This window comes from Gallalistipes aquisgranensis (assembly GCF_014982715.1).
Classification (GTDB): domain Bacteria; phylum Bacteroidota; class Bacteroidia; order Bacteroidales; family Rikenellaceae; genus Gallalistipes; species Gallalistipes aquisgranensis.
On sequence record NZ_JADCJY010000002.1, the window covers coordinates 461,371 to 667,200 of the forward strand.

The window sequence follows — 205,830 nt, forward strand, 5'->3', positions numbered from 1 at the left end:
GAGAGGGCCGGTATCCGGCGGGGAGACCGTTTCAACGGGATCGACGCATCGACCATGCCGATGAGCCGGTCGGTCTATTCGTCGCTGATGGCTGCGCAGCGGGTGACGCTTCGTTTCAACTATCCGCAGAAGAGGGACGTGACGCTGGAAAAAGGGGAGTATTACGATACGCCGGTGCTGTACCGGGCCGTTTTCGAAACCTCGCCGCGGACGGGGTACCTCGTCTTCAATCATTTCACGCCCGGGGAGGGAGACCGTTTCCTGAACGAACTGGATGATGCTTTCCGCTATTTCCGGGAACAGGGGATCGCCCATTTGGTGCTCGACCTGCGGTACAACGGCGGCGGGGAGCTGACGGTAGCCCGCCGGCTGGCCAGTCTGATCGCGCGGCGGGAGATGCTGGGACAGGTGCTGGTCTATAAGGAATATAACCGCTGTTTCGGGAATCCGGCCGCCTTCGAGGCGGAGCGGTTCCTCTCGGAGGGGGAAATCGGGCCGTACAACGCCGATGTGCGGCGCCTGTGCGTAATCACTTCGGAGAATACGGCGTCCGCCAGCGAACTGATCATTCACGGGCTGAAACCCTATTACGGGGAGGACCTGATCGTGATCGGCGAGACAACCGTGGGAAAGAACGTCGGCGGGGTGGAGATCACCAACAGCCGCTACGAATGGGAGGTGCATCCGATCACCGTCCGGATCTACGACCGGGACAAGGTCTCCGGATACGAGACGGGCATCGTGCCGGAACTGCCCGAGTTGGCTGAAGCCACCTACGACCGTCCCGATATCGGGGCGTTGGGCGACGCGGAGAACGATCCCCTGCTTCGCCGTGCGCTCGCCCGGCTGACGGGCGGCGAAGCAGCGTCGGCCGGCCTTCTCTCCCTGCAGGGATCGGTTCCGGTCCGGAGCGGGGGAGGGGCGACGGAAACTTCCCTGCCCGAACGGGGCCTGATCGAAGCCCGGAGGGCGGTTTACTGAGGTCCGGTGACGGCCGGGACTCTCGGTACCGAAGGCGTGCATGAAACAGAAAAGGCATCCGTACGGATGCCTTTTCTGTTTTCGGACCCGACGGGTCCTATTTGTTTTTCAGCGCTTTGTTGACCTGCAACAGGAGTGCCTGATAGTGCAGTCTGTCGTCGCCGGAAGCGGTGGCCGCTTTCGAGGAGGCCAGTTTCTGGATTTTGTAGGCCATGTCGAGCAGGTAGAGCTTCGAATTGTCGATGCTGTTCGTGTTGACGTTCTGCATGAATCCGTAGCTGTATCCGAAGGTGTTCAGGCGCATCTGGGCCGCTACGTATCCTTCGCCCTTTTCCTGTTCCACGCGGCGCAGCAGGTCGGCGTATTTTCTGACCAAACCGGTCTGATCGAGGTCGTACGCGATGATTTCATCTACCGAGGGAGTGTAGGCCAGGTCGTTCAGAAGCAGCAGGCTACCGCCTTTCTTATCCTCGAACGGTTCGACGGCCATGGTGGCCAGGAAGTTTTGCAGCGCCATGTCTCCGGCGGTGAGCCGGCGTCCCTTCAGCGAATTTTCGAACGCATTCAGGTAAAGGTCGTTCATGAACTCCTTGAGCGAGTAGGGGTTGTCGGAGATGTGGGCCGAAAGCAGGACATTCTTGACCAGTTTCTTCAGATCGGAGGCCACTTTGTCGCGCAGGAGCGTAGTCGGGTCGACGGACAGGGAGAGGTTTTTCCGCAGCTCCTGGTTGTTCAGCCAGTCGGCGTTGCGGTATTCGTTCATCACCCAGGCGAGAGACTGTTTCTGCACCTCTTTGGGGACGGAGAGGTGACGGTCTCCCTTCGTGCCGTCCTTCACTTCGGTCAGATAGATACCGCCCACGTTGTACATCACATTGCGGATGTAGCGGTAATACTGGTTGACGATGTGCGAATAGATTTCGTCGCGGTAGGTGAAGTCGTCGTCGTTCTTCACCCAGCCGTTGTAGTTGGCCAGGATGTATTTGAGGTTGGCGATGCCGTAGGCTCCCGCTTTCATCGGGTCGTCGCCCAGATCCTCTTCGAGGGCGCTCGGGTCGTAGCGGGCGAAGATCTGCTGGCGGCCGTACCGGTAGAGCGGATCGCCGGCCTTTTCATCCACCCAGCTTTCCACGGTGGCCTTCTCGTCCCAGGCCGAAGTGGCTCCTTCGACGGGCTGATAGCTCCACTTGACGAGGAAATAGTCGCCGATACCCAGAGCGGGCGGATTCAGGTTGACACCCTTGTCCTGCGGCTGGGCCACATAGTTGAACCGTGCGTAGTCCATGATCGTGGGGGTCGTTCCGTACTTTTGGGTGAAGGTCACCGAGCGGAGCGAATCCACGGGGAAGGCGGACGATGCCCCCATGTTGTGCATGAAGCCGAGGCAGTGTCCCACTTCGTGTGCGATGACGTATTGCAGCGACTCCCGCAGTTTCTCGTCGGTCAGCTTGCCTGTCCGGATCGACGGGTCGAGCTGCGCGGTCTGCACGTAGCGCCACTGGTTGGTCAGTTTGATGACGTCGTTATAGACCAGTACGGTGGCATTGATGATTTCGCCGGTGGTCGGGTCTACCCATGAGGGACCCATGGCGTTTTCGGTGGTCGAGGGAAGGAAGCGGATGCAGGAGTATTTCAGGTTGTCCGGGTCGAATTCCGGATCATCCTTCGGGAAATCCCTCACCTGGATCGCGTTTTTGAATCCGATCGCTTCGAAGGCCTTGTTCCAGCTCAGAGTTCCCTCCTTGACGGGCTCTTTCCAGCTTTCCGGGAAGGCGCTGTCGATGTAGAACACGATCGGTTTGGCCGGTTCCACCAGCTCCCCGCGCTTGTAGGCCTCCGGATCGGAGGGCTCTATCCTCCAGCGGTTGGCGAACGAGTAGTTGAGCGAACCGTCCCGTTTCGTGGTGAAATGGAGCTTGTCCGTGGGGAAAACGCCCACCCGGGAGTCGGCGATGCGGGGCGTCATCTTCTTTTCGGGCAGCAGCAGGATCGACCGCGTGACCTTTGCGGTGACCGGTTCATTCTCGACGAATGTGAAAAAAAGGAACTTGATCGACACGTCGTAGGAGAGGGTCGATTTGATCGACACGTTGTCGTCGAAAGCCTTGATCTCGCCAAGCATGGAGTTGTTGCCTTTATAATTTCCCGTTACGTTCAGAATGCCGTAGTTGCCCAGGAAACTGAAAGGCTTGTAGTCGGAGAGGAACATGCCGGTCATGTCGATCACTACGGCCGTACTGTCTTTGTTCCATGCTTCGATCTTGTTCTTGGAAATGATGGAGCTGCCGTAATTCTTGCTTATGGCCTCTTTCAGGGCGGAGTTGTCCGCATCGACGGTGACCCCTACGTTCAGCTGTTTGAGCAGGACCAGAGAATCTTCCAGAATGAACTGCACGTGAAGCGGGTCTTTCTCCTTGTAACCCACGGTACCGAACGCCTGTTCCGAGATTTCGGTCAGGGTGGAGGCCATCAGCATTTCGCGGCCCAGGGTCGTCATCGGAATTTCGAAATAGAGTTTCTCTTTCACCTTGTGCAGGGTGATGAAGTTGCTTTTGGACGTGGTGGCGTCTTTCAGCAGCTTTTCGTAGGCGCTGGGTTTCGGCGTCTCTTTTTTCTCCGTTTCGGTTTTGGCCTCGGCTTTTTTCTTTCCGAACAGCTGGGCCGAGGCTTCCGGCTGGAAGGCGACGGCCAGCAGGGCTGTCAGCAGAATCAGTGATTTTTTCATATAAAAAGGTTAAAGTTTGAATGCGGTCGGAAGGTCGGATTGCCAAAAATAGAAAATTTTTCCGGCAATCCGACACTTGTGTTTCCTTTATTCCTGCGGGCCATGCTCGATGGCTTCCAAGTCGATTCCGTAGGCGTTTTTCAGATGATCGGCCACCATGTTCCGGCAGGTGTGGATCAGCGGATAGTTGGCCGCGGGATATTTCGCCTCCAGTTCCTCCCGGTCGTACCGCATGCACAGGAACAGGTAGAGCCTGTATGTATAGGCCGGGGTGAACGTGGAGATCGTCCCGTAAAAATAGTCGCTGAATTCATAGGCATCGTCCTTGAGCTCTCCGGGGAATCCCCTTTTCCAGTAGTGGTTGGGATCGTCCAGCTGATAACTGCCGGTGACGATCGCCGTTTTGAAGTCGAACTGATCGAAGAATCCGTCGGGCTCCGTGATCTTGCCTTTGTTGTAGGCCTCCGGGAGAATCTGCATCAGCGTCCTGACCCGGTACTCCTTCAGTTTTTCCGGATCGGTGGGGAACGTCGGGTTGTTGTCGTTTAAAATCGAACTCACCCAGAAGTCGATTCCGCTGGTGTAATTCAACAGGAACGCGTTGCCGTAGTTGGCCGCGGAATAGCCGTAGAAGTTGTAGACCAGGTAATAGAACGGCTTGAAGACCCCTTTTATGGCCGAAGGATTGAGATACCGGAAAATGTGGTCTCTCATGAAATTCATGTGGGCCTCCGCCTGCTGGTCGGTCAGTCCTTCGCCCGAATTGTTGCCGTTCAGTGAGTACCAGCTCCGGTTCAGGTCCATGGAGTCGATGTCCTTGTAGATCAGGTATACGCCGTATTGGTCGTGTATTTCTTCGGCGAACCGGTCCCATTCGGCGTCTCCCTGCGGGAATTCGAACCGGTTGGCGATCATGGGCGCGTCGGACGGCGTGATCGGGTCCTCCTTGTAACAGGAGGTGAGCAGGGCGGCTCCTGCCAGTATCAGATATATGAAACGATTTTTCATGGTTTTTCGTGTGTTGATGGGGTTGTTACTCTACGGGTTGTTTTCCGGAAGTCAGCCGGTTCTGAACCAGACCCCGGTTTTTGGCCAATACCTCTTCGGGGATCGGCAGCGTATAGGCCGGGTCGTTTTTCATCAATACCTGAACGACGGCCGGACCGGTAAAATTGCCCAGAGCATCCGTTTTACGGTACCGGTGGGTGATCTCCGGCATTCCGTAGCGGCGCAGGTCGAACCAGCGGTGGTTCTCGAAACACAATTCGGCCCGGCGTTCCCGGCGGATTCTCTCTATCAGGGCGTCACCCGAGAGATCGGACAGCGACAGCGGGGTGAATTCGCCCTGTTTGATCCGTTTTTCCAGCAGGTCGTTCAGAGCGTCCAGCGCCGTCTGGTCGTCCAGTTCGGGGTCCATGGCCGCTGCTTCCGCCAGGTTCAGGTAGGCTTCCGACAACCGGAAGGCCCGGGCGAAAGAGCTCGATTCGGGCAGGGTGCTGGTGGGCAGGAACGGAATCGCTTTGCCGTAAGCCAGGAAAATGGTGTCTTTCTGATAGGCGCCTTCCCTGAAAATATAGAAATCCTTTCTCAGGTCGTTCTCCCCGAAACATGCGATCAACTCTTTGGTGGCGTTGAAATACATGCCGCTCGGTCCTCCGTTGCTGTAATCGAACTGCGAGGAGTTGAACGTTTTGCCTACATAGTTGTAGTAGTCCGTGGTTTTCCCGTACAGCCAGATCGTTTCGGGCGAATCGGGAGAGATGATTCCGTAATAGGTCCTTTTGTTCGAGGCGTCGGGCGTGACGGGAGCCGGCAGCGAATTGAGGTCCAGCAGTGAGAAGCTCCAGTCGTGGATCACTTTTCCGGCATATTCGGCCGCTCCTTTCCAGTTTTCCATGTAGAGGTAGACCCGGGACAGGAGCAGCTGCGCCATGGGCAGGCTGACGCGGTAGTCGGGGCGGTATTGCTCGGACTCCGGGATCGACCGGAAATATCTCTCCGAATCCAGCAGGTCGGATACGATCTGTTCGTACACCTCCCGGACGCTGTTTCTGGGGACATCCAGTCCTTCGATGTTGCTGTCGGTTTTCAGCGGTACGCCGGGTGCCTCCGGATTGTAGTTGTACGGCTCCCCGAAAATATTTACTAAACTAAAATAATAAAATGCACGTAAAGCGTAGGCCTGGGCTTTCACCCGGTTCTTGTCGTTGTCGCTTCCGGTCACTTTGTCCACATAGTCGAGCGCGGCATTGGCGCCGAGGATCAGTTCGTAATGGTACTGCCACAGATTGTGGTAATATCCGCCGTAGGACCCTGCGAACTCCCGGTACTGGGTAAACATGTCGGGCTGCCAGGAATAGATGGCCAGGGATGCCCGCATGGAGGTGAGGTCGAAAGAGTAGACGCTTCCCGGCTGCATGGTGAAGGTGATGTCGTCGTCCAGCAGGTTCAGCATGGCGGTGATGTCGGTGTAGAGTTCGGTGGGCCGGGGATAGGCGGTTCCCAGCAGCATGTCGTCGATGCTCTGCACGTCTTGCGGGACGAAATACTGCTGCGACTGGGGCTCCAGGAAATCGCCGCAGGAGGTGCAGAGTCCCAGCGTGAACAAAAAGGTCGTTATTTTGAGATTGATTTTCATGTCTTTGTGTTTTTTAGAATCCGATATTCAGACCGAAGGTGAAGATGCGGGCCCGGACTTGCTGGCCGGGGAGCTCCGGGTCGAATCCGTCGAAGCGCTTGCTGGCGATCACGAAGGGATTGGCCACGCTGAAGCTGGCCTGGAATCGCTGGAGGCCCAGCTTCTTGCACCAGTCGTCCTTCATCTGCCAGGTCAGCATCAACTGCTGGCAGCGCAGGAACGAGCCGTTCACGACCCGCAGGTCGGAGTAGTTCCACATCTGCATCCAGGGCATAATATTGGTGTTCGGCAGCGTGTACCGGTATTCGCTGCCGGTGATGAAGCCCGGAATGTCGGTATGCGCCTCGTCGCCCGGCTTTTTCCACCGGTTGAGCAGGTCGCGGCTCAGGTTGACTTCCGGAGAGGGCATCTGTCCCTGATCCGAGAAGCCGTCGTAGGGGGAGGGCAGACGCTTTTTGGCTCCCAGCAGGAGGGAGAAGTTGCTGCTGAAAAGGACCGATTTGTAACGGAAGTCGATCTGGAGTCCTCCGGTGAAGTTGGGAGTGCTCTGGCCGGAATAGACGAGGAATTCCGTGGGGTCCATATTTACGTCCGTCTCTTTGTCGATCAGGTTGAACAGAGGATGTCCGTCCTCATGGCTCAGACCTGCGTAGGAGAACGACCAGAATCCGGAGACGGGATAGCCCGCCTTAAGAATCTTGCTGCTGCTGCCGTTGAGGAATTCGTAGAGCGTGGGGGTCGAAACCGGATCGCCCGCCTTGTTGAAGTTGCGCGAGGCGTTCAGCCGGACCATCAGCCACAGGTCCTTCTTGTTGATGGGAAAGAACTCCACCGTGGCTTCGACGCCCCGGTTCTTGATGATGCCGCCGTTCACGTCCATCGTGGACAGGCCGTACAGATAGGGAATGTCGCGCGTTACGATGGCGTTCGACTCCCTCGAATAGTACTCGAGGATCACGTTGACCGCGCGGAAAAGCCCCATGTCCAGACCGAGGTTCCAGGTCGTGGTCTTCTCCCAGGAGAGGTTGTAGTTGGGCAGCTGGTAGATCGTGTTGGTGAATTGCTGGTAGAGGTTGTCGACCGTGCCGTATTCGAGGATCAGTTCGTTGCTGCGGTTGGTCAGGGCGTTGCCTTGGATGCCGTAGGTGGCGCGCAGGCGGAGCATGTCCACCCATTTGGCGTTGTTCCTGATCCAGGGCTCCTGGGCTGCGTCCCACGACAGTCCGAACGAATAGTTGGGGTCGAAACGCTTGTTCACGTTCTGTCCGAACCGGTTGGACATGTCGTTGCGGATGTTGGCGTTCAGCACGTAGCGGTTCTTGAACGAATAGGCTACGGTGGCGAAGTAGGAGACGAAATTGGTGACGTTCGGTTTGTAACCCCAGGACGGATTCAGGTTCGAATAGAGGTCGTTGAAAACTCCCCAGTCCGAGGGTATCTGTCCGTTTCCGATGGGTACCAGTTCATCCAACGGGGTGGGCATGGCCAGTTTGTTGCCCCGGTCGGGCGTGTAGCCCCATACCGTGTTGGAAATGGCCTTTTCCGTGGTCGAACGGAGCTCGAAGCCGAGCATGGCGTTCAGCCGGTGGTCCGCCTTGAACGTTTTGGAGAATTTCAGCATGTTGGTGGCGTTGTAGCTGCGCTGCGACACGCTGTTGGTATAGAGCTGGCCTCCGTAGGGCAGTATGGCCGCCCTGAACTCGTCCGTTCCCGGTCCGAATTCGTTGTAGTCGTATCCCCGGAACTCTTTGGCGATGTAATTGGTCTTTTCCAGGTAGTAGCTTTCGGCATTCAGATCGCTGATCGACATGCCGCCCTGCAGCTGGTAGGTGAGCCAGGGGGCGATTTTCCACTCCAGGTCGAGGGAGAAGGAGTAGTCCTTGCGTTCCGTGTTCGCGCCGCTGTTGTCCCGTTCGTTGATGACGTTGTAGCCGAAGTGGTCCCGTTGGTCGTTGAGCCGGTATGAGCCGCGGGCGTTGTAGAAGGCCAGGGACCCGTCGCTTTCGTAGGCGGGAATGGCGCGGCTGGTGGAGATGGCGTAATTGAACGGGTTCACACCGGTGAACGTCGAGGTGTTGCTGACGCTCCCGTTCATGTAGGCGCTGAGCCGTACGTTTTTGTGCAGCGTATTGGTCAGCGCCACGTTGGCGGAGTAGCGTTCGTTGTCGTTGCCGATCTCCTGGCCGTTCTCCTTCGTGTAGCTGAGCGAAACCCGGTAATTGTTTTTGGTGGTTCCGCCCGATACGCTGACGTTATGGTTGTGCGATACGGCCCGGCGGGTCAGGAGCTTGAGCCAGTCGGTGTTGCCCGTTTCGAGCTCCCTTCTGCGGGCGATGTATTCCGCTTCCGAGATCTCCCCCTCGTTCATCATCTTGATGATGCCTTCGTAGGTGTTCCACTGCTTGATGGGCTCGAACTGGTACCTGGTGCCGCTGTTGATCGCCTCGTCGGTGATCTGCATGCGCTCCTGCGAGTTCATCATGTTGAACATACCGTAGTTGGGGCGGTTGGTGATCGAGACGCTTCCGTTGTAGTTGACGCTCACCCGGTCGGTGGTGGCCTTTTTGGTGGTGATGACGATCACGCCGTTCGAAGCTCTCGATCCGTAGATGGCCGTGGCCGAAGCGTCCTTGAGGACGGTGATGCTTTCGATGTCGGCGGGGTTGAGCCACGACACCTGGTTGCCGATGATGGTGCGCAGCTCGCTCATCAGCGAGGCGTTTCCCTCCAGGTTGAGCGGCTCGGGCTGGATGATGCCGTCCACGACCCACAGGGGCGAGGAGTTGCCGAGAAAGGTGGAAGTGCCCCGGATCTCGATCGACGTGGAGCTTCCCACCCGGTTGCTCGTGTTGAGTACGGTCATTCCGGCGATCTGGCCCTGGAGCATCTTGTCGATGGTGGAGTAGGCCCCGATCTTGATGTCGTCCGCCTTGACCTTGGAGTAGGAACCCACCATGTCGGCGCGGTTGATCGTCTGGTAGCCGGTCACCACCACGTCGTCGATCTCCCCGATGTTCTCCTTCAGTACGATGCGGTACTCCTCCTTGCCCGGTTCGATCTTGACGTACTGGGTCAGCATGCCCACGAACGATGCCTGGAACATGGTGGCGTCCTTGGGCAGGAAGAGGACGAAATTGCCGGCGTTGTCGGCCGTGGTGCCGCGGTACGTCTCCTGGGAAAAGAGGGTCGCGCCCGGAATGGGCTGCCCTTTCGTATCGACCACCTTGCCCTTGACCGCCATGAGCGGGGTCTGCGACGGAGTCCGGTAGGGGCGTTTGGTAATGACGACGATGCCGTTTTTGATGTTGTAGGTGAAACTTTTCTGGGTGAGTACCCGTTCGAGCACCGTTTCCCAGTTTTCGTCCGTGGCCCTTACGCTCACCGGCTGCACTCCCTGGAAGAGGGCGGCGGTGTAGAGGAAGTTCTGGCCCGTCTGTTTTTTGATCTCTTCGATGACCTTTTCGAGCGGCACGTCCTGCATGTTCAGGGTCACCTGTTTGGCCGACTGGGCGTGTGCCGCGGAGAGATTGACGCACATGAACAGCAGAACCGCCGTTCCCATCCTCACGAGGCCGGAAAAAGTCCTTCGGCATTTCCGTTCCATAAGTAAACGTTTCATCATTACATGTAAGTGTTGGTTAAGATAATTATGTGGAAGGTGACGGCCGGCCGGAAGTGGAATGCCTGCCGGCTGTCGGTTATATGGTCGTCAGTTCGATGGTCGATCCCTCGATCCGGTAGCCCACTTCGCGGGTGGCGCTCAGAGCCTCCAGGAACACGTTGATGTTGTCGTACCGGCGGACGTTCCCCGTGAAACGCCTCTCTCCGATCGCCTCGTCGGCATATACGACCGAAACGTTGTACCAGCGTTCGAACGTGTTCATGATCTCTTTCAGCGGTTTTTCCCGGAAGACGTAGAGACCGTCTTTCCAGCCCACGAACTCCTCGACGTTCACCTGCTGTTTCAGGGTCCGGCCGTCGTTCAGTGTGACGATCTGTTCGCCGGGCGAGAGGTGGATCGAATCGCCGTTGCGGGTGGTGAACCGTATCTTTCCCGTCAACAGGGTGGTGGTGAGGCGGTCTTCGTCGGCATATCCCGTCACTCCGAACTCCGTTCCGAGTACTTCGATCGTTCCGGCTTCCGTGTCGACCAGAAAACGACGCCCGTCTTTCTTGACATCGAAATAGGCTTCGCCGCAGAGATAGAGCCTGCGCTCCTTTCCGGTCATGCCGGCCGGATATCGGAGGATCGTCCCGGCGTTCAGCCACACCTGCGTGCCGTCGCCCAGCACGAAGTGGAACTCTCCGCCGGCGGGAATTTTCAGTTCATGGTATACGGTGCTCTGTGTCGGCTCCTCGACCGAATAGGAGAGGGTGCCTCCCTCCGAGAGAATGTTCACCCCGTCTTTCTGCAGGGCGGTCGGCTGTTCGGGCGTGATGTCCACGCGGCTGCCGTCGGCCAGCGTCAGCGTGGCTTTGGGAGATCCTGGCGGTATGATTTCGGCGCGGGAGAGTTCCTGCCGGGGTTCGCCCGTGAGCAGCAACAGCGCGGAGGAGACGAGGCCGACCAGCAGGACGGCGGCGGCCGAAGTCCATCGGACTGTCCGGCGGAGCCGCTCCTTCAGGAGCCGGTTTTCGAAAGCGAGATACCCTTCCCGGGGGGAGAAGGCGGCATAGCGGTCCCACTCCCTGTCGAGGAATTTTTTCTCGTGCAGTTCTCCGTACACCTTTTTCAGGGCCGGGTCGCCGAGCATTTCGTTCAGGCGTGCCTCTTCCTTCGGGGAGAGTTTCCCCGTCAGGGATTTCCGCAGCAGTTCCGCGTCGTCGAAAAATCGTTCATTCATTGTAAGCGGGGTTATGGCAATTTATATAATACATAACTCCGTTTTTTAAATGACATCGGAGGTGAAAAAAATGCGTTTCGGACGAAATTTTACGGAAATGTTAAGAATGAAACACCGTCCGGCTTCTGCCGGCGCGTTACCAGAGCAGCAACAGATACATTTTGTTGCGCATTTTCGACCGGAGGTATTTGAAAGCCCGGCTGCGGTGGGTTTTGACGGTGTTGACGCTGACCTCCAGTTTTTGGGCGATCTCCTCCCACGAGTAGCCTTCGATGCTGAGCAGGATGACTTTCCGCTGTTCCGGGGAGAGGTTGTTGATGTGGACGTACAGTTGGCGGAGTACCTCCTCGCGGAGGGTGACCGCATAGAGCTCTTCGGTCGATGCGGACTGTTCGGCTCCGATTTTTTCGAGGATGCCGTTGCGGATATTGTTGTTGCGCAGGAAGATCAGCGTGTTGTTGTAACACGCCCGGTACAGGTATCGGGTCAGTTCGCGTTCGTTCACGAACCGTCGGTCGGACTTCCAGATGTTCACGAAAATCTCCTGGACGATGTCCTTGGCGCTCTCCCCGTCGCCGAGCATGTGCTGGACATAGTTGCACAAGGCCGGATAGTAATGGTCGAAAAGAACCTTCCAGGCTCCTTTGTCCTTGTCGTTCAGGCCGGATATGGGGAATATGTCCATCGGCGATTCCATCGGTATCGGTTACAAATATACGAATTACCCGGATATTTCCTGTCCCGTACGGGCGATATGCAAAAAACGGGCAACAAACGTATTCCCTCCTCCGTCGGAGGATCGGAAGCGGAAAATCCGGAGCGGGTCGTCCGCTATCTTGTCCTGTCCGGCATGAAGAAATTCGGTTGGGAAAGCGGCTGGGCCGGCATTGCCCGCCGGAGGGCAGAGTGACGGATCTTCCGTCCGATGAATCGGGATATTTCAGATGGATATGGCCGACCGTTCCAAAAGGATATATATAGGGGAGAATTCGGAAGAGAGGGCTTTGTGTGAAATACGCATGGAATTGTAGATCGATTTGAAAGGATGTTTATTGCCGGTTCTTTTTGTTGTGTAATTCGTTGTGAAAATCGATAAATTCCTTGCCGATTCTCCCTTTTGTGTGTAGACTGTCGGGGAGCCTAATCGCCCGATTGTCACATAATACATGGCAATTTGGACATACGATCAGAATGTTTGCTTCAGTGTCGGGACCATCGTAAGGCTTTCCGAGAGGTTTTATGTGATGTCCTTCCGAATAATAAACACGATGTGCGATTTCCAAACGTGTGCCGCACAGTTGGCATTTGTTGTCGTGGAGGTGTTTTTAAGTCTTTTATGATCTTTATACGTCTTATGATTTGGGCATAGGTGCCGATGCGTCTTTGGGCATGGTCTGTTTCTTCGCTCTCTTCCTGGATGAAAGACCTGTCCGTTAGGTATTTTCGAAATCCCCATCGGCCGTTTCCGATTCCCCGGGCGGAATAGAATAGGTCTGCTTGTCCGGTAAAAGCATCAGAATCGGAAGAGTGCTGTTCAATGGTTCTGCGAACGGAAGCTTTCCAGTTTTTTTTGAGTGAAACGTCCCGTATGCTTGCAACCGATCTGTATATATCAGGGAGAGATCCTTCGCCTCCGAGCAGGAGTAAGGCCGTTATGACATCGTCGATCCAGGGTTTCTCGTCTTCCATGGCGATTCGGATTCAGAAATTTCGAAACTTAGGTTTGGATATTATGCAATAGAAAAAGAGTCCGATTGTTCGGACTCTTAGTAGCGGGGGGAGGACTCGAACCTCCGACCTTTGGGTTATGAGCCCAACGAGCTGCCAACTGCTCCACCCCGCGGTATGATGTATTACTGACTGTAATTCAGTTCTTCCCTCAAAGGGATTACAAAAGTAACGCTTTTTTTCGTATTTCCAAAATATTTTTTCGGAATGTGTCCGGTCTGTGTCGTTTCCGGATTCGTGGTTCTCTTGTATTCAGTGCGTTCCGCGAAGATATTTTTTTGTGCCGGCTATGCCGTGGGGCGGGAGAGCGAGGCGGAAACGATCTCCGACAGGTCGTACACCGGGCGCGAGGCATTGCGTGCGATCGCTTTTTTGCAGAGAGGACAGGCGGTCACCACCGCATCAGCCCCGGTCGATTCCAGCGTAGCGGTCAGGGCCCGGCCGATTTTTTCCTGTCCGGCGTCGTCGATGGCCGTGTTCGCCACGCTGCTGCCGCAGCAGAGAGCCCCTTCCCGGGTCTCCTCCGGTTCCGTCAGCCGTCCTACCGCGGCGATCACGGCGCGGGGTTCGTCGTAGATGCCGCAGCCGCGCCCCAGTTCGCAAGGATCGTGGTAGGTGAACAGCTGCGATCCGGCCTCTACGTGCAGCCGTCCGCTTTCGATCAGCCGTTCGATGTACTGGGAGTGGTGAAGGACCTCGATGCCCGGCAGGTCGTAGTCTTCCCGGAACACCTTGAGGCAGATCGGGCAGGAGGTGACCAGCATGGTAATACCGTGTTTGTAGAAAAGTTCGCGGTTGTATTCCATTATCTTTGCTGCCGCATCCACCTCTCCGGAGAGTTTCAGGGGGCGGCCGCAGCAGACTCCCCCGTCGCGGTCGGCCCGCCAGACCTCTTCTCCGGCGGCCTCGAAAATGCGGTCCATCGCCTGCAGGATGCGGGGTGTGAGGAGGGTCATGCAGCCCGCGAAGTACCCCGTTTTCCCCGTGCCCGACGAGCGGTCCGTTCCGGCCAGGTAGGCATAGCGGTTGTCGGCCGGAGTGTTGCGGAATTTTTCACGGCTGTTGAGGCGCAGCGTGTTGAGTTCGATTCCCACCGGACATTTCGTCTCGCAGCGCCCGCACATCAGGCAGTTGTCTGCCACCGCCTGCGTCAGGTGCCCGTATCGGCGGTCACGCAGGAAGTAGACCGACTGCACGTTGTCGATCCCCGCATCCCGTTGCAGCTGGCAGGGGTCGATGCAGATGCCGCACCGGGAACAGGCTTCGAGCTGGAAACGGTCGAAACTTTTCTCCTTCGCTTCGCTTTTCACCCCGTAGCGGCGCAGGAAGATCAGTGGAATCTCCGTAAAGATGTGCATGTAGCGCGAGAAGGGCATCGCCACGAAGAAGACCCCGAGCACGATGGAGTAGAACCACCACGCCACGGGTTCTGCGGCCGCGAGCTGTTCCGGGGTGAGGACCGACGCCAGGGCCCGGCCGATACTGCCCGTGAGGAAACTTCCGCTGTGGTGCAGGCCGCCGGTGACGCTTTCGGCCGCGAGCCGTGCGGGGAAGATAAGCCACAGGGCCGAGAGGGCGATCCGGTCGCCGGGGGTGTGTTTCGTGGTGCGGCGCATGCCCATCATCTTCGAGCGCATCCGCTTGCCCCAGGCCAGCGCCACGCCCGAGAGGACGAACAGCAGCAACAGATCCATCAGGAAGGGGAACACACCGTCCGATCCGGCGTCGCTGAAGAAGTATTTGAAGAAAATGTGGGTGTGCAGCGGTGCGAACTCCCCGCCCAGATGGGCCGACGTTTCGAGCCATCCGACCGTGATGAGCAGGAACCAGCCGAACGCCAGGCTCATGTGCATGTAGCCCAGCACGGGATTGATCCAGAAGATGCGGCGGTGGAGCAGCGACTCCGAAAAGACTTCGCCCACGGCCCCGAAGGTCCTGGCGGTGAGGATGCCCCGCCGAAGGAGCTTCCGGTCCCCGGCCGGGAGGCGTATCAGCCAGCGGACGTATTTGTAGATCACGACCGCGAAAAGTACGGCGACCCCGATGGTGAAAGGCAGAACGAAATGGTCGTAATATCTCATCTCAGTAGTCTCCCAATTCGCGTTTGATGAGCAGCACCACGCCCCGGGTGTTGATGCCCCTCGGGCAGACCAGCCGGCATTTGCCGCAGAGCATGCATTTGTTCATCTCTTCGTAGGCCCCCTTGTATTCGCCCCTCCGTACGAGGGTGTGTACCCTGCGGAAGTTGAACGAGGTCAGGTTGCCCGCCGTGCAGGTGGCCGTGCAGCTGCCGCAGGCGATGCAGGCCTCCAGCTCCGGCATCTGTTCCCGGATGCGGTCGGCCGCCAGCAGATCGTTCTTGTCGAGGTTGATCGCTCTCGGCTGGTTGATGTTGAATCCCCACTGTATCATGGCCGTCCGGAGAGGTATCGGGCCACCCGGTCGGCGGCGGTGATCGCTTCGTTGAGGCTTTCGCCCACGTTCTTCGGCGCGGTGACCGTGCCTGCGTAGAAGATGTTCGGCGCCCCGGAGCAGACGTTGCGCAGGAACGAGTCCTGCGGACGGACGAAGCCGCTCGGCGCCAGCTCCACGGCGGGGCTCTCCGCGAAACGGACGTTGCCCGCCCCCGGTTTCATGCCTATAAGCAGGATCAGCATGTCGACGGTCATCTTCAGCGGACGTCCCACCAGCGTGTCTTCGGCTTTGATCTGCACCCGGTGGTCGATGGTCTCGCCCGCCTCCGAGATACGGCCGCGCACGAAACGGATGCCGTACTCCTGCTGGGCCTGGCGGTACATCTCCTCGTAGCCGGGACCGAACATGCGGATGTCCATGTAGAAGTTGTAGACCTCGGCCGCGGGGTAGAGCCTTTTCAGTTCGATGGCCTGTTTGACCCCCGTGATGCAGCACACGCGCGAACAGTGGCGCTGTCCGACCTTCTCGTCCCGCGAACCCACGCAGTGGAGGAGGGCGATCCGCTGGGGCTTCCGGCCTTCGGCGGTGAGCACCCGTCCCTCGTTGAACATCGCTTCGAGGTCGGCCGAAGTGTAGACGTTCGGGTAGATGCCGTAGCCGTACTCCTCCTTGAGCCGGGCATTGAACAGGTCGAAACCCGAACAGACCACCACGGCGTCGGCCTCCAGCCGGGTGCCGTCGGCCAGTTCCACGCCCCGTTCCCCGATCCGACTCACTTCGGTGTTCGTGCGCACTTCGGCGCCCGAACGTTCCAGCCGGGCCGAGAGCTCCCCGAGTACCTCGGACGCGGGGGTGAAGGTGGGAAAGAGCCGGTGCCAGCCCGTCAGCTTTCCGCCCGTGCGTTCCGACTTTTCGAGCAGCAGCGGGCTGAATCCCCGCTCCGCCAGCGATACGGCGGTCTGCATGCCGGCGATGCCTCCGCCGATGACGATCACTTTATGACTCATAACTGTATGTGCGAACTGTTGTTGACGAGCGCATCGGCGGGCTGGCCGATGAACTTTCCGTTTTTGCCGAGGTATTTGGCCGCCGGGTCGTAGCGGATACCCATTTTGTCGAGCAGGGGCTCCACGTTCACTTGGTGCATCTGCATGCCCAGTTCCCACGGATCGTAGCCCAGCACGAGCCCGGCCATCTCCTCGTAGGTGAGCACGGGGATACCCTGCCCGTCCTGTCCGTAGACCGTGCCCTCCATCTCGGCGATGGTGTACTGCCACTTGTCGAGGAACATGGCGCACCCCGGGCAGTTGGCCACGATGAAGTCGGGTTTGTAGGGGGCCATCGACTCGAATTTCTTCTGGGAGTTGGCCACCGAATATCCGCGGTTGGCCTGCACCAGGTAGTTGCGGAATCCGAAGCCGCAGCAGTGCCGCCGTTCGGGGTAGTCGATCACCTCACCGCCCCACGATTCGATCATGCCGGCCAGCACGTAGGGGAATTCCGAACCGCCGAAGCCTGTTTTCGGGAATATCTTGGCGTAGTGGCAGCCGATGTGCTCGACTACGCGCAGGGGGCGGCCCGTTTCGGCGTTCACCAGTTTGTGGCGGGCCTTGCGGGCGATCTCCTCCCGGTGGTGGAAGACGATGTCCGAGGTGTGCGCGATGCTTTTCGGTTTTTTGAACTCCCGCCCCGTGGCTTTGTAGAGGTGCTCGCGGGCGCGCTCCTCGGTTTCGGGAAACTCGTGCCACATCTCCATCGCTTCGTTGTAGATGCCGAACGAGGTGATGCACGAAGAGATGAAGTTCTCGTATCCCGCCTCGGTCATCAGCGAAAACTGGCGGGCGATCACCGTCATGATGGTCTCCAGCGGCACGATGTCCGAGTGGTAGCCGATGCCCGTGCAGGAGGTGTGGATCGCCTCCTCCTTCACGTTCCGGTTCAGGTCGTTGCGCATGATGTTGAGGAATGCGGCTTCCGATCCGGGGAAAAAGTTCTGCCGGATGCAGCTGCGCACGTAGAAATAGTCGTCGTCCGCGATCTCCTTCTGGTATTCCGTCCAGCTGTTTCTCATGGCTCAGTGGTGTTCCCCGCTGTTGGCGGTGTAAACATGGTTGAAATAGTCGTCGTCCGCCGAAGGATAGCCCATCTCCCGGGCCTTCCGCTCGGAACACTCCTCGATGTGGTCGAAGAAGGCCCTGCCTCCCGTCACTTCGAAGATGCTCCGCAGCTCTTCCATGGACTTGTCGTCGATCCGGCGCAGGGCTCCTTCGCCCTCCCGCCGGTAAACGGGGGTGAACTGTTCGTACACCTCCTGATCGTGTTCGTAGATCCACTCCCACACCGGTCCCTGTTCCGGGTGCATGGCCGGATTGACCAGCCTGGGGTGTACGCAGAAACCCGTGGTGAGGATGCTTTCGCCGATCGTGCGTTTGAGGGCGAGCTGCTGGCGTCCCTTTTCCGACTCGACGAAGAAACCCAGCTTCTGCGACAGGGTGCGCAGCGACTGGATGACGTAGCCGGGCGTATTGCCCCGCGGGCAGCGCGGACGGCAGGACATGCATTCGCCGCAGTACCAGATCGTGTCGCCCTTGAGCAGCGCCTCGATCGCGTCGTCGTCCCGGGTCTGGACGGTGCTGACGATCTGGCGCGGGTCGTAGTCGTAGAATTCGGCGGCCGGGCAGACTCCCGTGCAGACCCCGCAGTTCATGCAGGCCGTGAGGCCCTCTTTCATCCGCACGTCCTGCATCAGCATGTCGAAATATTTACCCATGGACAACGCTCCTCTTTATCGGTTCTGAATTTGCGTAACAAATTTATTACCAATAATTAGGGTGCGGAGTGGCGGTTATGCCTATTTTCGGTGGGTATAAATGCGTATTTTCCGGCCTATTTTCCGGCTTTAGGGCAGAGTACGCGCAGGGCGCCCTTCTCGCAGGTGATCTCCAGCGGGAAGGCGGGACCGGGCTGGCCGTCGATGTCGGTGGTCTCCGGCGTGACCGATTCGGCACTCAGGCGGCTGCACCGGATGTGCACGATGCCGGAAGGGTAGGTGCTCGCCGGCCGCGAACGGGACATGGCCATATATTGGAAGACCGTCCGCACGGTTTCCAGCGGATTGTCGCCCTTGACGATCAGCACGTCGAGCAGTCCGTCGTCCGGTTCCGACAGGTAGGCGAGGCGGAGCTGTCCGGCCGTCTTGCCGTTGAAGACGAAGAAGATGAGCGAACTGCCCGAGAAGTCGCCGCCGTCGGTCGTGATGCGGATGTGCATTTTGCGGAGTTTGGAGAGCTCTCCGATCCCCCCCACGTAGTAGGCCAGCTTGCCGAAGGTGTTTTTCAGGATCGTGGGCGTACGCTGCGATACGTCGGTGAAGAGGCCGCAGCTGAACACGTTCACGAAGTAGAGCCCGTTGGCCCTTCCCAGGTCGATGCGGCGGATCTCCCCGCTCAGCAGGCGGCGGCAGGCCTGGCCGACATCCTGGGGAATGTCGAGCATCGAGGCGAAGTCGTTGGCCGTTCCGGTGGGCAGCATGGCGATCGGAAGGTCGATCTTCCTGCTTTTGAGCAGGTTGACTACGTAGTTCACCGTGCCGTCTCCGCCGGCGATCAGGATATGGTGGTAGCTGAAGTCGAGGTCGCCCGCGATCTCCTGGTCGGGATTCCCTTCGAACGTGAGCCGGTAGGGTACGATCGAATAGCCCTTGCGCTGGTATACGGCGATGATGTCGTCCAGCCGTTCGGTCACCATGTTCTCCCCCGAGGCGGGGTTGTATACGAATTTCACCCGTCTCATCGCTCAATCCCGGATGATGTGTCGTTCGAGGGCGGGCGAAACGTAGGTCTCGAAACGGCCTGCGTCGTCCGTGTAAACCAGGTATCCCATCAGTTCGGGGTGGCGGTTCAGCAGCTCGATCGAGCGGTCGAGGCCGATCACCATCATCAGGGTGCCGTAGGCGTCGGCCAGCGTGGCGTTTTCGGCGATCACCGTGGCCGAGAGCAGGTTGCTGATCTCGCTGTATCCGGTTTTGGGATTGATCGTATGGACGATCTTGCGTCCTTTCGAGTCGGTGTGGTATTTCCGGTAGTTGCCCGAGGTGGCCAGTCCCAGTCCCGTCAGGCTGAGTTTTACCTGCATGTCGGCCCCGGGGGTGAAGTTCCCTTCCTCGGGTTTGTCGATGCCGACCCTCCAGTCGGTGCCCGAAGGATTGGTTCCCCGGCAGAATATCTCGCCGCCGATCTCCACCAGATACTCTTCGATTCCGTGCTCTTCCAGCAGGCGGGCCAGCATGTCGGCCGAATAGCCCTGCGCGATGGAGCTCAGGTCGATCTGCACGCCGGGCATGGTCCGCACCAGCCGTCCGTTTTCGATCCGGATCTTTTCGTGGCCCACATACCGCAACAGGGAGTCGATATCCGGGTCGCCGTCGCACTCCCGGCCCGTGAATCCCCACGCTTCGAAGATCGGTTTGATCGTGATGTCGTACATGCCGTCCGATTCCCGGCTGATCTTTTCCGCCGTCTCCACGCAGTAGGCGATATGCGCGTCCACGGAGTCGGTCTCCCCCCGGTTGATGCGGTTGAGCAGGGAACTGTCGTTGAACAGGGACACCGAGCGGTCGATCACCCCAAGCAGGGAGTCGATCGCCTGCTGTATCTCGGGGCGCTGGCGGTCGCTCTTGACGACGATATGGTAGGTCGAGCCCTGGGCGAAGCCGTCGATCGTGGTGACGGTGTCGCCCGTACGGACGCAGCCGCTCCCGAATACGGCGCCTGCGAACAGGGCTGAAAGCGTGTATGCGAGTTTCTTGCTCCCTTTGTGCATGGTCGTGGGGTTTGAATCGGGAACAAAGATAACAAAACTTTACAATGTGCGGCAATAAAGTATGCCGCCCTCGTCGCGCACCACCTCCACTTCGGTGTCCTTCGGGATGAACAGTCCGTTTTCGGCCGCGGCTTCGTAGAGCCGGTCGCCGATCCGGATCCGGCCTGTCGGTTTCAGCACGGCGGTCACCACGCCCCTGCTGCCCACCAGACGGCGGTCCGTCACCCGCGACACGTACGCTTCCCCGAGACTGGAGGTGAGCACGACCCGCTCCCGCAGGCGCGAATGGCCGGTGAGGAAACGGCGTCCCAGCCAGATGGAGAGCACGAGCGAGAGGGTGGCGCTGACGATCGTCACGGCCACGGGCCGCACCACATAGCCTGCGGAGAGCTGTCCCGAGGGAATGTAGCGGAGCAGGTCGGTGTCGATCGCCGCGAAGGCGAGTCCCAGTACCAGGGCGATGATCCCCACGATGCCCAGCACACCGAAACCGGGCGTGACGAAGATTTCCAGTGCGAGCAGCACGATGCCCGCCAGAAAGAGCAGCAGCTCCCAGTTGGCGGCCAGCCCTTCCGCATAGAGGGGGGCGAAATAGAGCAGGGCGCCACAGACGGCCGCCGCGAGCGGAAAGCCAATGCCCGGGGTCTGGAGTTCGAAATAAATGCCTCCGACGATGAGCATGATCATCACGCCCTGGAAAGCGGGGTTGGTCAGAAAATCCAGAAGGGAGTCCATGCCTGTGGGATGGTACTCCCTGATTTCGGGATCGTCCGTCCCGGCCCGGAGGAGCACCTCCCTCACCGACGAGGCCTTCCCTTCGCAGAATCCCCATCGGATAGCCTCTTCCGTGGTGAGCGTCACCACTTTGGACGAGTCGTCCAGTCCCGGTACCACGATCCCCGGATCGACCATCGCCTCGGCGATGTGCGGGTCCCGCCGCCACCGCCATACGGTGTCTCCGCCGTGGATTTCGGCCACTTTGCCGTGGGCCTCGGCCGTGGAGCGCATCATGCTCCGCATGAAGCTCTGGTATTTGTCGGGAACCGCGTTTCCCTGTCCGTCCACCACCGTGGCCGCCCCGATGCTCGCCCCTTCGCGCATGTAGACCGAATCGGCGGCCAGTGCGATCAGCGCTCCGGCGCTCGCGGCCTGATTGTTGATGAATACGTAGACGGGAAGGGGATAGTTCAGGATACGCGTGCGGATGGTGTCGGCCGCATCCATCACGCCTCCGTAGGTGTTCAGGTCGATCACCACCCGGCAGGCACCCCACGCCTCGGCCTCCTTCAGGCACTTCTCCGTCAGGCGCACGGCCGACGGCATGATCTGGCCGTGGATCGGGAAAACGTACACTTTTTCCGGTGCGGCGCCCTCCCGGAGGGTCGTATCGGCCGGCACGGTCCGGACAGTCGTGTCGGAAGCCGCCCTGCAAAGGATGCCGCCCGCCAGGCAGAGCAGCGAGAGGAGTATCGGTCGGATCGTCGGATGCATGGGGATGTTTTTGAGGGGGAACTCCGGCAAAGATAAAAAATTTGATAATAAATTGGTTGGTTGTCAAAAATAATATACCTTTGCACAACGCTTTGGTGGCATTCGGTAAGGCGGATCCATCGTAAAGTGTGTTAAAACAATCTTATTTATTATGAGCTATTTAACAGCAGAGAAAAAGCAGGAGCTTTTCGGTCAGTACGGAACGTCTAAAACCGATACGGGTTCTCCCGAGAGCCAGATCGCGTTGTTTTCCTACCGTATCAGCCACCTTACGGAACATCTGAAATCGAACAAGCACGACTTCGGTACGCAGCGTGCATTGCTGCGTCTGGTCGGCAAGCGCCGCCAGTTGCTCGAATACCTGAAGAAAGTGGACATCGAGCGGTATCGTGCCATCATCAAGGCGCTGAACCTGAGAAAATAGGCTTCCCTGCGAAGAGAAGAGGAATGAAGGCAATTTTGTTGATTAAATTGCCTTCATTCTCTTAAAGAATGAGACATTTAGAGGAAAAATAGCTAATTATGATGTACAATGCAACACAAAAGGTGATCAGTCTGAGCGGAGGCCGCGAGATTGTCATCGAAACGGGCAAGCTTGCCAAACAGGCCGACGGCTCGGTCGTGGTGAAACAGGGCGATACGATGCTGCTGGCCACGGTGGTGGCCGCCAAGGAGGCCAAACCCGACTGCGACTTCATGCCGCTGCAGGTGGATTACAAGGAGAAATACGCCGCCTGCGGTCGTTACCCCGGCGGGTTCCTCAAACGCGAGGCCCGTCCCAACGACAGCGAGATTCTGGTAGCCCGTCTCATCGACCGTGCCCTGCGTCTCCTCTTCCCGGCCGATTACCACGCCGAAGTGTACGTGACCGTCAACCTGATTTCGGCCGACAAGGACATCCAGCCCGACGCGCTGGCCGGACTGGCCGCATCGGCTGCGCTGGCCGTGTCGGACATTCCTTTCGGAGGTCCCATTTCGGAGGTTCGTGTGGCGCGTATCGACGGACAGTTCGTCATCAATCCCACCTTTTCGCAGATGGAGCATGTCGATCTCGACCTGATCGTGGCCGGTACGCTGGACAACATCATGATGGTGGAGGGCGAGATGAAGGAGGTTTCGGAGGAGGTGATGCTCGAGGCCATCAAGTTCGCCCACGAAGAGATCAAGAAACAGTGCGCCGCGCAGGTCGAGCTGAGCAAGGAGCTGGGCAAGGACGTGAAGCGGACCTACTGCCACGAGACCAACGACGAGGAGCTCCGCCAGCTGGTCATCCGGGAGACCTACGACAAGGCGTACGCCATCGCCCGGGGCGCCAGCTCGAAGCACGAGCGGATGGACGCCTTCGATGCGCTGGAGGCCGAGTTCGCTTCGCGCTACACCGAGGAGGAGCTGGTCGAGAAACTGCCCCTCATCAAGAAATATTTCCATGACGACGTGCTCAAGAAGGCCATGCGCAACATGATCCTCGACGAGGGCATCCGTCTGGACGGCCGCAAGACCGACGAGATCCGTCCCATCTGGTGCGAAGTGGGCTACCTGCCCGCCGCCCACGGTTCGGCCATCTTCACCCGCGGCGAGACGCAGTCGCTGACCACTGTCACGCTGGGTACGAAACTCGACGAGAAACAGATCGACGAGGTGCTGGTGCAGGGCAGCGAACAGTTCGTGCTGCACTACAACTTCCCGCCTTTCTCCACGGGCGAGGCCAAGGCCGCACGCGGTCTTTCGCGCCGCGAGATCGGCCACGGCAACCTGGCATGGCGTGCCCTGAAGCCGATGGTGCCGGTGGGTGAGGAGAATCCCTACGCTGTCCGGGTGGTGTCGGACATCCTGGAGTCGAACGGCTCTTCCTCGATGGCCACGGTCTGCGCCGGCACGCTGGCCCTGATGGACTCCGGCCTGAAGATGAAAAAGCCTGTGTCGGGTATCGCCATGGGGCTGATCTCGGACTCCGCGACCGGAAAATATGCCATTTTGTCCGATATTCTGGGTGACGAGGACCACCTGGGTGACATGGACTTCAAGGTGGCCGGTACGCGCGACGGCATCACCGCCACCCAGATGGACATCAAGGTGGACGGTCTCTCGTACGAGGTGCTCGCCAAGGCGCTCGAACAGGCCAAACGGGGCCGCATGCACATCATGGACAAGATCACGGAGACGATCGCCGAGCCGCGCGCCGACTTCCGTCCCTTCGTTCCGCGCATCGTCCAGATGGTGATTCCCAGCGAGTTCATCGGTGCCGTGATCGGCCCGGGCGGCAAGGTGATCCAGGAGATTCAGAAGGCCACGGGTACCACCATCACCATCACCGAGGCCGACAATAAGGGATACGTCGACATTTTCAGTCAGGACAAGGACGGTCTCGATGCCGCCTACGCCCGTATCAAGGGAATCGTGGCGATTCCCGAGGTGGGTGAAATATATAAAGGTAAGATCAAGTCGATCGTGTCGTTCGGCGCTTTCGTGGAGATTCTGCCCGGCAAGGACGCCCTGCTGCACATCTCGGAGATCGACCACAGGCGTTTCGAGACCATGGAACAGACCGGCCTGAAAGAGGGTCAGGAGATCGAGGTGAAGCTGATCGGGGTCGATCCCAAGACCAACAAGCTGAAATTGTCGAGGAAAGCCCTGATCCCTAAGCCGCAGAAGGCGTAGTGGCATAGAATTTGACACGTCGGTATCCGTAGGAAACGTCTGCCGGCGTGTCGGATTTTTTTCACAAAAGTTGCACGTTATCTGAAATATATTGTTATTTTTGTGACTACCATGTCCTTAACAGCGAGAGACAGTAAACAAATAAAAATAGTTAACTTATTTTAACGCATTGATTATGAAAAGATTGGTAAAAGTAAGCCTGATTCTTTCTTGTATGGCGTTGGTGCTTTCGAGCTGCAACTGCTACAAGAAGATGTTGAAGAAAGTTGATACCGTGCAAACTTCCTGCACTCCCGCGGTGCTGAGTCTGAAAGGTTCGACCGTGACGGCCGATATCAAGGTGACCTTCCCTCCGAAATATTTCGACGAAGTGGCCGTACTGAAGGTGACGCCCGTTCTGGTGTTCGAAGGCGGCGAGATCGCCGGTACCCCCAAGTTCGTACAGGGCGAGAACGTGAAGGACAACTACACCGTCATTCCGTGGAAGACGGGCGGTTCCTACACGCAGACCGTGACTTTCCCCTACGATCCGAAGGCCCGTCTGTCGACGCTCGAACTGCGCATGGAGAGCAAGTGCTCCAACAAGTGCAGCAAGAAGTATCGTGAGTTCATTCCGTTCGCTGCCATGCCGGTGGCACAGGGTATCAGCACCGTGCAGAACGATGCCAACCAGACCAGCTATCTGGTGTACATGCCCGATAACTTCAAGAAGGTGACCACGATCTCCCAGGATGCCGAAATTCTCTATCAGATCAACAAGGCCAACGTCCGTAAGGACCAGCTGACCTCCGATCAGATCAAGATGCTGAACGACTTCGTGAAGGAGAACGCCGACAAGGAGAAAGTGACGCTGGGCAATATCGCCGCCAAGGGTTACGCTTCGCCCGACGGTCCCGTGAAGTTCAACGACGAGCTCTCCAAGAAACGTAGCGAAACCGGTAAGGAGGCTTACAGCAAGCAGCTGGGTATGGATGCCAAATACGACATCGCTGCCTACGGCGAGGACTGGGACGGCTTCAAGGAGCTGGTGGAGAAATCCGACATCAAGGACAAGGAGCTGATTCTCCAGGTTCTCCAGATGTACAGCTCGCCCGTGAAACGCGACGAGGAGATCAAGAACATGTCGTCCGTATTCAAGGTGCTGGCCGAGGAGATCCTCCCGCAGTTGCGCCGTACGAAACTGGTCGCTACGGCCGACGTTCAGTCCAAGACCGACGCCGAACTGAAAGCCGCCGTGGATCAGAACGTGAATTCTCTGGATCTGGAGGAGATGATGTATGCAGCCACCCTGTATAAGAAGAACTCCGAAAAGGCCATGATCTACGAGGCAGCCGCCAAGAAGTACAACGACGCACGCGCTTACAACAACCTGGGTGTCGCTCTGGCAAAGCAGGGCAAGCTCGACCAGGCCAAGAAGGCTCTGGATCAGGCAGCCAAGTTGCAGTCCGCTCCCGAGATCAGCAACAACCTGGGTGTCGTCGCTCTGGCACAGGGCAACGTGGCCGAGGCCAAGAAATACCTCTCTTCGCTCAACACGAAGGATGCGAAACGCAACATGGCTCTGGTAGAGCTGGCCGAGGGTAACTACTCCGAGGCTGCCAAAGGGCTGAGCGGTTACAACCTGGCTGTCGCAGAGGTGGCCAACGGCAATCTGGCTAAAGCCAAAACGGCTCTGGCCAAGGAGAAGAGCGCCGATGCCGATTACCTCCGCGCCGTGATCGCCATGCGCGAGGGCGATTCGAAGGCCGCTATCGCCAACCTCAAGAGCGCCTTCTCGAAGAAGAAGAGCCTGAAGGAGAAAGCGAAGACCGACGTGGAATTTGCGAAGCTGTTCGGAACCACCGAGTTCCTGGCTCTGTAATCCTTGCGGAAAGATAAGAGAGACGGACGGCCGGAACGGGCCGTCCGTTTTTTTGTTTCCGAAGGTGCGTAACTTTCCGAATTATTCGTACCTTGTAGCTGCATTCCGGTTTTCTCCCTCCGGTTGTTCCGCGGCAGGGAAGGATTGGCCGGGAAGTTGCGGATAAACTGTAAAATTTCTTGGCTTATGGAATATGGCAATCAACTCAACCAGTACGATCTGACCGCCACGCCCGAGGCGGTGGAGAAGGTGCTCGTGCGGGCCCGGGAGCTGGCTCCCCGCAACGAGACGGCGGATGTCTATAAATTGTGTTACGGTTGCATCGACCTCACTTCGCTCGGCTGTACCGATTCCGATGCCCGCATCGGTGCATGGGTGCGCAAGGCGATGGAATTCGGGCGGCATTTCAGCGGGATTCCCAACGTGGCTTCGATCTGCGTTTATCCCAATTTCGTGGAGGTGGTCGGGTTGGCCGTCGGCGACGGCAATATGGCCATTACCAGCGTGTCGGGCGGTTTCCCTTCGTCCCAGACCTTCCTGGAGGTGAAGATGCTCGAGACGGCGATGGCCGTCGAGAACGGGGCCGACGAGATCGACATCGTCATCAGTGTCGGCGAGTTCCTCAGCGGCGAGTACGATCGTATGGCCAACGAGATCGAGATGCTCAAGAACGAAGTGGGTCCGGATACGGTGCTGAAAGTGATTCTGGAGACCGGCGAGCTGAAGAGTCCCGAACTGATCCGCAAGGCGTCGTTGCTGGCGATGATCGCCGGGGCGGACTTCATCAAGACTTCGACCGGGAAGGTAGCCGTATCGGCCACTCCCGAGGCTGCTGTGGTCATGTGCGAGGCGATCCGGGACTACCATGCGAAGACGGGCCGCAAGGTGGGTTTCAAGGCGGCCGGAGGGGTGCGGACGGCATCCGAGGCCGTGCTTTATTACACGATCGTCGAGACGGTTCTCGGAAAGGAGTGGCTCACGCCCTTCCTGTTCCGCATCGGAGCCAGTTCGCTGGCCAACGACCTGCTGGGTGCGATCGAGGGACACCCCGTGAAATATTTTTAGGCGATTGTAATCGGGAATACCTTAATTTTATATAAGGAGGTTTCCCGTCGGTTCACCGAAGGGAAACCTGCATGAAAAAAACTCCGCTTTCGGCGGAGTTTTTTTGTCCGGTCGCGGAAGTGTCCGTTTCGCGCGGGCGGTCTTTCCTCGGGAAGGGCTTACAGCCACTTCTTCCATTTGAAATAGACGTAGGTGAGGCACGATACGAGCACCATCAGCCCCAGTGCGAAGACATAGCCGTATTCCCACTCCGTTTCGGGCATGTGTTTGAAGTTCATGCCGTAGAGGCTGGCGATCATGGTCGGGGGCATGAAGAACAGGGCGGCCACGGTGAAGATTTTGGTCACGTTGCTCTGTTCGATGTTGATCAGACCCAGCGCCGTGTCCTGCATGTAGTCCAGACGGTCGGAACTGAAATCGGCATGGTTGATGAGCGAGTTGACGTCCTTGATCATCAGCGACAGTTTGGGGTAGATGTCGTTCGGGAAGCGTTCGCTGCGCAGGATGCCCGAGAGCACCCGCTGGCGGTCGAAGATGTTCTCCCGGATCAGCATCGTGTTCTCCTGCAGGTGGTTGATCCGCTTGATGACCTCCTTGTCCACGCTTTCGTTCATGCTGATGTCCTTGCTGAGCAGGGCGATCTGGCGGGCCAGCGACTCCACGAGGTCGGCGTCGAAGTCGATCCGCACTTCGAGGATCGAGATCAGCAGATGGTATCCCGTGGGATAGCTGCGGTAGTTCATCTGCAACCGTTTGGCCGCCTCGCTGAAAGTGCGGAATTCGGAATTGCGCACCGAGATGAGCACCCCCTCGGAGATGATGAACGAAACGGGTTCGATCACGAAGCTCTCGCCCGTGGGCAGAAAGAAGTTGGAGTTGGAGATGATGGCGTTTTCCGTCTCGGAATATTTCGACGTGCTCTCGATCTCCTCGACCTGCTGGCGGGTCTGGAGGTTGATCTCCATGAAGTTCTCCACGGCCTTCTGTTCCTTGATCGTGGGCGAAAGCATGTCGATCCAGAGAATGTCGTCGTAACCCAGATCGTCGAACAGCTTGATGTCGGCGTTGCGGACGATCTTGTTGTATTGTTTCAGGTAGATGGTAATCATGTTCTCTCTTTTTACGCGTTCATAACCCGGTTTTCCGAACGGAGGGATTGTTCCCCCGCACACCTTCAGCCGGGATTGACGCGCGGACACCACTTCATGCCCCTGTTCCAGCGTCGCCGGAGGGCACGTCGTTTCTGCCTGGAAAAAAGAGAGTCGGACGGACGGGGGGACGGCAATATCATCCCTGCGGCGCACGGATTATCCGCGCGCAGGACGGGGCCTGTCGACAGGACGGCACCCGCATAAGCAGCCGTCGTTATTCTGCGCCCCACCATCGTCCATACAGAGTCGAAATTTCGTTTAACAATCGGGGATGTGTTTTGCCCGGATTCCGGCCGTCCCGATGACGGCCGCGGAATCCGCCCCTTCAGGCGCTACGAAGGTACGAAAAAATGTCGAATATGGTACCCTTCCGGTACAATTTCCGTGCAATCGGCGGGTGTTTTCGGCTGGCGGGACTACTTTTTGGGCTTTCTTCCGGGGTGTTCCGCTTCACGCCGGGCGGCCAGGTCGAGCGCGTTTTTCTTGTCGAGATTGTCGATCAGCGCTTCGGTCAGGTCGATGCCCGACTGTGCGGCCAGATGCAGAAGCACCCACAGCACGTCGCCCAGTTCGCCCGCCATGTCCGCCCGCAGTGCCTCCTGGTTCTGCGACGGATCGCCGTGCCGCAGGGCGATCACGCGGGCCAGTTCGCCCACCTCTTCCGTCAGGGCCGCCATATTGGTCAGCTCGCTCCGGTAACGCGAGGGATGTTTGCCCACCCACGCTTCCACCAACTCCTGCGCCTCTTTGATCGTCATCGTTTCGTGCCCTGTTTTTGCGGTTAATATTCCCTGTTTTTCGAATCCATCCAGATCGTCACCGGCCCGTCGTTCACCAGCTCCACCTGCATGTCCGCGCCGAATACGCCCGCCGCCGGCCGTCGGCCTGTTTCCCGCTCTAGAGCCGCGAGGAACGCCTCGTAAAGCGGACGGGCCACGGTCTCCCCGGCCGCACGGATGTAGGAGGGGCGGTTCCCCTTGCGCGTGGAGGCGTGCAGGGTGAACTGGCTCACGGCCAGCACTTCGCCTCCGGCTTGTTTCAGGTCGAGGTTCATCACGCCCGCCTCGTCGTCGAAGATGCGCAGCCGGGCCGCCTTGCCTGCCAGGTAGTCGATGTCCTCCTGCGTGTCGGCCTCTTCGATGCCCGCCAGGATGAGCAGCCCCCGGCCGATCGAGGAGCGGAGGTCGCCTCCGATCGTCACCGATGCCCGCGTGACCCGTTGTATCAATAACCTCATGGTGCGATGTGTCTGTTCCGGTGACGAAATTAACACAAAAAAACGGGAACCGGAAATTTCTCCCGCTTCCCGCGCATAAAAAACCGGGGCCACGCCGTGGTCCCGGTTTTTCCGTCGTCCGTACCGGACTATTTGCGGATGGCCGCCACGCCGGGCAGCTCCTTGCCTTCCATGTATTCGAGCAGGGCGCCGCCGCCGGTCGATACGTAGCTGACCTTGTCGGCCAGTCCGAACTTGTTGATGCAGGCCACCGAGTCGCCGCCTCCGATCAGGGAGTAGGCGCCTTTGGCGGTCGCGTCGGCGATGGCTACGGCCACGGCCTTCGAGCCTTCGGCGAACTTGTCCATCTCGAATACGCCCACCGGACCGTTCCACAGGATCGTCTTGCAGCCCAGAATGTGTTCTCGGAAGCTCTCCTTCGCCTTGGGGCCGATGTCCAGACCCTCCCATCCGTCGGGAATGTCGTTCGAGGGGCATACCTGCGTGTTGGCGTCTTCGCTGAAAGCGTCGGCGCAGAGTGCGTCTTCGGCCATTACGATCTTGATTCCCTTCTCTTTGGCCTTGGCCAGGATCGAAAGGGCCACGGGGAACTGGTCGGGCTCGCAGATCGAACCGCCGATCTTGCCGCCCTGGGCGGCCATGAAGGTGTAGGTCATGCCGCCGCCGATGATGAGGCTGTCGACCTTCTCCATCAGTTTTTCGATGATCGTGATCTTCGACGACACTTTCGATCCGCCGATGATGGCCACGAACGGCCGGGCGGGCGACTCCATCACCTGGTCGATGGCCTTCAGCTCGCCGTTCATCACGTAGCCGAACATCTTGTCGTTGGGGAAGTAGTCGGCGATCAGGGCCGTCGAGGCGTGGGCGCGGTGGGCCGTTCCGAAGGCGTCGTTGATATAGACGTCTGCGTAGGAGGCCAGCTTCTTCACGAACTCCTTCTGGCTGGCTTTCACCTCTTTCTTGGCGGCGGCCTTCTCCTCGTCGGTGGCGTCGTCGGCCAGTCCCCGGGGCTTGCCCTCCTCCTCGGCGTAGAAACGGAGGTTTTCGAGCAGCATCACCTCGCCGGGTTTCAGGTTCTTGGCCATTTCGGCGGCCTTCTCACCCATGCAGTCGCCGGCGAACATCACCTTCACGCCCAGCCGTTTCTCCACGGCCGTCACGATGTGCGACAGGGAGAACTTGTCGTCGTTGTTCTTCTTGGGACGGCCCAGGTGCGACATGAGAATCACCGATCCGCCCTTTTCGAGCACTTTCTTGATGGTGGGGATGGCGGCCCGGATGCGGGTGTCGTCCGTCACTTCGAATTTTTCGTTCAGGGGTACGTTGAAATCCACGCGGATAATGGCGCGTTTGCCCTTGAAATCATAACTGTCAATTGCTTGCATAGCTTGCTGTATTATGTTTGTCCAACGTTTTTAAGTTTCTTTAAAAAATCGCCGTTTGCGCCCAAAGTTACGCAATTCGTCAATAATTTTCGCTATATCGTAGGGATTTTTCCCGGAAAAAAGTAACTTTGCTAACACATTGTAACATGAACGTAGTTTCCAGTTAAAGATTCGGAGTTATGTACGGCGAAATCAAAACATTTTTGGAGCAGGAGCTCGCTTCGATCCGCGAGGCGGGACTGTATAAGGAGGAACGGATCATCGAATCGCCCCAGCGGGCCGAGATCGAAGTGGGCGGAAAGAAGGTGCTCAATTTCTGCGCCAACAATTACCTGGGCCTGTCGGACCATCCGCGGCTCGCGGAGGCGGCCAAACGGATGATGGACCGCCGCGGGTACGGTATGTCCTCGGTGCGCTTCATCTGCGGTACGCAGGATATTCATAAGCAGCTCGAAAAGGCGATCGCCGACTATTTCGGCACCGAAGACACGATTCTCTACGCCGCCTGCTTCGACGCCAACGGGGGCGTGTTCGAACCCCTGCTGGGCGAGAACGACGCCATCATCTCCGATTCGCTCAACCACGCTTCGATCATCGACGGCGTGCGGCTGTGCAAGGCCGTGCGTTACCGTTACGCCAATGCCGACATGGAGGAGCTGGAGAACTGTCTGAAGCTGGCGCAGGCCCAGCGTTTCCGGATCATCGTCACGGACGGCGTCTTCTCGATGGACGGCAACGTGGCCCCGATGGACAGGATATGCGAACTGGCCGAGAAATACGATGCGCTGGTCATGGTGGACGAATGCCATTCGGCCGGCGTGGTGGGTGCCACGGGACGGGGCGTGACCGAACAGTTCGACGTCCGCGGCCGGGTGGACATCATCACCGGGACGCTCGGCAAGGCTTTCGGCGGTGCGATCGGCGGTTTCACCACGGGCCGCAGGGAGATCATCGCCATGCTGCGGCAGCGGTCGCGGCCCTACCTCTTCTCCAATTCGCTGCCGCCCGCCGTGGTGGGTGCCGGGCTGGAGGTCTTCAGGATGCTGGCCGAAAGCGATGAACTGCACGACCGTCTGGTGGCCAACGTGGAGCATTTCCGCACGGGCATGCTCGCCGCCGGATTCGACATCAAGCCTACCCAGTCAGCCATCTGCGCCGTGATGCTCTACGACGCCCCGCTGTCGCAGAGGATGGCCGCGAAGCTGCTGGAGGAGGGTATCTACGTCACCGGTTTCTACTATCCCGTCGTGCCGAAGGGCCAGGCCCGTATCCGGGTGCAGGTTTCGGCCGGCCACACCACCGAACAGCTCGACCGCTGCATCGCCGCCTTCACCAAGGTGGGACGCGAACTGGGCGTGCTGAAATAGTATATTTATAGTAAACCCTATCGTTATGCCGAAAGTAAACATCGACGCCATCGACCGAAAGATACTCCAATACCTCATCAAGAATGCCCGGATGCCCTTTCTGGAGATCGCCCGCGAATGCGGGATTTCCGGGGCCGCCATCCACCAGCGGGTCAAGAAGCTGGACGACCAGGGGGTGATCCTCGGTTCGCGGCTGGAGGTCGATCCCAAGACGCTGGGATTCGACGTCTGCGCCATCATCGGGATACGGGTCTCCGATCCCACCATGAACCTGGACACGGTGGAGGCCCTGCGCCGGATTCCCGAGATCGTGGAGTGCCACTTCATCACCGGCCAGTACAATATCCTGATCAAGCTCTACTGCGTGGACAACGAGCACCTGATGCACACCATTTTCGACCACGTGCTCAAGATTTCGGGCATCTCCAACACGGAGACCTTCATTTCGCTGAACGAAGCGTTCACCCGGCAGGTGAACGTCGATAACGTGATGTCGGAGTAGGTATGAGCGTGATCCGTCTGACCAAGGAGTTTTCGTTCGAGATGGCCCATGCGCTGGAGGGGTACGACGGCGCGTGCAGCCAGATACACGGCCATTCCTACAAACTGTTCGTTACCGTGGCGGGGGAGCCCCTCGCCGATCCGTCCCATCCGAAATACGGCATAGTGATGGATTTCGGTGTGCTCAAGGAGCTGGTGAACCGGCTGATCGTCTCTCGTTACGACCATGCGCTGGTGATCCGCGACACGGAGGGGAACCGTCCTCTCGTGGAGACGCTCCGCTCGCGGTTCGACCGCATCGAGGCGGTGGACTATCAGCCCACGTGCGAGAATATGGTGGCCCGTTTCGCGGCGGCGATCGCCGCTGAACTGCCCGAGGGAGTCTCCCTGCGTGCCGTGCGGATGCACGAAACGGCCACCTCCTACGCCGAGTGGCTGAGCTGCGACAACGGGTGACCGGAGAAGGGATTGCGTTCTGCGGGCAATCGCGTGTGCGGAAATTTTCCGGCAAACCTTTTTTCGGGGCGGCCTGTCCCGGCCTGTGCCGCCGGTTTTGGCCCCCGGTCCGGAAGAAGTGACCCGGCATCCGGCGGCGGATGCCGATTCCGCGGAATCTTTTGTTATCTTTGCAGGGACCGCTTCTCCAGAAGCGGTCCCTGCCATGTTTTTGTATCCATCCGATAATCCTGTTTGCCGCCATGTCCAACGACGAATCCAAAAGACTTTTTCTGGTCGATGCCTATGCGCTGATCTTCCGCAGCTACTATGCCTTCATGGGCCGCCCGATGCGTAACGGGGAAGGGCTCAACACCTCGGCCGTGTTCGGGTTCACCAAGTTCCTCCGGGATATCATCAAGCGCGAACGGCCCCGTTATCTCGGCGTGGCGTTCGATCCCAAAGGAGGCAATTTCCGGCATGAACTCTATCCCGACTACAAGGCCAACCGCTCGGCCACGCCGGAGGACATCGTCGCGTCGGTGCCCTATATTAAGGAGATTCTCCAGGCGCTCCGCATCCCGATTCTCGAAGTGCCCGGATACGAGGCCGACGACGTGATCGGCACCCTTTCGGGAAAGGCCGCCGCCGAGGGATACACGGTCTATATGGTGACGCCCGACAAGGATTACGGCCAGCTGGTGCGCCCCACGGTCTATATCTACAAACAGGGCAAGGGGGGCGAAGGCGTCGAGATCGTCGGCTGCGACCAGATCCGGGAGCACTACGGCGTGGACGATCCCCGGCTGATTGTCGACATTCTGGCCCTGTGGGGCGACGCCTCGGACAATATTCCCGGCGTGCCCGGCATCGGGGAGAAGGGAGCCGTGAAACTGGTCTCCCGTTTCGGTCCGGTGGAGGAGATTCTGGCCCACGTCGACGAGATCGGGGGCAGGCAGCGGGAGAACATTCTGGCGACGGCCGGACAGCTGGCCCTTTCCAAGCGGCTGGCCACGATCGAAATGAACGTGCCGATCGACTTCTGTCCCGAGGCGCTGGCGATGGAGGACCCCGACTGCGACAGGCTGCGGGAGGTGTTCCGCCGGCTCGGATTCAATATGTTCATCCGCGAGGTGGATGCCGGTGTATTTATTCCCGCCTGTCCTCCTTCGGGCGCGGAGGCGCCGGTGGAGGGGGATACGTCAGCCGGGGCCGTGCGGCAGGCTCCGGACCCGGCCGCGGCACCGGCTTCCCGTCGGTCTTCCAAAGCGGCGCAGGCATCCCTGTTCGGTCAGGGCGACCTGTTCGCCGGGACGGGGACGACAGCGGCCGCGCCCGCGCCCTCCCCGGCGGCGGAAGGGGAGGCGCAGGGAGACTTGTTCGCCGCGTCGCAGTATGCGACGGTGGCCGATACGCCTCACGACTACCGGATCGTCCGCACGCCGGAAGAGCTGTCCGCCGTGGTGGAACGGCTGAGGGCCCGGGGAGAGTTCTGTTTCGACACGGAGACCACGGGATTCGATATTTTCGGGGACCGCATCGTGGGCATGTCGTTCAGCATCCGGGCCCATGAGGCGTGGTATCTGCCCTGCGATCCCGTCAATACGGCCGCTTACGCCGCCCTGCTCAAACCGCTTTTCGAGGACGCTTCGGTGGCGAAGATCGGCCAGAACCTCAAGTTCGACATCATGGTGCTCAGCCGCCTCGGTATCCGGGTGCGGGGATTCAAGTACGACACCATGCTGCTGCACTACCTGCTCGATCCCGAATCGCGCCACAACATGAATTTCCTCTCCCGCACCTATCTGGGGTATGCGCCCGTGGAGATCGAGACCCTGATCGGCCGCGGGGCGAAACAGCTGACGATGGACCGGGTGGCGGTGGAGACCGTGGCGGAGTATGCCGCCGAGGATGCCGACGTGACCCTCCGGCTGAAGGAGGTGCTGTGGCCGAAGGTGGTGGAGCAGGGGCTGGAGAAGCTCTACCGCGACATCGAGGAGCCCCTGATCGACGTGCTGGCCGACATCGAGCTGGCCGGCGTGCGGATCGACTGCGGTATCCTGGCCGACTACGGCCGCCGGCTGAACGAGGAGCTGGGCGGCATCGAGGAGCGTATCCGCGAGCTGGCCGGCGAACCGGCGCTCAACGTCAATTCGGCCCGCCAGCTGGGCGACATCCTCTTCACGAAACTGAACGTCGACCCGAAGCCCAAGCTGACCAAGACGAAACAGTACCGGACCGACGAGGAGTATCTCCAGATGCTCTCCGACCGTCATCCCATCATCGGGTTGATCCTCGAATACCGGGGCGTCAAGAAGCTCCTTTCCACCTATGTCGAGGCGCTGCCCCAGCTGGTCAACCCGAAGACGGGCCGCGTCCACGCCTCGTTCAACCAGGCGGTGACGGCGACCGGACGGCTCAGTTCGACCAATCCCAACCTCCAGAACATTCCCGTGAGGGACGAGAGGGGCCGCGAGATCCGCAAGGCCTTCGTCCCGGCCGACGACGACCACCTGCTGCTATCGGCCGATTACAGTCAGGTGGAACTGCGGCTGATGGCCCATCTGAGCGGCGATCCGGCCCTGATCGAGGCGTTCCGCCACGGGGAGGACATCCATGCGGCCACGGCTTCCCGCCTGTTCGGGGTGCCGCTGCCGGAGGTGACATCCGAGCAGCGTCGGCGGGCCAAGACGGCCAACTTCGGTATTATCTACGGTATTTCCGCCTTCGGGTTGGCCCAGCGGCTCAACATTCCGCGCACGGAGGCCAAAGAGATCATCGGCGGCTATTTCGCCTCCTACCGCGGGGTGAAGGAGTACATGGACCGGGTGATCGCTCAGGCCCGCGAGGACGGTTACGTGAGCACGATTTTCGGCCGGAAACGCTTCCTGGCCGACATCCGTTCCCATAACGCCGTGGCACGGGGACTGGCCGAGCGGAACGCCATCAACGCCCCGATCCAGGGCAGCGCGGCGGATATCATGAAGCTGGCCATGATCGCCGTACACCGGGAATTCGGGCGGCTCGGCCTGCGTTCGAAGGTGATCCTGCAGGTGCACGACGAACTGGTGGTGGACCTCTACAAGCCCGAACGGGAGGAGGTGATCCGGGTCGTGGTCGGGGCCATGGAGCATGCCGCCGCCCTGAAGGTGGCCCTTACGGCCGATTTCGGGGTGGGGGAGAACTGGCTGGAGGCGCACTGATTCCCGGAGCGGCTTCTCGTTGCGGGGGCGCGGGGCCCGGGATTCCTTTGCGGTTCCGGAAATGGCTGCGTGGCTTCGGCTTTCCGTCCGTGGTTCCGGAAGCCTTTCTGCGGTTTCCGTCCGATGCGGAGCGAGGGCGGGTCCGGAAGAATTTTTGTATGGAAAGGGATTCGGCCGTGAAAAACCGGATCGGCCAGAACTTTATTTTAACAAAATGTTTATCTTTGCACAAAACATATTTAACCGAAGGATACTATGTTCGATTTGGATTTGATCGGAAAGGTCTATGGCTCGCTGGCCGGGCGCATCGACCGGGCGAGGGAGGTGCTGGGACGTCCCATGACACTGGCGGAAAAGATTTTGTATGCGCATTTATACGATCCGGAACAGATCGCGCGGTACCGACGGGGAGAGGATTACGTCAATTTCGCGCCCGACCGGGTGGCCATGCAGGACGCTACGGCCCAGATGGCGCTTCTCCAGTTCATGAATGCCGGGCGGGAACGGACGGCCGTGCCCGCGTCGGTGCACTGCGACCACCTGATCCAGGCCGAGAACGGGGCGGGAAGCGACCTGCCGCGGGCCCTCGACACGAACCGGGAAGTGTACGACTTCCTGCGCACGGTGGCCGACAAATACGGAATCGGTTTCTGGAGACCCGGGGCGGGAATCATTCATCAGGTGGTGCTGGAGAACTATGCCTTTCCCGGCGGCATGATGGTGGGTACCGATTCCCACACTCCCAATGCGGGAGGTCTGGGCATGCTGGCGATCGGCGTGGGCGGTGCCGATGCCGTGGACGTGATGGCCGGCATGCCGTGGGAGCTGAAGATGCCCCGCCTGATCGGCGTGCACCTGAAAGGAAAGCTCGGCGGCTGGGCCGCTCCGAAGGACGTGATTCTGAAACTGGCGGGCATCCTCACTGTGAAGGGGGGGACGAACGCCGTCATCGAATATTTCGGCGAGGGGGCCGCGTCGCTCTCCGCCACGGGCAAGGCCACGATCTGCAACATGGGGGCCGAGGTGGGGGCTACCGCTTCGCTCTTCCCCTACGACGGGCGGATGGCGGAGTACCTGCGGGCCACCGGCCGCGGGGAGGCGGCCGCGCTGGCCGACGGGATGGCGGAGTACCTGCGGGCCGATCCGGAGGCGGAGGCCGCTCCCGAACGCTGCTACGACCGGGTGATCGAGATCGACCTTTCGAAACTGGAACCCTATATCAACGGGCCCTTTACGCCCGATGCGGCCCATCCGATCTCGGAATTCGCCGCCGTCGTGCGGGAGAAGGGGTATCCCCGCCGGATGGAGGTGGGACTGATCGGGTCGTGTACCAACTCCTCCTATGAAGACCTGGGCCGGGCCGCTTCGGTAGCGCGCCAGGCCGCGGAAAAGGGGTTGGAAGTGAAGGCGCAGTTCATCGTCAATCCCGGTTCCGAGCAGGTGCTCTGTACGGCGCGGCGCGACGGGATCATCGCCGGTTTCGAGGCGATCGGAGCCGTGGTGATGACCAATGCCTGCGGTCCCTGCATCGGACAGTGGAATCGCCGTACGGACGATCCGCAGCGGGCCAATTCGATCGTCACCTCGTTCAACCGGAATTTCGCCAAACGGGCGGACGGCAATCCCAACACCCATGCCTTCGTGGCCTCGCCCGAGCTGGTGACGGCCCTTACGCTGGCCGGCGACCTCTGTTTCAATCCCCTGACCGACACGCTGACCGACCGGGAAGGCAAAGCCGTGCGGCTCGATCCGCCGCAGGCCGATGCGCTGCCGCACCGGGGCATGACGGTGGACGACAACGGTTACGTGGCTCCTTCGGCGGACGGCAGGTCCGTGGAGGTGACCATCCGGCCCGATTCGCAGCGCCTGCAGGTGCTGAAGCCTTTCGATCCGTGGGACGGAAACGATCTGCACAAGCTGCCGCTGCTTATCAAGGCGGCGGGCAAGTGTACCACCGACCACATTTCGATGGCGGGCAGCTGGCTCCGTTTCCGGGGACACCTGGAGAATATCTCCGACAACCTGCTGATGGGGGCCGTGAACGCCTTCACGGGCGGGACCAACGACGTGCTCAACCAGCTGGACGGAAGCCGCGGGGCCGTGTCGGCCGTAGCCAAGGATTACAAGAGGCACGGAATCGGTTCGGTGGTGGTGGCCGAGGAGAATTACGGCGAGGGCTCCTCGCGCGAGCATGCCGCCATGGAACCCCGTTTCCTCGGGGTCAGGGCCATTCTGGTGAAGTCGTTCGCGCGGATTCACGAGACGAATCTGAAAAAGCAGGGCGTGCTGGCCCTCACGTTCGCCGACAAGGCCGACTACGACCGCATCCGGGAGGACGACCGCATTTCGGTGCAGGGCCTTGCGGATTTCGCGCCCGGGAAGCCCCTGCGCGTGGTGCTCGAACACGGCGACGGCACGGAGGAGGCATTCGAGGCGAACCATACCTACAATCCGCTCCAGATCGAGTGGTTCAAGGCGGGTTCGGCCCTCAATTACAAAGGTTAAACGCATAACGGACACGATTTATGGAGAAGATCAAGGTAACCAATCCCGTGGTGGAACTGGACGGGGACGAGATGACGCGGGTGATCTGGAAATTCATCAAGGAGAAGTTGATTCTGCCCTATCTGGACATCGACATCAAGTATTACGACCTCGGGATCGAAAACCGTGATGCCACGGACGACCGGGTGACGGTCGAGGCGGCCGAGGCGATCCGGAAGTACAACGTGGGGATCAAATGCGCCACGATCACGCCCGACGAGGCCCGCGTGAAGGAGTTCGGCCTCAGGAAGATGTGGAAGTCGCCCAACGGGACGATCCGGAACATTCTGGACGGCACGGTCTTCCGCGAGCCGATCATCTGCCGCAACGTGCCGAGGCTGGTGCCGGGCTGGACACAGCCGATCTGCATCGGGCGTCACGCTTTCGGCGACCAGTACCGTGCGACGGACGTGGTGACCGGAGGGCGGGGCACGCTGACGATGACCTTCACTGCCGAGGACGGGACGACCCGCAGCTGGAAGGTGTACGATTTCGCCGGCGACGGGGTGGCCATGTGCATGTACAACACCGATGCCTCGATCCGGGGATTCGCCCATGCCTGTTTCAACATGGCCCTGAGCAAGGGCTGGCCCCTCTATCTGAGCACGAAGAACACGATTCTCAAACAGTACGACGGCCGGTTCAAGGATATTTTCGAGGAGGTTTACCGGTCGGACTACAAGGAGCGGATGGATGCGCTCGGGCTGACCTACGAACACCGGCTGATCGACGACATGGTGGCTTCGGCCCTCAAGTGGAGCGGCGGTTTCGTATGGGCCTGCAAGAACTACGACGGCGACGTGCAGTCGGACACCGTGGCGCAGGGCTTCGGTTCACTGGGGTTGATGACCTCGGTGCTGGTCACTCCGGACGGAAAGACGATGGAGGCCGAGGCCGCCCACGGCACCGTGACGCGCCATTACCGGCTTCACCAGCGGGGAGAGGAGACCTCGACCAATCCGATCGCCTCGATTTTCGCCTGGACGCGGGGGCTGGCGCACCGGGCGGCGCTCGACGGGAACGAGGCACTCCGCCGTTTCGCCGGAGCGCTCGAAGCCGTCTGCGTGGAGACCGTGGAATCGGGCCGGATGACCAAGGACCTGGCGATGCTGGTCAGGGGGGGGACCGTCGCCCGCGAGGATTATCTCAATACGCAGGAGTTCCTGTCGGCCCTCGACGAAGGGCTCCGCAGGAAGCTGGCCGGGGCGTAGGATGCTTTCGGACCGGTCGAAAGCCCGCGGTGCGGAACGGTGTCCGTTCCGTTTCCGGAAGGCCGTTGTGCGGGGTGTCGGTCTGAAAAATCCATAACAACTTGTTTAATTTCCCGATATTTTGTGTATATTGCGAGGGAATAAATGGAGGATGCCAAGCGAAAAAGATGGAAATGAAACAGGAATATATCATTTACAAACTCTCGGAGTCGATCAAGACGACGAGCCGGATCGATCCCGATCTGTTCGTAAAGTACAATGTAAAGAGGGGGTTGCGTAACGAGGACCACTCGGGCGTGCTGGTCGGTCTGACCAAGATCGGCGACGTGGTGGGATACGAGCGCCTGCCCCAGGGAGGGTTGAAGGCCATCCCCGGCAAACTGGTCTACCGGGGAATCGACGTGGAGGATCTGGTGAAGGGATTCTATGCCGAGAACCGGTTCGGGTTCGAGGAGACGGCCTTCCTGCTGCTTTCGGGTTATCTGCCCGACAAGGAGGAGGACGAGGTGTTCCGCAGTCTGATCGCCACCTACATGCCGCTGGAGCAGAAGACGAAGATGAACATTCTCGATCTGGAGGGGCAGGACATCATGAACATCCTGGCGCGCTGCGTGCTGGAAATGTATATTTTCGACCCGGCGCCGGACGACACCTCGCGGGAGAACCTGATCCGCCAGTCGATCGAGCTGATCGCCCGTTTCCCGACCATCATCGCCTATGCCTATAACGTGGTGCGCCACAGCCGGCAGGGCCGTTCGCTCCATATCCGCCACCCGAAGGAGAACCTTTCGGTTGCGGAGAATTTCCTTTACATGCTCAAGGGCGAGTTCACCGACCTGGAGGCGCGGGTGCTCGATCTGGCGCTGGTGCTCCATGCCGAGCACGGAGGCGGTAACAACTCCACTTTCACGGTGCGCGTGACCAGCTCTTCGGGGACGGACACCTACTCCTCGATCGCCGCGGCGATCGGTTCGCTCAAGGGTCCCCTGCACGGCGGTGCCAACAAGGCCGTGACCGACCAGTTCCTCCATCTGAAGGAGACGATCCGGGACTGGACAGACGTGCAGGAGATCGACGATTACCTGATGAAGATGCTCCGCAAGGAGGTGTATGACAAAAAGGGGCTGATCTACGGTATCGGTCACGCCGTCTACACCGTTTCCGATCCGCGGGCCCTGCTGCTCAAGGAGAAGGCCCGCGAACTGGCCGTCGAAAAGGGCCGTGAGCGGGAATTCGCCTTCCTGGAGCTGCTCGAGGAGCGGGCCGTGGGGTGTTTCATGAACTACAAGGGCAACCAGGTCAACAAGCGGGTCTGCGCCAATGTGGACTTCTATTCGGGTTTCGTGTACGACATGATCGGGCTGCCGCAGGAGGTCTATACGCCCTTGTTCGCCATGAGCCGCATCACGGGCTGGACGGCCCACCGGATCGAGGAACTCAACTTCGACAGCCGGCGCATCATCCGTCCCGCCTACAAGAACGTGGCCGAACTGAAGAAATTCCTGCCGCTGAAGAAGCGTTGACGGCGGCGTCTCCCGTATCGTATCCTCCGGCCCTCTCCGCAGGGCCGGATTTTTTGTCGGAATCGGGCGGGGAGAACGGTTCCGGGGTGTAGAAATACCGAACAAATTCGTACCTTTGCTGCTCCCGCAGGGGTCGATACCATGGCAGACGAAAGAGATTATACGTTCCGCACGTTCGGGATCACGGCGACGGTGGTCGTCCTGATGCTGGGTCTGAGTTTCGTGCCCGGGTTCCGGGTAGGCGGCGTCTGCCTCAAGCGGGCCAATATCGTCTCCGATCTGATCCGGGCCGAAGATTCCTCGGAGCTGCTGATGGCCGATGCCTACTTCGATACCACTTTTCTCGGCGAGAGCGTCGATGCGGCCAGCGCCGAGAGGATCGACTCGGCCCGTTCCCTGCCTGCGGCGGCCACGCTGGACTGGTCGATCGGCGGACCGGTGCCTCCGTCGGCGGGCGGAGTGCGGGATTCCGCGGCCGTGCGCCGCCCGTCGTCGCTGGCCGATACGGCCGAAGTGGTGGAGATCGAGGATTTCAGCGGGGACGACAGGCAGATGGACCGTTTCTACCGGGCGCTGGGCGAAGCGGACCGCCGCCCGGTGCGGATCGCCGTGCTGGGCGATTCGTTCATCGAAGGGGATATTTTTACGGCCGATCTGCGGGAGCAGTTCCAGACCCTTTACGGGGGGCGTGGCGTAGGTTTCGTGCCCTTCTCCTCGCCGGTGGCCCAGTTCCGCGGCTCGGTGAAGCACTCTTTTTCGGGCTGGACGACTTACAGCGTGGTGCAGAAAAAATCGGCGCCCGAGGAGATCCGGGACAAATTTTCCGTTTCCGGTTCGGTCAGCGTTCCGGACGAGGGGGCCGAGGCCCTGTTCGAGGGAACCTCTTTCCGTCGGCATCTGCAGTTGTGCAGTTCGGCCCGCCTGCTCTTCATCAACGAGGGTCGCACCGTCGTACACGTGACGGTCAACGACTCCCTGCAACGGCTGTTCCGTCCCGACAGCACGCCTTTCGTGCAGCAGATATGCGTCACGGGCGAGATCCGTAAGCTGCGGGTGCGTGTCACCGAGCCCGCGGGTTTCTACGGTTACGGCGTGGTGTTCGGCGACGATACGGGCGTGGGGCTGGACAACTATTCGATCCGGGGCAACAGCGGGCTGGCCCTGTTCGGTACGAACAGCGTGATCGACGCCCAGATCGGCCGTCTGCTCGGGTTCGACCTGGTCGTGCTCCAGTACGGGCTCAATGCCATGTCGCCCGAGGCGGGCAGTTACGACGGGTACGGTACCCAGCTCAGCCGGATCGTGGATTTCGTGGAGCGCTGTTTCCCGGGCAGTTCGCTGCTCGTGATGGGAATCGGCGACCGCAGCACCCGCCAGGAGGGGGAGATGGTCACCATGCCCGGCGTGCCGCTGATGATCGAGGCTCAGCGTGCCGCCGCACGCCGCAGCGGGGTGGCCTTCTGGAATACGTTCCGGGCGATGGGCGGCGAGGGAAGCATGGCGGCTTTCGTGGAGCGGGGCTGGGCGGCCAAGGACTATACCCACATCGGTTTCGCCGGAGGCCGTTACGTCGCCCGCCGGCTGGCCGCCTCGCTGATGCGGGGCGAGGAGGACTATCTCGTGCGGATGGAGGAGCAGCGGCGGCGCAGGCGGGAAGAGGAACGGCGCCGGCAGGATTCGGTCGTGCGTGCCCTTTCCGCGGCCGATACCCTGGGTGTTTCGAATGTAACCGGCAATGGATATGAATAGGATAGTGCGTCATACGGTGGTGGCCGTCCTGTCGTGGAGCCTCGTTCCGGTTCCGGGGGCGGCTGTCCGGGCGGAGGCCGCGGAACCGCTCGCCCGGGTGGAGATGCCTGCCGTCGCGGAGAGGCTCGTCGATTCGGCGGCGAACCGGATCGCGGACAGTCTCGGCGTGCTGGAGCCCTTCGTGCGTCGGCTCGTGGCGCTCAGGCAGGGCGGAGAGGGGGTCGTTTCCGTTTTCCACATAGGGGATTCCCACGTACAGGCGGGTTTTCTGACCGATACGCTCCGCATGTTTTTCCAGCGCGATTTCGGCAGTGCCGGCAGGGGGCTGGTGGCTCCCCTGCGGCTGATCGGGACGAACGAACCGTTCGGTTACCGGATCACGTCGCCCAACCGGTGGACGGGCTACCGCTGTACGGGAGCGTCCGCCGACTGTCCGGTGGGCGTGACGGCCATGGCCCTGGCGACGGACGAACCGGATGCCCGTTTTACGATTTCGGCCCGTGACAGTTTTTCGTTGGTGAGGGCGTTCCACCATCCGCATGCGCCGCTGTTGCTGGCACCCGATTCGCTGGCGGCGGGGATCGCCTGCCCCTGCGGCGATACGGAGGAGATGACGGCCGTGGTGCTCGACCGTCCCGTGACGGAGACGGCCCTTTGGGCCCCGGTGAGGGACAGTCTCTACGATACCCCCGTCTTCTACGGATTTTCGCTCGAAAACGGCCGTCCGGGCGTGCTGTACCATGCCTCGGGTATCAACGGCACGACGTTCGAACATCTGAACCGCAACGGGGAGGAGCTGGTGCGGCAGTCGGCCCTGCTGGCTCCCGATCTGATCGTGGTGTCGCTGGGTACCAACGATTCGTTCGGTCGCAATTACAATACGGAATACGTTTACCGGCAGATCGTCTCTTTCGTGAGGAGTCTGCAACGGGTCAATCCGGGTGTTCCGCTGCTGCTTACGGCGCCGATGGAGTTTTGCAAAAGGCAATATTCGAAAGGACGCTACGTGCGGGTGGTCAATCCCAACGGGGCCCGTACGGCCGCTCTGATCGGGCGGGCCGCCGCCGAGTGCGGGGCGGCTTTCTGGGATTTTTACCGGGCGGCCGGAGGGGCGGGAGCCAACGGCCGGTGGCAGCAGGCCGGCCTCGTGAGGCGCGACCGCATCCATCTCTCCGAAGAGGGGTACACCCTTCAGGCCCGGATGCTCTATAACGCTTTTGTGGATTACTATAACCGAATAGTCCGATGACACTCGACTGGCCCGACATAGGAGAATCGCTCGTGCGGATTCTGACATACGATCCGAAAGCGCCGCTGATCTTCAGCAGCGGTCTGTTCCTCTTCCTTTTCGCCGGGTTTTCGTTCTTCTATGGATTCATGCGCCGGGCGGTGATGCTCCGCATGGTTTACGTCACCCTCTTTTCGCTCTATTTCTACTACAAGACCAGCGGCATCTACTTCCTGCTGCTCATTTTTACCGCCACGTCCGACTACCTGATCGGGCTGGCGATGGGCCGGACACAGGGACGTACGGCCCGGCGGTGGCTCGTGGCGCTCAGCGTATGCGTCAATCTGGGTATGCTGGCCTATTTCAAGTACACGAACTTCTTCATCGGGATCGCCAACGACCTGGCGGGCCGGAACTGGCTCGATTTCCGGAATATCTTCCTGCCGGTGGGCATCTCCTTCTTCGTGTTCCAGTCGATGAGCTATACGATCGACATCTACCGCCGGCGGATAGACCCTCTGCGGTGCTGGATGGACTATCTCTTTTACCTGTCGTTCTTCCCGCAGCTGGTGGCGGGGCCCATCGTGAGGGCCCGCGACTTCATTCCTCAGATACGGCAGAATCCGCTGGTCGTGACCCGGCAGATGTTCGGGACGGGAGTGTTCCTGATCGTTTCGGGCCTTTTCAAAAAGGCGGTGATCTCCGATTTCATCAGCCTCAATTTCGTGGATCGGGTCTTCGACGATCCGTTGCTGTACAGCGGATTCGAGAACCTGCTCGGGGTCTACGGCTATGCACTGCAGATCTACTGCGACTTTTCGGGCTATTCCGACATGGCCATCGGTATCGCCCTGCTCCTCGGTTTCCGGTTCAACCGGAACTTCGATTCGCCCTACAAGTCGGCCACCATCACCGAATTCTGGAGACGGTGGCACATTTCGCTGTCGAGCTGGCTGAAGGATTACCTCTACATTTCGCTCGGAGGAAACCGCAGGGGGCGTTGGCGCACTTACCTCAATCTGATGCTCACCATGTTGCTGGGCGGTCTGTGGCACGGGGCGGCCATGCGTTTCGTGCTGTGGGGGGCGCTCCACGGCGGGGCGCTCGCCGTGCATAAATTCGCCATCGAACGTTTCGGGTTCAAGGCCGTGGGAAGCCAGATGCGGCCCTGGCGGCGGGTGCTGGGCATGTTGTTCACGTTCCATGTCGTCTGCCTGGGCTGGATTCTCTTCCGGGCGAAAGACATGGCCACCGGCATACAGATGTTGCGGCAGATATTCACCGATTTCAGTCCGGAACTTATTCCGCAGGTGATCGGAGGCTATGCCGGGGTCTTCTCTCTGATGGCGGTCGGCTACCTGCTCCATCTGTTGCCCGGCAGCTGGGAGGAGTCGGCGCGGCGCGGAGTTGTCCGGCTTCCGGTGTTCGTGCAGGCCGTGGCGATCGCCGTGCTCATCTGGGGCGTGATGCAGATCAAATCTTCGGATATACAACCTTTCATATACTTTCAGTTCTAAGAAACCGTTATCCTTTATATGCTGAACGAATTGCTGCATCTGGATCAGGAGTTGTTCCTGGCGCTGAACTTCGACGGGGGCGCTTTCGCCGACCGTCTTTTCTGGCTGGCGTCGGGCAAACTGACCTGGGTGCCTCTCTATCTGCTGATCGTGTGGCTGCTCTGGCGCCGCTACGGGTGGAAACAGACGCTGGTGGCCGTGGCGTTCATGGCGCTGTGCGTGGTGTGTGTCGATCAGATCGCCAACTTTTTCAAAACCTTTACGCCCAAGTTCCGGCCCACCCATACCGAGGCGATCGCCGATCTGGTGCACACGGTGAACGGCTACCGGGGCGGACTTTACGGTACGGTGTCGGCCCATGCGGCGACGCTCTTCTCCATCGCCGTCTTTTCGCTGGCGCTGGTCCGTTCACGCGTCTATACGGTCTGCATCCTGTTGTGGGCCCTGTTCGTCTCTTACAGCCGCATCTACCTGGGAGTCCATTTCCCGATGGATATTCTGCTGGGGGTGACTGCGGGGATCGTGACGGCCGCCGTGGCGCTGAAATTGTATCGTAAGACTATAAACTATCTGGAACGATGATGACCTATGAACGGGCCATGCGCAGCGGACGCTGGCTGAGTCGGCGGAAGAGGTGGCTTCCGTGGTTATTCGCCCTGTCGGCGGCGGGAGCCCTGCTGGTGACGACTCCCTTTTCGATCGTGTACGGCAGCCTGCTGCTTTCCCTTCTTTCGCTTCTGCTGGCCTTCTCAGGATTCGCGGTCAGGATCGCCGCCAGGAGGGTCTCTTCGTCTTCTCTCGAGGATCGGATCGCCGCCCGGGGAATCTATTCGGTGGTCCGGTTTCCGGACTATCTGGCGAATATCCTGATCGTGCTGGGGCTGACCCTGTACACGGGGGTGGTGTGGTATATGGTGCTGGTGGCGCTTTTGTGTTGGGTTTTTGCCGAACGGATCATTCTGGCCGAAGAGAATTCGCTGGCAAACCGGTGCGGGGATACTTTTCTGCCATGGGCACGGCAGACCAATGCCGTTTTTCCCCGGTTGATGAATTGGCAGGCTTCGACCTGCCGGAACGCCCTGTTGCCCCGGGTGCTTTCCCAGGCCTGGGTCTTGCTGACGGTCGCCTCGGGGTTCTGTCTGATCGACCTGCTCAAGAATCTTCGGGTGGAGTTCGCTTTCCGTGTCGGACTGGGATGGGTCGCCTTGCTCGGTTTTGCTCTGCTTCTGGAATTGCTGAACCGTGTGATGAAGAGATAGGGGCTTTTTCAGCCCCGTATTTTGCTTTTTTATCCGGGTGTTGAATTCTTTCTTGCCGGAGGTGGATCATGCTCTGGATGGCGGGAAATACTCCTTTTCCGGGGCGGTTGTTGGGTCGTGTCCCTTTCTCCCTCTTTTTTCCCTGTTCTTTTCGTTTTGTATGGGCGATAAGAAAGCCGGGGGATTCCCTGTTTTGCGACACTCTTTCCGGGACCGGATTCCGTTGGCGGAGCCGATAGCGGCATCGTCCGATTGGAAAACAGAAAAACCGGAGCGCTAACTCCGGTTTTTCTATCGAATATTGATCCGACTTAATTGTATCCCAGGGTTTTCTGGGCGGCATAGCTCACTTTGAGCGCATTCGCACGCCGCAACTCCTGTTTTACGTCGGTGATGATACCCATGCGGGTCATGTGGTCAGCTTTGATCGCTATGGTCATCTGGAGCCGGTCGTTCTCACTCAGCTTATCCCGTTCCGAAGCCACGAACTCCAGAATGTCCTGGGTCGTTTTGTAGCTGTCGTTGAGCTGGATGCGGGGAGCCGTTCCGAATTTGGACTGCAAAGACGGAATCGGTTGTCCGATGTAGATATAGCTTGCCAGCGCCTTTTTCTCCAGTTTCTGAACCTCGGTAGCCTCCGGAAGGGTGAATTTCACGAGGATATCTTGTTCACGCATCGTGGTCGATACCATGAAGAAGAACAGGATCATGAAAATAACGTCCGGCAGAGATGCCGTCGATATGGCGGGAGTACCCTTGTCTCCCTTTTTCTTCATTACTGCCATCGCTATTTCCCTCCTTCGATATTACGCGGTTCAGCTTCCGAAATCTTCAGCGGCACGGCCTTCTGTACGGCCGTACGCTGAGCCTCCTCCAGGTCTAAAAATTTCTTTCCTCCGAAATACTGGGCGGCAACCATGTCGCGGATTTCGTTGAAGGCCCGGGTGAGTTCGTTCTGAACCATGATGTAACGGTTGTAACTGGTACCACGGTCGTTCTGGAGAGAAACCACTCCCTTGCTGACGGGGAAGTTCCCGATCAGGTCGATTTTGGTTACCTCTTTCTCAGGCAAGTTGGGATCGTCGGCCGGATTGAGGACGAACTCCTTCACTTTGTCTTTGAGCTGGGTGATATCCATCCGTTCACCGCCGACCATGATGTCGTCGAACTTACTTACGAACACCAGCAGGATGTTTCTCTTTTTGACATCCATGGCCTGCTGGGGCTGTGTCTCGTCGGGCATCGGGGGAAGAACCCGCTGGATACCCGAATCGACGTTCATGGTCGTGGCTACCAGGAAGAAGATCAACAGCAGAAAGGCAATATCCGCCATCGAACCTGCATTGATTTCCTGAACTTTTCTACTAGCCATTCCTTGTGGTTTTTACCTTAAAGTCTATTTAAAAGCATTCCGTATTTCGCCTCCGATCGCCGCCAGAATGGCTACGGCCAGTGCGATATAGGTCAGATAGAGTCCCGTGTCGCTGATTTTCAGCACAGCAGAATCCTCGAAGAATCCGCCCGCAGAATTGACAACCGGAGCGTCACTACTCAGAGCATAGCAGATTGCGGCCAATACGACCACGATGCCCAGCCCTACCAGCGAACGAACGGCTCCTTTGGGGTTCTTCACCAGATTGAACAGCGGCAGGATGATCACCGCAGCTACTGCGATTCCCAGCAGGATATATCCCCAGATCAGCATCGGGTCCACGTCACCGAGGCCCAGGAAATACATGGCCACCGTGATGACGGAGATTGCGATGAGGATATACTGTATGATTGATAGATTCTTCATGGCAGGTTATTACTTTTTGCTGTATTTGGTCAGGATGTCAACCAGCGTGATCGAGGTATCTTCCATGGTAACCACCAGCGAGTCGATCTTCGATACGATGTAGTTGTAGAACAGCTGCAGAACCACAGCGGCAATCAGACCGGCCAGCGTCGTCAGAAGGGCCACCTTGATACCGCCAGCCACCAGTGCCGGGGAGATGTCGCCGGCTGCCTGAATGGCGTCGAATGCGTCCACCATACCGACAACGGTACCCATAAATCCCAACATAGGAGACAGGGCGATGAACAGCGAGATCCACGACAGGCCGCTCTCCATCTGGCCCATCTGAACCGAACCATACGATACGACCGATTTCTCGACTACGTCCAGACCTTCGTCGTAACGGCTCAGACCCTGATAGAAAATGCTGGCGACGGGACCGCGGGTGTTGCGGCAAACCTCTTTGGCAGCTTCGATACCGCCGTTGGCCAGAGCCTCTTCAACATTGGCGATCAGTTTTTTGGTATTGGTGGTGGCCAGGTTCAGGTAGATCACGCGCTCGATCACAACGGCCAGACCCAGCACGAGGCAGAGGAGGATAGGGGCCATCCAGCCTGCACCGCCCTCGAGGAACTTCTGTTTGATAACCTGATGCAGCGGGGTGCCCTCGACGGCGGTCTCGGGATTGACTGCGGTAGCTTCCTCAGCAACGGCTACCTCTTCGGTGACCTGTTCCGTAGCGGCGGTGTCTGCCGTAGCAGCGTCTTGTGCGAAAGCATTCACTGTACCCAGGCTGAGCGCCCCGGCCACTGACAAAATCAAAAACAGTTTTTTCATAGTTAGAGTTGAATTAATTAGTACTTATTCTTTTTTTGTTTGTCGTTTGAGATTAAGCGGTAAAAAATTTTCGTTAATTTTTTTGCGGAGAAAGCGGGATTCGAACCCACGATACCCTTTTGGGGTATACGCACTTTCCAGGCGCGCACCTTCAGCCACTCGGTCATTTCTCCATATTACACATCAGAACGTGGATTCATACGTTTGGTAATCAACGCATTGAGAGGATGAATTCATCCTTTTCCGGAGCGCTTTTCCCGAAAAAGCCGCACAAATCTTTGCGAAATATAGGAAAAAAAATCTTTCCAAAAAAGAATTAGTCGCTAATTTCTCCCCGCAGGGAACTTTTTAGGCGTACCGAGAGCTCTTCCGGGGAAGGCCGGCCGCCCAGCACGACCATCAGTTTGGTGACGGCAGCTTCGGTGGTGATGTCGCGGCCGCTCACCACGCCGATCTCCTGCAGGCGGAGCCCTGTTTCGTACAAATCCATCGAGACGCTTCCGCCCGGACACTGGGTGACGTTCATCACCACTACGCCCCGTCCGATCGCTTCGGCCACGGCGCGGATGAACCACTCGTCCGTGGGCGCGTTTCCGGCCCCGTAGGTTTCCAGTACGATTCCCCGGATGCCTCCGATCGAGAGCATGGCCCGGAAGGCCGATTCGGTCAGTCCCGGGAAAATCTTGAGAATCAGTACGCCCGTATCGAGTGTGGTGGCGATCTCCAGCGTCTGTGCGGGGCGTTCCGGACGGCGGATGAACGGGGTGTTGTAATGAATGCTCACGCCCACCTCCGCCAGCGGCGGATAGTTGTCCGACCGGAAGGCGTTGAGCTGTTCGGCGCTGTGTTTGGTGGTCCGGTTGGCCCGGAACAGCCGGTTCTGGAAGTAGAGGCACACCTCGGGTACGGCGGCGGCGCCGTCTCTCTTCGCGGCGGCGATCTCGATGGCGGTGATCAGGTTCTCCCGGCCGTCGGTGCGCAGCACGCCGATCGGGATCTGGCTGCCGGTGAAGACGACCGGTTTGCCGAGGTTGCCGAGCATGAAACTCAGGGCCGAGGCCGTGTAGGACATGGTGTCGGTGCCGTGCAGGATGACGAAGCCGTCGAACGCGCGGTAGTTGTCGCGGAGCATCCGGGCCAGCTTCACCCAGAGTTCCGGGGTGACGTTCGAGGAGTCGATCGGTTTGAGGGTGATTACTTCGATATCGACGTTCAGTTTCCGCAGATAGGGGAATTCGTCGTAGATGTCGTTGAAGTCGAAGGGAACGAGTGCTCCCGTCCTGGGATCGGTCTTCATGCCGATGGTCCCTCCGGTGTAGATCAGCAGAATCGAAGCGTTTTTCATGGATCGTCTCTCTTTTTCCGGTTTTTCCGCGCGGCAGGGTGTTCCGGCTGCCGGGAAGTCCGTGGAACAAATGTAGTAAAATCGGTGTAAAAACAAGAGACCCATGCCGTTTTTGTCCGGCACGGGTCTCTGTTTCGGGATATGTGGGGCCCGCCGCCTTTCCTGCGCGGCGGCCGGGAGGGACTGCGGTTACAGCACCGTCACCCAGCCGTAGGGATCGGGTGTCTCGCCCAGCTGCAGCTGGCGCAGGGCATGGTAGAGCTTTTCGCTCCACGGCCCCGCCTTCGTCCCGTCGCCGTAGACCACGGTCTTGCCGCTGACGGGATCGAATACCGAACCGATCGGGGAGATCACGGCGGCCGTTCCGCAGGCGCCGGCCTCCTCGAACGTGGGCAGTTCGGCCACGTCCACCGGACGGCGTTCCACCTTCAGTCCCATGTCTTCGGCCAGCTGCCGCAGGCTCTTGTTGGTGATCGAGGGGAGCACCGAGTGGGAATCGGGGGTGATGTAGCTGCCGTTGCGGATGGCGAAGAAGTTCGCCGCCCCGCATTCGTCGATGTATTTCTTGTGGCAGGCGTCGAGGTAGAGCACGCCGGGATAACCTTTCGCGTGGCCCATCTCGCCCGAAATCAGGCTGGCGCCGTAGTTGCCGCCCGCCTTGATGTGGCCCGTTCCGAGCGGCGCGGCACGGTCGTGGTCGCGGTCGATGATCACCTTGATCGGGTGGAATCCCTCCTTATAATAGGGGCCCACGGGCATGACGAAGACGATGAACAGGTATTCGTCGGCCGGATGCACGCCGATCTGCGGACCCGTGCCGATCAGCAGCGGCCGGATGTAGAGCGAGGCGCCCGTGCCGTAGGGGGGGACGAAACGTTCGTTGGCCAGCACCACTTTTTTGACGGCCTCGGTGAACATCTCCACCGACGGGGCGGCCATGCAGAGGTATTCGGCCGAGGAGATCATGCGCTTGGCGTTCTCGTCCACGCGGAAAAGCCGGATGCGTCCGTCCTTGCCGCGGAAGGCCTTGAGCCCTTCGAAGCACTCCTGTCCGTAGTGCAGGCAGGATGCGGCCATGCTCATCGAGATGTTCTCGTCGGTCGAGAGGGTGAGCTCCTCCCATTTGCCGCCGCGGAAATAACTCCTGACATTGTAATCCGTTTTCCGGTAGCCGAAACCCAGATTACCCCAATCCAAATTTTCCATAACGTTATCGGTTTGTGTTAGCTATCCTACTGTGGCGCCGCTGTTGACGGCTGCGGAGGGAGAGAGGAGCACCAGTTTGCCCAGCGCGTCCTCGCCCATGAGGATCATGCCCCGGGAGAGGATGCCTTTCAGCTCGCGCGGTTCCAGATTGACCAGCACCAGCACCTGACGGCCGACCAGCTCCTCAGGCGTGTAGTATTCGGCGATGCCCGAGACGATCTCCCGCCTGTCGATGCCCGTGTCGACGGTCAGTTTGAGCAGTTTCTTGGTCTTGGCCACCTTTTCGGCAGCCAGGATGGTCGACACGCGGATGTCCATCCGCTGGAAATCGTCGAACGACACGCTCTCCTTCTGCTCGGTCACCTTCTTGCTGGCCTCGCGTTCCTGGTTGGCCCGTTTCGTGTCGGCCAGCTTCTGCAGCTGGCGTTCGATCACGCTGTCCTCGATCTTCTCGAAGAGCAGCTCCGCCTTGCCGATGCGGTGGCCGGCGGGGAGGATGTCCGCCGTGCCGAGCTTCTCCCAGCCCAGTTTCTCCACGGCCAGCATGTCCAGTATCTTGGCCGCCGTGAAGGGCATGAACGGCTCGACGGCGATGGCCAGGTTGGCCGTGATCTGAAGGGCGACGTTGAGGATCGTGGCCACGCGCTCCGGATCGCTCTTGACCACCTTCCACGGCTCGGTGTCGGCCAGGTACTTGTTGCCCAGCCGGGCGATGCCCATGGCGTCCTTGAGCGCTTCGCGGAAACGGTAGTTCTCGATGTTTTCCTCCAGCGACTTTTTCAGCGCAGGCAGTTCGCCCAGCGTGTCGCGGTCGTAGTCGGTGAGGGCTCCGGCAGCCGGGACCGCCCCCCCGAAATATTTGTCGGTCAGCACCAGCGCCCGGTTGACGAAGTTGCCCAGCACGGCCACCAGTTCGTTGTTGTTGCGGGCCTGGAAGTCCTTCCACGTGAAATCGTTGTCCTTGGTCTCGGGAGCGTTGGCGCAGAGCACGTAGCGCAGCACGTCCTGTTTGCCGGGGAACTCCTCCAGATATTCGTGCAGCCAGACGGCCCAGTTGCGCGAGGTGGATATCTTGTCGCCCTCCAGGTTGAGGAACTCGTTGGCCGGCACGTTTTCGGGCAGGATGTAACCCCCGTGGGCCTTGAGCATCGACGGGAAGACGATGCAGTGGAAAACGATGTTGTCCTTGCCGATGAAGTGGACCATCTTGGTGTCCTCGCTCTTCCAGTATTTCTCCCAGTCGGGGGTCAGCTCCTTGGTGGCCGAGATGTAGCCGATCGGGGCGTCGAACCATACGTAGAGCACCTTGCCCTCGGCGCCTTCCACCGGAACGGGAATGCCCCAGTCCAGGTCGCGGCTCACGGCGCGGGGCTGAAGACCCAGGTCGAGCCAGCTCTTGCACTGCCCGTAGACGTTCACCTTCCACTCCTTGTGCCCTTCCAGAATCCACTTGCGCAGGAATTCCTCGTAGCGGTCCAGCGGAAGGTACCAGTGGCGGGTCTCCCGCATCACGGGCACCGAGCCGGTGATCGTGCTCCGGGGGTTGATCAGGTCGGTGGCCGCCAGCGAACTGCCGCACTTCTCGCACTGGTCGCCGTAGGCACGGTCGTTCTGGCAGTGGGGGCAGGTCCCCATGATGTAGCGGTCGGCCAGGAACTGTCCGGCCTCCTCGTCGTAATACTGCATGGTGGTCTGCTCCGTGAAGACGCCCTTGTCGTAGAGCGTGCGGAAGAAATCGGAGGCCGTCCTGTGGTGCACGGGCGAGGAGGTGCGCGAATAGATGTCGAACGACATGCCCAGCCCTTCGAACGCCTTCTTGATGATATTGTGGTATTTGTCGACGATGTCCTGCGGCGTTACGCCCTCCTGCCGGGCCTTGATGGTGATCGGCACGCCGTGCTCGTCCGATCCGCACACCGAGATTACGTCCTCGCCCCGCAGGCGCAGGTAACGGGTGTAGATGTCGGAAGGGATGTAAACTCCCGCCAGGTGGCCGATGTGGACCGGGCCGTTGGCGTAGGGAAGGGCCGAAGTGACCAGATAACGCTTGAATTTTTTCATGTTCGGTATGTGACGAAAAGTATATTGTTACAAAGTTACGGATTTTTCCGGGGAATCCGCCGTGGGGGGCCTATTTTTTCAGGGCTTCGAAGCCCAGGCCGTAGACGCCCATGACGCTGCCCACGGTGATGAAGGCCTGCGGGTCGATCTCCTTGATGATGCGGAACAGGGAGCTGGTCTCGTTCTTGCGGCAGACGACCATCACCACCTTGGTCGGCTCGCGGGTGTACCATCCCTGTCCGTCGAGCAGGGTCACCCCGCGCCGCAGTTCCGTGGAGATGTGTTCGGCGATCGCCTCGTAGCGCTGAGAGACGATGAGTATCTGCGACGACTGGCGGTTGCCGGCCAGCACCGTGTCGAGCATGTAGCCCGAAACGGCGACGATGACGTAGCTGTATATCACGGTCGAGATGCCGTTGCCGATGAAATAGGAACAGCCGATGATGATGAAGTCGCAGAACATGATCACCTTGCCGTAGCTGATGTTGCGGTACTTGTTGATGATCATGGCGATGATGTCGGTGCCGCCCGTGCTGCCCCCCTGCATGAAGCAGATGCTGATGCCGATGCCGGAGCAGGCGCCCCCGAGGATGGCGGACAGCAGGCGGTCGTCCTGCAGGCCGATCAGATCGGGCGGCACGATGCCCTGCATGACGCTCATGGCCAGCGCGAGCATGAAGGTGGCGAAGATGGTCTTGGCTCCGAACTGCACGCCGATGATGAAGGCGGAGAAGAGGATCAGCACGGCATTGATGACGAAGAGCGAGTAGCCGATCGGGATGCCCCCTCCCTCGGCGCCTCCCGTGGCGAAGTAGATCAGCATGGCCATACCGCTCACGCCGCCGCCCACGATCTTGGCGGGCAGAATGATGCCCGTCCAGGCGAAAGCGTAGAGGAACAGGCCGAAGGTGATGAAGACATACTCCTTGACAGTGCGCAGGACGAGCGAAGGAGTGAGTTCCCGGGGTGAAAATTTTGCCATGGGCTGCGGGGATCTTGAGGTCGTAGTTACAGGCACAAATGTAGAAGTTTTTTTCGGATTCGGAACGATAAAACGGCCGTAAATTTTACCTTTGTGGAAATTTCTTCCCGCATGGAAAATCCTCCGCTGTACGCCGATGTCGTGTTGCCGCTGGCGCTTCCCCCGCTCACGTTCGGGGTGGGTCCGGAACTGGCCGGATCGCTCCGTCCCGGTGCGGGGGCGGTGGTGCGGCTGGGACCCCGCAAGATATATCAGGGTGTGGTGTGGAGGCTCCACTCCGAGCGTCCCTCCTTCGCGGTCCGTCCCGTGGAGCGGGCCGCGGGTACGGTGCTCCGTCCGGTGCAGATGGAGCTGTGGGAGTGGATCGCCTCCTATTACATGTGTACCCTCGGCGAGGTGATGCGGGCGGCCCTGCCCGCCGCCCTGAAGCCGGAAGGCTTCAGCGAGGAGGAGTTCTCGGCCGATGTGTTCCGCCCGCGGATGCGGCAGTGGATCGGGATTCATCCTTCGGTCGGTTCGTGGGAGGAGCTGAACGAGCGTTTCGAACGGCTGCGGCGGGCGCCGAAACAATACGCCCTGCTCGCCCGGATCGCCGACCTGCTCTCCGGGCCCGGAGAGGGGGAGCGGCCTTTCCCTGTCGGGAAGGCGGTTCCCCGCGAGGAGACGGGAGCGGACGGGACGTTGCTCGGGGCGCTGGTGAAGAAAAAACTGCTGGTCGTCGGGCAGCGGGAGGAGCGGCCGGGCGATCCGTCGGCCTTCACGGCCCGGATGCCCGAGCTGACGCCGGCGCAGGCGGCGGCCGAAGCCTCACTGGATCGTCTGTTCGGGGAGAAGAACGTCGTGCTGCTGCACGGGGTGACGGGAAGCGGCAAGACCGAACTTTATGTCCGGCAGATCGCCGAGGTGGTCGCCCGGGGGGAGGACGTGCTCTACCTGCTGCCCGAGATCGCGCTGACGGCCCAGCTCATCGAACGGATGCGCCGCTTTTTCGGCGACCGTGTGGTGCCCTACCACTCCCGGTTCACCGACCGCCGGCGGGCCGAGCTCTACCGCCGGGTGGAGGGGGGCGGAGGCTGGATCGTGATGGGCGCCCGGTCGGCGCTCTTCATGCCGCTGCCGAAGATCGGGCTGGTCGTCGTGGACGAAGAGCACGACGCGGGTTACAAACAGGCCGATTCCGCGCCGCGTTACCATGCCCGCGACTGTGCGCTGGTGCTGGCCCGCCTGCACGGGGCCCGCACCCTGCTGGGCAGCGCCACGCCCTCGGTGGAGAGCTGGCTCAACGCCACTACGGGAAAATACGGGCTGGTGACCCTGCGGGAGCGGTACGGCGATGCCCTGCTGCCGCAGGTGATCGTCTCCGACACGCTTTGCGCCTCGCGGAGGGGCGAACGGCACGTCCATTTCAACCGGATACTGCTCGACCGGATCGAAGCGGCGCTCGCCGCCCGCTCGCAGGTGATGCTTTTCCAGAACCGGAGGGGTTTCTCGCCTTATGTGGAGTGCGGGGAGTGCGGCTGGGTGGCCGGCTGCCCGCACTGCAACGTGACGCTTACCTACCACAAGGGGGAGCGGATGCTGCGCTGCCATTACTGCGGCTATGCCGTGCCGGCCCCGCGTCTCTGTCCCGCCTGCGGAAAGGGGGAGCCCGAGGCCCGCGGATTCGGCACGGAGAAGGTGGAGGAGGAGTTGCAGCGGATTTTCCCCGCGGCCCGGATCGCCCGCCTCGACCGGGATACGGCGGCGAGCGAACGGCGTTACCGGCAGATCGTTGCCGATTTCGAACGGGGAGAGACCGACATTCTGGTCGGCACCCAGATGATCGCCAAGGGATTCGACTTCCCGCGCGTGGTGCTGGTGGGGGTGCTCAATGCCGACAACCTGCTGAACTATCCCGATTTCCGCGCCTCGGAACGGGCTTTCCAGCTGATGACGCAGGTGGCGGGCCGGGCCGGGCGGGGACGGACTCCGGGCGAGGTGGTGATCCAGACCTCGCAGCCGCAGCATCCCGTGATCCGGCAGGTGATGGACGGCGACTACGAAGGCATGGTCCGCAGCCAGCTGGCCGAACGCCAGTCGTTCTTCTATCCTCCCTATTGCCGGCTGGTGGCCATTACCCTGCGCCACCGCGACAAGGCCGTGCTGTGGCGGGCCGCTTCCCGTTTCGGGGAGGTGTGCCGTCCCGTGTTCGGGCGGCGCCTGCTCGGGCCCGAAGCCCCGCCGGTCGACCGGGTGCGGGAGGAGTTCATCGTCTGTTTCACGCTCAAGATCGAGCGGGAACAGTCGTTCGCCCGGGCACGCGGGCTGCTGGCCGGCATGGTGGCGCGGCTGACGGCCGAGCCCGATTACAGGAACCTTACGGTCGTCTGCAATGTCGATCCCCAATAGAGAGGCCATGACAGGTTTTTCGTTCCGCAGCGTGTTCGGCGACGTGTTCCGCCTCTTCTTCCCTCCGGTCTGTCCGGCCTGCGGGCGGCCGATGGGCGAGGGGGCCCGCACGATCTGCACCCGCTGCCGGGGCGAGATTCCCCTGACGGGTTTCTGCCGCCGGGCGGACAATCCCGTGGCGGAGCGGCTCCGGGAGTTGAAAGTTCCGGTCGTGCATGCCTGTTCGTTCTACTTTTATGTGGCGGGCAGCGGTTTCCGGCGCCTGATCCATGCCTTCAAGTACCGCGGGGGATGGAAGCTGGCGGTCGAGATGGGCGAATGGTTCGGGGCGGAGATGCGCGAAGGCGGCCTGTACGGCGACGTGGAGGTGGTGGTGCCCGTGCCGCTGCACTGGCGCAAACGTCTGCGCAGGGGATACAACCAGTCGGAGTATCTGGCCGAGGGGATGGCCCGTTCGCTGGGATGCGGGGTCGATGCGCGCAGCGTCGTGCGGCGGGTGCACAACCGGAGCCAGGCCCTCAGCGGACGGGAGCACCGTTGGGAAAACGTGCAGGGCATTTTCGGCGTGCGGAATCCGGCTGCGCTGGCGGGGAAACATGTCCTGCTGGTGGACGATGTTCTCACGTCGGGATTCACGGTCGCCTCCTGTGCGGAGGAGATTCTGCGGCGGGTGCCGGACTGCCGGCTGAGCGTGGCTACGCTGGCCGTCTCGCGCAGCGAACTGCTGACGGCCCATCCCCTGAAACCCGGCCGGCCGCCGAAGGAAAAAGAGTACGAATATTTTCTGGAACCATGATCTATATTGAAACGCCGCGCCTGTTGCTGCGCGACTGGTCGGACGCCGACCTGCCCCTGTTCGCCGCCATGAATGCCGATCCGGCGGTGATGGAGTTTTTCCCGGGAACGCTGACCCCGGCGGAGTCGGAGGCCTTTTATCGCCGTATCCGGGACGAGTTCGCCGATTCCGGATACGGGCTTTATGCCGTGGAGAGGAAGATCGACGGATGTTTTATCGGCTATACCGGGCTGCACCGTGCCCTTTTCGAAGCCGATTTCACCCCCTGCATCGAGATCGGATGGCGCCTGTGTCATGCGGCGTGGGGGAACGGATTCGCGCCGGAAGCCGCGGCGGCCGTGCTGGACTATGCCTTCGGCCTGCTGGGGATGACGGAGGTCTGTTCGTTCACCGCGGCGGTCAACCTGCGTTCGCAGCGGGTGATGGAGAAGATCGGCATGGAACCGGCGGGGCGCTTCGTCCATCCGTCCCTGCCCCGGGAGAGTTCCCTCTCGGAGCATGTGCTCTACCGGGCCCGGATCGGAAACGCCGGCGTGGAATAATTCCGGCCGGCGTTCGGGGATGCGGTACGTGCGGGATTCCGCACGAAAATCTATTTTTTCAGAAAATCGTTGCCGTTCCTGAGCCAGTAGGTGGGGCTCAGCATCCCCTTGCTCGAAAGGGTGGTCATCGACTCCTTTCCCGAGCGGGGCAGGGTCTCCAGCAGGGCCGGGTCGCCCAGTTCCCGGAAAATGGGATCGTAGGGGTCGAACCGGTTGAAGGTGTAGATGCCGTTGACCCCGGCCTGCCATGCCTTGTAGGCCTCCGTGCGCCAGAGCTCCTCCACGGATGTGTTTTCGGGATCTCCACCTCCGAGCAGTCTCCGCTGTTCGATGCAGGCGTAGACGGGTATGTCGTACTGTCGTCCGATGGCGGCCAGGTGGGCCCAGGGCTCGAATTTGAGGTAGTCGGCGGCGGTGACCAGGTCGATCAGCTCCTCCCTGAGCCACTGTTCCCAGTCGAGCCCGATGGCCTTAGCAAAACCGAACGAGTCGGGGACCCGGACGGCGATCAGCACGGGTCTGCCCCTCCGTCTGCCCTCGCGGTCGCAGAGGTCCCGGATCTCCCGGATCATGGCGGTCATCTTGTCGCAGTCGGCCTGGGTGACCGGTTCGCCGAGGAACTGCGCCTTGAAAAAGTGGGGATGCCGGAAGAAGTCGAGTTCGACGCCGTCGATGTCGTATCGGGTCACCACGTCGTCGAGCATGGCGACGATCAGGCGGCGCACGGGCTCCTGTCCGTAGTCGAAGGCCGACCAGCGGCCGGAAAGCACAGGGGTTTTCACCCCTTTTTTGCCGACGATCAGTTCGGGATGTTCGCGTTTGAAGGCGCTGATGAACTCGTATTCCTGGCCCGAGTCGTGGGTGTCGTTCATGCGCAGCGACCAGAAGACCTCCTTGCCGTGCTGATGGCAGAAGTTCGTGATGACGCTGAGCGTGTCGGTGCCCAGCCGGGCCAGTTCGTCGGCCACGTATCCTTTGCCGGAATTGGTCTGGCGTTCGCTGACCGAACTTTTGTGGTGGTGTACGTTGGTGACCCCGGAGCAGTAGAACACGGAATCCACCTGCGAATCGACCAGTCCCTGCGTACGCCTGCTCAGAAAGAGTTCGGGGGTGACCGGCTTGCTTTCGTTCCACCGGGCGTCGTTTCCGTCGTTGTTCATGATGATGCGTCGGGTGCGGCGGCGGGCCCGTTTGCGGGCTTCGAGCATTTCGTCGGATTTTCCGGCGCCGTTTTTCCGGCCCGGATCGTTTTTCGGAGCGACGGCGGCCGTGGCCTTTTCGTATCCCGTGGCCAGGGGCGCCAGTCCGAGCGCCACCAGGTATTTCAGCATCTCTCTGCGGTTCATCTTCATTCGGTTTTCAGGGTTATTTGTAATATTTGTGTGATAAATATAGGTGTTTATTTTCAATATTCAAATTTTTCGGAAAATTTTATCGGCGGACAGGTTCCGCAGGGGAGGGACCGGGTGCCTTTGGGGGTGTCGGGTGCGGACGGCGGGGAGAAGAGACAGGGTGTTTTCCATACAGAGGGTGCGATGCTCCGGATCGTAGTCCGTCGGCGGAACGGGAACCGGCCGGACCGGTGCATCTGCCCCGGAAACGACAACGCCCCTGTCGCAAAGGCCTGCGGCAGGGGCGCTGTCCCGGGTTCCGGGAACTCCCGGGACCGAACCGGGCTAAACGGTCATGATCTCCTTCTCCTTGGCATCGAGGAGCTCTTCGAGTTTTTTGGAGAATTTGTCGGTCAGTTTCTGGGTTTCGGTCTCGCCGTCTTTGGCCATATCTTCGGGCATGCCCTCCTTCTGGGCCTTCTTGAATCCCTCCACGGCGTCGCGGCGGGCGTTGCGCAGGCTGACGCGGGCGGTCTCGGCGTCGGAACGCACCTGTTTGACCAGCTGTTTGCGGCGTTCCTCGGTGAGGGCCGGGATGGTCAGCCGGATCTGTTCGCCGTTGTTCGAGGGTGTCAGGCCCAGGTTGGCCACCAGGATGGCTTTCTCGATGGCGGGGATCAGCTTCTTCTCCCACGGCTGGATCAGGATCGTCTTGGCGTCCGGCACGGTCACGCTGGCTACCTGCGGGATGGCGGTCGGAGTGCCGTAGTACTCCACCATCACGCCGTTCAGCACGTTGGGGCTCGCCTTGCCGGCACGCACGCTCAGCAGCGATTCGGTCAGATGTTCGATCGCCTTCTGCATCTTCTCCGATGCGATGTCGAGGATCAGTTTGTATTCGTCAGTCATCTCTATTTGGTTTTTAACAGTTTTTCGATGCGGTCGCAGAACTGGTCGAACAGGGTGGCCGAATAGCCGATCTCGCTCCCGACGATCGTGCCGTCGCGGCCGACGAGGAAATTGCGCGGAATGCCCGTCGCGGCGAACAGCGGATAGATCTTCTTGTCGGGGTCGAGCCCCATCGGGAAAGTGTAGCCCGTCTTTTTGCGGAATGCCTCGACCGTGGCGGCCGTCTCCCCGCGCGAAATGGGCAGGAAGAGGAACTCTTCGCCCGCGAAGCGGTCTATGATATCCTTTTGCACGCGCGCCAGTTCGGCCCGGCAGGGCGGACACCACGTGGCCCAGAAGTTGACCACCACCACCTTGCCCTTCAGGTCGGCCATGCGGATTTTGCTGCCGTCGGTCATCGTGACGGTGAAATCGGGCACCGGCTGGCCCGTCTTTACCCGCACATCCTTGTCTTCCCGGGGTTCCCCGATCACCTGGGCGGCGGAACCCAGCGTCAGTGCGGCCAGCGCCGCAGTCAGCAGAACGGATAGTCTTTTCATGTCGTTTTTCGTTTTAAAGCGGAAACGCGTGCGTTCATTCGTGCACGAGCGTTCCGATCTTCTCCCCTGCAACGACCTTGCCCAGATTGCCTTCGGTGTCCATGTCGAAGACGATGACCGGCAGCCGGTTCTCCTTGCAGAGGGTGAAGGCGGTGAGGTCCATCACTTTCAGTCCGCGGGCGTAGACCTCGTCGAACGAGATTTCGTCGAACCGGACGGCCGCGGGGTCCTTCTCCGGGTCTGCCGTGTAGACGCCGTCCACCCGGGTGCCCTTGAGCATCACGTCGGCCTCTACCTCCACGCCGCGCAGGGCCGAGGCCGTGTCGGTCGAGAAGAAGGGGTTGGACGTGCCGCCGCCGACGATGACCACCTCGCCCGCCCGCATGCATTCCAGCGCCCGGGCCTTCGAGTAGTATTCGCCGATCGGCTCCATACGGATCGAGGTGAGCACGCGGGCCTTCACCCCTTCGCTTTCGAGCGCCGACTGGAGGGCCAGCGAGTTGATGATCGTGGCGAGCATGCCCATCTGGTCGCCTTTCACCCGGTCGAAGCCGCGGTTCACGCCGCTCAGACCCCGGAAGATGTTGCCTCCTCCGATCACGATGGCCAGCTGCACGCCGCTTTCGGCCACCGCCCTGATCTGGCGGGCGTAGGAGGCGAGCACGTCGGTCGAGAGGCCGTACGGCTGGCCGCCCATCAGCGACTCGCCGCTCAGTTTGAGAAGAATCCTTTTGTATTTCATGTCGTTACTCTTTATCCATCAGTTGCATCAGTTCGTCGAGTTTGGGAGTGAGGATGATCTCCGTACGACGGTTTTTGGCCCGGGCTTCGCGGGTCTTGGCCGGGTCGATGGGCAGCGACTCCCCGCGGCCGGCGGCGATGATCCGCTCGGGTGCGATCTCCCCGTTCTCCAGAAGCAGGCGCATCACCGTCGTGGCCCGTTTCGCGCTCAGGTCGAGGTTGTCCTTCAACTGGCCGTTCGGGCGGTAGGGAACGTCGTCCGTGTGGCCCTCCACCATGACGTTGATGTCCGGGTTCTGGGCCAGCACTCCGGCCAGATCGCGCACGGCACGCGCTCCGTTGGGGTCGATCTCGAAACTGCCCGAGCGGAAGAGCAGCTTGTCCTCCATCGAAACGTAGACCTTGCCTTCGCGGGTGGAGATCGAGAGCCCCTTGCCCTCGAAGCCCAGCAGGGCGTCGGCCACCTTGCGGCGGATCGCGGCGATCGACTCTTCGCGGGCGCGGAGCATCTGTTCCAGTTCGTCCACCCGTTGCGAACGTTCGCTGAGTTCGTTCTGGCTCTCCTCTATCTGGCGGAGCATGCGGGCCGCCTCGGCCGAACCGTCGGCCAGCAGTTTCTTGTATTTCTGGTTCAGGTAAAGATAGTCGGCGGACAGGCGTGCGGTATCCTTTTTGAGCTCTTCCACCGCGTCGGTCAGCTTCCGGTTGCGGGCGCCCAGCTCCTCGATGCGAGTATTGGCCGAGGCCAGTTCGCCTTCGGCCCGCAGGGCCTGCGCCTTCATGGAGTTGAAGGTTTTGTTGGAAACGCACGAGGCGCCGAAAGCCGCCACTGCGCAGATTATCAGGATTTTTTTCATGGGAATTTTCTCTGTTAACCGGTTACGAGCACGAAGATACGAATTTTTTCAAAATATGTATATATTGAATATCTTTGCACGATAATCCTTGGGGTGTGATGTCCGAAACGAACGATACGTATCTGGGCCGGGTGGATTCGCCCGCCGACCTGAAGAAGCTCTCCGTGCAGGAACTGGAGGGCTATTGCGACGAGTTGCGCCGCTTCATCATCGAACAGCTGGCCGCCAATCCCGGCCATCTGGGTTCGAGCCTCGGGGTGGTGGAGCTCACGGCCGCCCTGCACTACGTGTTCGACACGCCGCACGACCGGCTGATCTGGGACGTGGGACACCAGGCCTATGCCCATAAGATCATCACCGGACGAAGGGACGCTTTCCCCACCAACCGAAAGCTGGGCGGGCTGAGCGGTTTCCCGAAGATGAGCGAAAGTCCCTACGATGCCTTCGGCGGCGGCCATGCGTCGGTCTCCATCTCCGCGGCGCTGGGCATGGCCAAGGCGGCCGAACTGAAAGGGGAGAAGCGCGAGGTGGTGGCCGTCATCGGCGACGGGGCCCTCACCGGGGGACTGGCGTTCGAGGGGCTCAACAACGCGGGAGCCTCGAACACCGACCTGCTGGTGATCCTCAACGACAACCACATGTCGATCGACCCCAACGTGGGGGCGCTCAAGGAGTACCTGCTCCATATCTCCACCTCGCGGCATTACAACCGGTTCAAGACCCGTATCTGGGATATGCTTTCCGGGGTGCCCCGCCTGCGCCGCCTGCTCCAGAAGACGGGAAACGCCCTCAAACAGGGGGTGCTCCAGCAGAGCAATCTGTTCGAGAGCCTCAATTTCCGCTATTTCGGTCCGGTGGACGGGCACGACGTGGGGATGCTGGTCAAGGTGTTGCGCGACCTGCGGGAGATTCCCGGTCCGAAACTGCTGCACGTGCTGACGGTCAAGGGGAAGGGTTACAAGCCGGCCGAGGACAACCAGCCTTTGTGGCATGCCCCGGGGCGGTTCAATCCCGAGACGGGTGAGCTGTTGACGCCGGCCGACCTGTCGGCTCCGCCCCGTTTCCAGGACGTGTTCGGGGAGACGCTGCTCGAACTGGCCCGGGGGAACGACCGTATCGTGGGAATCACGCCCGCCATGCCGACGGGCTGTTCGCTGAGCATCATGATGGAGCGGATGCCGGAGCGCTGTTTCGACGTGGGGATCGCCGAAGGTCATGCGGTGACCTTCTCGGCCGGCCTCGCCACACAGGGGATGGTTCCCTTCTGCAACATCTATTCTTCGTTCATGCAGCGGGCCTACGACAACGTCGTTCACGACGTGGCGCTCCAGAACCTGAATGTGGTCTTCTGTCTCGACCGTGCCGGACTGGTGGGGGAGGACGGTCCCACGCATCACGGGGCTTTCGACATTGCGTTTTTCCGTCCCGTGCCCAATCTGACGATCGCAGCCCCGATGGACGAAATGGAGTTGCGCTGCCTGATGTACACGGCTTCGCTGGGCCGCGGCCCCTTCGTGATCCGTTACCCGCGGGGACGGGGTACGAACGAGGATTGGCGCTGTCCGCTGGAAGAACTTCCCGTGGGGAAGGGGCGCCTGCTGCGGGAGGGCCGGGACGTGGCGGTGCTCACGTTGGGTCCGGTGGGACGTTTTGCCGCCGAGGCGATCGAACGCGCCGCAGCCGAAGGTGTTTCGGCCGCCCATTTCGACCTGCGTTACGCCAAGCCGTTGGACGAGGAGATGCTGCACGGCGTCGGACGCAGGTTCTCCCGGGTGATTACGGTCGAGGACGGGGTCGTGCAGGGAGGCGTGGGAAGCGCCGTGCTCGAATTCATGGAGCGCAACGGATACGGCTGCCGCGTGGAGATGCTGGGTATTCCCGACGAGTTCATTCCCCACGGCACCCCCGCCCAGTTGCACCGTCTCTGCGGATTCGACGTGGAAGGAATTTACGGGAAACTCATGGAGGGCCGTTAAAATCCCGTCCGTTTTTTGCAGGTTTTCAATTAATCGCTATATTTGCACTCTCCGAAAGTGCGGGGATTCCGCTTTCTGCTTTCGGTCGGCCATGCCCGGATGGCGGAATTGGTAGACGCGCTGGTCTCAAACACCAGTGGAGCGATCCGTGCCGGTTCGATCCCGGCTCCGGGTACTTTAAGGCCTTAATGATTTGATTTTCAAATCATTAAGGCCTTAAATCTTTTTGTATCGGACGAAGTTTGGACTCCTCATTAGGGCCGGTTATTTTCCCGAAATATGTTTGATTTCTCCGATCCAGGCATCGTCTTTTCCGCCGGAGGAAGAAAGTTGCGGCTGGGTTTGAACCGCTTTGGTTATATATCCGTTTCCGTCCACTTCGTATTCCATGTCGAAATTATCCTTGTAAGCCCACTCGCTCTCTCCTCGTTCTTCATGGAGCAGGTTGCGGCACGGCATGCCCGTCAAGCCTGCGATTGCCAATTCCTCGTCCCACGAGATACGATCGAAGAACAAGTCGAAGTTTTCCCTGTTTTCGAGATTTTCGTAATAGGTATAATTGGTAACGTTGGTTTCCCCCTGGTCGTTGCCGTATTTGATCCGTGTGATATTGCCGTTTTCCCAGATATATTCCTGCCACTCGTGGGCCTGCGTCATACGGATTAGACGATTTTCCGAATTGTACTCGTAGCTTGTCGCATCGAGGTCGGGGCCTTCGGTGCGGGTAACGAAACCGGCTTTGTTCAGATAAGCCGTATAGGTATTAGGCTCATCCGGATCGTCGGAAGATGCGGTGGAGGTAATATGTACAATACCGTCGCCGTACTCGAACGTGATTGTCCGGGTATCGCGGTACTCCTCGTCGCTGTTTTCCTCCTCCCATTTCGTTATCCGGTTTTGATCGTCGTAAGTCAGTTTTATGTTGCTGTACGATTTGTCTGGGTTTATTCTTGAATAGAAATTCATTTCCGAGATTAACGACCGGCCTGTGGGTACGACGGGTTCGCCGCCCACGGTTACCGTGCAGGAGGCCGATACATCCTTGTTGGACGAAGAGGTCGCCGTGACGACCGCCGTTCCCTCTGCTATCGCGGTTATTTCTCCGGTTACGGGATGTACGGCTGCGACTTCGGGATTGCTGCTCGACCAGGATACCGATTTAATCGTAGCGTCGGCGGGTTCTACGGTGGCGGCCAGTGTTGTCTTGACACCTGTTTCGAGAGAGAGTTCGGTTTTATCGAGGGTAATGTCCGTTACCTGGACCGGGGGATCGTTCCGGCTGCCGTCCTGTTTGGTGCCCTCCTGGACGACCGTCACAGTAAAAGTGTTGTTGCCCGAAAGGATAGTAATCGTGGCTTCGCGCCGTTCGCCCGTATAGTTCTGGTCGATTTCGATGCGGAGCGTAATCGTTCCGGGCCCGCCGCTGTATGCCTCGCTGTTACCGTTGTAGAGTTTTAGCCAGACCACGTTATTGCCGTCGGTAGTACGTGCGGCGGATCTGGATAAGGCAGATGCCTGTACCGAAACCTGTACTTCGTTTACGGTCGCCGTCCAGGGGGCATCGGTCGTGAACGAGAAGCCGCCGCCCGTATTTTCGTTATCGGCGTAGGCGCTTTGTGTGAGTTGTCCTTGTACGGGCGGAGTGAATAGCTCGCCTTCTCCGCCTTCGTTTTTGCTGCAACCAGCAAGAATCGCTGCTGAAAGCATCAATAGAAACAGATGTTTTTTCATGGGATAAGATTATTTCCGCCCGTCCCCCGGCAGAAGTTCGGTTACACATATATAAAAAAGACGTGGGACAGTACCTTTTATCTGCTTTTGAGGTCTTGGCCAACCTACACCCAAATAAACGAGTAAAGCCCACGTTTCCGCAGGCATTAACTTTACTCTTCGGGTGCTTAACAAAACGGCCAAGTTTCAAAAGCAAGAATAGAAGCTAACGCTTTTTATATCTTATGTCCTGTAATGAATCCGTATTATATCATGGGCGCGCTGTTATTTGATTGGTTTACGTGGTAAATATACGAAAATTTGGTTATGTTGAAAGCATGGCCGGAATTTATTCCCGCTCCTGCTCGCGGTCTGCGGTACTGATGTCGGTATGTTCCGGAAACTCTTTCGCCTCCTCCCTGGGCCGATGGATGGCATGCAGTTGATGGCGATTTGGATACTTCTGCCGGCGGGTCCGTCTTCTCCCATGGTACGGGAGTCCGTCGCCCCTCCGCCATACCGGCTGAGAACGTTTCTCAGCAACCGTAGCCGTTTTCGGGGGGCGGTTTGGCTACCTCCTGCGTGGCAGTTTCGGAAAAAGTTTCCGGAAACGCACGAGGTAGGTGGCGATCCTGCTTCCGGCGATAATCAGGGTGACGGCCAGAAGGATCAGCGCGATCCCTCCGGCCAGACGGGGCGTGAGCCGTTCGCCGAACACGGCGATCCCGAAAAAGAGGGCCGTGAGGGGTTCGAGTGCTCCCAGGATGGCGGTCGGGGTCGAGCCGATGTACTGGATGGCCCGCGTCGTCGATACGAACGACACGGCCGTGGGCAGTACGGCCAGCGCGATCAGGTTCCCCCAGTGGTACCAGTGATCCGGCGCCAGCAGCGAAGCTCCGAAATCCACCCGCACCAGAAAGATCGAAAGTCCGAACACGAGTGCGTAGAAAGTCAGTTTCACGGTGGGCATCTCCCGCATGCGGGGACGGTTGACGCCGACCATGTAGAGGGCGTAGGAGAGGGCCGAAGCCATCACCAGTCCCACGCCTGCCGGGCTGAGCGTGGTCTCTCCGTCGCCCTGGTAGAGCAGGGCGATTCCCGTCAGTGCGAGGGCGATGCAGGCGGCCGTCAGCAGCGAAAGCCTCTCGTGGAACCATATCGCCATGATGAGCGCCACCATGATGGGGTAGACGAAGAGCAGCGTCGCCGCGATCCCTGCCGCCATATAGTTGAAACTGAGGAACAGGGCCAGCGACGAGAAGGCCATCAGCAGACCCAGCGCCACCAGCGGCGGAATCTCCTGCCGCTTCAGTCTGAAATCGCGCCCCAGAGGATCGGAACGGCCAGCAGATAGCGGAAGAACAGCACGGAATCGGCGTTCATGCCGTCCGCATAGAGCGGAAGCGCGAACAACGGGTTCATGCCGTATGTGGCGGCCGCGACCGCCCCGTAAAGATAGCCTTTGGTTTTGTCCTGCATACTGTCTTTCGATTTCGGTGCAAAATTACTGTTTCTTTCTTCCTGTTGTTTCGTCCGGAGGAAATTTCCGGGGAAGTTTCCGGAGCCTTTCCCCCGATGTCGGTCATATCCGGGGAAAGAGAAATTTTTATCCGGATTAGGCAAAAAAATACCCTATTGTGCATATACTCCCGGCTATCTTTGTTATCAAAATAATTATATTTATAAAATAGAATAAAAACCTTTGATGATTCCGAAACTTCGTGTTTTCTGACCCTTTCTAAAACTACTGATTCTATGAGTGTCTCGTATTCCGGATCGAAACGGGCGAAGAACCTGCCGGTGGTCGTACCGCTGTCCTTCGCATGATGAACGGCCTTCCCGGCCGTTTGTTCCCGATGGGTTTCCTGTGCATGGGCGGCCGGGCGGCGTGCGGTAGGACTGGGTGTCCGCATTGACTGCATGCCGCCGGATGGATTTCGAATAGGGTGACTGCCTGTCTTCAAGTGAATCGCACGGAAGGCGATGTCATTGTCAACCATATACTATTAACCTAATTTTTAATGCGATGATGAAAATTTATCTTTTTTGTCGGGACAAAACGGCATGTGTCGGAAGGTACCTGAACACGTTGATGTGTCTTGCGGCCTGTATTCTTTCGGTGAATGCGGCCATAGCTCAGAGTATGGTTTCCGGGACCGTATCGGATGAGACCGGACAGCCGATTGCCGGTGCCAATGTCATAGTCAAAGGGACGAATCAGGGAACGACTACGAATGTCTCCGGAGAGTTTTCGCTCCGTGCGGATCCGGAAAGCGTGCTTCAGATCTCTTTTATCGGGTATGTCACCCAGGAGATAGAAGTGGGCCGGAAGGTTTCTTTCAAAATTCAGATGAAACCCGACGTCACCTCCATGGATGAAGTCGTCGTGGTCGGTTACGGCGTGGTGAAAAAGCGGGACGTTACCGGTTCCGTGGCCTCCATCGACAATTCGCTGTTGATGCGCCAGAATACGCCGAGTATGAGCCAGGCCCTGAAGGGGCAGATTGCGGGATTGAACATCCGGCAGACCAGCGGAAAAGCCGGGGGAGAGACTTCGGTGATATTGCGGGGTATGAGCGCCATCGGGAAAACCGTGCAGCCTATGGTCATCATAGACGGAATGCCCTCGAACTGGACCGTGCTCAATAACATGAATCCGTCGGATATCGAGCGTATGGACGTGCTGAAAGACGCTTCGTCCACGGCCATCTACGGTTCGCGTGCTTCGGGCGGTGTCATTATCGTCACGACCCGCCAGGGAGAGGAGGGGAAAAACCGGATAACTTATAGCGGGAGTGTCGGTATCAGGACGTTGGCGCATATGCCGCGGATGATGAACTCCGAGGAGTTCATGCAGTTCGTCAAGGATGCCAATGCCTACCGGAACAAGAGTTGGGATACCGATCTGGGGACCGATGACCTGGAATATTATGAGGCCGGGTACGATACGGATTGGCGGGATATGGTTCTGCGCATGGGATACCAGACCAGCCACAGCATTTCTCTCAGCGGCGGCAATAAAAACGAAACGCATTATCTTTCTTTCGGATACCTGCGCGAGAACGGTAACCAGAAGTCGGATACCTACGAACGCTACTCTCTGAATGCCAAAATTTCGGGAAAGGTCCTGGAGGATTTTACCCTGGGCGGTTCCATCTATGCCAGCTATGCGACTTCTCTGGGGGGAGACGGGGAGATGCTGCGTTCGGCATACCGGCTGCGGCCCTGGGGAAATCCCTACAATGAAGACGGCAGCGATCGGTTTTATCCGACCAAACGCCAGAACGGCATCAGCAATCCGATTTTCGATCTGAAAAACTCGAAAGACGAGGTCAACCGTTTTCGGGCTATGGGTTCGGTGTTTTTGGATTACAAGCCGGTCGAGGGGCTGGTTGTCAAGACCAATTTCATGCCTAATTTCCTGATGGACCGCACCGGGCAGTACCGCGGCACATGGACCAAGAACAATAAGGGGACGAATCCGGCGACTGCGAAGGCGGTCAATAAATGGGGGCTCAGCTATGTCTGGGAAAATACGGTTAGCTTCAATCGGACGTTCGGCGATCACAGCATCGGTGCGACCGGATTGTTCAGCATGGAGACCGGGTTCGACGAGGAATATACCGGTGCGATCAAAGGACTGACCTACGATGACGAATACTGGTATAACCTGGGTGCCCGGACGGATATCACCTCTTTGACGAGCAGTCTGGAAAAGAGCAGCATGATTTCGTACATGGGCCGCATCAATTACGGATACAGGGAGAAGTACCTGCTGACGGTGACGGGACGTTGGGACGGATCGTCGAAAATGGCGCCGGGACACAAATGGGGATTCTTCCCTTCGGCCGCTGTGGCGTGGAGGATGAGCGAAGAGCCGTGGATCAAGAATCTGAACGCGTTTTCCAATCTGAAATTGCGTTTGAGCTATGGCGTTTCGGGAAATAACAGTGTCGGGAATTACGAGTCGTGGGCCACGTTGGGCACCACTGTGTATAACTGGTATTCGGAAAACAAGTACGTCGTAGCGAACGGAGTCTCTGCGAAGAAGCCCAACAAGGGTTTGAGCTGGGAAAAGAGTTACGAGTATAACATCGGTCTGGACATGGGGTTCTTCAAGGACCGTTTGAGCGTTGTGTTCGATTGGTACAACAAGACGACGAAAGACCTGATATTGAGCCGGAAGGTTCCCTCCCATCAGGGCGTGACCTCTCTGAAGGACAATGTGGGGTCCGTTCGGAACAAGGGTATCGAGCTGACGGTCAATTCGGTGAATGTCGTGGCGAAGGATTTTACCTGGACGACCAATCTCAATTTTTCCTACAACAAGAATGCGATCGTTGATTTGTACGGCGATAAGAGGGACGACCTGGGCAACAAGTGGTTCATCGGGCAGCCGGTCGATGTGAACTATGATTATAAATGGATCGGCGTCTGGCAGCTGGGAGAGGAGGAAGAGGCCGCCAAGTACGGAGCCAAACCCGGACAGTCCAAATATCTGGACCGGGATGGTAATGGCAAACTGGATTCCGACGACCGTGTGATTCTCGGCTGCCGTACTCCGAAATGGATGGGAGGTATGACCAATACGTTCACCTATAAGAACTTCGATCTTTCCGTATTTATCTATACGCGTCAGAATGTCCAGCTCCAGAGCGGATTTCATAACGAATATGCCACCGAATGGACCAATCTGGCCAACAATGCGGCCAAGATGAACTACTGGACTCCGGAAAATCCGACCAACGACTGGTTCGCCGCCGGATTCAAGGACAGTAAGAAAGGGGCCAACTACATGGACACCTCCTTCTGGCGGATAGGAAACATAACGCTGGGATACGAATTGGGGCAAAAGGCGCTCAAGGCTACGGGATTGTCTAAACTGAGGATCTATTTCACGGCGGTCAACCCCGTTACGATCACCGATTACGAAGGCTGGGACCCGGAGTGGGCCGATAAGGGTGCGACGGGGCTGCCTGTCGCCGGAGCCACCTACATGCTCGGTGTGAATCTGACATTCTAATGATGAACCTAAAACTGGATACCACGATGAAAACGAATAAGATGAAATGTTTTTGGGCCGGGATAGGCTTCACGGGCCTGCTTTTGGCCTCTTGCAGTGATTTCCTGGATGAAAATCCGGCCCATATCGGTACGGCGGATACCTATTTCCCCACCGAAGAGGGTCTGGACGGTGCGCTCAATGCATGTTACGCCCAGTTACGGAACATCCACTACGACCGTACGATCTGGCTGATGGGTACGGATCAGTTTTCCGAAAACAGCTATCCCCAGATCATTAACGGGAAAGTCCCCTCGATCACTTCCTATAATGCCTATTGCCCCTCGTCGCTGAATGAGGAGACCGGAACGTTCAATTCGTTTTGGGAAAAAATCTATGTCGGTGTCGACCGTTGCAACAGGACGCTTGCCCTGGAGCCGGTCGCCCAGGTGGATAAAGACGTGCTGAAAAAGAGGATGGCCGAAGCCAGAACCTTGAGATGCCTGTACTACTATTATCTGGTGGAGCAGTTCGGCGCCGTTCCTTTCCCTTTGGTGTCGACCGACGAGATCATCACTACCGGGGAGAGGGTCTCCGAAGAGACGATTTACAACCAGCTGTGCAACGATATCGTGTCTGCGGCCGCCTCATTTCCCGATTACAAGGTGACGGAGGTGGGGCGCGTCACCAAGGGCGTCGCTCAGACCCTGGCGGCCAAACTGTTCCTGACCCGGGGATACAAATCGTTCGGGAAGGGGGCGGAAGATTTCCGGGTGGCGGCCCGGTATGCCGATTCGGTGATAAATTCGGGGCAGTATACGCTGCTTCCCCATTATCGGGATCTTTTCGTTCCGTCCAATGAGAAGAACAAAGAGATTATTTTTGCCGTTCAATATAGTGGTGATCCGATCATGGACGCCGTAGGCGATAATTACGGGAACAATTTTCATTCTAAATTCGGAATCGGTTACAGCGATGCCGTGGGGCAGTATCGGTCCACTTACTACAATCGCGGGTTGGTCGGATTCGCTGAAACTTTCTATCTCCTGGACTGTTTCGGAGTGGATACCACCGCGGCGCGGTATGCTTCCTATGTCGTGCCTGCGGGACGCGACGCGATCGCTCCCCCGCCTTCCCGGTATTCCTATTTCCAGGACAAACGTTTCAATGCGTCGTTCATCCGGTTGTGGATGACCGAACAGTCCGCATCCAACAAAAAGCACATAGGGACCGACTATATGAGAAACATGAAGATCACGGTGAGTCCCGGTACGGGCAGCGAGAAAATGGAGTACAGTCCTTCCCAGAAGGAACTGAATACCAACTACTGGATCGAACAGGGGCGGGATACCTGTATCTACATTCCCCGGCCGGACGAGCGGGATTTTCTGCGGACGGTGACGGTAGACGGTGCGCAGCACGCTTTTTACGAGACGGTCAATTATGTGGTCGTCCCGCGGGAACACTGGCTGAATTCCCAGGGGTGGGATTCGTACCGTCCCACTATGTTCAAGTTCTGGGAGCCGGGAGGCAACGACGACTATCAGGGCGTCCGGGATTTGTACCTGTTCCGCCTGGGCGAGGTGTATCTGATTGCCGCCGAGGCGTATTTGCAGGCCGGAGATGCCAACACGGCTGCGGAGCGGATCAACGCCGTCCGGAGGAGGGCGAACGATGTGCCGGTCACCTCTTCCTCCCCTATGGATATTCTGCCGGAGGATGTTTCGATTGATTTCATCCTCGATGAGCGGACCCGGGAGCTTGCGGGAGAGGAACTGAGATGGGTGGAACTGAAACGTACCGGCAAATTGGTCGAGCGTGTCAAGAAATATAATCTGTATGCGGGTAGCGACTGGACTCCTATCGGCAAGCCGTATATCGAAGAGTACCATACACTGAGGCCTATACCCTACGCATGGTGGTCGTTGCTGTCCAATAAGGAGGAAGTGGCCCAGAATCCCGGATATTGACCGGAAAACGGAATGATAAGGACGGCAGGAGGAGAGGGTCTCCTGCCGTCCTTGGAAAAGAGGATGGCCCGGACCGCTCGGACGGAGGCGGAACCGTACCGGGATGCGGGTGTGACGGATGGACGGTCGTGTCGGAGAGATGCGGCAGAGGCACGCGGGAGGGCCGTCGTCGAAGGCGATGGAAATATTAATTGAAAACGTATATGAAAATTTTTCGAAACAGATTCAGAACAGGGGTTGCGACCCTTGCCGCACTGGGTGCGGGACTTTGCGCACAGGCGCAGATCGAGCCCCGCTCGTGGGTGGATTCGGTGGCGAGGTACGGCATGGAGAGATTTCTGCCTGCCGACGAATACAAATGGGACTGGGGACAGGCCACCCTGCTCAACTCTGTGGTTCACCTTTATCGGGAAGCGGCCCCCGACCGGCGGAAACCCTATCTCGATTATGTCAGGACGGCCATGGACCGTACGCTTCCGGTGGCCAACGGCAAGCATCCGAATGCCGTGGCTTCGGCCCACGGCATGGCTTTTCTGGCGGGTGTCCTGAAGGACCCCGTGTATAAGGAGAAGACGAAGGCGATCTATACGGATTACCTGCTCGCTCCCCGGGCATCGAACGGAGGCGTGTCGCACCGGGCCGAAACGGTCGAATTCTGGGATGACACGATCTACATGCTCGGTATGTTTTTCTTCGAGCTTTACCGTCAGACCGGGGATGAACGGTACATAGAGGCTTTCATGGAGCAGTATTACGCCCATCAGCAGAAGCTGTCCGATCCGAAGACCGGTCTGTGGGTGCACGGTTGGGATGCCGACGACGAGGATTACGACGACCGTTGCAGCCAGCCGGGCTGGCCCGACCGGACGACCCGCCGCAGCCATGAAGTCTGGGGCCGCGGCAACGGGTGGATCGTGATGGCCCTGGCCGACGGACTGAATACCGTGCCCCGGAACAGCCGCCACTGGAAGGAGATGGCCGGCGAACTCAAAAGGATGGTCGCCGTCCTGCCTTCGTTGCAGGACGGGGAGACGGGTATGTGGTATCAGCTTCCCCTGCGGGCCGGCGAAGAGGGCAATTTCCTCGAGAGCTCCTGTACGGCGATGTTCGGGTACGGCATGGTGCTCGGCATGAAATACGGCGTGCTGAAAAAGAAGACCTACAAACCGGTCGTGGACCGCATCTACGAAGGGCTGCGCCGTCATGCCATGGTCCGCGAAGGGGGAGCTTACCTGGCTCCCGACCGTGTGTGCCTGGGAACCTGCATCGGCGACAAGGAGTATTATTTCAAACGCAAGGTGGGGCAGGGCGTGAACTATGCGATCGGTGCCTATGTCATGTTCGGCCTCGAATACGAAAAATTCTGCGGGCTGAGATAGTCCGCCACAACCGATCAACCGACTGAATCATGAAAACGATCCGATACTTGGCCGGCCTTGTGCTGTGTCTGCTGACCTTTACTGCTTGCGGGAAGGACCCGGAAAGGGGGGGCGGCAATCCCGCGCCTCCTCCGACGACCCTTCCCTCCACGGTCGAACCCGCCTCGTCGTATCCCTGCCTGATCGTTAAAAAGGAGGATTTCGCCCTGCTCAAGGCGCGATACGACAAGATCCCCGAGAATGATCTGGACGGCCGCCGCAACGAGACGAAAAAGAACAAGATCGTGCGTGCGTGGTTTTCGCAGAGCGAAACGGACCGCCGGGCGGCCACCGAGGAGTTCGTCGCCTACTGGAAGAATTACGCCGAACGCTGGACGCCCGGGGCGCTTCGCCGGGCCGAACCCGACGGGGTATCCCTGCGCGGTGTCTGGCGCTGCCTGCATCTTTACGACATCGTGGTTTCGTTCGGTTACCTGACCGACGCACAGCGTCTCGAATTCCGCAACAAACTGGTCGAGGCGGTCGAGCTGGCCATCGGTACCGATCCGAAGAACCCCATCCTGCCGCCGGCGGGTCACGAGGGTTTCCATCACCAGAATATCTGGACCGATGTGGTGCTTGCGGCGGGGATCGTGGGCGTGGCGTTCCCCGAATTGCCGCAGGCCGGCGATTGGGTGGACTTCGCCCTGCGGGAACTGAAATGGCAGATCGAAACCGGCTGCTGGGCCGGAGCCTGGCACGAGTGTCCCCGCTATCATGCCTATATGCTGCGTCTGTGCGGTCAGTTCATGCAGGTGTTTAAAAACCGTCGCGGGATCGACCTTTTCCGGGAGATGCCCGCCTTCCGGGAGATGGCGCGCTGGTTCGTCCGGTTCTCCACGCCGCTCGACCTGGTGAGCGGCAAGACGGCGGGAGTGGCGGACGGCATTTCGCTGGTACCGGGACTGGCCGACAGCACGTGGGATGTGGCCGAGATGGACGAACTGAATATTTTCGCCCAGCACTACATGGAGGAGGACCCCGATCTGGCCCGGCTGCTGGTGTGGCAGTGGGAGCGGGCCGGAAGACCCTATCCGGAGGACCCGGTGGTCGGCCTGCTGGTCGATCCCGACCTGACGGGCCGCGGACCCGAAAAAGGACTTGCCAGCGATATCAATCCGGAGAAGGGCCACCTGCTGATGCGGGACGGCTACGGTACTGACGGTGAGATATGGTTTCTGCTGAAATGCGGCAAGGCATCGATGTCGGGTCACGAGAACGGCGACTGCAACTCCTTTTCGCTCTATGGGTTCGGTTATCCGCTGGCGCTCGACAGCGGAATCGGCGATTACGACGATCCCAACAACAAGGCGTGGAACAAGAGAAGCTGTGCCCACAACATGGTCGTTTTCCATGAGGAGGGCGAGACCGATCCCTATAAGTATGACAGTTACGAGTGGAAGGACGGCCGGATTCTCTGCTGGAATTCCACGTCGGAGGCCGACTATTCGGTGACGGACGCTTCCGTGCCTTCCGGAACCGCGAAGAACGTCCGCCATGTCCTGTTCGTGAAGCCGGACTATTTCGTGATCCGGGACGAGATCGACGCGGAAAAGGAGGCCTCGTGGATGTTCCGCACTCCGGCCACCGACCTGGAGTGGTCGGCCCGGTCGGTCAGCTGTAAAACCCGGTGGGGACCTTCGGTCGATCTGCATGTGGTGACGCCCGACCGCGATCTTCCCCGGAAGACGGGGCAGGGGCGGATCGGCGCCTGGACGGAGGTCAAACCCGGCCCCGATCCGGCCAACATGCGCGACTACTTCGATTTTATGTACCAGACCTACCTGGAGATTCCCGGGACACCGGGCGAGGATTTCGTGACGGTGCTCCATCCCCGCCGGGAAGGGGCCGGGGCGCTGACGGTCGCCTCTGCGGACGGGGGGACGACACTCGAGATAGCGGTGGCCGGCCGGCGGGACGTGGTGCGGTTCACCGACCGGGGCGTAGAGCTGGACAAGGGCGGCCGGCAGATCACGCTGGATTATGTCGGGCCTGCCTCCGAATAACAATCCGGCGGAATGAGCGTTGGATATGAAAAAATGCCCTATGAAGAGAACCTTTATTCTGATTTCGGTCCTGTCGCTGACCATGCCGGGCCTCCGGGCGGAAGAACGTACGTACGGCGATGTCAAACCCCGGCTCTATCTGACGGAGCGCGACGTCGAACGGGCCCGGGCCCAGGCTTCGGCGCCCGAATTGCGCACCACCTACGAAAAGATGGAGTCCGACGCGGCCCGCAGCCTTCGCAACTGGTATAAACGGCTGCCCCGCGGGGAGCGCCGCAGCATGCAGGACCTGTTCGACCATGCCCGTGCCGATACCCGGCAGCCCGATTACCTCTCCGACGCGGCGGCCTATGCCATCCAGCCCACGGACGAATTGGCGGAGATGATCCGCGAGAAGCTGCTGGTCGAAGCCGGTATCGCCGACGTGCACGGTTCCTGGCGCCAGCTGGGTATCCACGAGGGGGAAAGGCTCTGCCGTTTCCTGCGGGCCTACGATCTGATGGCCGCCACGGGCGTTTTCGCTCCGGAAGAGAAGCAGGCGGTCCGCAGCTGCGTGGAGCGCAGCGCCCGTTTCCTGGAGGCATGGACCATGGAAAACGACCTGACCGGGGTTTATCAGGGACAGAGCTACTGTTTCAACATCAAATTCTACCCCTACCTGATGCTGGCCACCGTGGCCATGTACTATCCCGAGATGGAGGATGCGCCCCGCTGGCTGGCTCTGGCACAGGAGAAGATTCCCGGCCTGCTGTTCACCGAGAACTTCATCGACGGGGCCTACGGCGAGGGGTCGGTCCACTACCTGCACCCCACGATGGACGGCATGCTCTACTATCTGGCGGCTTCCCGGAATCTGGGGTACAAGGATTATTTCAAAGAGAATCCTTCGCTTATGGCCCAGCTCCGAAGGATGCTCTGGTGGCGGATGCAGCTCATCGCGCCCGACGGGCGGAAGGCGGCTGTCGGCGATGCCCACCGGGCTCCTGTGGGGGCCGATTTGCTGGAGCGGGCCGGTTCGCTTTTCGGCGAACCCCGTTTTACGTGGGCTTCGCGCTACATTCTCTCGCAGACCACGGGCGGGCGGCTGCTTTCCGCCTACGATCTGCTCGAATACGACTGTACGGCTCCGGCAGAGGCTCCGGACAATCTCAGCGCCAATTTCGTATGGAGCGGATATGCCCTGTTCCGTTCGGGCTGGAAGCCGGATGACAATTTCCTGATGTTCAAATACGGGCCCACCTACTGCGGCCGGCGCGAGACGGATCGTCAGCTGGTGCTCTCGGGCCATGCCCATGCCGACGCGCTGAGCATGGAGTTGCATTGGGACGGTGTCCCGATGCTGGTCGATCCCGGCTACCGGGGCAGGTACGAGAATTCCGCCACCTACGGGGGATTCTGGCGGGCCACCGTCTCCCACAATACGGTGGGGCTGGGCAATCCCTGGGGGTACGACCGGCAGGATGGCCGCATGGAAGAGCATTGCCGCCGGCACGGCGGTGAGTTCCGCTACGAACGGGAACAGCGCAGCATCGGCCGTCAGGATTACAGCCTCGACGCCTTCGGAGATGTGGGCGGCATGGGAGTGGTTTCGGCCGAAGCGAACACCTACGGCCATGTGCGGCATCGGCGGAGTATCGTCTGGTGGCGCGACAATTCCCTGACGGTGGTTTCCGACCGTCTGCGCAGCGACCGGGTGCAGCCCTACGAACTCTATTTCTGGCCGGTGGGCGATCCGGTCGCCCGCGGCGGAGAGTGTTTCTCCTTCGGCGACAGCACGGCCCGGCTCGACATTCTCCCCGTGGGGACGGACAGCCGTTCCGTACGGCTGATCCGCCGGGGCGATCCTTCGGCTCCTCCTTACTATATGGCGCTGGACGGCGATCTGAAGACCGACCGGGGCTGGGACGGGGGGCCCGATGCCCACTGGGGGTTCACCACCCTGATGGTACAGTCCCGCCGCGCGGCCGGAGCCGATTATCTCAATGTGTTGATCCCCAGTCGGAACGGGAATCCTTACAAGATCGAAAAGGAGGGCTCCTCGGGCCGCCTGCTCGTGCGGGGTGATGAACGGATCGCCGTGGTTCCGTCCCGGAGCCGGGGCGGTTCGGTGACCCATTCGGGCGATTTCGCCGTGGTGCGGACACTCGGCGGGAGACCTGCCGACTTCGTGCTGGGCGAGGGTACCCGATTGGCCTGGCAGGGACATACGCTGGTCGCGGCCCGGCAGACCGAACGGCAGTGGGAGCCTTTGTACGACCCTCGATTCCATGCGGCCGTTTGCCTGGAAGCCCGGCGGGCTTCGCTGACGTTCCATGCCAGTCCGCTCGAGCAGCGGATGATGGTCGCTCCGCCGATGAAGGTAGAGGGCCAGGAGCCTTTCCTTCCCCTGCTGATGGAGGTGACCCTTTGGGTCGGGAGACGCCCCCACCGCATGGTGGCGCTCGACTCCGACAGCCGTGTTCCGCAACTGGACGACCCTCGGTGGGATGCCGCGCTCGTGCGTTCGGGCCTTGCCCGGACCGATCCGTTCCATGCCGACATCGAGGCGAGGCTGCGCCGCCGGCCGGTCGATTTTACCTGGGACGAGGTTTCGGGATGCGTCACTTTCACCCTGCCGGTCAATTCCCGCGGTGCTTCGGGCTTCTATCAGATCGTCTGGGAATAAACTGTTTCCGGCCGGTTGTGCCCGGAGTTCCGTTTCCGTTTCCCGTGCCGGGCAGGGCGGCGCCCCTTTTCCGGTACGGGTTTGTCATGAATAATTACTATTTTTGTAGAGGGCGACTGCCCGCGTTCCTGCACCCTATGAAGAGACGAGTACTCCTTTCCCTGTTTTCGCTGCTCTGCCCGCTCCTGCCCCTCGCCGCACAGGAGTTCAAGGCGATTACGCTCGAAGACGGCCTGAGCAACATGGTGGTGCGCGGCATCGCACAGGACGACCGGGGGCAGATGTGGTTCGCTTCCAACTGGGGACTCCAGTGTTACGACGGTTCCGGTTTCCGCAACTATAACATTGCCGACATTTCGCACGGAAAGATTCTCGACAACCGTTTCCTGTCGGTCCGTTTCGACGCCGGCGGACGCCTGTGGGCCACCACCCGGTCCCACATGCTGCGCTACGATCCTGTGCGGGATGATTTCGACGTGGTTTTTACGCTGGTCAATACGCGCGACCGCTATTCGGAGATACGGGAGATATCCGTCGCGGATTCCGCGTCGCTCTACGTATCTGCCACCGGAGGCCTTTACCGTTACGACATTCCTTCCGGAGAGAGTTTCCATGTCTATACCGCCACGGCGGTCAACTCCTGCCTGCCGGTGGGTTCCGATCTCTGTCTTCTGGCCACCCCGCAGGGCGTGGTCTTTTTCGACCGGCGGTCGGAGGAGGTGTGTGCGGTACCGCAGCGGTTCGCCGCTCTGGAGAGGGAGCTCGCCGGGTCCGAAGTGCGGCTGTTGCGGGGCGGTTCCGACGGAGAGGTCTGGGCGGCTGCACGCAACCGGGTCTGTGTCGCCGTCGGAGGGGATCGTGTGGTGGTCCCTTCGTGGAACAGCCAGATCAGTTACAATCCCGTGCGCGATATCATTCCGTTCGACGACGGGTATCTTCTGGCGGCCGACGGACTGGGGCTGGTCCGTTGCGATGCGGGGTTCGGCTTGCGGGATATCGTTCTGTCCGATCCCGACCGACCCGGGTCGCTCACCAACGAGGGGGTTTACGATCTGTTCGCCGATGCCGACGGCCGTCTCTGGGTAGCCACTTTCGGCGGCGGGGTCAACTATTACGATCCCAACCGGCAGCCCTTCGTCCGGATCGGACGTCTTCCCGGCGAGGAATCCACGCTGATGGACAATAATATGCGGGCCATCTTCGAGGCGTCGGACGGAAGTGTCTGGATCGGTACGAAGCGGGGCGTCAGTATCCGGGACCCGGAGGGCCGGGGGTGGCGTCATATCACCCGCGAGTTCAATCCCAAATTGCATTTCAACACGGTGCTCGCCTTCGCTGAGGACCCCGACGGGAATGTGTGGATTTCGACCTTTGCGGGCGGAGTGGAGGTCTACGACAGGCAGCTGCGGCTGAAACGGCAGTGGAACCGGGCTAACAGCGGTCTCAGTTCGGACGATATTTTCGCCATGTACCGCGATTCGGACGGGGACATCTGGCTTTCGGGGGAGAACGGCGTGCTTTCCCGTTTCGATTTCCGGCGGAAGGCGTTCGAGAACTACGACGTCAGTAATGTGGTGCGGTGCATCACCCAAAGCCGTTCCGGGGAGATCATCGTCTCCGGGTCGCGGGGCGTGCAGTATGTCAACAAATATACGGGCCGTATCCGGGAGGCCGTGCAGGACAGCGCCTTGCGGGCCGAACGGATGATGGTCTATTCGGTGGCCGAGGACGCTTCGCGCAACCTGTGGATGGCTACCGAAGGAAACGGACTTCAGTATCTCGACGTGCAGCGGGGGGAGCTTTCGTCCTTCACTACGCGGGAGGGCCTCTCCTCGAACGTGGTCTATGCCGTGCTGCGGGGACAGGACGGGAATATATGGATGAGCGGGCTGGGGGGGATATCCTGTTTCGATCCCGTGACGGAATCGTTCACCAATTACTCCGAAGACGACGGGATGCCCTTTCAGGAGTTCATGTACTGCGCCTATTGCGCCCTGCGCGACGGACGTCTGATTTTCGGAGGTCCGAAGGGGGCCGTGATGTTCGCTCCCGGCGAGATACGGCATGTGCGCCGGCGCCACGAGATCGTGTTCCGGGCGCTGAAACTGTTCAACCATACGGTCGTTCCTGGAGCGGAGGGCTCCCCGCTCGCCGGCGCCCTCGACCTGACCCGGGAGTTGACGCTGCGGCACGACCAGAACTCCTTCACGCTCGATTTCTCGGCGGTCAACCTCGACAATCCCGCCCAGAATCGGTATCAGTGGATTCTGGAGGGATTCGACGCGGAATGGAGTCCTCTTTCGGCCGCTGCATCGGCCTCCTATACCAATGTCAATCCGGGCCGGTATGTGTTCCGGGTGCGGAGTACGACCGATGCTGCGGGCGATGTTTTCGCCGAACGGCAGATGGGAGTCGTGATCCGGCCCCCGTTGTGGCAGACGTTCTGGGCCTATCTGATCTATGCCGCCGTGCTGCTGGCCATCGTCTGGCTGGTGGTCGAGGACCTGCGCAGCCGCCTGCGCGAGCATCAGGCCAAAGACAAGATCGATTTCTTCGTCGGTGTCGCCCACGATATCAAAACCCCTTTGTCGCTGATCCTCTCGCCGCTGGTCAATCTTCGCGGGCATCAGGCCCTCGACCGGAAAGCCGCGGACGAACTGGATATCGCCATCCGGAATTCGGAGCGGTTGCAGCATCTGATCAATCAGCTGCTCAATTTCGAGAAGGTAAGCGCGGGTTCCCGGCGGATGCAGGTGGCCAAGTACCGTATCGAACCCACCGTCTTGTCGATCGCCCGGGCTTTCGAACCGGCGATCCGCCGGAAAGGGCTCGAACTGGTGGTCGATTTTCCTGAAGAGGTGACCTGGCTGTGGTTCGACATGGACAAATTCGAGAAGATCGTCTTCAATATCCTCGGCAATGCCGTGAAATATACGCCCGAGGGAGGCCGTGTGGGTATCCGTGGGCGAGTGGCGGGCCACCGTTACCGGCTCGAGGTGTGGGATACGGGCATCGGTATTCCCGACAAGCAGAAACACAACATTTTCCGGCGCTATTTCCGGGCCGACAATGCCGTGAACAGCCATGAATCGGGCAGCGGGGTGGGGCTGTTGCTGGCTAAGGAACTCATTGCGATGCACGGCGGAGACATTTCGTTCGTCAGCAAGGCAGGCCGGGGAACGACCTTTACCGTCACTCTGCCGCTGGGCCGCGAACATTTCAGAGGCAGGCAGGTGACGCTGACCGAATACGGTCCGGACACGGCGTCCCGGGAGGTGTCCGGTGCCGTCGCACCGGGCAGGCGGTTCAAGGTGCTGGTCGCGGAGGACAACGTGGAGCTGCTGGATTATATCCGCGGCAACCTGGAGTCCTGTTATACCGTTCTGACGGCCACGGACGGCCGCCAGGCGCTGGAAGCGGCCCGCAGCGGCTTCCCCGATATCATCGTCACCGACTTCATGATGCCGGAGATGAACGGGGCCGAACTGTGCCGGGCCGTCAAGGGCGATCCCGAACTGTGCCACATCCCGGTCGTCATCCTCACGGCCCTCTCTTCGGACGACCACAAGGTGGAGGGGTTCAATGCCGGGGCCGATTCCTACATCGAGAAGCCGTTCGACATGATGGTGCTCCTCTCCCGGTTGAGCAACCTGCTCGATACCCGCGAAATGATCCGGGAACGTATCCTCAAGGGGAAACAGCAGGAGACGCCGGGAGGCAGCGAAAGCGACCGGGAGTTTCTCGCCCGGATCGGCGAGGTGGTGCTCGAGCATCTCTCCGACACGGAGTTCATGGTGGACAACATCTGTGCCCAGCTGGGCGTCAGCTATCCGGTGCTCTACCGCCGTCTGAAGAACCTCACCGGCCGCACGCCCGTCGACCATATCAAGGAGATCCGTCTGCGGAAAGCCGAAGAGTTGTTGCGCACGGGGGTCTACAACGTGAGCGAAGTCGCCTACATGACCGGATTTTCCCAACCCAACTATTTCAGCAAAGTCTATAAGCGGTTTTTCGGATACAGTCCCAATGAACTGATCCGCCCGTGATTGATTGTAAAACCCTGAAAAATACCCTGAATGTTATGAAAATCAATTGTTCCGTTCTGGCCGTCCTGCTGGCGGGCGCCGCGGTGCTGGCCGGTCCCGCACGGGGCCGGGAAAAGACGCCCCGGTTGGGCGAAGACCCCCTCGGCAAGGTGATCGCCGCCATGACCCTCGAGGAAAAGGCTCTGCTGGTCGTGGGCGACAACGACGAGGGCGACCGGGGCGACATCGTGGGCTATTCCCGCAAGGTGGTGCCCGGTACGGCCGGTGCGACCTGTCCCATCCCCCGGCTCGGCATACCGGCCACGGTGCTGGCCGACGGTCCGGCCGGGCTGCGTATCAAACAGCCCCTTCCGCCTGGCGACCCGAAGGAGTTCTGTACCTCGTTTCCCGTGGCTACGGCACTGGCCGCCACGTGGAATCCGGCCCTTGTGGAGCGGGTCGGCGCCGCCATCGGCAACGAACTGCTCGAACACGGCTGCGACATCTTGCTCGCCCCGGCCCTGAACATCCATCGCAATCCGCTCTGCGGCCGCAACTACGAGTACTACTCCGAGGACCCTCTCCTCTCCGGCAGGCTGGCCGCGGCCTATGTGCGGGGCGTGCAGTCGCAGGGCGTGGGGGCCACCCTCAAGCATTACGTGGCCAACAACCAGGAGACCAACCGCAAGTACATCGACGAGATTATCGACCTCCGTACGATGAAGGAGATCTACCTGCGCGGGTTCTCCATCGCCGTGCGCGAGGGAAAGCCGTGGGCCGTGATGTCGTCCTACAACAAGATCAACGGCCGGTGGGTGGCCGAGCGTCCCGACCTCCTCGTCGGCGAACTGCGCGGCGTGATGGGCTTCGACGGACTGGTGATGACCGACTGGAACTCGAAGGCCGATCTGATCGGGCAGCTCAGGGCCTGCAACAGCCTCTCGATGCCGGGACACCGTCCCGAATCGCAGCGGGTCGTCGAGGCGGTGCAATCGGGCGAACTGACCGAAGAGGAGCTCGACCGCAATGTCCGTTACGTGCTGGAGTACATTCTGAAAACGCCCCGTTTCAGAGGGTATGAGTACGGCAACAGGCCCGACACCGAAGCTAACCACGCCGTTTCGCGCCGGGCCGCCGAGGAGGCCGTGGTGCTGCTGCGCAACGAGGGGGGATGCCTGCCTCTGGCGTCCGAAACCAGGGTGATGCTCTTCGGCGTGAATGCCTACGACTATATCAAGGGTGGCGGCGGAAGCGGCGACGTGAACAGCTGCGGTATCATGAATCTCGACCGGGCGCTGGCCGAAGCGGGCCTGAGGGTGGACACCGAGCTGGAGCCTCTTTACCGGTCTTACCTCGCCCTCCAGATCGCCAACAACCGGGCCCGGTTCCCGAAAAAGAAATACCGCGATGCGGGCAATTTCCCCGAGCTGGCCATCGACCGGGGCACCGTCGACCGGAAGGTGTCGGAGAACGATGCCGTCCTGTTCGTGCTGGGCCGTAATTCGGGCGAGTTCGCCGACCGTACCCTCGAGGGCGACCTTTGCGTCACGCCGGTCGAACGGGAGCTGATCCGCAACCTGTCGGAGTCCTGCCGTGCGGCGGGCAAACCGTTCGTGGTGGTGCTGAACGTGGCCGGCGTGGTGGAGACCGACTGGAAGGAGCAGGCCGACGCCATCGTGCTGGGCTGGCTGCTCGGTCAGAAGGGGGCCCAGGTCACGGCGGACGTCGTCACGGGCCGGGTGAATCCTTCGGGCAAACTGCCCATGACCCTGCCCGTGCGGTACGGGGACGTGCCTTCGAGCCGTAATTTTCCCGGCACTCCGGCTCCGCTGCCCACCCGTGTCGATTACGAGGAGGGCATCTACGTGGGGTACCGCCATTACGACAAGTTCGACGTGGCTCCCTCCTACGAGTTCGGCTACGGTCTCTCCTACACGACTTTCACCTATGGCGGCATGCGGGTGGACCGGGGCCGGAAAGGATCGTTCGTCGTCTCTGTGGAGGTGCGCAACACGGGCGGCAGGCCCGGCCGCGAGACGGTGCAGCTCTACGTGAAGGCGCCCGAAGGCAGCCTCGACAAACCGGAGCAGGAACTCCGGGCCTTCGGGAAAACCCGTCTGCTGCAACCGGGCGAGAGCGAGCGTCTCGTCTTCGAACTCGCCCCGCTCGAACTAGCCTCCTATGACGGCGACCTGATGCGGTGGATCGCCTCCGCAGGCGAGTACGAATTCCGGATCGGGGCCTCCTCGCGGGATATCCGCTGCCGCCAGACGGCCGTACTCGCCCGCGACGTCGTGAAAAGGGAGTAGGTTCTTCCTGCCCGAAAGAAAACGGAGAGGGCTGTCCGGCAAATCGCGGACAGCCCTCTTTGCGGATACGCTTCCGGAGAGAGGGAAGGCCCGTGCCTTTTCTCCCCGGCGCCGTCTTATTTTACCCCTTCCGAAGCCTCTTTCCAGACGATCCGGCCTTTCCCCCGGGTGAGCTTCGCCTTGTGCTTTTTCAGATCGTAGGTCACTTCGCCCACGGAATCCACCGAATCCAGGAAGACGGAGAAGTGTTTGGTCACGACGTAACCGCCGACCACCAGCTTACCTTTCTGCGGGAGCTGCGGCACCGGATGGGGTTTCAGTGCCTCCCGCTCCAGCGCCCTGCGCTGCGCGAGCTGTTCGGGAGTGATCCGTCCCCAGTGGTCGCGCGTGCCGACGCCGGCCAGCTCCAGATAGGTCACCTGTTTGCCCAGCGCCCGCGCTTTCTCCACGTAGTTGCGGGAGTGGTCGACCGGAACCCGCGGGTCGGTCTCCCCGTGGGCGATGTAGAGGGGTGTGAGCAGGTTGGACACAGTGGTGATGCCGCTGCGCGAGGCATAGGCTTCGGGATTCTGTTCCGGCGTGGTGCCGATCCATACGTCCATCTCGTCGCGGAACTCCTTCAGCACGCTGTCCTGCCGGTACCATTCGGCATAGTCGCTCATGCCGCAGGATATCTGGGCGCTGCAGAACAGGTCGGGAAACTTGCCCACCAGTCCGTAGCCGTTGCCTCCTCCTCCGCTGCCGCCCATGTAGTAGACCTGCTGCGGGTCGGAGATATACTTCTTGTAGTGCTCCGTCACGTATTTATAGGCGTCGTAGAAGTCGTAGAGTTCGTATCCGTTGCAGTCGGGCCTGCCCGTGGAGTATTTCCGTCCGCGCATGTCCACCTGCACGGTCAGGAACCGGGGGGAGGGGTTGGGCGAATCGGCCTTGGGCGGCTTCACCGACATGTGCCATCCGTGCGACATGAGCAGCACGGGCGACGGCTTGTCCGGTTTGTAGACTACGATGGCGAATTCGACGCTGTCCGAGACGGTCGATCCGATCCGGAAGAAGTCCACCTTCTTCGAACGGAAGAATTCGCTGTTTTCCTTGAACTGTCCGTCCTCGAAGAGGACGTCCACGTCGTTTTGGGCCTGTGCGGCGGTCAGTACGCCGGTCAGGAGCGCCAGAAGCAGGACGGTGCATGGTCTTTTCATGGTGTCAGGGTCGTTAGGTTTCATCCGCCGCCGGACGGGTTCCGGCGGTCGTAACGGCAAAGATAGTGTTTTTTCCCTTCGGAAGGAACGTTTTTCGCCTCCTCCCACCCTCTTTGCGCTCGTACCGGAGATGTGTCCGTATCCTGAAACCGGGCGGCGGACCGGTTTCAGGCGGAGGTGGCGCCGTGTCGTCCCAATCGCAGGAAACAGCCGGCCGTGCAGAGGCAGCAGAGGCCGACGATCGCGGCCGTGGGGGTGAAAATGTTCCCCATGCCGGCCAGCGGCGAGAGTGCGCCTCCGAACAGGAACTGGAAAGCCCCCAGAATGGCGGATGCATTGCCTGCGCTGTCGCGTTCCAGTTCCATGGCCAGCGCCGTGGAGGAGGGCAGGATGATGCCGAGGCAGACCATCAGGACGAGCAGGGCGGCCTCCGTCCAGAGAAACGGAAGCCGGGCCGCCAGGATTCCGGCCGTTACGACTCCCGCGACGGCGAATCCCCGGACACCCGCACCCAGGGCGCGGGCCGTGTTCCCGAAACGGGATACGGCCACGCCGCCAGCCATGATACCCAGTGCGTTGAGGGCGAAACAGAGACCGTATTCCAGCGGACTGAGTCCGTAGTGTTCCTGGAAGATGAAGGGCGAGGCGGCGATGTAGGTGAACATGACGCCCATGGCGAAGGTTTGGATCAGCACGAAACCCATGAATTTCCGGTTGCGGAGTGCGGGCAGGAACCGGGTGAAGGGGTTGAATCCGCCGCCTGTCTGCCGGTTTTGCGGGGCCAGCGACTCCCTCAGCCGCAGGGAGGCGGCCAGCAGGAGGACCCCGAGCGCCAGCAGGAGCCGGAAGATGCCGTGCCAGTCGGTCAGGCCGAGCACGACTCCGCCCAGCACGGGTGCCGCGATCGGGGCGATTCCCTGTACGCAGACGAGCATGGAGAAGAACGAAGCCAGCTCCCGGCCCCGATAGAGGTCTGTGGCTACGGATTTGGAGATCACCACGCCGCCTGCTCCGGCCACGCCCTGCAACAGCCGGAAGAGGATGAACCATCCGGCCGAAGGGGCGGCGATGCAGCCGGCAGTGGCGGCGATGAAGAGCGCGAGCGACCAGAGCAGCGGGGCCCGGCGTCCGTACCGGTCGCTCAACGGTCCCGCGATGAGCTGTCCGAAGGCCAGACCGAAGAGGCAGACCGTCAGGCTCAGTTGGGCCACGGAGGCCGAACTGCCGAAGTATTCGCTGAGCCGGGGCAGTGCGGGAAGATAGAAGTCGGTGACGAAGGGGCCGAAGGCCGACAGCATGCCCGTCACCAGCAGCAGATAGAGTTTTGAATTCCGTTTCATCTTTTTCCTCTTTTTTGTGTTGCAAAGGTGCGGATTTCCTCCGGCCCGGGCATGTCCCGTTCGGTGCGGGTTCCGTCCCGTTCGGCGCGGATTGTGCATTCGAAAATAAAATGTAATTTTGCCTGCGGTCAACACCGATGGACGATGGAGCGCGGATGCGGCGACATAATCCCGGAAGAGCATTTCCGGATCGTGCCTCCGGGGGAGTATCTTCCGGGGTGTATGCCTTTCGATGCCTCGTGGGACGGGGTGGAGCTGGTGCTTTGCCTGACGGGATCGGCCGTCCTGTCGATCGACGGGGTCCGCTACGGGCTGGAGGGCGGGACGCTGGCTGCCATGATGCCTTTCCAGGGGGCGGAGCTCTCCCCCGGCGAGGGCTTCACCATGTTGGGACTCGCCTTCACGTTCGATTTCCTGACCGATTTTCCCTTCACGCTGAAACCCTGCGTGGTGGAGAGGATCGCCGCCGGTCCCCTTCTGTCGCTGACCCGTCCGCAGCGGAAGCTGCTCGCGGAGTATCATGCCCTGATCCTGCGGCAGTACCGCGACCGGGAGCATCCCTCTCGCGTCGAGGTGGTCAAGGCGCTGGTGTTCGCTTTCCTCGCGGAGGTCGGACACATCTACACCGGTCAGAGGAGTGCGTCCGCCTGTTCCCACCGGGAGGCGATCGTCCACGACTTTTTCGGTCTGCTCCACGCTTTCCACCGCAGTTGTCGGGAACCCGCTTTCTATGCCGGGAAGCTGTGCCTCTCCACCAAGTATCTCTCTCGTGTGCTGAAAGAGGTGACGGGACGGGCGATCTACGCATGGATCAGCGATTTCGTCGTCAAGGACGCCAAACGGCTGCTGCGGACCACCGACCTGACGGTGGAGGAGATATCCGAACGGCTCCGTTTCCCCAACGCCTCGTTTTTCGGCCGCTATTTCAAGAAGAATACAGGCATGACGCCGCTCGGTTTCCGGAAAGCCTTCCGCCCTGGGGGGAGAGGGTAGCGGTGTGGGCCGGTCCCTCGTCACTCTTTCATGCTACGGCACGACCCGGATCGCGTGGATCAGAGCCGCTTTTGCGCCGCGGCCGGCGGCCGGGTCCGGAGCGTTCCGCAGGTCGGGAAGGCGGAATGTTCCGGCGTCCGAGCCGAAACGGTCGCCGATCGCCGTGTAGAGGGCTGCGTATGCCTGTTTGCCGAGAGGGCGCCCGTCGCAGGGCAGCCACCCTTCGGAGAGCCGTTCGGAGGCGAATGTCAGGATCGTACCCACGGGTACGGCCTGCCTCAGCCGGTCGTGCAGGGCGGCCGTTCCTGCGGCGCTGCGGTTCCATGCCGTCCGCTCCGCGTCGGTGACGAAACGGTGTTCTTCATCCTGCACGGCATCGGTGAACTCCCGGCCGCCGTCACGGTCCACGACCAGACAGGGAAGGCCCGGATGCGTGGCGTGCAGACGGACTTCGTAACGGAACGCGATGGGGCGGACGCTTTCCGGTTCGGTTTCGAGCACTTCCCTGTGCAGGGCCAGATAGACGGGAAACCGCTCCACGTGTTCGGCGCCGGCGAAACGCAGCAGGCGGAAGACGGGCCGGTCTCCGTCCATGCCCGCCAGCGCCACGACGCCCGGAGTGATGCGGTCACCGACGGCTTCGCAGCCCCGGACGATGCAGGAGCCGTATTGTTCGAAGAATTTGTCGAGCAGGCCGGCCGCTTCGTCCCTCAGCTCGATCAGTTCGCGTTCCCCGTGCCACGGCCCCGGAGTCCGTTCGCAGAAAAGGGTCTTTGTCATCTCTTTTTCCATAAAAAATCGGATTATATCGTTGGGTGAATGAATCCCTGTGTACATGGGTGTCGTAAATAATTTCGTTGTTTTCGAAGGATGTGGTTGCTGTTTCGAAAAAAATATCTATTTTTGTCGGTGTGTCGATACAAATATCGAATGATTTTTCGCAAAATCCAAATGTTTTCGAAATTATTTTCGAAAATGTATAAAACCCGGAGTCTATGGAGAGCATAGCGAAACGCATCGAAAAGCTGGTGGAACGGTTCTGCCACGGCAATAATTCGGAGTTCGCCCGCATGATCGGGACGAGCGAGGCCAACATCCGCAACTACATCGCCGGGACGCAGCCCCGGTTCGACGTCCTTCGGGCCATCGCGGAAAATTTCGACGTCGACTGCCAGTGGCTGCTGACCGGTCGAGGAGGGATGCTCGCCGGGGAGGAAGCTCCCTACGTCGTCTCGAACCGTTTCGAACTGAAGACCGACCGCAGCATGGAGATGCAGCGGGTGCCGCTCTACGACCTGGAGGCCACGGCGGGTCTCGTGTCGCTCTTCCTGGACACCCACGCCAAGACGCCGATCGACTATATTTCGATTCCCGACCTGCCGCTGTGCGACGGAGCGGTCTACGTGCGGGGCGATTCGATGTATCCGCTGCTCAAGTCGGGCGACATCGTGCTCTACAAGCAGATCACCGACATGCGGTACGGCATTTTCTGGGGGGAAATGTACCTGATCGCCTTCAACGTGGACGGGGAGGAGTACGTGGCCATCAAGTACGTGCAGAAATCGGAACAGGAGGGGTATATCCGGCTGGTGAGCTACAATGCCCACCACAGTCCGCAGGACATTCCCCTGAGCCGTGTGCGGGCCATGGCGCTGGTCAAGGCCAGCATCCGTTACAATACGATGCGCTGACGTTCCCCCGGCTCCGGTGCGGGCCGTCCGCCGGTCGGCCGCACCGTCCGGCCGGAAGGGGACCCATCAACTGTTTCACCCCGTCCCAACGCATTGGGACGGGGTGAAACAGTTCGTTCCGCAGGGGGTCGGCCCTCCCGCGGAAGGTCATTTCGCCGCGGCGGTTTCGGGTGTGTGCTTGTAGCGGAAGACCAGCAGGAAGACGACGGCCACCAGCAGCGAGTAACCCGCGAAGACGAACCACGAGTCGGGCCAGCCGAAGCTGTCCACCACCGCGCCGGCCGCATAGGAGCCCACGAAGGCGCCGAAACCGTTGGTCATGATCATGAAGACGCCCTGCGCGCTCGAACGGATCGAGGGATCGGTCTCCTTCTCCACGTAGAGGGAGCCCGAAATGTTGAAAAAGTCGAAGGCCACTCCGTAGACGATCATCGAGAGGATCAGCATCCAGACACCGCCGCCCGGATTGCCGGCCCCGAGCAGTCCGAACCGGAGCACCCAGGCCAGCATGCTGATGAGCATGACGTTCTTGATGCCGAACCGGCGCAGGAAGAAGGGGATCAGCAGGATGCAGAGCGTCTCCGAGGCCTGCGACAGGGAGATGAGGATGTTGGCGTGCTCCACGCCGAACGTGCCTTTGTAGAGCGGATCGTTCCCGAAGAAGTTGGTCAGATAGTCGTTGGCGTAGGCGTTGGTGATCTGGAGCGACATGCCCAGCATCATCGAGAAGATGAAGAAGATCGCCATCTTGCGCTCTTTGAACAAGGCGAAGGCCCGCAGGCCGAGGGAGTCCACCCACGACTGCCTGCGCGGGGTGCGGTCGACGGCGCACGGCGGCAGCGTGAAGGAGTAGGCGCCCAGCACGAGGGCCGCCGCCGCCGCCACGTAAAGCTGGCCGGCCGAGGAGTCGAATCCCAGCAGGTCGACCGCGATCATGGCGCAGATGAAGCCCACGGTGCCCCACACGCGGATCGGGGGAAAGGTCTTCACCGTGTCGTATCCCTTCATCTCCAGGGCATTGTAGGCCACGGAGTTGGAGAGGGCGATGGTGGGCATGTAGAACATGACGCTGCACAGGATCAGCCCGTAGAGCGGACCGTACTCGTGCTGCGGAGCGGCCGCCACCAGAAAGGCCGCTCCGACGATGTGGCAGATGCCCAGCAGCTTCTGGGCCGGAATCCACCGGTCGGCGATGATGCCCATCACGGCCGGCATGAAGAGGGAGGCGATTCCCATCGTGGCGAAAAAGCTCCCGATCTGGAGCCCGGTGAAGCGGAGCGTTCCCCCCAGGTAGGCTCCCAGCGAGATAAGCCATGAACCCCAGATGAAATACTGGAGGAAATTCATGATTATCAGACGGTGTTTTATGTTCATTTCCGTTGGTTTTAGGTTCTGTTCCAAAGCGGGAGGTAAATATAGGGAAATTTCCGGAAAATCGCCTCTCCCGGCATTTTATCCCGCCGAAATCTTGCGCAATGTTTTATAATCCTGTATATTTGAGTATATTTATGGCGGTTTCGGCTCTCCGGCCGGCTTCGGAAGTCGGGGCGGTCTTCTTCAATGCCCTCTCTTTCATGCCGTTCGTCTTGCCTGACCGATGACCCTGAAAACGAAAAACTAACCCTAAACTCTGATTTATGAAAAAAATCGTCTCTTTGTTGTTTTCCGTGCTGTTGTTTTCGCTGGCTTCGGCACAGGTGACGACGTCCAGTTTCAGCGGAAGAGTAACGGACGCTGCGGGTGCCCCCCTGGTCGGTGCGGCCGTGATCGCCGTGCACACCCCTTCGGGTACGGAGTACGGTACGGTGACCGACGCCAAGGGAAATTTCCGCATCATGAATGTCCGTCCCGGCGGTCCCTACACCGTCACGTTCCGCCTGCTCGGCTACAAGACCTTCGCGGAGAAGGATATCCGGGTCCCGCTGGGGGACAATTACGTGCTGCGCCCCTCCCTTCCGGAAGAGACGACCAATATTGATGCCGTACAGGTCTCGTGGGGCAAAAATCCGATCATGAACGCCGACCGGAGTGGAACGGCCACCAACGTCAACAGCCGCCAGTTGGCGACCCTGCCCTCCATCACGCGGAGCATCAACGATTTCACCCGGCTTTCGCCGCAAGCCGGCCACGACAACTCCTTCGCTGGACGTGACGGCCGCTACAACAATATCACGGTGGACGGCGCCGCCTTCAACAACAGTTTCGGTCTGAGCACGGCCAACAACATGCCGGGCGGCGACTCGCAGCCCATCTCGCTGGACGCCATCCAGGAGGTGACGGTCAATGTCTCCCCGTTCGACGTGCGCCAGTCCGGTTTCACGGGGGCCGGCGTGAATGCCGTGACCCGGAGCGGCGACAACGATTACCAGGGATCGGTCTACACCTATTTCCGCCCCAGGTCCTTCACGGGCGAGAACGTGCGCGGCGAGGTGGTGCCGGGCGCCAAGACCACCATGTACAAGACCGTGGGCATGCGTGCCGGAGGGCCCATCGTGCGTAACAAACTCTTCTTCTTCGTGAACGGCGAAGTGGGCAGCGAGGCCACGCAGGGCATCCGGTGGCGTCCTTCGCAGAAGAACACGGCCGGTCCCGGACAGGGCGATGCCGGCAGCTACGTTTCGCGCACTTCGACCTACGATCTGGAGCGGGTGAAAAACCACCTGCTCTCCACCTACGGTTACGATCCGGGTTCGTACACCGATTTCCCGAACTTCGCCGTGGACGACTATCGGATCATGGCGCGTCTGGACTGGAACATCGACGACCGGAACCAGCTGATGGTACGCTACAACATGGTGAATTCCGTCTCCGACCAGACGGCCAGCGGCTCGATGCCCACGGGGCTGGGTTCGTCGGCCAGCCGGTACAGCGTGAATGCCTTCAACTTCTCCAATGCCAACTACGGTTTCCTGAACCGGGTGCACTCGCTCACGGGAGAGTGGAACAGCCAGTTCTCGTCGCGGGTTTCCAACAAACTGCTGGTCACGTGGATGAACAACAAGTCGGTGCGGACGAGCCCCAGCGCCGAGTTTCCCTTCGTGGACATTCTGGAGGGCGGCACGCAGTACATGTCGTTCGGTTACGAACTGTTCTCCTATAACAACGGGGTGACTAACAAGTCCTTCACGGTGACCGACAACGTGACCGTGGCGCTGGGTGACCACACCCTCACGGCAGGTGCTTCGTTCGAACGCCAGTATTTCCTGAACTCCTATATCCGCGAGGGCCTGAGCTACTACCGCTACAATTCGGTGGACGATTTCCTGAACGACGCCAGACCGGCCGCCTTCGCGCTGACCTATCCTTTCGCCGGCGAGGACGCCATCCGGGGCACGGAGCTGACCTTCGGCATGGCCAGCGCCTACGTGCAGGACGAGTGGCAGATCAATCCCAGGTTCAAGCTGACGGCGGGTCTCCGGTTCGAGATGCCTTTCTGTTTCAACGAGCTGGGCAAGGATACGCAGATCGAAGGGGTGGGATACGTGAGGGACCTCGCTTTCGACCGGGGCGAGAAGTACGACCTGGGTACGTGGCCGAAGAGCCGTCTGATGGTATCGCCCCGCATCGGTTTCAACTGGGACGTGAAGGGCGACCGCAGCTGGCAGGTGCGCGGCGGAACGGGGGTCTTCACCGGGTTCGTGCCTTTCGTGTGGTACACAAACCAGCCGCAGGGTGCCGGATACATCCAGGCGGCCGAGACGGCGTGGAACAGCGCGGCGGTACCCGACGACATGCGTTTCGAGCCCGATTACCGCAAGCAGCTTTCGAAATACTCGAGCCTGCTGCCCAACGACCGGCGCGGCGTGATCGGGAGGGGCGGGAGCCTGAGCAAGGTGGCCGACGATTTCAGACTGCCGCAGGTGTGGCGTACGACGGTGGCTACCGACATCCAGCTGCCGTGGAACACGGTGCTCACCGTGGAGGCGATCTACTCGAAAGACATCAATGCCGTGATGATGCGCAACGCCAACCTCTCTTCGCAGACCTACGGCCATTTCACGGGGCCCGACAACCGCCCCGTGTGGTGGCAGGGGAACGGCAACTGGATCGACGGCGGGGATGCGCCTTCTCAGGCACGGCGCACGGTGCAGCCCTCCGTCAATTCGATGACGGTGATGGAGAACACGCGGCTGGGACGTCAGTTCCTCGCCACCGTACAGCTCACCAAGAGCTTCTCGAACGGCTTTTCGGGCATGGTCTCCTATACCTATAACAATTCGAGGGACGTGGGCGTCAATGCCGGTTCGAACGGCAATTCGGCCTGGCGGTCGAACGTCGCGGTCAACAACCTGAACTATCCGGGGCTCTCCTACTCCATGTTCTCGGTGCCCCACCGTGTCAACGGTTACGTGTCGTATGCGATCCAGTACGCCAAGAAACACCTTTCCACGACCGTTTCGCTCTACTACACCGGTTCGCACACGGCCCGTCTCTCCTATATCTATTCGAACGACCTGAACGGCGACGGGCAGGCCTGCGACCTGATCTACGTGCCGCGCGACGCGAGCGAAATCCGTTTCGTGGACGTGGTGAAGGACGGTCGGGTGACCTATTCGGCGCAGGACCAGGCGGCCGACTTCTTCGCCTATGTGGAGGGCAACGGGTATCTGAAAAAACGCAAAGGGCAGTACGCCGAGCGGGGCGGGGCGCTGGCTCCGTGGCTCAACCGCTTCGACGTGAAGATCGTGCAGGACATCGCCGCCCGTTTCGGAACCGGCAAGCGCTACACGCTGCAGTTGACCGCCGACATTCTGAACGTGGGCAACCTTCTCTGTTCGGACTGGGGCATCTATTACGCCAACGGCCTGCGCGACTACGACAACATCATGCCCCTTACCTACCGGGGCGTGGACGCTTCGAAGACCCCGACCTTCACGCTCAATGCCTCCGACCGGGAGAGTTTCCGCAAGAAAGCCGGCTGGAACGGCCAGCTCTCCACGAGCAGTACGTGGGGCTGCCAGTTGGGTGTGCGGCTGATTTTCTGAAACGACCGTCCGTAAAAGGGGGGCTCGTATGCGTGATTCCGATGAAACCGCCTCCGACGGATTCCGTTCCGTCGGAGGCGGTTTCCGGTTCCTCTTCTGATTGGCCGTATCCGGAAACGGGGGTGTTTTCGCGGGAAAGTGCGGTCAGGTGTCCTTTGCGCGTACGATTTTCGCGGAATTTCCGTTCTCTTTCCGGCCGGTCCGGGTTTGCTGACGGGGGGGGCTCCGCTGCCGGCCGGAGGGGTCGGTCAGGGCATCCCCGGTGGAAAATAGACGCGAATCCGGGGTTTCCTGCCGCAATCGGGCTGTTTTTTTATCAAAAAAGTTTTACCTTTGTGGAAATTTTCCCGAGAAACTGATAACCTGAAATAATCGTATGAAAAAGAACGTTCTTTCTCGCCGGGAATTCCTGAAAGAGTGCGGTCTGCTGGCCGGAGCGACGGCCGTCGCCACCTCTTTTCCGTGGATGACGGCCCTTTCCGAAGAGAACCAGAAGGCTACGGACGGTGAAAAACTGCGCGTGGCCGTCATCGGACCCGGCTCCCGGGGCCGTTATCATCTGAATTTCCTGGTACGCAATCCCAAAGTGGAGGTGACGTGGCTCTGCGACGTCTACCAGCCCAGTCTGGACAAGGCTTTGGCAATCGCTCCCGGGGCCAAGACCTGCAAGGATTACCGCGAGGTGCTGGACGATCCCGAGGTGGACGCCATCTACGTGGTCACCCCGCTCGATACCCACAAGCAGATCACCGTCGACGCTTTCGAGGCCGGCAAGCACGTCTTCTGCGAGAAGTCGCTCTCGCACAACTGCGCCGATGCGCTCGAGATGTACAACGCCCACCTGCGTACCGGCAAGGTCTTCTTCGTCGGCCAGCAGCGCCTCTACGATCCCTACTATCTGGAGGCGATCCGGATGATCGAGGAGGGGATGTTCGGTCCCATCGAGGGGATCAAGACCTTCTGGTACCGCAATGCGGACTGGCGCCGCGAGGTGCCTTCGCCCGAACTGGAGCGGCTCATCAACTGGCGGCTCTACCGCGAACACTCCTGCGGGCTGATGACCGAGCTGGCATGCCACCAGGTGCAGCTGGGCACATGGATTTACAAGGATATTCCCGAAACGATCATGGGCTCCGGGGCCATCACCTTCTGGAAGGACGGCCGCGAGGTGGAGGACAACGTGAACGTGATCTACACCTACAAGGACGGGCGCCGGGTGAGCTTCGAGTCGATCATCTCGAACAAGTTCTACGGGCTCGAAGAGCAGATCATGGGCCATCTGGGTACGGTGGAGCCCGAAAAGGGAAAATACTATTTCGAACAGACGCCCCCCATGCCGGGCTTCCTGCGCATGATCAACGACCTGGAGAAGGATATCTACGGCGATCTTTCGTTCGCCGGGCCGAGCTGGGACCCCGAGATCGCGCGGCAGAACCACGGCGAGTTCATTCTGGGTCGCAAGCGTCCGCCCCGCAACGACGGTTCGGGTTACCTGAACGACGCCTTCGTAGAGGCCTCCCTCACCGGAAAGCAGCCGCCTATGGTGGCCGAAGAGGGCTACTACGCCACGATCATGTCGCTGCTGGGCCAGCAGGCCATCGACGAAAAGCGGATCATCGCCTTCCCCGAAGAGTTTAAGATAGATTACAATTACAGGTAGCCATGAAAGACGTTGTATTGAAAGGCCGGATCGTCAAGCGCGAGATCATCATCTATGTCGTCTGTCTCGTGGTGACGTATCTTCTGAATATTTACGCGATAGCCACTTACGACAATACCTCCTGGACGGAACTGTACGAGGTGTGGTATGCGGTGCTCTTCGTGTCGCTGGTGCTCTACGGGCTGACGGTGCTCGTCCGGCTGATCCTTTGGGGGCTCTGGGCGCTGGTGCGTCCGCTCGTTTGCCGCGGCAGGGCGCAGTAAACCGGATCGTTCGCTGGTATGGATTACTCCTTTCGGGTGTCGGCCGGAGGGACCGCCCTTTGGTACGGGTGGTTCGAGGCGATGCACACCCGGATGGACCTTTTGCTGACCGGACTTCCGGAGTCTGAGGCGCTCGCCGCCGCCGAGGCCGTGCGGGCCGAGACGGTGCGCCTGGAATCCCGTTTCAACCGTTTCGACCGCCGCAGCGACCTGTGGCGGATCAACCGTACTTCCGGCAGCGGGCCGATCCCGCTCGACGGGGAGTGGCTCTCCGTCTTCGACGAGGCCGAGCGCTGCCGGCAGCTGACCGGCGGCTGGTTCGACATCGCTGTCCGTACTCCGGACCACTCGCGGGGCGGGGAGACCTACCGGGTCGATTCGGACCGCCGTGAACTGGTCCGCCTGCGGGAGGGGCTCGTGTTCGATTTCGGAGGCTATGCCAAAGGGTACGCGCTGGAGCGCGCCGAGCGGATCGTGCGCCGGGCGGGCGTGGAGAACGGGATGATCAGTTTCGGAAACAGCTCCGTCTGCTGTCTGGGCCGCCATCCGGCCGGGGAGTGCTGGCGGGTGGGGGTGGAGAATCCCCTCGACCGGCGGCCGCTCGTCTTCTTCGACCTGCGCGATGCGGCGCTCTCCTCCTCCGGCAACAACGGGCGCAACGACGGGCATATCCTCGCCGTGGGCGAGGGCCGGGGCGTGACCCGGCCGGCGATCGTCTCCGTGGCCGCTTCTTCGCCGCTGGCGTGCGAGGTGCTCTCGACCGCCCTCTTCGCCTCGCTGGACGGGGCGGACGACGGGGAGCGCAGGCGGATGCTGGCCGCGTTCGGGGCACAGCGTGCCGTGCGCATGGATTACGGGAGTGGGGAAGAGGTCTGCGAACTCCTCACGAAGGAGTGATTTCCGGCCATGAGCGCAGGCGGGGGAGTCCGCCGAAGCGTTTTTTTTCGTATCTTGTCCTGCCATTTACGGACATCCGACTATGATCGAACTCTCTATTGTGATCGCCACCTACAACCGGGCGCAGCCGCTTCTGCGGACGCTCGGCTCTCTGGCCCGGCAGACGCTCGACCCCGCCCTCTGGGAGGTGGTCGTGGTGGACAACAACTGCGCGGACGATACGGCGGCCCGTTTCGCACGGTGGGCCGAGGCGCATCCGAAGGTGAACGCCCGTCTGACCCGCGAGCCGCAACAAGGTCTTTCGCCCGCCCGCAACCGGGGAGTGGCCGAATCGGCGGGGGCCTACATCGCTATCATCGACGACGACGAGGAGGTCAATCCGGAGTTCGCCGAGAGCTATTTCCGTTTTTTCCGGGATTATCCCGGTGCCGCCGCGGCCGGGGGGCGGATCGTGCCCCTGTACGAGTATGCGCCGCCGGCGTGGCTTTCGCCCTATACGGAGCGTCCGATCGCCGGAACCCTCGACCTGGGGCCGGAGGCGAGGCCCTTCCCCGCGCGGAAATTCCCGGGCGGCGGCAACATGGCCGTGCGGCGCAGCGCGCTCGTGCGTTACGGTGCGTTCGATCCGGCGCTGGGGCGTACGGGCGCCAATCCGCTGGCGGGCGAGGAGAAAGAGCTCTTCGGGCGGCTGCGGGCCGGCGGCGAGCAGGTCTGGTACGTGCCGGGTGCCGTGATCTACCACATCATTCCCGAATCGAAATTCGATCCCGCCTATTTCGACCGGCTGACGCGCCAGTCGGGCGTGAGCGAACGTATCCGCACGCAGGGCATTTCGCGGGCGGCCTATCTGGCACGGCTTCTGGCCGAGGCGGTCAAGTGGGGCGGTACGCTGGCGCTGGCCGCTGGTTATGCGCTGCGGGGGGAGGCGATCAAGGGGCGCTACCTGATCCGGATGCGCCGCAACGTCACCTGCGGCCTGTTGAAAGGGTAGGGGGCTGCCACATTCAGAGCCCTTTGCGGGCGATCATCCAGGCCAGTCTGTTATAGAGGGCGAGAACTCCCGGGCGCCAGCTGCGCGGCAGCCGGTTGAGCAGGTACAGTTTCCGCCAGCCGAAACGGTAACGCCGCGTGTAGCGGAAGAAACGCTCGGCTTCCCGGCCGGCGCGCGTGTCTCCCTTGGCGGCGACGGTGATCGCCTTGGCGATGCCGCACCGGGCGATATATTCGTTCAGGGAGTCGTTCCCCTCTGTGTAGAGGTCACGGAAGGAAAATTCCGTCCGTTCCGGCGTGTAGATGGCCGAAGAACGGTTGGAGGCGGTGACGCTGTAATTCACTTCCGGGCGGGGCGAGAAGCAGACCGGGTGACGGGCGGCCACCTTCGTCCAGAGATAGAGGTCCTCCCCGAGCTTCATCCCGGGGGGGAATCCGCCCGCTTCGAGCAGTACGCTGCGGGGCAGGCAGCTGGACGAGGGTAGACAGACGTAGCGGGTCATCGCTTCGTCGAAATAGTCGGCCACGACGCCGCGCCGCTGGGGTTGACGGGCCGGGAAGCGGCGGCCGTCGCGGACGATCCGGAAGGCCGTGGAGTAGATGCCGCAGCCGGGGAACTCCCCGATCAGGGCGGCGATCTCTTCGAGGAATCCCGGCTCCCACCAGTCGTCGGCGTCCAAAAAGGCCACATAGTCGCCCGAGGCCTCCTCCGTTCCCCGGTTGCGGGCGGCGGAGACCCCGGCGTTGGCCTGGCGGATGAGCCGCACTTCCGGGGCGGCGAGTTCCTCTACGGCGGCGGCGCTCCGGTCGGTGCTTCCGTCGTCCACCACGATGATCTCGAGGGGCAGGTAGCGCTGGTCCAGGACGGAGCGGACGGCCCGTGCCGCTTCGCGCTCCTTGTTGTAGAGCGGAATGACGACGGATATGCGGATTCGGTCGGTATTCATGCGGAGGCGGGGGATTACAGGTTTTTCAGCGTCTCTTCGGCCGTGCGGCGGGTGGCGGCGACCCGTTCGGCGATCTCGCCGCAGAGCCGCCCGTAATGGGTGAGCAGGTAGTCGGTCTTTTCCGCGACCAGTTCCGCGATCCGGCCGCTCTCCCATAGCCGGTCGTCGTCGGCCTCCACGATCAGGTCGCCGCGGCCCAGTCCGCGGCCGATGACCCCGTCGTATTTGGCGCTGTACGAGAGGCTGATCGCGGGCCGTCCGCCCTGGAAGGTGGAGACGGCGGCGTGCATCCGTCCCGTCACGGTGAAAAGCCCGTGGCCGAGGATGGCCCGTGCACGGGTCGGCCCGATCTTTTCGGCCACCGGAACGATCCTCTCCCGTTCGGCCGGGTCGAGTCCTTCCGCGACGGCCCGCACGGCGGCCGGTTCGTCCCCGTGGCTGCCGAAGGTGTGGGCCAGCAGGACGATCTGTTTTCCGGTCAGCCGGGGATCGGCCAGCAGGCCCCGGACGATCTCCCGGAAGCGGGCGATGTAGGTACCGGTGTTCCGGCAGTAGTATCGGCCGCCCGACTGACAGCCGGAGACGATCACGGTGACGTATTCCGCCTCGCGCAGTCCGTACTCCGACAGGGGGGCGGCTCCCGTCTCCTTCTGCAGAGGCAGGTCGCACAGGGCCAGGTCGGCCGAAAGACGGGGATGCAGTCCGAATTCCGCGGCCAGGTAGGCGGCGTTGGGTTCGTCGCGCGAGTAGAGCTCCATGCGGGGCATCAGGCGGCGGGCCAGCAGGCGGTTGAGCGGACGGGTGAAGGGGCCCACGGTCTGGCCGAGCAGCACGACCCGCGTGCGGAACGAGGCCCTCCACTTGCGGAGCAGCGCCAGCGCGGGCGCCCACGGGGAGTAGTATTCCGAAAGGTCGTCGCCTCCCAGCACCACGAGCATGTCGAATCCCTTTCCTTCGTTTTCGAACAGGAGGCTTCCCAGCCGGGCCGTCTTGCGGCGCAGGGGGGAGAGCCCCGCCGTGCGCTGGTCCGGCGTGGGCCGGCGGACCAGCCGGATGCCGGCCGGAAGTTCGGCCCGGGCCTCTTCGAGCACTCGGTCGTCGTCGAAATCGCAGTGGAATTCCACCTGTTCCGGACCGTAGCGGCGGGCGAGCGCCGCTACCGTCACCAGCCCCATCATGGCAGTGCCGTAGTTGTCGAGATTCTTGAAGTATTCGATGCGGATGCGTTTCATCGGTTTCCGGTTTTGAGGCCCAGCCGGGCGGCCAGTTTCCCGGCCCGGCGGCGCAGCCGTTTCAGCAGCGGGGTGCGTGTCAGACGGGCGACGGCGGCCGTCACGCTTTCGTGGCGAAGCCGTTCGAAAAAGAGTTCCCGTGCGGCCGGACGGGGTTCGGACCGCACGATGGCCCGGTTCATCGCCAGCGCGCAGCCGAGCGTGGAGGGTACGGCGACCGTCCGGCTCTCCACGGCGTGCAGGGCCTCTTCGCCCCGGGGCGTGAGGGTGACGGCGAGCGAAGTACCCCGGTCGTCGTCCATGTCGGGATGGCAGCGGTCCACTCCCCAGTAGTCGGCCAGCATCAGGTCGGCCCCCGAGGCGAAATTCTTCACCGGACAGGCGTGACAGCAGGGACGGATGAACAGGTCGCGCAGGAAACCGCGCATGAAGGCATTGCGGTAGAACGGTTCCGAAAGGGTCGTTTCGCCCTGCGGACCGCGGTAGTGGGCCGTCACCCGGTAGCGTTTCCATCCGCCGGACTTGTCGCGGAACGAGAACCGTTCGAGACGGGCGGGCGCACCCGCCGTCTTTTCGGCTTCGGCCCGCTGTTCGGCGAGAAACCGGTGCCACACGGCCGGGGAGGGTACGCCGTGGCAGGCCACCTCTGCGCAGGTCAGCGACGGGTAGTCCCGTCCGAGGAAGCCTTTCAGCCCGGCAATCTGGCACCCCGTGCCGCTGAACAGCACCGGGCGTCCCTGCCGCAACGCCTCCCGCACGCGGGGATAGCAGTCGCCCGTGTCGCTCTGCACGTATTTCGAGCCGCGGAAACGGAGGGCTTCCCCGGCCGTTTCCGCACCGTCGTGCACCACGTCGAACCGTTCGTCGAAGCGGGCGCCGAAGACCGTGCCCCCGGCCGCGAGGGTCTCTCCGGCCAGCAGGGAGAAAAGGCCGCCCGAAGAGCTCGTGCTGCGGACCGCTTCGTCCCGGTTCCGGACGGCGTAGACGCGCGCTTCCTCCCGGCGGCCCGGCTGCCGGTTGAGCATGGGGCAGACCCTTTCGCAGAGGCCGCACTCCGTACAGCGGGCCGGGTCGGCCTTCGCGTAGCGGAAACCCTCGTCGTCCTCTTCGAGCGCGATGCAGTGCACCGGGCATGCCGCCGCACAGGCGGAGCAGCCGCAGCAATCCTCTTTTCGTTCGATCCGGATCATCGTTCTATTGTATGAGCAGGTTGCACCCGCGGATTTCGCTGTGGTCGGCCCGGCCCAGCACCGAGAAACGTCCGTCGGGCCAGAGGCGTCCCACGTCCTGCGTCTGGATGAAGGCGCACGAGGTGAGATTGGCCAGGTCGGTCACGTTGATGCCTCCCGTGCAGGACACCGTGCGGGTGCCGGGCAGTACGACGTCGAACGGGTCGTTCAGGTCGCGCAGCGACACCTGCATCCAGGGCGGGCAGCGGAAAACCCCCTCCCCGTCCGAATAGGCCTGCGACGTGAGTTCGGCCATGCCGTATTCGGAGTGGATGCGTTCCACTCCGAACCCCCGGCAGAGCAGGGCGTGGAACTCCTCTTTCGGGAGCTCCTCCCGGCGCCCCTTCATGCCGCCCGTCTCCATCACCACGGTGTCCGTCAGCTTCGGGGCGTACCGTTCGGCCAGGTCCCACAGGGCGTAGCTTACACCCAGCAGGATCTTCGGGCCGTGCTCCCGCTCCAGGTCGGCGATCAGTCCCGGGTAGTCGTCCAGATAGAAACCCCCGCCGCCCGCGGCGATCAGCCGGTCGACCATGTAGACCAGCGAGGAGCCCTGCCGCTGGAGGTAGTTGGGCAGCAGTCCGTAGATCTTCACGCCGGACGCGGGTCCGTAGAAGAGTTCGAACGCCCGGCGGAAGATCTTTTCGTAGACCTCCAGCGAGGCCATCGGGTGGCGCGAGGGGGCGGTGCCGCCCGTGTTGCTGCTGGTGAAGACGATCTCGGGGGCTCTCTCCCCGCAGTAGACCGTGTGGCTCTTGAAGAGTTCGATCGGCAGAAACGGAATCTTTTCGGGTGCGTCCACCCGGCGGGGGTCGATTCCCGCGAGGGAGATGTACTCCCGGTAGGGGGCGCAGGCCTGCGACTGGAAAGCGAAGAGCTCCATCGCCGCCTCGCGCAGCTGGTCCGGGGTGCGGATCGAAAGGATGTCGTCTATTCCGAGCATGGTGTCGCGGGTTATGCGTGGGGACCGGGGGCCGTCCGGCTCCCCGGTCCGGGGATTCAGCGCGAAAGAAGGTAACGTTCGCAGTCGAGGGCTGCGACGCATCCGCTGCCGGCCGCCGTGATCGCCTGCCGGTAGTGGGGGTCCTGCACGTCGCCCGCGGCGAATACCCCTTCGATATTGGTTTTCGAGGTGCCGGGCACGGTACGGATGTATCCGTCGGCGTCCAGATCGAGCTGGTCTTTGAAGATTTCGGTGTTGGGGTGGTGGCCGATGGCCAGGAACAGTCCGCTCACGTCGATCATCTTCTCCTCCCCTGCGGCATCGCGCAGCAGGAGACCCGTCACGCCCTGTTCGTCGCCGATCACCTGCTCGGTGACGTGGCCGAAGAGAACCTCGATGTTCGGGGTGTTCATCACCCGGTGCTGCATGGCCTTCGAAGCGCGCATGTGGTCCTTGCGGATCACCATGTAGACCTTGTTGCAGATCGAGGCCAGGTAGGTGGCCTCCTCGCAGGCGGTGTCGCCGCCGCCCACCACGGCCACGTCCTTCTTGCGGTAGAAGAAGCCGTCGCAGGTGGCGCAGGCCGATACGCCCATGCCGCGGTATTTCTGTTCGGAGGGCAGGCCGAGATACTTGGCCGAGGCCCCCGTGGCGACGATGACCGTTTCGGCCTCCAGCACGTGGCGGCCGTCCACCGTCACCTGGAAGGGGCGGCGGCTGAAGTCGGCATGGGTGATGACGCCGAAGCGTACGTCGGTGCCGAAACGGGCGGCCTGTTTCTTGAGGTCTTCCATGAGGGCGGCGCCCGTCACCCCTTCCGGATAGCCCGGGAAGTTCTCCACGTCGGTGGTGGTGGTGAGCTGGCCTCCGGGTTCGATCCCTTCGTAGAGCACGGGGGAGAGCCCGGCGCGGGCGGTGTAGATGGCGGCAGTGTACCCGGCGGGGCCGCTGCCTATGATGAGGCACTTGATGAGTTGGTTTTCCATGGCGGTCTGTTTTTATTCTTACGCAAAGATAGGCGAATATTTAAAAAAATCGTACTTTTATCGCGGCTAAAGAGAATTCCATGACACGACGCACGATCCTTTGCATGGCGGCCTCGGGCCTGCTCCTTTCGGGGTGCGGAACCCGTCAGTCGCTCTACCGCACGCCGCAGGCGGAGATCCCCTCCGCCCCTTCGCAGCGCATCCTCTATCCCGAAACCAATAATCGTTCCGCGGGCGAGATCGTCCGGGAGGAGATGCCGGCCCCTCCGGCCGAACCCGTACGCCTGCCGCTGAAACCCGACCGTCCCCGGATCACCTTCACCGGGGTGGAGAGCGCCCACGTGCGGGTGCCCGGCGTCAATCCGCTGCCTGCCTCGGGCCTGCTGACCGTGCCGCTCGGGGAGCTGAGGGAGGAGTTCTGCTATCCCTACAAGGGACGGGTGATTTCGCCCTACGGTCCGCGGGGGCGTTCGATGCACACGGGTGTGGACATCAAGGCCGTGCCGGGCGACACGGTGCGGGCGGCCTTGCCGGGCGTGGTGCGCATGAGCAAGTATTACAGCGGGTACGGCAACATCGTGGTGATCCGCCATTACGAAGGGTTCGAGACGGTATATGCCCACAACGTGAAGAACCTCGTGGAGGTGAACGACGTGGTGGAGGCGGGCCGGCCCATTGCGCTGGCGGGCCGGACGGGGCGGGCAACCACCGAACACGTCCATTTCGAACTGCGGGCCGCCGGGGAGCCGCTCGACCCGATGAAACTGATCGACGGGGAGGCGATGGACCTGCGCTCCGACACGCTCTATATCTGCAACCGGGCGGGAAGGATTTTCGCCTACAACAGCGCGGCCGAAGGACGGCGGCTGGGAGTGCCGGCGGCTCCGGCGACCGACGAACGGTCGGAGAGCGAGGGCGGAGGACTGACGGAGGAACCCACCGAAGTGCGGAAGCCCGAAGCCCCGGCCGTACAGCCGGCCGCGAAACTCACTCCGGCGAAGCCTGCCGCCGCGGCTCCGGTGTATTATAAGGTCCGTCCCGGCGATACGCTGACCCAGATCGCCCGCCGCAACGGGACCACGGTGGCGGCGCTCTGCAAGCTGAACAAGATCGACAAGGACGCCGTGATCCGGATCGGCCAGCGTCTGCGGATCAAATAGAAGCCGCCGCCGCTGTCCGGCAGGCCGGGCCCGGTCAGAGGTCGGCCACGGTGAAGGTGCTGCCGCCAATGAAGATCATGTCGCGGGGCGAAGCCAGGCGGCGGGCCCGGTCGCAGGCGTTCCGCACGCCGGGAACCGTCTCGCCGTGCAGTCCGTAGCGGGCGGCCTCTTCGGCCAGCCGGTCGGCGGGAAGCGCCCGTTCGACCGATGCCTGCGTGAAAAGGTAGTGGGCGTCGGGGGGAAGCAGCGGCAGGATGCCGTGCAGGTCCTTGTCGTTCACGACTCCCAGCACGAAATAGAGTTTGTCGTAACGTTGGTGGCGGAGTTGTTCGGCCACCAGCCGCAGACCGTGTTCGTTGTGTCCCGTGTCGCAGACGGTGAGGGGCTCGCGGCCGAGTATCTCCCAGCGGCCCCGCAGTCCCGTGGTCCGGGCGGCCGTGGCGCATCCCTCCGCGATGTCCCTCCGGCTGATGCTCAGCGGGCTGGTGCGGTTGAGTATCCGGATGGCAGCCATGACGGTCACGATGTTGCGGCGCTGGTATTCACCCAGCAGGTCGAGTTCCAGCGTGAGCCGGTCGCCGTCTTCGATGCGTTCGACGGTGAGCCGGCGGCGTGTCGTGCCGTCCTCGCCCGTGAGGCACTCCCCGCCGTCCCCGACGCAGCGGAAGAGCGATTCGGCGAAGAAGATGTCGGCGCCCGCCTCCTGTGCCCGGGCCCGGAAGACGGGGGCGCTTTCGGGATGCTCCTCGCCGATGACGGCCGGGATGCCCGGTTTGATGATACCTGCCTTTTCGGCGGCGATTTTCGGAATCGTATTGCCCAGCAGGGCCATGTGGTCGAAGCCGATGTTGGTGATGACGCTCGCCGCCGGGCGGATGATGTTGGTCGCATCGAGCCGTCCGCCCAGGCCCGTCTCGACGACGGCCACCTCGACCTCCTGCCGGGTGAAGTGGTCGAAGGCCATGCCGACGGTCATTTCGAAGAAGGAGAGGCCGAGACCGACCATCTTCTCCCGGTGGCGGGCGACGAACTCCACGACCTCCCGTTCGGAGATGGGCGTGCCGTTCACCCGGATTCTCTCGCGGAAATCCTTCAGGTGGGGGGAGGTGTAGAGCCCCACGCGGTAACCGGCCGCCTGGAGCACGGAGGCCAGCAGGTGGGAGACGGAACCTTTGCCGTTGGTTCCGGCCACGTGGATCGAGAGGAAATTGCGGTCGGGCCGCCCCAGGTAGTCGTTGAAGGCGATGGTGTGCTCCAGCCCCGGCTTGTAGGCCGAAGAGCCGCTCTGCTGGAAGACGGGCAGCGAGCGGAAGAGAAAGTCGAGGGTTTCGGGATAGGTCATGGTACCAGATGGTTACGGCGCCGGGTGCGGTAGGCCACGAAATAGAGCAGGCTGAGCAGGAAGACATAGGAGCTGAGCCGGCCGATGTAGTCGCCGTACCGGGTGTAGAAAGTGATCATGTCGTTGGTCCTAAGCCGTTCGGTGAGGGTGCCCCTGCGGTCCCAGCCGAGGGTCCCGACCACGTCGCCCCGCGGGGTGATGAAGCCCGAAATGCCGGTGTTGGCGCTGCGTGCTATGCTGCGCCGGGTCTCGATGGCCCGCAGGCGCGAGAAGGAGAAGTGCTGACGGTGGCCGGGCGTGTCGCCCCACCAGCCGTCGTTGGTGATGACGAAGAGGAGACCCGCCCCGCCCCGCACGAACTCCGTCATGTACTCTCCGTAGACCGATTCGAAGCAGATGGCCGCTCCGGCCTTCAGCCCGTCGGGGCGGACGAAGACTTTCCGCACGCTGTCGGTGCCGAGCTGTCCGGAGATGCCGCCCAGGTCGACGATCAGGAACTCCAGGTGTTTCAGCACCTCGTAGTAGGGCATCTTCTCCACGCCCACCACCAGTTTCGACTTGTGGTGTATCTCCACCCGGCGGGAGGTGTCCACCTCCATCGCGCTGTTGTAGACGTCGTACCAGTAGTTGATGTTGTCGTTGGTCCGGGCGGTGGCCGGATGGGGTTCGAGCGCTTCGTAGCGGCGGAAGGTGGTCGCCCCCGCGATGATCCGGGCCTGCGGGCAGCGCGTGCGGACCGCGTTGCGAAGGGCCTCGACGCTGGCGGAATATTCCAGTGCGCCTTCCCACAGGTGGTCGTCTATGGCCGTTTCGGGCATGACGATGTAGTCGACGTCGGCAGGAGCCTCCTCCGCCAGCCGGATGAGCAGGGCGGTCTGGTCGGCCTGCGCCACGTCGAACTTTTCGTTGTAGGGATCGATATTGGGTTGGACGACGGTCACCGTCGCTTCGGGACCGTTCCCCGGGTCGTAGGTGAGATAGCGGACGACCGAAAAGAGGGCCGGGAGCAGGATGACCGCGGCCGGAGCGATCCAGCGGCGGAACTGCCGGGGCGCTTTTACGGCGCGGTACAGGCAGAGGTTGGCCACGAGCACCCAGAGCGAACCGCCGAAGACGCCCGTGTATTCGTACCACTGCACCAGCCACGGGTCGCATGCGAATCCGTTGCCCAGCGTGAGCCACGGAAAGGAGACCTGTCCCACGGTGTAGAGGTATTCGCAGGCAATCCAGCCCGACACCAGCACCGTGCAGGAGAGCGGCCGCCCGGCCCGCAGGGAGATTCCGTGCCAGAGCATGAACAGGCCGCCCATCAGTCCCGCCGTGATGAGCACCGAGAGGACGGCCCCGATGGCCGCCGCGTACCATATCCACCAGGTGGTCGCCGCACTCCACAGGCCCAGCGTGAGGGCCGTCCAGCCGGCCAGTTTCCAAAAGGGGCGCCGCCCCGTGCCGTAGTCGTCGGCGATCAGCAGCAGGGGGACCAGCGCCCCGAGCAGCGGAATCCCGCTCAGGGAGAGCCAGCCCGCGCTCAGCATCAGGGCGCTCAGGAGGGACAGCAGAAGGTGTTTGCGCATTTTCGTCTCCGTTTTATCTGCAAAGATAGATTATATTTACTAATTTTGCACCCTACCTACCGTCGACGATTCATGTGGTTCGAACTTTACATACGCGGCATCCTGATCGGACTGATGGCCTCCATTCCGCTGGGGCCCATCGGCGTGCTGTGCATTCAGCGTACGCTGAGCAAGAGCCACAAGTCGGGGTTCGTTTCGGGGCTCGGGGCCTCCAGCGCCGACACGCTTTTCGCCGCGGTGGCCTTCTTCTCGCTCTCGGTGGTGCTCTCGTTCATCGAGAACAACATGATGCTCATCAAGGCGCTGGGCGGCATCTGCGTGGTGATCGTGGGGATGAAGATTTTCCTCACCAATCCCGTGGTGCAGATCCGCCGCAACCGGGCCGGGAAAGGGAGCCTCTGGCAGGACTACCTGTCGCTGTTCCTCATCACGCTCGCCAATCCGGCCTTCATCCTCATCTTCGTGGCGCTGTTCGCGGCGATCGGGGTGAGCGGCGATTCGCTCGGGGTGGTCAACGGGCTCTTCATGATCGCGGGCGTCTTTACGGGCGGTTCCCTCTGGTGGTTCACCCTCACCTTTATCGTCAGCCTGCTGCGCAGGAGGTTCCGGCCCCGCCACCTGCTCTGGATCAACCGTATTTCGGGCGCCGTGATCGTACTGCTGGGTGCGGCGGCGGTGCTGCTCATGTTCGTTAATACTCCCGTGGATGGAATGTTGCCCAAATAACAGGAAAAAAATCGTGATCGCCGTCGACGGCTTCTCGTCGTGCGGCAAAAGTACCTTCGCCCGAGAGATAGCGGCCCGGCTGGGCTATATCTTCATCGACACCGGTGCCATGTACCGGGCCGTCACGCTGTGCGGCCTGCGGGCCGGCGTCGTCTCCCCGCAGGGGATCGACCGGGCCGGGCTGGAGGCCCTGCTCGACGGGATCGACATCTCGTTCCGGTTCAATCCCGCCCGCGGGGCCAGCGACATCTACGTCAACGGCGAGTGCGTGGAGCGGGAAATCCGTTCGATCGAGGTGAGCGGCTGCGTGAGCGCCGTGAGCGGCGTGGCCGAGGTGCGCCGCCGGCTGGTGGCTCTCCAGCAGGCGATGGGGAGGGACAAGGGCATCGTGATGGACGGCCGGGACATCGGTACGGTGGTCTTTCCCGATGCCGAACTCAAGATATTCATGACGGCCGATCCCTCCGTGAGGGCCCGGCGCCGTTACGACGAACTGCGGGCCAGGGGCGAACGGGTCACGATGGAGGAGGTGGAGGAGAATATCCGAAGCCGCGACATCGCTGACCAGAGCCGGGCGATCAGCCCGCTGCGGCGGGCTGAGGACGCTGTGGTGCTCGACAACAGCCGGATGACGGTGGCCGACCAGATGGAGTGGGTGCTCGGACGGCTGCGGGAGATGGGCGTCTGCGAATGAAACGGAAGGATGAAGATCGAGATAGACGATAAGTCGGGTTTCTGCTTCGGGGTGGTGACGGCCATCGCCCGGGCCGAAGAGTCGATCGCCGGGGGGCGGGAGGTCTTCTCGCTGGGGGACATCGTCCACAACCGGGTGGAGATGCAGCGGCTGGAGGAGCTGGGGCTCCGGACCGTGCGGCACGGGGAGCTTCCTTCGCTGCACGGGAGCACCCTGCTGATCCGGGCCCACGGCGAACCGCCCGCCACCTATGCGCTGGCGGAGGCCAACGGGCTGAAGGTGATCGACGCCACGTGTCCCGTGGTGGCGAGGCTCCAGAAACTGGTGGTGAAGGCCCACGAGCAGATGGCTCCCGTGGGGGGACAGGTGGTGATCCTCGGCAAGCGGGGACATGCCGAAGTGGTCGGCCTCACCGGACAGGTGGGGGGCGATGCGCTGGTGGTGGAGAGCGTGGCCGACCTGGAGGCGGTCGATTTCTCGCGGCCGGTCTACCTGCTTTCGCAGACCACGCAGAGCCTCGCGCTGTTCGGCGAGGTGAAACGGACGATTCTGGAGCGGGCCGCCGATCCCTCGGTCGTGACGGTCAACGACACGATCTGCCGGCAGGTGGCCAACCGGGAACCGCACCTGCGGGAGTTCGCCGCGCGGTACGACGCGGTGCTCTTCGTGGCGGGCCGCAAGAGTTCGAACGGCCGGGTGCTCTTCGAGGTGTGCCGGAAGGCCAATCCGAGGAGCTATAACATAGAGGACGAGAGCGAACTGGAACCGGAGTGGTTCGCCGGGGCCGCTTCGGTGGGTATCTGCGGGGCCACCTCCACGCCCGGGTGGCTGATGCGGCGGGTGGCCGGTGCGGTGGAGCGGCTGTGCGGGGAGCCTCGGACGGAGGGGGCGCCGGGGCCGCTGAGGGAGGTCGGAGGACCGCCGCCGGGAGAAAGTGCGGCTCCGGGCAAAATAAAATAGCCCGGAAATTGTTATATTTACGGAAAATCTTCTCCGCGGGCGGAAATTCCGGCGGGGACATATACGGAAATAAGAGATGAAGAACAGGTATCTGATCCGGTCGCTGAAATATTTCGCGCAGCTGCTCGTCTTTCTGGCGGTGCTGTTCGCGGCGATGGCCCTGACCCGGACCTCGCGGGTGGCGCCGGGCGAGCTTTTCGGCGAGGTCTTCCTGACGACGCGGGGAGCCGTGCTGATGGCCGCAGTGGTCCTGCTGGCGGTGTTCTATCCCCGGTTCGGTTTCGTCCGGCGGGAGGTGCCCATCGACTGGGCGTGCGAGCGTGCGAAAATCGTGGAGCTGTTCGTCCTGTGCGGGTATGAACTCGTGGAGGAGGTGCCCGGACGGGCGGTGTTCCGGGCTTCGTCGCCCCTGCGCAGGTGGACTTCGCTCGGCGAGGACGCCATCGTGCTGACGCCCGGAGGAGACGGGATCGTGCTCGACGGTATCCGCAAGGAGGTGGTGAAGGTCGAATTCCGGATTCGGTCCTATTTGAATAACCGGTGAAAACGATGGGCAGAAAGATACGATACGGGCTGGTTGTCCTGCTGGCGGCGGGACTGGCGGCGGTGTTCGCGGGGGCGGAGCGGTCGGAGGATTCCGATTTCCGGCTGGGCCGCAACATGGAGATACTGATGAACCTGTTCCGGGACGTGAACCTTTTCTATGTGGATTCCGTCTCGCCCGACAGGCTGCTGGAGGATGCCGCCGCAGGCATGACCGGCAAACTCGACCCTTATACGGAGTACATTCCCGAGGAGGAGATGGACGATTTCGAGATCATGACCACGGGCAAGTACGGCGGAATCGGTTCGCTGATCCGCAAGAAGGGGGACTGGGTGGTGATCGCCCAGCCCTATAAGGGATTTCCGGCCGACCGCGCGGGACTGAAGATCGGCGACAAGATCGTGGAGATCGAGGGACAGGACGCCCGCGGGTTCGATCCGGCCCGGGTGAGCGCCCTGCTCAAGGGCGATCCCGGAACGACCGTCAGGCTCAAGGTGGAGCGTTTCGCCACGGGCAAGGTGGAGCCGGTCAGCATCCGCCGGGAACGGATCGTGATTTCGGGCGTGCCCTATCACGGATTCGTGGCGGACAGCATCGGTTACATCCAGCACAGCGATTTCACGGAGGATTGCAGCACCGACCTGCGCCGGGCGCTCGCGGAACTCAGATCTTCGGGCCGCCTGAAAGGATTGATCCTCGACTTGAGGGGCAACGGGGGCGGTATCCTGCAGGAGGCCGTGAAGATTCTTTCGCTCTTCGTGCCCAAGGGAACGGAGGTGGTGAGCATGCGCGGAAAGTTCGAGCAGCTGGACGCCACGTTCAAGACCGAAGGGGAGCCTGTGGACACGGAGCTTCCGATCGTGGTGCTGACCGACCGGGGTTCGGCTTCGGCGGCGGAGATCGTGTCGGGTGCGCTGCAGGACCTCGACCGGGCCGTGCTGCTCGGACAGCGTACTTTCGGCAAGGGGCTCGTGCAGTCGACCCGCCCGCTCGGGTACAACTCCTATCTGAAGGTGACCACGGCCAAATACTACATTCCCACGGGCCGCTGCATCCAGGCGATCGACTATGCCCACCGCAACGAGGACGGCAGTGTGGGATACGTGCCCGATTCGCTGATCCGGGAGTTCCGCACGCGGGCCGGACGAAAGGTTTATGACGGGGGAGGGATCATGCCCGACGTGCGGACGGAGCCCCGCTATGTGAGCCGTTTCGCAATGATCCTCTACGGCAAGGGTTATATCGAGGATTTCGTGGACGGCTACGTGAAGCGCCATCCGGAGCCCGTGGACGTGGAGCGTTTCGCGCTGAGCGACGCCGACTATGCGGACTTCACCGAGTTCATGAAGGACAAGGACGTGGAGTTCCGTTCGGAGAGCAAGCTGGCGCTGGCCCAGTTGCGCGAGAAGGCGAAACAGGAGCGTTATCTCGACCGGATCGGTCCGCAGCTGGACGAGATCGAGAAGGGGCTCAGGGACGACAAGGAGAGCAATCTGAAGCTGTACCGCAAGGAGCTGTCGCAGATCATCGAAGACGAGATCATCCTGCGCAGCCACTATGCGCAGGGCGTGACGCGCCACAAGCTGCTGTCGGACGAGGAGGTGAAGCAGGCCGTGGAACTGCTCGGCGACACGGCGCGTTACCGGGACATCCTCTCCTCGCAGGACACGGCGCGTAAATAATTCCCGCGGCCCGGAACGGAGACCGTCGCCGCAGCAAACGGACACACGACATGGAACGCAGGCGAAACATACTACCCCGGTTCGGAAGGACGTTTTTCTCCTTCCGCCACCGCGTGGTGATCATCGTGCTGGGGCTCGCCATCGGGACCTCGTCGCTCCTGTTCACCGACCACATGGCCCAGCGCCTGCGGGACAAGGAGCAGAACGAGGTGGCCCTCTGGTCCTACGCCATGGGGCGCATGGGCGAGTTCGACAGCAGCGATCCGCTGATCCAGCAGATCGTCAACAACAAGAACAACATCCCTTTCATCGTGACCGACGACCAGCTGCGGGTGGAGGGTTCGCACCTGATTCCGGAGCGGATCATGAACCATCCCGACCTGCTGCGCGAGGAGATCGAGAAGCTCGCTTCGGTCAACCAGCCGCTGGAGATCAACACGTACAACGGATACCGCTTCTACATCTTCTACGGCGAATCGACGTTGCTCAAGATGCTGGTCTATTTCCCGTTCATCCAGTTGGTGGTGATCGCCGTGTTCATCGTCTTCGGTTACATCACGTTCCGCTCCTCGAAACAGGACGAGCAGAACCGTGTGTGGATCGGGCTGGCCAAGGAGACGGCCCACCAGCTGGGAACGCCCACCTCGTCGCTGTTGGGGTGGGTCGAATACCTGCGCAGCCAGCCGGTCGACCAGTCGGCCGTGGAGGAGATGAACAAGGACCTGACCCGGCTGATGAAGGTGGTGGACCGTTTTTCTAAAATCGGTTCGGAGACGATCCTCTCGCCCGGTACGGTGAACGAACTGGTGGGAAACAGCGTGCTCTATTTCCGTACGCGCATCCCGCGGAACGTGTCGCTCGACTACAACGGGCTGGCCATCGCTCCGGTCAAGGCGATGGTGAACGAGGCGCTTTTCGAATGGGTGGTGGAGAACCTGCTGAAGAATGCGCTGGACGCCCTCCAGGGCAAGGGGAAGATCGACGTGAAGATCACGGACGATGCGAACAACGTGTATATCGACGTGTCGGATACGGGTAAAGGGATCGCCAAGGCCAATTTCAACCGGATCTTCGAGCCGGGTTTCACGACCAAGACGCGCGGCTGGGGGCTCGGCCTGTCGCTGAGCCGGCGCATTATCGAGGATTACCATAAGGGGCGGATCGGCGTGCTGGAGTCGGAGATCGACAAGGGTACCACGATCCGGATCACCTTGAAAAAACTTTACGCCTGACGGATATGGGACGTCTGCTGCCGTTTGTCGGCCTGTCGGTCCTTCTGCTGACGGGATGTTTCAGGGAGGAAAGCCCGGAGCGGACCACCCGTGTCCGCGCGGGTGACCCGCTGCCCGTGTTCTCCATCGAGAGTACGCAGGGCGTGCGGTACGATTCGCAGGAGCGGGACGGCCGCAGGGTGCTGATCTACTTCTTCTGGTCGGAATGTCCCGACTGCCGGGAGACCACGCCCCATGTGCTCGACCTCTGGCGGCGGATCGGGGAGCGGGACGACGTCCGGCTGCTCTGTGTCGCGCGCGGGGGCGGGGACGCCACACAGGAGAAGGCGGTCGCCTATTGGGACGGGCTGGCCGCATCGGTGGCTCCGCTGCCGATGCCGGAACTCTATTACGACCGGGACCGCCGGGTGTTCGATCTGTTCGCCACGCAGGAGGTGCCGCGTTTCTACCTGGCGGGTTCCGACGGGATCGTGCGCTGGGAGAGTGCCGGGAATTACGGGGCGGATGCTTTGCAGGGATATTTGGATGCCGAATAGATGCTTATGAGAGAGAGGAGGGAACGATGCCGAGCGTGCTGACCGACAGCCTGACGGGGGCCGGGAGCGGATGGCCGTACGATACGCTTTGGGCGGGTGCGGCCCGTTTCTCCGTTCCGGCGGAAGGGACCCTCGCGGAGCGGGCGGATTCCCTCGCACGGAGCGTGGCGGCGGCCGACGTGTTCGGACCCGGGAGTGTGGCCGTTCCGGCCGGAGAGTGGCTTTCGGGTGTGTCCGATCCCTTTTTGCTGACCGACAATCTGCTGTTCCGGCTGTCGGTCGTGCTCATCTTCATCGGTTATTGCTACACGGTTTACTATTTCCGGGAGCCGCTCTCTGCGCTGCTCCGGATCGGGAAGAGCCGCCTGTACGGTGAAAAACTGATGGAAGAACACAGTTACCTGTTCTCCCTTTTCCTGCGCACGGCCCTCGGTGTGGGGCTGCTGGCGGTGAGCGTGCTGGCGGTGCGCTGTGCGGAGATGACCCGTTCGCCCCTGCTGCTTCGGCTGCCGGAGTGGTCGGTGCCGCTGCTGGCGGTCGGGTGCGGTGTCGCCGCGGTGCTGGTCGCCGGATTCCAGCGGCTGGTGCTCCGGGCGGCCGGAAGTTTGACGCAGGACGCCGCTTTTACGGGCCGTCTTCTCTGGCTGAGGAGGTTGCTGGCGGTTTTCGCCGTGATCGTTTCGGTTCCCGTGGTGCTGCTGTTGGCGCTCAACGAGGGCCCGGCAGCGGGTGTGGTTTTTTATCTGCTTGTCGTAGAGGTTGTTGCGATTTTTGTTTTCTGGCTGTACAAAACGTGCGAGTTCTTTCTCGGGCAAAATGTTTCGATTTTGCATTGGTTTTTGTACCTTTGCGGCGTTGAAATTTTTCCCGTCAGCGTTTTCGTGCTGCTCGCGCTTCGTAACGGCTGACCGGTACTGAAGGTAAAACAAAAAGGAAAGGCTTTGAAAATCAAGAGCATTTTAGTTTCACAACCGGCTCCTGCGGTCCCTGAAAAATCTCCGTTTCACGAAATTTCGACCAAATACGGCGCAAAGATCACCTTCCGGCCCTTTATCCGGGTGCAGGGGGTGAGTCTGAAGGAGTTTCGCAGCCAGCGGACCGAAATTCTGGAGCATACGGCCGTGATCTTTACCAGCCGCTCGACGGTCGATCATTTCTTCCGCATCTGCGAGGAGGCGCGCATCACGGTGCCCGAAACCATGAAATACCTCTGCAATACGGAGGCGATCGCGCTCTACCTGCAGAAATACATCGTTTACCGCAAGCGGAAGATTTCGTTCGCCAACGGCACGTTCGCCAATTTCATGGAGCTGATCCTCAAGCACCGGGACGAGAAACTGCTGCTCACCCTCTCCGAGCCCCACAAGCCGGAGCTGCCGATGACGATGGAGAAGCTGAAGCTCGATTTCCACAAGGTGATCCTGTCGCGTACGGTGAGCAACGATGTTTCGGACCTGAAGCCCTCCGATTACGATCTGATGGTCTTTTACAGCCCGTCGGAGATTGCGGCCCTCACCGCTGCGTTCGGTACCGGGAACCTGCCGATGATCGGGACCTTCGGCGACGGTACGACCCGTTCGGCCATCGAGGCGGGTCTGACCGTGCAGGTGATGGCCCCCACGCCCGAGGCGCCGTCGATGACGCGGGCGGTCGATCTGTTCGTGGGCAAGATCAATGCAGGGCAGACGGTGGAGCCCGTGCAGGTCAATACGCCCCGCCAGTCCGACGAGTTCATCAAGGCGCAGGAGGCCAAGCCGGCGAAAAAGAGCCGGGCGAAAAAGCCCTCTTCCGCCGCTTCGAAATCCAAATCTTCCGCTTCGGGCAAGGGTGCTGTGCGTTCGGTCGCCGCCCGCTCCGCGGTGAAGGAGGTAAAGAAAAGCGTCTGACAGGTGCCGTCCCCGGAGAGGGCGGCTGTCCAATACGGAAAAACATGGCTGAATATTCCCTGACCAAAGCGGAACGGCTGTCGGGCGAGCAGAGGATCGCCCGGTTGTTCCGGTGCGGAAAGGGCGGATTCGTCTATCCGTTCCGGTACCTCTGCCTGGAGGCCGGGCCGGATGCGGGAGGGGCGGTGCCGGCCGTGCTGGTCTCCGTCTCCAAACGTTACCATAAACGGGCCAACCGGCGCAACCTGCTCAAGCGCAGGGTGCGCGAGGCGTACCGGCAGAACAAGCTGCCGCTGGTGGAACGGGTTCTTTTGCAGGGAAGGGGATTGGACATTGCTTTGATTTACAGCTCGAAAGAGGTGGTATCCTACGAAACGGCGGAAAATGCGGTGCGGAAAATTCTGGACAAAATCGTACAGGGGCTTTAAACGTGTGGTCGCGTTCCCGTTCATCGTGCTGATAAAGTTCTATCAGTGCTGTATCTCTCCCTTTACGCCCGCCGCCTGTCGTTATACTCCGACCTGTTCGCAATATGCGCTGGAGGCGATCCGCAAGCACGGCATACTGAAGGGCGGCTGGCTGGCTCTCAGGAGAATTCTTTCCTGCCATCCGTGGGGCGGCAGCGGATACGATCCGGTGCCCTGAGCGCGGGGATTGCCGCGGCAGTGCAAAAAAGAAGAACGCCGTTCCGACCGGAACGGCGTTCTGTGTTACCTCTGTGTCGCTGAATTATTTGGTAGCGTTTTCGGCTGCTTTTTCAGTGCAAGCGGTGCTGTCGGCCGTGCAGGCTGTGCTGTCGGCGCATACTGCGGTGCTGTCTTCTACGACGGTCTCGATAACGGCGGTGGAATCAACCACGGTCTCGGCAGCCTTCTTGTTGGCATTTCCGGCGCACGACATGGCCATTGCTGCAACGGCAACGACGAATACAGATGTCAAAGTTTTCATAGCGTAAAGGGTTTATTGTTAAACTTATTAAAATCGTGCCAAAAGTATAGCATTCGTTTGAAATATCCAAAAGTTTTTTTATATTCCCCAACTTTTTTTGCGTTATTCCCCTAACAGCTTGACAGGGAACTCTTCACGCACCACGAAAGCCCGGTCGAAGTCCCCTTTGATCCGGCCCCAGAGGATGATCGCCTCCTCGAGGGAGAGGCAGTTTCCCACCGTCACCTTGAAGTAGGGGTTTTCGTAGACCATGTAAGCCGGTGTGTCGGGATGCAGCTCCCGGAAACGGGTGAGCGTGCCGGCCGCCAGCGTGCGCGCACTCTGGCTGTTGTCGAAAAAGATGCGCACGCGGTAGCCGCGGTATTTCTCTTCGCCCGTGACGGTGCGCTGCATGGCGCGGAGCACCTGTGCCGCACTCTCCTCCTCGTAGACCGTCACGCGGGAGCGGTGCAGCGAATCGGGCTGGGCCAGTTTCGTCTTGAAAGCCCCGAGGTTCTGCGAAAAGGCGGAAAAGCCGGCCAGCAGGCAGGCGAGCAGAAGCGGGAAAGCGGTGGTTCGTTTCATAGCTGGATCGTCTTGAGCAATTCGTCCGTATCGGCCCCAAAAGTACGAAGAAAATCGGTAAACGGTACGCCGTCGAAACGGATTTTTTTACGTGCCCAGCCCGCTTTCGCTGTGATTTCGCCGGAGACGGTCAGCTGGGGGATCATCCCTTTCAGGTCGCCCATCAGACCGAGGGCGCCCAGCGGATTGGAGAGTTTGAGCCGCAGCGTGACGGGAACGCTGGTGACGGATTTGCGGGGAACGAGCACCGGTTCGCCCAATATCAGGTCCACCAGCGGCATTTCGCCCCGCCGCAGATCGAGCCGGGCGCTCTCCACGCGGAGTTTGGAGCCCGAGCGGTTTTCCACCTTCAGCGTGAGGTCGATCCGGGAGAAGCCCTGCATGGAGACGTTCTCTACCTCCTTGAGCGAGATGTCCTCCTGTTTGATGCAGGAGCCGAGCAGCAGGAGCGGCAGCGAAAGGAGCAGGATACGGGTGATGATGTGTCTGGTCATGGTATTTCGGGTTATTTTTTCCCTGTATGGATGTAGGCCACCCCTCCGAACAGGGCGCGGGAACGGCACTCCCGGAATCCGGCGCCGGACATGATCTCCCGAAGCCGTTCGGGGGCGGGGAATTCGTCCACCGAACGGGGCAGGTAGCGGTAGGCTTTCCGGTCTTTGGAAATCCAGCCGCCCACGGCCGGAAGCACCCGGTGGAAATAGAAACGGTAGAGCGGGCCGAATATTTTGCCGTGGGGGGTGTCGAATTCCAGGATGAACAGCGTGCCGCCCGGACGCAGCACCTGCCGTATGCGGGCCAGTCCGGCGGGGATGTCGGCGAAATTGCGGACTCCGAAGGCGACCGTGGCGGCGTCGAACGAGTCGTCGGGAAACGGAAGCGTCTCCACGTCCGCCACGCTGTACGAGACGGTGTCGGCGGGGATACGGCCCTGCGTCTCGGCGGCCGCGGTTTTGGCCCGTGCGATTTCTATCATCTGCGGGGAGAGGTCGACCCCCTCGATCCGCACGCCGGAAATACGGCGGGCGATGGCCAGGGCCAGATCGCCCGTGCCGGTGGCTACGTCGATCACCCGGCGGGGACGGACGGCCGCGAGCATCTTCACCGTCCTGCGGCGCCAGCTGCGGTCGATGCCCAGCGAAAGCAGATGGTTCAGCCGGTCGTAGGCCGGGGCGATGCGGTCGAACATCTCGCGGATCTGCGGGGTTTTGGGGCGGTTGTCGGTATAGGGTTTCATGGTTCGTGACGGAGTGTTATTGGTAACGGATCGTGACGTCGGGCCGGATGCGGGAGACGATCAGCGTGGGCACCGTCATCAGGGCGACGATTATGCCGAACGTGCCCGCGTTGAGGGCGATCCACCAGCCCCAGTCGAGTTCGACGGGGACCGACGAGAGGAAGTAGCCCGACTGGTTGAGCTTCACTATGTGGGTCTGCGCCTGCACCAGGCAGAGGACCAGGCCCGCCGCGTTGCCCCAGAGCATGCCCCGGAGCACGATGAAGGCGGAGCGGATGACGAATATCTTCTGGAGGGAGCGGTTGTTCATCCCCAAGGCCTTGAGCACGCCGATCATGCGGGTGCGTTCGAGCAGGATGATGAGCAGGGCGGAGACCATGTTGAGCAGGGCCACCAGCAGCATGATCGTGATGATGACCGCCACGTTCACGTTGTGGGCCTGGAGCCAGTCGAACAGGTTCGGGAACTTCTCGCGGATGCTGACGGCCATGAGGCTCTCCCCGTCGAGGGGTTCGGTCTCCGCCAGTATGCCGTGGACCTCGTCGGCGAAACGGTCCATCTGCCCGAAATCGCGGGTGGTCAGTTCGTAGCCGGTGATCCGGTCCGGGTCCCATCCGTTGAGCCGCTGCACGTTGCGGATGTCGGTGGGGATCACCATTTTGTCGAGCTCCTCGAATCCCGATTCGTAGAGGCCGCTCACCTTGAAGCGGTCGCGGCGCGGGGGACGCCCCTCGCGGATGAAGAGCATCTCCACGCGGTCGCCCACGCCCAGTTTCATCAGCCGGGCGAGGGTGGCGGAAACGAGGATGTCCTTCGTGCGGAGCGAGTCACCCACCCGGGGAAGTTCTCCCTCGAGGAGGTTCTGCGCGAAGAACGACCAGTCGTAGTCGCCGTCCACGCCCTTGAGCATGATTCCCTGCATGGCCTCGTCGGTCTTGAGGATACCGCCCTTGATGGCGAACGGGTGGGCGGCCGCGAAACCGGGGATTCGGGAGAGGCGCTCCACCAGGGCTGGGTTGCGCGGAATGGGATTGGTCTCCAGCGAATTGTTGCCGTCGAGGTTCACCACCTGCACGTGGGAGCCGAAGCCGATCAGCTTGCCGGTGATTTCGCTGCGGAAACCGGAGATCACGGCCATCGAGACGATCATCACCGCCATGCCGATGCCTACGGTCAGGGAGGCGATGCGCACCATGACGCCGCGTCCCGCGCCGCCTTTCGAGGCGGCGATACGCCGGGCGATGAAGAGTTCGGTACCGATTTTGGACATCTTGCGTGAGGAACGGTGAAGATTTCGTGCAAAGTAACATAAAATTTGGTACTTTTGTGCAATAAAACCGAAACGATTATGGGAAAGACTGCTTTGATTACGGGCGCCACGTCGGGAATCGGCGAGGCCACGGCGCGTCTGCTGGCCGAGGAGGGCTACGACCTGATCCTCACCGGACGCCGTTCGCAGCGGCTCCGGGCCCTGAAAAAGGAGTTGGAAAAGGGTTTCCGGATCGAGGTGCTGCCGTTGAGTTTCGATGTCCGCGACCGGCAGCAGTGCGAGGCCGAACTGGGAAGTCTGCCCGAAGGGTTCCGCGAAATCGACCTGCTGGTGAACAACGCCGGGCTGGCCGCCGGGCTGGAGCACATCGACAAGGGCGATCCCAACGACTGGGATGCGATGGTCGACACCAACGTGAAGGGGCTGCTCTACATCACGCGCATCGTGTCGGGCATGATGGTGCGGCAGGGCCGCGGACACATCGTGAACATCGGCTCGACGGCCGGCACTCAGCCCTACGAGAACGGGGCGGTCTACTGCGCGACCAAGCACGCCGTGCATGCGCTGAGCCAGGCGATGCGGGCCGACCTGCTCCGCTCGGGGATCAAGGTGACCGAAATCCGTCCGGGAATGGTGGAGACCGAATTTTCGGTGGTGCGCTTCCACGGCGACCGGGAGCGGGCCGGCGACGTGTACCGGGGGATCGTGCCCCTCACGGGCGAGGACGTGGCCGAGGCCGTCGTGTGGGCGGTGAGCCAGCCCGCCCATGTCAACGTGGACGAGATCGTGATCACCGCCTCGCAGCAGGCCGGCGCCTATTACACCTACCGGAAGGAGGAATAACCGGGTGTGCCGGACAATAAGGGACGCCGCGTTCCGTTTTATTGGACCGACAGAGAGAAAAAACTAAAAAAGAGAGAAAACCATGTATCCTTTTCATCTGAATGCCGAATGGCTTCTGATTATTATTATCGGCGTGGTGGGGCTGATCGTGCAGTTCCGCCTGCAGTCCGTGTTCAAGAAATATTCGAAGGTGATGTTCCCCGGCGGTCTGACCGGCAGGGACGTGGCCGAAAAGATGCTGCGCGACAACGGTATCCGGGACGTGAAGGTGGTCTCTACACCGGGACACCTGACCGACCATTACAACCCCAAGACCCGGACCGTGAATCTGAGCGAGAGCGTCTATGCCAGCAACAGCGTGGCCGCCGCGGCCGTGGCGGCCCACGAGTGCGGCCATGCCGTGCAGCATGCCCGGGCTTATGCCCCGCTGGAGATGCGTTCGGCGCTGGTGCCGGTCATCAGTTTCTCGTCGATGTGGTCCACGTGGGTGATTATCGCGGGCATCCTGCTGATAAACACATTCCCGGCCCTGTTCTGGATCGGAATCGTAATGGTCGCCCTTTCGGCCCTCTTTTCGCTCGTCACGCTGCCTGTGGAGTACAACGCTTCGGCCCGTGCCATGGAGTGGCTCAAGAGCAGCGGAACCTTGCAGGGGGCCCAGGTGGCGCAGGCGAAGGAGGCGCTGTCGTGGGCCGCACGCACCTATCTGGTGGCCGCCCTTTCGGCGATCGCCACGCTGCTCTACTACCTCAGTTTCGCGCGGGGCAGGGAGTAGGCTGTGCGGAACCGTCCGGCGGCGGAAGAGATGATGTCCGTCCCCGTTACGATGCGTCGTGACGGGGACGGTCCGTTTCGCTGCGGACGATCCGCGGCCTTGGGTCCGCACCGGGGGCAGGCGGAGCGGTTCGTCTCTCCGGGGGGGGGGCGGATTGCGCGGTCCGGGGGAGAGCGGTGTCTTCCTTTGATTTTCCGGAAAGGCGGGCCGTCCTTCCCGACATTCCCGTGAGGGACCGGGTCAGAGAATCAGCCGGGAGAGTTTTTTGGAGATGGCGATCCGCTCCTTGTTGAGGGCGGCGATGCGGTACATGATGTCGGCCAGCTGCTCGTCGGGGAGATCGGGGACCGTGAGCTGGTGCTGGAGGTCGCCGATGATGTGTTCGATCGCTTTCGACTTGTAGAGGATCACGGCGCGGGGCACCGCTTCGGCGAGCCGGTCCTTTTCGCTCTCCACGTTGATGTCGTGTTTTTTCCAGAGCTTGCTGGCCGTGTAGTTGTCGTCGCCGGTGAGCAGATCCACCGCCGCGTTGCAGACGGCCGGGTCGGGGTGGTTGATGAAACGGTGCATGGAGACGGGCTCTCCGGAGCGGTAGAGTTTCAGATATTCGTCGTAGATGGCGCGGTAGCGCTCGTCCCGGAAGGAGATGCCGTTGGTCTCCAGGTCGCCGGTGATTACCTCCGCCACGTTGAGCGATACGACGTTGCGCCCCTCCTTGTAGTCGAAATTCTCCGAACCGTATTTCAGAAGGTATTTGGTCAGTTCCTTTTCCAGCTCCTCCATGCTGCTGCCCGGGTGGAGGGAGCGGGGCAGGAGGGCGGCCTCGGCCGGAGACGTTTCCGCGGGAACCTCTTCGGGAAAACCCGGGCCGGCCGGAAACGGCGGTTCGGACGGAGGGTAGGTGCCCGTGTCCCGGGCGGGACGGTGTTCCCGGTCGTACCCTTCGGCACGCTGGCGGGCCTGCTGGCGGCGGATGAAGTCGCCGGCTTCCCTGCCTCCGGTGCGGGTCGCCCGTTTGCGGGCCACTTCGCTCAGGAGCAGCTGTTCGTCCACGTCCATCGTGCGGGCGCACTCCTTGATGTAGACCGAACGGGTGATCGGTTCCGGAATTTCGGAGATCGAGGCCACGATGTCGGCGATCAGCCCCGCTTTCCGGATCGGGTCGCCGTCCGCGTTGGCCATCAGCAGCCTTGTCTTGAAGGAGATGAAGTCCTCCTCGGCCGTACGGATGAACTCGCGCAATTCGGTGGCGTTGTGCTTGCGGGCGAACGAGTCGGGATCGTCGCCGTCGGGCAGGAGCACCACCCGCACGTTGAGCCCTTCGCGCAGGATCATGTCGATACCGCGCAGGGAGGCCTTGATGCCGGCCGAGTCGCCGTCGTAGATCACCGTCACGTTCTTCGTGAAGCGGCTGATGAGGCGTATCTGCCCCTCGGTGAGCGAGGTGCCCGAGGAGGCCACCACGTTCTCCACGCCCGACTGGTGCATCGAGATGACGTCGGTGTAGCCCTCGACCAGGATGCAGTAGTCCTCCTGCGTGATGGCCTTCTTGGCGAAGAAGAGGCCGTAGAGGACGTCGCTTTTGTGGTATATCTCGCTCTCGGGCGAGTTGAGGTATTTGGCGACCTTCTTGTCCGTGCGCAGGGTGCGGCCGCCGAAGGCCGTCACGCGGCCGCTGATGCTGTGGATCGGGAAGATGACCCGGCCGGCGAACCGGTCGTAGTAGTCGCCCTGTTCCCGCTTGATCGTGAGGCCGGTCCCCACGAGGAACTCCTCCTTGTAGCCGGCGGCGAGGGCCGCCCGGGTGAACGCATCGCCCGCGGCGGGACAGAAGCCGAGGCCGAACTTGCGGATCGTGGCGTCCGAAAATCCCCGCTGGCGGAAGTAGCTGATACCCACGTTGCGGCCTTCGTCGGTCTCGTGGAGCGTCTGCTGGAAATAGTCGGCGGCGTAGCTGCTCACGACCATCATGCTCTCCCGGTCGTCGTTGCGCCGCACCTCCTCGGGGGAGAGTTCCCGCTCCTGCACTTCGATGCCGTACTTCTTGGCCACGTATTTCAGCGCGTCGACGTAGCCCATGTTCTCGTGCTCCATGACGAAGGTGACGGCGTTGCCGCCCTTGCCGCATCCGAAGCATTTGAAGAGCCCCTTGCTCGGGGAGACGACGAACGACGGCGTTTTCTCGTTGTGGAACGGACAGCATGCCTGGTAGTTCACCCCCTTCTTCTTGAGCGTCACGAAGTCGCTGACGACTTCGACGATGTTGGCGGCGGCATATATGCGGTCTATGGTGGCGCGGTCGATCATTGCGTGGATTTTGCAGAGGGTAAAGGTACTAATTAATCCGGACAGGGCGAATCACTTCCGGTATTATTTCATAACTTTGCGACATGGATTTCAAGTTGGTTTCTGAGTATCAGCCCACAGGCGACCAGCCCGAGGCGATCGCGCAGCTGGTCGCTTCGCTCCGGGGGCACAGCCGGCACAACACGCTGCTCGGCGTCACGGGATCGGGCAAGACCTTCACGGTGGCCAACGTCATCGCGGCGATGGGCAAGCCGACCCTCGTGCTCAGCCACAACAAGACGCTCGCGGCCCAGCTCTACGGGGAGTTCAAGAACTTTTTCCCGGAGAATGCCGTGGAGTATTTCGTCTCCTATTACGACTATTACCAGCCGGAGGCCTATCTTCCGGCGACGGACACCTATATCGAAAAGGACCTTTCGATCAACGAGGAGATCGAGAAAATGCGGCTCAAGACCACCTCGTCGCTTCTGTCCGGACGCAACGACGTGATCGTGGTGTCGAGCGTGTCGTGTCTCTACGGTATCGGTAATCCGGCCGATTTCCACGCCACCTCGATCTGTCTGACCCAAGGCGAGACCTTTGCCCGCAAGAAACTGCTCTACTCGCTGGTCGAGGCGCTCTACACGCGCAGCGAGAGCGAACTGACGCGCGGCACGTTCCGCGTGAACGGGGAGACGATCGACATCGCCCTGGCCTACGGTGAGGTCAGCTACCGGATCATGTTCTACGATGACGAGATCGAGTCGATCGCCTCGATCGACCCGGCCACGGGGCAGCGGCTGGAGTATCTGGACCGGGTGGTGATCTATCCGGCCAACCTGTTCGTGACGACCAAGGAGCGGGTCAACACCGCCATCCGGCAGATACAGCTCGATTTGGGAAAACAGATCGAGTTTTTCGAGAAACAGGGCCGTCCGACGGAGGCGCAGCGGCTGAAGCAGCGGGTGGAGTACGACCTGGAGATGATCAAGGAGCTGGGATACTGTCCCGGTATCGAGAACTATTCGCGCTATTTCGACGGCCGTCCGCCCGGGGCGCGGCCTTTCTGCCTGATCGACTACTTTCCGAAGGACTATCTGCTCGTGATCGACGAGAGCCATGTGACCATTCCGCAGATACGGGCCATGTACGGCGGCGACCGTTCGCGCAAGGAGAATCTGGTGGAGTACGGGTACCGGCTTCCTGCCGCCGTGGACAACCGGCCGCTCAAGTTCGACGAGTTCGAGTCGATGGCCGGGCAGTGCATCTATGTGAGTGCCACGCCGGCCGATTATGAGCTGATCAAGTCGGAGGGGGCTGTGGTGGAACAGCTGATCCGTCCCACGGGGCTGATCGACCCGCCGCTGAAGATCAGGATCACGGAGAACCAGATCGACGACCTGATGGAGGAGATCAATGTCCGCATCCGGCTGAACGAAAAGGTGCTGGTGACGACCCTGACCAAGCGGATGGCCGAGGAGCTGTCGAAATATTTCGACCGGCTCGGGATTCGCAACCGCTATATCCACTCGGATGTGGAGACGCTGGAGCGGGTGAAGATTCTGGACGAACTGCGCGACGGGGTGTTCGACGTGCTGATCGGGGTCAATCTGCTGCGGGAGGGCCTCGATCTGCCCGAGGTGTCGCTGGTGGCCATCATGGATGCCGACAAGGAGGGGTTCCTGCGCAGCGAGCGTTCGCTGACCCAGACGGCGGGGCGGGCGGCCCGCCATGCCAACGGGAACGTCATCATGTATGCCGAGCGGCGGACCGATTCGATGCGGATGGCGATGGCCGAAAGCAACCGGCGGCGGGAGAAGCAGATCAGCTACAACATGAAACAGCACCAGCTGCCCCGGCAGGCGTTCAAGAGCGGGCGCTCGATCCTTTCGGGCGAGGCGCTTCACGGTAGCGGCACCTCCTATCCCGCGGCGAGCGGGGGATACGGGCTGGCTGCGGATGCCGGAGCTGTTTACGTGACGGAGGCCGATCTGAGAAAGGCGGTCGAAGAGGTGCGCGGCAGGATGGAGGCCGCCGCCCGGGAACTCGACTTCATTGCGGCCGCCAAATTCCGGGACGAAATGTACGCCCTGCAAGCCAAACTCAAAGAGTACGCCAAAGCATGATGAAAGGGAAAGAGTCTGTTCCGGAGCCGGGTCGTGTGGAGGAGGGCGGCGGAGAAGTGGCCGTTCCCCTGTTCCGGCGGTGTTCGCGGGCGCTTGCGCATCGGCTGACGCGGTGGGTGGACTGGTTCTACATCGCTCCGCTGCGGGCGGTGATGCCGCTCCAGACCTTCCGGTACGCCGCCTGCGGGGGGGGCAACCTGGTGCTGAGCTGGGTGCTCTATGCCGTGGTCTACAATTTCGTGCTGGACAGGAGCCTGGTCGATCTGGGATTCGTGGCCGTGTCGGCTCCGATCGCCTCTTTCCTGATCGTCTTTCCGGTCAACTATCTCTCCGGGTTCTGGTTGCAGAAGTATATCGCCTTCCGGGCTTCGCCGCTCAGGACGCGGACGCAGCTGGTCCGTTACCTGTTCAGCGTATGCGGCTCCGTGGTGCTGAATTATCTGGGGCTGAAATTTTTCGTGGAGGCGGTGCATCTGTGGCCCACCTTTTCGCAGGTCGTCACCTCGCTCATCACCATCGTGTACAGTTACTTGATGCAGAAGTATTTCACCTTTCGCGGCTGTGCCGGGGCGTAGGGTTACGATCCGAACATCCGGCAGGCATTCCGCGTGGTGCGTTCCGCTATATCGTCCGGCGCGAGGCCGTAGATTTCCGCCACTTTTTCGCATACGAACCGCACGTAGGCGCTTTCGTTCCGTTTGCCTCGGAAGGGAACGGGCGTCAGGTAGGGGGAGTCGGTCTCCAGAACCAGGTCGTCCGGCGACATGCAGGGCAGGAGGGCGGCCGTTTCGCTTCTTTTGTAGGTCACCACGCCACCGATTCCGAACAGGAAGTCGCCGCATCGCTTCACCTGGCGGTAGATCGCTTCCGTGCCGGAGAAGGCGTGCATGACACCGCGCAGACCCTGTCCCGCGTAGTCTCCGAGGGTCGCCAGCATTTCGTCCCAGGCGTTCCGGGTGTGGATCGCCAGCGGCAGGCGCAACTCCAGTGCCAGTTCGATCTGCCGGCGGAAGGCTTCGATCTGTTCCGTCTTCCGCTCCGTGCTCCAGTAGAAGTCGAGCCCCACTTCCCCCACTGCGCAGAAACGGCCTGCGGGCGGTTCGTGCAACAGGCGTTCCACCCGGTCGAGTTCCGTCCGGTAGTCGTCGATCTCGTTGACCGAGGTGGGGTGGAGCCCCATCATGGGAATGCAGTGCTGCGGATGCCGCCGGCAGAGGTCGAACAGGGCGTCGTGGCTCCGGGAGTCGATGGCGGGGAGCAGGATGCGGGTCACGCCGGCCTGGAGAGCCCGTTCGAAAACCGCTTCCCGGTCGTCGTCGAATGCGGTGTCGTAGATATGCGAGTGGGTGTCTGTCAGAATCATGGGATGGTTTTTTCGTAACGGTTGCCGGGCAGCGTGCGGATCGCTCCGGCCATTTCGAGACCCAGCAGCAGCGGGGCCAGTTGGGCCGGGGATAGTCCGCTCCATTCGGCCAGTTCCTCCGAGGAGACGATTTCCCGGTCGCGGAAACAGCTCAGCAAGCCCCGCTCGTCCTTGCTCAGGTCGGGCTCCAGGGACTCGTCGGCTTCCGGTTCCCGCTGCCGGGGTGCGGGTGTCCAGTCCAGTTCCCGCACGATGTCGTAGGCCGAGCAGACCATGCGGGCTTTCAGGTGCTTGATGAGATTGTTGGTGCCGGCGGAAGCGGGATCGGTGGCCCGGCCGGGTACGGCCATCAGGCAGCGGTCGTAGTCCAGCGCGAACTGGGCCGTGGTGAGCGATCCCCCTTCAGCCGGGGACTCCACGATCACCGTACCCGGCGTCAGCCCTGCGATCAGGCGGTTCCGCTGCAGGAATACCGAGGCGTGCGGGGTGAACCGGGAATGGAATTCGGTGAGTATGCCACCGCCGAGACGCACCATCTCCCGGGCCATGTGGGTGTTGTGGGCGGGATAGATCGTGGTCAGTGCGTTGGGCAGGATGCCCAGCGTGGGAACCCCTGCATCCAGCGCGGCCCGGTGGCAGGCCGTGTCCACACCGCCCGACAGGCCGCTGACGATCACCAGGTCGGGGATTTGTGCGGCCAGTCCGAAGACGAGTTCTTCGCACATCTTCAGCCCGTATGTGGTGACGTCCCGTGTGCCGGCCATCGAGACCATCCTGCGGTCGAACAGGGCGGGATCGCCTTTCAGGTAGAGGACGTGCGGGTAATCCGGACACTCTTTCAGCAAAGCCGGGTAGTCCGGCGATGTGGCGACGAAGGCGTGTATGCCGTGTTTTTCGAGAAAAGCGATCTCCTGCTCGGCCTGGCGGTGGAAGTTCTTGCGGGATAGGGATTTCGCAAGCCCGGGCTTCAATTGCGCCCTCTGTACGATCTCCTGTTCCGTCGCGGCGTACAGCGCTTCGGCCGAACCGAAACACTCCATGAGGTGAATGGCTGTTCTGGGTCCGATTTCGGGTTCCAGCGTGAGGGCTATGTCATCGGTGAGCATGGATGGCGTTTGCGGGTGAAAAAATTACGGGTAAATGTAGTGAAAAGATTTCGCTTCCGGAAGTTTTGGAGAATACATATTATTTACTATCTTTGCGGTCTCGATCGGATGCTGTTCATGCGGAACGCTTCCCTTTCGGACAAGGGTCTGATGGCCGAGTGGCTAGGCACAGCTCTGCAAAAGCTGCTACAGCGGTTCGAGTCCGCTTCAGACCTCACGAAAACCGCCTTACAGTATACTGTAAGGCGGTTTTCTTTTTGTTTTGTCATACATTTGTTATACGACTATTCAGATTGATTAAATTGTCTGGGCTATCCGGCTAAAGCGTTCATGGTTTATTTGAGCATTTTGCACATTTGGTCAATGCAATAGCGTTTCTGCTCCAGGTTCGGGTGGACGTATAAATTGAGTGTAGTGCTGATATTGGAATGTCCGAGTAGTACACTTACGGTTTTGTAGTCGCACTTGCTTTCGATGCAGCGGGTGGCGAAGCTATGCCGTAGGCCGTGGAATTTCAAGGCAGGCATTCCGAGCGATTGCATGAATTGTTTGTAGTAGTTCCGATATGTTCGCGGTTCGGTCGGCGTCGGGTCATTCGTCAGAATATAAAAATTCCCGTTCACAACTTTTTTGATAGGGCGGATCAATTTCTGCAAATCTTTTGTCATCGGAATTTCCCGGATGGAGTTTTTGGTTTTGGGGGTATCGAGAATTATTTCGGTATGCTTCCGGTCAGCGTCCACGATATAGATACGTTGAATTGTTTTTCGAACATGGATAACTCCATTTTCAATATCTAAATCATCCCATGTTAGCGCACAAATTTCCCCGATACGTATTCCGGTACTTAGGCATATATAAATACCCAGATTTTTGAATGTAAAATGAGATTGGATATATTCCATGATTTGCCGTTGATGTGAACGACTTAAAATATCTATAGAATGTTTATTGCGTTCGGTCGGAAACTTTATATCTATTTGACGATATTCAATCATTTGATTCTTGACCCCGAAGCGGAGTACCATTTTTAAAACGATTAAAATATCCTTGATGGTTTTTTGGCTTAATCCTTCGTCGAGTTTACGAAATACGAAAGCTTGTACATCCTGTTCCTCAACCAGTACCATATCGCCAAACGATGGCAAAATATGATTCTCGATTAATAGTGTGTAGGCTGAAAAGGTCGAACGCTTTACATACTGCTTTTTGTCCTCTTTCCACAGAGTGACGATTTTCGAAAGTTTAGTTTCTGCTGACATGATTGAAAAAATTTAGATTATATAGCAGAAAGATAAGCGTAAGGCATTTTATTACGGACCTCCTCAATGTTCCCCATTTGAGATTCCCGGAATTTACGGGGGAGTGGAAAACAAAATTAATAAACGATTTAGCGGTTGTTATTGGTGGGGGAACACCTGATACTACAATAAAATCATATTGGGATGGAGAAATACAATGGTTTACGCCTTCTGAAATAGGTAAAAATAAATACGTTGATTCAAGTTTGCGTACCATAACAGAAGAGGGGTTAAACAATTCCAGCGCAAAACTTTTGCCTCCCAATACGATACTTTTAAGTTCTCGTGCCACCATTGGGGAATGCTCATTATCACTCAGAGAATGTGCTACAAACCAAGGTTTTCAATCTCTTGTATCCAAAAAATGCAATGTGGATTTTCTCTATTATCTGATACAAACAAAGAAAAAGGATTTAATCAGGAAATCTTGTGGGTCAACCTTTTTAGAGATTTCCGCAAATGAAGTCCGTAAAATTCAGGTATCTGTTCCTGCTGATGTAGAACAACAAAAGACAGCTGGATTATTGTCGTTGATTGACGACCGTATCGCCACTCAAAACAAAATCATTGAGAAACTTGAAACCTTAATTAAAGCAACTATCTCATAAGCTAACTACACAGCAAAGGCCAAATACACGGCTCAAAGACTGTCTTACACATCATTCTTCTACGCTTCTTGAAAACGACGTAAAAGGCATAGGACAATATCCAGTTTATGGGGCAACAGGTATTTGCGGTTATATGGATAAGTATGAGATCTCTGGCGATTCAATATTGATTATTAAGGACGGAGCGAGCGTTGGATCAACGGCTTATGCTACAGGCAGATATTCAACAATAGGAACTCTCAATTATTTGAGAACTACACAAGAGTGCTATTTGTTACCGTATATTTATTATAGTCTAAAAGCATTCGACTTTAGACCCTATATAACTGGTATGGCCATTCCTCATATCTATTTCAAAGATTACAGTAAAGCAAAAATATGGTGTCCTGCTGTCGCTGAACAAAAGCGAATTGCAACAACGCTTCGGACAATGGACACCAAGTTGCAAATTGAGCACAAGATATTGCGAAATCTAATATTGCAAAAACAATATTTATTATCAAACCTATTTATATAAATAGATTTGACAGGAGATATTGCTTTTGCGCCTTAAGCATGTTAAGACAATCCCGTTCCATCTCAATCTTATCGTTGAGTTTGGATAAAGCCTGCCCGATTCGTCGCTGTGCGACAAAGGGCGGTATTTTGAATGTTAATTCCAGGAATGCGTCCATATTAAGATTGCGTCGGACGATACTTGCCCCTTGTTCGGAAATAGACCTATAGCTATATAACAACCGATGAGTTTTCAGCAAAAAGGCGACATAGTGGCAGTCAAACTCCTCGGATATAGCAAAAATCTTATAAGATGGAGAAACAATCCCGAAATTAAACTTATCGTTGTAATTGATATTACCCATCCATAAATTTTGTGGGCTAAGGACAATATCGCCTTTGTGTAAGACCTTGTATCCTATATTGTTTTCGCTGGCTATATCTTTGGAAAAGTAATCGCGTTGCGAAAAGATGCCTTTGATTGTGGAACTTAATATTTCATATTGGTCGTTTATTGTACTTTTTTCAGTTCGCTCAATAAGGATATCACCGAGTCTGACGTTCCGGCCATGACCAAATAAGCATTTATTACCAATTGCTTTAATTAAGGTTTATTTTACCTTTTCGAGTGCGCTAACGGATCAATTATATAGTGGTCAATTACGATTTCATGAGTTTGCAGACGATTGGGGTGTTTCTACATTCGGGCATCTAACGGAACATTTCAGTCATCGCAATCGGAACTCCAAACACTATCCAGTATTTTCAGTTACCAAAGATACAGGTTTTATTCCTCAAGAAGAGCAATTTGAAAGTAGAGAGATTGCTGGAGATGACATTAGCTCATATAAAATCATTCGGCAGGGCGAATTTGCTTATAATCCGGCTCGGATCAATGTGGGTTCAATTGCTCGCTATGACAATGAGACCCCGTGTTTGATTAGTTCTCTATATGTTTGTATCAAACCTGCCGCTGATATTGACTCCGATTGGCTGTTATATTTGCTTAAATCGAAGAGAGCTATATTCTATTACAATTTATATGGTGAAGGAGGTGTAAGGATTTATTTATTTTATCCCAATTTTTCCCGTATTAAAGTAAAAGTCCCATCAATTCAAGAACAACATAGAATAGCTGCTCTTTTAAAATATATTGCTGATAAAATACTACAAGAGAAAAAGTTAAAAGATCTATATATAACTCAAAAACAATTCTTGTTACAACGCATGTTTATATGAACATTTGATTAAGTAAATATTGTTTTTGCCTTTGATATGCAGACTGAAGTTGTCGAGCATTGTGGATTTGTTTATCTATACTTTGAAGGATTTCTGCAATCTTATGTTGTATAACAAGGCAAGGTACGACGATATGTAAAGGTTCTATTTCAGAAATATAATGCCGCTTATGCTCTTCAGAAATGAGATTAAGAAAAAGTAAATATTCATATATAAAATAAAGATTGACATTTGTTTTTGCCGTCAGAATTTTAATAGCAGAGGATTTTATTTTAAATGGGAAACTAACAAACTTTATATCCATTGTAAAATCATCAAATATTATACAATCTCCTTTCCCGTATATATTTTCTTGCTCTGGTGTGTAGCCTAGAATAAAGGCTTTATTAGCAGTCAGGACCGGAGTTAACTTTTTATCGTCAGTATATTCTGTATCAACAACAATGTATTTCGTTGGGTGTTCGTAAGATAGTACATCCTTTATGGTCTTATGCTCAAAATCTTCTTCCTGAATTTGAGTATAGAGCCTTTCACGAATCGCACTCTTTAGTTGTTCCAGATCCTCAATGATTTTGTTTTGGGTGGAGATACGGGTACCAATAAGAGCTAAAAATTTAGCGATTTTTTGCTGTTCAACGTATTGGGGGAAACAGACAATATTTGCAATTGCTTCAGTATTGCTAATCTTCATATCGTGTTTAGCACCAATACGGACGATGGGCTTGAAATATTTATTTGCGCGTCTTGGTAATGCAAAATAACTCTCAATAAACTTTCCAGAGGCATTTATTCTAACATTATATACTGCATACAATGTTGAAACTATGCCATCTGCTCCTTCGTTCATTTTTACAATTCCATACGGAAAATCCTTTAATGGACTTTTAGTATAAATAATATTTCCATGTCGTACAACATGATAATCCAGTACACTTTTTCCTGCAAAAGATCTTCCTAATAACTGAATCTGATTGATAACACCGAAATCTCCCGATACAGATAAAACAGAAGTTTTATTAAAGAAGCCTGTTTTGTTGCGTTCTTTATTCTCATACAGATATTCATTTAAAGGTAAATACCTCCACTCCCCGGAAAACTCCGGGAATCTCAAAGGGGGAACATTGAGGACTTTATTGTTGTTATTTGTTGCCATTGCTTTTGTTTCGTGTTTATTCGACAATCCCCAGTTCTTTTAAGTATACTTCGATCTGCTTGTCCAGGTCGGCTCGCTTGGCTTCCAGTTCCTTGATTTCCGCCATGACAGCCTTAATATCAATAGGTTCTTCCTCTTCGAACGTATCGACATAGCGCGGGATGTTGAGGTTGTAATCGTTCTCGGCAATCTCCTGCAACGTTACACAATGACTATACTTATCGATTTCTGAACGATTCCGGTAAGTGTCGATGATTTTTTGGATATGTTCCGAACGAAGTTTGTTCTGAGTTTTGACTTTTTCGAATTCGCGAGAAGCATCGATAAAGAGAATGTTATCGTCCTCTTGACGACATTTTTTCAATACAAGAATGCATGTCGGAATGCTTGTGCCGTAAAAGATATTGGCCGGAAGTCCGATAATCGCATCGATATAATTCTTCTTTTCGATAAGAAAACGACGAATCTTGCCTTCGGCTGCTCCTCGGAATAATACGCCGTGCGGAGCTACGCAGGCCATTGTTCCGCCATCGTTCAAATGATAGATCATGTGAAGAATGAATGCATAGTCTGCTTTGGATTTAGGTGCGAGAACACCTACTTTATTGAACCGATCGTCGTTATTGAACTTGTCCGCTGCACTCCAGTCCGCTGAGAACGGAGGATTGGCAATGACCGCGTCAAATTGCTGGTCGCCAAATTCATCGGCTTCGATCGTATCACCATTGCGAATATCGAAATCATTATACTTGATTCCATGTAACAGCATGTTCATTCGGCAGAGGTTAAAAGTCGTTGGGTTTTTCTCTTGTCCGAAAATTGCATCGGCATGGCCGTTACGAGCCGTACGAAGAAGAAGTGAACCACTGCCACAAGTCGGGTCGTATACGGTCTTCAAACGTTGTTTATCCGTGATAACAATTTCTGCGAGGATTTGGCTTACCTCTTGGGGCGTATAAAATTCTCCTGCTTTCTTTCCTGCTCCAGCTGCAAATTGACCAATCATATATTCATAGGCATCGCCCAAAATATCGATTTCCTGTGCTTCTTTTAACCCGAAGTCAATGCCGTTTAACGCGACAAGTACGTCGCTGATGAGTTTGTTCTTATCATCAGCCGTTCGTCCTAATTTGGGCGATGCAAGGTCGATATCCGAAAACAATCCGCCGAAATCATCTTCGCTTTCTTGTCCTATGGTGCTATCCTCGATCTTTTTGAGTGAACGTTCGAGCGATGGCAAAATATTTTCCTTGCGATCGATCATCGAGATAATAGTGGAATATAAATATTCCGGTTCGACAAAATATCCGAGGTCTTGTATACATGCTTCTTTGAGGTCTTCTTTCAGTTCATCATCTTTTCCTGACCAAGCTTCCTGAAAGGTCAGACCGTCTTCTTTCAGTTCTTCGTTGGCATAAAGTTCGATTTTTTCCGACAGGTATTTATAGAATATGAATCCTAATGTGAAGTACATGAAATCGCCCGCCGACATATTGCCGCGCAGGGTATTGGCGACTGTCCAGAGCTGGCTTCGGAGTTTTTGTTGTAGTTCTTCGCTCATGATATTTACTGTTCTATTGCAGTTACTATATGCTTTTCTGCGTTATCGCAACGCTCGGACGCCTTACGTAAATCCTCTAAAATTTGTCCGTTGTACGAGAAATATTTAGCTCCCTGATAAGCTCCCGATGTATTTCTTCGTTCTTCGGGCATAAACGTACCGACGAATGGAGATAATTTGTAAATACGACCCTCATATTCGATAGAATCATCGCTGGCGACTTTGACTTGTATACCCGTCGGAGTGAATGTTATAAACTCTCCTATTCGGATTCCGACCATACTGAATTTGAAGCGTTCCCGTTTTACGGTACGTACATTTAGCTGATTCGACGGTCTGTCTGTCCTGTTTATCGGAATGTTATTCTCGTATTCGGTGATGACCGCATCATCTATCGTCTGAGCTATGTCTCTGAATATATCCAATGCAACTTGGGGCGCGACGTTGAAGAACTCTCTATTTTGTCGAATACGCAGATCTGTTAATCGATCGATAGTTTTATGCACTAATTTCTCGACCTCATTATATTTTGCAGTTTGCATAGTCGCAAAAATTTCAAAAGGCAACGGTACAGCCGTATTATCTAATTCTTTAGACCGAATATCGACCGGACGTGCACTTTTCCCGATCTTTACCCAATCCTCACGAAAACTCGGATTGGTAAGAATATATACGAATCCTGGATGTAACTCTTTCATGGTCTTTGTATTATTCCCAGTTAAAAGTATCGATAATTACACGTAGTTTCCCTAATACACGTTTAAGGATATTGCGGCGTTCTTTCAGGCCGACTTTCTTCTCCTTAATGGCATTCTGGATGATTTCAGGTTTTTCGCGTTGCAGGTAATCATATTGTGCAAGGTAATCCCGAAGGGCTTCGCGAGACAATCCTTCGTCTTCGGCAAGCTTGTCGATGGCTTTATTGCGCGCGACTGACACATAATTGGTCAGTCGAGTTTCTAAATCAATAGATCCGTCAGCTTTCGCACGAGCGAATCCTGTTTTGTCATTATCGACATTCTGTCGGATAAATCCGTCGATCAGCATCGCTTTATTACGCATGGCAGCATCCTTGATCATTGTGTCGATAATGCGTTGACGTTTTTCATGGTAGTCATTGCTTTCAGGATTCAGGTCTTCGATCAAAGCAAGAATGTAAGCAACATTGATTACATCACTGTGTAATAGTTCCAAACAGAAATCGATATCGTCGATTCCTTCAATTTCGGGCTGCTCTACATCTTCTTTTGGCAAATGTGCTTTATTTTCACCCGTATGTCCGATAGCAATGTCGAGGTATTTGGAGCGAAAATCCATGTATTCCTGTTCCGACATGAGAAAATAGGGGTCATCCTCCTCATATTCTTCGTAAATCTGCACTTCGATCTTACCTCGAATAATCTCGCGAAATGCCAATACGAACTCCCGTTTTTCAGTTTCGCTTTTCAATGCATCGATACAGGAAATATTCGGGTATTTTTTTAGGAACTCTTCCATTTTTAAGTTCAGTTCCTTACGTACTTTCTCAAACGGTTCCCGAACGATAAATTCGCTCGGCTCATTATTACTGAATAGTTTGATTGCTGCGTCGACATTCACTTTTAAATCTCTGAAACAAACGATTTTCCCGAATCGTTTTTTCTCATTCAGAATTCGATTCGTGCGACTGAATGCTTGCAACAGACCGTGATACTCCAGATTTTTATCGACATATAGCGTATTAAGGCGTTTGGCATCGAAGCCCGTAAGGAACATCCCGACAACAAGCAGTAGGTCGAGCGGTTTCATCTCTTTCTTCCGCTTTTTCATACGCTCATTGACATCGTCGTAATAAGCACTAAAGTTGTCCGTCGAGAAGCCGGTGCCGAACATTCGGTTGTAGTCGTTCATAATTTCCTGCAATTTGTCTGCGTCGACTTTCTTGCTGACAAAACCTTGATTCATGCCGGTCTGCTCGTCATCTTGATCCGCATTGGCTGCATAAGTGAAGATGGCTCCGATCCGGATTTTGGGATTTAGCTCTTTGAAAATTTGATAATACCGCAACAACATGGGTACGGACTGAATGGCGAACAATGCATTGTACTCGCCGTCAAAAGTCGATTTATCATAATTATTGAGGATGAATTGCGCAATTTCACGCATCCTTGCTTCATTCTCGTAGTCGGTGGTTGTGTTCCCTGTGTAATATTCAACCAAGAAGCCTAATACATTTTCGTCGGCGATAGCGTCCTTAATCAGATATTTATGCAAACATTCTCCGAATACTTCAGCCGTTGTATGTTCCTGTTTGGCATTTTCGACGAAAATGGGCGTACCGGTAAATCCGAAGATTTGCAGGTTTGAGAAAAAATGGACGATATTCTTATGACAGTCGCCGAAATGGCTGCGGTGGCATTCATCGAAGATCATTACTACCTTTTTATCGCGAATCTCTTGCAGATGTTTGTTGTAGTAATCTCGCGTAACAGCGCAGTTCAACTTCTGGATCGTTGTGATGATGATTTTGGAATCCCCGCTTAACCGCTTAATCAGTTCGTATGTATTATCCGTACCATCGACCGCACCTGGCTCGAATGCCTCGTATTCGCTCTGAGTCTGGGTGTCTAGATCGTGCCTGTCGACTACGAACAGAACCTTATCTACACCATCTATTTCCGAAACGAGTTGTGCTGCTTTAAACGATGTAAGCGTTTTCCCCGCTCCTGTTGTATGCCAAATATATCCGTTTTTATTGGTATTCTCCACTCGATTGATGATCTCTTCTACGGCATAGTATTGATAAGGCCGCAATACCATCAAACACTTTTCGCCTTCATGCAATACGATGTATTTGCTGATGATCTTTCCTAGCGTACATTTATCCAGAAAGAAATTGGCAAACATATTTAGATCGTTGAACGAGCGATTGTTCTTGTCCGTCCAATTGAATGTGAATTTGTAGCCGCCGTTCGGGTTATTGGCGAAATAACGGGTATTCACCCCGTTGGATATTACGAAGAGCTGGATATAATCGAACAGTCCGTGAAAGGATGTTTTATGATAGCGTTGCACTTGGTTGTAGGCCTGCTTCAATTCGACACCGCGTTTTTTTAGCTCTATCTGTACCAATGGCAATCCGTTCACAAGAATCGTTACGTCGTAACGACATTTCTTACGGCCCTCGACTGTTATTTGATTGGCGACTTGAAATTCATTTTGACACCATTTGCGTTGATTGAGAAATGAGATCCAGATACGCTGTCCATCTTCGGTTTCCAGTGGATAGAGGTCGCGTAATTTTTTCGCTTTCTCGAACCGTGTTCCACCTTCGAGGTAAATCAATATTTTATCGAATTCTGAATTTGTCAGATGTGATCGTCCATGAAGCGCGAGTTCTTTTTGATTGTGCTTTTCCAGCTGACTTTTGAAGTTCGCTTTTAGGTTCTCTTCTTCTCTGATAATAACGCGCTCATAGCTATTATCTATAAGGGTCTTTATCAATCCGTTCTCTAATGCCGCTTCGCTTTGGGTAGTCATTACAATATAAATTTTCAATAATTATACAAATATAGAATTTAATCCTTAATGCAATTAATTAGGGAGTCCAATTATTTTTACAAGTGATTATTGTTGTTAATGTATGAGTTGTGGCCCTTGTTTCCGGTTTTTTATCTTGATTCCGATATGCTCTAGAAATTCCTTTGCCTTTTGTCGGAACCATTTTAGGATCGGTATTTGGTCGATGAACAGTTGGAACCCTCCGGGGCCTTTTTCATCCCGTAAAAGCCTGGCTTCCGAGTTCTGGGTTTCAAAATGCTGGGAATGTTCCCTCGAATATAGTTCGCCGGAAAAACGTATGGGGCGCATGTTCACAAGATCGCGTACCTGGGCATCGGAGAATCCGAGCAAACGACAATACTCTCCCCACTTGATAAGCTGGGGTGTGTCGGGCAACCAACCGTAAATGCGATCTATTTCGTTTTGCAGCCTCCCAACAATTTGTTGTGATTGTTGCTGCACTTGCAATAATTGACGGCTGTGGTCGGACTGTATGGTCTGTATCTGGGTTTGCAGGATCTCGATGGTTTCCTCGTGGGCGGCTACCTCTTGCCGCAATGTCGCGATCTGCTGTTCCTGCTTTTTGACTCTCGACGTTCCTACCAGCGAACCGATACCCTCCACGATGTTGGAGCCCACCTCTGCCACCACACTTTTCAATCTTTCTGTTTTCAGTTCACCTTTCACTGCCTTCAACTCATGCGCGGTTGCTTCCAACTCGGCGTTTTTGCGTTCACGCATGGCCTCCGCCTGCTCGTAACCTGCCCGAGCCTCTTGCTCCCATTGCTTTAGTCGTTCTACGTCCTGCCGTTTCTGTTCTTCGATACGAAGCAGTTCGTCGATGTTATCCTGCAAATTCTTCTGCCCGGCTATGGCATTGCGGTAAAACTCTTGCGTAGAGATATGACGGGCGACCGATCCGTCAATTCCACGTTCCAGCCCATAATCTGCCATCGCTTCGGCATAGGTGTCCTGATAGGATTTCAGTTTCATCCGTGTCATCACGTCATCAGCGCAGAGCCGTGCGGCATTCGGATTTTTCTTTCTGTATTTCTTTTTGCCGGGTTTATCGGAGATTCTTTGCTCTTTGACTTTGCGACGTTCGCCCGTTACGATAGGTACGACTGCCGCATGGATATGTGGCGTTGATTCATCCAAATGAAGAACAGCAGATACGACGTTATCCGCTCCGAAAGTTTTGTTTAGCCAGGCAAGGTTATCGGCGCACCATGCATCGAGTCTCCCTTCGGCCTCGATACGTTTCATGTTATCGTGTGACCCGGTGAGCATAACGCGAATTACCTGGACTTGGTTTGTTCCGATCTTGCGTGTCAGGCCGGCATGTGCCAGCCGGAAATTGATCGCTTGCGTTCGATTGGTTACCCCATTCGGAAACTGAACCAGTTCGCGGTTTAGATGCGTGCGTGACGGATCGGCATTCGGGGGTATTTGAGTCCGTTCGATGTGAGCTGTCATCCGCACTTCGTTTCCAGGTGCTTTATCTAAATGCAATACTACATATCCCATAAGTATATTTTTGTTTGTGTGCTGGATGATTGGATGGGTTGGTTTCGGACGCTTTCCGCGTCCGGCGGTCGTTTCGACCGCAGAATGGGGTGTCCAGCGGGGTTTTCCCTGCTGGCCTATTGGGGCTTTTCCCGCGTCGTTGGCGATGCGAAATGGAAAAGCCCTAATAGGCTATGGCTTTTCCGGGAGCGTAAATGCCTGGGGCGTGAAACGGGATTAAAACTTGTGGACGGGGCGTTTCTTCTTTACTGAGGGCTGGACACATTGCCGGGCTTCCGGAGCAGAAATATCCGCTCGTTTCGTTTTCTCCCATTGCTTTTCGTGCGCTGGAGCTGGAGAGTCGTCGATCACTTTGCAGATCGTCTTGCGTTTCTCCTGCCAGTAGTCATTCAGATCTTTGTAGTCGCGGTAGAAAACGGATTGGTCGATCACTTCGGAGGAGGGTAAGTTTTCCCCCAATCGGTCCACTGCTTTTTGTCCCGCCTCGTCGTTGTCGAGGAAGGCATGGACGACCCTGTGGCGCACAAGAAATGGAACGGCTTTTTGCAAGTTCGTCACGGAATTGAATACAACAGTGTCGATGGAGGGTGTAGGGTTGGCTTTCATCGATAGATAAGAAAGAAAGTCGATAAATCCTTCAAACACCATTGCCGTATTGCTGCCGTTATCGAGGGTGGTGATATTTTTTGGCGTGCTACTCCCTTTGAACCGGGGATTACGTAATTCCCAGCCTCCGGCGTCGTTGCGGAATCCGATAGCAAAATACTTCTTGCCGCTGATTGTGTAGTGTACCTCGCGGCAATAAGTCCGGGCGATGGCTGGGTCTATGCCCCGGCCAGTCAGGTAGCCGAGCAATGCCGGGTGGGTCAGCTCACGGTCGGAGAGAACGACTAAACGGGATAGTGTCGGTTCTTTCAATCTTGGAAGTTCGACAAAAACAGGTGCGAGTGTGCCGATATTCCTTTCGTTCAGCCTCCGTGCGGCCTCGATATCGGAACAGTTCTCCATACGGGCTACAAGGTCTATGATACTGCCGCCTTCGCCCGTTCCGAAGTCGTGCCAGAGGTTCTTATCGTAACTGACGCTGAAGCTGGCGGTGCGTTCCTTGCGCAGCGGCGAGAGGTACATGCCCCGGTTGTCGCGTTCCCACTGAGGAAAGATGCCCCGTGTCGCAAGGTAAGTACGAATACTATGACGTTTTATTTCTTCGTAATTCATAATGGTGGATTTTTTGTGGTTTGGTTGTGAAACCATGTATTGATGCTGTAAAACAGAAAGTTATATAGACAACAATTCTCCAACAGCACCCTAAGCTGTTACTTTCAACGATTTTTATTTTGTTGTGGATTTGTTGTTGGATGTTATGGGAGTGTTGATATTGATTATCAGATACTTATTTTAATAATTCGCTAAAAACAACACTACAACAGTAGTTTTTCGACCAAAGAGCGGGAAATCTCAAAATACCGTCCTTTTCGTTTGGCAGGGAATATCTCTCCTTCAGTTCCGATATGATAAAAAGTATAGTCGCCGTTCTTTTCCGATCGTAGTTTCCAGCTATCTTTGAATATATTGCGGATTTGTACCAGGTCGGCTTTCAGGCCCGTTTCCCTTATGATGTCGAGCATATCTTTGGGACAACAGAGCAGAGTATCTTTTTCGAGCCTGTCCATGACCTCGATACAATAAGTGGCGATTTCTGTTTCAACCTTATTTGTGTTGTATTTTTTAATTTTTATCAGGGCTGGCGTTTCGAGCAGGGCAGGAGCGAACCACATACGAGATTGTTGGGAGGTCGATAATTTGCGATGAAGTAAAAAATGAAGAAAGGCGGGTATCTCCGCACGCATTTTATCTTTGAGATAAATGTCATCATGGGTGATGGTGTTTATTTTTAACACCCAGAAACGGATCTCTTCTTGAGGGATGATAATGGGGTTCTTTTCGTTATTGGAGCATAAAACGAATTTTGCGAAGAATTCGATTTCCCGTCTATCCTTGCCTTTGGCTTCGACTTTATAGTCCCCGGCGGTGGATAGGTTTTTAATCTTTTCTGTATCTTCGATTTTGTTCAGTAGGAGTTCGTCGACCATGACCAACAGCTTATTGGCCCAATCTAGATTGAACTGGCTACGAAAATCCTCGTTGGTGTTGAAAGTTGCGTTCTTGCCGAAGATCATTTTAAGTAGACGCAAGAAAGTGGTTTTGCCGGTATTTCTTTCACCGGATACGAGTAATAGAATCGGAAGCATCTGTGTGGGACGCATCAAAAGCAGTTGCAGATAGTCGTATCCCAGCTCGATCTGTGAACCGAAGATGTGGGTTAGAAATATCCGGATATGGGAAAATTCACCCGGCTCCGGACGATAAGGTATCGGTTCGTAGAGGTTTAGGTATGTGCCATGTATCCGTTGGTAATTCACGTGGTCGGGGATACTGCAAAAACCGTCGTACTTTTCGATTTCCGGTAAGTTGTTTTTGCCGTAGTCCTGTCGGAGTGTTTCATAACTCCATTGTACCTTTTCTTCGATAAAATCCCCGCTGATGAGGGGGCGCCGCACGACCTTGTACAATTGTGTGCCGATGCGGATATATTTCTCTTTCATCGCTATCGGTTTTTAATTGGTACGATCTGGTTTAGGGCAGCTTCGACGTCGCTGTCGCGAAATAAGACGCGTCCACCTATTTTATGGGCGCATATCTTACCGCGGTTTACCCAGTCGGTAAGTGTTACGAGCGAAATCCGCAGGCGGCGGGCTGTTTCTTGCCGTGTCAGGTACTTAGTTTCAGATTTCGGACGTGCGGGACGGAACTGTTGAAGTTCATCGCGCAGAGACTCTCGTATCATTTCGGAGAGTTGGTCAGCCGTTAGGCCGGACAAATAAATTTCCTTTGGCATAATGCAGTTCATTAAGGTTAACGCTACAAAGGAAATTGTTTCTCAAATCTTTGTAAAACAGTAAATTGTGCTACTTGGCAAGGACAATTAAGGACAAAAGTTGTCATTTTGGAGACATACTTAGATCAAGGCGAAGACATTAGTCGCCTTTGTCTTGCTTTTGTCGTCTTTGTCTTGAATGTGTAAAGTGATAAATCAGGAAAATAAAATCGGGAACAGCAAAATGCCATTCCCGCATAGAAGTTGTTATATTTACTTTATTTGTCTGCGTTATATGCCTGAAGTGCTGCACGAATCTCCGCCGAAGAGTAATAATGGGTGTTGTCATGGGGACAGGAAAGATTCCTGCATTTTTTCAACCATATGCTGCCGAGCCATCGATCGAGCGTAGGGCGAGTGATGCCTAACGCCTTGGCCAGTTCTTTTTTATTGAGTAATCGATCTCCTTTTATCGAGGTAAGGAATGTTTCGTTATGGTGTACCGCTAACCACCGGTCGAGATTATAGAGCGCTTTATCTACATTCTTTAATTCTTGCTCGTAACTTTCATAAGTCCAAACGTGGATGCTCTGTGGATCGAAATTAGTAAACTCCTTCCTTGTGCGTAATTCCCCGACTAAAATGTCGAAACATTCCAGTTCGGAGGCTTTGATCTCTATTTTTCGTCGGCGCGGCATTCTTTATTGGATTTCTTGCAGTAAAAATAAAATCAATTGTTATGGTTGATAAGATTGACAACGACTTTGACCATAATATCTTTCTCTTCTGTCCGGCTTTCAGCGATCATTAGGGTAAGGGCGACCAGTGCATTGTCGCCGATTCTTTTCGTACCATCGATGTTGTAAAGAATACCGTTCTTTTCCATAAACCATAGGAACAGGAATGCGGCAATGCGCTTGTTTCCATCGCTGAATGAGTGGTTCTTTGTTACCAGATAGAGCAGCATCGCAGCTTTTTCTTCAACGCTCGGATAGAGGTCTTTGCCGTTGAAGGTCTGGTATATTGCGCCTATCGAACTTTGGAACGACTGATCTTTTTCGTGTCCGAACAGTGGACTGCCGCCGAATTTGTTGCGTAGTTCCTCGATGGCTATTTTCGCATTCTCATAGGTCGCCTCAAATTTAGCTTCCGTAGTCGTATTGTCAATGGTGAGTTGCTGGTAATCATATTTGTCAAGCGTGTCGAGGGCATAAGTATAATCGGTGACAACTTTCAGTAATCCGGTCGCTTCAGAATGGGTCAGGCGTTTGTGATCCATTACATTAGACAATAGCTTGATAGTCTGTTTCAGTTCTTCGTACTGTTCCAGTTTGATCGTATCTTTAACGGCATAACCTTTTATCAGATATTCTTTCAAAACCTTATTCGCCCAAATGCGGAATTGAGTGGCATTCTTGGAATTGACACGATAACCGACGGACAAGATGGCATCCAGATTATAAAACAACATAGCGTATTTTTTCCCGTCGGCGGCAGTATGTTCCAAAATGGAACTAACTGAAGTTTCATCCAGCTCGCCTGATAGGAATATATTTTTTAGATGTTTTGTAATTGCAGGACGCTTGGTACCAAACAATTCGGCTATTTGCTTTTGGGTAAGCCAGATCGTGTCATGCCCCAATGTGACGTCAATGGCTGTTTCACCGTCTGCTGTTTGGTATAGTATTATTTCACCTGTATCCATATGTTTATATTACATTATAGCCAAAGTTAGTATTTATTATTTTCCACTGAAATAGGGGTGGTTCATCAGTTCCATAGCGGTCTGTTCTTCTGTGACTTTGATATATTTCATAAACTCTTTCTCAGTCTTATGTCCCGTGATCTTCATAATAGCAATGGTAGGGATTCCAGCCAGATACATATTTGTCGCGCCGCTTCGCCGGGCTGTGTGGGTCTTGACCATATCGCATTTCTCAACGATATGCGTTTTCTTCTTGCCATTTTCGATGTACGAAACCTCTATTTTTTCCGTGATACCGGCTTCTCGTGCGACTGCCTTGATGTATTTATTTACTTTTTGCTCATACGATTTGGGTAACCGGTTCTGGTATTTGTCCAAGATTGTTTGCAATTCGGGTCTGACGGGAATCACGACATGGTTGCCCGTTTTTTGTTGTTTGAGGTCGATCACTTGCTGTCCGTTCTCCAATGTACGGAGGTTTCCTTCATTGATGGTCGAATAGTCGCTGAAACGTTGTGCCGTATAGCAACCGACCAAAAAAACGTCGCGGGCAATTTCCTTGTGCTTGTCTGCGGATAGCTCAAGCGCAGCCATCGCCTTGATTTCAGATTCCGTAAGGTAGATATTTTCAACATCGGCTGTCAATACGCGAAATTTGCGGTTTTCGATCGTGCCGTTGTCGTGCAAACCCTCTTCCCTAGCCGCACGCATAATGATTTTCAACTCTTTGACATGGCGTCCAATAGTATTGATCGAATAATCTTTTGCGGTAAAATAGGCAACGAAATCGTCATAGAATTTAAGGTCAATGTCTCCAAAGTCATATCGTTTGTGTTTTGCTTTGCAAAATTCCTCGAATTGAATAATGAAACCTTTGTAATTCTTGATTGTCGAAGCTCCGTAACGGAGTTTATGAATGTTGAGCCGTGTCCCGTCTTCTATTTCGCGCGTATAGCGGGCGATATAGTCGGTCAGCGATTCCCGACTGCGTGCATTGCGACTGCCGGATATGTTGTGTGGATGGTGAAAACTATAAATAATTTTCTCCAGCTTTGTTTTCGTCATCGCATGTTCAGGGTCTTTTGCCATTTCGCCGAAGATAAAACTACGTAGCTCAGCCAATTTTGCCGTCAGGTCACGACCTTGTTGCTCGGTGAAATCGTCGGTAAAGGAGTAGCGGCTCTTAACCGTCTGCCGCTTGTTGTCCCAGGCGTCTGTCAGCACCATATATTGGCTGTCTGCGTAGAACTGATTGCCGCGGCCAACCGTGAAGAAAATTTGGATCTTGACCAGTTTGTTTTTCTGGGTTGAGCGGATGCGATAGCAGAAGGATGCCATAGGTCAGTAGGTTTTATCTGCTGCAAATGTAATCATTTTTTGTCATACATTTGTCATACATCGGCCGAATTTTCGAAAACTTCCAGACCTCGCAGTTTACGAAAAATGGATGTAAAATATTGATATATAGATAAAATAAAATTAAAATCAGTAAAATTCGATTTAGATTTATGGCGTCCGCTTCAGACCTCAAAGAAGGCTTTTAAGTGACGCTAAATTAGCGACTTAAAAGCCTTCTTCCTTTTGGAGGGGCGGATATAGGGGCGCAAAATCAATCTCGTAAGTGGGAATTGGTGGAAGTTTCTCGCATTATCTTAAAATGAAAGATATGAAATCTTTTCCTTTGGAAGTTAGCTTGTCATCCAATACATGAATATATATAATAACTTAACTCGCATGAACTAAGTTAGTTGGCAGGTTGGAAACGGCAAAATAATTTAACCAAAATTCTTCTAATTCACATTATTCAAGTATCTTTGTATCATTCATATAGATGTTGATTACAATGCTGAAACGAGATGATTATATTGGAATAATTGAGGATATTCGGAATACAGAGAAAAAATCTTTGGACGAATATATCTATAAAGTTCTTGAACCATTGCGTTCTGATAACGACCTTTTCATAGAAACTTTATATAAGGATATTTGTTATCTTTTAAATGGAATAGACAAGGCCGGAGAAAATGATTTAGCAATCGAAAATAGCGATTTGGTCATAGAAGACGGAGACTTAAAATTGACAGGATACCAATCTCGTCTTCATTGTCTTTCTATTTGGCTGCATTCAGAAATTTGCAGTAAATTTATCGAAGAAGATCCATTGTCGTTTTGCAAGAAGATGGAGGATTTTGAGAAGTCGTTTTTGGAAAAATCTGATTATACTCCGGAATACAAAGCCAAACTGGAAAAAATTAAAAAGAGCCTTAAACGAGAAAGACAGCAAAATCTCGGTCAAGATACTAATTTTTGGAATAAGATATTAGATACGGATAATCTCGAATTGAAACCTAATATTTGTGGGGTAGGCTTGAATCTTAACAATCTCATAAATAAGTTCAAAAAACAATAAGAGTTATTTAAAAAATATTGCAATCGGCTTATTACCATTAATTCACCAAACATATCAAATTAAACTATGGACAAGCTATTATATTACCCTTACATTAATCTGCCCGAAACAAATTGGACAGTACGTGCACTATTATATTATGATGAAATAGGTTCGATAGTTCCTCAACAATATTTTTATGCACCAGAAGAGTATAACCCTTATATGAGGACTTTGGTAAGAGAAGAATTAGTAACCCCTATTATATGAACTTTCAAAGAGAATCTGTTAGGCTGTCAAAATATTTATCCGACACCGGGCGAACGGTTTCGAATGTGCCGTTTTGTCGTTTTGGAGTCGTGGTTTCGGGGAGGCGGAATTCTGACAGGCTGTCGGCGATGTCCTGTCTGTACGTTTCGTGATGGGAAGAGGGGCGGTGAGCCGGGCGTTGCCAGCCGACTTCCGAAATCGGATTCTGACTGTTCCCGTTGCCTGGTCCGGAAAGGCTGCCGGGCGGGTCCATCCTTTCTGTGACCAGGGGATCGTCAGAAATTGAAACAAGCGGGGGCCCTGTCATCAGACAGGACCCCCGCTTGTTTCGGGCAGTGCCGCGACTATTCCCGTACGCACCGTACGCTGGCTCCCGTGGCCCGGGGGGCACGCAGGTTGATGCGTATCTCCTCCTCTTCGAGCCGCAGCGACATGGCGTTCACGCCGTTGGGCGTGGCCGACCAGTAGATGCCGCTGGCCCCTGCGTATTGGAGTTTGCCGTTGGTCTGCCGTCGGGTCCCGGCCGCCGGATAGTAGTATGGCCGGGCTTTGAAGTAATAGACCTGTCCGGCGAGTTGTCCGGCCGGTTCCGCCGTCTCGAATCCGAACCATGCTTCGGAACTGTTCGCAGGAACCTTCCATCCCGGCGGACACGGGTCGTAGATCGTTTTGTTCACGGGCCGGCGTGAGGAGATGAATCCCCACAGCCGGTCGAACCTGCCGTACTGGTCGTTGAACCAACTGCCTTTCCCGCTTTCGAAGGACTCGGCCGAAAAACCGATGAAGGCGGTGGGGTGGGCGATGGTGTATTCCACACACTTCCCCGTTTCGATCCGGTCGCTGTTGTTGGGGACGATCGTGAACCAGTCCGTCCCTCTGATCGCCGGATTGAAAAAGGCGAGCGCCGTGCCCTCGGTGAAACCGGTGTCCTCGTATCTCCGGGAGAGGTCGAACGATCCGGCAAACTCCGCTCCGATGAACGGGTCCTTGCGGCCCCATTGGTAATACAGCCCGTAGGAGGCGACGTCGTCCACGGCGGTCGAGGTGGCACCCAGGTTCCGGTCCATGAAACTGATGCGCTCCTCAAATGCGAAATGGGTGTCGGTGCACGGATCGTCCGTCGCCCAGATGTGCCAGCTCCAGAGGATGTTGCCTCCTTCGTCCAGGGCGGCGATCACGGCGTTCCCCTTCATGCTTCCCGCCCGGAAGGTCACCGTGCCGCCGGAGTAGGAGACCTCGGAGACGAGTTTCCGGTCGGTCTGCCACAGCCAGTCCGCCGAGGCCATCCCGGCGACGGGCTTGCCCGAATTGCCCACTGCGGCCCGGAACGAATAGACACCTTCGCCCGTTACGATGTAGCAGTTCGCCGTCCCTTCCGCGCTCAGGTCCGTCTGGGCATTTGCCTGCCATGCCGTGAGACACAGCAGGCAAATGGACACAAACGTTCTTGTCATACGTTTCATGGCATTACTCTTTTTGGCAGCGGACGGATGCCGCGTCGCAGACGTTCGTTTTGGAATTCGTGTTCACCGACTTTTTGAGGAAGTCGATGGTCATCGTCCTCGCCGAGAGGTTCGTACCGCTCATGTACCAGAGCGATCCCCACAGGACGGATTTGGTACCCGTGTCCGCCATCCGGCCGTTCTTGGCTCCGGGACGGCTGCCGGCAGCCGGATAGTAACCCGTCTGCGAAGTCGCCGGGTCGAGGTACTTGGCCACGTAGAGGTAGCTCTCCATCGAGAGGTTGGTGTTCCACTCCAGCCCCGCCCACGTGTCGCCGGAGAAGTTCGGCACCTTGTAGCCGGGCGGGCAGGGGTCGTAGACCGTCTTGCGGTAGGAGTCGGTCGCTTTCCCGCCCCAGAGATCCTTATGGAAATCGGTGTCGCATGCGGAGTTGAACCAGGTGCCCTCCCCGCTTCCGTTGGAATTCGCGCCGAACCGGATGTAGTCCATCGGGTTCTGCACCGTGTACGGAATTTCGAAGAGCTCCGGATCGACGCTGACGTCGGTGTTGGCGACCACCCGGAACGCCTTGTCGTAGGCCGGATTCTTGACGTACTCGGCGGTGGCGGTGGTGAAGCCGGGGTTCTCGCGGTAGCCGGCGGTCGTGTTGTCTCCCTCGTCGATGGAGCCGATGAAGGGGTCTTTCCTGCCCCACTGGTAGAGCAGTCCGTATGACGACACGTTGTCCGCATCGGCCGTCGTCGCGCCCAGGTTGCGGTCCATCAACGCGAACTTGCTGGCGGCCACGTAGTGGGTCTTGGCACGGGGATCGTCCGTCAGCCAGATGTGCCAGCTCCAGAGAATCCTGTCTTCGGCGTCGAAGGCGGCCAGCAGGGCGTTGCCCTTGTCGCCCGTCGCCTTGAAGACGACCTCCCCGTCCGCATAGGAGATCGAGTGGAGCAGGCCGTCCTTGCTCATCCACAGCCAGTCTACCTTTTCGATGTCGCCGGGCGATTCGTTGCTGTTGCCTTTGGTCGCCTTGAACTTATATTTGGCCTGCGAGGTGACGATGTAGCAGTTCGCCGTTCCGGAGGTGCTCAGGTCGGTCACCGGTTCGTTGACGACGGCCGCTCCGTCGGTTATCAGCCGGCCGATGTTCAGGTCGATGGGGTAGACCTTGTCCACTTCGTAGGCGGCCGAGGGCGTGTATTCGATCTCAGCCGTCCATTGGTCGGCGGTCCGCACCTCGATCTGTACCGGGGCGCCTGTCAGATCGGTGGGCTTGACGGCCATCCATCCCTTCACGACCGAGGAGAGCTCCGGCGAGTCCGCGAATTGCAGGGTGCCCGTTTTGCCCGCGCTCGTCACCACGACCCGGTCGTTTTTCAGATCGTAGACCATGTTGCCGATGAAAGGCTCCTCCGCCGTTATGCGGATCGAAGCGAGCTGTTTGCCCTCCAGCTCCGTACCCGTGCAGTCGAGCGAGAACTGCAGTCCGGCGCAGGAGTAGGCCATGTCGAAGACGGCTTCCTGTCCGTCGAGGCGGTCGATGTCGGCCCGGCCGATGAAAACGCCCTTCTGTTTCAGTTGCGGTTCGCTGCCCTTCTGGGTCTGGGTGGCGGGGATCTTCATCGAGACATAGGTGATGTCGTTGCCCCGGGTTTCGCTGTACGGATAGACGGCGAACAGACGCTGCGGCTGCTGGTAGCCGGGCGAGGAGACCGTGCCGCGGAACCGTCCCTCGGCGCTTCCCGCCGTGGCGGGATCGAGCGTGAACTTGCTGTTCCCGCTGCTGCCCGCTTCGCAGAGCGCCCAGATGCTCAGGGAGTCTCCCTTTTCCCACAGGATGTCTATGTCGCCGGATTCCGCTGCGCCCTCGGCCCGGAGCGGGTCGGCCTGGGCCGTCACGCTGATCCCGATGCTCGCGGCCGCCTCCTCATGTTCCGAATCCTTGCAGGCTGCGACCGCTCCGGCCAGCATCGTCAAAAAACAGATGCGCTGTAACAATTCTTTTTTCATTTGGCTGTAGTTTTACTTATTTTCCATTTTTGTCGTCCCGGATAAAGAATATCTCCGCCACGTTGACACCGCGGCCGCCCCGGTTGCATTGCCAGGTCAGCGTCACGGTCCCGTCGGGCTGCACCGTTCCGCCGGGCAGGGAACACTCCACTATGGGCTTTTGGGCCGGGGCGATCGCCCCGTGCACGGGTGTCCCCTCTCCCGCGGTCAGCGTCACGGTGTATCCGCGGATGCTGTTGAAACTGCCCATGTAGACGATTTTTACTCTGTATGCGGTGTTCGGGTCCAGTCCGCCGAAGGTCAGCCGCATCGGCTGGTCGTAGTAGACGGCCGCCTGGGTGAGCCACTCCGAGGGAACCGCCGCGCCCTCGAAGTCGCGCGGAGTGATGGTGAACCGGTTCACTTTCACCCCGAAATTGCGGAAGGGAGAAGAGAGGTAGAACGGGTCGTTTTCCCAGTTCTCCCCCGACCGGACGATCCCGTCGGTCTCCAGGGAGCCGAGGTCGAAGTAGAGGCCCCCTTCCCCGGGGTCCTTGCGGTGGAGCAGGTTTTCGACGATCTCCTGCTTCTCCTTCGCCGATTTCGTGCGCTGGGCGGCGGCCAGACAGCGGTTGATCCAGGGGCTGTCGTTCAGCGGGGCGTCCACCTGGCTCTGCAACATGCATTTCTGGTATTCATGCGTCCAGGAGGCGTTCTCCGTCACGTAGATCCTGTCGTAGAGCTCGTCGATGCGCTGCCGCAGGTCGGGGCGGACGGGTTCGAGCCGTGCCTTGCGCAGCGTCTGCCGCGCCCGTTCGATCGCCCCGTCGAGGCTCTTCCGGTCGGCGGACGCGAGAATCCCCAGCGCCTCCTCCTCCAGCCGTTTTTCGTAGAGGTACCGCTCCCGCACGTAGGTGTCGTAATAGGCCCGCAGCAGGCACATCTGGAAACGGGGATTGGACATCACCCCGGCGTCGGCCCGGCTCTCCATCCCTTTCCATATCTCCAGGGTCCCGTTGATGCTCTCCTTGGGCTCGACCGCCCCGTCGAGGTTCTCTTCCAGTGCGAGCACTCCCCGGGCGAACTCCTTTTCGTAGTCGGGTCCGATGAAAAAGCGACCGTAATCGGCCATCGTCTCTTCGGCCGTCGTCGAGGGGTTCCAGCTCTGCACCAGCCATACGAACCGGTTCACGTCGTCGTTGGTGCCCTCCGTATAGGCGGTGAATCCCGTCACGAAATCCTTGTAGCGGTTGTGGATATGCTTGTACGCCCGGGGCGAGGGGTTGATGGCGACCCGCCCGTAGCAGATGGCCATCGGGAGGTCCAGGTTGCGCAGCGGATACTGGCTGCTGTACAGGTGGCCGATGTCCGGGAAACGCCGGATCGGCAGCTCCGGACGGATCTTTTTCCGGAGTTCGGGCAGCGGGGTCCGTGTCCACGGTCCGAAACCTACGCCGTCGATGTAGTCGGCCTCGTTGGTCCGGCGGCAGAATTCATCGAAATACTCTTCGGGCGAACGGGTCACGTGCTGCGGCACGACCCATACCCGGGCCTCCGGATGGTATTTCTTCAGCAGTTTCACTTCCCGTTCCTGCACTTTGAAGAAGGTCGCCGGATCGAGCTCTCCCGGGTCGCCGCTTTTCGTGCAGAGGTGGTCTATCGCCGGGAAGGATTTGAACACCTTCTCCCGTGCGGCGAGCTCCCGGTTCAGGCTCTCCTCCTCTTCGTAGACGTTCCCGTTGTAGAAGTTCACGAGCCAAACGTCGAGTCCGTAGGATTTCAGCAGCTCCACGTACCGCGGGGGCACGCGCCGCAGGACCCCCACGCTGTTCATCCCGAAGACCATCAGTTCCCGGATGCTCTGTTCGAACCGGGCGAGTGTCTGCGGATCGTTCGGGTCCGTCGCTTTCGGGTGGGGCGGGTTCAGGTCGATGCCCCGGATCGTTTCGGCCGGGGTCTGGGCTATGCCGCCCGGGTAGGGGAAGAGGAAGGAGCCTGGGCGCATCGCCGATTTCCTCAGCAGCCAGCCCGCGCCGTAGATCACCCCGCGCGGGTCGTGACCTGCGACCAGCAGCCTGTTCCCGGCCCGGTCGAACGCTATTTTGAAACCGTCGGCGCCCGTCGGCGGGAGTTTTCCCAGAAGGGCTGCGGCGGCGGGGTCGCTGCCGGTCAGGTGCGCTTCGGTGCCTATCACGATCGTGATTCCGCTTCCCTGTGCGGCGGGCAGTTCGATTCCCGTGCGCGAGGCGGCCTCCGTCCGGAGGATCTCCGCTCCCCGCGCCGCGATCGGGTCGTCCTGTGTGCAGACGACGGCCGCCCGCGAAAGGTCGATCGTCTCCGGAGCCGCCGCCCGGGCCGCCGCACTCCCGAGGAGGAGCGGCGCGCATGCCAGCAGGGCGCAGATCCGGATGGATATTCCGTTTTTCATGGCGTTATCTGATGTTAATGCGCCGGTAATAGGAGTTCGACATGGTGCTCACCTTGTATGGTCCCGCGTCGACGTTCAGTGCCGTGTACTTGAGCATCTCTTCGGAGATGCGGGTTTCGATCTTGTGCAGGGCGAAACTGAGCCACACGCAGCGCATGTGGGCATAGTCCTCGTTGTTGAGCGGCTGCAGGTAGATCGTTTCCACGGTTTTCTGCGCGTTGGGGAATACGATTTCGTAATAGGTGACCGAATCCGCGCGCACGGGCGTCATCACGTTCATGTTCTTGTCGAGCAGCTGGAAGTCCACGCCGGGGACGGCCAGCGAATCCTCCGTGGCGAAGTAGTTTTCGGGCGGAGCCGTCACTCCGATCGAGCGCAGGAAGTAGTGGCTGTTACGCACGTACAGCCTGGCCCGGACGTCGAAATCGCGCGGATTCTCCGACATGAATTTGATTTGCAGTTTGAGCGGAGTGGCGGCGTCCCGGTCGATGGAGTGCGTCGAGTTCTGCAACACCAGCGAACCGGTCGAGGAGGTGTTGTAGTTGTAGGCCACGTAGTAGTGCGTGTCGTAGCCGTCCGGATAGTTCTGGTCGTCCTTGTCGCAGGAGGCGAAGGCGAGGGCGGCTGCCAGCAGTAAAAATATGTTCTTTTTCATTTCTGAGTCGATGTGTTATTTCCAGTTCGGGTTCTGTACGATCACCTGTTTGCTCTGGGCGATGTCGTTGGTCGGAATGGGGTAGAGGTAGTCCCTCTCCGGATTGAAGAAACGACCGCTCTTCTGCTGGACGATGATCAGCTTGTCGGGCGAGAGGTTCTCGTCGAGCGTCTCCTCGGTTTTGGAGCCCCACTCTCCCTGGATGAACTTCGCTCCGTAGAGTTCCTGCGGCAGAACCTCCTCCGCCGTTTTCCAACGGATCAGGTCGTCGTACCGGAATCCTTCGAGGGCCAGTTCCACCGAGCGCTCCCGCCGGATCTCGGTCCGCATGTCGAGCTGGTGTTCGGTGACGAAGTCGTTGGTCAGCTTCACGCCGAATCCCACCCGGCCGCGCAGCTGGTTGACCGTCAGCTCCAGATCGTCGTCCGAAATGGAGCCGTCGTGTTCGAATTTGGCTTCCGCATAGATCAGCAGGACTTCGGCATAGCGGATGAGCGGGCAGTCCAGCGTCGAGGGCTGGTCCTGTTCGCCGGTTCTGATGACGAATTTATGGGTGCCGAAGCCCGTCTTGGACTGTTCGTAGGGCGTGAAGTTGTAGTTGTGGTAGAAGAGCTCCCCCCTGCGGGCCATCGTCTGCACGAGCCGCGGATCCCGGGCGTCCATGTAGTCGTTGTAGGTCACCTCGTTGGCGGGATTGTCCTGGTAGGGAAGCCCCTCGTCCGTGAGGTAGAGGTTGAGGAAGTTCCGCGTGACGCCGAAATTGGCGAAATATTGGTAGGCGTAGTTGTGCGTCACCAGCAGGTTGTCGGGGAAACCGTACACCTTCACGAAGATGTTTTCCGTGTTTCCGGCGCCCTCTCCCTCGTACACGAAGAGGTCCTTGTAGGGCGTGCTCCCTTTCTTGTACAGCGTGTGCTCTTTCGTTTCCATGATTTCCCACGCCGTTTCGTAGGCGATTTTCAGGTCCTCTTCCGGTGTTCCGTAGCCGTGGAACTTCGCCCGGGTCCCTTCGTACAGCGCCACCCGCGCCTTCAGTGCCTTGGCTGCGCTCCAGGTGACCCGTCCGTACTGTTTGGCATCGAGTTTCGAGGGTTTCGGGAGGTATTTCGCCGCCCACTCCAGATCCGCGTAGATTTTCCGGGTGATCTCGGCCCGCGGGGTGCGCGGCAGGTAGAGCACGGGATCGTCTATGTCTCCGGCCGTGCGGTCCATGTAGGGGACGTCCCCGTATTTGCAGACGAGCAGGTGGTAGTTGTAGGCCCGGAAGAAGCGGGCTTCCGCGACGAAACGGTTGATTTCGCCCGTGGCGCTCTCTTCGGCCGGGGCGTTTTCGATGATGCGATTGGCGGCGAAGATCGACTTGTAGGGGTTGGTCCAGTCGGCGCTGGTGGCCGGCACGATCCAGGTGCCGGAACTGATATCGTCGGGGACGGCGTTGCGGTAGAGGTCATCCGCGCGCGTGTCCCCGAATCGGTGGCCCAGCAGGCTGTAAAGCTGGTTGGCCGCGTTTTTGAAGTCGGATTCGCTTTTCCAGAACAGGGGTTCGCTCAGGGACGTTTCCGGAAAGACGTCGAGGTCGCATGCCGAAAACAGCGACAGGCATGCGCAGAGAACGGATATTTTATGAATGGTCTTTTTCATAATGGCCGGATCGGTTTAAAAGGTGAGGTTGAGTCCGAACGATACGGAACGGAAGAATGCATACCACTCCTGACTGCTGGCGATGGCCGGAGCCTCCGGATCGAACGATTTCCAGGTGTTCGTCCATTCGTAGAGGTTGTCGCCGGAGACGTAGACGTTGAGGTTCTCGATGAAGCTTTTCTTGATCGGAATGGTGTACCCGATCTGTATGTTTTTCAGCCGGATGTACGATCCGTCCTGGATCCAGCGGTCCGAGGGCTTGTAGTTGTAGGAGCCTCCCTTGTACACGGGCCGCGGGAAGAAGGCGTCGCGGTTGTCTGGCGTCCAGTAGTCGCGGTGGAAATCCACGGCCTGGTAGAGGGAGCCCGCGGTCGGGTTCAGGGTCTCCTCGTCCAGCAGGAATTTCCGTTTCCCGACTCCCTGGAGCATGACCGAGAAGCTGAACCGTTTCCACTCGAAGCCCAGGTTGAGCCCGAAGGTGTAGCGCGGGTCGGTGGTGCCCAGCACGACCAGGTCGCCGGGATTGGCGGGCGTACCGTCGCCGATGGTGATGTTGGGGTCGTCGTCCCGGTTGACGTAGATCACGTCGCCGGCGCCGGTGAGGCTCTTGCCCGGCTGGTAGTTGGCCACTTCGCTCGAGGGTTTCTCCTGGAAGAGCCCGTTGGTCCGGTAGCCCCAGATCGTGTTCATGGGGTAGCCCTGCAACAGCTGCACGATCCCTTCGCCCACGATGTTCTCCCCTTCGTACTTCACCAGCTTGTTCTGGCTGTCGGAGAGGTTGAACGACACGAAGTAGTTGAAGTCCTTTCCGATGCGGTCTCTCCACGTGATCTCGAACTCCCATCCCCAGGTCTTCAGTTCACCCACGTTGAGGTAGGGGACGTTCACTCCGATCAGCGAAGGGACCCACTTGGTCTGGGAGAGCATGTTCTTGTTACGTTTGACGTAGTAGTCGCCGGAGAACTGGAGCCGCTGGTTCAGCAGGGCGAGGTCCAGGCCGATGTTCTGTATCTCGATCGTCTCCCAGGTCTTCTGGAGGGAGGCGAGCGTAGCGACGTAGTTCGTGGACTCCATGCCTCCGCCGAAGATGGTGGTTCCGTCTTCCACCACCGGGATATAGTCGTAGTACCCGATTGCGGTGGCGTTGCCCAGCTGTCCCCATGACGCCCGCACTTTCAGCATGTCGATGGCCTTCACGTTCCGCAGGAACCGCTCCTTGCTGACGACCCAGCCCAGGGCCACCGAGGGGAAGAGTTTCCATCGGTTCTCCGGAGCCAGGCGCGAACTGCCGTCGTAGCGCAGGTTGGCTTCGAGCAGGTATTTTTCCCGGTAGTTGTAGTTGAAGCGGCCGAACACCGACTGCGTTTTGGACTCGCGGATCTCGTCGGCGGCTTTGGCCGAGGCCGCGTTGCCGAAGTTGAGCGAATAGATGCCGTCGGGCTGGTAGTCCTTGCTGGCGTTCATCCGGTTCAGTACGTAGTGTTCGTACTCCACGCCGGCCATCACCTGGAAGTTGTGGCGCTTGCGGATGGACCGGTCGTAGTCCAGCACGCCGCGGAACAGGTCCGTGTAGGTGTTGTCCCGCTGCTTGAGCACTCCGTTGGGGATCGTCTGCGACTGGCGGTGCAGGATGGTCCCCCGGCTGTACCAGTTGATCTGGTGGGTCTTCCGGTCGTGGAGCGCGGCCCGGTATTTCCGGGAGGCGCTGAAGGTTCCCTTGAGTCCGGGGAGCACGTTGCGCACGGTGAGCGCCAGCTGGCCCGAGAAGTCGTTGTTGACGGTGCTTCTCGTCCCGGCGTTCCGCATGATGTCGATCGGGTTGTCGGCGTCCTGCCCGGCGTAGATGTTCCCGTTGGGAATGGGGTCCTCGTCCTGCGGGAAATAGACGGTTGAGCGGGTGCGGCTGCGGTATATCTTGGCCATCACGCCCTTCGAGGTGAAGGCGTTCTCCTTCACTTCGGAGCGGTCGCCGGTCAGCTTCAGGTCGACGGTGAGGTACCGGTTCAGCCGGGAGGTCATGTTCAGACGCATGTTCGCCCGGTCGTTGCTGTCGGGTCCGTATTTGATGAAGCCGTCCCGCTTGTAGTAGCCCATCGACAGCGAGTAGCTCAGCTGCTTGGTTCCGCCCCGCAGCGAGAGGGAGTGGCGCTGCATGTTGCTGACCGACTTGAGGCCGATGTCCACCCAGTCCGTGTTGGCGTAATAGCCCAGCTTCGTGTCGCCGGCGATCAGCGCCTCGAGGTTGGGATTCTTGTAGTATTCCATCGACTGGTAGTCGATGATGCCCCCGTCGCTGGCGCGGGTCACGATCTCGTACTCTTCCCACGAATCGAGCCGTTTGGGCATACGCCCCTGCATCGTGATGCTGTAAGAGCCGTTGTAGGAGACCTTTACCTTGCCGGCCTTGGCCTGCTTGGTCGTCACCAGAACCACGCCGCCCGCCGCCTTGTATCCGTAGATCGAGGCGGAGGCCGCGTCCTTCAGCACGGAGATCGACTCGATGTCGTTCGGGTTGACCGTCTCCAGCGATCCTTCGATGCCGTCGATCAGCACGAGGGTCTCCACGTTGTTGGCTGAGGAGTATCCCCGGATCTGGAGCTGCATGCCCTCCTCGCCGGGCTGGCCGCTCTGCTGGGTCACCAGCAGGCCGGGCATTTCGCCCTGCAGGGCGGAGAGGACGCTGGTGCTGGGCTTGTTGGATATCTGGTCGCCCTTGATCTGGGCCACGGCGCCCGTGAGGTTGATCTTCTTCTGGGTGCCGTATCCCACCACGATCACCTCGTCCATCGCCGTGGTCTCCTCTTCGAGCCGGATGTCGAGATAGGTCTTTCCGCCGATCGGCAGGGCGCTCTTCTTATAGCCGAGGAAGGAGATTTCGAGGTTGCCGTTTTTGGGTGCGCTCAGGCTGAACATTCCTTTGGCATCGGTAATGGTGCCCTTGTTGGTCTCCTTGACGATCACGGTGGCGCCGGCGATCGGCGTCCCTTTCGTGTCCGTCACCTTTCCCCTGACAGTCGCGTTCTGCGACAGGGCGGACGCCGGAATGAGCGGCAGCCACAGGAAAAGCAGTAGTCGTCTGATGAATTTGCTCATAAAAAAGTGTGTTTTAGGTTATCGTTCGGTTTCGCGGGAGAGTGCGGCCGGTTCCCGGGTGATGATTTCGACGAAACGGTTCCTGATCCGTTCGCGCTGCAGGCTGTCGGCCGCGAGATAGAAGTGGGGGCCTCCGGCTTCGGGGGTGAAGGTGGTGATCGACTTCCCGTCGACATGCACGCGGCCCGGGCCGACGACCTCGAAATAGCCGCTGTCGGGTTCGATCGCGTAGAGCACCGAGGTCAGATCCCAGGTGGGACGGCTGTACGGCATCTTCTTGTAGACCTTGTAGGCCTCCACCACGGGGTGTTTGTCCGTGAACCCGAAGTCGTTCAGGATCGACTCGACCGGGTAGAGGATCTTCTCGCCCACGTCGAAGGGGCTCGTGGTGATCGGCGTCGGCCAGCTGTCGTACACGTGTTGCGCCGCCGGGATGTCGAACACGACGTTATGTTCCTGAATGGGGTTCTCCTGCCGGAAGTCGCCCGCCATCATGTGCAGGTGTTTCACTTTTCTGCGGATGAGCTCCATGCCGTCCAGTTCGGAGCTGGCGTCCGCCTTCGAGTCCATCAGCCGGGCGAGGTTGGTCGAGAATCCCGTGGCTATGATGACCACCGAGCTGTCCTGCTGCGCCGCGAGCAGTCGCCGCAGCAGATCGACGCTCTCGGGCAGGGAGTCGTAGTTTCCGATGCTCCGTTTGTAGGAGGGGTCCGCCGCGGTCTGCAGGGCATAGCTGTTGGGCCGGTCGTACTGTTCCACGCCGGTGAGCCGTCCGACCGGAATGTCGGGGTATCCGTAGAAGTTGTTCAGAATGTCGATGTATTCCACGCTGGCGGGTTCCACCTTGTTCGAGGTGATTCCGATCAGGTCGATGATCCCCGCATCGGCGTATTTGTAGAGCATATCGATGGCCAGTGCGTCGTCGATGTCGTTGCCCATGTCGTTGTCGAAGATCACCTTGACGGGCTCCCTGCCGGCCTTTTCGGGCTGCGCGGCGCACGAGGCGAGCCCCGCGAGACAAATAAATAGATTAAAATAAAAAATAAAGGAACAGGATAAAGTCTTTTTCATGTCATTCGTATGGTTATGTTTTGGGTTGATTTCGTATCGTTCGGGCGGGAGCCGGGCTACTGTTCGAGCCACCGGAGGTTGAACCGGTAGTGGTTCTTGCTGGAGAGCAGGTGGATGATTCCGTCCGGGGTCTGCGTGGCGGCCAGGTAACCCTTGGGTTCGGCGTGCAGGGAGTCCATGATGAAGTGTCCCGTCCATGCCCCGCCGTCCATGAAACGGTGTTTGCCGTCGGTGATGAATTTTTTCGGGCTCCAGCTCTTTCCCTCGTCGTAGGAAAGGGAGGCGTACATGCCCCGGGGCTGCGAATCGTCTTTCGTCCCGGGGTCGAAGCTGACCAGCAGGATGGGCCCTTCGTCGAGCCGCATGAGCACGAGCCGCTGCCCGCCGCGTATGGGCGGGAAGACCGAGGCGGAGTAGGTCCAAGTCTCCCCGCCGTCCTTCGAGACCGATACGGGCATCCGCGGCACTCCGTTCTTGTCGGGGATGTTGCCGGTGCGGCCGAGTGCGAACAAGTCGCCGTTCCTGAGTTCCACTACGCCGGCGTGGATGCCCGCGATGGAGCGGCCGGTTTTCCCCGCGGCGAAGTCGCCATTGCCCGCTTCTCCCCGGGTCCTCCAGGTCTCCCCTCCGTCGTCGCTCGTGTGGACGATGCTGCCGCCCTCCATGGAGGGCATCGCGTCGCACACCTGCACGAGCGTGCCGTCGGCCCGGCAGAACGTGCCGGCGATGACCTGGTGTCCCGGACAGTGTTCCGGCAGCACCAGTTTGCCTTTGGTCCAGGTGGCGCCGTTGTCGTGGCTTTTGCGCATCACCACCGCGAGGTTGCGCCACCAGCCGGCCGCCTCCACCCCGTTCATGTGGATCAGGGTCCCGTTCCGTTTGTCGTGGAAGAGCGCCGCGCCGGTCATATTGCGGTCGGGCACCTTGTAGAACTCCTTCGGCCGCTGCCACTCGTTCGTCCCGGCCTCCATGCGCGAACTGAGCACCGTCATCTCCCGTCCGAATTCGCTGTCCGTGCTGAACCATATCGCCAGCAGGTCCCCGTTCGGACACCACGTGACGGCCGGCTGGTGGTTGTGCCGGTAGAAGGGCACTCCGCTGCCGCACTCCGGAGCCTTGACGAACTCCACGGGCTCCATGAATACGGCCGTGTCCGCCTTGTGCCACACGTGCGTTTGCTGCGACACGCTCCTGTCCGCCGGTGTCTCCCGGTGGAGGGGGGTGCTTTTCGGATAGTCGGCCTGCACGACCCGGAATCCGGTCAGGTAGTGCTTGTCCCCGGGCAGCATGGCCGAACGGTTGGCCGAACGGAGATACTCCACGGGAGTGCTGTGGCTGCCTCCGCGGGTCACCCGGAACTCCCCGTCGGCATATCCCACCGGATCGGTCCGGGTGCCGGGCAGGTAGGGTCCGTACCAGTCGAGGCACCACTCCTCCACGTTGCCGTGCATGTCGTACAGTCCGAGGGGATGGGCGCGTCCCCCGCGCATGCTGTGCAGGTCGACCGGCTCGAACGAATAGGTCTCGTGGTGTGTGGCGAAGTTGTTTTTCTTCATGTTGTCGGGGAACACGCCGCCCCAGCCGTATTTGTAATAATTCCCGGCGCGGGCCGCGTACTCCCACTCGGCTTCCGTGGGCAGGCGGTAGGTTTTTCCCTCCTTCTCCGAGAGCCAGGCGCAGTAGGCCGTCGCGTCGTACCACGACACGAACACCACCGCCTCGTCGTCTTCCTTCGAAAAACCGTATTTGCCTCTCAGCCGTTTATGGCCCGGGTCGAATTGTTCGTATTGCAGGTTGGTCACCTCCGTGACCCCCATCCGGAACGGACGGGTGATCTCGACGCGGTGGATCGGAGCCTCGTCGTAGTCGTGTCCCAGGCCGTTGGAGCCCATGTAGAAGAATCCGGCCGGAATCTCCACGGTTTCCGGCACGACGTTCGTGTCTTGCGCGACTGCGGCCGGGGCCAGGAGGACTCCCAGAGCGATGTATTGCAGCGTTTTCATGAGGTTCGGGTTTCGGTAGCGGTTTGGGGGTTCGGTTTTTCCGGATCGCGTTTCTGTCGGAAAATGAGTTGGTTATATCGTTTTAGCAATCAAAGGCGTTCGTTTCCCGGCCGGTGGATGCCGCCGGAAGTCGTGCCGGATCCGTTTTCAGGGAGGGGTTGCCCCGGAGAGGGACGGCGGAGGAACGGTCCGGGTCCGGGGCGGATCGTTTCCCGTGACGGCTGCGGATTCCGTGCGGACTGTGCTGCTTCCGACAGGGACCGGGCCGTGTGCCGGCTCTGTCCCGGGATTGCGCAAACCATTGTGCCCGATGTCGTTCCGGACGGGAAAATATCCGCTCCGGAACCGGCCGGCTCCGGCCCCTGCCGGAAAATTTTTCCCGGCGGCATCCTCTCCCTTATATAATAGGTGACGAAGCATCTTAAAAAAGGTTCATTCGCACAATCGTTTGCGCTAAAAATATAAAAAATTTTTTATTTCGCAAAAAAATGCTTTACATTTGTTCGTCCGAGGAGAGGAATCCGGGCGGCCGCCGGCGGAGTCCGCCCGGATGAAAACCGCCCTCGGAGGCCTGTGAAAAGGGGGTCTCTCCCGGAGACAGGAAGGCAGTTCCCCTCTTTTGTGAGGCCGGTTCGCCGGCCGGACCCCGCCGGCGGCCGTGACGGGGGAAGGGCAGGAATCCGACCGGAAGAAACCGAATGAACCCGATAAACATTTCGACCCATGACGACAGCGGAAAAAATCGTACTGCATGAAAAATTCTGGAAGGGCGAGGGTCCCAGCCTGCTCTTCATTCCCCCAAACGACGGCCTTCTTTACGACATGACCGATTACGTGAACCGGTTCCACGATCCCCGGCTGATGTGGGAGGGGGAGACAGCCCGTTCCCGCAGCGCGGTCGGCTGGCCGACGGACGGTATTCCCTCGATCCGGCCCAATCTGGGCGTGATCGTCGTGCCGGCCCTGGGCGGCCAGGACTTCGAGGTGACGGCGGAGAGCATGCCCTGGCCGGGCCGCCCGATGCCGTTCGACGAGATCCGGGCGATCCGGGACCGGAACATCGCCGACTCCCCGGTGTACGCCCTGCTGGAGGGATTCTACCGGAACAACGACCTGAATCCCGATCCGGAGATACGGGCCTACATGGCCGACAACCAGGGCGTTTTCGATGTGGCCCACCTGCTCTGCGGCGACGACATCTTCTATGCGCTGATGGATCCGGACCGGGCCGCGGAGGTGAAGGAGATCATGGAGGTCGCGCTCGACCTTTTCCTGCGGGCGTCCCGGGCCATGAAGGAGTTCAACCACGAGGAGCCCGGCAGCATGATCCACGGACACGGCACGCCGCAGGGGCTCTATTTTCCGGATGCGGGCATCCGCATCTCCGAAGATACGGCCACGCTTCTCTCGCCGGAGATGATCGACGAGGTGATCCTGCCCTATGTCGAGCGCTCCGTCGAGCCGTTCGGCGGTGCGTTTCTCCACTACTGCGGCCTGCATCCCACCCTTTTCGACCAGCTGACCGGACTCTCCTGTATCCGGGCGGTCGATCTGGGCAATCCCGAGAAATACGATCTGGAATATCTGCTGGAGCGGTGTGCCCGGACCGGCACCGTGCTCTACTGCCGCATCCCGGGCCTGGAGGGCGAACACTGGCGCGACTACGTCACGCGGGTGGGACGCCTCGTGGCCCGGACGGGCGCCCGGGTGGTGATGCGTCCCCTGGTCGTCCCCGGAACCCGTGAGGAGTGCGAGGAGATGCTCGGCATCTGGCACGAGCTGACCGCCGTCTGACCGGACCGTCCGGCGGACCCGGCCGCCGGGCCGTGGGGGATGCCGCATCCGGAAATCCGATTCCGAATTATTTTGTAAATTGGCACGATAGTCGTTTCTTTGCGGGGATGAAACGATCGGTTGTTTTCATACGGATACTCGCCTGCCTGTGCGCTCTGCTGCCGGCGCTGACGGCCGGAGCCCAGCGCTATCCGGTGCGGGGCCGGGTGATCGACAGCCGGACCCGCCAGGGGGTGCCCTATGCCGCCGTCGTCATCGCCGGACAGGAACAGCGGGGCGTTTCGACCGATACGGCGGGACACTTCACCCTCCCGGGCGTCGCACCCGGTATCTGCCGCTTTTCGGTCTCTTCGCTGGGCTACAAGAGCCTTCTTTCGCCCGAATATATCGTTTCGGCCAACACGCCTTTCGTCGAGATCGAGCTGGAGCCCGACGTCATGCAGGTCGAAGCCGTTTCCGTGCGGCCGTCTCCCTTCCGCCGGGTGGCCGAAAGTCCCGTGAGCATGAAGATCATCGGCCTCGGGGAGATCGAGAAGAGCCCCGGTTCGAACCGGGACGTTTCGCGGATCGTACGCTCCTATCCCGGCGTCTCCTTTTCGCCGGTCGGTTACCGTAACGACCTGATCGTCCGCGGGGGCGGTCCCTCCGAGAACCGCTTCTTCATGGACGGGATCGAGATTCCCAATATCAACCACTTCGCCACGCAGGGAGCCTCGGGCGGTCCGGTCAGCATCGTCAATGCCGATCTGATCCGCGAGATCAGTTTCTACACGGGCGCGTTTCCGGCCGACAGGGCCGGGGCGCTGAGCTCCGTGCTCGATTTCCGGCTGCGGGACGGCGATCCCGACCGGCAGACCTTCAAGGCGACCCTCGGGGCTTCCGAGGCGGGCGTCAGCGGCAGCGGCCACATCGGGGAGAAGACCACCTATCTCTTCTCCCTGCGGCAATCCTATCTCCAGCTGCTGTTCCGGATGCTCGGGCTTCCCTTTCTTCCGAACTACATCGACGGGCAGGTCAAGTTCCGGATCCGTCTTTCGGACCGTGACGAACTGCTCCTGCTCGGGCTGGCGGGGATCGACGACATGCGTCTGAATACGGACGAGAAGGGCGAAGATGCCGAATACCTGCTCAGCTACCTCCCGCGGCTGAAACAGGAGACCTTCACGGTGGGAGCCTCTTACCGCCGTTTTTCCGGGCGCCACACCCTGACGGTCACCCTGAGCCACAACTATCTGAACAACCGTAACGTCAAGTACCGGAACAACGACGAATCCTCCGAGGATTATCTGACGCTCCGTTCGAGGGCCGTCGAGCAGAAATCGACCCTGCGGGCCGAGAACCGCTCCTACTTCGGCCGCTGGACCCTGCGCGAAGGGGCGGAGGTGAACTACCTGCACTATGCCGACCGCACCCTGCGGCGCCTTTACACACAGCAGGCCGGTGTGGCGGATTACCGCACCCGGCTGGGGATCGTCGGGTGGGGCGCCTTCGCGGGAGCCGACTACCGTTCGGCCGATGACCGGCTCTCCGTTTCGGGCGGCCTGCGTTTCGACGGGTGCGACTGGTCGGGCCGCACGGCCCGTCTCTGGGAGCGGCTCTCCCCCCGCCTGTCGTTCTCCTATGCCCTGGGCGGCGGATGGTCCGTGGGAGCCAGCACGGGGCTTTACTATCAGCTGCCGCCGCTCACGGCGTTGGGATTCCGGGACGGAGCGGGCGTCCTGGTCAACCGGGATCTCGGTTACATGCGCGTGGCCGGAAGCGCCGCGGGCTTCGACTGGCGGCTGCGCGACCGGCTGGTCGTTTCCGTCGAAGGATTCTACAAATATTATACGGACATCCCTCTCTCCGTGACGGACGGGATACCCCTCACCTGCAAGGGCAACGACTACGGCACGGTGGGCGACGAGCCGCTCGTCTCCTCGGCCGAGGGGCGCGCCTACGGCGTGGAGGCGATGGTCCGCTGGCGAATCCCCGGGAAGATCAGTCTGGTGGGTTCGGCGACCCTCTACCGGAGCGAGTTCCGCCGCGACCGCCGGGCGGAGTACATTCCCTCGGCGTGGGACAGCCGTTTCGTCGTCAACCTGAGCGGTACCTACGACCTGCCCCGTGCATGGAGCGTGGGGGCCAAACTGAGTGCTGTGGGCCGGGCACCCTACACGCCCTACGACGTCGAAAAATCGTCGCTGAAAGAGGCCTGGGACGCTTCGGGGCGCCCGTACTACGACTACTCGCAGTACAACCGCGGCCGGCTCGACGCTTTCGCCCAACTGGACGTGCGGGTGGACAAGACCTTCTATTTCCGTCGCTGTATGCTGGGTGTCTACCTCGACCTGCAGAACGTCACGGGCAGCAAGCTCCGCCAGCCGGATGTGCTGATGAGTACGGGCGTCGTGGAGAATCCCTCCGCTCCGGTTTCGGAGCAGCGCTACCGGATGAAGTATATCGGGCAGGTCAGCGGCTCGCTGGTGCCGGCCGTCGGCCTCACCGTGGAGTTCTGACGTCCTGCCGCCGGATTCCGGGACGTGCGGCAGGCTTGTCCCGTTCCTGACAGGAGCGCCCCGGTGCGGCTTCTTCGCTTCGGATGCGGTTCGGGTGAGGGTATTTCCAAACAAAACATTACCTTTGTACGGGCGATGGTTCGCAGGCCGCCTCCGTGGGAGGACGGCCCGATGAAAAGGGAACGCCGTGAAAGTCGGCGACAGTTTCCGCTGCTGTGAGTTCCTGCCTGCACAGGGCACCGTTCGTCCCGGCATTCTTTGCCACTGATCGAGATCGGGAAGGCGCCGGGACGGGAACGAGTCAGAAGACCTGCCATGCGTCCTTGTTTCGGTTTGTGCCTCGGAAGAAAGGCGGAATGAATCGGGCTCGCGGTCGAATCCTCTCCTTGTGTCTTCGCTTCCGGACGAAATGAGCGTGGAGATATGGGAAAATTGCATCCGGTCATGTTTGCGGGTACGGGCAGCGATGTCGGTGGGGGCGTGCTTGCCGCCGCCTTCTGCCGTATATTCCGGCCGGCCGCTCACGTGCGGGCCCATGCCGATGTGGAAAAACCGTATGGAATATCGACTTCGAACGAATAAATTTCCGGCAAATGAAAAAGATACTTTTTTGTCTGTTGCTCGTTGCGGTCTCGCTGGCTTCCTGCCGTCCGGGCCGGACTTCCGGCGTGCGGGAGGGCGGGACGGCCGACAGCGTGCGGTATGCCCGGGGATTCAGGATCGAACCCCGCGACGGATATACCTGTGTCGAGATCGCTAATCCGTGGGATACGGGAAAGGTGCTCCACCGCTACGTGCTGGTGCCTTCGGACCGTCCTCTGCCCGCCTCCCTGCCCGCGGGGACGCTGATCCGCACCCCTCTGCGGCGCGTGGTGGTCTATACTTCGGTGCATTGCAGCCTGATGGACGTGCTGGGCGTGCATGAAGAGGTGGCGGGCGTGTGCGGCTCGCGCTACATGGATGTCGGCTTCGTGAAGGAGGGGCTGGCCGGGGGCCGGATCGCCGACCTCGGGGAGTCGGTCCAGCCCGACATGGAGAAGATGATCGAGATCGCGCCCGATGCCGTCTTCACCTCGCCCATCGACGACCAGGCGGGGTATGGGCGGCTGGAGAAGATCGGCGTGCCCATCGTCGAGTGCGTGGACTACATGGAGACCCATCCGCTGGGGCGGTCCGAGTGGGTGAAACTGTTCGGGCTCCTGTTCGGGCGGGAGGCGGAGGCCGACTCCCTGTTCCGGAGCACGGCGGAGGCCTACGACCGGACGAAGCGGCTCGCCGACAGCGTGAAGACCCGGCCGACCCTGCTGGCCGAGTACCGGATGGGACCTGCATGGTACGTGCCGGGCGGGCGGAGCTACATGGCGGCGATCTACCGCGACGCCGGGGCCGACTATCTCTGGGACGATACGTCCGACACGGGCTCCGTGCCCCTCTCCTTCGAGCACGTGCTCGAACGGGCCGCCGGGGCCGACGTCTGGGTGATGAAGTACAACCGGTCGGAGGATATGACCTATGCCGATCTGAAGGCCGACTACGCGGGCTATGCGCTTTTCGACGCTTTCCGGAACAAGTCGGTTTTCGCCTGCAACACGGGCCGCACCACCTATTACGAGGACCTGACGGTCCATCCGGACTATATTCTGAAAGACCTGGTGTGGGTGCTGCATCCGGAACTGCTGCCGGACTACACGCCCCGTTATTTTGCCCGGATGCGGGACTGAGGCATGGGAGCGAACCGTTCATCCGCACTGTTTTTCGCCGGTCTGGGCGCCGGCATCGTGCTCCTGTTTCTGGCCAACCTCTTCTGGGGGTCGGTCGGAATCCCCGCCGAGGGGGTCGTCCGCGCGCTGCTGGGCGGCTCGTCCGGCCGCGAGACGTGGGACTACATCGTCCTGCAGTCCCGGCTGCCGCAGGCGGTCACGGCCGTGCTGGCCGGGGCGGCCCTGGCCGTGTCGGGTCTGATGCTTCAGACGGTCTTCAACAATCCGTTGGCCGGACCCTCGATCCTCGGCATCAACGCCGGGGCGAGCCTGGGCGTGGCCGTGGTCCTGCTGCTGACGGGGGGGACTCTCGGAGGCTCCTTCTCCGGGACGCCGCTGGGCGGTTACCTGGCCGTGGTGGCGGGCGCCTTCGCCGGGGCTTCGCTGGTACTGGCCGTCATCATCTTCTTCTCGACGCTGGTGCGCAGCAACGTCATGCTGCTCATCATCGGGCTGATGGTGGGGTATATCACCTCCTCGCTGATCTCCCTGCTCAACTTTTTCGCTTCGGCCGAGGGCGTGTTTTCCTACACGATGTGGGGCATGGGCGACTTCTCGGGGGTCTCCCCGGAACAGATGCCCTATTTCGGGGGCCCGGTTGCGGCGGGGCTGGCCGTCTCCCTGCTGCTGGTCAAGCCGATGAACGCCCTGCTGCTCGGGGAGCGCTATGCGGAGAACCTCGGCGTCCGCGTGCGCCGGGTGCGTATCTGGATGCTGGCGGCGACGGGCCTCATGACCGCCGTGACCACGGCTTTCTGCGGTCCGGTCTCCTTCATCGGACTGGCCGTGCCGCACATGGCCCGGCTGCTGCTCGGATCGTCCAACCACACGATCCTTCTGCCGGTCACCCTGCTGCTCGGGGCCGCCGTGGCCCTCTTCTGCAACCTGTGCTGCACGCTGCCCGGCGGGTCGTCGGTCCTGCCGCTGAACGTGATTACCCCCGTGCTCGGCGTGCCCGTCATCCTCTATGTGATCGTCAACCAGAAGCGAATCCAATATTTCAACTGATATGGAACAGTGTGTTTTCTCGGCGGAAGGGCTTGCCATCGGATACGACCGGGGTACGAAGCGGGAGAGAAGGCTCTATGACGGCCTCCGTTTCGGCCTGCGGCGCGGGACGCTGACCTGCCTCATCGGGCCGAACGGGGCGGGGAAATCGACGCTGCTCCGCACGCTGACCGGTTCGCAGCCCGCCCTTTCGGGGACGCTGCAGCTGGAGGGCCGTCCCCTGTCCGCCTATTCCCGTGCGGAGCTTTCGCGGACGATCGGGCTGGTGCTGACCGACAGGACCCATGCCGGGGGGCTGCGGGTGCGGGAGGTGATCGCTCTGGGCCGTTACCCCCATTCGGGATTCTTCGGGAGGCTTTCGGCCGGAGACCGCCGGGCCGTGGACGAGGCCCTCGTGCAGGCCGGCGTCGCACACAAGGCGGAGAGCTACATGGCCGAGCTTTCGGACGGAGAACGCCAGAAGGTGATGATCGCCAAGGCGCTGGCGCAGGAGTGTCCCGTGGTGGTGCTGGACGAGCCGACCGCCTTTCTGGACGTGGCCAGCCGGATCGAGGTCATGCACCTGCTGCACGATCTGGCGCGGAGCGGCCGGACGATCCTGCTCTCGACCCACGACATCGACCAGGCCCTCCTGCTGGCCGACCGTCTGTGGCTGCTCTCCCCTTCGGCCGGCATGGCGTGCGGAACCACGGAGGACATCGTCCTGCGCGGCGAGGTGGGTCGTTTTTTCGACGGCGGCGACATCGCGTTCGATACGGTTCGCGGAAAATTCCTGCTCCATGTCCGGCCGTGCGGCGAGATTCGCCTCGAAGCCGAGGGGGCGTTGCGCTACTGGACGGAGAACCTGTTGTCCCGCAACGGATTCGGTGTTTCCCGGGACTCCTCCGTCCGTTGCCGCATCCGGGCGCTCTCTCCCTCCGAACTGGAACTGTCGGATACAGCGACCGGCCATGTGCGGCGCTTCGCCTCGTTCGAGGAATTGGAGCGTTGTCTGCGGGAGCTCTCCGGTCCGCAGGGATAGGGGCTGCGCCTCCTATTCCGGCGCCTGCAGGTCGGCGAAACAGTAGGTGTACACCTTCTCCGTGCCGTCCTCGAGCCGGACGGGATAGCTCGCCCGCATCGGTTTCCCGAGCCGGTAGGCCACGGGGGTGCGGAACATGCCTCCGGCGTAGCAGAACGTGTGGTACTCCCCGTTTTCCCCGCAGACGTCCGCTTCCGGAGGCAGGTCGCGGACGAATCCCGCGTCGATGTGCCGCCCCAGGAACCGTTCGTCCAGTATCTCCGCCGTGGTCGTCACGACGATCGTGCGCAGTCCCGAGGCGAGGAACTCCTCCATGATCTCCCCGGTGCTCCTGTCCCACAGGGGCTCCACCACTTCGATGCCGTAGGGGGCGAGCTGCCGCTCCCGGTAGGTGCGGACGTCGTGCAGGAAGATGTCGCCGAAGATGAAGTGCCGGACCCCCTCCCCGACGAAATGCCGCACGGCTTCCGACATGGCCGACTCGTAGTCTTCCATATTGCCTTTCGGGGTCAGGCCGACCACGTGTAGCGGCAGCCCGATGCTCTCCGCCTGCCGCCGGAGCAGGGCGAGCGGAATGCCGTGCATGGACGAACGGTGCGTGTCGCGGTTGACGGTCGTCAGCAGCGAGACCACCTCGAACTCCCCTTCCTGCAGCACCTTGTACAATGCCAGTGCGGAGTCCTTTCCCCCGCTCCAGTTGAATACGGCTTTTTTCCGCGTTACGCTCTGTTCCATGTGATCTCTTCGGGTTTGCGGTCGGAGAACACTCCGCTGACCAGGGTGAAATATTCGGGCAGGAGGCCGTCGCGGCTCCATTTCAGTTCGATATGCAGCAGCTCCGAAGCCGTGCGGCCGATGTCGAATCCGAACGCCTCGAGCGACGGGCGGATCAGACCGGGATGCCGGCACGGCAGCCCCTCGCGGCGGGTGCATCCCTCCGTCGGGCACAGATGGCAGGTTCCGGCGAAGAAAGCCCGGCTGCCCGGATCGTTCCGTTCCCATTCCAGCAGCAGGGGATCGAGCCTCGCCCGTTCCCGGCCGAGCATTTCGCGCCCGATCTCCCGGCAGCGGCCGGCCTCCCGGCAGCGGCGCAGGGCAGGGTCCGGCAGGATTCTCGTGCCCACGAGCAGCACGGTGCGGTGACCCGACAGGCAGGCGTCCGCTCCGGGTCCGAACGGCGGACAGGCCCAGCAGGCCCCGTAACGGTCGCACTTCCGGCAGTAGGCGATGAACCGTTCGGTGTCGCGGTACCGGGCGATATACTCCTCCGCCGGTATGACGGCGGTCGTGTCCGAACTTTCGTACAGGGGGATCATCGGTTTCTGATTATGACGGTCCGAAAATATGGCTTATTTTTGTGAAAAACAATCGTTGCGATGGAAAACAGGGGATACGTCCATATCTATACGGGCGACGGAAAGGGGAAGACCACGGCCGCTTTCGGGCTGGCCGTGCGAGCGCTCTGCGCCGGGAAAGACGTCTATATCGGCCAGTTCGTCAAGAGCATGAAGTACGGCGAGACGCGTATCGAAGAGCTTTTCGGCCGTGCCGGGAAAGGGTACGGCCGCGTGCGGATCGAACAACTGGGCCGCGGATGTTTCCTCGGCCGCCATCCCGATCCGGCCGACGTGCAGTCGGCCCGGGAAGGGTTGGCCCGATGCGCGGAGGCGGCTTCCGGAGGCCGTTACGGCGTGGTGGTCCTCGACGAACTGAACATCGCCCTGCACTACGGCCTGCTGGCCGTGGACGAAGTGTCGGAACTGCTCGACCGGCGGGCTCCGGCCACGGAGATCGTCATCACCGGGCGCTACGCCCCGCAGGCGCTCATCGACCGGGCCGACCTGGTGACCGAGATGCGCGAGGTGCGGCACTATTACTCGGCCGGCGTCCTGTCGCGCGAGGGAATCGACCGGTAACGCTCCCTACGCTCCGGCGACGAGGCAGCCTACCACCGTTCCGGCGGCCAGCACGAAGCCGATGAGGGTCTCGTAGGGAATCAGCCGCAGCCGTTCCTTCATCTTCATCTCCACGGAACCGCCCGTGGCGTGGAAAAACGAACCGTGGGGCAGGTGGTCGAGCACCGTGGCGCCCGAGTTGACCATGGCCGCGCCCCAGACGGCACTGACGCCGGCCGCCAGAATCGTCTGTGCGAACGACGACGAGGCGATGGTGGCTCCCGCCGTGGTGGAGGCGGTGGCCGCCGACATGAGCGTCCCCGCGAGGGGAGCGATCAGCACGCCGTTCACGTCCCAGTGGGCGAGCAGGTCGATCACCACATCCTTGATGGAGGAGGCCTTGATGATTCCGGCGATCGTGCCCGTACCCACGAGCAGTACGGCCACGACCGACATCTTGTCCAGCCCGTAGCGGATACCCGGGCCCAGGTCGCGCCATTTGCGCATGGCGACGATTCCTGCCACGCCCCCCGCCGGCAGGGCGATCATCGGGTCGATCACCACGCCGCACAGGGGGCGCAGCGAAAGCAGCACGATCGTGACCACCGGGGCCGTGATGCTGGCCCAGAACGGAGGCAGATCCTTCTCTTCCGGTTCGGCGCCTCCGGCCCCGACGAGCTCCCCGTTCGAGGGCACGAGGCGGCTCACGACGTAGACCGTGACCAGCAGCCCCACGAGCGCGGGCAGGACGTTCACCGTCATGACCGACCAGAGGGGGGCGTCGAAATTCTCGGCGGCGATGATCGTGTTGGGGTTGGGCGACATGATGTTGCCGCACTTTCCGCCGCCGACCATCACCAGCAGCAGTTTCAGTTTGGGGATCGAGAGTCTCCGGCCGATGCTCAGCGCGATCGGGGCCACGGTGATGACCGCCACGTCGATGAAGACCCCGATCCCGGTCAGCAGCATGGTGGAGAGGGCCAGCGCGAGATAGACGTGCCGCTCCCCGAGTTTCCGGATGATGGTGTGGGAGATGGACGACGCGGCCCCGGTCGTGACCAGCACGCCCGAGAGCACGCCTGCCGCCAGAATCCGGACGATGGCCGGGACGATCTCCTGCGTGCCGGTGACCATGTGGCCCACCGTCTCCACCAGCGAGAACCCGCCGGCCAGCCCGCCGACGAGGGCTCCGATCATCAGACTGTAAACGGGGGACACTTTCCTGACGATCAGCAGGATCGACAGCAACAACCCTATCAGGGCACCCAATGCGCTCATGGTTCTATCGGTTTATGAGATGAATCGTTCGTATCAGCTGTTCGACGGTGCGCCGCACGTTGCTCCGGGCATACCCGTTCTCCATGGCCCGCTCCAGCGTGGCCGGTCCGGGCAGGATCGGGAAGACGGCGGCGAATCCCTGCCTGTTCAGCTCCCCGACGCTCTCCACGGCTCCGCCTACGGCCACCACCGGAATGCGCTGTTTCCGGGCCGCGTCGAGCACCCCGCGCGGAGCCTTGCCCATGGCCGTCTGTCCGTCGAGCTTTCCCTCTCCGGTGACGATGAGGTCGGCGCCCCGGATCAGTTCGTCGAATCCGATGGCCTCCAGCACCATGTCGATGCCCGAGGCGAGCGTGGCGCCCAGAAAGGCGACCAGCCCTCCGCCGAGACCCCCGGCCGCTCCCGATCCGGCCTGCCGTTCCACGTCCGTGCCGGTGTGGGTGCGGATCACCTTTGCGAAACTTTTCAGTCCTTCGTCCAACTCCCGCACCATGGCTGCGTCCGCCCCTTTCTGGGGAGCGAAGACGCAGGCCGCTCCCGTGGGGCCGGAGAAGGGATTGGTCACGTCGCAGGCCACGACGAATTCGCAGCCGGCCAGCTCCGGCAGGGCTCCCGTATCGTCCACCGCGGCGATGCGGGAGAGTATCTCCCCGCCGTGGCCCAGCTCCTTGCCGGCAGCATCCAGAAACCGGTAACCCAGCGCCTGGAGCATGCCCGTGCCCGCATCGTTGGTCGCGCTGCCCCCGATGCCGACCAGAAACCGGCGGCATCCCCGGCTCAGGGCGTCGCGGATCAGTTCGCCCGTGCCGTAGGTGGTGGTTTTCATCGGATTGCGGAGTTCCGGCTCCACCAGCGGCAGTCCGCTGGCCGAAGCCATCTCGATTACGGCGGTTCCGCCTCCCTCAACCAGCCCGTAAGCGGCTTTCACGGGACGCATCAGCGGATCGTGGACCGTCGCTTCCACGATCTTTCCGCCCAGGGTGCGGGTCAGGGCTTCCGTCGTGCCCTCTCCGCCGTCGGCGATGTAGATTTTTACGGTTTCGCAGCCGGGACAGACGCTGTGCACGCCCTCCTCGACGCTTCGCGCTACCTCTTCCGAGGTCAGCGATCCCTTGAAGGAATCGGCCGCGATGACGACTTTTCTGATTTCCATACGGGTTCTGACAGGTTCGTTTCAGGTGGGGATTGCAAAATTATCCGGGCAATCGGCGATAAAATTATCCATTTTTTGACGGAATCGCAAGAGCCGGCCGGCAGCCGGTCCGGAAAATCCGCTTGTACCCGCTCCGGATTCGGATTCCGGCTTTTCCCGCGGCCGTATCGGATTCCCGCACGGGCCGGTTTCCGTGACTTTTCACCGCTTCATGACGACTGCATGCAGATCGTGTTCGAATGTCCGGTACATCTCCTCCGGTATGGGTCCTCCCGTCGTCAATACGATCAGCGGGTGGGGGCGGTGTCCCTCCCGGTAAGGCGGATGCGTGTGAGGGAAGGGATTCCGGGTGAGTCCGCATTTCTCGTAGAAGCGCAGACGTGCCCGGGAGATTTCGTCCGTGAGAGGGTCTATTTCCAGCAGCACGGTCTTGCCGGCGGATCGAATGAACGACCGCAGGATTTCGCTGCCGAGTCCTCTGCCTCTTTTGTCCGTGTCGATGGCGAAATGTTCGATATAGACATACGTGTCGAACTCCCAGTAAGAGATGAATCCCGAGAACGAATCTTCGTCGGCGAATCCTGCCAGTCGGTAGTTCGTGCTGCCGAACGCCGCTTCCTGCTGCATTCTCGTCCTTTGTTCGAAAAGAGGGAAACTGACGGCGTAGAGTTTTTCGAATGGAGCGAAAAGGGGATGCTCCGTGTTGTCGATTTCCGTTCGTGTCATATTTTTTCGATTGTTTTGCATGGCTGTCGTTTGTCTGTAATAGTAATACCTTCCGTGAGGGAAAGGGTACGGTCGCCTTTTTTTGCCGTCCTGCGGGGGACTTGTGTCTCCGGATGAGGGCGGTTTCCGGTGGGGCGACTGTCCGTTGCGGGGCCCTTTTCAGCAGGGGCCGGAGCGGGACCGGCTTATTCGGGCAGCAACTCCTCGGCCGGGTCCCAGAACGCCTCCTTCCAGCGGCGGACCCGATCGTTCCGGATTTCGAGCCCCTCCTCTTCCAGCAGGCGCTGCAACCTGTCCGGAGCCCCGAAAGCCGCCTTTCCCGACAGCCGGCCTCCGTTTCCGAGTACCCGGTGCGCCGGAATGCCGCGGCGGGAACACTCGCAGCCCGCGAGTATCCGTCCCACCATCCGGGACAGGTTCGGCCGGCCGACGGCACGGGCGATCGCTCCGTAGCTGGTGATCCGGCCGCGGGGTACGGCGCGGACCGCATCGAAAACGGCGGCCGTGAATTCATCTCTCTCCTGTTGGGTCATGTGCGTTCGGTTTCGGAAACAAAGGTAGAAAATAAAATCCCGTGTTGCTGCGGGAATCTCCTGCGGCCGGAGAGATTCCCGCATATTTTGCGGGGAAACCGTTTCCGAAAAGAACGGTATATCCTGAAAAAACGGACCGGCCGGAGCTTTTCCGGACGTTTCCGACGAATAGCCCCCTGCCGCAAATGCCTGCGGCAGGGGGCTGTCCCTGTCGGGGGGGAAGGGACCTTTCGGACTATCTCCCCCCTGTTCGTGCTCCGTCTGTTACATGGCGTTGTCCAGAATGCGGCCGGCCATCTCCCCGTCCACGTTCTGCCGCTCGCCGAAGCGGACGCCCCGTTCGGTGAACCGGCGGACGATTTCGTCGCGGGTCTCCCTGCCGATGCCCGCCTCCGGCAGCCGTGTAGCCAGCCCCAAACTGCGGAAGAACTGCTCCGTGCACTCGATCGCCCGGTCGATCCGCTCGTCGCGGGTGCCGGAGGCGATGCCCCACACGCGTTCGCCGTACTGCACCAGTTTGTCTCCCTTCTGTTCGCGGAGCGTGCGCAGCAGGGCGGGCAGGACGATGGCCAGCGTGGCACCGTGCGCCAGTCCGTGCAGCGCCGTGAGTTCGTGGCCGATCTGGTGGGTGGCCCAGTCCTGCTCCACGCCCATGGCGATGAAGCCGTTCAGACCCATCGTGGCCGTCAGCATGAAGTCGGCCATCAGGTCGTAGTTTTTCGGATCGGCCTTGATCTTCGGGGCGATCTCCACGAGCGTCAGCAACAGCCCTTCGGCCCATCGGTCCATGACGCGCGACTGGCCCGGGCGGGTCATGTACTGCTCCATGATGTGGACGAAGGTGTCCGACAGTCCGTTGGCGATCTGGTTGGCCGGCAGCGAGTAGGTCACCTCGGGATCGAGGATCGAGAACTCGGGGTTCCGGTTGTAGAACGCGAATTTCTCGTGCGTCTCGCTGCGGGAGATCACGGCGCCCGAGTTCATCTCGGAGCCCGTGGCGGGCAGCGTGAGCACCGTAGCCAGCGGCACCGTCTCGCCTTTGGCCCGGCCCGAGAGCACGATCTCCCACGGGTCGCCCTCGTAGCGGAGCCCTGCCGAGATCAGCTTCGTGCCGTCGATCACCGAACCGCCGCCCACGGCTACCAGGAAGTCGGTTCCCTCGGCCTTGCCCTGCGCGATCGCCTTGCGGAGCGTCTCCACGGTCGGGTTGGCCTCGATGCCCCAGAACTCGGTGAAGGCGTGTCCGGCGGCGCGGAGACTCGCCGTCACCTGGTCGTAGACGCCGTTGCGGCGTACGCTGCCCCCTCCGAAGGTGAGCATGATCCGTTTCCCCTGCGGAATCTGTCCGCCCAGTTTCTCGATCGTTCCCCGGCCGAAGATCAGCTTGGTCGGGTTCTGAAAAATGAAGTTTTCCATATCGTTTCGTTTTATCGGTGTTTTTTCCGTTCGGTCACGTAAAGATAGCGATTTTCCGCGACAAGCAAAAAGGGAGAGGTTCCGGCCCTCTCCCTTTTTGCTGCAACAGGCGTGCCTGCCCGCTCCGCGCTACCAGATCACGGCCCGTTTTTCGGGCGCCAGATACATCGGGTCGCCTTCCTCCACGCCGAACGCCTCGTACCAGGCGCCGATGTGGGGCAGGGCGCCGTTCACCCGCCAGCGGCCCAGCGAGTGGGGGTCGGACTTGGTGTTCACCCGGATCTGTTCGTCCCGGATGTTGCCCGCCCACACGTTGGCGTAGGAGAGGAAGAAGCGCTGTTCGGGCGTGAAGCCGTCCTTCGTCTGCTGCGGTTGGCCGGCCGTGGCGTTCTTGAAGGCCTGATAGGCCACCTGGAGCCCGCCGTGGTCGGCGATGTTCTCTCCGAGGGTCAGTCTGCCGTTGCCGTGCAGGCCGGGCAGCACCTCGATCCCGTCGAACCAGTCCACGAGCACCTGCGCCCGCCGTTCGAAGTTTTCGGCGTCCTGGGCCGTCCACCAGTCCTTCAGGTTGCCGTCCTTGTCGAACTGGCGTCCCTGGTCGTCGAAGCCGTGGGTCATCTCGTGGCCGATCACCACGCCGATGGCCCCGTAGTTGCAGGCGTCGTCGGCGTTCATGTCGAAGAAGGGGTATTGCAGGATGCCGGCCGGGAAACAGATTTCGTTGGTGGCCGGATTATAGTAGGCGTTCACGGTCTGGGGCGTCATGAGCCATTCGCTGCGGTCGACCGGCTTGCCGGCCTTGGCGGTCATGTAGTCCGTGTCGAAGCGGTTCGAACGCACGATGTTGGCCCAGTAGGAGTCGGTCCCGATCTCCAGTGCCGAGTAGTCGCGCCACTTGTCGGGATAACCCACCTTGACCAGGATGGCGGCCAGCTTCTCGCGGGCACGGGCCTTGGTCGTGTCGCTCATCCAGGCGAGGGCGTCGATCCGCTCGCCCAGCGCCTGCTGGAGATTGGCCACCAGCTTCGTCATGCGCTCCTTGGCCTCGGCCGGGAAGTATTTCTGCACGTACATCTGTCCCACGGCTTCGCCCAGCACGCCGTTCACGGCGCTCACGGCCCGCTTCCAGCGGGGCTGCATCTCCTTCTTGCCGGAGAGCGCCTTGCCGTAGAACTCGAAGTTCTGCTCCACGAACGCATCGCTCAGGTAGGGCGCGGCCGCGTCGATCACCTTCCATTTCAGATAGGATTTCTGGGCCTCCAGCGGTTCCTCGGCCAGAATGGCGGCCGTCTCCCGTACGGGAGCGATCTGGCTCATGTTCAGCTCCGTCACCCCGCCCAGCTTCAGCGTGTCGAGGTAGACCTTCCAGTCGATGCCCGACACGGTCTTCTCCGCTTCGGCCAGCGTCATCTTGTGGTAGTTGGCCTGCGGGTCACGGAGCTCCACGTTCGACAGCGAGGCTCCGGCCAGCCGGGTTTCGATCCGCATCACGTCTTCCATCGCCCGGGCCGCCTCTTCGGGCGTGCTGCCCGCCAGGCGGAACATCCTGGTCACATGGTCGCGGAACCGTTCCCGGACGGCCGTCGTGGCCGAATCGTTCTCCAGATAGTACTCCTTCTGCCCGAGGCTCAGCCCGCTCTGATAGGTGTGCACGATGTTCATCGTGCTGTTCTTGTCGTCCGGACCCACGTAGAGGGCGAAGTAGGGGTCGAACCCCTCGCGGCGCATCGAGGCGATCAGTCCCGAGAGCCCGCTTTTGTCCGTCAGCCCGTCGATTGCCTTCAGCTGGCCGGCGATCGGGGCGGCCCCGTCGGCGTTCAGCTTCGCGGTGTCCATCGCCACGTTGTAGAGCGTGCCGATCTTCTCCGCCACGCTGCCCTTTTCGGCCCGGCCGGCCGCTAGCTCCTCGATCAGTCCGTGGATCTGTTCGCGGTTGTTCTCGGCCAGCTTGTCGAACGAGCCGAACCGCGAGTATTCGGGCTTGAGGGGATTGTTGTCGATCCAGCCCCCGCAGGCGTACCGGTAGAAATCGGCGCGGGGCGATACGGTGGTGTCCAGGTTCTCGAGCCGGATACCCCCTTCGGCGCCCTTCTTGCCGGAGTTGCCGCACCCGGCGGCCGCCACGGCCAGCGCGAGCACCGGCAGGTAATACTTCGTGTTCATATCCTCTTGCATTTATCGTTGTTGTTTTCTCGGATTTCCTAAACGAGCCTCCGGATAAGTTCCTCCCGCTCCCCGAAGAGGTAGTCGATCAGCGGAATCTCGATCATCGTGTAGGCCCCGGGTCTCTGACGGGTGGCGGCGCGGGCCGTCGATACGAGGATCTGGGCCGTCAGGGCCGGATTGTTGATGCTCATGTTGAATTCGAACCGCTGGTTCTGTGTCCGGCCCGACACACCCTTGCGCGTGAGGTTCACGCCGTGGCCCATGTCCAGCAGGGCGTCCACGCTCTCCACCTGCATCACGTGCGTCTCGTCGTGGGCGAAGTAGTCGTCCGCCTTGATCCGGGCGGCCACGTCGGCGTATTCGTATCCCTCCTTCAACTCGACGTAGACCATGCGCCGGTGGATGCCCGTACCCGTGGGGATGGTCATCGAAAGGGCGGCTTTCACTCCCTCGACCGCCTTGACGGCCACCGTGTGGCCCATGCTCATGCCGGGACCGAAATTGGTGTAGGTGATTCCCTTCGGGGCGCACACTTCCAGCAGGGCCCTCACGATCGAGTCGCTGCCCGGGTCCCAGCCCGCCGAGATCACCGACACGGACCCGTGGCGGCGTGCGGCTTCGTCCAGTCGTCCGCGCAGTCCGGCGATGTCGGTGTGGATGTCGAAACTGTCCACCGTGCGGATGCCTTTGGCCAGCATCTGCAGGGCGAACTCCTCCACCTTGCGGGTGGGGGTGCAGAGGATCGCCACGTCCACCGGACCCAGCTCCTCCACCGTTCCCGTCACGGGATAGGCTGCCAGTTCGGCAGGCCGGTCGGACGGATCGCGCCGCACCACGCCCGCGATTTCGAAATCGGGTGCCGTCTCCAGCGCCTCCACCACGTATCTTCCGATGTTGCCGTACCCTACGACGGCCGCTCTGATCTTTTTCTCCATAGTCGTTACGTTTTTGATTCGGATGGCAAAGATACGAAAAACCGCGCGGAATCGTCTCCGCCGCCGGCATAAAAACGCGGAGGACCGGGCCGGAAGTATGCCGGGCTAACCTCTTTTTTCCAGCCTCTTGCACCGGGTCACGCAGGCGGGAATCTCCCCGGGGTAGTGGGTGACGTAGATCAGTGTCTTGCCCGGACGGGCGCAGAAGGTCTCGACGATCCGCCGCACGCGCTCCTTCTTGCCCGCGTCCAGCCCGTGCAGGGGCTCGTCCAGGATGAGCAGTTCGGGGTCCTTGACCAGCGTCCGGGCCAGCAGCACCAGCCGCTGTTCCCCGTAGGAGATGCGGACGAACGACCGTCCGGCCAGGTGGCCTGCCCCGAACGCGTCGAGCCAGCGGGCAGCCAGGTCCCTCTGCCGGGACGTGCACTTGTCGTAAAGCCCCACCGAGTCGAAGAAGCCCGAGGCCGCCACCTGCAGGCAGGGGGTGTCTTTCATGTAGTAGGTGTGCACGTCCGGCGAAAGGTAACCGATGCGTCGTTTGATCTCCCAGATGCTCTCCCCCGTGCCCCTCCGCCGGCCGAAGAGGGTGAGGCGGTTGGCGTAGGCCTGCGGGTTGTCGCCGCACACGAGGCTCAGCAGGGTCGATTTGCCGCTGCCGTTGTCGCCGAGCAGGGCCCACTTCTCGCCCCGCCGCACCGTCCAGTCCACTCCGTCCAGAATCGTGCGGCCGCCGTACCGTACACGGACCGCTTCCATGCGGATCGCCTCGTCATAGGGTTCGGGCGCCCTCTCCTCCTCTTCGGGAAGGTCGGGAAGGTGCGGTGTGCCGTAACGTTCGGGAAAGAGCTCCGCCAGCAGGGCCGCGTCGGAGAGAAACTCTCTCCGGGAGACCGGGGACAGACAGGTGAGGGCCCGGACGGGAAGCACTCGGTCGGTCCATTCCGGGATTTCGGCCGGGTCGGAGACCACGAGCACGATCTGCACGCCGCTGCGGGAGAGCCTCTCCATCGTCCGGTCCAGTACTCCGCGCGAGGCGGCGTCCAGTCCGATGAACGGATTGTCGAGGATCAGTACACGGGGCTCCTCCAGAAGCGTGCGCGTGATGAGAAATTTGCGCAGTTCTCCGCTGGAGAGAGCCACGAGCCGTTTGTCGAGCAGATCCCCGATACCGAGCACTCCGGCATAGCGGCCGATCTTTTCGGCGGGAAATTTAGACAGCAGCGAGCCGGCCGTAGGCGACTGTTCGGCGTCCGAGGCGTTCCATCGCTGCTGGCTGTACCCTTCCCGGCAGTCCGCGAGCGAGTAGATGTCCCGGAAGGAGATCGAGCGTACGGCTTTGTAGAGCGGTGTCTCCGGCGCATCGGTGCCCGTCTCTCCTTCCCGCAGGACGATGCGTCCCCGGAGCAGGTCGGTGAGCAGGCTCTTGCCCGCCCCGTTGGGGCCGACCACGGCCCAGTTCTCTCCCTCGCCGATCGTCCAGTCGACGGGGTGCGTGAAGCGGAATTCCGGAAAACGGGCTACGGCCCCTCGGATGAAGATACGCATGACGGCAGGGTTCTGGGAGGCGGCTGTCCGGCCTGTCTGTATTCGGTTTATTGGTGTGGGAAGTGATTCCGTCGGGATTCGCACGGGGCGCCACGAACGAAAAGGAGGGTCGCCGCCTGTCGGTCGGGTACCCTCCGGTAAGTCGTTTGTCGCGTCGGCGCTACCGCACGAGCTGGTTGGTGGCCGTGTCGGGGAAGATCACCCACGGGGTGAAGGTTTTGGCCTCCTCGAAATCCATCAGGGCGTAGGAGATGATGATGACCACGTCTCCCACGGCGCACTTGCGGGCCGCCGGACCGTTCAGGCAGATGCATCCGCTGCCCCGCTCCCCCTTGATGATGTAGGTCTCCAGCCGTTCGCCGTTGTTGGCGTTGACGATCTGGACCTTCTCGCCGGGGATCATGTTGGCCGCTTCGAGCAGCGCCTCGTCGATGGTGATGCTGCCCACGTATTGAAGATTGGCTTCGGTGATCGAAACCCGGTGGATTTTCGATTTGAGAACTTCGATCTGCATGGCTATTCGAAACAAATGTTATCAATCAGACGCACCGACCCGGCCTGCACGGCCACGCAGCCCTGCTTGCCGCAGGGTTCGTCCCAGCTCTCCACGGGCTGCATCGTGTCGGCGTTCACGATGTCAAAATAGACGGTTTCGAGCATCGGGTCGCTGTCGATCCGCTCTGTCACCCACTGCCGCAGCTCCTGCGGCGTCATCTCTTCCCGCCGGGCGACCGCCTCTTTCAGCGCGGCATAGATGCGGGGGGCGGCGGCACGGTGCGGGGCGTCCAGCAGCGCATTGCGCGAACTGAGCGCCAGTCCGTCCTCGCCGCGCACGATGGGGCAGGGCACGATCTCCACGGGAAGCCCGAGCCGGGCCACCATGGCGCGGATGACCGCGATCTGCTGGAAATCCTTTTCGCCGAAGAAGGCCCTGGCCGGGCGGACGAGGTCGAACAGGCGGCTCACCACCTGGGCCACGCCGTTGAAATGGCCGGGCCGGAAGGCCCCTTCCATCACCTTGTCGATCTGCCCGAAGTCGAACACCCGGGTGTCGGGTTCGGGATAGACCTCTTCGACCGGGGGCATGAAGACCGCGTCGGCTCCGGCCCCTTCGAGCAGGGCGATGTCGGCCTCCGGCGTGCGGGGATAGCTCTTCAGGTCGTTCTTGTCGTTGAACTGGGTGGGGTTGACGAATACGCTCACCACCACCGTGGCACACTCCTTGCGTGCCCGGGCGACCAGCGAGAGATGTCCCGCATGCAGGGCGCCCATCGTCGGCACAAATCCCAGAGTGTGAGCGGGAACGCCGTCCAGAAAGGCTCTGAGGTCGGAACTCTTGCTGAAAACTTTCATGAACAAGATTTTGGTTCTACAAAAATGTCGCTTTTCGGCAGGGCAAAGTTAGAAATTAGATTACAAATTACTAATTTTTTCAGTGAAAATCACGTAACTTTGCCTCGAACGCAAAACTTCAGTCCATGAAAAAAACAGTAATATTGTTCGTTATGAGTGCATTTGCGGCGGGAATGACCGCGTGCGGGGAGAAGAAGGGACCCGCTGCGGAGAAGGCAAACGACTGGGTCGTCGACCGGTTCGACGACATCAGGGTGCTCCGCTACGAGGTTCCCGGTTTCGAGGAATTGACCCTGCCGGAGAAGAAGCTGGTTTATTACCTGAACGAGGCCGCCCTTTGCGGGCGGGATATCCTGTTCGACCAGAATTTCCGCTACAACCTGCCCCTGCGGCGCACGCTGGAGGCCATCTATGCCGACTATCCGGGCGACCGGACCACGCCCCAGTGGGCCGCTTTCGAAAAGTATCTGAAAAAGGTGTGGTTCGCCAACGGCGTGCATCACCACTATTCGAACGACAAGTTCACCCCCGAGTTCAGCGAAGCCTATTTCGATTCGCTCGTGATGGTGACCCCCGCGGAGAGTTTTCCGCAGGATTTCGGCACGATGGTCGAGCTGATGACGGTGGTCAAGCCCGTCATGTTCAATCCTGCGCTCTACCATAAGCGCCTCGACCAGACGGCCGGACAGGACATGCTGGCCGCCTCGTCCATGAACTACTACCGGGGTGTGTCCCAGAAGGAGGCCGAAGCGTTCTATGCCGCCATGGCTGTTCCGGGCGATGCGACTCCCGTCTCCTACGGGCTGAACAGCCAGCTGGTGAAGGAGGACGGCAAGCTGGTCGAAAGGGTGTGGCGCGTGGGCGGCATGTATTCGCCCGCCATCGAGAAGATCGTCTTCTGGCTGGAGAAGGCCGCCGAGGTGGCCGAGCCCCATCAGCGGGAGACGATCGGGGCGCTGATCTCCTACTACCGTTCGGGCGACCTGAAGGAGTTCGACCGGTTCAATATCCTCTGGGTGCAGGACACTGTCTCCCGGGTCGATTTCGTCAACGGTTTCACCGAGACCTACGGTGACCCGCTGGGCTACAAGGCTTCGTGGGAAGGGCTGGTGAACTTCCGCAACGAGGAGGCCACCCGGCGCACGCAGGCTATCAGCGAGGCGGCCCAGTGGTTCGAGGACCACTCCCCGGTGGATGACAGATACAAGAAGAAGAAGGTGAAGGGCGTGTCGGCGAAGGTGATCACGGCGGCCATACTGGGCGGCGACTGCTATCCCGCCACCCCGATCGGCATCAACCTGCCCAATGCCGACTGGATTCGCAAGGACTACGGTTCGAAATCCGTCACCATCCAGAATATCACCGACGCCTACGACGAGGCGGCCAAGGGCAACGGTTTCCAGGAGGAATTCGTGCTGCGGGAGGAGGACCGCGAGCGGATGCGGCAGTACGGCAGTCTGGGCGACAACCTGCACACCGACCTGCATGAGTGTCTCGGCCACGGTTCGGGGCAGCTGGCTCCCGGTGTGAAGGGCGACGAGCTGAAAAACTACGGTTCCACGCTGGAGGAGGCCCGCGCCGACCTCTTCGCGCTCTACTATCTGGCCGACCCGAAGCTCGTGGAGCTGGGCGTCGTGCCTTCGGACGAGGTCGCCAAGGCCGAATACGCCCACTATGTCATGAACGGGCTGATGACCCAGCTGACCCGGATCAAACCCGGCAAGGATGTCGAGGAGGCCCACATGCGCAACCGCAAGCTGATCTCCGAGTGGTGCTACGAAAAGGGCCGGGCGGACAACGTGATCGAACTGGTGGAACAGAACGGCAAGACCTACGTGGTGGTGAACGACTTCGGCAAGCTGCGCGCCCTGTTCGGCGATCTGCTGCGGGAGATCCAGCGGATCAAGTCGGAGGGCGATTTCGCCGCCGGACGCGACCTGGTGGAGACCTACGGCGTGAAGGTCGATCCGAAACTGCACGCCGAGGTGCTGGAGCGCTATGCGAGGCTCCGTCTGGAACCCTATGCCGGTTTCATCAATCCCGTCTACAAGCCCGTGATGGAGAACGGCGAGATCATCGACATCAAGATCGAGTATCCGACCGACTATCCGGCCCAGATGATGGAGTATTCGAGGAACTACTCCTTCCTGCCCTCCCGGAATTAGGTGCTCCGTCGACCGATACGGAAAACACCCGGCCGAGGCCGGGTGTTTTCATTTATGACGCGTGCGGTTCGCGCCCTATTTTTTGCGTTTGTATATCCACAGGTCGGGATGTTTCGCGGCGAGCCTGGCCCGTTCGCGTTCGGCTTCCGCCTGCTGCGGCGAGGAGAAAACGCTCACGAGGATCTTCCCGTTGCCCATGCGTGCCTTGGCGAAGGAGAGGCTTCCGTCGCGGGCCGCCGCCCCGGCGATGAACGTGTCGGCGTTCTTTTCGGTGCTGTACACGCCCGCCACTACGTAATAGAGATCGGGGGAGACGGAGGGGATCGTCGCCGGAGCGGTTTCCGGAGCGGCGGCGGGTCGTTCCGTCGCGGTCGTCTCCCCCTGTTGCGGGGAGGCTGTTCCGGTGCTGTCCGGAATGGTCTGGGCCGGCCTTCCTGCCGGTGAACCCGGCTGCGGCTGCGTCGCCGCGGCTATGGTTCCGGATGTCTCCGGGGCGGGTCGCCTTTCCTGTCCGGGTTCGCCGATCAGAAGGAATGCGGCAACTCCCGCACATGCCGCCGCAGCCGCCACGGCGAGGACCGTCCGTCCCGTCCGTCTGCGGATCTTGAGCATCAGGGCGGTCGTTCCGGCCGGGTTGAGCAGGGCCTCCAGTTCCGGCGACGGGGAGAAGAAGTCCTGCCGGATGTCGCCCGTTCCCCCGATCGTCACCCCTTTTTCGGTGCGTGCGCCTCCGAGCCATGTCTCGTAGAGCCGGGCGGCCTCTCCGGAGTCCACTCCGGCCGTCCGCGCGATCAGCTCCGGCAGCGCCTCGTAGCCCGGTTTCTCCTGCCGGGAGAATACCACCCGGTTCAGCGGCGCCTCCACCCGGTTCCGTCCGGACATCCGGGCCGGACGGTGTTCCACGGCGAGGCTTCCCACACCGGGCAGGACGATCCTCTGCCGGGTGGCCAGTGCGTTGAATATCAGTTTGTCGATCGCTTTCATCTTCTCTTTTTTGCGGCCGTTTTCCTGTTCTCGCCTTCCACCCGTTCCCGGATGCGGTCGAGCGGTTCCGGCTCCAGGACCGGACGGCGCAGGGCCCACACCATCATGACGATACCCAGCAGGATAAACGGTATGCTGAGCCACTGGCCCATGAGCAGGGACATGTTCAGCTCGAACTCCTCCTGCGGGTTTTTGATGTACTCGATGAAGAAACGCGAGACGAAGATGAGGAAGACGCCCAGCCCGAACATGAACCCGGGCCTTCGGCGGGCCAGGTCGCGGCCGTAGTAGAGCCACAGCAGGACGAAGAAGGTGGCCAGGTAGCAGAGCGCCTCGTAGATCTGCGTGGGGTGCTTGGGCACGGTCTCGCCGGCCCGCAGGAAGACGAACCCCCACGGCGAGGCGGTTTCGATGCCGTAGATCTCCGAATTGAAGAGGTTGCCCAGCCGGACGAAGACCCCGCTGATCGCCACGGCGACCATGATCCGGTCGAGCGACCAGAGGTAGGGCATCCGGTTCCGGCGGGAGAAGAGCCAGAGTCCCACGAGCAGGCCGATGGCGGCTCCGTGGCTGGCGAGCCCCCCCTGGCGGATGTTGAGTATCTGCACGGGGTTCGAGAGGTAGTAGTCCGTCTCGTAGAAGAGGCAGTGGCCCAGCCGGGCGCCGATGATCGTGGAGAGGGTGCCGAACCAGAAGATCGAGTCGAACACCTTGTCGGGGTATCCCTCCCGTTTGACGAAGTTGATGAAAAGCCACATGCTGATGGCGAAGGCCACGGCCCACATCACCCCGTAGTAGCGTATCTCGACCGATCCGATGCGGAAGAATACCGGGTCGAAATTCCACATGACGGTCAGAAACAGGTTGCCCATAGAAGAGAGTTTTCGTTTGCTTTCCGCAAATGTACGAATTTTCCCCGGAGTCGGACGGTCCCGGGCCGAATAAATCGGGGAGAAATGCGGAGTGCGGCGGGCGGCTGCGGGGAAAAAGAGCGCTCCGGGGCCGGGTCGCAGTTCCCGCAGGGGAGCTGCCGTGGGCCGGAACGCAGGGCCCGGCCGGTCGTATGGTCTATGCCTCGGGCATATTCAAGATAAAAGAATTAGTTACCTTCACCGGCCCCGGGTACGCTCTTTGCCGGTAACGGATGCAATATTTGTGCCGCCGGGCGGCGGATTTGAAAAGTTATCATTACCTTTGCGGACGATGACCGATTACAGGAACATAAATATCCGCAACAAGCGGGCGAGCTACGACTACGAGATTCTGGACACCTACGTGGCCGGTATCGTGCTTTCCGGAACCGAAATCAAGTCGCTCCGGCTGGGGAAGGCTTCGCTCGTGGACTGTTACTGTTACTTCGACCGGGGAGAGCTCTATGTCCGGGGGATGAATATCTCGGAGTACCATTGGGGAACCTACAACAACCACCAGCCCCGGCGCGACCGTAAACTGCTGCTCCAGAGGCGGGAGCTCGCCAAACTGGAGCGTGCCCTGCAGGACAAGGGGCTGACCGTCGTGGGCATCCGGCTCTTCATCAACGAAAAGGGGCTGGCCAAACTCCAGATCGGGCTGGCCCGCGGTCGCAAGAGTTACGACAAGCGCGAATACCTCAAGGAGAAGGACGCCCGCCGGGAGATGGACCGGGCGTTCCGGAAGTGACGGGAACGCCCTCTCCGCGGGGCGGTGCATTTGTTTTCCGGGTTCGCTTCATACGATTTCACCCCTGCCGGAACGGTTTCCGGCAGGGGTGATTTTCGTTTGCGGGAACTTGCCGGCAGGCCCGGCTTCGGGGTGCGGGCGGGGTTCCGGCGGAACGGGCACCGTTATTGTTTGGGACGCATATAGCGCTGGCGGGCGTTGTTGTTCTTGTTGTTCCGGTTGTTCTTGTTCTTGCCGTTCCGGTTGGGGTAGTTCCCCTTCTGGGGTCGGGCGGAAAAGTGTTGTTTATAGTCGCTTTTGAGGTTGTTGAGAGCAACTTCGTCCACATCTATGCCGTTTTCGGACATGCTCTTTATGTCTTTTATGATCACCTCGTTGTTCGGATGCTCCTGGTTGTATTCGTACGACTTGGTGCGCATGTATCGGGCGATGTTGCCCACGGCCTCCTCGATGTCGGCACGGCCCTGCATCTCCTCCAGCGAGCGGATCATCCGCTGCACGTTTTTCCCGTAGTGCTTCCGGGCGATCTTCTTCGAGGGATAGGCCAACTTCTCCGGGGTGGGGTAGAGCTGCTGGGAGGTGGGGATCGGATAGGGCGAGTCGACGTCCAGCTTGAAGTCCGACATGATGAAGATATGGTCCCAGAGCTTGTGGTTGAAGTCCGTGCTGTCGCGCAGCATGGGGTTGATGTTGGCCATCACGGCGATGACGGCCCGGGCCTGGCGGTTGCGCAGGTCGCGGTCTTCGATGGTCGAGAGGTAGTCGATCATTTCGTGGATGTGACGTCCGTACTCGGGCAGCAGCAATTTCTTGCGCTCGTAATTATAGTTTTTCTCCATATAAATAAATGATACGTTCGGACCTTTTCTGTTCCGTTTCTCTTCCGGCGGTGATCCCCCCGGTTCGCCCCGTGTCGGCGGAAGGCGGGAAAAATGACGGGAACGAGGTCCTGAAATCCGGTCCGGGCCCATGCCCTGCCGGCCTCGCTACGGCTTGATATACCGTAAGTAATTCGTAACTTTGGGACAAAGCTACACCGAATTTTCAGAAAAACAAAAACTATACAAAATTATTGTTCCAATATTTTTATTTAAGTATTTATGACAAAACTACTGGTTATCGACCCACAGAGAAGCATCCGCAATACGCTCAAGGAGCGTCTGGAGTATGAAGGTTACCGGGTGGAGACATCCGAAGATTACGCGCAGGGCATGGAACTCTGCCGCACCGTACCGTTCGACCTGGTGCTGTGCGACGCGGCCCTTTTCCTGGAGGCGGCGGGGAGTGCCGCTGCGTGCGGTTCCCGCCGGCAGATTCCCGTCGTCGTCCTCTCCCACGACTCCGACGTCGATACGGTGGTCCGCTGCATGCGGGCCGGGGCGGTCGATTTCATCACGGAGCCGGTCGACATGAACCGCCTGCTGGCCGCGCTGCGTTCCGCGCTCGAGAGGCTGGAGGGGACCGGGGCCGACGGAGAGGAAGCAAACGGTGTGCCACAGGCGAAACCGGCTCGCCGGCGCGGTTCGAAAGTGGAGGAGATCATAGGCAACTCCAGACAGATCGTCCACGTCAAGCGGCTGATCGAAAAGGTGGCCCCGTCCGAGGCGAGGGTGCTCATCACCGGGGCCAACGGTACGGGCAAGGAGCTGGTGGCCCGCTGGCTTCACGAGAAGAGTAACCGGGCCGCGGGGCCCTTCATCGAGGTGAACTGCGCGGCGATTCCCTCGGAGCTGATCGAAAGCGAACTGTTCGGTCATGAGAAGGGGGCCTTCACCTCGGCGATCAAACAGCGCAAGGGGAAGTTCGAGCAGGCCAGCGGCGGGACGCTCTTCATGGACGAGATCGGCGACATGAGCCTCTCGGCCCAGGCCAAGGTGCTCCGGGCCCTGCAGGAGAACCGTATCAGCCGCGTGGGCAGCGACAAGGACGTGGAGGTGAACGTGCGGGTGGTGGCCGCCACCAACAAGAACCTGCAGGAGGAGATACGCAGGGGGAATTTCCGCGAGGACCTTTACCACCGGCTGAGCGTGATCGTGATTTCGGTGCCGCCGCTGGTCGACCGGCTGGAGGACATTCCCCTGCTGGTGGAGTATTTCGTGGACAAGATATGCGACGAGTACGGCATCTCCCGCAAGGAGGTCGATCCCTCGGCCGTGGAGGAGCTCAAGAAGATGGCCTGGACGGGAAACATCCGCGAATTGCGCAATGTGATCGAGCGTCTGATCATTCTTAGCGGAAATAGTATAACTTTGGGCGATGTAAAAACCTACGCGCTGGGCGTGATCTGATCCTCCCTGCCGGCGAAACGGTCCCTGCCGGGTCCGGTCCGCCGCCGGAGGGCAGAGCCTTCCCCGCGCGGAAAAAACGATCCTCACATGCAGGCAGGCAGGGAAAACAGACCCCATATCGGAATTTACGGACGCTGCAACGCGGGCAAAAGTTCGCTGCTCAATTTCATCACCGGGGCCGAGACGGCCATCGTCTCGCCCGAGGCGGGCACCACGACCGACGTGGTGCGCAAGAGTTACGAGATACTCGGTTTCGCCCCCGTCGTCTGGCTCGACACGGCCGGGGTGGACGACTCTTCGGAGCTGGGACGGCGGAGGGTGGCCCGCACCTGGGAGAGTCTCCTGCAGGTCGACCTGGCCCTGCTGGTCTTCCGCCGCTGGGGGGAGCCGGAGAAGGAGCTGGTGCGCCGCTTCGAGCGTCTGGCGCTGCCCTATCTGCTGGTCCGGAACGGTCGGGAGGAGGGTGCATGTGGGTCGGAGGCCCTCGGCACCCCGTCGGCCGGGTGCGGTCCGGTGCGGGGAAGGATGATTCCGGTGGATGTGTGCGCCCCGGCGGAGGGCGACCGGGATAGGTTGCTGGATGCGGTCCGGGAGGCATTGCCCGAACGGGCCTGCCGGGTTCCCTCGATGTTCGGGGAGCGGGCGGAGGCCGGCGACCGGGTGGTGCTGGTGTGCCCGATTGACAGCGAGGCTCCGGCCGGCCGGCTGATCCTGCCGCAGGTGCAGGCGATCCGGGAGCTGCTCGACCGCCGCGCCGTGCCCGTGGTGGTGCAGCCGGACGAACTGGAGGGGTTGTTCGCGGAGGGCGGCGGCCGTACGGGCGGAGCCCCGTTTCCGCTTTTCGACGCCTCGCGCCGCCCGAAGCTGGTGGTGACCGACAGCCAGGCGTTCGCCCGGGTGCGGGCCGCGGTGCCGAGGGAGGTGGAGGTCACCTCGTTCAGCATCCTGCTGGCCGCCGCCAAAGGCGATTTCGAAACCTATAAGAAAGGGTTGGAGCGGGTCGACGCGCTGAGAGAGGGCGACCGGGTGCTGATCGCCGAGAACTGCACGCACCAGGTGAGCTGCGAGGACATCGGCCGGGTGAAGATTCCCCGCTGGCTGGAGGCCCGCGCCGGCTGCCGGCTGCGTTTCACGTTCGTCTCCGGGCTGGAGCCCTTCCCGGCCGATCTGGCCGGGTATGCGCTGGTGGTGCAGTGCGGGGGATGCATGGTCACGCGCAGCCAGGTGCAGGGACGCATCCGCGCGGCCGTGGCCGCCGGGGTTCCCGTCACCAACTACGGGATGCTGATCCGCAAAATCACGCTTCCGGCGGACGGGGAGGGGAAATAGTCCGGAGGAGGCGCTCCCGCTTGCGGAAATCGGACATTTTTTGCTATCTTCGAATCGGATTTAATACAAACCGGTCGTATGGCAACATTCGAAGTATGCGGAGGCCGCCCGCTCAGCGGCGAAATCACCCCCCAGGGGGCCAAGAACGAGGCGTTGCAGATTCTCTGCGCTACGCTGCTCACACCCGAAAAGGTCACGGTGCGCAACGTGCCGGCCATCGTGGACGTGTTGCAGCTCATCGAACTGCTCCGGTGCATGGGCGTCGAGGTGGAAAAGCTCGACGAAAGCACCTACACGTTCCGGGCGCGGAACATCGATATGGAGTATCTCAAAAGCGAAGACTACCGCCGGCGCGGGGCCCGGCTCCGCGGATCGGTCATGGTGGTCGGTCCGCTGCTCGCCCGTTTCGGGATCGGTTACCTGCCCAAGCCGGGCGGCGACAAGATCGGCCGGCGGAGGCTGGACACCCATTTCATCGGGTTCCGGAAGCTGGGGGCCACGCTCGATTTCGACCGGGGGGAGAACTTTTTCGCCGTGGAGGGCCGGCACCTCAGGGGGTGTTACATGCTGCTCGACGAGGCGTCGGTGACGGGCACGGCCAACATCATCATGGCCGCCGTGCTGGCCGAGGGAACGACCACGATCTACAATGCCGCCTGCGAGCCCTATATCCAGCAGCTCTGCCGCATGCTCAACCGCATGGGCGCCCGCATTTCGGGCTGCGCCTCCAACCTGCTCACCATCGAGGGGGTGAAGGAGCTGCACGGCACCGACCACACGCTGCTGCCCGACATGATCGAGGTGGGCAGTTTCATCGGGATGGCCGCCATCACCCGCTCCGAAATCACGATCCGGAACGTCTCGTTCGACAATCTGGGGATCATTCCCGCCCAGTTCGCCCGCATGGGTATCCGTTTCGAACAGCGGGGCGACGACATTTTCGTCCCGAAGCAGGAGCATTACGAGATCGAAAGTTTCCTGGACGGTTCGATCATGAAGATCGACGACGCGCCCTGGCCGGGCCTGACGCCCGACCTGCTGTCGGTCTTCCTCGTGGTGGCCACGCAGGCCAAAGGGGCCGTGCTGATCCACCAGAAGATGTTCGAGAGCCGTCTGTTCTTCGTGGACAAGCTGATCGACATGGGGGCGCAGATCATCCTGTGCGACCCGCACCGGGCCACGGTGATCGGCCACGACCACCGGCTGAGGCTCCGGGCCACCAAAATGTCTTCGCCCGATATCCGGGCCGGGGTGGCGCTGCTCATCGCCGCCCTGTCGGCCGACGGGGTGAGCGTCATCCAGAATGTGGAGCAGATCGACCGCGGATACCAGAATATAGACGGCCGTCTCAATGCGCTGGGAGCTTCGATCCGTCGCGTGGAATAGTTCCGGCTCATTCATATATGAACGGGGGCGTCCGATTTGCGGACGCCCCCGTTTCGTTTCGGTCGTGGCGGTTCCGGAAGGGGGTGGGCCCCGTCTCTCCGGTGTATGCCCGGAATTACCGGAATTTGAGCCCCTTGACGGTGAACTGGTGGTCGGGCTCGGTCTTGTAGGTGTTCGTGTAGGGGGAGTAGCTCTGCACGGAGACGGTGCCCGCGGCGGTGTCCACGCTTACGATCCGCAGGAAGCCGTCGCCGCCGTTTTTCGAGCCGTTCACTCCGCGCTGGTAGTTGGAGAGTATCTGGCACACCCGGTTGCCTCCGGCCCCTTCGCTGACCAGCAGGCCCGTGCCGTCGTTGAGGACGTGGCCGCTGAATACGAACACGATGTTCGGATATTTGGCGATCAGTTTTTGCCACATCTGCTCTCCGTTGTTCGCCGCTTCGCCGCCGGTCGCGTTCTTGCCGGCTCCGTAGTGCTGGGGCAGCCAGCGGTGTCCTTTCTGCATGCGGGTGTCGTCGGAGTAGAGGTAGGCGTGCGTGTCGATGATGACGTTCTTGTCCGGATGGCTGCGGATCACCTCCCCGGCCCACTCCAGCACCTTGTCGCGGGGGCCGAACTCCAGCGAGAGGACGAGCCAGTCGGTGCGTCCGGCCCGGAACGTGTGCCAGACGTTCTCCATCTTCCCCGGTTCGAACGCCCCGCCGAAGTGCTTGTCCAGGCTGTATTTCTCGTAGGGGAAGTAACGGTTAAAGAGCCGGGAGTCGCGGGTGCCGGTCCGGCCCTTCTCCCCGAGGTCGTGGTTGCCCACGGTCAGTACGTAGGGTACTTTGCCGTCCAGCCGGTTCATGGCTGCGGCGGCCACCTCCCACTGTTTTTCGCTGTTGTTGTTGGTGATGTCGCCCAGATGCAGGACGAAGGCGATCTCCTTGCGGTGCTCGGCAAGCCAGCGGGTCTGGGCGTGGAAAATCTCCGGATAGTCGCACGCATAGGTCTGCGTGTCGGGCAGGAGCGCCATTTTGAAACTTTTCTGGGTCGAGCAGGAGACGGCCAGCAGGGTCATGCATGCGAGGGCGGTTCGGGAAAGCAGTCTCATACGATGCGGATTTTTATTATGGATTTATTTATAGACGATCTTGTCCGAGTCGTCCCTCTCGCGGTGGGGGCGGGGCGGTTCGGCCGGGTAGCCGAGCGCCACCACGCAGAGGATGCCGAGGGGCTCGGGCACCTCCAGCAGGCGGGCCAGATACTCTTCGGCCTGCTCCCCTTCGGGGACGTCGTGAAGCCGGGGCCGTCCGTGGACGTGGACCCAGCAGGAGCCCAGCCCCTGCGCCTCGGCCGAGAGCTGGAGCAGGGTCGCCGAGATGGCGCAGTTCTCCCGCCACAGGTCGGTGGCCTGCGTGTCGCCCAGCACGACGACGGCCTGTTTCGCTCCCCGGACGAAGGAGGAGCCGAAATCGCGCATCTCCGAGATGCGCTCCAGGGTCTCCGGATCGCCGACCACCATGAAGCGCGTGGAACGGACGTTCTTCGACGAGGGAGCCGTGAGGGCGTCGTCGAGAATCGTGCGGAGGGTTTCGGGCGGAATCGGAGCATCGGTGAATTTCCGGCAGCTGCGCCGGTGTCTGACCAGTTCGGAGAATGTCATGTCGAATGAGTTTTATACGGTAAAAGTACGAAAATAATTTCAAATTTCGTACCTTTAGCCGCAGGAAGCCCGCCGGCAAGGGCGGGTCCGAACAGATACGAGATATGGAACAGAAACCGACCGTAGCCCTGATCTACGATTTCGACGGGACGCTCTCCGCAGGGAACATGCAGGAGTACGACTTCATTCCCGCCGTGGGCAAGAGCAACAAGGAGTTCTGGCTGGAGAGCAACGAGACGGCCCGCCTGCAGGATGCCGATCCGATCCTGGCCTACATGTTCAAGATGATCCACGAGGCCAAGGCGAAAGGGCTTTCGCTGCGCAAGGAGGCTTTCCGCGCCTCGGGTGCCAAGATCACACTCTACAAGGGCGTGAGGGAGTGGTTTTCCCGGATCAACCGGTACGCCGCCGAGCGGGGAATCAACATGCAGCACTACATCAACTCGTCGGGCCTCAAGGAGATGATCGAAGGGACCTCCATCGCCCACGAGTTCCGGAAGATATACGCCTGCTCGTTCCTCTACGACGTGGACGGGGTGGCCTACTGGCCTGCCGTGGCGGTGAACTACACCAACAAGACCCAGTTCATCTTCAAGATCAACAAGGGGGTGGAGTCGGTCTACGACAGTCACGAGGTGAACCGCTTCATCGAGGAGGAGAAGCGGCCCGTGCCCTTCGGCCGCATGATCTACATCGGCGACGGAACGACCGACATCCCCTGCATGAAGCTGGTCAAGCAGCAGGGCGGCCACTCGATCGCCGTCTACAATCCCTGTTCGGGCGACAAGCGCTTTGCCATGGAGGGGCTGATCCGCGACAACCGGGTGAGCTACGTCTGTCCGGCGGACTACTCGCCGGGCAGTCCGATCGACACCCTCGTGAAGACCATCATAGACAAAATCGAGGCCGACCTGCGGCTCAGCCGTCTGGTCACGCAGCCCGATGCGCCGGAAAGTTCCTGCGGCGGGGGTGTGACGCCGATGGCCGGTCCCGGTACGCTTTTTTAACCCACGGACATGAAGATCATTTTTGCGACCAATAACGCCCACAAACTCTCCGAAGTGCAGGAGATGCTGGGGGAGCGGTTCCGGCTGGTCACTCCGCGCGAGTGCGGGGTGACGGAGGAGATTCCGGAAGAGGAGCCTACGCTGGAGGGCAATGCGCTCGAAAAGGCGCGCTACCTGTACCGGAGGACGGGGGCGGACTGTTTCGCCGACGACACCGGACTGGAAGTGGATGCGCTCGGGGGGGCTCCCGGCGTCCGCTCTGCCCGTTATGCCCCGGGCGAAGGGCACGATTTCGCCGCCAATACGGCGTTTCTGCTGAAAAACATGGAACAGGTGCCGGACGGGGAGCGTACGGCGCGGTTCCGCACGGTGATCGCCCTGATTCTCGGTGGACGGGAGTACCTGTTCGAGGGAGAGGTGCGGGGCGTCATCCTGCGGGCTCCCGACGGGGAGGGGGGATTCGGCTACGATCCGGTGTTTCTGCCCGACGGCTGCGACCGTACCTTTGCCCGGATGGACACGCATGCCAAGAATGCGATCAGCCACCGGGGACGGGCCGTGGCCCGTCTGGCGGCTTTTCTGAAGGAGCGTTTCGCATAGGGAGGGCCGGATGAAGAGTTACAAGGCCCGCGGGGTCGTGCTCCATACCGTGAAGTACGGCGACAGTTCGCTGGTGGTCTATCTGCTGACCGATCTGCTGGGGCGCCAGAACTATCTGGTGCAGGGCGTCCGCAGCGTGAGGGGCAAGGGCAACAAGGGCGCCTTTTTCCAGCCGATGTTCCTCGTGGAGTTCGAGGGGCTGGAGCCGCCCCGCGGGCAGATGCACCGCATGAAGGAGGTGCGTATGCCGGTGCCGCTGTCGTCGCTTCCGTTCGATGTCCGCAAGAGCACCATCTCTCTCTTTATGGCCGAGGTGCTCTACCGTCTGATCCGGGAGGTGGAGCCCAACAGTTCCCTGTTCGATTTCGTCGCGGGGGCGGTGGTGGCGCTCGACTCCCTGGAGGAGGGAGTGTCCAATTTCCACCTCTGGTTTCTGGTGCGTCTGAGCGCCTTCCTGGGATTCTATCCCGGCAACGAATACCTGCCGGGCGGCTGGTTCGACATCCGCGAGGGGCTGTTCAGCCCCGTGATGCCCCAGCACCGGCTGATGCTTTCGCCCGAACATGCGGAGATACTCCACCGGATGATGACCTGCGACGTGAAGGAGCTGGGCGATGTCCGTCTGGCGCGGGGACAGCGTTCGGATTTCCTGAACGCCATGCTCACCTATTTCGGCTACCATCTCGATTCGATCCACCGCGTGCAGTCGATCCCGATCCTGCGGGACGTCTTCTGATTCTGCGGGCGGTTGCTGTCTCTGGTCCCGCCTCCTTGTCCGGCGGGGATCTTTCCTACGGTCCGTTTCCGGAAAAAAAGCCCCGGCCGCGGGATGGTACGGTCGGGGCTTTTTTCCGGGGTTCCGGTTCTTGGAAGCGGCGTTCCCGTCAGAAACGGACACCGAAAGAGAGCGTCACCAGGTGGCGTGTACGCTCGGGGGTGAGGTAACCGCTCTGGGAGATCGCCTCGTAACCGGGCTCCTTGTAGTAGAAGAGGTCGTACGAGGTGAATTTCTCGTTCATATAGGTGTAGGCCAGGTCGAGGGAGATGATCCCTTTGCGGTACCCGATACCGGCCGAGACGTTATAACTGCGTTCGCCCACCGGCCCGTCGAACACGCGGTCGTCATCGCGCAGCATGGAGCCGTAGTAGGCATAGCCGGCCCGCAGGGCCAGCGAGGGCAGGGGTTTGAATTCGGCTCCCACGCGTACGTTGTCGGCTCCCTTGAAAATCTCCTTGGCCGCCGCCTTGTAATCGTCCCGCCAGCCGTCCTTGTCGCTGATGCGCATGCCGTTGTACCATACCCGTTCGTAGTCGGCCGAGATGACGCCCACGTTGCCGAACGTGTAGGAGATTCCCGTCAGCAGCCGCGGGGGCGAGGAGAAGCGGTAGTCGTAGGAGAGCAGATTGGTCTCCGCGAAGTGCCTCTGCCCGTCGTTGAGTTCGGTCTGCATGTCGGCCCCGTACTCCTGGTCTACCGAGACGAAGGAGGGGGAGTGGAACGCCACGCCGACCCGCAGTCCGCCTGCGGGCCGCACGATGATGCCCAGTTTGAAGTCGACGGCCGTGCCGGTGTATTTCACGTGCTGGCCGTAGTACATGTTATACAGGTATCCGCCGTAGTTGGGCAGCTCCTTGTCGTTGACGTACTGTTCGCTGTATATTTCGTCTTGCCGGTAGTAGATGTCCTGGATCCCGATGCCCAGACCCACGTAGACCCGGTTGTTGAAGTTCATGCCCGCCGAGATGTTGTACTCTCCGATCGACCCTTTCGTCCGGCTTTGCAGCAGGTGGTCCACGTCGGTCAGGACGCCCGGACCCGATCCGGGATTGAACGGGTTGTAGGGGTTGACGGTCGTTAGGTCGTATTCGTCGTTTTCATCGGCCGGGTCGATCATGTAGGCCTTGTAGCCCAGGATGCCTCCCCACATGGAGGTCGGGAAGTCCCCGTAGGAGTAGTCCCTGCTGAGGTCGGCTTCGGGGATTCCGTCCAGCTGCCGTTCGAAAATCTGTCCGATGGTGTAGTTGTCGTGCGGAAGCCCCACGGTCGAGCGGTAGTTGAAATCGGCCCGGCGGTTGTAGCCGAAGCCGAAGGTGAAGCTGGTCAGCGCTCCCGAACCCTGGTAGAGGTTGAGGGCCAGGCTGACGTTGGTCGGCACGAACCGGGTGCGGTTGTAATCCTCCCTCCACAGGTCGCCCGGGTAACTTTCGTGCGTGCTGTTGGTCTCCACGGCCAGCGAGAGTCCGAACTCCGAGGCGCGGTACATGCCCAGTCCCGCGGGGTTGATGCCCATCGAGGCGAGGTCGCCGCCCAGCGAGGTGAAGGCTCCGGCCATGGCCGACGAACGGGCCGTCCCGTAGGCGTAGTTGCGCTGGGAAAACATCTTCATGGTGGTCAGGTCGAAATAGGAGACCCCGAGCAGTTTGCCGCCCAGCACGGCGTCGTTGCTGATTCCCTGCGCCCCCGCCGTGGCGACCGTAGCGGCGCACAGGGCGCCTGTGATCCATATCTTCGTTTTCATCGTCCGATTGTCGTTAAGTGGTACATGTCGTTGTGCACGGAATTATCTGCCCCGTCCGCCGCCGCCGCGCGAACCGCCGCCGTAGCTGCCGCCGCCGCCCGAGGGTGTGCTGTGCGAACCCGAACCGCCGCCGGGACGGTACGTGCTTCCGCTGTTGCTGTTGCTCGGCCGGCTGTACCGGTAACCCGGCGTCGAGGAGTTGTCCTTGTCGTAGCGGTTACGGTAGCCGCTGTTGTAGCTGCCCGCGTTGTTGCGCGTGTTGGAGCGGTAGCCGGTCGAGGAGCCGTAGCGGTTGCCGCCGTTGTTGTAGGGCCGGTAGTTGGGCCGGTAGGTCACGTCCGGCCGCGAATAGTAGCCGCCTCCCCAGTGGTGGTGTCCTCCCCAGTAGGGGTAGCCCCAACCCCAGTGGGGATAATAACCCCAGCTGTAATAGGGGCCCCAGTAGGGACGGTTCCACCAGGGCGAGCCCCAGCCCCAGTAGGGGTCGTACCAGCTCCAGTAGCTGCCCCAGTAGGGATAACCCCAGCCCAGGTTGATGTTGACGTTGACGGGCGATGCGCCCCAGTAGCCGAACATCGAGGTGATGTATTTGGGCTCCACCCACACCTCGTCGCCCATGACCATCACGTTGTAGAACGAGGGATCGTAGGCCGAGGCATAGTTCGCCGCATCGCTGATCTTGAAGTTGTAATAGCTGGAGGGCATTTTGTAGGTCGGCGAATTGAAGCCCCGCAGACGGCGGGCATAGGCATCGTCATAGGTGTCCGCCAGCACGTCCTCGTAGGGATTGCCGGTATATTTCCGGAGATACTCCCCCTCCATTTTCGCCTCGGCCAGCGCCGCGGTCTCCGCTGCCTTGCGGGCCTGTTCCTGTTCGAGGGCTTCCTGGCGGGCGATGGCCTGCCGGTCGTGTATCCCGTACAGGTCGTCCGCGACCGCGCGGGACGACGGGGAGGTGTAGAGGGTCGCCGAACATCCGCTGAGCCCGATGAGCGCGATGCCCGCGGCGATCATTCCCAGATAAGATGCTGCTGTTCTCATAATGTCGTGTTTTATACCGTTTCTTTACTAACGAAAACCGTACCGGAAAGTTGTGCCGGCCGCCGGTTTCCTTATTTATATATAAGACGTGGAAACGATGCGTTTTGTTGCACATTCCGGCGCCTGTTTTTGCCGTTTCGCCCCCGGGTCCGGCAGAAACCGGAGACTCCTTCGCAATCAAAGGTAACCAAATTGTGCGAAATTGTGAAAAATTTCTACCTTTGCGTGATAAATTCGATTCGATTATGGCAAAAGAGCTGAAAGAGCTGACCCGCCGGGAGGAGAACTACTCGCAGTGGTACAACGATCTGGTGGTGAAAGCCGGACTGGCCGAGAATTCGGCCGTACGGGGTTGCATGGTGATCAAACCCTACGGATATGCGATCTGGGAGAAGATGCAGCGTGCGCTGGACCAGATGTTCAAGGACACCGGGCACGAAAACGCCTATTTCCCGCTCTTCATTCCGAAGTCCTTTTTCAGCAAGGAGGCCCACCATGTGGAGGGCTTCGCCAAGGAGTGCGCCGTGGTGACGCACTATCGTCTGAAGAACGATCCCGAGGGGAAAGGGGTGATCGTCGATCCCGATGCCGAACTGGAAGAGGAGCTGATCGTGCGTCCCACCTCGGAGACCATCATCTGGAATACCTACAAGAACTGGATACAGTCCTACCGCGACCTGCCCGTGCTCTGCAACCAGTGGGCCAACGTGGTGCGGTGGGAGATGCGCACCCGTCTGTTCCTGCGCACGGCCGAGTTCCTCTGGCAGGAGGGCCACACGGCCCATGCCACCCGCGAGGAGGCGATGGAGGAGGCCCGCAGGATGATCCACGTTTACCAGGACTTCGCGGAGAACTGGATGGGCGTGCCGGTCATCGTAGGCCACAAGAGCGAAAACGAACGGTTCGCCGGGGCCGAGGACACCCTCACGATCGAGGCCCTGATGCAGGACGGCAAGGCGCTGCAAAGCGGTACGTCGCACTTCCTGGGGCAGAACTTCGCCAAGGCGTTCGACGTGCAGTTCGTGAACCGGGAAGGGAAGCTCGATTACGTATGGGCTACGTCGTGGGGCGTTTCCACCCGTCTGATGGGGGCCCTGATCATGGCCCACTCGGACAATAACGGGCTGGTGCTGCCGCCGAAACTGGCGCCGATCCAGGTGGTGATGATACCTATATATAAAGGACCCGAGGAACTGGCGGCCATCCGGGAGAAGCTGGGGGCCATCGCCGCCGAACTCAAACAGCGGGGGATCAGCGTCAAGCTGGACGACCGCGACAACGTGCGTTCGGGATTCAAGTTCGCCGAGTACGAGCTCAAGGGCGTTCCCGTCCGTCTGGCGATGGGACCCCGCGATCTGGCCGGAGGGACGATCGAGCTGGTGCGCCGCGACACGCTCGCCAAGGAGACCGTTCCGCAGGAGGGGCTGGCCGACCGGATCGAGGGACTGATGACCGAAATCCAGCAGAACATCTTCGACAAGGCGCTGAAGTTCCGGGAGAGCATGATTACCCGGGTGGACACCTACGACGAGTTCAAGCGCGTGCTCGACGAGAAGGGCGGCTTCGTGCTGGCCCACTGGGACGGCACCGTGGAGACCGAGGTGGCGATCAAGGAGCAGACGAAGGCCACGATCCGCTGTATTCCCGTGGACGCACCCGAGGAGGAGGGTGCCTGCATCTATTCCGGCAGACCTTCGCATCGCCGTGTGCTGTTCGCCCGTTCCTACTGATCGGACGAAAGAAGAGTGAATAATCCGCCCGGGACACACGGCCCGGGCGGATTTTTTTTATCCTGCGCCGTTTCCGGCAGGCGCCCGATCCGGCCGGAAGCGGTCCGATTCGTTTTTTTGCTATCTTTACACGGAAAACCTTACCCGATTCCCTGAAAAAACTCGATACCTATGAAAAAGAATCTGAACAGAAGACAATTTCTGGAGAAACTCGCGCTGGGCTCCGCCGCATGGGCGCTGTTCCCCTCGCTGGCCTGTGCGGGGAAGAGGCGCGACGGATCTTCTTCGCGGCTGCCCGTCATCGACGAGGCCGATATATGCGTGCTCGGCGGCAGTTGCACGGGCGTTTTCGCGGCCGTGCGGGCTGCACGCCTGGGCGCACGGGTGATCGTCGTGGAGCGCCAGAATGCCTTCGGCGGCGTGGCGACCCGTGCTTTGGTCAACGTGTGGCACTCGTTCCTGGATGCGGAATTCAAAAACCGGATCATCGCCGGGCTCAGTCAGGAGGTGATCGAGCGGTTGGCCCGGCGGAATGCCGTGCTCGAATACAAACGGAGTCCCTCGACCGGATTCCGTTTCAACTCCCAGGAACTGATGATGGAGCTGGACGAACTCGTGCTCGAGTCGGGTGTCCGGCCCTATCTGCACACTCTCTTTTCCGAGCCCGTGACGGACGGGGAGGGGCGTCTGGAGGGCGTGGTCGTCGACAACAAGTCGGGGCGCGGTGTGATCCGGGCGAAGTATTTTATCGACGCCACCGGAGACGGCGACCTCTGCCACCGGCTGGGGCTGCCTTCCTATACGCACGAACTGATGCAGCCGCCCACCATGTGCGCTCATATCGAAGAGTACGATGCGAAGGAGATCAACCGTATCATCCGGGAACACGGAGAGGAGTTCGGTATCCCTTCGGGATTCGTCTGGGGCGGTCCGCTTCCGGGGACGAAGACTTTTATGCTCGCGGCGACGCGGGTGAGCGGGGTCGATTGCAGCGATGCCGTCCAGCTGACCCGGGCCGAGATGGAGGGACGCCGGCAGGTGAGGGCCATCATGGATATGATGCGGAAGTACGCGGGCAGGGAGTTGGGCCTGAACGGGCTGCCTTCCTGCATAGGTGTGCGCGAAACGCGGCATTTCCGCTGTCTGCACCGGCTGCGGGACGAAGACATGCTCTCCGGAAAGCGTTACGACGATGCCGTGGCCAACGGGAGTTACCGGCTCGACATCCACCACCAGGGGAAGCCGGGGCTGACTTTCCGGTATCTGGACGGTACGGAGGTCTACATGCGGCCCGGTTATCCCAAACAGACGGGACGGTGGCGTCCCGAGACCGGTGAGAATCCGGTCTTTTACCAGGTCCCCCTCCGTTCGCTCATTCCCGGCCGTTACGACAATCTGATACTGGCGGGCCGGATGCTCGATACCGAGATGGCCGCTTTTTCGGGTGTGCGGGTCATGGTCAATATGAATCAGCTGGGGGAGGCCGCGGGTGTCGCTTCCTGGTTGGCCCTCGACGGGAGCACTTCTATCGCACGGGTCGATCCCGGAGCAGTGAGGAAAACGCTCGAAAAGGGAGGGTCCATTATCCTTTGATTTCCGGATTTCCGGATACGGAGTGAAATTTTTTCGCTGTTTTCCGGCGTTTCATTTGCGGGGAATTCGGGCTGTCCGTAAAATATTTTTCCGGGAAAATCCGTTATATCCGTCCTGTGCGGGGAAAATCGCAATGATATGTTATTGTGTTGATAATTATGATTTTATGTGCTTTTCCTGATGGGCGATGTCCTGAAATCGTGAAAAAAATTGCGAAAAAAAGCGCGAAAAATTTGCAGAGTTAAAAAAAGTCCCTACATTTGCACCCGCTGAATGAGAATAACGGTTTCCGATAGCACATTCAGATGAAGTTCTTGAAAAAATAAATTTGGAGATTACGAAAAAAGGTCTTACCTTTGTAGTCCTTTCGCTCGCGAAATCGGGCGATTTTCCAGCGGGGAATTTCTCGGAAGGAGACGCTGGAACCAAATGAGGTTCTTTGAGTTACTGGTAAAAAGAGAGAAAAGAAAAATGTAGTATTTATCAATTCCTTTAAAGGAAAATAAGTAGTCAGGACTCTAACGATACAAAGTGAATTTTTTACAATGGAGAGTTTGATCCTGGCTCAGGATAAACGCTAGCGGCAGGCCTAACACATGCAAGTCGAGGGGCAGCGGATAGAGTAGCTTGCTACTCTTGCCGGCGACCGGCGCACGGGTGCGTA

General features: G+C 59.6%; 164 protein-coding genes, 4 tRNA genes, 1 rRNA gene, 1 pseudogene and 1 riboswitch (1 of these 171 only partly in view). Of the genes and pseudogenes, 75 read left to right on the plus strand and 95 right to left on the minus strand.

Annotated features, from left to right (window positions below):
- Nucleotides 1-981 carry the 3' portion of a S41 family peptidase gene (locus tag INF32_RS11210; RefSeq protein ID WP_226388493.1) on the plus strand. Its footprint begins 312 nt before the window's first position, so 981 of the gene's 1,293 nt are visible here — the last part of the coding sequence; the start codon falls outside the window, past its left edge; its stop codon occupies nucleotides 979-981.
- Nucleotides 982-1,078: 97 nt separating this feature from the next.
- Here the strand turns inward: INF32_RS11210 and INF32_RS11215 are convergent, their stop codons facing one another.
- The 16 genes from INF32_RS11215 to INF32_RS11290 all read right to left on the minus strand — a co-directional run bounded on the left by INF32_RS11215 (nucleotide 1,079) and on the right by INF32_RS11290 (nucleotide 21,643).
- Nucleotides 1,079-3,706 (minus strand): zinc-dependent metalloprotease, encoded by a 2,628-nt coding sequence (locus tag INF32_RS11215; RefSeq protein ID WP_226388494.1) that lies wholly within the window; start codon nucleotides 3,704-3,706, stop codon nucleotides 1,079-1,081.
- Nucleotides 3,707-3,793: 87 nt separating this feature from the next.
- On the minus strand, nucleotides 3,794-4,714 hold the full coding sequence (locus INF32_RS11220; RefSeq protein WP_226388495.1) for a hypothetical protein: 921 nt from the start codon (nucleotides 4,712-4,714) through the stop codon (nucleotides 3,794-3,796).
- A gap of 25 nt (nucleotides 4,715-4,739) precedes the next feature.
- On the minus strand, nucleotides 4,740-6,344 hold the full coding sequence (locus INF32_RS11225) for a RagB/SusD family nutrient uptake outer membrane protein (RefSeq protein WP_226388496.1): 1,605 nt from the start codon (nucleotides 6,342-6,344) through the stop codon (nucleotides 4,740-4,742).
- Nucleotides 6,345-6,357: 13 nt separating this feature from the next.
- Entirely contained in the window at nucleotides 6,358-9,948 is a 3,591-nt protein-coding gene (locus INF32_RS11230) for a SusC/RagA family TonB-linked outer membrane protein (protein WP_226388497.1), read from the minus strand.
- Nucleotides 9,949-10,042: 94 nt separating this feature from the next.
- A complete protein-coding gene (locus INF32_RS11235; protein ID WP_226388498.1) occupies nucleotides 10,043-11,188 on the minus strand; it encodes a FecR family protein in 1,146 nt (381 codons plus the stop codon).
- Between the two features lie 136 nt (nucleotides 11,189-11,324).
- The gene (locus INF32_RS11240) at nucleotides 11,325-11,885 is read right to left on the minus strand and encodes an RNA polymerase sigma factor (RefSeq protein ID WP_226388499.1); all 561 of its coding nucleotides are present in this window, start codon (nucleotides 11,883-11,885) and stop codon (nucleotides 11,325-11,327) included.
- Between the two features lie 352 nt (nucleotides 11,886-12,237).
- Nucleotides 12,238-12,486, minus strand: coding sequence for an HNH endonuclease (locus INF32_RS12135; protein WP_226388652.1), 249 nt, complete (start codon nucleotides 12,484-12,486; stop codon nucleotides 12,238-12,240).
- A 472-nt stretch (nucleotides 12,487-12,958) separates the two neighbouring features.
- Nucleotides 12,959-13,031 (minus strand) — tRNA-Met (locus INF32_RS11250).
- A gap of 172 nt (nucleotides 13,032-13,203) precedes the next feature.
- Nucleotides 13,204-14,997 carry a heterodisulfide reductase-related iron-sulfur binding cluster gene (locus INF32_RS11255; RefSeq protein ID WP_226388500.1) on the minus strand — a complete coding sequence of 598 codons (1,794 nt, stop codon included), beginning with the start codon at nucleotides 14,995-14,997 and terminating at the stop codon, nucleotides 13,204-13,206.
- Between the two features lies 1 nt (nucleotide 14,998).
- The gene (locus INF32_RS11260; RefSeq protein ID WP_226388501.1) at nucleotides 14,999-15,328 is read right to left on the minus strand and encodes a 4Fe-4S dicluster domain-containing protein; all 330 of its coding nucleotides are present in this window, start codon (nucleotides 15,326-15,328) and stop codon (nucleotides 14,999-15,001) included.
- Nucleotides 15,325-16,413, minus strand: a complete 1,089-nt coding sequence (locus INF32_RS11265; protein WP_226388653.1) for an FAD-dependent oxidoreductase — start codon at nucleotides 16,411-16,413, stop codon at nucleotides 15,325-15,327. The genes INF32_RS11260 and INF32_RS11265 overlap by 4 nt, the downstream gene beginning before the upstream one ends.
- Nucleotides 16,335-17,402, minus strand: a complete 1,068-nt coding sequence (locus tag INF32_RS11270) for a heterodisulfide reductase-related iron-sulfur binding cluster (protein ID WP_226388502.1) — start codon at nucleotides 17,400-17,402, stop codon at nucleotides 16,335-16,337. Before INF32_RS11270 ends, INF32_RS11265 begins: the two co-directional genes overlap by 79 nt.
- Nucleotides 17,403-17,405: 3 nt before the next feature.
- The gene (locus INF32_RS11275) at nucleotides 17,406-18,101 is read right to left on the minus strand and encodes a 4Fe-4S dicluster domain-containing protein (RefSeq protein ID WP_226388503.1); all 696 of its coding nucleotides are present in this window, start codon (nucleotides 18,099-18,101) and stop codon (nucleotides 17,406-17,408) included.
- Between the two features lie 116 nt (nucleotides 18,102-18,217).
- Nucleotides 18,218-19,123 (minus strand): YegS/Rv2252/BmrU family lipid kinase, encoded by a 906-nt coding sequence (locus INF32_RS11280; RefSeq protein ID WP_226388504.1) that lies wholly within the window; start codon nucleotides 19,121-19,123, stop codon nucleotides 18,218-18,220.
- 3 nt (nucleotides 19,124-19,126) lie between these two features.
- Entirely contained in the window at nucleotides 19,127-20,152 is a 1,026-nt protein-coding gene (locus INF32_RS11285; protein WP_226388505.1) for an FAD:protein FMN transferase, read from the minus strand.
- Between the two features lie 39 nt (nucleotides 20,153-20,191).
- Nucleotides 20,192-21,643, minus strand: coding sequence for an NfeD family protein (locus INF32_RS11290; protein ID WP_226388506.1), 1,452 nt, complete (start codon nucleotides 21,641-21,643; stop codon nucleotides 20,192-20,194).
- Between the two features lie 151 nt (nucleotides 21,644-21,794).
- Here INF32_RS11290 and rpsO point away from each other — a divergent pair, with 151 nt between their 5' ends.
- The 4 genes from rpsO to deoC all read left to right on the plus strand — a co-directional run bounded on the left by rpsO (nucleotide 21,795) and on the right by deoC (nucleotide 27,227).
- Complete coding sequence (rpsO, locus tag INF32_RS11295; protein ID WP_226388507.1) at nucleotides 21,795-22,067, plus strand: 30S ribosomal protein S15; 273 nt, start codon at nucleotides 21,795-21,797, stop codon at nucleotides 22,065-22,067.
- 98 nt (nucleotides 22,068-22,165) lie between these two features.
- Nucleotides 22,166-24,301 carry a polyribonucleotide nucleotidyltransferase gene (locus tag INF32_RS11300; RefSeq protein ID WP_394368334.1) on the plus strand — a complete coding sequence of 712 codons (2,136 nt, stop codon included), beginning with the start codon at nucleotides 22,166-22,168 and terminating at the stop codon, nucleotides 24,299-24,301.
- Between the two features lie 175 nt (nucleotides 24,302-24,476).
- A complete protein-coding gene (locus INF32_RS11305; protein ID WP_226388508.1) occupies nucleotides 24,477-26,162 on the plus strand; it encodes a tetratricopeptide repeat protein in 1,686 nt (561 codons plus the stop codon).
- Between the two features lie 186 nt (nucleotides 26,163-26,348).
- A complete protein-coding gene (gene deoC, locus INF32_RS11310) occupies nucleotides 26,349-27,227 on the plus strand; it encodes a deoxyribose-phosphate aldolase (protein WP_226388509.1) in 879 nt (292 codons plus the stop codon).
- Between the two features lie 158 nt (nucleotides 27,228-27,385).
- Here the strand turns inward: deoC and INF32_RS11315 are convergent, their stop codons facing one another.
- From INF32_RS11315 to INF32_RS11330, 4 genes are all read right to left on the minus strand, one after another.
- A complete protein-coding gene (locus INF32_RS11315) occupies nucleotides 27,386-28,336 on the minus strand; it encodes a magnesium transporter CorA family protein (protein WP_226388510.1) in 951 nt (316 codons plus the stop codon).
- A gap of 458 nt (nucleotides 28,337-28,794) precedes the next feature.
- Complete coding sequence (locus tag INF32_RS11320; protein ID WP_226388511.1) at nucleotides 28,795-29,136, minus strand: MazG nucleotide pyrophosphohydrolase domain-containing protein; 342 nt, start codon at nucleotides 29,134-29,136, stop codon at nucleotides 28,795-28,797.
- Nucleotides 29,137-29,159: 23 nt separating this feature from the next.
- Entirely contained in the window at nucleotides 29,160-29,615 is a 456-nt protein-coding gene (gene dtd, locus INF32_RS11325) for a D-aminoacyl-tRNA deacylase (RefSeq protein WP_226388512.1), read from the minus strand.
- Nucleotides 29,616-29,743: 128 nt separating this feature from the next.
- On the minus strand, nucleotides 29,744-31,003 hold the full coding sequence (locus INF32_RS11330) for a phosphoglycerate kinase (protein ID WP_226388513.1): 1,260 nt from the start codon (nucleotides 31,001-31,003) through the stop codon (nucleotides 29,744-29,746).
- A 179-nt stretch (nucleotides 31,004-31,182) separates the two neighbouring features.
- Here INF32_RS11330 and kbl point away from each other — a divergent pair, with 179 nt between their 5' ends.
- From kbl to INF32_RS11390, 12 genes are all read left to right on the plus strand, one after another.
- On the plus strand, nucleotides 31,183-32,370 hold the full coding sequence (gene kbl, locus INF32_RS11335; protein WP_226388514.1) for a glycine C-acetyltransferase: 1,188 nt from the start codon (nucleotides 31,183-31,185) through the stop codon (nucleotides 32,368-32,370).
- A gap of 25 nt (nucleotides 32,371-32,395) precedes the next feature.
- A complete protein-coding gene (locus INF32_RS11340) occupies nucleotides 32,396-32,872 on the plus strand; it encodes an Lrp/AsnC family transcriptional regulator (RefSeq protein ID WP_226388515.1) in 477 nt (158 codons plus the stop codon).
- A 2-nt stretch (nucleotides 32,873-32,874) separates the two neighbouring features.
- Entirely contained in the window at nucleotides 32,875-33,327 is a 453-nt protein-coding gene (locus INF32_RS11345; protein WP_226388516.1) for a 6-pyruvoyl trahydropterin synthase family protein, read from the plus strand.
- A gap of 242 nt (nucleotides 33,328-33,569) precedes the next feature.
- Nucleotides 33,570-36,509 (plus strand): DNA polymerase I, encoded by a 2,940-nt coding sequence (polA, locus tag INF32_RS11350; protein ID WP_226388517.1) that lies wholly within the window; start codon nucleotides 33,570-33,572, stop codon nucleotides 36,507-36,509.
- A gap of 255 nt (nucleotides 36,510-36,764) precedes the next feature.
- Entirely contained in the window at nucleotides 36,765-39,014 is a 2,250-nt protein-coding gene (locus INF32_RS11355; RefSeq protein WP_226388518.1) for an aconitate hydratase, read from the plus strand.
- Nucleotides 39,015-39,034: 20 nt separating this feature from the next.
- Nucleotides 39,035-40,264 carry an isocitrate dehydrogenase (NADP(+)) gene (locus INF32_RS11360; protein WP_226388519.1) on the plus strand — a complete coding sequence of 410 codons (1,230 nt, stop codon included), beginning with the start codon at nucleotides 39,035-39,037 and terminating at the stop codon, nucleotides 40,262-40,264.
- Between the two features lie 173 nt (nucleotides 40,265-40,437).
- Nucleotides 40,438-41,787 carry a citrate/2-methylcitrate synthase gene (locus tag INF32_RS11365; RefSeq protein ID WP_226388655.1) on the plus strand — a complete coding sequence of 450 codons (1,350 nt, stop codon included), beginning with the start codon at nucleotides 40,438-40,440 and terminating at the stop codon, nucleotides 41,785-41,787.
- A 141-nt stretch (nucleotides 41,788-41,928) separates the two neighbouring features.
- Nucleotides 41,929-43,536: an SGNH/GDSL hydrolase family protein gene (locus INF32_RS11370; protein ID WP_226388520.1), complete on the plus strand. Its 1,608-nt coding sequence runs from the start codon at nucleotides 41,929-41,931 to the stop codon at nucleotides 43,534-43,536.
- Nucleotides 43,529-44,785 (plus strand): GDSL-type esterase/lipase family protein, encoded by a 1,257-nt coding sequence (locus tag INF32_RS11375; RefSeq protein ID WP_226388521.1) that lies wholly within the window; start codon nucleotides 43,529-43,531, stop codon nucleotides 44,783-44,785. Before INF32_RS11370 ends, INF32_RS11375 begins: the two co-directional genes overlap by 8 nt.
- On the plus strand, nucleotides 44,782-46,281 hold the full coding sequence (locus INF32_RS11380; protein WP_226388522.1) for an MBOAT family O-acyltransferase: 1,500 nt from the start codon (nucleotides 44,782-44,784) through the stop codon (nucleotides 46,279-46,281). The genes INF32_RS11375 and INF32_RS11380 overlap by 4 nt, the downstream gene beginning before the upstream one ends.
- Before the next feature lie 18 nt (nucleotides 46,282-46,299).
- The gene (locus INF32_RS11385) at nucleotides 46,300-46,863 is read left to right on the plus strand and encodes a phosphatase PAP2 family protein (protein ID WP_226388523.1); all 564 of its coding nucleotides are present in this window, start codon (nucleotides 46,300-46,302) and stop codon (nucleotides 46,861-46,863) included.
- Nucleotides 46,860-47,540, plus strand: a complete 681-nt coding sequence (locus INF32_RS11390; RefSeq protein WP_226388524.1) for a methyltransferase family protein — start codon at nucleotides 46,860-46,862, stop codon at nucleotides 47,538-47,540. Before INF32_RS11385 ends, INF32_RS11390 begins: the two co-directional genes overlap by 4 nt.
- Before the next feature lie 311 nt (nucleotides 47,541-47,851).
- Here INF32_RS11390 and INF32_RS11395 read toward each other — a convergent pair whose 3' ends face one another.
- From INF32_RS11395 to INF32_RS11435, 9 genes are all read right to left on the minus strand, one after another.
- Nucleotides 47,852-48,316, minus strand: coding sequence for an ExbD/TolR family protein (locus INF32_RS11395; protein ID WP_226388525.1), 465 nt, complete (start codon nucleotides 48,314-48,316; stop codon nucleotides 47,852-47,854).
- An 11-nt stretch (nucleotides 48,317-48,327) separates the two neighbouring features.
- On the minus strand, nucleotides 48,328-48,912 hold the full coding sequence (locus INF32_RS11400) for an ExbD/TolR family protein (RefSeq protein WP_226388526.1): 585 nt from the start codon (nucleotides 48,910-48,912) through the stop codon (nucleotides 48,328-48,330).
- Between the two features lie 24 nt (nucleotides 48,913-48,936).
- Nucleotides 48,937-49,338 (minus strand): hypothetical protein, encoded by a 402-nt coding sequence (locus INF32_RS11405; protein ID WP_226388527.1) that lies wholly within the window; start codon nucleotides 49,336-49,338, stop codon nucleotides 48,937-48,939.
- A gap of 9 nt (nucleotides 49,339-49,347) precedes the next feature.
- The gene (locus INF32_RS11410; protein ID WP_226388528.1) at nucleotides 49,348-50,154 is read right to left on the minus strand and encodes a MotA/TolQ/ExbB proton channel family protein; all 807 of its coding nucleotides are present in this window, start codon (nucleotides 50,152-50,154) and stop codon (nucleotides 49,348-49,350) included.
- Nucleotides 50,155-50,239: 85 nt separating this feature from the next.
- Nucleotides 50,240-50,327: transfer RNA gene (locus INF32_RS11415), tRNA-Ser, on the minus strand.
- 143 nt (nucleotides 50,328-50,470) lie between these two features.
- Nucleotides 50,471-51,499: an asparaginase gene (locus tag INF32_RS11420; RefSeq protein ID WP_226388529.1), complete on the minus strand. Its 1,029-nt coding sequence runs from the start codon at nucleotides 51,497-51,499 to the stop codon at nucleotides 50,471-50,473.
- A 189-nt stretch (nucleotides 51,500-51,688) separates the two neighbouring features.
- Nucleotides 51,689-52,705 carry a branched-chain amino acid aminotransferase gene (locus INF32_RS11425; protein WP_226388530.1) on the minus strand — a complete coding sequence of 339 codons (1,017 nt, stop codon included), beginning with the start codon at nucleotides 52,703-52,705 and terminating at the stop codon, nucleotides 51,689-51,691.
- A gap of 21 nt (nucleotides 52,706-52,726) precedes the next feature.
- On the minus strand, nucleotides 52,727-54,766 hold the full coding sequence (metG, locus tag INF32_RS11430; RefSeq protein ID WP_226388531.1) for a methionine--tRNA ligase: 2,040 nt from the start codon (nucleotides 54,764-54,766) through the stop codon (nucleotides 52,727-52,729).
- Nucleotides 54,767-54,836: 70 nt separating this feature from the next.
- Nucleotides 54,837-55,748: a YitT family protein gene (locus tag INF32_RS11435; protein ID WP_226388532.1), complete on the minus strand. Its 912-nt coding sequence runs from the start codon at nucleotides 55,746-55,748 to the stop codon at nucleotides 54,837-54,839.
- A 111-nt stretch (nucleotides 55,749-55,859) separates the two neighbouring features.
- Here INF32_RS11435 and priA point away from each other — a divergent pair, with 111 nt between their 5' ends.
- From priA to INF32_RS11450, 3 genes are read left to right on the plus strand one after another with little or no spacing between them, the layout of a single operon-like run.
- Nucleotides 55,860-58,136, plus strand: coding sequence for a replication restart helicase PriA (gene priA, locus INF32_RS11440; protein ID WP_226388533.1), 2,277 nt, complete (start codon nucleotides 55,860-55,862; stop codon nucleotides 58,134-58,136).
- 7 nt (nucleotides 58,137-58,143) lie between these two features.
- Entirely contained in the window at nucleotides 58,144-58,932 is a 789-nt protein-coding gene (locus INF32_RS11445; protein WP_226388534.1) for a ComF family protein, read from the plus strand.
- A complete protein-coding gene (locus INF32_RS11450; RefSeq protein ID WP_226388535.1) occupies nucleotides 58,929-59,474 on the plus strand; it encodes a GNAT family N-acetyltransferase in 546 nt (181 codons plus the stop codon). The genes INF32_RS11445 and INF32_RS11450 overlap by 4 nt, the downstream gene beginning before the upstream one ends.
- Nucleotides 59,475-59,524: 50 nt before the next feature.
- Here INF32_RS11450 and INF32_RS11455 read toward each other — a convergent pair whose 3' ends face one another.
- The 5 genes from INF32_RS11455 to INF32_RS11475 form a co-directional block, all read right to left on the minus strand.
- Nucleotides 59,525-60,820, minus strand: a complete 1,296-nt coding sequence (locus tag INF32_RS11455) for a glycoside hydrolase family 10 protein (RefSeq protein ID WP_226388536.1) — start codon at nucleotides 60,818-60,820, stop codon at nucleotides 59,525-59,527.
- A 330-nt stretch (nucleotides 60,821-61,150) separates the two neighbouring features.
- Nucleotides 61,151-61,714: a ribosome recycling factor gene (gene frr / locus INF32_RS11460; RefSeq protein WP_226388537.1), complete on the minus strand. Its 564-nt coding sequence runs from the start codon at nucleotides 61,712-61,714 to the stop codon at nucleotides 61,151-61,153.
- A 2-nt stretch (nucleotides 61,715-61,716) separates the two neighbouring features.
- A complete protein-coding gene (locus tag INF32_RS11465; protein ID WP_226388538.1) occupies nucleotides 61,717-62,253 on the minus strand; it encodes a TlpA family protein disulfide reductase in 537 nt (178 codons plus the stop codon).
- 34 nt (nucleotides 62,254-62,287) lie between these two features.
- Nucleotides 62,288-62,995, minus strand: coding sequence for a UMP kinase (pyrH, locus tag INF32_RS11470; RefSeq protein ID WP_226388539.1), 708 nt, complete (start codon nucleotides 62,993-62,995; stop codon nucleotides 62,288-62,290).
- A gap of 4 nt (nucleotides 62,996-62,999) precedes the next feature.
- On the minus strand, nucleotides 63,000-63,851 hold the full coding sequence (locus INF32_RS11475; RefSeq protein ID WP_226388540.1) for an OmpA/MotB family protein: 852 nt from the start codon (nucleotides 63,849-63,851) through the stop codon (nucleotides 63,000-63,002).
- Nucleotides 63,852-63,949: 98 nt separating this feature from the next.
- Between INF32_RS11475 and dxs the strand changes: the two genes are divergently transcribed.
- Both dxs and INF32_RS11485 read left to right on the plus strand, forming a co-directional pair.
- Nucleotides 63,950-65,827, plus strand: coding sequence for a 1-deoxy-D-xylulose-5-phosphate synthase (dxs, locus tag INF32_RS11480; protein WP_226388541.1), 1,878 nt, complete (start codon nucleotides 63,950-63,952; stop codon nucleotides 65,825-65,827).
- A gap of 93 nt (nucleotides 65,828-65,920) precedes the next feature.
- Nucleotides 65,921-66,002 (plus strand) — tRNA-Leu (locus tag INF32_RS11485).
- Nucleotides 66,003-66,091: 89 nt separating this feature from the next.
- Here the strand turns inward: INF32_RS11485 and INF32_RS11490 are convergent.
- Nucleotides 66,092-67,558 (minus strand): Ig-like domain-containing protein, encoded by a 1,467-nt coding sequence (locus INF32_RS11490; RefSeq protein WP_226388542.1) that lies wholly within the window; start codon nucleotides 67,556-67,558, stop codon nucleotides 66,092-66,094.
- 550 nt (nucleotides 67,559-68,108) lie between these two features.
- A pseudogene (locus tag INF32_RS11495) lies at nucleotides 68,109-69,016 on the minus strand (DMT family transporter).
- 547 nt (nucleotides 69,017-69,563) lie between these two features.
- Here INF32_RS11495 and INF32_RS11500 point away from each other — a divergent pair.
- The 7 genes from INF32_RS11500 to INF32_RS11530 all read left to right on the plus strand — a co-directional run bounded on the left by INF32_RS11500 (nucleotide 69,564) and on the right by INF32_RS11530 (nucleotide 86,932).
- Complete coding sequence (locus INF32_RS11500; RefSeq protein WP_226388543.1) at nucleotides 69,564-72,560, plus strand: SusC/RagA family TonB-linked outer membrane protein; 2,997 nt, start codon at nucleotides 69,564-69,566, stop codon at nucleotides 72,558-72,560.
- A gap of 26 nt (nucleotides 72,561-72,586) precedes the next feature.
- Complete coding sequence (locus INF32_RS11505; protein WP_226388544.1) at nucleotides 72,587-74,509, plus strand: RagB/SusD family nutrient uptake outer membrane protein; 1,923 nt, start codon at nucleotides 72,587-72,589, stop codon at nucleotides 74,507-74,509.
- A 203-nt stretch (nucleotides 74,510-74,712) separates the two neighbouring features.
- Nucleotides 74,713-75,888, plus strand: coding sequence for a glycoside hydrolase family 88/105 protein (locus tag INF32_RS11510; protein ID WP_226388545.1), 1,176 nt, complete (start codon nucleotides 74,713-74,715; stop codon nucleotides 75,886-75,888).
- Between the two features lie 29 nt (nucleotides 75,889-75,917).
- Nucleotides 75,918-77,933, plus strand: a complete 2,016-nt coding sequence (locus INF32_RS11515; protein WP_226388546.1) for a heparinase II/III domain-containing protein — start codon at nucleotides 75,918-75,920, stop codon at nucleotides 77,931-77,933.
- A 40-nt stretch (nucleotides 77,934-77,973) separates the two neighbouring features.
- Complete coding sequence (locus INF32_RS11520) at nucleotides 77,974-80,598, plus strand: heparinase II/III domain-containing protein (protein ID WP_226388547.1); 2,625 nt, start codon at nucleotides 77,974-77,976, stop codon at nucleotides 80,596-80,598.
- 137 nt (nucleotides 80,599-80,735) lie between these two features.
- Nucleotides 80,736-84,644, plus strand: a complete 3,909-nt coding sequence (locus INF32_RS11525; RefSeq protein ID WP_226388548.1) for a hybrid sensor histidine kinase/response regulator transcription factor — start codon at nucleotides 80,736-80,738, stop codon at nucleotides 84,642-84,644.
- Between the two features lie 35 nt (nucleotides 84,645-84,679).
- Nucleotides 84,680-86,932: a beta-glucosidase gene (locus INF32_RS11530; protein ID WP_226388549.1), complete on the plus strand. Its 2,253-nt coding sequence runs from the start codon at nucleotides 84,680-84,682 to the stop codon at nucleotides 86,930-86,932.
- Nucleotides 86,933-87,048: 116 nt separating this feature from the next.
- Here INF32_RS11530 and INF32_RS11535 read toward each other — a convergent pair whose 3' ends face one another.
- Together INF32_RS11535 and INF32_RS11540 are read right to left on the minus strand one after the other, a co-directional pair.
- The gene (locus tag INF32_RS11535; protein WP_226388550.1) at nucleotides 87,049-88,131 is read right to left on the minus strand and encodes an alpha/beta hydrolase family protein; all 1,083 of its coding nucleotides are present in this window, start codon (nucleotides 88,129-88,131) and stop codon (nucleotides 87,049-87,051) included.
- A 167-nt stretch (nucleotides 88,132-88,298) separates the two neighbouring features.
- Nucleotides 88,299-89,471, minus strand: coding sequence for a multidrug effflux MFS transporter (locus tag INF32_RS11540; protein ID WP_226388551.1), 1,173 nt, complete (start codon nucleotides 89,469-89,471; stop codon nucleotides 88,299-88,301).
- 144 nt (nucleotides 89,472-89,615) lie between these two features.
- Here INF32_RS11540 and INF32_RS11545 point away from each other — a divergent pair, with 144 nt between their 5' ends.
- A complete protein-coding gene (locus INF32_RS11545) occupies nucleotides 89,616-90,464 on the plus strand; it encodes a helix-turn-helix domain-containing protein (protein WP_226388552.1) in 849 nt (282 codons plus the stop codon).
- Nucleotides 90,465-90,497: 33 nt separating this feature from the next.
- On the opposite strand, the gene INF32_RS11550 is transcribed toward INF32_RS11545, so the two are convergent.
- Complete coding sequence (locus INF32_RS11550) at nucleotides 90,498-91,256, minus strand: phage tail protein (protein ID WP_226388553.1); 759 nt, start codon at nucleotides 91,254-91,256, stop codon at nucleotides 90,498-90,500.
- Nucleotides 91,257-91,459: 203 nt separating this feature from the next.
- Here INF32_RS11550 and INF32_RS11555 point away from each other — a divergent pair, with 203 nt between their 5' ends.
- Nucleotides 91,460-92,155 (plus strand): LexA family transcriptional regulator, encoded by a 696-nt coding sequence (locus tag INF32_RS11555; RefSeq protein ID WP_226388554.1) that lies wholly within the window; start codon nucleotides 91,460-91,462, stop codon nucleotides 92,153-92,155.
- A 147-nt stretch (nucleotides 92,156-92,302) separates the two neighbouring features.
- Here INF32_RS11555 and INF32_RS11560 read toward each other — a convergent pair whose 3' ends face one another.
- On the minus strand, nucleotides 92,303-93,529 hold the full coding sequence (locus INF32_RS11560; protein WP_226388555.1) for a nucleoside permease: 1,227 nt from the start codon (nucleotides 93,527-93,529) through the stop codon (nucleotides 92,303-92,305).
- Between the two features lie 263 nt (nucleotides 93,530-93,792).
- Between INF32_RS11560 and INF32_RS11565 the strand changes: the two genes are divergently transcribed.
- The 5 genes from INF32_RS11565 (at nucleotide 93,793) to INF32_RS11585 (ending at nucleotide 100,951) form a co-directional block, all read left to right on the plus strand.
- A complete protein-coding gene (locus INF32_RS11565) occupies nucleotides 93,793-97,140 on the plus strand; it encodes a TonB-dependent receptor (protein WP_226388556.1) in 3,348 nt (1,115 codons plus the stop codon).
- Nucleotides 97,141-97,516: 376 nt separating this feature from the next.
- Nucleotides 97,517-98,800 carry a Gfo/Idh/MocA family protein gene (locus INF32_RS11570; RefSeq protein WP_226388557.1) on the plus strand — a complete coding sequence of 428 codons (1,284 nt, stop codon included), beginning with the start codon at nucleotides 97,517-97,519 and terminating at the stop codon, nucleotides 98,798-98,800.
- A 2-nt stretch (nucleotides 98,801-98,802) separates the two neighbouring features.
- Nucleotides 98,803-99,063, plus strand: coding sequence for a hypothetical protein (locus tag INF32_RS11575; RefSeq protein WP_226388558.1), 261 nt, complete (start codon nucleotides 98,803-98,805; stop codon nucleotides 99,061-99,063).
- Nucleotides 99,064-99,081: 18 nt separating this feature from the next.
- Nucleotides 99,082-99,960: an FAD:protein FMN transferase gene (locus tag INF32_RS11580; protein WP_226388559.1), complete on the plus strand. Its 879-nt coding sequence runs from the start codon at nucleotides 99,082-99,084 to the stop codon at nucleotides 99,958-99,960.
- An 82-nt stretch (nucleotides 99,961-100,042) separates the two neighbouring features.
- Nucleotides 100,043-100,951 (plus strand): glycosyltransferase, encoded by a 909-nt coding sequence (locus tag INF32_RS11585; RefSeq protein ID WP_226388560.1) that lies wholly within the window; start codon nucleotides 100,043-100,045, stop codon nucleotides 100,949-100,951.
- 13 nt (nucleotides 100,952-100,964) lie between these two features.
- Here INF32_RS11585 and INF32_RS11590 read toward each other — a convergent pair whose 3' ends face one another.
- The 5 genes from INF32_RS11590 to trxB are packed head-to-tail and all read right to left on the minus strand — an operon-like array spanning nucleotide 100,965 to nucleotide 106,287.
- Nucleotides 100,965-101,897, minus strand: a complete 933-nt coding sequence (locus INF32_RS11590) for a glycosyltransferase family 2 protein (RefSeq protein WP_226388561.1) — start codon at nucleotides 101,895-101,897, stop codon at nucleotides 100,965-100,967.
- Nucleotides 101,898-101,911: 14 nt separating this feature from the next.
- Complete coding sequence (locus INF32_RS11595; protein WP_226388562.1) at nucleotides 101,912-103,129, minus strand: polysaccharide pyruvyl transferase family protein; 1,218 nt, start codon at nucleotides 103,127-103,129, stop codon at nucleotides 101,912-101,914.
- Nucleotides 103,126-104,319, minus strand: a complete 1,194-nt coding sequence (locus INF32_RS11600) for a Coenzyme F420 hydrogenase/dehydrogenase, beta subunit C-terminal domain (protein ID WP_226388563.1) — start codon at nucleotides 104,317-104,319, stop codon at nucleotides 103,126-103,128. Before INF32_RS11600 ends, INF32_RS11595 begins: the two co-directional genes overlap by 4 nt.
- A gap of 4 nt (nucleotides 104,320-104,323) precedes the next feature.
- Nucleotides 104,324-105,301, minus strand: coding sequence for a long-chain-fatty-acid--protein ligase (locus INF32_RS11605; RefSeq protein ID WP_226388564.1), 978 nt, complete (start codon nucleotides 105,299-105,301; stop codon nucleotides 104,324-104,326).
- 56 nt (nucleotides 105,302-105,357) lie between these two features.
- Nucleotides 105,358-106,287: a thioredoxin-disulfide reductase gene (trxB, locus tag INF32_RS11610; RefSeq protein WP_226388565.1), complete on the minus strand. Its 930-nt coding sequence runs from the start codon at nucleotides 106,285-106,287 to the stop codon at nucleotides 105,358-105,360.
- 80 nt (nucleotides 106,288-106,367) lie between these two features.
- Between trxB and INF32_RS11615 the strand changes: the two genes are divergently transcribed.
- The gene (locus tag INF32_RS11615; RefSeq protein ID WP_226388566.1) at nucleotides 106,368-107,447 is read left to right on the plus strand and encodes a M23 family metallopeptidase; all 1,080 of its coding nucleotides are present in this window, start codon (nucleotides 106,368-106,370) and stop codon (nucleotides 107,445-107,447) included.
- A 34-nt stretch (nucleotides 107,448-107,481) separates the two neighbouring features.
- Here the strand turns inward: INF32_RS11615 and INF32_RS11620 are convergent, their stop codons facing one another.
- Both INF32_RS11620 and lnt read right to left on the minus strand, forming a co-directional pair.
- On the minus strand, nucleotides 107,482-108,789 hold the full coding sequence (locus INF32_RS11620) for a bifunctional folylpolyglutamate synthase/dihydrofolate synthase (protein ID WP_226388567.1): 1,308 nt from the start codon (nucleotides 108,787-108,789) through the stop codon (nucleotides 107,482-107,484).
- Nucleotides 108,786-110,363, minus strand: a complete 1,578-nt coding sequence (gene lnt / locus INF32_RS11625) for an apolipoprotein N-acyltransferase (RefSeq protein WP_226388568.1) — start codon at nucleotides 110,361-110,363, stop codon at nucleotides 108,786-108,788. Before lnt ends, INF32_RS11620 begins: the two co-directional genes overlap by 4 nt.
- Nucleotides 110,364-110,435: 72 nt before the next feature.
- On the opposite strand from lnt, the gene INF32_RS11630 reads away from it, so the two are divergent.
- The 11 genes from INF32_RS11630 (at nucleotide 110,436) to yidD (ending at nucleotide 119,268) form a co-directional block, all read left to right on the plus strand.
- Nucleotides 110,436-111,089 (plus strand): LysE family translocator, encoded by a 654-nt coding sequence (locus INF32_RS11630; RefSeq protein WP_226388569.1) that lies wholly within the window; start codon nucleotides 110,436-110,438, stop codon nucleotides 111,087-111,089.
- Complete coding sequence (gene cmk / locus INF32_RS11635) at nucleotides 111,070-111,783, plus strand: (d)CMP kinase (RefSeq protein ID WP_226388570.1); 714 nt, start codon at nucleotides 111,070-111,072, stop codon at nucleotides 111,781-111,783. The genes INF32_RS11630 and cmk overlap by 20 nt, the downstream gene beginning before the upstream one ends.
- 9 nt (nucleotides 111,784-111,792) lie before the next feature.
- Nucleotides 111,793-112,743: a 4-hydroxy-3-methylbut-2-enyl diphosphate reductase gene (locus INF32_RS11640; RefSeq protein ID WP_226388571.1), complete on the plus strand. Its 951-nt coding sequence runs from the start codon at nucleotides 111,793-111,795 to the stop codon at nucleotides 112,741-112,743.
- A 76-nt stretch (nucleotides 112,744-112,819) separates the two neighbouring features.
- Nucleotides 112,820-113,287: a hypothetical protein gene (locus INF32_RS11645; protein WP_226388572.1), complete on the plus strand. Its 468-nt coding sequence runs from the start codon at nucleotides 112,820-112,822 to the stop codon at nucleotides 113,285-113,287.
- Nucleotides 113,288-113,292: 5 nt separating this feature from the next.
- The gene (locus INF32_RS11650; protein WP_226388573.1) at nucleotides 113,293-114,969 is read left to right on the plus strand and encodes a S41 family peptidase; all 1,677 of its coding nucleotides are present in this window, start codon (nucleotides 113,293-113,295) and stop codon (nucleotides 114,967-114,969) included.
- A gap of 50 nt (nucleotides 114,970-115,019) precedes the next feature.
- Nucleotides 115,020-116,201, plus strand: a complete 1,182-nt coding sequence (locus INF32_RS11655) for a sensor histidine kinase (protein WP_226388574.1) — start codon at nucleotides 115,020-115,022, stop codon at nucleotides 116,199-116,201.
- Between the two features lie 5 nt (nucleotides 116,202-116,206).
- A complete protein-coding gene (locus tag INF32_RS11660) occupies nucleotides 116,207-116,737 on the plus strand; it encodes a TlpA family protein disulfide reductase (RefSeq protein ID WP_226388575.1) in 531 nt (176 codons plus the stop codon).
- 26 nt (nucleotides 116,738-116,763) lie between these two features.
- A complete protein-coding gene (locus INF32_RS11665) occupies nucleotides 116,764-117,645 on the plus strand; it encodes a DUF4271 domain-containing protein (RefSeq protein WP_226388576.1) in 882 nt (293 codons plus the stop codon).
- Nucleotides 117,646-117,678: 33 nt separating this feature from the next.
- Nucleotides 117,679-118,623 carry a uroporphyrinogen-III synthase gene (locus INF32_RS11670; RefSeq protein ID WP_226388577.1) on the plus strand — a complete coding sequence of 315 codons (945 nt, stop codon included), beginning with the start codon at nucleotides 117,679-117,681 and terminating at the stop codon, nucleotides 118,621-118,623.
- 44 nt (nucleotides 118,624-118,667) lie between these two features.
- Nucleotides 118,668-119,051 carry a ribonuclease P protein component gene (locus INF32_RS11675; protein WP_226388578.1) on the plus strand — a complete coding sequence of 128 codons (384 nt, stop codon included), beginning with the start codon at nucleotides 118,668-118,670 and terminating at the stop codon, nucleotides 119,049-119,051.
- Entirely contained in the window at nucleotides 119,008-119,268 is a 261-nt protein-coding gene (gene yidD / locus INF32_RS11680; protein WP_226388579.1) for a membrane protein insertion efficiency factor YidD, read from the plus strand. The genes INF32_RS11675 and yidD overlap by 44 nt, the downstream gene beginning before the upstream one ends.
- 84 nt (nucleotides 119,269-119,352) lie before the next feature.
- Here yidD and INF32_RS11685 read toward each other — a convergent pair whose 3' ends face one another.
- The 5 genes from INF32_RS11685 to INF32_RS11705 form a co-directional block, all read right to left on the minus strand.
- Entirely contained in the window at nucleotides 119,353-119,571 is a 219-nt protein-coding gene (locus INF32_RS11685) for a hypothetical protein (protein WP_226388580.1), read from the minus strand.
- Nucleotides 119,572-119,673: 102 nt separating this feature from the next.
- The gene (locus tag INF32_RS11690; RefSeq protein ID WP_226388581.1) at nucleotides 119,674-120,135 is read right to left on the minus strand and encodes a hypothetical protein; all 462 of its coding nucleotides are present in this window, start codon (nucleotides 120,133-120,135) and stop codon (nucleotides 119,674-119,676) included.
- The gene (locus tag INF32_RS11695; protein ID WP_226388582.1) at nucleotides 120,132-120,629 is read right to left on the minus strand and encodes an LEA type 2 family protein; all 498 of its coding nucleotides are present in this window, start codon (nucleotides 120,627-120,629) and stop codon (nucleotides 120,132-120,134) included. Before INF32_RS11695 ends, INF32_RS11690 begins: the two co-directional genes overlap by 4 nt.
- Nucleotides 120,630-120,640: 11 nt before the next feature.
- On the minus strand, nucleotides 120,641-121,372 hold the full coding sequence (gene ubiE, locus INF32_RS11700; RefSeq protein WP_226388583.1) for a bifunctional demethylmenaquinone methyltransferase/2-methoxy-6-polyprenyl-1,4-benzoquinol methylase UbiE: 732 nt from the start codon (nucleotides 121,370-121,372) through the stop codon (nucleotides 120,641-120,643).
- 16 nt (nucleotides 121,373-121,388) lie between these two features.
- Nucleotides 121,389-122,642, minus strand: coding sequence for an ABC transporter permease (locus tag INF32_RS11705; RefSeq protein ID WP_226388584.1), 1,254 nt, complete (start codon nucleotides 122,640-122,642; stop codon nucleotides 121,389-121,391).
- A 78-nt stretch (nucleotides 122,643-122,720) separates the two neighbouring features.
- Between INF32_RS11705 and INF32_RS11710 the strand changes: the two genes are divergently transcribed.
- Together INF32_RS11710 and INF32_RS11715 are read left to right on the plus strand one after the other, a co-directional pair.
- Complete coding sequence (locus INF32_RS11710) at nucleotides 122,721-123,485, plus strand: SDR family NAD(P)-dependent oxidoreductase (protein ID WP_226388585.1); 765 nt, start codon at nucleotides 122,721-122,723, stop codon at nucleotides 123,483-123,485.
- An 82-nt stretch (nucleotides 123,486-123,567) separates the two neighbouring features.
- Nucleotides 123,568-124,260: a zinc metallopeptidase gene (locus tag INF32_RS11715; protein ID WP_226388586.1), complete on the plus strand. Its 693-nt coding sequence runs from the start codon at nucleotides 123,568-123,570 to the stop codon at nucleotides 124,258-124,260.
- A gap of 240 nt (nucleotides 124,261-124,500) precedes the next feature.
- Here the strand turns inward: INF32_RS11715 and dnaG are convergent, their stop codons facing one another.
- The gene (gene dnaG, locus INF32_RS11720; protein ID WP_226388587.1) at nucleotides 124,501-126,567 is read right to left on the minus strand and encodes a DNA primase; all 2,067 of its coding nucleotides are present in this window, start codon (nucleotides 126,565-126,567) and stop codon (nucleotides 124,501-124,503) included.
- A gap of 83 nt (nucleotides 126,568-126,650) precedes the next feature.
- Here dnaG and uvrB point away from each other — a divergent pair, with 83 nt between their 5' ends.
- Complete coding sequence (uvrB, locus tag INF32_RS11725) at nucleotides 126,651-128,672, plus strand: excinuclease ABC subunit UvrB (RefSeq protein ID WP_226388588.1); 2,022 nt, start codon at nucleotides 126,651-126,653, stop codon at nucleotides 128,670-128,672.
- A complete protein-coding gene (locus tag INF32_RS11730) occupies nucleotides 128,669-129,247 on the plus strand; it encodes a GtrA family protein (RefSeq protein ID WP_317172725.1) in 579 nt (192 codons plus the stop codon). The genes uvrB and INF32_RS11730 overlap by 4 nt, the downstream gene beginning before the upstream one ends.
- Before the next feature lie 2 nt (nucleotides 129,248-129,249).
- Here INF32_RS11730 and INF32_RS11735 read toward each other — a convergent pair whose 3' ends face one another.
- Both INF32_RS11735 and INF32_RS11740 read right to left on the minus strand, forming a co-directional pair.
- On the minus strand, nucleotides 129,250-130,035 hold the full coding sequence (locus INF32_RS11735; protein ID WP_226388589.1) for a TatD family hydrolase: 786 nt from the start codon (nucleotides 130,033-130,035) through the stop codon (nucleotides 129,250-129,252).
- A complete protein-coding gene (locus tag INF32_RS11740) occupies nucleotides 130,032-131,141 on the minus strand; it encodes a DNA-processing protein DprA (protein WP_226388590.1) in 1,110 nt (369 codons plus the stop codon). Before INF32_RS11740 ends, INF32_RS11735 begins: the two co-directional genes overlap by 4 nt.
- A 144-nt stretch (nucleotides 131,142-131,285) precedes the next feature.
- On the opposite strand from INF32_RS11740, the gene INF32_RS11745 reads away from it, so the two are divergent.
- Nucleotides 131,286-131,356: transfer RNA gene (locus INF32_RS11745), tRNA-Cys, on the plus strand.
- A 120-nt stretch (nucleotides 131,357-131,476) separates the two neighbouring features.
- On the opposite strand, the gene INF32_RS11750 is transcribed toward INF32_RS11745, so the two are convergent.
- Nucleotides 131,477-132,403 (minus strand): tyrosine-type recombinase/integrase, encoded by a 927-nt coding sequence (locus INF32_RS11750; RefSeq protein WP_226388591.1) that lies wholly within the window; start codon nucleotides 132,401-132,403, stop codon nucleotides 131,477-131,479.
- A 77-nt stretch (nucleotides 132,404-132,480) separates the two neighbouring features.
- Between INF32_RS11750 and INF32_RS11755 the strand changes: the two genes are divergently transcribed.
- Both INF32_RS11755 and INF32_RS11760 read left to right on the plus strand, forming a co-directional pair.
- Entirely contained in the window at nucleotides 132,481-133,050 is a 570-nt protein-coding gene (locus INF32_RS11755) for a restriction endonuclease subunit S (RefSeq protein WP_226388592.1), read from the plus strand.
- A gap of 88 nt (nucleotides 133,051-133,138) precedes the next feature.
- Nucleotides 133,139-133,567 carry a restriction endonuclease subunit S gene (locus INF32_RS11760; protein ID WP_226388657.1) on the plus strand — a complete coding sequence of 143 codons (429 nt, stop codon included), beginning with the start codon at nucleotides 133,139-133,141 and terminating at the stop codon, nucleotides 133,565-133,567.
- Here the strand turns inward: INF32_RS11760 and INF32_RS11765 are convergent.
- Complete coding sequence (locus INF32_RS11765) at nucleotides 133,560-134,150, minus strand: restriction endonuclease subunit S (RefSeq protein ID WP_317172733.1); 591 nt, start codon at nucleotides 134,148-134,150, stop codon at nucleotides 133,560-133,562. The genes INF32_RS11760 and INF32_RS11765 overlap by 8 nt on opposite strands.
- Here INF32_RS11765 and INF32_RS11770 point away from each other — a divergent pair.
- Entirely contained in the window at nucleotides 134,149-134,784 is a 636-nt protein-coding gene (locus INF32_RS11770) for a restriction endonuclease subunit S (RefSeq protein WP_226388659.1), read from the plus strand. The genes INF32_RS11765 and INF32_RS11770 overlap by 2 nt on opposite strands.
- Here INF32_RS11770 and INF32_RS11775 read toward each other — a convergent pair.
- From INF32_RS11775 to INF32_RS11825, 11 genes are all read right to left on the minus strand, one after another.
- Nucleotides 134,777-135,937, minus strand: coding sequence for a restriction endonuclease subunit S (locus INF32_RS11775; RefSeq protein ID WP_226388593.1), 1,161 nt, complete (start codon nucleotides 135,935-135,937; stop codon nucleotides 134,777-134,779). The genes INF32_RS11770 and INF32_RS11775 overlap by 8 nt on opposite strands.
- Nucleotides 135,938-135,953: 16 nt before the next feature.
- Nucleotides 135,954-137,498, minus strand: coding sequence for a type I restriction-modification system subunit M (locus INF32_RS11780; RefSeq protein WP_226388594.1), 1,545 nt, complete (start codon nucleotides 137,496-137,498; stop codon nucleotides 135,954-135,956).
- A 5-nt stretch (nucleotides 137,499-137,503) separates the two neighbouring features.
- Nucleotides 137,504-138,196, minus strand: a complete 693-nt coding sequence (locus INF32_RS11785; RefSeq protein WP_226388595.1) for a GIY-YIG nuclease family protein — start codon at nucleotides 138,194-138,196, stop codon at nucleotides 137,504-137,506.
- A 10-nt stretch (nucleotides 138,197-138,206) separates the two neighbouring features.
- The gene (locus INF32_RS11790) at nucleotides 138,207-141,017 is read right to left on the minus strand and encodes a type I restriction endonuclease subunit R (protein ID WP_226388596.1); all 2,811 of its coding nucleotides are present in this window, start codon (nucleotides 141,015-141,017) and stop codon (nucleotides 138,207-138,209) included.
- A gap of 96 nt (nucleotides 141,018-141,113) precedes the next feature.
- Nucleotides 141,114-142,565, minus strand: coding sequence for a MobV family relaxase (gene mobV / locus INF32_RS11795; protein ID WP_226388597.1), 1,452 nt, complete (start codon nucleotides 142,563-142,565; stop codon nucleotides 141,114-141,116).
- A 216-nt stretch (nucleotides 142,566-142,781) separates the two neighbouring features.
- Nucleotides 142,782-143,783, minus strand: coding sequence for a toprim domain-containing protein (locus INF32_RS11800; RefSeq protein ID WP_226388598.1), 1,002 nt, complete (start codon nucleotides 143,781-143,783; stop codon nucleotides 142,782-142,784).
- Nucleotides 143,784-143,986: 203 nt separating this feature from the next.
- Nucleotides 143,987-145,171 (minus strand): primase-helicase family protein, encoded by a 1,185-nt coding sequence (locus tag INF32_RS11805; protein ID WP_226388599.1) that lies wholly within the window; start codon nucleotides 145,169-145,171, stop codon nucleotides 143,987-143,989.
- A 2-nt stretch (nucleotides 145,172-145,173) separates the two neighbouring features.
- Entirely contained in the window at nucleotides 145,174-145,476 is a 303-nt protein-coding gene (locus INF32_RS11810; RefSeq protein WP_317172726.1) for a helix-turn-helix domain-containing protein, read from the minus strand.
- Nucleotides 145,477-145,721: 245 nt separating this feature from the next.
- Nucleotides 145,722-146,141, minus strand: a complete 420-nt coding sequence (locus INF32_RS11815) for a hypothetical protein (protein ID WP_226388600.1) — start codon at nucleotides 146,139-146,141, stop codon at nucleotides 145,722-145,724.
- A gap of 32 nt (nucleotides 146,142-146,173) precedes the next feature.
- On the minus strand, nucleotides 146,174-147,148 hold the full coding sequence (gene rhuM, locus INF32_RS11820; protein WP_226388601.1) for a RhuM family protein: 975 nt from the start codon (nucleotides 147,146-147,148) through the stop codon (nucleotides 146,174-146,176).
- Between the two features lie 36 nt (nucleotides 147,149-147,184).
- Nucleotides 147,185-148,486 carry a site-specific integrase gene (locus tag INF32_RS11825; RefSeq protein WP_226388602.1) on the minus strand — a complete coding sequence of 434 codons (1,302 nt, stop codon included), beginning with the start codon at nucleotides 148,484-148,486 and terminating at the stop codon, nucleotides 147,185-147,187.
- A 505-nt stretch (nucleotides 148,487-148,991) separates the two neighbouring features.
- On the opposite strand from INF32_RS11825, the gene INF32_RS11830 reads away from it, so the two are divergent.
- On the plus strand, nucleotides 148,992-149,558 hold the full coding sequence (locus INF32_RS11830) for a hypothetical protein (protein WP_226388603.1): 567 nt from the start codon (nucleotides 148,992-148,994) through the stop codon (nucleotides 149,556-149,558).
- A 593-nt stretch (nucleotides 149,559-150,151) separates the two neighbouring features.
- On the opposite strand, the gene INF32_RS11835 is transcribed toward INF32_RS11830, so the two are convergent.
- The 8 genes from INF32_RS11835 to INF32_RS11870 are packed head-to-tail and all read right to left on the minus strand — an operon-like array spanning nucleotide 150,152 to nucleotide 164,139.
- On the minus strand, nucleotides 150,152-151,261 hold the full coding sequence (locus INF32_RS11835) for a fibrobacter succinogenes major paralogous domain-containing protein (RefSeq protein ID WP_226388604.1): 1,110 nt from the start codon (nucleotides 151,259-151,261) through the stop codon (nucleotides 150,152-150,154).
- Between the two features lie 13 nt (nucleotides 151,262-151,274).
- On the minus strand, nucleotides 151,275-153,269 hold the full coding sequence (locus INF32_RS11840; protein WP_226388605.1) for a hypothetical protein: 1,995 nt from the start codon (nucleotides 153,267-153,269) through the stop codon (nucleotides 151,275-151,277).
- Between the two features lie 16 nt (nucleotides 153,270-153,285).
- On the minus strand, nucleotides 153,286-155,676 hold the full coding sequence (locus INF32_RS11845; RefSeq protein WP_226388606.1) for a hypothetical protein: 2,391 nt from the start codon (nucleotides 155,674-155,676) through the stop codon (nucleotides 153,286-153,288).
- A 4-nt stretch (nucleotides 155,677-155,680) separates the two neighbouring features.
- The gene (locus tag INF32_RS11850; RefSeq protein ID WP_226388607.1) at nucleotides 155,681-156,331 is read right to left on the minus strand and encodes a hypothetical protein; all 651 of its coding nucleotides are present in this window, start codon (nucleotides 156,329-156,331) and stop codon (nucleotides 155,681-155,683) included.
- Between the two features lie 15 nt (nucleotides 156,332-156,346).
- A complete protein-coding gene (locus INF32_RS11855; RefSeq protein WP_226388608.1) occupies nucleotides 156,347-157,972 on the minus strand; it encodes a RagB/SusD family nutrient uptake outer membrane protein in 1,626 nt (541 codons plus the stop codon).
- A gap of 15 nt (nucleotides 157,973-157,987) precedes the next feature.
- Entirely contained in the window at nucleotides 157,988-161,065 is a 3,078-nt protein-coding gene (locus INF32_RS11860; RefSeq protein ID WP_226388609.1) for a SusC/RagA family TonB-linked outer membrane protein, read from the minus strand.
- 18 nt (nucleotides 161,066-161,083) lie between these two features.
- Complete coding sequence (locus tag INF32_RS11865) at nucleotides 161,084-162,136, minus strand: nucleoside hydrolase (protein ID WP_226388610.1); 1,053 nt, start codon at nucleotides 162,134-162,136, stop codon at nucleotides 161,084-161,086.
- A gap of 56 nt (nucleotides 162,137-162,192) precedes the next feature.
- Nucleotides 162,193-164,139 (minus strand): SUMF1/EgtB/PvdO family nonheme iron enzyme, encoded by a 1,947-nt coding sequence (locus INF32_RS11870; RefSeq protein ID WP_226388611.1) that lies wholly within the window; start codon nucleotides 164,137-164,139, stop codon nucleotides 162,193-162,195.
- 723 nt (nucleotides 164,140-164,862) lie between these two features.
- On the opposite strand from INF32_RS11870, the gene INF32_RS11875 reads away from it, so the two are divergent.
- The 6 genes from INF32_RS11875 (at nucleotide 164,863) to INF32_RS11900 (ending at nucleotide 172,220) form a co-directional block, all read left to right on the plus strand.
- A complete protein-coding gene (locus INF32_RS11875) occupies nucleotides 164,863-165,933 on the plus strand; it encodes a uroporphyrinogen decarboxylase/cobalamine-independent methonine synthase family protein (RefSeq protein WP_226388612.1) in 1,071 nt (356 codons plus the stop codon).
- Nucleotides 165,934-166,040: 107 nt separating this feature from the next.
- A complete protein-coding gene (locus INF32_RS11880; RefSeq protein WP_226388613.1) occupies nucleotides 166,041-168,431 on the plus strand; it encodes a TonB-dependent receptor in 2,391 nt (796 codons plus the stop codon).
- Nucleotides 168,432-168,550: 119 nt separating this feature from the next.
- A riboswitch (cobalamin riboswitch) is annotated at nucleotides 168,551-168,763 on the plus strand.
- Between the two features lie 91 nt (nucleotides 168,764-168,854).
- Nucleotides 168,855-169,013: a hypothetical protein gene (locus INF32_RS11885; RefSeq protein WP_226388663.1), complete on the plus strand. Its 159-nt coding sequence runs from the start codon at nucleotides 168,855-168,857 to the stop codon at nucleotides 169,011-169,013.
- Between the two features lie 11 nt (nucleotides 169,014-169,024).
- Nucleotides 169,025-170,152: an ABC transporter substrate-binding protein gene (locus tag INF32_RS11890; RefSeq protein ID WP_226388614.1), complete on the plus strand. Its 1,128-nt coding sequence runs from the start codon at nucleotides 169,025-169,027 to the stop codon at nucleotides 170,150-170,152.
- A 3-nt stretch (nucleotides 170,153-170,155) separates the two neighbouring features.
- Entirely contained in the window at nucleotides 170,156-171,199 is a 1,044-nt protein-coding gene (locus INF32_RS11895; RefSeq protein ID WP_226388615.1) for an iron ABC transporter permease, read from the plus strand.
- A 1-nt stretch (nucleotide 171,200) separates the two neighbouring features.
- Nucleotides 171,201-172,220, plus strand: a complete 1,020-nt coding sequence (locus tag INF32_RS11900) for an ABC transporter ATP-binding protein (RefSeq protein ID WP_226388616.1) — start codon at nucleotides 171,201-171,203, stop codon at nucleotides 172,218-172,220.
- 12 nt (nucleotides 172,221-172,232) lie between these two features.
- On the opposite strand, the gene INF32_RS11905 is transcribed toward INF32_RS11900, so the two are convergent.
- Nucleotides 172,233-172,955 carry an adenine nucleotide alpha hydrolase gene (locus INF32_RS11905; RefSeq protein WP_226388617.1) on the minus strand — a complete coding sequence of 241 codons (723 nt, stop codon included), beginning with the start codon at nucleotides 172,953-172,955 and terminating at the stop codon, nucleotides 172,233-172,235.
- Complete coding sequence (locus INF32_RS11910) at nucleotides 172,940-173,536, minus strand: DUF2284 domain-containing protein (RefSeq protein ID WP_226388618.1); 597 nt, start codon at nucleotides 173,534-173,536, stop codon at nucleotides 172,940-172,942. Before INF32_RS11910 ends, INF32_RS11905 begins: the two co-directional genes overlap by 16 nt.
- Before the next feature lie 60 nt (nucleotides 173,537-173,596).
- Here INF32_RS11910 and cobO point away from each other — a divergent pair, with 60 nt between their 5' ends.
- Complete coding sequence (gene cobO, locus INF32_RS11915; protein ID WP_226388619.1) at nucleotides 173,597-174,136, plus strand: cob(I)yrinic acid a,c-diamide adenosyltransferase; 540 nt, start codon at nucleotides 173,597-173,599, stop codon at nucleotides 174,134-174,136.
- A gap of 6 nt (nucleotides 174,137-174,142) precedes the next feature.
- On the opposite strand, the gene INF32_RS11920 is transcribed toward cobO, so the two are convergent.
- The 10 genes from INF32_RS11920 to panC form a co-directional block, all read right to left on the minus strand.
- A complete protein-coding gene (locus INF32_RS11920) occupies nucleotides 174,143-175,393 on the minus strand; it encodes a GntP family permease (protein WP_226388620.1) in 1,251 nt (416 codons plus the stop codon).
- Between the two features lie 4 nt (nucleotides 175,394-175,397).
- Nucleotides 175,398-176,540: a glycerate kinase family protein gene (locus tag INF32_RS11925; RefSeq protein WP_226388661.1), complete on the minus strand. Its 1,143-nt coding sequence runs from the start codon at nucleotides 176,538-176,540 to the stop codon at nucleotides 175,398-175,400.
- Between the two features lie 207 nt (nucleotides 176,541-176,747).
- On the minus strand, nucleotides 176,748-177,272 hold the full coding sequence (locus INF32_RS11930; RefSeq protein WP_226388621.1) for a GNAT family N-acetyltransferase: 525 nt from the start codon (nucleotides 177,270-177,272) through the stop codon (nucleotides 176,748-176,750).
- 185 nt (nucleotides 177,273-177,457) lie between these two features.
- Nucleotides 177,458-177,805, minus strand: coding sequence for an MGMT family protein (locus INF32_RS11935; protein ID WP_226388622.1), 348 nt, complete (start codon nucleotides 177,803-177,805; stop codon nucleotides 177,458-177,460).
- 264 nt (nucleotides 177,806-178,069) lie between these two features.
- Nucleotides 178,070-179,221 (minus strand): iron-containing alcohol dehydrogenase, encoded by a 1,152-nt coding sequence (locus INF32_RS11940; RefSeq protein WP_226388623.1) that lies wholly within the window; start codon nucleotides 179,219-179,221, stop codon nucleotides 178,070-178,072.
- Nucleotides 179,222-179,350: 129 nt separating this feature from the next.
- Nucleotides 179,351-181,384 (minus strand): M13 family metallopeptidase, encoded by a 2,034-nt coding sequence (locus tag INF32_RS11945; protein WP_226388624.1) that lies wholly within the window; start codon nucleotides 181,382-181,384, stop codon nucleotides 179,351-179,353.
- Between the two features lie 38 nt (nucleotides 181,385-181,422).
- Entirely contained in the window at nucleotides 181,423-182,322 is a 900-nt protein-coding gene (locus INF32_RS11950) for a diaminopimelate dehydrogenase (protein WP_226388625.1), read from the minus strand.
- Between the two features lie 105 nt (nucleotides 182,323-182,427).
- On the minus strand, nucleotides 182,428-183,867 hold the full coding sequence (locus INF32_RS11955) for an ATP-binding cassette domain-containing protein (RefSeq protein ID WP_226388626.1): 1,440 nt from the start codon (nucleotides 183,865-183,867) through the stop codon (nucleotides 182,428-182,430).
- 160 nt (nucleotides 183,868-184,027) lie between these two features.
- Nucleotides 184,028-184,381, minus strand: a complete 354-nt coding sequence (gene panD / locus INF32_RS11960) for an aspartate 1-decarboxylase (RefSeq protein ID WP_226388627.1) — start codon at nucleotides 184,379-184,381, stop codon at nucleotides 184,028-184,030.
- Between the two features lie 2 nt (nucleotides 184,382-184,383).
- Nucleotides 184,384-185,220 (minus strand): pantoate--beta-alanine ligase, encoded by an 837-nt coding sequence (gene panC, locus INF32_RS11965; RefSeq protein ID WP_226388628.1) that lies wholly within the window; start codon nucleotides 185,218-185,220, stop codon nucleotides 184,384-184,386.
- Nucleotides 185,221-185,345: 125 nt separating this feature from the next.
- Between panC and INF32_RS11970 the strand changes: the two genes are divergently transcribed.
- Nucleotides 185,346-187,385 (plus strand): dipeptidyl-peptidase 3 family protein, encoded by a 2,040-nt coding sequence (locus INF32_RS11970; protein ID WP_394368335.1) that lies wholly within the window; start codon nucleotides 185,346-185,348, stop codon nucleotides 187,383-187,385.
- Between the two features lie 75 nt (nucleotides 187,386-187,460).
- Here the strand turns inward: INF32_RS11970 and INF32_RS11975 are convergent, their stop codons facing one another.
- Nucleotides 187,461-188,369 carry an SPOR domain-containing protein gene (locus tag INF32_RS11975; protein ID WP_226388629.1) on the minus strand — a complete coding sequence of 303 codons (909 nt, stop codon included), beginning with the start codon at nucleotides 188,367-188,369 and terminating at the stop codon, nucleotides 187,461-187,463.
- Nucleotides 188,366-189,241 (minus strand): prolipoprotein diacylglyceryl transferase, encoded by an 876-nt coding sequence (gene lgt / locus INF32_RS11980; protein ID WP_226388630.1) that lies wholly within the window; start codon nucleotides 189,239-189,241, stop codon nucleotides 188,366-188,368. The genes INF32_RS11975 and lgt overlap by 4 nt, the downstream gene beginning before the upstream one ends.
- A 331-nt stretch (nucleotides 189,242-189,572) precedes the next feature.
- Here lgt and smpB point away from each other — a divergent pair, with 331 nt between their 5' ends.
- Nucleotides 189,573-190,028 carry an SsrA-binding protein SmpB gene (smpB, locus tag INF32_RS11985; RefSeq protein ID WP_226388631.1) on the plus strand — a complete coding sequence of 152 codons (456 nt, stop codon included), beginning with the start codon at nucleotides 189,573-189,575 and terminating at the stop codon, nucleotides 190,026-190,028.
- A 164-nt stretch (nucleotides 190,029-190,192) separates the two neighbouring features.
- Here the strand turns inward: smpB and INF32_RS11990 are convergent, their stop codons facing one another.
- Nucleotides 190,193-190,867, minus strand: coding sequence for a DUF4290 domain-containing protein (locus INF32_RS11990; protein ID WP_226388632.1), 675 nt, complete (start codon nucleotides 190,865-190,867; stop codon nucleotides 190,193-190,195).
- A 261-nt stretch (nucleotides 190,868-191,128) separates the two neighbouring features.
- On the opposite strand from INF32_RS11990, the gene INF32_RS11995 reads away from it, so the two are divergent.
- From INF32_RS11995 to murA, 3 genes are all read left to right on the plus strand, one after another.
- Nucleotides 191,129-192,316, plus strand: coding sequence for a sigma-54-dependent transcriptional regulator (locus INF32_RS11995; protein WP_226388633.1), 1,188 nt, complete (start codon nucleotides 191,129-191,131; stop codon nucleotides 192,314-192,316).
- A gap of 87 nt (nucleotides 192,317-192,403) precedes the next feature.
- Complete coding sequence (hydF, locus tag INF32_RS12000) at nucleotides 192,404-193,645, plus strand: [FeFe] hydrogenase H-cluster maturation GTPase HydF (protein WP_226388634.1); 1,242 nt, start codon at nucleotides 192,404-192,406, stop codon at nucleotides 193,643-193,645.
- A 78-nt stretch (nucleotides 193,646-193,723) separates the two neighbouring features.
- Entirely contained in the window at nucleotides 193,724-195,031 is a 1,308-nt protein-coding gene (gene murA / locus INF32_RS12005; protein ID WP_226388635.1) for a UDP-N-acetylglucosamine 1-carboxyvinyltransferase, read from the plus strand.
- Nucleotides 195,032-195,146: 115 nt separating this feature from the next.
- Here murA and INF32_RS12010 read toward each other — a convergent pair whose 3' ends face one another.
- On the minus strand, nucleotides 195,147-196,124 hold the full coding sequence (locus INF32_RS12010; RefSeq protein WP_226388636.1) for a metallophosphoesterase: 978 nt from the start codon (nucleotides 196,122-196,124) through the stop codon (nucleotides 195,147-195,149).
- A 24-nt stretch (nucleotides 196,125-196,148) separates the two neighbouring features.
- Nucleotides 196,149-196,676 carry a nitroreductase family protein gene (locus tag INF32_RS12015; RefSeq protein ID WP_226388637.1) on the minus strand — a complete coding sequence of 176 codons (528 nt, stop codon included), beginning with the start codon at nucleotides 196,674-196,676 and terminating at the stop codon, nucleotides 196,149-196,151.
- A 104-nt stretch (nucleotides 196,677-196,780) separates the two neighbouring features.
- On the opposite strand from INF32_RS12015, the gene INF32_RS12020 reads away from it, so the two are divergent.
- Genes INF32_RS12020 through recO form a run of 3 tightly spaced genes read left to right on the plus strand, consistent with a single transcriptional unit; the run spans nucleotide 196,781 to nucleotide 199,019 of the window.
- Nucleotides 196,781-197,683, plus strand: coding sequence for an HAD family hydrolase (locus INF32_RS12020; protein ID WP_226388638.1), 903 nt, complete (start codon nucleotides 196,781-196,783; stop codon nucleotides 197,681-197,683).
- A gap of 9 nt (nucleotides 197,684-197,692) precedes the next feature.
- The gene (rdgB, locus tag INF32_RS12025) at nucleotides 197,693-198,283 is read left to right on the plus strand and encodes an RdgB/HAM1 family non-canonical purine NTP pyrophosphatase (protein ID WP_226388639.1); all 591 of its coding nucleotides are present in this window, start codon (nucleotides 197,693-197,695) and stop codon (nucleotides 198,281-198,283) included.
- A gap of 10 nt (nucleotides 198,284-198,293) precedes the next feature.
- Nucleotides 198,294-199,019, plus strand: coding sequence for a DNA repair protein RecO (gene recO / locus INF32_RS12030; protein WP_226388640.1), 726 nt, complete (start codon nucleotides 198,294-198,296; stop codon nucleotides 199,017-199,019).
- A gap of 148 nt (nucleotides 199,020-199,167) precedes the next feature.
- On the opposite strand, the gene INF32_RS12035 is transcribed toward recO, so the two are convergent.
- Together INF32_RS12035 and INF32_RS12040 are read right to left on the minus strand one after the other, a co-directional pair.
- Nucleotides 199,168-200,802: an OmpP1/FadL family transporter gene (locus tag INF32_RS12035; RefSeq protein WP_226388641.1), complete on the minus strand. Its 1,635-nt coding sequence runs from the start codon at nucleotides 200,800-200,802 to the stop codon at nucleotides 199,168-199,170.
- Nucleotides 200,803-200,844: 42 nt separating this feature from the next.
- On the minus strand, nucleotides 200,845-201,843 hold the full coding sequence (locus INF32_RS12040) for a hypothetical protein (RefSeq protein ID WP_226388642.1): 999 nt from the start codon (nucleotides 201,841-201,843) through the stop codon (nucleotides 200,845-200,847).
- A gap of 245 nt (nucleotides 201,844-202,088) precedes the next feature.
- Here INF32_RS12040 and proS point away from each other — a divergent pair, with 245 nt between their 5' ends.
- The 3 genes from proS to INF32_RS12055 form a co-directional block, all read left to right on the plus strand.
- Nucleotides 202,089-203,573: a proline--tRNA ligase gene (gene proS / locus INF32_RS12045; protein ID WP_226388643.1), complete on the plus strand. Its 1,485-nt coding sequence runs from the start codon at nucleotides 202,089-202,091 to the stop codon at nucleotides 203,571-203,573.
- Between the two features lie 171 nt (nucleotides 203,574-203,744).
- Nucleotides 203,745-205,166, plus strand: a complete 1,422-nt coding sequence (locus tag INF32_RS12050; protein WP_226388644.1) for an FAD-dependent oxidoreductase — start codon at nucleotides 203,745-203,747, stop codon at nucleotides 205,164-205,166.
- Nucleotides 205,167-205,708: 542 nt separating this feature from the next.
- Nucleotides 205,709-205,830 (plus strand): 16S ribosomal RNA (locus tag INF32_RS12055); the annotation flags it as partial.

Bases quoted from the DNA above. Each gene is read 5' to 3' on its own strand.
- INF32_RS11605 (WP_226388564.1), bottom strand. From the start codon at position 105,301: ATGCTCGGAATAGACGACATCCTTTCGATCCGCACCCCGGACCAGCTG.
- INF32_RS11395 (WP_226388525.1), bottom strand. From the start codon at position 48,316: ATGAAGAAAAAGGGAGACAAGGGTACTCCCGCCATATCGACGGCATCT.
- INF32_RS11380 (WP_226388522.1), top strand. From the start codon at position 44,782: ATGACACTCGACTGGCCCGACATAGGAGAATCGCTCGTGCGGATTCTG.
- INF32_RS11895 (WP_226388615.1), top strand. From the start codon at position 170,156: ATGGGAGCGAACCGTTCATCCGCACTGTTTTTCGCCGGTCTGGGCGCC.
- proS (WP_226388643.1), top strand. From the start codon at position 202,089: ATGGCAAAAGAGCTGAAAGAGCTGACCCGCCGGGAGGAGAACTACTCG.
- frr (WP_226388537.1), bottom strand. From the start codon at position 61,714: ATGACTGACGAATACAAACTGATCCTCGACATCGCATCGGAGAAGATG.
- dxs (WP_226388541.1), top strand. From the start codon at position 63,950: ATGTCCGAAACGAACGATACGTATCTGGGCCGGGTGGATTCGCCCGCC.
- INF32_RS11860 (WP_226388609.1), bottom strand. From the start codon at position 161,065: ATGAGCAAATTCATCAGACGACTACTGCTTTTCCTGTGGCTGCCGCTC.
- INF32_RS11730 (WP_317172725.1), top strand. From the start codon at position 128,669: ATGATGAAAGGGAAAGAGTCTGTTCCGGAGCCGGGTCGTGTGGAGGAG.
- rhuM (WP_226388601.1), bottom strand. From the start codon at position 147,148: ATGGATACAGGTGAAATAATACTATACCAAACAGCAGACGGTGAAACA.
- INF32_RS11385 (WP_226388523.1), top strand. From the start codon at position 46,300: ATGCTGAACGAATTGCTGCATCTGGATCAGGAGTTGTTCCTGGCGCTG.
- INF32_RS11735 (WP_226388589.1), bottom strand. From the start codon at position 130,035: ATGATTCTGACAGACACCCACTCGCATATCTACGACACCGCATTCGAC.
- INF32_RS11425 (WP_226388530.1), bottom strand. From the start codon at position 52,705: ATGGAAAATTTGGATTGGGGTAATCTGGGTTTCGGCTACCGGAAAACG.
- INF32_RS11230 (WP_226388497.1), bottom strand. From the start codon at position 9,948: ATGGAACGGAAATGCCGAAGGACTTTTTCCGGCCTCGTGAGGATGGGA.
- INF32_RS11565 (WP_226388556.1), top strand. From the start codon at position 93,793: ATGAAAAAAATCGTCTCTTTGTTGTTTTCCGTGCTGTTGTTTTCGCTG.
- smpB (WP_226388631.1), top strand. From the start codon at position 189,573: ATGACCGATTACAGGAACATAAATATCCGCAACAAGCGGGCGAGCTAC.
- INF32_RS11995 (WP_226388633.1), top strand. From the start codon at position 191,129: ATGACAAAACTACTGGTTATCGACCCACAGAGAAGCATCCGCAATACG.
- INF32_RS11555 (WP_226388554.1), top strand. From the start codon at position 91,460: ATGGAGAGCATAGCGAAACGCATCGAAAAGCTGGTGGAACGGTTCTGC.
- INF32_RS11445 (WP_226388534.1), top strand. From the start codon at position 58,144: ATGACAGGTTTTTCGTTCCGCAGCGTGTTCGGCGACGTGTTCCGCCTC.
- INF32_RS11835 (WP_226388604.1), bottom strand. From the start codon at position 151,261: ATGACAAGAACGTTTGTGTCCATTTGCCTGCTGTGTCTCACGGCATGG.
- INF32_RS11370 (WP_226388520.1), top strand. From the start codon at position 41,929: ATGGCAGACGAAAGAGATTATACGTTCCGCACGTTCGGGATCACGGCG.
- INF32_RS11500 (WP_226388543.1), top strand. From the start codon at position 69,564: ATGATGAAAATTTATCTTTTTTGTCGGGACAAAACGGCATGTGTCGGA.
- cobO (WP_226388619.1), top strand. From the start codon at position 173,597: ATGGAAAACAGGGGATACGTCCATATCTATACGGGCGACGGAAAGGGG.
- INF32_RS12010 (WP_226388636.1), bottom strand. From the start codon at position 196,124: ATGAGACTGCTTTCCCGAACCGCCCTCGCATGCATGACCCTGCTGGCC.
- INF32_RS11710 (WP_226388585.1), top strand. From the start codon at position 122,721: ATGGGAAAGACTGCTTTGATTACGGGCGCCACGTCGGGAATCGGCGAG.
- INF32_RS11320 (WP_226388511.1), bottom strand. From the start codon at position 29,136: ATGACGATCAAAGAGGCGCAGGAGTTGGTGGAAGCGTGGGTGGGCAAA.
- INF32_RS11865 (WP_226388610.1), bottom strand. From the start codon at position 162,136: ATGAAAAAGACTTTATCCTGTTCCTTTATTTTTTATTTTAATCTATTT.
- INF32_RS11740 (WP_226388590.1), bottom strand. From the start codon at position 131,141: ATGCTCACCGATGACATAGCCCTCACGCTGGAACCCGAAATCGGACCC.
- yidD (WP_226388579.1), top strand. From the start codon at position 119,008: ATGCGGTGCGGAAAATTCTGGACAAAATCGTACAGGGGCTTTAAACGT.
- INF32_RS11305 (WP_226388508.1), top strand. From the start codon at position 24,477: ATGAAAAGATTGGTAAAAGTAAGCCTGATTCTTTCTTGTATGGCGTTG.
- rpsO (WP_226388507.1), top strand. From the start codon at position 21,795: ATGAGCTATTTAACAGCAGAGAAAAAGCAGGAGCTTTTCGGTCAGTAC.
- INF32_RS11560 (WP_226388555.1), bottom strand. From the start codon at position 93,529: ATGAACATAAAACACCGTCTGATAATCATGAATTTCCTCCAGTATTTC.
- INF32_RS11695 (WP_226388582.1), bottom strand. From the start codon at position 120,629: ATGACCAGACACATCATCACCCGTATCCTGCTCCTTTCGCTGCCGCTC.
- INF32_RS11355 (WP_226388518.1), top strand. From the start codon at position 36,765: ATGTTCGATTTGGATTTGATCGGAAAGGTCTATGGCTCGCTGGCCGGG.
- recO (WP_226388640.1), top strand. From the start codon at position 198,294: ATGAAGAGTTACAAGGCCCGCGGGGTCGTGCTCCATACCGTGAAGTAC.
- INF32_RS11235 (WP_226388498.1), bottom strand. From the start codon at position 11,188: ATGAATGAACGATTTTTCGACGACGCGGAACTGCTGCGGAAATCCCTG.
- INF32_RS11215 (WP_226388494.1), bottom strand. From the start codon at position 3,706: ATGAAAAAATCACTGATTCTGCTGACAGCCCTGCTGGCCGTCGCCTTC.
- INF32_RS11595 (WP_226388562.1), bottom strand. From the start codon at position 103,129: ATGAAACGCATCCGCATCGAATACTTCAAGAATCTCGACAACTACGGC.
- INF32_RS11920 (WP_226388620.1), bottom strand. From the start codon at position 175,393: ATGAGCGCATTGGGTGCCCTGATAGGGTTGTTGCTGTCGATCCTGCTG.
- INF32_RS11575 (WP_226388558.1), top strand. From the start codon at position 98,803: ATGAAAGACGTTGTATTGAAAGGCCGGATCGTCAAGCGCGAGATCATC.
- dnaG (WP_226388587.1), bottom strand. From the start codon at position 126,567: ATGATCGACCGCGCCACCATAGACCGCATATATGCCGCCGCCAACATC.
- INF32_RS11220 (WP_226388495.1), bottom strand. From the start codon at position 4,714: ATGAAAAATCGTTTCATATATCTGATACTGGCAGGAGCCGCCCTGCTC.
- INF32_RS11890 (WP_226388614.1), top strand. From the start codon at position 169,025: ATGAAAAAGATACTTTTTTGTCTGTTGCTCGTTGCGGTCTCGCTGGCT.
- INF32_RS11615 (WP_226388566.1), top strand. From the start codon at position 106,368: ATGACACGACGCACGATCCTTTGCATGGCGGCCTCGGGCCTGCTCCTT.
- INF32_RS11570 (WP_226388557.1), top strand. From the start codon at position 97,517: ATGAAAAAGAACGTTCTTTCTCGCCGGGAATTCCTGAAAGAGTGCGGT.
- INF32_RS11910 (WP_226388618.1), bottom strand. From the start codon at position 173,536: ATGATCCCCCTGTACGAAAGTTCGGACACGACCGCCGTCATACCGGCG.
- INF32_RS11655 (WP_226388574.1), top strand. From the start codon at position 115,020: ATGGAACGCAGGCGAAACATACTACCCCGGTTCGGAAGGACGTTTTTC.
- INF32_RS11845 (WP_226388606.1), bottom strand. From the start codon at position 155,676: ATGAAAAACGGAATATCCATCCGGATCTGCGCCCTGCTGGCATGCGCG.
- dtd (WP_226388512.1), bottom strand. From the start codon at position 29,615: ATGAGGTTATTGATACAACGGGTCACGCGGGCATCGGTGACGATCGGA.
- INF32_RS11465 (WP_226388538.1), bottom strand. From the start codon at position 62,253: ATGAAAAGACTATCCGTTCTGCTGACTGCGGCGCTGGCCGCACTGACG.
- uvrB (WP_226388588.1), top strand. From the start codon at position 126,651: ATGGATTTCAAGTTGGTTTCTGAGTATCAGCCCACAGGCGACCAGCCC.
- INF32_RS11690 (WP_226388581.1), bottom strand. From the start codon at position 120,135: ATGAAACGAACCACCGCTTTCCCGCTTCTGCTCGCCTGCCTGCTGGCC.
- INF32_RS11805 (WP_226388599.1), bottom strand. From the start codon at position 145,171: ATGAAAGAGAAATATATCCGCATCGGCACACAATTGTACAAGGTCGTG.
- INF32_RS11840 (WP_226388605.1), bottom strand. From the start codon at position 153,269: ATGAAAAAAGAATTGTTACAGCGCATCTGTTTTTTGACGATGCTGGCC.
- murA (WP_226388635.1), top strand. From the start codon at position 193,724: ATGGCAACATTCGAAGTATGCGGAGGCCGCCCGCTCAGCGGCGAAATC.
- INF32_RS11665 (WP_226388576.1), top strand. From the start codon at position 116,764: ATGCCGAGCGTGCTGACCGACAGCCTGACGGGGGCCGGGAGCGGATGG.
- priA (WP_226388533.1), top strand. From the start codon at position 55,860: ATGGAAAATCCTCCGCTGTACGCCGATGTCGTGTTGCCGCTGGCGCTT.
- INF32_RS11955 (WP_226388626.1), bottom strand. From the start codon at position 183,867: ATGCGTATCTTCATCCGAGGGGCCGTAGCCCGTTTTCCGGAATTCCGC.
- rdgB (WP_226388639.1), top strand. From the start codon at position 197,693: ATGAAGATCATTTTTGCGACCAATAACGCCCACAAACTCTCCGAAGTG.
- INF32_RS11475 (WP_226388540.1), bottom strand. From the start codon at position 63,851: ATGAAAAAAATCCTGATAATCTGCGCAGTGGCGGCTTTCGGCGCCTCG.
- INF32_RS11715 (WP_226388586.1), top strand. From the start codon at position 123,568: ATGTATCCTTTTCATCTGAATGCCGAATGGCTTCTGATTATTATTATC.
- cmk (WP_226388570.1), top strand. From the start codon at position 111,070: ATGGAATGTTGCCCAAATAACAGGAAAAAAATCGTGATCGCCGTCGAC.
- INF32_RS11970 (WP_394368335.1), top strand. From the start codon at position 185,346: ATGAAAAAAACAGTAATATTGTTCGTTATGAGTGCATTTGCGGCGGGA.
- INF32_RS11270 (WP_226388502.1), bottom strand. From the start codon at position 17,402: ATGAGAAACAGCTGGACGGAATACCAGAAGGAGATCGCGGACGACGAC.
- INF32_RS11510 (WP_226388545.1), top strand. From the start codon at position 74,713: ATGAAAATTTTTCGAAACAGATTCAGAACAGGGGTTGCGACCCTTGCC.
- INF32_RS11600 (WP_226388563.1), bottom strand. From the start codon at position 104,319: ATGATCCGGATCGAACGAAAAGAGGATTGCTGCGGCTGCTCCGCCTGT.
- INF32_RS11850 (WP_226388607.1), bottom strand. From the start codon at position 156,331: ATGAAAAAGAACATATTTTTACTGCTGGCAGCCGCCCTCGCCTTCGCC.
- INF32_RS11640 (WP_226388571.1), top strand. From the start codon at position 111,793: ATGAAGATCGAGATAGACGATAAGTCGGGTTTCTGCTTCGGGGTGGTG.
- INF32_RS11410 (WP_226388528.1), bottom strand. From the start codon at position 50,154: ATGAAAAAACTGTTTTTGATTTTGTCAGTGGCCGGGGCGCTCAGCCTG.
- INF32_RS11275 (WP_226388503.1), bottom strand. From the start codon at position 18,101: ATGGGTAAATATTTCGACATGCTGATGCAGGACGTGCGGATGAAAGAG.
- INF32_RS11775 (WP_226388593.1), bottom strand. From the start codon at position 135,937: ATGGCAACAAATAACAACAATAAAGTCCTCAATGTTCCCCCTTTGAGA.
- INF32_RS11685 (WP_226388580.1), bottom strand. From the start codon at position 119,571: ATGAAAACTTTGACATCTGTATTCGTCGTTGCCGTTGCAGCAATGGCC.
- INF32_RS11390 (WP_226388524.1), top strand. From the start codon at position 46,860: ATGATGACCTATGAACGGGCCATGCGCAGCGGACGCTGGCTGAGTCGG.
- INF32_RS11450 (WP_226388535.1), top strand. From the start codon at position 58,929: ATGATCTATATTGAAACGCCGCGCCTGTTGCTGCGCGACTGGTCGGAC.
- INF32_RS11950 (WP_226388625.1), bottom strand. From the start codon at position 182,322: ATGGAGAAAAAGATCAGAGCGGCCGTCGTAGGGTACGGCAACATCGGA.
- INF32_RS11900 (WP_226388616.1), top strand. From the start codon at position 171,201: ATGGAACAGTGTGTTTTCTCGGCGGAAGGGCTTGCCATCGGATACGAC.
- INF32_RS11255 (WP_226388500.1), bottom strand. From the start codon at position 14,997: ATGAGATATTACGACCATTTCGTTCTGCCTTTCACCATCGGGGTCGCC.
- INF32_RS11590 (WP_226388561.1), bottom strand. From the start codon at position 101,897: ATGAATACCGACCGAATCCGCATATCCGTCGTCATTCCGCTCTACAAC.
- INF32_RS11345 (WP_226388516.1), top strand. From the start codon at position 32,875: ATGAGCGTGATCCGTCTGACCAAGGAGTTTTCGTTCGAGATGGCCCAT.
- INF32_RS11870 (WP_226388611.1), bottom strand. From the start codon at position 164,139: ATGAAAACGCTGCAATACATCGCTCTGGGAGTCCTCCTGGCCCCGGCC.
- INF32_RS11290 (WP_226388506.1), bottom strand. From the start codon at position 21,643: ATGCATCCGACGATCCGACCGATACTCCTCTCGCTGCTCTGCCTGGCG.
- lgt (WP_226388630.1), bottom strand. From the start codon at position 189,241: ATGGGCAACCTGTTTCTGACCGTCATGTGGAATTTCGACCCGGTATTC.
- INF32_RS11330 (WP_226388513.1), bottom strand. From the start codon at position 31,003: ATGCAAGCAATTGACAGTTATGATTTCAAGGGCAAACGCGCCATTATC.
- kbl (WP_226388514.1), top strand. From the start codon at position 31,183: ATGTACGGCGAAATCAAAACATTTTTGGAGCAGGAGCTCGCTTCGATC.
- INF32_RS11620 (WP_226388567.1), bottom strand. From the start codon at position 108,789: ATGACCTATCCCGAAACCCTCGACTTTCTCTTCCGCTCGCTGCCCGTC.
- INF32_RS12015 (WP_226388637.1), bottom strand. From the start codon at position 196,676: ATGACATTCTCCGAACTGGTCAGACACCGGCGCAGCTGCCGGAAATTC.
- INF32_RS11525 (WP_226388548.1), top strand. From the start codon at position 80,736: ATGAAGAGACGAGTACTCCTTTCCCTGTTTTCGCTGCTCTGCCCGCTC.
- INF32_RS11630 (WP_226388569.1), top strand. From the start codon at position 110,436: ATGTGGTTCGAACTTTACATACGCGGCATCCTGATCGGACTGATGGCC.
- INF32_RS11490 (WP_226388542.1), bottom strand. From the start codon at position 67,558: ATGAAAAAACATCTGTTTCTATTGATGCTTTCAGCAGCGATTCTTGCT.
- INF32_RS11650 (WP_226388573.1), top strand. From the start codon at position 113,293: ATGGGCAGAAAGATACGATACGGGCTGGTTGTCCTGCTGGCGGCGGGA.
- INF32_RS11315 (WP_226388510.1), bottom strand. From the start codon at position 28,336: ATGATTACCATCTACCTGAAACAATACAACAAGATCGTCCGCAACGCC.
- INF32_RS11825 (WP_226388602.1), bottom strand. From the start codon at position 148,486: ATGGCATCCTTCTGCTATCGCATCCGCTCAACCCAGAAAAACAAACTG.
- pyrH (WP_226388539.1), bottom strand. From the start codon at position 62,995: ATGAAATACAAAAGGATTCTTCTCAAACTGAGCGGCGAGTCGCTGATG.
- INF32_RS11885 (WP_226388663.1), top strand. From the start codon at position 168,855: ATGGGAAAATTGCATCCGGTCATGTTTGCGGGTACGGGCAGCGATGTC.
- INF32_RS11530 (WP_226388549.1), top strand. From the start codon at position 84,680: ATGAAAATCAATTGTTCCGTTCTGGCCGTCCTGCTGGCGGGCGCCGCG.
- mobV (WP_226388597.1), bottom strand. From the start codon at position 142,565: ATGGGATATGTAGTATTGCATTTAGATAAAGCACCTGGAAACGAAGTG.
- INF32_RS11420 (WP_226388529.1), bottom strand. From the start codon at position 51,499: ATGAAAAACGCTTCGATTCTGCTGATCTACACCGGAGGGACCATCGGC.
- INF32_RS11300 (WP_394368334.1), top strand. From the start codon at position 22,166: ATGATGTACAATGCAACACAAAAGGTGATCAGTCTGAGCGGAGGCCGC.
- INF32_RS11880 (WP_226388613.1), top strand. From the start codon at position 166,041: ATGAAACGATCGGTTGTTTTCATACGGATACTCGCCTGCCTGTGCGCT.
- INF32_RS11585 (WP_226388560.1), top strand. From the start codon at position 100,043: ATGATCGAACTCTCTATTGTGATCGCCACCTACAACCGGGCGCAGCCG.
- INF32_RS11285 (WP_226388505.1), bottom strand. From the start codon at position 20,152: ATGCACAAAGGGAGCAAGAAACTCGCATACACGCTTTCAGCCCTGTTC.
- INF32_RS11240 (WP_226388499.1), bottom strand. From the start codon at position 11,885: ATGGAATCGCCGATGGACATATTCCCCATATCCGGCCTGAACGACAAG.
- INF32_RS11935 (WP_226388622.1), bottom strand. From the start codon at position 177,805: ATGACCCAACAGGAGAGAGATGAATTCACGGCCGCCGTTTTCGATGCG.
- lnt (WP_226388568.1), bottom strand. From the start codon at position 110,363: ATGCGCAAACACCTTCTGCTGTCCCTCCTGAGCGCCCTGATGCTGAGC.
- metG (WP_226388531.1), bottom strand. From the start codon at position 54,766: ATGAAAAAATTCAAGCGTTATCTGGTCACTTCGGCCCTTCCCTACGCC.
- INF32_RS11785 (WP_226388595.1), bottom strand. From the start codon at position 138,196: ATGAAAGAGTTACATCCAGGATTCGTATATATTCTTACCAATCCGAGT.
- INF32_RS11940 (WP_226388623.1), bottom strand. From the start codon at position 179,221: ATGGAAAACTTCATTTTTCAGAACCCGACCAAGCTGATCTTCGGCCGG.
- INF32_RS11400 (WP_226388526.1), bottom strand. From the start codon at position 48,912: ATGGCTAGTAGAAAAGTTCAGGAAATCAATGCAGGTTCGATGGCGGAT.
- deoC (WP_226388509.1), top strand. From the start codon at position 26,349: ATGGAATATGGCAATCAACTCAACCAGTACGATCTGACCGCCACGCCC.
- INF32_RS11455 (WP_226388536.1), bottom strand. From the start codon at position 60,820: ATGAACCGCAGAGAGATGCTGAAATACCTGGTGGCGCTCGGACTGGCG.
- INF32_RS11545 (WP_226388552.1), top strand. From the start codon at position 89,616: ATGGAGCGCGGATGCGGCGACATAATCCCGGAAGAGCATTTCCGGATC.
- INF32_RS11750 (WP_226388591.1), bottom strand. From the start codon at position 132,403: ATGTCAGCAGAAACTAAACTTTCGAAAATCGTCACTCTGTGGAAAGAG.
- INF32_RS11550 (WP_226388553.1), bottom strand. From the start codon at position 91,256: ATGGAAAAAGAGATGACAAAGACCCTTTTCTGCGAACGGACTCCGGGG.
- panC (WP_226388628.1), bottom strand. From the start codon at position 185,220: ATGAAAGTTTTCAGCAAGAGTTCCGACCTCAGAGCCTTTCTGGACGGC.
- INF32_RS11505 (WP_226388544.1), top strand. From the start codon at position 72,587: ATGAAAACGAATAAGATGAAATGTTTTTGGGCCGGGATAGGCTTCACG.
- trxB (WP_226388565.1), bottom strand. From the start codon at position 106,287: ATGGAAAACCAACTCATCAAGTGCCTCATCATAGGCAGCGGCCCCGCC.
- INF32_RS11260 (WP_226388501.1), bottom strand. From the start codon at position 15,328: ATGATACAGTGGGGATTCAACATCAACCAGCCGAGAGCGATCAACCTC.
- INF32_RS11535 (WP_226388550.1), bottom strand. From the start codon at position 88,131: ATGAAAAGACCATGCACCGTCCTGCTTCTGGCGCTCCTGACCGGCGTA.
- INF32_RS11930 (WP_226388621.1), bottom strand. From the start codon at position 177,272: ATGACACGAACGGAAATCGACAACACGGAGCATCCCCTTTTCGCTCCA.
- INF32_RS11375 (WP_226388521.1), top strand. From the start codon at position 43,529: ATGAATAGGATAGTGCGTCATACGGTGGTGGCCGTCCTGTCGTGGAGC.
- INF32_RS11365 (WP_226388655.1), top strand. From the start codon at position 40,438: ATGAAACAGGAATATATCATTTACAAACTCTCGGAGTCGATCAAGACG.
- panD (WP_226388627.1), bottom strand. From the start codon at position 184,381: ATGCAGATCGAAGTTCTCAAATCGAAAATCCACCGGGTTTCGATCACC.
- INF32_RS11405 (WP_226388527.1), bottom strand. From the start codon at position 49,338: ATGAAGAATCTATCAATCATACAGTATATCCTCATCGCAATCTCCGTC.
- INF32_RS11905 (WP_226388617.1), bottom strand. From the start codon at position 172,955: ATGGAACAGAGCGTAACGCGGAAAAAAGCCGTATTCAACTGGAGCGGG.
- INF32_RS11945 (WP_226388624.1), bottom strand. From the start codon at position 181,384: ATGAACACGAAGTATTACCTGCCGGTGCTCGCGCTGGCCGTGGCGGCC.
- INF32_RS11340 (WP_226388515.1), top strand. From the start codon at position 32,396: ATGCCGAAAGTAAACATCGACGCCATCGACCGAAAGATACTCCAATAC.
- INF32_RS11705 (WP_226388584.1), bottom strand. From the start codon at position 122,642: ATGTCCAAAATCGGTACCGAACTCTTCATCGCCCGGCGTATCGCCGCC.
- INF32_RS12040 (WP_226388642.1), bottom strand. From the start codon at position 201,843: ATGAGAACAGCAGCATCTTATCTGGGAATGATCGCCGCGGGCATCGCG.
- INF32_RS11225 (WP_226388496.1), bottom strand. From the start codon at position 6,344: ATGAAAATCAATCTCAAAATAACGACCTTTTTGTTCACGCTGGGACTC.
- INF32_RS11780 (WP_226388594.1), bottom strand. From the start codon at position 137,498: ATGAGCGAAGAACTACAACAAAAACTCCGAAGCCAGCTCTGGACAGTC.
- polA (WP_226388517.1), top strand. From the start codon at position 33,570: ATGTCCAACGACGAATCCAAAAGACTTTTTCTGGTCGATGCCTATGCG.
- INF32_RS11520 (WP_226388547.1), top strand. From the start codon at position 77,974: ATGAAGAGAACCTTTATTCTGATTTCGGTCCTGTCGCTGACCATGCCG.
- INF32_RS11990 (WP_226388632.1), bottom strand. From the start codon at position 190,867: ATGGAGAAAAACTATAATTACGAGCGCAAGAAATTGCTGCTGCCCGAG.
- hydF (WP_226388634.1), top strand. From the start codon at position 192,404: ATGCAGGCAGGCAGGGAAAACAGACCCCATATCGGAATTTACGGACGC.
- ubiE (WP_226388583.1), bottom strand. From the start codon at position 121,372: ATGAAACCCTATACCGACAACCGCCCCAAAACCCCGCAGATCCGCGAG.
- INF32_RS11660 (WP_226388575.1), top strand. From the start codon at position 116,207: ATGGGACGTCTGCTGCCGTTTGTCGGCCTGTCGGTCCTTCTGCTGACG.
- INF32_RS12035 (WP_226388641.1), bottom strand. From the start codon at position 200,802: ATGAAAACGAAGATATGGATCACAGGCGCCCTGTGCGCCGCTACGGTC.
- INF32_RS11360 (WP_226388519.1), top strand. From the start codon at position 39,035: ATGGAGAAGATCAAGGTAACCAATCCCGTGGTGGAACTGGACGGGGAC.
- INF32_RS11645 (WP_226388572.1), top strand. From the start codon at position 112,820: ATGAAGAACAGGTATCTGATCCGGTCGCTGAAATATTTCGCGCAGCTG.
- INF32_RS11435 (WP_226388532.1), bottom strand. From the start codon at position 55,748: ATGGCAAAATTTTCACCCCGGGAACTCACTCCTTCGCTCGTCCTGCGC.
- INF32_RS11540 (WP_226388551.1), bottom strand. From the start codon at position 89,471: ATGAAACGGAATTCAAAACTCTATCTGCTGCTGGTGACGGGCATGCTG.
- INF32_RS12050 (WP_226388644.1), top strand. From the start codon at position 203,745: ATGAAAAAGAATCTGAACAGAAGACAATTTCTGGAGAAACTCGCGCTG.
- INF32_RS11815 (WP_226388600.1), bottom strand. From the start codon at position 146,141: ATGCCGCGCCGACGAAAAATAGAGATCAAAGCCTCCGAACTGGAATGT.
- INF32_RS11580 (WP_226388559.1), top strand. From the start codon at position 99,082: ATGGATTACTCCTTTCGGGTGTCGGCCGGAGGGACCGCCCTTTGGTAC.
- INF32_RS11790 (WP_226388596.1), bottom strand. From the start codon at position 141,017: ATGACTACCCAAAGCGAAGCGGCATTAGAGAACGGATTGATAAAGACC.
- INF32_RS11875 (WP_226388612.1), top strand. From the start codon at position 164,863: ATGACGACAGCGGAAAAAATCGTACTGCATGAAAAATTCTGGAAGGGC.
- INF32_RS11280 (WP_226388504.1), bottom strand. From the start codon at position 19,123: ATGAGACGGGTGAAATTCGTATACAACCCCGCCTCGGGGGAGAACATG.
- INF32_RS11810 (WP_317172726.1), bottom strand. From the start codon at position 145,476: ATGAACTGCATTATGCCAAAGGAAATTTATTTGTCCGGCCTAACGGCT.
- INF32_RS11830 (WP_226388603.1), top strand. From the start codon at position 148,992: ATGCTGAAACGAGATGATTATATTGGAATAATTGAGGATATTCGGAAT.
- INF32_RS11855 (WP_226388608.1), bottom strand. From the start codon at position 157,972: ATGAAAAAGACCATTCATAAAATATCCGTTCTCTGCGCATGCCTGTCG.
- INF32_RS11800 (WP_226388598.1), bottom strand. From the start codon at position 143,783: ATGAATTACGAAGAAATAAAACGTCATAGTATTCGTACTTACCTTGCG.
- INF32_RS12020 (WP_226388638.1), top strand. From the start codon at position 196,781: ATGGAACAGAAACCGACCGTAGCCCTGATCTACGATTTCGACGGGACG.
- INF32_RS11515 (WP_226388546.1), top strand. From the start codon at position 75,918: ATGAAAACGATCCGATACTTGGCCGGCCTTGTGCTGTGTCTGCTGACC.
- INF32_RS11975 (WP_226388629.1), bottom strand. From the start codon at position 188,369: ATGAAAGCGATCGACAAACTGATATTCAACGCACTGGCCACCCGGCAG.
- INF32_RS11675 (WP_226388578.1), top strand. From the start codon at position 118,668: ATGGCTGAATATTCCCTGACCAAAGCGGAACGGCTGTCGGGCGAGCAG.